The following is a 230,686-nucleotide window of genomic DNA, read 5'->3' on the forward strand; positions in this document are numbered from 1 at the left end:
CAACATAAGGAATTGATTTAATAACTGGTCCTTCACAGGCAGCAAGTGATGCTGCAGCTGTACTAAAACCAACATATTTTAAGAAATCACGACGTGTTGTCGAAGACGACTCTAAAGTCGTTTTATCTCCTAAAAACTCATCAGTAGGAATTTCTTCAACAAATTCGTTTTGTTTTAGCGTCTCAACAATAGAGCTATTCTCGTTTAGCTCCTCAACACTTTTCCAGTATTTCTTGTTTGATGACATATTATATAATTGAATTACTTCTTATTAATTTATTAGTAATGACATTTACCACATTCTAATCCACCCATTTGTGCAGCCGTTAATTCTTCTACACCATATTTTTTAGATAATTCTTCGTGAATTTTAGTATAGTATGCGTTGTCTTTTACTTTAACGTTTGTTTCTCTGTGACAGTTTATACACCATCCCATTGTTAAAGGTGCATGCTGATACATGATTTCCATTTCTTCAACAGGACCATGACAAGTCTGACATTCTATACCTGCAACTGTGACGTGTTGAGAGTGATTAAAATACGCAAAATCTGGTAAGTTGTGTATTCTTACCCATTTAACGGGTTGTGTTTCACCAGTATATTTTTGATCAGCATCGCTCCAACCTGCGGCTGTATATAATTTTTGAATTTCGCCATCATAAAACTCTTTAGTATGCTCTGAAGTTGTTTCTCCATTATACTCATAAATAGATTTATGACAATTCATACATACATTAAGTGAAGGAATCCCTGAAGTCTTACTGACTCTAGCAGATGAGTGACAATATTTACAATCAATATTATTATCTCCAGCGTGAATTTTATGTGAAAAATGAATTGGTTGTACTGGCTGATATCCTTGATCAACACCTATTTGAGATAAGTAACCAAACACATAGTAAGCACTTGCTAGCAAAAAGAATATTGCAGTGACCAATACTAAAAATTGATTTTTAGCAAAAGCTTTCCATAAAGGAATACTTTTATCTTCTGTAGCAATATCAACGCCTTTAGCTTCTGCAAATCGACGTAGTGTTTTATTAACTAAAATTAATGCAAAAGCTAACAATGCAAATAGCACTGCTAATGCTCCTAGTATTAATTTATTTGAAACACCATCGCCACTACCTGATGCTGGAGTTTGTCCAACTTGATCAACGGTTCCAACTGGTGCTGCTGGTGGTTCTTCAGCAGTATAGGCTAAAATATCGCTTATGTCTTGGTCTGAAAATCCTGGATAAGCCGTCATTGGAGTACCTCCATACTCATCACTAATTTTCTTTGCATAAGCATCTCCAGTTGCTTTAACGCCATCACTATTACGAATCCATGCAGCTATCCATGCACGATCAAGACCTTCATCATCAGCTAGTCGTTGTTCTACATTACGCAACGCTGGACCAGTCATTTTCTTGTCTAACTTATGACAAGAAGCACAATTGGTATTAAATAAAGACTTTCCATTTACTGGATCACCTTCTTGAGCAGAAAGTGAGGTAGAAAACGCTAATAAAAAAATCAAGCTTAAACGAAGAATAGTATTGCTTAATTTACGGTGAATCACCTGTTTCATATTATTGGTTGAGTTAACTTCTAAACTTTGGTATGGTTTTTTCATTTACTAAAAGAAAAAATACAGTTATAAAATCTCGAACAAAAGTAATATTAAAAGTCGATTTTAGAAATGTTACAGAAGTGTTAATTGCTAATTTAGAGAAATTCTAAATAATAAATCGTGTAACAATTCAGTTTATAACATTTACATTTGCATTAAATATTGTTTAAAATGAAACTTATAAAAATAAAAGTAGCAAGTATTATAGTAATGATTTTATCAGTGTTTACAAGTATTTGCTATGCGCAACAAGGTGAAATTACAGTTAATCAAGATCAAAAAATTACGGAATTATTAAAGTTAAAAAAAGAGATTAACTCGAATGAAGATTCTAGTGATCGATATAAAATACAAATTTATTCTGGTCGTCGTATAAGCGCCGAAAAGTCTAAATCAGATTTTGATAGTTCTTATCGTGAATGGTCAAGTAAAATGGTTTATGAAACACCAAATTACAAAGTTTGGGTTGGTAGTTTTAGGTCTCGTTTAGAGGCAGATAGAGCGCTTTTAAAAATAAAAAAGACATTCCCAAACGCGTTTATTTTTAAACCTAAAAAGGAAAAAGAAAATTAACTTTTAAAGTTTGTTCAAAAAAAAAAAGCAACCTTGTAGGTTGCTTTTTTTTGTAAATATATAAAACTATTTAAGTTTCTTTTTGACTTCAACTTCTTGGAACGCTTCAATAACATCACCTTCTTTAATGTCGTTATAGTTTTTAATTTGCATTCCACAATCATACCCTTTAGAGACTTCTTTTGCATCATCTTTAAAACGTTTTAAAGAAGCTAATTCACCAGTGTATATTACAACACCATCACGAATTAAGCGTACGCCAGAATTTCTGAATATTTTTCCATTAGTTACCATACATCCTGCAATACTTCCTATTTTAGAAACTTTAAAGATTTCTCTAATTTCTGCAGTACCTGTAATTTCTTCTTTAAGCTCTGGAGACAACATACCTTCCATAGCATCTTTAAGGTCATTAATTGCATCATAGATAATAGAATACATTCTGATATCAATTTCTTCTTTATCTGCAATTTGACGTGCATTACCCATAGGGCGCACATTAAATCCGATAATAATGGCATCAGATGCTGAAGCTAATAGCACATCACTTTCAGTAATTGGACCAACTCCTTTATGTATTATATTGACTTGTATTTCTTCCGTAGATAATTTTTGGAAAGAATCTGTTAAGGCTTCAACTGAACCATCAACATCTCCTTTTAATATGATATTTAATTCTTGGAAATCACCAAGCGCAATACGACGTCCAATTTCATCTAATGTAATATGACGTTGAGTACGCACAGATTGTTCACGCTGTAACTGAGTACGTTTTGTGGCTATTTGCTTAGCTTCACGTTCATCTTCAAAGACATTAAACTTATCGCCAGCTTGCGGTGCACCATCTAATCCTAAAACAGATACTGGGGTTGATGGCCCAGCTTCTATGATTTCTTTACCACGTTCATCGTGCATGGCTTTTACTTTACCACTATTCTTTCCTGCTAAGATATAGTCGCCAACACGCAATGTTCCGGCTTGTACTAATATCGTAGACACATACCCACGACCTTTGTCTAAGAATGCTTCAACGACAGTACCTTGAGCCGCTTTATTTGGGTTAGCTTTTAACTCTAAAAGTTCTGCTTCAAGCAATACTTTTTCAAGTAATTCTTTAACACCTGTTCCCATTTTAGCTGAAATATCATGAGATTGAATTTTTCCTCCCCAATCTTCAACTAATAAATTCATTTGAGCTAGGCCTTCTTTAATCTTTTCAGGATTAGCATCAGGCTTATCAATTTTATTTATAGCGAAAACAATAGGAACTCCTGCTGCTTGTGCATGAGATATAGCTTCTTTTGTTTGAGGCATAATATCATCATCTGCAGCTGCAACAATAATTGCTATATCTGTGACTTGAGCTCCACGAGCACGCATGGCTGTAAAGGCCTCGTGACCTGGTGTATCAAGGAACGCTATTTTTTGTCCGCTCTCAAGTGTAACACCATAGGCACCAATATGCTGTGTAATTCCACCTGACTCTCCAGCAATGACATTTTCTTTACGAATGTAATCTAAAAGCGATGTTTTACCATGATCGACATGCCCCATTACTGTTACAATAGGTGCGCGTTCTTTAAGATCTTCTGGTTTATCCTCAACTTCTTCAAATGATTCTTCAATATCTGCAGTTATGAACTCTACATTATATCCAAATTCTTCAGCAACAATAGAAAGAGTTTCGGCATCTAAACGTTGGTTCATTGTAACCATCATACCAAGAGACATACATGCTGAGATTATTTCTGTTACACCTACTTCCATCATAGTTGCAACTTCACTAGCCGTTACAAATTCTGTTACTTTTAGAATTTTACTTTCTGCGGCTTCAATTTGCTGATCAATTTCAGTTTGTTCTCTATGCTGATCTCTTTTTTCTCTTCTATATTTAGCGCCTTTTCCTTTATTAGATTTTCCTTGAAGTTTTTCTAAGGTTTCGCGAACTTGTTTTTTAACATCCTCTTCGCTAGGCTCTTCTTTTACGATGTTACGTCTTCCTTGCCCAGGTTTCTTTCCTTTAAATCTGTCGTTTCCACCTCTATTTCCACCACCTGGTTTATTATCGCCTGGTTTAGAAATTCGACGACGTTTACGTTTATTATCCGCAGACTTATCGTCTTTTTTAGTGTCTTCTTTTTTCTTTTTAGGTTTATTAAACTGACTTAAATCAATTTTATCTCCTGAAATTTTTGGTCCAGAAAGCTTTTGATATTTAGTCGTTACTTTTTCATCTTTAATTGGCTCTTCTACCTCAGGTTTTTTGTCTTCTTTTTTAGGCTTTTCAGGTTTTTCAGCTTTAACTTTTTTATCCGTTTTTTGTTCTGGAGCAGCATCTTCTTTAACCGGTTTTTCTTGCTTAACTTTTTCGGTTTTAGGTTTTGCTTCGGCTTCTGCTTTTTTAGTTTTTGGCTTTAGTTCAATTTTACCAACTTGTTTTGGCCCAGTTAAAGTCGATTTGGCTTTAACAATTTCTTCTTGCTTAGCCTCCTCCTTCTTAGCTTCAATTTTTTGCTTTTCCTCTAGCTCTTTTTCACGTTGAATTCTTAGCGCTTCTTTTTCTTTAAGCTTTGCTTCACTAACTTCTTGAGATGCCATCTTTTTTGTAGCATCTGTTTGAAATTCATCGGAAAGCACTTGGTAAACTTCTTCTGAAATTTTTGTAGTAGGACGCTTCTCTATTTCAATGCCTTTAGATTCTAAAAAATCTACTGCACGATCTATAGAGATGTTAAGCTCACGTAATACTTTATTTAATCTTGTTTCAGCCATAAATTGCTTGTAATATAACCTAAAAATATATTAGTCTTCAAATTCTGCTTTAAGAATTCTTAGAACTTCGTTAATTGTTTCTTCTTCTAAATCTGTTCTTTTCACTAGATCTACTAAATCTTGTTCTAAAACACTTTTTGCTGTATCTAAACCAGCTTTGCTAAATTCATCAATAATCCATCCATCTATTTCATCAGAGAATTCTCTTAATTCAACATCTTCTTCAGCTCCTTCTCTAAACACATCTATTTCATAACCTGTTAATTGCCCAGCCAAGCGAATATTATGTCCTCCTCGCCCTATGGCTTTACTTACCTCTTCTGGTTTTAAGATGGCTTCAGCTCTTTTATTCTCTTCATCAATTTTAATAGATGTTACACGAGCAGGACTTAATGCTCTAGTAATATACAATTGTAAATTATTTGTATAGTTAATTACATCAATATTTTCATTTCCTAATTCACGAACAATACCATGAATACGAGATCCTTTCATTCCAACACAGGCACCTACAGGATCTATTCTGTCGTCATAAGAATCTACAGCTACTTTTGCTTTTTCACCTGGAATTCTTACCACATTTTTTATCGTAATTAAACCATCAAAAACTTCAGGAATTTCTTGTTCAAACAGTTTTTCTAAAAATGCTGGAGCAGTTCTAGACATTAAAATTGCTGGTTTATTTCCTTTAAGTTCTACACTTTCAATAATCCCTTTAACATTATCTCCCTTTCTGAAAAAATCAGAAGGGATTTGTTTGTCTTTTGGCAAAATAATTTCGTTACCTTCATCATCAAGTAATATTACAGCTCTATGACGAATATGATGTACTTCAGCAGTATATATTTCGCCTACTAAATCTTTAAATTGCTTATAAATGTTTGTATTGTCATGCTCATGAATTTTAGAAATTAAATTTTGGCGTAACGCTAAAATAGAACGACGACCTAAATCTATTAACTTCACTTCTTCAGACACATCTTCACCAACTTCAAAATCTGGTTCAATTTTTCGTGCTTCGCTTAGCGAAATTTCTTGATTTGGTTCTTCTACTTCACCATCGGCAACAACAATTCTGTTTCTCCAAATTTCTAAATCTCCTTTATCTGGATTTATAATGATATCAAAATTATCATCATCTCCAAACTTTTTTTTCAATGCATTTCTAAAAACGTCTTCTAAAATTGCCATTAACGTTACACGATCTATTAATTTATCATCTTTAAATTCTGAAAATGAATCAATTAACGCAAGATTTTCCATAACTCTTTAAATTAAAATTTAATCATAACTTTTGCTTCTACAATATTCTCATAGGCTATTTCTGCCTGTTTTTGAACCGTTACCTTTCCTTTTCCTACAGGTTTTGGTTCTCTACTTTTCCACTGTAAAGTAATCTCATTTTCAGAAGCTTGAATAAGCGTGCCTTCAATATGATCACTTTTGGTTTTCACCTCTAATGTTCTTCCTATATTTTTAGCATATTGCCTTTTATGAATCAAAGGTGAGGTTGCTCCTGCAGAGGCAACTTCAAGCGAAAAATCTTGTTCTTCTCTATCTAAGTTATGCTCTACAGCTCTACTAATAAATATGCAGTCTTCAACAGTAACACCTTGATCTCCATCAATAATAATTTTTATTGTATTATCTGGAGTCATTGAAAAATCTACAAGAAATAAGTTTTTACGCTCTTCCAGACCCTTTTCCAATAAATCTTTTACTGTGTTCTTAAACATTTTTTGGTATAAAAAGAGGGGACTTTTCGTCCCCTCATTTATTCTTTTTTCTTACAACGCTGCAAATATACAACTTTTAAATTGATTTACAATACTGTGAAAATGTCATTTTATTTTCTTAAATTTAATGAGCAATTCCTCTAAACATAAATTCTTTAAATAAAATGAAAAAAATACTCGTACCAACAGACTTTTCTAAACAAGCTGAATACGCTTTAGAAATAGCAGCTCAACTCGCAAAAATCCACAATGGTGAAATTTACTTATTACATATGCTTGAATTACCATTGAATCAAATTCAAGAAGTTGGAGGAGGTCCTGGAGGCGCAGAACTCCCAGAAGCTATGGCTTTTATGCAAATCGCACACAACAAATTTGAAGACTTATTAAAAGCTTATTATTTAAAGGATATTACTGTTCATGAAACTGTGAGTTTTCATCAAACTTTTGAAGGTATAAAAGACACTTGTAAAGAACATGATATCGACCTTATTGTAATGGGTTCACATGGTGCTAGTGGCTTTAAAGAGATGTTTATTGGCTCTAATACAGAAAAAGTAGTGCGGACTTCAGACATTCCTGTTCTTGTAATAAAAAATAAACACTCAAATTTTAAAGTTAATGACTTTGTGTTTGCATCAGACTTTAAGAATGACAACAAAGAAACTTATAGACAAGCTTTAGATTTAGCGAAAATTTTCAACTCAAAAATTCATTTACTTTTTGTAAACACGGCTAGTAATTTTACGACAACAGCAAAAGCTAATGAAAGAATTTTAGCGTTTATTAAAGGGTTTGATTACAGTAATTACAACATTAATATTTTTAATGACGAGTCTGTAGAAAAAGGCATTTTAAACTTTTCGCATAGCATTGATGCCGATTTAATTGGCATAAGCACACATGGCAGACAAGGCATATCACATTTTTTTAATGGAAGCATTAGTGAAGATTTAGTAAATCATGCTAAAAGACCTGTTATTACATTCAAAATTTAAAACTAAATTCAATAAATAAAAAAAGTCTTCCTTTTAGGAAGACTTTTTTGTTGGCCCACTAGGGCTCGAACCTAGACTCTTTGGTACCAAAAACCAACGTGTTGCCAGTTACACCATGGGCCATTATCTCAAAATGAGAGTGCAAATTTAACACAAAGTTTTATTTGCACAAACATTTTTAGAAGAAAATAATTTTTAAAACTTAACGTTTCCTTAAAAACCCTAATGGTTTCATATTTATTATTAAATTCGCCGTGTTTATTAAGATAAATTTACATGATACATTTCAATTTTAAAAAGTGGAATACTATTTTAGGATGGTTTTCTTTTTTAATCGCTCTAATAACATATAGCCTAACTGTAGAACCAACAGTTAGTTTCTGGGATGCTGGCGAATATATATTAACAGCTTCTAAACTCCAAGTTGGTCATCCTCCTGGAGCTCCTTTGTTTCAAATGATGGGTGCATTCTTCTCAATTTTTACTTTTGGAAACAACGAACTCATTGGTTGGATGATGAATATGATGAGTGCTGTATCTAGTGCTTTTACTATATTGTTTATGTTCTGGACCATCACACTTCTCCTAAGAAAAATAATCGTTTTTACTAATCCTAGGAATGAAGAAAATAGTACAAGCTCTTCTTTAGAAAACACTTCACTAACAAAACAACAATATATGGCTATATTGGGATCTGCATTAGTGGGTAGTTTAGCTTTTACTTTCACTGATTCTTTTTGGTTTAATGCAGTTGAAACTGAAGTATATGCCATGGCTACTCTAATTATGTCAATCTTATTTTGGCTTGCTTTACGTTGGGAACAGGAAATGGATAAACCACGAGGAAACCGTTGGCTCATTCTTATTGCATTTGTTATTGGCTTGTCTTTTGGAGTACACTTTATGGGCTTATTAACTATTCCTGCCATTGGTTTAATTTACTATTTTAAAAACTACAAAGACATTACCTTAAAGAGCTTTATTATCGCAAATGTTACAACTGTTGCTATACTACTATTTATCTTTAAATTACTTGCTCCAAATATTTTAAGATTCTTTAGTGTCCTAGAAATTTTCTTTGTCAATTCAATAGGACTTCCTTTTAATTCAGGCTCTATTATTGCAGCTTTACTTTTAATTGCTCTAGTTTATTTTGGTTTACAATACACACGAAAAAAACAATACAAACATTTAAACACAGCTATTTTATGCTTAACTTTTATTGTTGTTGGGTTCTCTTCTTGGACCATGCTCCCTATTCGTGCTAATGCTAATGTGGTTATTAACGAAAATAATCCATCTAGCGCAAGAGAGTTATTAGCCTACTACAATTTAGAACAATACCCTGAAACACATTTGTTTTATGGCCCACAGTTTACAGATCAATATTCTGGCTTAGATGAAATTGAGCCTTATGTAGATGATAAACCTAAATACGAAAAAGACTATGCTAAAGGGAAATATGTTATTGTTAATGACTACAAAAAAGCAAAACAAAATTATAACAATAAACATGCTTCAATATTACCAAGAATGTGGAGCCCTGAAAATGCTGAAAACTATTTAATGTTTACTGGCATATTAGATTTTAAACTTAAACCAGAGTATCAACTAGAAAACGAATTACGAAGTGCTATTTTTTCATTTAAAAATGATGTCTCTCAGGGTTTAATCGATTATGAAGACTATCACAATTTCTTAAAACAGTTTGGACAATACTTAGACATTGAAAAGCCTTCATTTATTGACAACGTCATTTACATGTTTGAATACCAATTAGGCTACATGTATTGGCGATATTTTATGTGGAATTTTGTTGGACGACAAGACGACACTCAAGGTGAATACGACAATCATGGAAATTGGATAAGTGGCATTAATTTTATTGATGCTATACATTTAGACCAATCTCAAGATAATTTACCAAGTGATGTTAAAAACAATAAAGCAAGAAACACTTATTACTTTTTACCTTTACTTTTAGGTTTAATTGGACTGTTCTTTTTATTTAATAAAGACAAAAAATTATTTTGGACCATGTTAGTATTTTTCTTGTTTACTGGACTAGCTATACAAGTATATACTAACGTCAGACCTTTTGAACCTCGTGAAAGAGACTACTCTGTTGTTGGCTCTTTTTATGTGTTTGCCATCTGGATTGGATTTGGTGTTTATGCGATATTTGATAATCTAAGACAAAAGATAACTTCAAAACTTCTTGCGCCTGGAATAACACTAATTTGTTTAATTTTAGTCCCAGCAATTTTAGCTGCAAACAATTGGGATGACCATGATAGATCTGGTAAATATTCTGCTAGAGCCATGGCTAAAATGTATTTAGATTCTTGCGATGAAAATGGTATTTTATTTTCTATTGGAGATAATGATACATTTGCCCTTTGGTATGCTCAAGAAATTGAAGGCTACAGAACAGATGTTCGTGTAGTTAACACGAGTCTTTTTCAAACCGATTGGTATATTGATCAAATGAAACGAAAAGCCTATGACAGTGATCCAATACCATCTCAACTTACTCATGATCAATACAAACATGGTACTAGAGATTATATTATGAAGCGCACTTATTTTGTGAACGAAAAAGGTCAAGCTGTAAAACTATTAAAATCGGATACTTTAGATATTAAAGATTTCTTAGAATTTGTTGGAAGTGAGAATCCTAAAACCAAATTTAAATTTATTCTACAACAACAAGGCGAAAACCCAAATGATTATCCATCACAATTAACAAACTCGAACTATTTCCCTGTTGAGCATGTGAGAATTCCTGTAAATAAAGAAAATGCATTAAAAAGTGGTATTGTAAAAGAAAAAGACGCTGATAAAATCGAAGACTTTATCGATATAAAAATCACAGAAAGCGCGCTTTATAAAAATCGTCTCCTCATGTTAGACATCGTAGCCAATAATGACTGGAAACGCCCAATATATTTCACAGGAGGTAGTTTTGGTGACGATGACTATATTTGGATGAAAGATTATTTACAATTAGATGGCCTGTGCTATAAATTAACACCTATAAAAACACCTGTAGATAGAGCAAATCCTTTTGATATGGGACGTGTAGATAGTGAAAAAATGTATGATATTGTTACAAAATGGGATTGGGGAAATAGTAATAGTCCTGATGTATATTATGATACTGAAACTAGAACCAACTCGATAACTTACAGAGGAAATCTTGCGCGTTTAATAGAGCAATTTATCAACGAAGATCAACCTGAAAAAGCCGAAGAAATAGCCGATTTGGCTATGGATAAACTCCCTGTAGAATATTATGGCTATTACACGTTATTAGAACCCTACATTAGTGCTTATTATGAAGTTGGCGCTAAAGAAAAAGCGCGAAAATTATTTAAAGATGTTAGTATTAAATATCAAGAAAATTTAACCTATTATAGTAGTCTTGAACAAAGCAAACAACGCCAACTAGGTGAGCTTATTATTACTGATATTGAACGCTATAAAGCACTTGTTGATGTGGTTATGGATTATGATGAAGAATTAGCAAAAACTGAAACAAAAACCTTTACAAACTTCTTGCAATTGTTTGATCACTTTAATGCTGGGATTCAAGAGGAAGATTCAAGAAATCAACCCGAAGACATAGACCTTAAACAACAAGACACTATAATCGCTCCAGAATAAATACTGGAAAACATGAACTTAACTCCAGTAAAAACTCCTTTAGTTATCAAGAAGCTATTTCCAAATTTCATTTGGGAAATGCCCTCAGATACTAAGGAAATTTATTTGACTTTTGATGATGGTCCAACACCAGAAATTACGAACTGGACTTTAGATGTTTTAAAACTATACAATGCTAAAGCTACTTTTTTTTGTATCGGAAATAATGTAGAAAAACGTCCTGATATTTTTCAAAATATAATCAATGAAGGACATGCTATTGGCAACCACACATATAATCATGTGAAAGGCTGGAAAACCTCTGTTGAAGATTATTTAGAAGACATCAAAAAGGCTGAAAAATTTATTAACTCTAAACTTTTTAGACCTCCTTATGGGCAAATCACACCCAAACAAGGCTCATCATTAATTGATTTAGGTTACAAGGTCGTGATGTGGAATGTATTATCTATAGATTGGGACGTATTTGTATCTAGAAAAATATGCTTGAATAATGTAATTTCAAAAGCGACATCAGGAAGTATTATTGTTTTTCACGATAGTGTAAAAGCTTCAAAAAACATGCAATATGCTTTACCAAAAGTACTTGAGCACTTTAGTGAAAAAGGTTTTGTTTTTAAAGCAATAGAAAGTTAAACGTATTCTTGAATTAACCCAATAAGTGTATTGGCATCTTGCTCTCCACTTTGACGCCATTTCATTTCGCCATTTTTATAGATAATTAATGTTGGCAGACCTTTGACACGCAAAGCTTCAGCAAGTTCTTTATTTTTATCTACATCAATTTTAATGACTTTAGCTTTATCGCCAAGTGCAGCAGCTACATCTCTTAAAACAGGATGCATAGCTGTAGATTGTTCATTCCATTCTGTAAAAAAATCTAACAAAACAGGAATCTCTACATCGATAAGTTCACCAAATTTTGACATACATTAAAGTTTTAGGTCAAACATCGTATTACAAACCTACGTATTTTTTTTATATTATACTTTAAATCAATCATTCTAGTAGGTTCACTATGACTTGTTTATAAAAATACGCATTTTCATAGTAAATATAACATTTCCACATAATTATATACTATTTAGGCGCGTTTTAGTTCTATAACTGTTATTTCTGGCCAAATCCCAACACGACCTGGAAATGCTAAAAAGCCAAATCCTCTATTAATATAGAGATATTGCTCGGCTTCTTTATACAATCCTGCCCATTTAGGATAACGGTATTTTACTGGACTCCATTTAAAATTTAAAAAAGGAATTTCAATGCCAAATTGCATACCATGTGTATGACCAGACAAGGTTAATTGTATTTTCTTTTCGAAATCTTTAATATTTGGCTCATCGACTACAGTATTTAAATTGTATTTATCGCCATTTCTTCCAACTTCTACGGCTTTAAAATCAAAGTGTGAAGGATCATGAGACATTAAAATATTAAATGCGTTATCATCAATATTCTTTGTTGCTTCTTTTAAGCTTCCGCGTTTTGGAAAATGTCTTGAAGCTCCCCAATTTTCAACACCTAAAATATTTATTTTCTGACCATTTTTTTCAATCGTTCTGCTTTCATTCAGTAATAAATCAAAGCCTATTTGCTTATGTATGTCTTCTAACTTTCTGTGATTTTCTTGTATCTCTTCATTGGTATCATAAGCATAATAGCCATAATCATGATTCCCTAATACAGAATACAAACCATCTTCAGCTTCAAGCTTTTTAAAAGAATCGACCCAAGGATGCATTTCTTCTGCCACTACATTTACAAGGTCTCCAGTAAACAAAATAGCATTGCTTTGTTGCTGATTAATTAAATCTACAGCATATTCAATTTTGTCTTTATTATCAAAACTTCCTGAGTGAATATCGCTTATTTGAGTAATGGTATAACCATCAAAAGCTTCAGGTAAATCATCAAATACAATTTGCTGTTTAATAACTTTAAAATTATACTTTCCTTTAATCACACCATAAACAAAACCAGCAAAGGGAATAGCAGCTATACCTAGTGCAATTTGACTAATAAATTTACGTCGTGAAGGAATGGCTTCCTTTAACGTTGTGTCTTGTTTGAAGTAATTAAAAAGGGTTTCAAAAACTCTAAAAATATCCTCAAGAAACAAAATAGCAAAGACCACTAATTTAGGTGTCACAAAAGTTAAAAACAATGCAACAGCATAGCCTGTGTTTAAACTAAATCGACTTCCTTTTTGAACCAGACTCATTTGGTAAAAAAACACCATACATACCACCACAAACAAGACCCAAAAACCAATCAGAATAAATTTATTTCTGGTAATCGTTCGTAATGAAAAGAAAGTGTAAAGCTCTAGTATAAAAACTAGAATAAAAGGAATAATAAATCTACTCATTGTTGTCTTAATTCTTACAAATATACTTCTAAAATCGAAGAAATTTCTTAACGCGTTGTTAATAAACTATTAAGCGTTTTTAATTGTAAATTATTTAATGATTTACTTTTGGTGTTAAACTGAATGGTTTTTGTTTTATTTGGCAATAAGTCGAAGTAATTGTCGGAAAAGTGTCCTTTTTCATTACAAAATAAAAAAACATTTTTTTGAAGAGTTTCACTTGAGAGTTCTATTTGAAAACCTGATTCTATTTGAGTTACTTTTTTTTGAATTTCGGCTTGTTTCAATTGTAAATCTTTAGGTTTCACCAAATAAAAATGAGATTCTGAATCCCCAAATTTTAAAACTATTACAACTTCGTTTTTATTAAACTGAAGTGTGTTTAGATTCAATTCATATTGAACACGACTAGAATTAGAATCTACTTGAATAGATTCTGAGATATTCAAAATTTCTTTTCCATTAAAATCTATAATTTGAAGTTGTAATGTATCTGAATACGGTTTCAAATCATCATTAACAACAAAAACCTTCATTATATCATTCTCAACTTCTGATGAAATCAACACGTCTTCAAAACTGTGTTTTGCTTGATAATGTAAGGCTTTCCAATTCCCAAAAAAATCAATACTACTCCAAGAAACTGATGGCCAGCAATCATTTAATTGCCAATATAAAGTTCCCATGTTATATGGTTTTTTACGTCGTTGTGCTTCAATTCCTTTTGAAATCCCATAAGCTTGTAACAGCTGACTCACATAGACATAATCTTCAGCATTATTTGGCACAGGAAAATCACGCGCCATGTACGTTTGAATCAACTGAAATCCTCTAGCATGCTTTTGATGTGATTGAAATCCTTCAGAAGTAATATCAATTGAATCATTCTGATTAATATACTTTATGACCTCATAACTCGGCAACGATTGAAATCCGAACTCACTCATAAATCGAGGCACATTGTTTTCTAAATGTTCGAAAGGATAGGCATCATGCCAAATCCACCAATCGTGTGCATCACCTTCAAACTTATATTTTGGATTCCCACGACCATATTTGGGTGAAGATTGCCAGTAATCAATATCTGTAAATTGGTGAACAGTATTTGGTAAGATAGAATCAAAAACCTTTAAATAATTCTTCCAAATCTCTTCTTTTTCAGCTTCACTCCTATTCGCTTGCCAACCCCAACGATGCCAACCTTCAGAATTTTCGTTATTACCACACCACAATGCTATTGACGCGTGATTTCTCAAGCGTTTAACATTGTCTACAGCTTCCTGTTTTACATTTTTCAGAAAAGCATCATCACCAGGATACATGGCACATGCAAACATAAAATCTTGCCAAATTAAAATGCCTTTTTCATCGCATAAATCATAAAAAATATCATTTTCATAAATCCCTCCTCCCCAAACTCGAAGCATGTTCATATTAGCAGCAACCACATCGTCTAACAGGGTTTTATAATGTGCATTTGTGACTTGATTTTGCAGACTATTTTGTGGAATATAATTTGCGCCTTTAGCATAAACAGGAACACCATTTACCTTAAAATAAAAGGATTCACCAAGACTGTCTTTTTCTGCAACTAAGTTGATGGTTCGCAATCCTTTTTTTACTGAAATACTATCTAAAATGTTCTCAGCATCACTTACGACGATTTTTATATCATACAAATAAGGATCTCCTAAATTATGTGGCCACCAACGCTTAGGATTTTTGATTTGAAAAGCGATTGCTGAGTTATCATTTATAGGATTAAACTCCTTACTTTGAGCAAGGCTATCATTAATATATACTGAATAAACTAGCTCCTGATTTAATGCTGACATAGAATTAATTTCAGCTATTAAATCTGCTACAGAATCCGTTAATTTTACTTGCTTTAAATAAATATCTTCTATCTTAAAATCATTCCAAGCCTTTAATTTTATAGGTCTCCAAATGCCACTTGTGTTGAGTTTCGGTCCCCAATCCCAGCCATATTGAAACTGTGCTTTTCTGGTAAAGATTCGGTTGCCTTCTGGAAGTGAGTAGTTTAATTTTGATTTTTCATTGCTCTCATATTTTTCAGTATTTTCAAAAACGATTCGCAATTCATTTTCGGATTTTAACTGCGATGTTACATCAACTAAAAAATTTCGAAATGCATTATTAGATTTTAGTATTAAGTGATCGTTTAAAAATACAGAAGCATAAGTATCTAGACCTTCAAAATTGAGTTCTAAATGTTTCATTTTTAACAATCGATCATCAACTTTAAAATTGGTTTTATATTCCCAATCCATTTCAGAAAACTCTTGAATTGTGGTTTCATTATCCTTGATAAAAGGGTCGTCAATAATCCCATTTTTTAATAAATCTGAATACACATTTCCTGGAACCTCAGCGTGCATCCATGATTCAGATTTCACATTTTTAAATTGCCAATCATCATTTAGAGTGATTATTTCGGGAACATCATGTTTAGGTTGACATGCAACACAAAAACTCAAAAAAACAAGCAGGAAACTACATCTCATCATTTATACTTTTTATAATGGATTTGATGGATTCAAAGTCAGAGACGGTTTGTTGTATTTCGCCAAAATAAGAACTCTTATTTTTATCTTGAATCACTTTTGATGCAGAGGCATGAATTTCGATAAAACCAGCTGCTTTAAACAGTTTAGCATTATCTAAATGTATTCCACTCCCAGGAAGTATGATGATTCTTTTATTGGCTTTCTCATTTAATGTCTTCAACAATTTCATGCCTTTTTCTGCTGAAACTTCCTGCCCAGAAGTTAAAATACGATTTACACCTAAAGCTATTAACTGCTCTAGAGTTTCGATAGGATTTGGGATACAATCAAAAGCACGATGGAAGGTAAAAGTTAAGGGTTTTGCTATTTCTATAAGTATTTGTGTGCGCTCTATATCTAATGATTGGTCTTCATTTAAAACTCCTGAAACAATTCCAGAACATCCTAAATCTTTACACACTTGAATATCGCGTTTCATGATTTCAAATTCAGCATCAGAATAGGTGAAATTTCCAGATCGCGGACGAGTGAGTACATATGTTTCTATTGATAAATCTTCTGTTACTTGCTTGATTAACCCATAACTTGGCGTCACACCTCCAACACATAATTCGCTACACAACTCTATACGTTGTGCTCCTGCATCTTGTGCGTTTTTTGCCGATTGAAATGAGTTTGCGCAGATTTCTAGAATCATATTAATTCACAATTATCTCGTCAATAAATGTCCATGCCTTGTTTCCAGCGCCTTGTAATCCATCTGGAATGGTTCCGTAGTTTGGAATTCTTATTTTGATAAATCTAACTTGAGTTGATTTTTCAAATATAACATCAACCAATAAATCTTTCGATTTAGAAATTAATACCGTTTCAGGCTCATTATCATCAAATACAATTTCAAGCTTTTCAGGAGCAAAAATCCATTGACCTTTACCATTATAAAATCGTGTTTCTACAGAATTGATCTCTGATTCTTCACCTAAATCTATAACAATCTCAATATCTTCTCCCCAAAAGCCAAGCCATTCTTTATCACCAAAACGTGTATTACTCCCTGAAATTCCATTAATTAAACCTCTTGCTCCACTTCCAGAATAAGCGCGATGTGGTTCTTTACTTATCGTAATGTTTTGACCAACAGCTTTATGAAGATTTATCGTTTCAGAAAAAGTCTTTCCTAGTTTTTCTTTAGTATTAAAGACTGCTGCCTTTATGGTTGTTGATGTCGGAATAGGAATACTTTCATTATAGATTTCAGAATCCAATTCAGGTTCTGAGCCATCTAAGGTATAGTGAATCACTTTATCTTTAGTAAGTGTTTGAAGTTTATAATGAATTGATTTGTTATTAGAAATGAGTTCACCTTCTACTTCATATAGGTGATTTGCATAGTTAATATTGAGCGAATCTAAACGCTTATGAAACCATTCTAATCTGGATACGAAATCTTCATAGTTTTTATTTTCTTGTTTAGACCAAACCACTTCACTCATTGCGATTACACGCGGAAACGCCATGTACTCTGCAATTTCAGAGGTTTTAATATATTCTGTCCATAAATTACCTTGTGCGCCAAGAACAAATTTTTGTTCGTCTTTGTTGAGTTCTTTAGGTATAACATTAAAATTATACACTTTATCTAATGGCAAAAAGCCTCCGATTGCAAGTGGTTCATCGGCATTAGTAGATTGATAATAATTAAAATAACTATGCGATGTTGGTGTAATAATAACATTATGTTTTTGTTTAGCCGCTTCGACTGCACCTTTAGTCCCTCGCCAGGACATTACAGTAGCGTTTGGAGCTAAACCACCTTCTAATATTTCGTCCCAGCCAATAATTTGTCGACCTTTGCTATTTAAGTAGTTTTCAATCCTTGAAATAAAATAACTCTGTAATTCATGTTCATCTTTTAAACCTTCAGATTTAATTCTTTTTTGACAAGCCTCACAAGCCTTCCAGTGGGTTTTTGGCGCTTCATCACCTCCAATATGAATATAAGTGCTTGGAAATAAGGCAATAACTTCATCTAAAACATCTTCAAGAAATTTAAACGTTTCTTCTTTTGGGCAATATACCTCCTCAAAAACGCCCCAAAGTGTTGCTACCTCAACTTTTTCTCCAGTACAACCCAATTCTGGATAAGCAGCGATAGCTGCTTGAGAATGTCCAGGTAATTCAATTTCTGGAATAATCGTAACAAAACGGTCTTGAGCATAGGCAACAATCTCTTTTATGTCTTCTTGCGTATAATAACCTCCATATTTTTTGCCATCAAACTGATGTGGCTGATCGCTATAATGTCCGATTAATGTTTCATTTCTAAAGGCCGCAATGTCTTGCAATTTTGGGTATTTTTTTATCTCGATACGCCATCCTTGGTCTTCGGTTAAATGCCAATGAAACGTATTAATTTTCAACATCGCTAAAGCATCAATATATTTTTTAATAAAATCTACAGAAAACATATGCCTGCCAACATCTAGATGCATACCTCTATAGTTAAATTGAGGTTCATCTTCAATCGATAAACCTTTAATAGCAACTTGATTTTCTTGAAATGTTCCGTTTTCAAATGATGCTGGAAATAATTGTCTTAAACTTTGAACAGCATAAAATGCGCCTTGGTCTGTAGATGCTGAAATGATAATTTCATTTTCAGATATATTCAACTTATAGGCTTCGCTATTTAATATTTTTTCATCTTTTTCAAAAGAGATTGTATTGAACCCTGAATGGTCTTTCAGTCGAATTGCACTTCCATTTGACACATAAGCTTTTAAAAAATCTGACGATACTTTAAAATCATCTGAAGCTTTAATTTCGGTATTATCATTTAAAACAAAATCGCTTGCAACCACTTCAATTACAGTAGGTTCTGGTATAATTTGAGGTAAAATGGATGGCTTTGGTTTTTCTGTACAACTAAATAAAAAGCTTAAAAGTGAAACGATTAGTAAATTCTTGGTTCTCATTTTAGTATATTAGAAGCTCTAAATTTAGTAATCTATTTTTAATGAAGCTTCAACAAACTTTTGTTTTTATTGTATTTCTTTTACTATGCGCTTGTAAGAATGAAAAACCAATTCAATCAACACAAAAGGACAAAGTGCTTATTTCATATGTTAACCCATTTATTGGCACTGGAGGTCATGGGCATACTTATCCAGGAGCTACAATGCCGTTTGGGATGATGCAACTCTCTCCAGACACTCGGTTAGATGGCTGGGATGGATGTTCTGGTTATCATTATAGCGACAAATATATCTATGGATTTTCTCACACTCACTTAAGTGGCACAGGTGTATCTGACTATGGCGATATACTTTTAATGCCCACAAATGAAATAAACTATAACAATGGTGCGAATGGCAAAAAAGGGTATAGAGCGCATTTTTCACACGATAATGAAATTGCAGAACCTGGCTTTTATAAAGTGCATCTAGATTCAACAAATATTGATGTAGAATTAACAGTATCTAAACGCAGTGGTATGCATAAATACCAATTCCCTTCTGCAGAAAATCAAGTTGTAATATTAGATTTAGAACATCGTGATGAATTACTTTCTGCTTCTTTCGAAAAAATATCTGACACTGAAATTATTGGTCATCGTTTTTCTAAAGCTTGGGCTACTAATCAAAAATTATATTTTTATATACAATTTTCTCAACCTATTGACAGTGACCAAGATATAGCAGCTCCCAAAAATAGAGATGTCTTTGGCTTTAAATTTAATAATCCGAAAAACAATCCTGTTTATGTTAAAATAGGAATTTCTGCTGTCGATCAAGCAGGAGCTCGAAAAAACCTAGAAAATGAAATAGGCGATAAAACTTTTGAGCAAATAAAAACTGAGGCACAAAATGTTTGGGAACAACAGCTTGAAAAAATAATCGTTGAAAGCCAAGATGACGATTATAAAACTAATTTTTATACTGCACTATATCATACCATGATTGCCCCAAACTTATATCATGATGCCGATGGACGCTATCGTGGTATGGATTTAAAAGTACATCACACTAAAGCATTTGAATATTATACTGTATTTTCTCTTTGGGATACATATAGAGCAGCTCATCCTTTATACACAATTATCGAGCAAGAAAGAACAAACGATTTTATAAATACTTTTTTGGCAAAATATGATGAAGGTGGAATTATGCCTATTTGGGATTTAAGCGCTAATTATACTGGCTGTATGATTGGTTATCATGCTGTTCCTGTTATTGCTGATGCTTACCTTAAAGGCATTCAAAATTACGATTCCGAAAAAGCTTTAAAAGCTATGATGCATTCGGCAACTAGAAATAAGCTTGGATTAAAAAGCTATAAAGAATTTGGTTTTATTCCTGTAGAAGAAGAAAGCGAATCGGTTTCTAAAACTCTAGAATATGCCTACGATGATTGGACCATAGCGCAAATGGCTAAAGCTTTAGGAAAAACTAATGAATATAAAACATTCACAGAAAGAGCGCAGTATTACAAAAATGTATTTGACCCTGAAACGCAGTTTATGCGAGGCCGTTTTAGAAACACTTGGTTTTCTCCTTTTGACCCTTATGAAGTGAATTTTAATTACACTGAAGCCAATGCTTGGCAGTATAGCTTTTATGTTCCTCAAGACATTTCTGGATTTATAAAACTACTTGGTGGGAAAGATAAACTTGAGGCACATTTAGACAAACTCTTTTCTGCTAAAGCGGAAACTTCTGGTCGTAATCAGGCTGATATCACTGGTCTTATTGGTCAGTATGCTCATGGCAACGAGCCTAGTCATCACATGGCTTATCTGTATAACTTTGTAAATAAACCACATAAAACTCAAGAAAAGGTTTATCAGATACTAACAGAACTCTACAAAAACGCACCTGATGGTATTTCTGGAAATGAAGACTGTGGGCAAATGAGTGCTTGGTATGTTTTTTCATCTTTAGGATTTTATCCTGTAACCCCTGGAAGCAATCAGTACATTATTGGAGCGCCCTTATTTAATAAAGCAACAATTAATTTAGAAAACCAAAAACAATTCAATATTGTAACTTATAATTTAAGCGCGACTAATAAATATATTGAGTATGTCTATCTAAATGGAAAAAAACTAAACCAAACTTTTATTACTCATCAAGATATTATTAATGGTGGTGTGTTAGAGTTTCACATGACAGATAATCCAGCGGTTTGGGGAAGTCGTGACGGTCAAGAACCTATAACGGTTATAGAAGATTTTCAAATTGTTCCTGTGCCTTTTATTGCTAAAGGCGATGTTGCATTTAAAGGTGAAACCGAAATTGCTCTAGAAACTGCCGATCCTGAAGCTTCGATTTATTATCAGTTAAATGATGATACTTATAAATTATACGATCAACCCTTCATTATTTCTGAAGCTGCAAAATTAGAAACCTATTCAGAAAAAAATAATGCTAAAAGTGCAGTAATATCTACACAGTTTTATAAAATAGACCCAAATATTTCAATACAACTTGAAACAGAGTATGCCAATCAATATAATGGTGGTGGAAACAATGCGTTAATTGACGGCATTTATGGCACACAAGATTTTAGAACTGGAACATGGCAAGGCTATTATGATAAAGATTTAATTGCCCTTGTAAATTTAGGAAGTCAAAAATCTATAGAAAAGATAAATGTGAATTTTTTACAAGATCAACGTTCATGGATATTTTATCCTACTGAAGTTGAATGCCTAGTTTCTAATGACGGAATAGATTTTAAGCTTATTTCTAAAACTAAAATTGATGCAACAGTGCCTTCTGAAGGTTCAGAATTAAAAACAATACGTTTTTCAGGTGATGGAAAACCTTATCGATATATAAAAATTATTGCAAAAAAGTTGGGCATACTTCCCAAATGGCATTTGGGTTATGAGCATGATGGACGAAGTTGGCTTTTTGTAGATGAAATTTCGATTAAATAAATCACTTAAATTATACCAAAGAACAAATCAACCAACTCATGACAAATCAAAACAACAAATCAGCATTAACGACTTTAGTTACTGTTTTCTTTTTTTGGGGATTTATTGCAGCATCAAATGGTGTCTTTATTCCTTTTTGTAAAACCTATTTTAATATAGATCAATTTCAATCACAATTAGTCGATTTTGCATTTTATGGTGCTTACTATATTGGTGCATTATTATTATTTATAATGTCAAGTGCCATAAAAAAAGATATTTTAAATAATTGGGGTTACAAATCTGGAATCGTTTATGGCCTTTTAATGTCTGCTATTGGTGCTATAGTCATGTGTATAGTGGTTAATGGTTCAGAACAAGGACAAACACAAGTCTTCTATTTAGTATTATTGGCCTTATTTATAGTTGGTCTAGGTTTTTCTTTACAACAAACAGCAGCTAACCCTTTTGCCATTGCTTTAGGAGATCCTAAAACTGGATCACATCGCTTAAATTTAGCAGGAGGAATAAACTCATTTGGAACAACGATAGGTCCAGTCGTTGTCAGCTTTATTATTTTTGGATCCGCAAGTTGGACCACAGATGTATTGGCTGAAAAAATCACCAGCAATGAAATTACTTTAATGACTGTTCAAAGTCTTTATATTGGTGTAGGTGCTTTATTTTTAATTGCTGCTGCACTATTCCATTTTTCAAAAAAATTACCTGCTCTTAAATCTGATACCGCTTTTGAACCTGCTAATAAAGCTAGGAATATTCTAATCCTGCTCACCTTAGTTATCGTCGTCTGTTTTTCAATGATATTTATGACATATACTGGCGATGCAATTACCACAGAGGCTGTTGAAAACAAACGTATGGTTTTACTATTAATCGCTTTGTTTGCTGTTATTGCTTGCGTTTGGTTTGCTAATTCTAGTGCTTCAAAAAAAGCCGAAGGTTGGGGCGCTATGAAATATCCTCAACTTGTTTTAGGAATGCTTGCAATTTTCATGTATGTTGGTGTTGAAGTCACTGTTGGCAGTAATTTAGGAGAGTTATTAAAGCAAACCGTTAATAGGTCAAATTTTAACACCTTAGGCCTTCCAGTTTTAAATGATGCACAACTAGCTCCATTTATATCATTGTATTGGGGCGGATTAATGATAGGCCGTTGGGTTGGTGCAATTACTGTTTTTAATCCAAGTAAAGGCCTAAAAAAATGGTTGCTAATTATAGTTCCTTATATTGCCTTTGGAGTTATTTTACTCGTGAATTTTGGCAAATACTCCACCAATGAAATTCTTTTATTTTGTGTGTGTATTGCTATACAAATTGCTGGTTTTTTCTTAGCAAAAGACAAACCTGTAGCCACTTTAAAAATATTTAGTGCTTTAGGAATTTTGGCTATGCTAATTGGCACATTTGCTTCAGGGCAGCTCGCATTATTTGCTTTGCTCTCTGGAGGTTTGTTCTGTTCTATTATGTGGCCTTGTATTTTTGCATTAAGCATTGCTGGTTTAGGAAAGTATACGTCACAAGGTTCTGCATTTTTAATCATGATGATTTTAGGCGGCGCTATTATTCCTCCTGTTCAAGGTAAACTAGCAGATATTTTCAACATTCAATCCTCCTACTTAGTCGCTGTGATTTGTTTTGCATATCTTTTATTCTATGCTTATAAAACTAAAACTGTTTTAGATAAACAAGGGGTTACTTATAATTAAAAAAATGAAACGTAGAAACTTTATAAAAAAAGCATCATTATCTGGAGTAGGTTTGGCTATTGGAAGCACGCTAATTGGGTGTGAAAATAAGCCTTCCGAAGATAAAAAACATGTAAGTTCTTCAGAACAGATAAAACTTCCTTTAGTTATTGCTACTTGGCATGTTATTGATTCTACAGCAAAAGCTATGGAAATTCTACAAGCTGGAGGTTCTGCTTTAGATGCTGTAGAACAAGGCTGCAGGGTTGAAGAAGCTAATGAAAAAGGGCAATCTGTTGGCAAAGGCGGTTTGCCTGATCGAGATGGCAACGTGACGCTTGATGCTTGTATTATGGACAAACATGGTAACTGTGGCTCTGTTGTTTATCTTCAAAATATAACTCATGCTGTATCTGTAGCAAGAAAAGTAATGGAAGACACGCCTCATGTTATGCTTGCAGGCGAAGGCGCTAAACAGTTTGCAATTTCAAAAGGATTTCAGCCAGAAGATTTACTCACTGAAGCCTCAAAAAAAGCTTGGGAGAAATGGAAAGTAGAAGCCAAGTATAAACCTATCATTAATATAGAAAATCACGATACCATTGGCATGCTCGCCATCGATAAAAATGGCGATATTTCTGGAGCCTGTACCACAAGTGGATTGGCTTATAAAATGGGAGGACGTGTTGGGGATTCGCCTATTATAGGTTCAGGTCTTTTTGTTGATAATGAAATTGGTGGATGTGTTGCTACAGGACTTGGCGAAGAAGTGGTAAAAACGGTTGGAAGTTTTTTAGTTGTTGAATTAATGCGACAAGGAAAATCGCCTCAAGAAGCCTGTGAGGAAGCGATAGGTAGAATTGTAAACAAACCAAACAGTGATTACAAAAATTTTCAAGTGGGTTATATCGCCGTAAATAAAAAGGGAGAGACAGGCTCTTATTCGATTCATCAATGGTTTAGTATGACCAAATTTCAAGACGGAGTGAATGAACAGATTCAGTCTGACTATTTTATTAAGACGTAATAAAAACCCTTGAATGCACTCATTCACTTAAAAAAACATGCTGTTCACTAAAAAAACGAAAGTTTTGAACGGTTATGGCATAACTTTAATTCATTAACTTAGTCCTGTAATGCTATAAAAAAATCTTTTTTTGAGAATTCTATTGATATTATTGTGTTTGCCTGGTTTCGTTTTTGCTCAAGACGTTACCAAAAGTGATATTGATAGTTTGGTTTATACATATCAAGATAATAATGAAGATAAATTTGAAAAGCAATTTTTAAGACTGAGTTCAAAATTTGAAAAGCAAGACAATACGCTTCAGTTATATCAGTATCTTGATTCTATATCTAAAGACAAAGCAAAAATCAAACTATCTTTTTATAATAAATATGCTAGCTACCTTTACAGAGTAGATAAAAAAGAGGAAGGCTTAAGAGTTAATAGTATTGGCTTGAATTTAGCTAAAAAATATGGATACAAACGTATTCAATTTGAATATACTCAATTAAAATCTTACGGATTTACCTCAAAGTCTTCCCTAGACTCAGCACTTTTCTATGCCAATAAAGCTGAAAAAATGGCACTTCATAATAAAGAGAAGCTAGGTCATAAGTTAAATACCGCTTACATACGTAAAGCTGATATTGAAGGACTTCTTGGTAACTTTAAGGCGCGTGATTCGTTTTATGAAAAAGCAGTTAAAAGTCTTGAAGCCTATCCTGAAGACAGACAAAACGCTTACGTGCTTTCTGCTGTAGTACATCATTATAAGTTCCAAAAAAACTATGCAAAGCATGCTTACTATTCTCAGAAACTTAAAGCTTATTATTTAAATCGAGATGGTTTTAGCACGCCTGAAAAACACATATCTATTTCTAGTTTTTTAGAATTTGAAGATACCGAAGAGCAAGTTCGAGAGCTTAAAAAGGTTGTTAATATTTCCAAAGATTCTGCGTTAACTACCAATCAGCAATATTATGTTAATACACTTGCTGAAGGCCTTATCAAAATTGGCAAACATGATGAAGCTGTTTTTTATCTCAAAAAATATTTAAGTTCTGAAAGAAACATTGAACCCTTATTTAAGTTAAGAAGCTATTCATTGCTAGAAAACTCCTATCTTTTTAAAGACGATTGTGATAACGCTCTTGATATTGTTCAGAAAAAAGCAATACTTATTGATTCGTTAAGAACGCAACAAATGATAACTAAAATTGCAGATTCAAAAGTAAAATATGAAACCGAGAAAAAAGAGGCACAATTAAAAATCTTAAAGCTTGAAAAAGAAAAAGAAAAACAACAAAAGAATCTATTTATAATTATTGCAATCTTAGGCATATTCCTTATTGGCATAACTACATATTTCCTATATAAGAACAGATTAAAAAACAAAAAGCTAAATAGTCAAAATTCTATTTTAGAACGTACTCTTGATGAAAAGAATGTCTTATTAAAAGAAGTACATCATCGTGTAAAAAACAGTTTCCAAATCGTATCTAGTTTATTGTATTTACAGTCCGAAAATGTAACCGATGAAAAAGCTAAAATCGCTATAAAAGAAGCCGAAAATCGTGTGCGTTCAATGGTACTAGTACATCAAAAATTATACAATAAAGATGAGTTAGTTGGCATTAACTCAAAAGAATATATTAGTGATTTAGTTAAGGACATCTTTGAAAGTCATAACACTCAAAAAGAAACTATTGCATATCAACTCAATATAGAATCTCATGTTCTAGATATAGAAACCATAACACCTTTAGGTTTGATTTTAAATGAATTAATTATTAATACAATGAAGCACGCTTTTGAAGACTTTGAAAAAGATAATACTATACGTATTGATTTTTCTAAAGTAGAAGAAGAATTAGTACTAAAAGTAGCAGACAATGGTAAAGGTTTTGAAGGTGAAATCAAACAGTCTTCATTTGGCATAACTTTAATGAAAGCACTTTCAAAACAGCTCAAAGGGACTTTAAACTATAACTCTAAACTGAAAGAAGGTACACAAGCTATTTTGAGCATTTCAAAATTTAATATCCTATCATAAATAAAGCCTTTGAAAGCACAAACTATTTATATTGTAGAAGATGAACCCTTAATTGTTTCAACCATTGAAACAGCCTTAAGAAAACAAGGTTACAATGTGGTTGGTGATGCAGATAGTGTTGTTATTGCTCTAAAAGAAATTAATACATTGAGCCCTGATTTGATTCTTATAGATATTCAATTAGAAGGTTTAAAAGATGGTATCGATTTGGCTCAAGAATTAGATAAACAAAAATTACCTTATTTATTTTTAACCTCCCAAACAGATCCTGAAACCATTAATCGCGTAAAACAAATCAACCCTTTAGGTTACATTATAAAACCTTTTACAGAACATAGTTTAAGGAGTAATATAGAATTAGCTTGGCATAATTATAAATCGCTAAACGAACAATTCATTACCCTAAAATCTGAGGGTCGTACTTATAAAATTAATCAAGATTCTATTTTATATCTAAAGGCCTTCGACAATTATTGCTATGTATATACCACTACAAAATCCCACCTGGTACCACATACACTCAAGCACATGTCTGAACAGCTTGATAAAAATGCATTTATACAAACCCACCGTTCCTATTGGGTTAACCTTAATCATGTAGAAGCTGTAGAGAACAATAAACTCTTTCTTAAAACAGAGCCCATTCCTATTAGTGCCTCTCAAAAAAGCTTAGTTATGAGCAAGCTAAAACACTCCTAATTCAGTCGATCTGGATTCACTAAAAAAACGGAGGCATTCACTAAATAAAAAATTCTAAAATACTAATTATCAATACCTTCATAAGGCTATTAACCCTATGATTTTTTGTGAAAAGTAATAATGCCATAAATAGTCCCTAAAAATTATTTATAGCATTTTCATCAAAGATCATCTCAAAAACATAGATTATGAAACCACTCAAACTCATACTTATTGCTATATGTTTATTTAGCATTCAACTAAATTTTGCACAAGTTGGTATTGGTAATACAGATCCTAAATCAACTTTAGACATTTCTGCAAGTAATACAACTTCACCTGCAGACACAGATGGCATTTTAATTCCACGTATGAGTAACTTCCCTTCTACTCCAAGTATCGATCAAGATGGAATGCTTATTTTTTATACTGGAACTGCCATGTCTGGCAAAGGCTTTTATTATTGGGATGATACTACAACAAATTGGGTGTTTCTTACTTCTGGTGGAAAAAACACTCTAGACCAAGCCTACGACCAAGGTGGTGCAGGTATTGGTAAAAATATAACAGCAGATAACGGAGCAGTTCGTATTAATGGAACGGATGGTTTCTTGGTAACTGGAACATCTGGTTCTGGAAATATAATTGATACAGAAATTACAGGTTCTGGTACGCGAATGTTTTTTAGCCCAATAAAAGGGGCGTTTAGAGCTGGTCAAATTGACAACAATGAATGGGATGACTCCAATATAGGAGTAAATTCTTTTGCTGCAGGAAACAGTACAACGGCTTCAGGTGATTACTCTACTTCATTAGGTTTTTACTCTCAAGCTACAGCAATTTATTCCACAGCAATAGGCTTTAGTGCGAATGCCATAGGTTCAAATTCAACTGCAATTGGAACAGGTATTGAAGCATCAGGTGATTATTCTTTTGCAACAGGATATTTTACAGATGCTACAGGTACATATTCAACAGCATTAGGATATGAAACTTTAGCTTCAGGGAATAGGGCTACAGCGATGGGATATCAGACAATTGCATCTGGACATAGTTCAACCGCCATTGGAAATAACACAAATGCTACATCCTCATCCTCAATAGCTATTGGTGAAAGTACAACAGCTTCGGGTTCAAATTCTCTTGCTTTAGGCTATCTAACTACTGCTTCAAATTCATTCTCAACAGCGATGGGAAGAGCCAGTCTTGCTTCTGGATATGCTTCCACAGCTATGGGTTATGGAACCGATGCTACTGGTCAATATTCTACTTCTATGGGAGAATACACAATTGCCTCGGGCAATCATTCAACTGCAATGGGAAGAGCCACAGAAGCTTCAGGTTCCTTTTCAACTTCAATGGGAGAATCTACAGTTGCTTCCGGTAATAATTCAATGGCAATAGGAGAATCTACAGTTGCTTCCGGTAATAATTCAATGGCAATAGGAGAATCTACAGTATCACCATCATATGCTGAAACCAGTATTGGATACTATAATATTTCGTATACTCCGAATAGTAACAGCTCAGCGAATAGTTCCGATCGAGTATTTAGTATTGGAAATGGAAATAATTTATCAAGAAGCAACGCCCTAACCATATACAAAAGTGGCTTAATGAATATCAATGATGAATATGATATGCCTTTAACTGATGGTACAGCCAATCAGATTATGACTACAGATGGTACTGGGCACGTTAGTTTTGTTGATGCCACAAGTTTATTTCAATCTGAATGGTCAGATACTGGATCTAGCATTCATCCTTCAGATGGTATAGCCAAAGAAGTAACAATTGGCACCTTAACAGCTGGAACTGGAAAATTGACTATTAATGCCAACGACATGGATACTGGATTAGATATTGATAAATCTGGGAACTTTTCTAATCCAAATTATGCTATAGATAATTATATAAACAACGAAGATGATGGAGATAGCTATGGAATTAAAAATGTTCTAGAAGGATCATTAGGAGGGAATAACAGATTCGGTGTTTATAATGAAATAAATGGTGTCTCTTCATCACCAACGATTCTATCTCATTATGGTGTTAAAAATCTCATTTCATCTTCTGGATCAGGACATAGATATGGCACCTTTAACGAAATTACTTCTGCTGGTTCTGGAAGTCGTAAAGGCACAGAAAATGTCCTTTCTGGTTTAGGTAACGGTTGGCAATATGGTGTATCAAATACGCTCGCCGGATCTAGTGGCGGACATCAATTTGGCGTTTTTAACGAATTTACAAATTTTGGAAACGGTCAGAAAACAGGAGTTTACAATGATATGACTTTTAATGCACTTGGCATTCGATATGGTGTGCGGAGTGATATTAACGGTACAGGAAATAGTGACCATTATGGTATTTATAATGATCTAAGCGGAAGTGGAACTGGTGATAAATATGGATCATATAATGTCATTGACGTTTCAGCTGGAGGAACACATTATGGTGTTTACAGTAATGCTCAAAACTCTAATGGATATGCCGCATATTTTATAGGTAATACGTCATTAGGAGCCTCAACTACAAATCGCTATGTTATGCCTGAAACAGATGGTACAGCAAATCAAGTAATGACTACCAATGGAGCCGGTATTGTTACATTTAATACATTGAATGAAGAAAGTAGCACTGCGAGTAATGGTTTAACAGCAAATACAAATGACATCCAATTAGGCGGCACATTAACTCAAAACACGAACATAGACTATGGGAATTTTGACACACGTTTTAACTTAAATGGAAGTGGTGATTTTATCATTCAAGATACTGGATCTGGTGTTTTTACAGTTAACGATGCTGGAAATTCAATTGTTGGGCGCAATATGACTTGGAGGGAAAACAGTATCGTAGGTACCATTATAGGTCAAATGCTTACAGATGGAACTGATGATGGTCGATTTACAGTGCGAGAAAATGGTAATATTTCTGTTGATTTAAGAGCGAATACAGCGTTCATCTTTAATGAACAAGGTCTAGATCGTGATTTTAGAGTGGAATCAGATAACCAACAAAATATGCTTTTAGTTGATGCCGCAAATGACCTTGTAGGTATTGGAGGCCTCCCAAATGCTAATCTTCATGTTTTTCATGGCAGTAATGCTGGTGGTGATGGTTTTAAAATTGAAAACACTGGAGCTAATAACCGTGACTGGAGAATGTATGTGTATAACGGCTCAGGTGATCTTGGCCTTTTTAATGCACTTAACGGCAATACAGTTGTTGGAAATTTTAATGATGCAAGCGGTGTGTATTCTGCAACTTCAGACAGACGTTTAAAAAGAGACTTTAAACCATTGCCTTTTTCATGGGAAAACTTTATGAAATTAGAAACCTTAAGTTACCTCTATAAAAGACAGAAAGATGATAAACGTAACCTAGGATTAATCGCTCAAGATGTTGAATTGATCTATCCTGAATTAGTAACCCATAATAAGGAAGGTGACGTCTATCATATGAATTATTCTGGGTTTGGCGTAGTAGCCATAAAAGCGGTTCAGGAACTTAAAGACGAAGTTGATGTGCTTAAAGAAGAAAACAAAAAACTGAAAGCACAACTTTCAAAATATGAAGCTTTAGAAGCGCGATTAAACGCCTTGGAAAGTAAAAACACAGAACCACAACTAGACAACTAAAAACAAATCATTATGAAACGTATCGCACTATTAATCTTTAGTTTTTTTCTAACGATAACAATTACTGCACAGCAAAGCATTAACTACAAAGCGCTTGTTAAAGACAATTTGGGTAATGTGCTCGCCAACCAAAACATAACAGTTCAGTTTTCTATTTTAGAAGATGCTACTATTGTTTATACTGAAACACATACACCAACAACCAATGCCAATGGCCTTATTATTCTAAACATTGGAGAAGGCACTACACCTGATGATTTTTCTGAAATACATTGGGACAGCGATGCTCATTTTTTAAATGTACAAATGGATACAGGCGCTGGATTAGTAGATTTAGGAACCACGCAATTCATGACTGTGCCTTACGCGCTTTCTGCAGGTAATGTTTCTGGTCTAGAAGCCATAGATGAAGGTAATGGTGTTGGATGGCGTATAAAAGGAAAAGACCCAGATCATTATGGTAATATTGGAGAAAATGCTACAGACTTGAGTCATTCTAATGTAAATTCAACAACTCATGGTGCAACTGGTGAATATACAACTGCAATAGGATTTAAAACCACCGCTTTGGGTAATCGCTCAACAGCAATGGGTTATGAAACTATTGCTTCTGGTATTTACTCTACAGCTATGGGAAGAGAAACTACTGCTTCTGGGTCTCATTCCACAACTATCGGATACAATACAACAGCTTCAGATTATTATTCTACAGCTATGGGAATTAATACAGAAGCTTCAGGATATGCTTCAACATCTATCGGAGACGAAACAACTGCTTCTGGATACGCTTCTACTGCTTTAGGAGATGAAACAACTGCTTCTGGAGGTCGCTCTACTGCTCTAGGATACCTTACAACAGCTTCTGGAAGTTATTCCGTAGCTACTGGTTATGAAACAAAAGCGGAATCCCGCAATAATACGACTTTAGGGCGCTACAATATTGGAGGAGGCAACCTTTCAACCTGGATCGAGACCGATCCATTATTTGAAATTGGAAATGGTGCAAATGATGCAAATCGCTCCAACGCCTTAACTGTTTTAAAAAACGGTAAAGTAGGCATTGGTAATCATCAACCTAATGGATATTTAGAGATTAAAGCTAATAACAACACTAATGAACCTACACTAAAACTGGTACACGAAGGTACTACTGGAGCGCGAATTAATTTCACCAACACTACTGTTACAAATGGAAATCGTTGGACACTATATGGTGAGCCGAATGATGTAGATGCCAACAGTACCTTTAATATTTATCATCCTAATACAGGAAATATAATACGAGTTAGAGGTGATGGAAATGTTGGTATTGGTACAGTCCCTTCTTATAGGTTAGATGTCAGACAAGAGAACACAGGAGGTTATGTGGCACAAGTCTACAACACAAGTACTAACCAAAATGCTGATGGTCTTAAAATACGATTGGGGACTACAAATGCGCCAACATCTGGAAATAATTTTATTGCCTTTTTTGATGGTAATGCAGGTAATGGTATAGTAAGAGGTCTTATTCAAGGTAATGGATCTGGTGTGACTTATAATACTACTTCCGATAGACGTCTAAAAACGAATATCAAAGACATCAATAATGCCTTAGTACTTATTAATAAAATACAACCAAGAACCTACGAGTTTAAATCTAATCTTGGCATCAATGAATATGGTTTTATAGCACAAGAACTACAGCCCTTATATGCACAAGCCGTTACAGGAACTCCAGATTCTGATGTAGAAAAAGAACCTATGATGGTAGATTACGGAAGGCTTACACCACTATTAACTGCAGGAATTAAAGAATTAAACGATAAATTAACCTCCCAAGAAAAAAATATTAAACTTTTAAATGAAGAAAACAAAAACCTTAAGGCACAACTCTCTAAATATGAATCTCTTGAAGCACGACTGACTGCTTTAGAAAACAAAGCAGAAACATCTCATGTAAATAAAATTAATCATTAATTGTTTGAGTGAACAATTATATTTTTGAGAAGAAAGTCACTTTAGGGAGTGGCTTTCTTATTTTATATTTTAAAACCATTTAATAGTTAAATCTATAAGCTTCTGTTTAAAATTATTATATGGCGGAAATAATAAATTAAGTGGCCCAACACTGTGTCTTTTTAAAACTGCACGTTGATTAGAGAAATCTTGAAATCCGAAAAAACCATGTGTTTTACCTATTCCACTATTGTTTGACCCTCCAAAAGGCAAATAATGATTAGAAACCTGTAAAGCATTTGTGTTTATACATGTTCCTCCTGCTCTAGTATTATTAAGAATATAATTTATAGTCCTCTTATTTTTACTATAAATATACAGTGCTAAAGGCTTTTCTTTTGTATTAATATAATTAATAACCTCGTCAATATTTTTATACGTTTTAATAGGAAGTATTGGACCAAATATTTCTTCTTGCATTAATAATGTATCCTCCTTTAAATTCGAAATAACTGTAGGTTCAATAAAGTTATCTTCACTATTATAATGACCTCCAAATTCTATTGTTGCACCTGTTTCTTTAGCGTTTTCAATATAACTTACTAGCCTGTTAAAATGTTTATTATTGACAACTCTACAATATGAATCTGAGGATGAAACCTCTGAAGAATAATAAACTTCTAATTTATTTTTATAAGCTTCAATAAATGAATCTTTTATAGATTCATGAATCCATACATAGTCAGGAGCAATACACGTTTGACCATTATTAATATGTTTTCCCCAAACTAAATTTTGAATCGTACTATCAATATTTGCAGTTTCATCGATTATAGTTGGCGATTTTCCACCTAATTCTAATGTCACAGATGTAAGGTGTTTAGATGCGGCTTCCATCACTATTTTACCAACGGCTGGTGAGCCTGTAAAAAAGATATGATTAAAAGGCAATTTCAAAAGTTCTTGAGCCTCATCAACTGCACCTTCAATTAAAACAACTTCATCCTCATTAAAAATGTCTTTAATAAGGTCTGCCATAACTTTAGACGAGTTTGGCGTTAATTCTGAAGGTTTAATAAAAACCGTATTACCAGCAGCTATTGCTGAAACCAATGGACTAAAGGTTAAATTCATTGGGTAATTCCAAGGCGAAAGAATTAAACACACGCCTTTAGGCTCGTAATGTATCCATGATGTCGTTCCAAAAAGAGTTAATGGCGTTTCTACTTTTACTTTAGAAGTCCAACTTTTTAGGTTAGAAATAGCGACTTTAATTTCTTTAATTACGAGATAAAGTTCTGTTAAATCGGTTTCTACAAAAGGCTTCTTAAAATCTTTGTATAAAGCTTCTTTTAAAGATTGTCTATAAGTATGTTCTAAAGCGAATTTTAAACGTTTTAATTTTTTTATTCGCTCCTTATATGTTGAGTTTCCTACATGAAACTGGTTTACTTTTTGCTTATTAAATAACTCTGAAAACCTATTGTCAGAAAATTCCATATACTAATCTGCATAATTTAATTCACCTCTGGCTTCTTGTTCTTTAAACTTCTGAACTAACGCTAAAGCATCTGGAATCACATCACTACATAAAATAATTAAAGAGCCTTTTACCGCATTTTTAACTGCAAATTTAATCGCTTCTTTTTCTGAAGGAATAATGGTTGTTTTCTTATTGGGATCTTTCATTTTAATCCCATCATTCAACATTTTAATAAGTTCCTCTTCCGTTTTTCCGCGTAAGCGTTTATCCTGACGAATAATAATTTCATCAAACATTTCGGCAGCAATACTACCCATTTCATTATTATCTTCAATACGTCTATCACCAATACCTGCAATAATACCCACTTTTACAGTTGCGTCTAGCTCATCTGTAAACTTCTGAAGTGCACGCATTCCTGCTGGATTATGAGCATAATCTAAGAGGATCGTGAAGTCATTAAATTTGAATAAATTTAAGCGTCCAGGAGTTTGAGATGCTGAAGGAATAAAAGTTTCTAATGCCGCTTTCATATCTTCAATACTAATGCCTTGCACATGAGCAGCAAGTACAGCGCCTAGCACATTTTGAATCATAAACTTTGCTTTCCCACCATAAGTAAGTGGAATATGTTCTGCACGCATTAGTCTCATTTTCCATTCCCCTCTACATATAGTCACATAACCATTTTCATACACCGCAGTAATACCATTAAGGCGTTGTAACGCTTTTATACGCGGATTGTTTTCATCCATCGAAAATAAGGCGACATTACAATTTACATTACGTCGCATATCATAAACTAAATCATCATCAGCATTTAAAATCGCATATCCATCTGGTAGAACCGTTTCAGGAATTACTGCTTTTACTTTTGCTAATTGCTCAATGGTATGAATTCCTTTTAATCCTAGATGATCTGCTGCTACATTTGTCACAACAGCTACATCGCATTTTTTGAACCCTAATCCAGCACGTAATAACCCTCCTCTTGCACATTCTAAAACAGCAAAGTTCACTGTTGGGTCTTTCAGCACAAATTCTGCACTTGCAGGACCAGTACAATCCCCAGTCATAAGCAATCTATTTTGAATATACACACCATCACTTGTGGTGTAACCAACACGATAACCTTTCATTTTTGCAATATGTGCAATTAAACGAGTCGTGGTGGTTTTACCATTGGTTCCAGAAGTTGCAATAATAGGAATACGTCCAGTATCACCTTTTATCGGGAATAATTTATCAATTACTGGTGCGGCTACATTACGAGGCAATCCAGTTGTTGGTGCTAAGTGCATTCTAAATCCTGGTCCAGCATTTACTTCAAGAACAGCACCTCCTGTTTCGGATAAAGGTTTAGAAATATCTGTGGTCATAATATCGATACCACAAATATCTAAATCAATAATTTTAGAAATACGCTCAGCCATACTCACATTTGCAGGATGAATAATATCTGTAATATCTTCGGCTGTTCCACCTGTACTTAAATTAGCCGTATCTTTTAATACCAATCTTTCTCCATCAGGAATAACAGAATCTAAAGTATAGCCTGCATCTTTAATTATGGTTTGAGTTAACTCATTGGTTGTTATTTTCGTTAGCACATTTTCATGGCCATAACCTCGACGAGGATCACTATTTACTTTATCAATAAGTTCTTGAATGGTAGATTTCCCATCGCCTATAACATGTGCTGGAGTTCGTATGGCTCCTGCTACTAATTTATTATTAATGACTAATAACCTATAATCTTCACCAGTAATAAATTTTTCTACAATTATAGCACCACTACGTGAACTTTCCTTAGCATGATGGAAAGCCGCTAGTGCATCTTCATAATTTTGAATATCTACAGTTATACCTCTGCCATGATTCCCGTCGATAGGTTTAATAACCAATGGAAAACCCACATAGCGACAAGCTTCTTCTAAGCTGCGTTCTCTACGAATAATATCACCTCGAGGGACTTCAACTTCAGCTTGCTCTAATAAGTATTTTGTGTCTTCTTTATCGCAGGCCAACTCTACTCCTATACTACTAGTTTCACTTGTAACCGTTGCCTGAATACGCTTTTGATTGGCACCATAACCCAATTGACATAACGAGTATTTATTTAAACGGATCCATGGGATGCCTCTAGATTCTGCTTCTTCCACAATTGAGCCCGTACTTGGTCCTAATCGATCCGCTTCACGTAGCTCTCTCATTTCCTGAATGTCGTCTGATAAATCATAGGCTTCACCAGCAATTAAAGCTTCGCAAATACGAACTGCTGCTTTTGCAGCAAAACGCCCAACAGATTCCTCCATATAAGAAAACACTACATTATAAACTCCTTCTTCACCATACCCTCGTGTTCTTCCAAAACCTGTGTCCATTCCAGCAAGTGTCTGAATTTCTAAGGCAATATGCTCAATAATGTGTCCCATCCATGTGCCTTCATCTACACGCATAAAAAAACCACCTTCACAACCTTCTGAACAACGATGTGAGTACATGCTTGGAAACATAGCTTTTAAACGTTCTGAGAACCCTTCAATTTTATTAGATGGTAACTCTTCCATTTCTTCAAGATCAAGTACCATTACTATTAATTTATGTCGTCTTATAGACCAATAATTTGGTCCTCTCATGGCGTTTATTTCGCGTATCTTCATATTGATTAGTTTTTTAAAAATATTTGTGAAAGATTATAAATATATGCATTTTTCTATTAAATATTTAGTTTATTTTTGCCCTACACAAAAAAGAAAGTACAATTTTTATGCAGTTAGTAAAAGGCACATTAATTCCTATTGGTGGAAATGAAGATAAAGGTATAGAGGAAAATGAGCAATATAGTTTAGAGTTTATTGACGAAGGCATTCTATATCACGTTGTTAAAGAAGCTGGAGGTGTTCATGCTAAAATTGTTGTCGTTCCAACGGCCTCTAGTATTCCTGATGAAGTTAGTGAAAATTACAAAGAAGCTTTCTCTACTTTAGGCTGTACTAATGTGCATGTTCTAGATATTAGAAGCAAAGAAGATTCAGAAAAACAGGACTCTATAGATTTAGTTAAATCTGCAAATTGTTTGATGTTTTCTGGTGGAGATCAATCTAAAATCACCAACAAAATTGGTGGCACTACAATTCATAAAATCTTGTTAGATCGTTATAAAAACGAAGCCGGTTTTGTGATTGCTGGTACTAGCGCAGGCGCAATGGCAATGACCAACGAAATGATTGCTGGCGGAAGCCCTACCGAAGCTTTTATTAAAGGCGCTGTTAAAATGTATCATGGGTTAAGCCTCATTCCTGGGTTAATTATAGACACACATTTTATTAAACGTGGTCGCTTTGGACGACAGAGTGAAGCTGTAGCTAAACACCCAAATTTAATAGGGTTTGGTCTTGCTGAAGACACTGGAATGATCATTAAAAACGGCAACGATTGTACGGTTATTGGTTCTGGAATGGTCATCGTTTTTGATGGTAGCAACCTTACACATAATAACGAAAAACTTTTAGAAAAAGGCACGCCTATGACAATGGCAAACCTTACTGTGCATGTCCTTTCTAATGGCGATCAATACAATATTAAAACCAGAAACGTTACTGTTTTACCTATTGAAGCGCCTTTTATATAAATACTTTGGGCGTTCCCTAAAGGTCGCGCTTTCCGTTATATCTTTTTATACTGAGCTTGCTTCAGTATAAAAAGGATGCCACTGCAATCGCTAACGCAATTTATTTATAAATAGAAACCTCCTCGTTCCCATTTGAAGATTTACTTGCACGATACATGCCTTCTGTATTAAATGGCATGGCAATATTGCCTTTGGTGTCCACTGCAATTAATCCACCATCACCTTTTATGTCTAAAATACGCTTGTTAATCACTTCGTTTGAAGCCTCATTTACAGAAAGCCCTTTATGCTCCATTAAGCAAGCCACATCATAAGCCACAACACCACGAATAAAAAACTCGCCACTTCCTGTACAACTTATCGCACAGGTTTTATTGTTAGCATAATTTCCAGCACCAATCATCGGACTATCACCTACACGTCCCCATTTTTTATTGGTCATGCCACCAGTAGATGTTGCTGCAGCAACATGTCCATTTTTATCGCAAGCAACTGCACCTACAGTTCCAAACTTAGAATCTTTTTTTGTAGAATGATCCAATTGAAAACTATCGGTGTCTTTTATCTCTAACCACTGATTATGTCTTAGTTCATCGTAAAAATACGATGGATCTTCCAGTCGGTAATTTAACTCTTTTGCAAATTGCATAGCGCCTTCTCCTGCCAAAAACACATGCTCACTTTTGTCCATGACATCGCGTGCTAGAGATATTGGATTTTTTATTCCAGTAATTAAACTCACAGCGCCTGCGTTTAATGTGTTTCCATCCATAATAGACGCATCCATTTCATGAGACTCTGTTGCAGTAAACACACTTCCTTTTCCTGCATTAAACAAAGGAGAATCTTCTAAAACAACAACAGCACGCTCGACAGCTTCAATGGCTGTGCCGCTATTTTCAAGTATGTTATACCCTGCATCTAAAGCTAATTGTAAAGCCGATTTATATTTAGCTTCCAATTCTGGCGTCATCATACCTTTTACCAAAGTCCCAGCGCCTCCATGTATGGCAATTGAAAATGTATTCATCTGTAAAATTTTAAGTTCCGAAAATTACAAATTGCAATTCAAATACCTTCTATTAAAGCCTAACTTTTTGTAGCTTTGATGTTCTCACAAATTTATTCCAATGTCTGAACAAAAACGCCTTTTTCTAGTTGATGCTTACGCCTTAATATTTCGTGGTTATTATGCCTTTATTAAAAACCCAAGAATCAATTCTAAAGGTGAAGACACCTCAGCCATTATGGGCTTTATGAATTCGCTTTTAGATGTGATTAAACGCGAACGACCAGATCATTTGGCTGTTTGCTTTGATAAAGGTGGAAGCACAGATCGTGTTGAAATGTTTGAAGCTTATAAAGCCAATCGAGACGAAACACCAGAAGGGATAAAAACAGCTATTCCATATATTTACGAAATCCTTAAAGCCATGCATATTCCAATCATGGTCAAAGAAGGTTATGAAGCAGATGATGTGATTGGCACCTTAGCCAAAAAAGCCGAAAAAGAAGGTTACCAAACGTTTATGGTGACTCCAGATAAAGATTTTGCGCAACTCGTTTCTGAAAACATTTTTATGTATAAACCTGTTTTTGGTGGTGGCTATGAGACTTGGGGTATTCCTGAAGTACAAAAGAAATTTGAAGTCACAGATCCTTTACAAGTGATTGACTTTTTAGGTATGATGGGAGACTCTAGTGATAATATTCCTGGGCTTCCTGGCGTTGGTGAAAAAACTGCAAAAAAGTTTTTAGCCGCTTATGGCAGCATGGAAAATTTGTTAGCTAATACGCATGAACTTAAGGGGAAAATGAAAGAGAAGGTTGAAGCCAATGGTGAACTTGGTTTATTGTCTAAAAAATTAGCGACCATTATGCTCGATGTTCCAGTAGAGTTTGATGAAAAAGATTTTGAAATGTCTGAGCCAGATATTCCAAAGGTGACAGAGATTTTTCAAGACTTAGAATTTAGACGATTAACCGATAACTTCTTAAAAACATTTTCAGCTGAAACTGAAGTTATTCCTAAAGAAAGTGCTTCAGAAAAAACGAAAACAAAAGAAACACCAAAACAAGTTAAATCTGCTGGTTCAGGCCAATTCAGCTTATTTGGAGCAGAAGACCATTCCGCGGAAGCGAAAACAGAAAACACCTACACTAGAAAAACAGCCGAAACCAATTCTCATTTTTACCAAAGTGTCACGCCTGGAATGGCAACAAAATTATTGGTCAAAAACCTCATGAATCAAACGTCTGTGTGTTTTGATACTGAAACCACTGGATTAAACCCTATTACTGCAGAGTTAGTAGGCATAGCTTTTTCGTGGGAAGTGGGAAAAGGTTTTTATCTGCCATTTCCTGAGGATAAAAATGAAGCGCAAGCACTTATTGATCAGCTTAGACCTTTTTTTGAAAGCGAATCTATTCAGAAAATTGGTCAGAATTTAAAATATGATATTAAGGTTCTAGCAAAGTATAATGTTGATGTAAATGGAAAGCTTTTTGACACGATGTTAGCGCATTATTTGATTAATCCAGACATGCGCCACAATATGGATGTGCTGGCCGAAACCTATTTGAATTACACACCTATTTCTATTGAAACACTTATAGGAAAAAAGGGAAAGAATCAGCGCTCAATGCGTGATGTTCCTATTGAACAACAAACCGAATATGCTGTTGAAGATGCTGATATTACATTACAACTAAAAGAACATTTTCAAAATGAATTAGGCGAAGCCAACACTCAAAAATTATTTGATGAAATTGAAGTGCCATTGCTTCGTGTGTTAGCTGCTATGGAATTAGAAGGCATTAATCTAGACAAAGCCTTTTTAAATTCTTTATCAGAACAACTTCATTCAGATATTGCCAATCTTGAAAAAAAGATTTACGATGCTGCAGGCGAAGAATTTAATATCGCATCGCCAAAACAATTAGGAATCATTCTTTTTGAAAAAATGAAGCTTGTAGACAAGCCTAAGAAAACCAAAACAGGGCAATATGCAACTTCGGAAGACATATTATCTTATCTGGCTAAAGAACATGAGATTATTCGAAATATTTTAGAGTATCGTGGATTGGCTAAATTGAAAAGTACGTATGTGGATGCTTTACCACTTCAGGTAGAAGAAACAACAGGACGTGTACATACCGATTATATGCAAACCGTTGCAGCGACAGGACGCTTGAGTAGTAACAACCCGAATTTACAGAACATTCCTATTCGTACCGAACGAGGAAGACAAGTTCGAAAAGCGTTTATTCCAAGAAATGAAGACTACACCTTACTTGCCGCAGATTATTCGCAAATAGAGTTACGCATTATTGCGGCTTTAAGCAAAGAAGAAACCATGATAGAAGCCTTTAAAAATGGTGAAGACATTCATGCCTCAACCGCTTCTAAAGTCTTTAATGTGCCTATAGATGAAGTGACTCGTGAACAACGTAGTAATGCAAAAACGGTGAATTTCGGAATCATTTATGGTGTGTCTGCTTTCGGATTAAGTAATCAAACCGATTTGTCACGAAGTGAATCTAAAGAATTAATTGACACCTATTATGCCAACTATCCTAAACTGCGTGCTTACATGAGTGAGCAAGTTGATTTTGCGCGAGATCATGGGTATGTGCAAACCGTTTTAGGGCGACGTCGTTATTTAAAAGACATCAATTCGCGTAATGCTGTGGTTCGTGGTGCTGCCGAACGTAATGCAGTGAATGCACCAATACAGGGCAGTGCGGCAGATATTATTAAAATTGCGATGATTAAGATTTACGACAAATTGCAAGCAGGCAATTACAAATCGAAAATGCTTTTACAAGTGCATGATGAATTGGTGTTTGATGTGTATAAACCCGAACTAGAAACCATTAAAACACTAGTAAAAACCGAAATGGAAAACGCTTACACCCTAGAAGTGCCACTTGATGTGGATTTAGATGTTGGTGAAAATTGGTTGGAGGCTCATTAATATTATTAACATGAAAAAAATTGAAGTTGTAGCTGCAATAATAAGTTTTGAGAATAAAACATTCTGTGTTCAAAGACCAGAAAACAAACTTAGTTATATCTCTAAAAAATTTGAATTTCCTGGTGGTAAAATAGAGAAGGGAGAATCGAAGGAACAAGCATTAAAAAGAGAGCTTTTAGAAGAATTGAATTTTATTCCAACTAAAATAGATAGTTTATTTTTAACTGTAGTTCATCAATATCCTGACTTTGAATTAACAATGCATAGTTTTAAATGTTATTCCGAAACAAAAGACATTCAATTAAATGAACATATTTCTTCTGAATGGTTATCATTAAAAGACTTAAAAATGCTAGATTGGGCAGAAGCAGATATCCCAATAGTTAATAGATTGATTGAAAATGGACAGAGTATTTAATAAAAAATTTAAAGACAGCCTATTAACTGGATTCATTGATAAATCATTAGATTCTGATACTCTCTATCAACCAGAACTACTTGTAAACAGAAAGATTCCTAGAAAAAAAGTACTATCTACAATTATAAAAGAATTAGAGAACTGTGAAACCTTTTTCATATCTGTTGCTTTTGTAACAACTAGTGGTGTTGCTGCTTTAATAAACACATTTAAAACCCTTGACGAAAAAGGTATAAAAGGAAAAATCCTTGTTTCACAATATTTAAATTTCACACACCCTGAAGCCTTAAAAAGACTTTCTCAATTTAAAAACATTGAATTAAAAATAGTAACTAAGGAAAACTCTCATTCGAAAGGTTACATTTTCAAGCATACAAATTATTATAATGTAATTGTTGGTAGTAGTAATCTAACTTCATCTGCCCTATCAACTAATAAAGAATGGAATATGAAAGTTTCGGCAAGAAACTCAAGTTCTATAGTCCATAAAGTAATTAACGAATTTAATAATGACTTTGAAATAGGAGAAATAGTTAATGAAATTTATATAAAAAAATATGATGAGATTTACAAAAAACAGTTTCTAGTATATAAAAAAAGTGAAGCGGAATTGTCTTCAAAACTCAATTTAGAAATAACACCAAATTCAATGCAAATTGAGGCATTAGAGAACTTAAAAAACTTAAGAAAAGAAAACAATAAAGCTCTAATAATTTCTGCAACAGGAACAGGTAAAACATATTTAGCGGCTTTTGACGCCAAAACTTTTAATCCAAAAAGACTCTTATTTGTTGTACACCGATTAAACATTGCTAAAAAAGCGATGGAGACTTTTAAAACTATTTTTGGAAAGTCTAAAACAATGGGGTTATACTCCGGAAATCAAAGAGAATTAGATAAAGACTTTGTGTTTTCGACTGTTCAAACAATTTCAAAATCAAATCATTTAGAACAATTTGAAAAAGATTTCTTCGACTATATTATTATAGATGAGTCTCATCGTTCAGGAGCAGATTCATATATAAGATTAATAGAATATTTCAACCCGAGTTTCCTTCTTGGTATGACAGCAACACCTGATAGAACGGATGACAAAGACATTTATAGTTTGTTTGACCATAATATAGCTTATGAGATTAGACTAAATAAAGCTATGGAAGAGAATATGCTTATCCCGTTTCATTATTATGGTGTAACAGATTTATCAGTTAATAATGAAATCCTAGAAAACGAATCGGATTTCAGACTTTTGACTGCTGAAGAAAGAGTCAATAAAATTATTACTAAAATTGAGTTTTATGGTTCTGATAATGGAATAACAAGAGGTTTGATTTTTTGTTCTAAAAAAAATGAAGCCAAAGAATTATCCGAGAAATTTAATCAAAGAGGTTACAAAACTGTTGCTCTAACTGGAGATAGTTCTGAAGACGATAGAACAAAAGCCATAGAACTATTAGAAAGTGACAATTTATCAATAAAATTAGATTACATATTTACTGTTGATATTTTTAATGAAGGAATTGATATACCAAAAATCAATCAAGTAATTATGATTCGCCCAACCCAATCAGCAATAATATTCATACAGCAGTTAGGACGAGGATTAAGGAAAACAGACAACAAATATTATTTAACAATCATTGATTTTATTGGTAACTATAAAAACAACTATTTAATACCAATAGCCTTATATGGAGACACTTCTTTCAATAAAGACAAAATAAGAAAGTTAATTTCAGAAGGTAGTAGTATGATTCCAGGAGAATCAACTATCAATTTCGATGAAATTACTAAAGAAAGAATCTATGCTTCAATTGATTCTGCAAAGATGCAAATGTTAACTGATTTAAAATTAGATTACATTAACTTAAAAAGCAGAATTGGACATATTCCAATGATGATGGACTTTGTAAACAATGAAGCAAGAGAACCTTTCTCATTCATTGAATACTCTAAGTCATATTTTAATTTCATTAGTAAAGTTGACAAGACATTTGATAAGTCCTTAGATAAAAATCTATCTGAATTATTAGAACTTTTTTCTAAGGAAATAAACAATGCCAAAAGAATTGAAGAAAGTATAATTTTAAAAGAACTACTTAATAACAACGAACTCAGTATTTCAAAACTAAATAAATTAATATTTGATAAATATCAATATAAGCCAAGTGCTGAAACAATAAAATCTTGTATTTCAAATATCAATTTTAGTTTTATTCGAAAGGAAAAACAAGTTGTTTATCTAGAAAAAAACACTCTTAGGTTTTATGATGAATTTATAAAAACACTTACAAACACTACTTTTAAAGAGTTCTTACTTGATTCTGTGAACTATTCAATTTACACCTTCAATAAAAATTTTAATATAGATTATTACAGAGGTGGACTGCTACTTTTCAATAAGTATAGTCGTAAAGATATTTGTAGATTGTTAAACTGGGAAAATGATATAAGTAGTACAGTTTATGGTTATAGAACAAGAAATGAAATCACTCCTTGTTTTGTAACTTATCATAAATCGGATGATATTGAAGACACTATAAAGTATAATGATTACTTTGTTTCCCCTTCAATATTTGCTTGGGAATCTAGGTCAAATAGAAAGCTCTCTAGTCAAGAAATAAAAAATGTAATCAATTCAAAACGTATATTATTATTCGTAAAAAAAGAAGATGCCGAAGGAACTGATTTCTATTATATGGGAGATGCTTCAATTATAAAAGATTCTATTCAGCAAGCAATAATGCCTGATTCAGGACAACCCGTTGTTCATTTTAAATTTCAATTGGAACAACCTGTAAAAGATGATTTATACAATTACATAACAGCTGTTAGTAGAGAAAAACTACCTCAAAACAATGGTAAACCTGAGAAGAAAATAATTGAAAATGAAGAAAATACATCTCAATTTACTGTTCCGTTATATGATTTTTATGCAGCAGCAGGAAGTTTTAGCGAAATGCAAGACGAAAAAGATTACAGTTTAATACCTGTTCCTGAAAGATTTGCCTCAGATAATTATTTTGCATGTAGAGTAATTGGAGAATCAATGAATAAAACAATTCCAAACAACTCGATTTGTATTTTCAAAAAAAATGTAACAGGTTCTCGCAGTGGTAAAATTTTATTAATAGAAAATACCGATTCTTTCGATCCAGATTTTAATTCAGCCTTTACAGTAAAAACTTATTCAAGTGAAAAAACTATTACAGAAGAAGGTTGGCAACATAATTCAATTGTATTGAAGCCTAATTCTTATGATGATGGTTTTAAGAGTATTATAATTAATGAAGAAAATAGTATTCATATGAGAATAATAGGAGAATTTGTTGAAGTAATAGAAAACTAAAAAATTATAATTCCGGAAATGCTGCTACAAAACCTTTTACGACTACTTTAACAGAGTTGATAAATACTTTTGATAGGTAAATCACAACTTATAGCTTCTAATTAAATTATTATTAGATATTTACTATATTTGGTTTTTAACTAAGCAATCAATTTATAAAACACTAAACCATGTCAAAAGTCATTAAAATAGATATTGAATTAGCCTTATTTGGAAATCAATCGAACACTATTGATGTTACCAAGGAAGTTCAGGATGCTCTTATGGGAGATGATATCACCATTTCAGCCAATAAATTAGGCGTTGCAGATCCTGCTCCAGGTGAGACCAAACACTTTTCTGTAAAAGCTAATATTACTATTGATGATAACCCATCTTATCCTTTCTACTACATTGGAAAAGATTATGAAACATTAGATTTCATTCCATAGTAGATTCATTTTTTTAAATAATATTTAGGTATTGACATGTATATACGATTTACAAGTCTGATACCAAATACAATTTATTTAAGTTTTTAAACTCTTGGTTATCCCACTCTTTTAAAACACTAACATAATAATTGTAAGGCTTGTGTTGAAAGAATTTAGGTTCTTTTTTATACCATTTACCAGTATCGTCTTGCTCATAGGCTTTAAGTTCTTTTTCGCTTAAGCCTTTAACATCAACTTCAACTTTTGGATATTCAAATGCAGGAAGTTCTTTTAATTTGCCTGTAGGATAGTAATTGATATCTGCAACAAACTCTGGCATCACCACTTTTCCAAATTTCAGTCCAATCACTTTATTAATTAAAGAATTGGTGTTCTTAACATGACTTTTTAAGCCGCGTTCAAACAATCGTATAAACGCATCTTGGCCAAGTTTTTTTGCTTTAAATTCTTCTTTTCCAAAAAGCCAGCTTTTAATTTTATCTTTTGTAACTAGTTTTTCTTCTTCATAATTAAACGGTAAATAAGGCACTGGATCTTTAGGATTAATTATGGAATAGCTTGTACCTTCATGACTGAAACGTGAATTATACTCATTGGCAAACTCTTTATTTCCAGACATTGGTTGCGCATAGGCATAGGTTTTATAAGCGTTTTTTTGCGATAATTTATGTGCTGATAAGTTTTCTAAATAGGCTCTAGTCATTGTCGCTAAAGCACCACCTTGACTATGGCCAGTAATTACAATATCATAAATACCTTTTTGATTTAAAGCTTTAATTTGCTCTATTATTTTTTCAGAAAGCAAGACAATGGTTAATCCATAACCTGCATGAACAGAAGCGTCCTTATCTTTTGCAAATTTGTAATCATAAGATTCTTCATTAATGAATATCGTCCCTTCAGCTGGAATCATAGCTGAATAAAAATTTTCTACCCAACTAATGATTTTATCAGTAGAGCCTCGATATGTAATAACACCTACTTCTCCATTTTCATAGACCTCAAACTTATTGTCCATGCTTAAAATTTCTGAGGTATATTTTAGATTAAATTCATTCGGAATGATTTCATTATTAGATCCAAATTGTTTTAAGAAATTAAAACTATTGCACATACTAATGGTGTAAGTGGCTTCATGAGGATTAAATCCTGGTATGATTTGCCCAAATGAAACTATCGAATGTAAGAGGACGATTAAGGCTATAAATACTTTCATACTGTAATAACTAATGGTTAAAAAAAATATTGTCCATTCATTAATTACAAAAATGATTCCAAAATAACTTTTACATCGTTAAGCCTATATTTCTTTTGCTAATTCCTCCTTTATAGCCTCAATAAAATTAGGATTAACTGTTATATCAGTAAAGTTTATATGTTGAAAAGCTTCAGGCACACAATCGTATGAAAACACAATTGGCATTAACCGAATAAGTTCTTCTACAGAACGTTTTACAGCAAGGTCCATTTCGTTTTTACAATGATTTTTGCCGTAATATTCTTCAGAGATTATAGGAATAAAGACTTTTGAATCGACTATTTCCCACATATATTTAGCTGTAAATGGTTCGCCTATACCTATACTTTTTTCATCAAAAAATATTTTTAATTTTTTACCATTAATAGTTGCTGATTCTAAAGGTTCGAGCACATTTTTCTTGACCCATTCACTATTACCATGGGAATAACTAATAAATACATCATTTTTTTCAGAACCCTCAGCAACACCAGTAACTAAAAATTTATAAGCAAAACGCCATGCCAGGACTGCTGCAACAAGAATAGAAATAAGTGTTAATCCTACTGGCAAGACCTTTCCAGTTGCTAATATTCCTAATCCTAATAACATTAAAAGCACACTACTTATTACAAAAGATAATATTGCAATTACCAAAGGCTTGGTCTGTAATGACTTGACATATTTAAATAGTAAAGCAAAAACTAATACTGTAAACAAGCCGAAAAATATAATTAACCCAATAATTACTGGTATACTATCTAAGGGTTGTTTGGCTAATTGGTTATGATTTAATTGGTCAAGTAAAGCCCAAGTAACTAAATGTGTTCCTGTTTGATTAATTGGTACTAATTGGTCTTCCTCTAAACTACCAACAATCAAAATCTGATCGTTCATATTAAGAGGTTTAGAAAAAGTCCCTCCACCTATTTGACCAGGTTCATGCTTAAATGTTATGGTGTGAGCATCTACATTAGATTTTGTTCCAATAGGTAAAATATAATCTCGAGACTCTAATGGTGTTGATTCATCGAGAATGTCTCTAGCAACCTTTACAGTAAGGGCTTCTACAAATTGATAACCACCACTTTCTGTAGGGAATTTTAATTCAGAGGAATAACTTAGTACACCCAACCGTTCTTGAAACTCAGTATGTAAACGAAACCCTTCAAAATAATTCTCATAAAACTGTCGCGCTTGTTTGGCATCATGATTTTCAAAGTATTTTTTTTCATAATCACGCATATCATAAACACCATACACCTTTACACCCTTGGTTTTTAAACGTTTTAAAGCTAGGTCAAGAGGTTCGAGTTCCTCTTTATCATTAGTGAAAAAAATATCTAAAATTACTGCTTTCGGACGTTTATTAGCGTCATATTGGGCACCAATCGTGTCTAATAAATTAATTAATCGTTTTCTATAATTTCCTTTATCAAATGTTTCTGAATCTTCAGCATGATAAGGCAAATCAATTAAACTCATTTTCTCTTTTAAAACAACGCTACTTGTGTCATCCAGATAAAAAGTTTTATAGACATAGTAATCTAATGATTTCCAGAAATTTGTTATAGAAGCTATAAGGATTATCGACACTAAAAAAATAAGCAAATAAACACCTAGACGACTTATAGTCGCCATATTTTTAGGCTTTTTAAGTTTTCCCATAATGAACTATAGTTTTGCTAATATTGAGTCTAAATTGTCAGCTAATGCATACCAATAATTAGGATTTTGATATTGATATTCAATCTCTCCTCCTAAGTTATTTCTCAATTCATATGCGTATCCTAAGCCATTATACATGTCTAGTAAATCCATTCCAAAACCCCAGGCTGTATCGTTATCGCCAAGATCGTAGAAATAATTGAATTCTTGAAGATAATACTGATAACCACTATCAATAATTAACACTGCATTATCCCAATAACTTACTCCAGTATCATAATTCCCAGCCAAATAGTGTGCTTCAGCTAAATTCAGATAATGCTCGGCAATAAGTGGGTCATAAGGGTCAATTTCTATCCATAAATTTAAAGCCTTATTTAAAGGCTCTATGGCACCAGATGGATTACCAGAATCTAAATACAAACCACCAAGAAGTGAATACTCATCTGCCAAATAAAATGGGTCTTCACCATTATAATAACCCTGATCTAATTCACTTTGATATTGATTAATTGCTTCTTGGTAAGTCCCATAATTTGCTGGAGCTTCGTAGGCATCATAATCATAAAACATTTCTGGATCGCCTGCATTAACATAAGTCTTTTTAACGGTGTATAACTCCCTCTCATTTTTCCTCTTAACGGCTGATTCCTGATCAACGGTAACTGGCACTCTTCTCTGAATTTCAACACTTCCTTCAGAAGTAAAAAACTTAACGTCTTTGCCTACAGCTTCAACAGTAAACTCTGTACCTTCAACAGCACCTTGATATTTATTATTGGGTCCACTAGCTTTATAAAAATTGAGCTTATTTGACACATAATGCTTCACTTTCCCAAAAAACGTTTTATGTTTTTCTCCTTTAGGACTAGCCTGAGCCATGTGTTTAGAACCAGGACCTAAGCGCTGCGTATTGTTATTGCTTGTTAAAAAAACCGTGGTATATGCTGGCACTTGAAACATCGTACCAGATGGAAATGAATGACCAACCTGAACCGTTGCATTCTGCGGCTTGCCTTTTGGTAAAGTTACTATAATAGCAACTTGAGGTTCGTCTTTTCCGTTATACTGTAAGTTTGAAATTGTAGATTGTCCTTTTACCGAACTCAGAAAGAATACCGTTAACAAACAAAATAACAAGTAATGTAGAGATTGATTTGAGGGTTGGTTCATTCTCTTAAAATTCATGGTTTTATTTTTAAAATTAAAATAAGATAGCATATAAATATAGGAATATTTTTTCGGCGTTTAAAACATATTTAAACTGACTATAAAAAAATTAATTTTTAATTCTTTTACGTGTGATTTACAATAGATAAAAAATAGCTTTACAGTATTTTGGTAATCAAATATATAATCGTAAATTTGCAAACTCTTTTTGAGAGAAGAATGTTTAATAAATAAAAATAATTAGTGTGGACACATTAAGCTACAAAACGATTTCAGCCAATAAAGCTACTGTAGATAAGCAGTGGGTTTTAGTTGATGCTGAAGGTCAATCTTTGGGTCGTTTAGCTTCTAAAGTTGCAAAACTATTAAGAGGTAAACACAAGCCTAGCTTCACACCACATGTTGATTGTGGCGATAACGTAATTGTTATCAACGCAGAAAAAATCAACTTAACAGGAAAAAAATGGACTGACAAATCTTACATTCGTCATACAGGTTATCCAGGTGGTCAAAGAAGTTTAACTGCTACAGAATTGTTTGGAAAAGATCCAGCAAGATTAGTAGAAAAATCAGTAAAAGGAATGCTTCCTAAAAACAAATTAGGTGCTGAGTTATTCCGTAATCTAAACGTTGTTGTTGGTGCAACTCATAAACATGAGGCGCAAAAACCAAAGACAATTAATTTAAACGAATTCAAATAATGGATGTAATTCACAAAATTGGTCGTAGAAAAACGGCTGTTGCTCGTGTATATCTTGCTAAAGGAAAAGGTAAGATTACAGTTAATAAAAAAGACATGACAGATTACTTTACTACTGCAACTTTACAGTATAAAGTTAATCAACCTTTAGTTATGACTAACAATGATAGCAACTTTGATATTACAGTTAATGTATATGGAGGTGGTATTACAGGACAAGCTGAAGCTATCCGTTTAGCATTATCTCGCGCTATGTGCGAATTAGATGCAGAAAACAGATTAACACTTAAACCTGAAGGTTTATTAACAAGAGATCCAAGAATGGTGGAGCGTAAAAAATTCGGACAGAAGAAAGCGCGTAAGAAATTCCAATTCTCTAAACGTTAATACCAAACTTGCTGAATTAGTTTTCAGCGCAAAACAAAAAATTAAACTAGTTATTGTTGTCCTAGTCTATAAGACAGGATTTAGTTTAGCATCTAAATGGTTATGGCGATTTTAAAAAATGACCACATAATCATTGCTAATTCAACAGAACGTAAACTATTACAAAATGGCAGTAGAAGTAAAAGAATTACTTGAAGCAGGTGTACACTTTGGTCACCTAACACGTAAATGGGATCCTAACATGGCTCCTTACGTATATATGGAGCGCAATGGCATCCATATTATTAACCTTTACAAAACAGCAGCTAAAATTGACGAAGCTGGAGCAGCACTTGCTAAAATTGCAGCATCAGGACGTAAAATTTTATTTGTTGCTACAAAAAAACAAGCAAAAGACATCGTTGCAGAAAAAGCTGGAGGTATTGATATGCCTTACATTACTGAACGTTGGCCTGGAGGAATGTTAACTAACTTTGTTACGATTAGAAAAGCCGTTAAAAAAATGGCTTCTATTGATAGAATGAAGAAAGATGGAACATTCATGACACTTTCTAAAAAAGAACGTTTGCAAGTCGATCGTTTAAGAGCTAAGCTTGAAAAAAACTTAGGATCTATTAGTGATATGACACGCTTACCAGGAGCTTTATTTGTTGTAGACATTAAACGTGAGCATATTGCAATTAAAGAAGCACAAAAATTAAACATTCCAATATTTGCAATGGTAGATACAAATTCTGATCCACGTCAAGTAGATTATGTTATCCCAGCAAATGATGATGCTTCTAAATCAATTGACAAGATTTTAACGCATGTCACTAACGCTGTAGCAGTAGGTTTAGCTGAACGTAAAGCAGAAAAAGAAGCACCAAAGGCTGAAAAGAAAGCAGCACCAGCTAAAAAAGCTGAAAAAGCAGTTGCAGCCGCAACTCAAGAAGAAGAATAAAACAAACAATTACAAAAACAAAACAAGTCGTTTAATTCTTTTTCGCTAAGAAAATTTAATTGAACGACTTTTTTAAATTAAATTAATATGGAAGCTATGGTAAAAATAACAGCAGCAGAAGTAAATAAATTAAGACAAGCTACAGGAGCTGGTATGATGGATTGCAAAAAAGCTTTAGTTGAAGCTGAAGGCGATTTTGATAAAGCAATTGAAGTGTTACGTAAAAAAGGACAAAAAGTAGCAGAAAAAAGAGCAGATCGTGAAAACTCTGAAGGGGCTGCTGTTTCTAAAATAAATGCAGACAACACTGTTGGCGTTGCCATTGTGTTAGGATGTGAAACCGATTTTGTTGGAAAAAATGAAAGCTTTATAGCGCTTGCAAATGAACTTGCAAATAAAGCAATTGAATTCGACAACAAAGAAGACTTTTTAGCTTCAGATTTTGGCGGCATTACTGTTGCTGAAAAATTAGTTGAGCAAACAGGAGTTATTGGTGAAAAATTAGACATTACTGCTTTTGAAAAATTAGAAGCTCCTTATGTAGGTTCTTATGTTCATATCAATAAAATTGCCGCGCTTGTTGGATTATCATCTAAAGTTGATAATGCAGAAGTTTTAGTCAAAGATGTTGCCATGCAAGTGGCTTCAATGGGAGCAACAACTTTATCTTATAAAGATTTTGATGCTGCTTTTATCGCATCAGAAACTGAAGCAAGAATTGCTGTAATTGAAAAGGATAATATTGAACTAGGTCGTTTAGGTAAAACACTTAAAAATGTACCTCAATATATTTCAATGGCACAATTAACACCTGAAGTTATGGCTCAAGCTGAAGAAGCTGCTAAAGCTGAATTAAAAGCTGAAGGTAAACCAGAACAAATTTGGGATCGAATTCTTCCAGGAAAAATGGAACGTTTCATTTCAGATAATACAACATTAGACCAAGAACAATGTTTATTAGACCAAAATTTCATTAAAGATGAAAAAATAAACGTTGCTAAATACGTTGCCTCTTACGGTGATGTTGTAATTACAAATTTCAAACGTGTTTCAGTAGGATAAAAAACCATACTCAAACCAATATATTAAACCACTACTCTTTTAAAAAGACGTAGTGGTTTTTTTATTTGTAAAATTCTACTTTTGTGAATGAGTTTAATCATTATATTTGTTAAACTTTCAAAAGCATATTGAAATGCGCTTAAGAAATTAACCTTTTTAGATTGATTTTGACTTAGTAAATAAAACAATAGACAACCAACTAATGAAATACAAAAGAATTCTCTTAAAATTATCTGGTGAAGCATTAATGGGAAACCGCCAATATGGAATTGATCCAGATCGCTTAGCTGAATACGCAATGGACATTAAAACAATTACTGATAAAGGTGTTGAAGTTGCTATTGTTATTGGTGGTGGAAATATTTTTAGAGGTGTTGCTGGAGCAAGTAAAGGAATGGATCGCGTTCAAGGCGATTATATGGGAATGTTAGCTACAGTAATCAATGGCTTAGCATTACAAGGTGCTCTTGAAGATGCTGAAGTTCCAACACGCTTACAAACAGCAATAAAAATTAATGAAGTCGCCGAACCTTTTATACGTAGAAAGGCGATGAGGCATCTACAAAAAGGACGTGTAGTTATTTTTGGTGGAGGGACTGGTAATCCTTATTTTACAACAGATTCTGCTGCAGTATTAAGAGCTATAGAAATTGAAGCTGATGTCATTTTAAAAGGCACTCGTGTAGACGGTATTTATAATGCAGATCCTGAAAAGGATAGTTCTGCAATAAAGTTTGATCATATTTCTTTCGATGATGTATTACGCAAAGGTCTAAAGGTTATGGATACCACAGCTTTTACTTTAAGTCAAGAAAATAAGCTGCCAATTATTGTTTTTGACATGAATAAAAAAGGAAATTTACTTAAGGTAGTTTCCGGTGAGAATATAGGAACAAAAGTAAACTTGTAACTTTGGCTTAGTTTTTGAAAACCAACAAGTAAATTAAATATTTTAGTAATGAACGAAGACGTACAATTTATAATAGATACCACTAAAGAAGCTATGATAAATGCCTTAAAGCATTTAGAAAAACAATTAATGAACATCAGAGCTGGAAAAGCTAGCCCTGCCATGTTAGGTAGTGTTATGGTTGACTATTACGGCACTCAAACACCTCTAAATCAGGTAGCAAATGTAAATACACCTGATGGAAGAACAATTACTGTTCAACCATGGGAAAAAAGCATGCTACAAGAAATTGAACGTGGTATTGCTTATGCAAATCTTGGTTTTAACCCTATGAATAATGGCGAGACTATTATTATAAATGTTCCACCTTTAACTGAAGAGCGACGAAGAGATTTGGCTAAACAGGCAAAGGCTGAAGTTGAAGATGCTAAAGTTGGTGTTAGAAATGCACGAAAAGAGGCTAATAATGATCTTAAAAAATTAGATAGTATTTCTGAAGATTTACAAAAAAATGCAGAACAAGATGTGCAAGATTTAACAGATAGTTATACCAAAAAAATTGACGATATTTTTGCGGTAAAAGAAAAAGAAATCATGACCGTTTAAAGTTAAAGCGACGACTATGTCGCTTTTTTTATACCAACTAAATGTTTTTTTCGTTAAAGAGTTATGAGAGAAAAAAGATGTGTTTTCCTGTTTATTTTGATGTTGCAATTTAGCTTAGGTTTTGCACAAAACAACTATCCATTTATTCCTCAAAATCAACACCAGTTAACTGAAAAACAATTAGAAAGCGCGCAAATTAACATCACACCTAATGTGCTTTTATTTACTGAAAACGGAAAGCTACTACCTATGTCTAGCTTATCTTTAATGACTAACCCTGACTATAAACCTATATTTTATGCTGATGCAAACGAAAAAGTAAAATCAGTAGTCTTTCAAAAAAAGAGTCATCACCCAATAATAATTGAACAAAACACAGAAGCTCAATACACCAAAGGTGAGCCTGCTTTAGATTTTTTAGCTACAGATTTAATTGGTAAGAGTTATAAACTATCTCAATTAAAAGGAAAGGTTGTTGTTCTTAATTTTTGGTTCACAAAATGTGGTCCTTGTGTTGCTGAAATGCCTGCTTTAAATGAGTTAGTTGATTTATATAAAGATAAAGACGTCGTTTTTTTAGCCATTACATTCAATAAAAAAGAAATTGTAACTCAATTTTTAAAAAGTCAGTCTTTTAACTATACTATTTTAGCTAATGCCAATGATATTACCAATATGTATGGCGTTCAGATTTATCCTACAAATATTATTATAAACAAAAAAGGGGAAATTGTTCTTAAAGAATTAGGCTATAGAACCAATATAAAAGAGGTCCTTCAGGCCTCAATAAACGAGCTATTATAGTCCTCTAAATGTATAAACCTTGTCTTACTATAATTCTGCTTCTAAGTTTCTTTTTAAGTAAAGCTCAAAACCCAACACCTTCAAAAGACAGTACTAAAACAGTAAATGACTCTATTAAAAAAAGAGCTTTACTTAAACAATTAGGAAACGGTTATTTTCCAACTAAATATATAGACATCGATCTTAGATATTTAGTGAAGTATAATCAATATGAAGGATTTCGAAATGGTATTGGAGGTGTGACAAACAGTAATCTCTCTGAAAAATTCAGATTCAACACCTATGTGGTTTATGGTTTTAGAGATCATAAGTATAAATATAGTTTTGGTGCTGGCGTAAGGCTTTTAAAAAAAACAAACACATGGCTAAACCTTTCTTACACAGATGATTTAAACGAAACTGGAAGTTCTACATTTCTTACAGACAAACGCTTCTTTCAACTTTTTGAACCAAGGCTTTTAAATATTGATTTGTTTCATAAACATAAAACATCTTCGGTTTCTTTAGAACATCAATTAACTCCACAATTAATAAGTGAAACCGAATTTGCAGCAAGTCGTATTAGAACCACTTATGATTATAACTTTGTTGTAAACACCAAACCTTTTAGCGCATTTAAATTAAGTACTGCAAAAATTGCTTTGCAATGGAGCCCTTTTAGTCAGTTTCAAATAAATGAAAATACCATCAAAGAAACCAAAGAAGGCTATCCTAAATTCACTTTACAGTACACAAAAAGTTTTAGTGGTATTCTTAATAGCGATTTCAATTTTTCAAAAGTAGATTTTAGAACCATCTTTAAAAAACAGTATAACAATAAAGCTTTTTCATTGTTAACAATAACTGCTGGATTTGCTAATGGCGAGACGCCTCTTACGCATTTATATCATGCCTACCCAAACAATATAAACAAGGAAACCATTATGCAGAGGTTTTCGGTAGCAGGAATTACCAGTTTTGAAACCATGTATTTTAACGAGTTTTTTTCAGATAGAATTACAACGCTTCAATTTAAACATCACTTAAGTCCTTTTAAAATTACTAAACGCTTCAAACCAGAATTAGTACTTATTTCTAGATATGCTATAGGAAACATGAATCACATTGGAAGGCATCAACAAGTCACTTTTAATACCTTAGAAAAAGGCTATACAGAATCTGGCTTAGAAATTAATAAACTCTTTTTTGGTTTTGGGTTAAGTTTCACTTACAGGTATGGAGCTTACCATTTAGCAAAATTAGAAAATAATATGGCGTTAAAATTTACTTTTAATGTGACTTTATAATAGTTTTAACCTTTCTAATACATAGCTTTTCCATACCTTTAACGCTGATTTTAGATCAGCTATGTTTAAACTGTTTACAAAAAGTTTTTGGGATGTTGTCGCTAGACTAATTCTTCGCAATAAAATTGCCATTATTCTTGGGGTTTTAATTGCTACTGGTCTGTTGGCAACACAATGGAAACACATGCGTTTCACTTATACTGAAGCCAATTTATTACCAGACGACCATCCTATAAATATAGAATACAATGATTTTCTTAATATTTTTGGAGAGGAAGGAAATCTTATCGTTTTAGGTGTAAAAGACTCTACTCTTTTTACAATAGAAAAACTAAATGCATGGAACAAACTTTCGCAAAGCTTAAAAAAAGCGGCTGAAGTAGAAACAGTCGTTTCCATTAAAGATCTTCAAAAACTTATAAAAGATAATAAAAAAGAACAATTTGTACTTGAGCCTTTTATAAAAGATTCGATTACGTCGATGAAGCAAATCGATGTTTTACAAGAAGAGTTGTTCGAAAAATATCCTTTTTATGATAATTTCTTATTTAATAAAGAAACCAAAACTGTTAGAACTGCAATCTATCTGAAAAAGGATATCGTAAACACACCTGTTAGAAAGGACTTTGTGTTTCAAAACCTAATTCCAGAAATAAAAGCTTTTGAAGCGCAAACTCATTTAGATGTTAGAGTCTCTGGAATGCCCTATGTACGTACCTTAAATGCACAAAATATAGTAGATGAAATAGGTAAATTTATTGGTTTAGCATTAGCTGTAACCTCTTTAATTTTCTTTTTCTTTTTTAGATCATTAAGAGCCACATTTATTTCATTAGTTGTAGTTTCTTTTGGTGTGATGTGGACTTTTGGCATCATTGGGTTGCTGAAGTATGAAATCACTGTTTTAACAGCATTAATTCCGCCTTTAATAATAGTTATTGGTATTCCGAATTGTATTTTCCTAATTAATAAATACCAACATGAAGTAAAACTACATGGTAATAAAGTGAAGTCGTTACAACGTGTTATTACCAAAATTGGAAACGCTACATTAATGACTAATGTAACCACAGCTTCAGGATTTGCAACATTTATTCTCACAGAAAGTCAGCTTTTAAAAGAATTTGGTATTGTAGCATCATTAAGTATTCTAGCCATTTTTATACTTTGTTTACTAATTATTCCTATCATTTATACCTTTTTACCCTATCCGAAAGACAGGCATTTAGAACATTTAAATAAACGTTGGATTGGAGGCTTTGTTGATTGGATGGAACGCATGGTGAAGCAAAAGCGAATAGCGATATATATAACTTCAGTTGCACTCCTTATTCTAAGTATTATTGGCATTTTTCAAATTAAAATCTCTGGGAGTTTAATTGAAGATATGTCTAAAAAAGCTGATTTTTTTCAGGATATTAGATTCTTTGAAGAAGAGTTTAATGGTATTATGCCTTTAGAAATATTGGTAGATACTAAGCGAAAAAAAGGTGTTATGAAGTTATCTACCTTAAAACGCATGGAGGAGTTAGAAGAGGTCATTTCAGAAACGCCTTCACTATCTAAACCTATTTCAGTCGTGAGCTTAGTTAAATACTCTAAGCAAGCCTATTATAATGGCAACCCTAAATATTATCAATTACCAACCAGTCAAGAAAAGAACTTTATCATGACTTATGCTAAAAACTCTTCTTCTGAAATTGATTTATTAAAAAACTTCGTCGATAGCACTGGTCAATACGCACGTATCACTACGTTTATGAAAGATATTGGCACAGATAAAATGGAGCGTATTGAAGAAAACCTTCAAAATAAAGTCAACAAAGTATTTCCTAAAGATAAGTTTGACGTCACCATGACTGGAAAAGCACTTGTCTTTCAAAAAGGAACAAAATACTTGGTTAAAAACCTAGCCATTTCATTATCGTTAGCCATCTTATTAATCTCCATATTTATGGCTTATATGTTCAGGTCATTTAGAATGATTGTAATCTCTTTAATTCCTAACCTTTTACCTTTAGTCGTAACAGCAGGATTAATGGGTTATTTAAATGTGCCTATAAAACCATCTACGATTTTAGTCTTTAGCATTGCCTTTGGTATCTCTGTTGACGACACCATTCACTTTTTGGCTAAATACAGACAAGAGTTACAAGCGAATCATTGGAAGATTAAAAAATCAGTATATGCTGCTCTTCGCGAAACAGGTGTAAGTATGTTTTACACCTCTATTGTTTTATTTTTCGGGTTTTTAGTTTTTACTTTTTCTAGTTTTGGTGGTACTGTTGCTTTAGGAGCATTAGTATCTGCAACTTTATTGTTTGCAATGCTTTCTAACTTATTGCTATTACCTTCATTATTGCTATCCTTAGAAAGAAGTATTGCGAACAAACAAGTATTGCGCCAACCAACAATAAATATTATTCCAGAAGAAAATGATGATGACGAAAATCTAGATGATTCTGAAGAATAAATACCACAAACAATTATATTTGCAGTCAAAATAAGTTTTTAAATGAAAATGTATACAGTTTCACAACTATTATCAAAAAATCAATTCGGAGAAGATGTTGAAATAAAAGGCTGGGTTCGCACCTTTCGTGCTAATCGCTTTATCGCCTTAAATGATGGTTCTACAATAAATAACATACAGTGTGTTGTAGATTTTGAGAATACAGATGAGGTAATCTTGAAACGCATTACTACTGGAGCCGCTATACATATAAAAGGAGAATTAATAGAAAGTCAGGGTAAAGGACAAAGTGTTGAAATTGCTGTAGCTCATCTAGACATTCTTGGTGACTCTGATCCAGAAACGTTTCCTATTCAGCCTAAAAAACACTCTTTTGAATTTTTAAGAGAAAATGCGCACTTACGCACAAGAACAAGTACATTTAGTGCTGTTATGCGTTTGCGTTCAACACTATCTTTCGCTATTCATAAGTACTTTAACGACAATGGGTTTTACTATATGCATACGCCAATTATTACAGGAAGTGATGCTGAAGGTGCAGGAGAAATGTTTCGTGTAAGTAGTCTAGACGCTAAAAACCCACCTTTAAATGATGAAGGTAAAGTAGATTATAAACAAGACTTCTTCGGAAAAGAAACAAACTTAACAGTTTCGGGACAATTAGAAGCAGAAACGTATGCCATGTCTTTGGGAAAAGTCTATACTTTCGGACCTACATTTAGGGCAGAAAATTCTAATACCTCACGCCATTTATCTGAATTTTGGATGATTGAACCTGAAGTTGCTTTTATGGATCTGGCTGGAAATATGGATCTCGCTGAAGATTTCATGAAATATGTTTTAAAATATGTCTTAGACCACAATCGTGAAGATTTAGAGTTTCTTGAAAAACGCTTGTTAGACGAAGAGAAAACAAAACCTCAGGCTGAACGTAGTGAAATGAGCTTAATTGAAAAATTAAACTTCGTAATAGATAATAATTTTAAACGCGTAAGCTATACAGAAGCCATAGATATTTTAAGAAACTCAAAGCCAAACAAAAAGAAAAAATTCAACTATATCATTGAAGATTGGGGAGCAGATTTACAAAGCGAACATGAACGCTTTCTCGTTGAAAAACACTTTAAATGCCCAGTAATCTTATTTGATTATCCAGCAAATATTAAAGCATTTTATATGCGATTAAATGAAGATGGTAAAACCGTTCGCGCTATGGATATTCTTTTTCCAGGCATTGGCGAAATGGTTGGAGGCTCGCAACGTGAAGAGCGCTTAGATGTCCTGAAAGAAAAAATGAAAGCACTAGACATTCCTGAAGAAGAATTATGGTGGTACCTCGATTTACGCAAATACGGAACTGCTGTACATTCTGGATTTGGCTTAGGTTTTGAACGTTTAGTCATGTTTGCAACAGGAATGACTAACATTCGTGACGTGATACCTTACCCAAGAACACCTCAAAATGCAGAATTTTAACCGCTAATTCGTCCTTATCTTTTAAAAAAGAAGCAGGCGTTCAAACACTATTGTATTTTAAAAGGAGCCGTTAAGAAATTTTATCATAAAACAATTTAGATACAGCATATTCTAGATTGTTTTCTTTATTTTTATATTAAATCAAAATACAAGAATGCTTAAACAATATTTACAGTTCAAATTATCACAAAAATTGTCTCCTCAGCAAATTCAATTAATGAAATTGATACAGCTGCCTACACAAGCTTTTGAACAACGTTTAAAGCAGGAACTAGAGGAAAACCCAGCTTTAGAAAGTGGAAAAGAAGATGCTCCAAACGATTTAGATGATGATTTTGACAACACTGGTGATGAGTATAATGACAATGAGACTATAGACACAGGAGACATTAACGTAGATGATTATTTAAGTGATGATGAAGTTCCAGACTATAGAACGCAAGTCAATAATTATAGTGCTGATGATGATGAAAAAACAATCCCTTATGCCGCAGGAACATCTTTCACTCAGCATTTAGTAAACCAGTTAAACACCTATCGTTTAAATGATGAAGAACGAGAAATAGCTGAGTTTTTAGTTGGAAGCGTTGATGAAAGCGGTTATATACGTCGCGAGTTAAGCGACATTATGGATGACTTAGCGTTTACACAAAATGTATATACTACCGAAGAACATATTGAAAAAGTTTTAAAAATAGTACACCAATTAGATCCTGCAGGTGTTGGCGCTAGAAACCTTCAAGAATGTTTAAGCATACAGTTACATAGAAAAGAACAACATCCAGATGTTGCGTTAGCCACCAATATTATAGACAAAGCTTTTGAACAATTCACTAAAAAACATTACAAAAAATTATTGCAAAAATTTGATGTTAGTGAAATACAACTTAAAGATGCTATTCATGAGATAGAACGATTAAACCCAAAACCTGGAGGAAGTTATGCTGGAAATAATCGTATAGTAGAGCATGTCGTTCCAGATTTTGCAATTAAAATTGTAGATGGTGAATTAGAACTAACCTTAAACGGCAGGAATGCTCCAGAGCTTCATGTATCTAGAGAATACAATAATATGCTTAAAGGCTATAAAGACTCAAAGGAAAAAAGTAAATCTCAAAAAGATGCAGTCATGTTTATAAAGCAAAAACTAGATGCTGCTAAATGGTTTATTGAAGCGATTAAACAACGTCAACAAACCCTTTTTGTAACCATGAGTTCTATTATGCACTATCAAAAAGAGTATTTTTTAACAGGAGATGAGCGCAAGCTTAAGCCTATGATTTTAAAAGATATTGCAGATGAAATAGAAATGGATGTTTCTACTGTATCTCGTGTAGCAAATAGTAAATATGTTGATACGCCTTATGGCACAAAACTGATTAAAGAATTCTTTTCTGAATCTATGACGAATGATCAAGGAGAAGAAGTTTCTACTCGAGAAATAAAGAAAATTCTAGAAACCGTTATTGAAGAAGAAGACAAGAAAAAGCCATTAACAGACGAGGCTTTAGCTAAAATTTTAAAAGAAAAAGGTTACCCAATTGCAAGACGAACTGTTGCGAAGTATAGAGAACAACTTGATATTTCGGTGGCTAGATTGCGTAAAAAGATATAATGAATCATATCTTAAAAAGCATATCATTTATCTTTCATCCTTTAATCATGCCTATACTTGGTGTGATTTTTTATTTTTCTAAATCACCAAGATTTATTCCTATAGAAATTATTAAAAACAAACTTATATCAATTTCTATACTTACTCTTATTTTACCTATTCTTATCTATTATCTTTTAAAAACCTTAGGTAAAACGAAAAGTATTTATTTAAAAACGACTCAAGAACGTATTTTACCTTTAGGATTAAACTGCATCATAATTTATTTAATCTTAAAACGTGTATTTCCTCCCACAGAAATTTTAGAACTGTACTTCTTTTTTGTTGGAATATTATTATCAACTTTAGCTTGTTTTATTCTTGCCATACTTAAATTTAAAGCGAGTATTCACATGATAGCCATATCAGGAGTTTTAATGTTTTTTATTGCGTTAAGTATTCATTTTAGTATCAACATAAATGGAACATTAGCTTTAATGGTAATTATTATTGGCGCCACTGCAAGCTCAAGATTGCATTTAAATGCACACAATTTTAATGAGTTAATTGTTGGTTTTTGTATAGGTTTTTTCCCTCAGTTAACCCTATTAAATTATTGGCTTGTTTAATTAAAGAAGATAAAGCATCAAACCAATTTTAATTGCATTCATTTGTAATCGCTCATCGTTTATTTTTGCATCACTATTGAATACTGGGTTTAATCCATAGTACAAGTGTAAATTCCATGTATTATAACCTACGCTAATGGTCAATCCATATTGGAATGCATTAAATTCATCAATATTACTATGCTTTATTTTTTGTGGTTCGCCTTTATATTTTGAAGAATTAGCGACTACATAACCAAACTTAATTCCTGTGTAAATTCTCCAAAACTTATATTCTGATGCTGTAGAAGTTCGCCATCTAAATTCTAAAGGTGCTTCAATAACATAGGTTGTGAATTTATTTTTAGAATAAGAAATTTCATTTTCATCTAAAACAGAATAAACAAACTGTCCATCAGCTTTATCTATCAGCATATTTTGATTGAATGAATTAGCTGAGACACCAAGTCCTAAACCAATGGCAACATTCCGCCTTATATTTATTGGCATGTCTTTGATAAACCCCAAATGAAAACCGCTAGAAAAACCGCTTTGCGAGACTCCATTAGGTTTATTTCCCAATAAATTATAAGTAACTCCAATATAAAACTGATCTTCTTTATATAGTGAATCTGATTCTTTAACTACAGTATCTTCTTGAGAAGATGCCAAATGAAAGCTAAATATAAAAACGAATAAAGGCAGGATTTTGTTCATATTTTTATGCATAAAAAAGGCGTCATGATTTCTCAAAACGCCTTTAATATAATTTAAGAGTTAATTATCTTTTAAGTCCATCTAAGGCATCACCTTTTCTGGTTGTATAATTAATTTTTAATGCGTTTACCTTTCGCAATTCTTGTTTGATATCTGTTACTAATCCCATATTTGCATCACTATCTACTTTTAAAGCAGTAGTTAAAAAAGGAATTTCGGCATCTCTTTTAGTAGCGCGTTCTGCAGCTATAAAAGCGGCAATATCACCAACATCAGCAAACTTGTCATTGAGTTGAATTCTAGCTTCATTACCAAATTGTTTTTTATAATTCTGACTTGGTTTTCCAGCATAAATATACATCACCAAATTCTTCTTATCTAATTTTTCAATTTGATCAGCTTGAGGTAATTTATTCTCAATCATTAAGGTGTTTTGTCTCATAACAGTAGCCACCATGAAAAAGAATAACAACATAAATACGATATCTGGTAAAGATGCTGTATTTACTGCTGGTAATTCACCTCCTTTTTTCTTTTTAAATTTAGACATATTTAATTTTTTATCTAATTAGACTTAGGCTCTGCTTCAGAGAATTTCTGTGGCACTAAAAGTTTAATTTGTTCAATTTTCTCTTTTAGTTTTTCTTTAGTCTTAGGTGTTGTTCTAGGATCAGAATACGCTTTATCTGCCTCAACAAAATTAATTCCTAAAGTTGGAAACGCCTTTTTAAACTCTCTGTTTCTTAACTCATTATAAGCTGCAATAATTTCATTTTGTACAGCAATATATGTGTCATACTTAGTCGCTCTGTTATTTTGTAAGGATATAATAGCCTTTTGAAAATTATCAGAGGACTGAGGGTTTCTCTTTCCTTGGCAATTCTGACATGCATCTGCTCCTGTTCCTCCACCATTATCAAGAAATTCTACAGTGAGTTTTCTTAAATCTTTCAATTCAATGATACTCCCTTCATCACCAGCAGCTTTTAAAAATAATTGATTATTTCTATTAACTTCTAGTTGAAAAATATTCTTTTGTTTAATAATAGGCGGTTCTGTTTCTTCTATAGGAGGCAGCTTTCTGTTTAACCCAGAATCTGTCTCGATAGTTGTAGTTACTAAGAAGAAAATGAGGAGTAAAAAGGCAATATCAGCCATAGATCCTGCATTTACTTCTGGTGCTGATCGTTTTGCCATCTTATTTAATCATTTTTTTAATTCCAGTGAACAACATTGTGCCAACTGCTATAATTGCAAGTGCATAAAACATAAATAGTCCTGCGCCTACTAATTTAGAATTTCCTTCTGAAAGTACTTCTCCATCCCTCATTGGTGTTTCAACACCTTTTGCAAAAGCAAAATAGCAGATTAAAAATAGAAGCACAAAAGCTCCTACACCCATTAAAGTGCTTTTTAAAGTTGCTGGATTAGAAAATACATTTTTCAGCGTAAATAACACAACTAAAACAAGTGTAATAGCCAATATAGCATATGCAATATACATGAAGGTATTTACTGTACCACTTGACTCACCAGCTTTAATAGCCTCATCACCAACTCCAATAATTCTAATTAGAAAGAACATAGCAATTATGCCAACTACTCCTGCTATTATGGTTAATATTTTTTGTGAATTCATAATATTAAATAAAAATTAGAATTATTAAATTACTTCTTATATTTTGATAACATATCCATTAAGTTAATAGAAGAGTCTTCCATATCATTAACGATACTATCTATTTTAGCAATAATGTAATTGTAGAATATTTGAAGAATAATGGCTACGATAAGACCAAATACAGTTGTTAAAAGGGCTACTTTAATACCTCCAGCCACAAGTGATGGTTGCATATCTCCAGCAGCTTCAATTTTATCAAATGCTTGAATCATACCAATTACAGTTCCCATGAAACCAAGCATTGGTGCTAATGCAATGAATAAAGATATCCATGAAACATTTTTTTCTAATTGTCCCATTTGCACACCTCCATAAGCTACAACAGCTTTTTCAGCAGCATCTAAGTCTCCATCTGCCCTATCTAAACCTTGGTAAAAGATAGAAGCAACTGGTCCTTTTGTATTTCTACAAACCTCTTTAGCAGCTTCAAGCCCTCCAGATTGTAAAGCGTCTTCTACATCTTGAGTTAACTTTTTAGTATTAGTACTAGATAAGTTTAAAAAGATAATTCTCTCAATAGCAATAGCTAATCCAAGAATTAAACATAATAATACGATTCCCATAAACCCTGGACCACCTTCTATAAATCGTTTTTTAAGTTCTTGGTGAAATCCTTCTGATTCAACTGTTGCTGCATCTGCGGCATCATCTTGAGCTGTAACAACGGTTGTCGCTATTGTATTGGCGTTAGTTGTTGCATTTACTGTTCCGAATGCCATAAAACATACTATGGCTAGAATTGAAAATAATCTTTTCATTTGTTCTTGATCTTAATTTTATTAGTTAAAGTGTTAAAGATAAAAAAAAATTGCAATTAAAAAATAAAAATTACATTGACTTAACATGTGCATGGGCTTTAATTATACCACAATTTTCATGCCTGAATCTTAAAAGCTTTCCAGCTTGAAAATTTCATTTGCAGAGAGGAAGGGATTCGAACCCTCGATACCCTTTTGAGGTATACACACTTTCCAGGCGTGCGCCTTCGACCACTCGGCCACCTCTCTGTAATTTTAATTCTCTAATTACAGTGGCTCAAATAACAAAAAATAAGTTAGACGTTAAAATTTAGAAAGTTAATTTTAGGTCATTTCACCACGTAATGTCGTTTCGAATATGATTTTGAACGTTTTAGCAGAAATATTTTGACCTAATAAATACATGAGTTTACTTATTGCAGCTTCTGTGGTAATATCTTTTCCTGATATTATTCCTATTTTTTTTAAATGTTCGCTCGTTTCATATTGTCCCATTGCTACACTTCCACCTGAACATTGGGTAACATTAACTATATGTATGCCTTTGGTTAAAGCACTTTTAAGCAAATCCAAAAACCAGTCTTCTGTAGTGCAATTACCTGCACCATAAGTTTCTAGAATGACTCCCTTAAGGTTTTTTGTTTCTAATATACTTTGCAAAACAATTTTTGAAATTCCAGGAAAGAGCTTTATTAGTGCAATATTTTCATCAAAATTTTTAAAAGTTTTAAGCTTGCTACCTTTTTTGGGCTTTAATAAATACTCATGGTTAACTTTTAAATGTACGCCAGATTCTGCCAAATCAGGATAATTTAAAGAGGCAAAAGCTTCAAAATGTTCTGCATTTATTTTAGTCGTCCTGTTTGCTCTGTATAATTTGTATTCAAAATACAGCCCTACTTCTTGTATTACAGGCTTGTTATTTTCTTGTAATGATGCTATTTGTATAGAAGTAATTAAATTTTCTTTAGCATCAGTACGTAAATCTCCTATTGGTAATTGAGACCCTGTAAAAATTACTGGCTTCGTTAAATCTTCTAACATAAAACTTAACGCAGAAGCAGTATAGCTCATCGTATCGCTTCCATGTAAAACAACAAAACCATCAAATAAAGTGTAATTTTCTTCAATAATCTCTGCAATTCTGGCCCAATACTTAGGGTTCATATTACTTGAATCTATTGGTTTTTCAAAAGAAATTGCTTCTATTTCACAGTCCAATAAATTAAGTTCTGGAATTCTATCTGATAAATTTTCAAAATCGAAAGCTCTTAAAACACCTGTTTCCGAGTCTTTTATCATTCCAATTGTTCCTCCAGTATATATAAGTAATATGTTAGGTTTATTAATAGACATAGTTATATTCCAAATATTTCTTTTGAATTCAGGGTTGTAATTTCGGCAATTTTTTCTTCTGAAATACTATAGAGTTCACTTAATCTTTCTAACACTTTTAATATATACACACTTTCATTTCGCTTTCCTCGATAAGGTTTTGGCGCTAAGTAAGGTGAATCTGTTTCTAATACGATATGTTTTATATCAATCTGATTAAGAAACTGATCAATCTTTCCGTTTTTAAAAGTAACAACACCTCCTATACCCAATTTCATATTATACGAAATGGCTTGTTTTGCCTGCTCTATAGTACCAGTAAAGCAGTGAAAAATCCCAAAAAGTTTATCGTCTTTCTCTTCATCTAAGACTTTAAAAATTTCATCAAATGCATCACGACAATGAATTACTATTGGTAATTCATACTGTTTTGCTAATTGTATTTGATGTCTGAAAGCTTTTTTCTGAATATCTAAAGTAGAGGTGTCCCAATACAAATCAATTCCTATTTCACCTACAGCAATAAACTTTCGCTTCTCAAGCATCTCTTCTACATGAGCCAACTCCTCTTTATAATTTTCTTTTACATGTGTAGGATGCAAGCCCATCATTAAATGAATGTGTTCTGGGAAATCTGCTTCTAATTGAAGCATAGCTTTAGTATATGTAGAGTCTATTGCAGGAATAAAAAAGCGCTTTACATTAGCATTTATAGCACGTTCTATCATATCATTTCTGTCTTCATCAAAAGCTTCGCTATACAAATGAGTGTGTGTATCTGTAATAATCATGCCACAAAAATAATTGTTTTTATAGATTATATTTGCTTAAACTGAAGAATGTATGAAAAACCTACACGATTTCTTATTAGAAAAAGAATATGTAAAAGTTAAATTACACTTAACTAAAACCAACCATTTTGAAATTATTGCTAAAATAAATGGCATTAAAGGCATTTTTATAGTAGATACTGGAGCTTCAAGCTCATGTGTGGGTTTTGAAGCCAAAGATATTTTTAATCTAAAGGTTAAAGATTCAGGAATTAGAGCTGCTGGAGCTGGAGCTATAGATATGTTAACTCAAGTCTCAAAACTAAACACTTTAAAGATAGGAAAATGGGAACAGAAAAAAACAGCATTAATTTTATTTGATTTAACTCATGTAAATACAGCCCTTATTAATCATAATGCCAAACCTGTGAATGGTATTATTGGAGCTGATATTTTAAAAAAAGGGAAGGCGATTATTGACTATGAAAAGAAATATTTATACCTAAAAAACGCAACTAAAAAGAAATAAATTTCTTACATTTACTTGTAATTTCAAATACATAATTTCTCCCTCTTCATGAACACTTCTATAATCATAGCAGATGATCATCCACTTATGCTTCGTGGTATAAATGATTTTTTAGAATCTAAAGGTTTTAATATTTTAGGAAGTGCTCAAGATGGTCGAGCAGCTTATAATCTTATCGTAAAAGAAAAACCTGATATTGCTATTTTGGATATTAGAATGCCTCACATGACAGGTTTAGAGGTTGCTGAAGAATGCAAAAAAAACAATCTGAATACCAAGATTATTTTAATCACTTTTGATAAAGAAGAAGAACTTTACGATAAAGCTAAAGAGTTAAACATTTATGGCTATATTTTAAAAGAGTTTGCTATTGAAGAAATTGAAACTTGTATTGCTCATGTTGAAATGGATGAGCCTTATTTTAGTGAAGAAATAGCAACTTACCTCAACAAATCTTATACTACAACCAATTCTGGTGCTTTAGATGGACTTACAAAATCTGAGAAAAAAATTGTTCGCCTAATTGCTGAAAATAAAACAAGCCAACAAATAGCAGATGAATTAAACGTGGCTATTAAGACAATTCACAAACACAGAAGTAATATAGTCGCTAAATTAAATTTAGACAATAAACCTACTTCACTTTCTATTTGGGCGAATTTAAACAAAAACAAATTTTAAAAAATACGCACAAGTACGTATTTTTTTTATCATTTAATCATTGTATCTTTACAGTGCTATTAATCAGTTCTGAGGAGAATTGTTAAAGGCTCTAGTTTTTAATTAATCTAGAGCCTTTTATTTTTTAATAATCTATTTTATTTTAAAAAAATACGCACAAGTGCGTATTTTTTTTCTTGTTAATACGACTTATCTTTACCATGCTATTAATTAGTTCTTAGGGAGAATTATTTATAGAAAACTCTATATCTTTTTGATATAGAGTTTTTGCTTTTTGGGGTATTCATCAGTTTAAAAATACGCAGAAGTGTGTATTTTTTTTCTTATCAATGTCTGTTATATTTACAATGCTATTAATCAATTATTATTTAGGGAAATTAAACTCTGCATATTTTAATACGATGCAGAGTTTTTTAAAGAATGGAAAATGGACGATAATTTAAACTCAACAAACAAATTTTTAATCATTGGATTAGTAGTCTTAGTTTTAACTATCATTTTAGTTAATATATACGTTAATTTTTTTAGTTTTTAGTTAAAGTAAAAAAGGCTTGAATTCTAAGAATTCAAGCCTTTTTTTTTATGAAAACATAATACGTTTTACATTTCTAAAGCTTTCTTTATATCATTATCCATTAATAATTCTGCAGGATTTTCTAAAGCTTCTTTTACTGCAACTAAGAAACCAACAGACTCTTTTCCATCAATAATTCTGTGGTCATAAGATAAAGCCACATACATAATTGGTCTTATTTCTACTTTACCATTGATAGCTACTGGACGTTCTACAATATTATGCATACCTAGAATACCGCTTTGAGGAGGGTTAATAATTGGAGTAGATAGCATGCTTCCGAAAACACCTCCATTAGAAATTGTGAATGTTCCTCCTGTCATTTCATCAACAGTTATTTGTCCGTCTCGTGCTCTTATAGCTAAACGTTTTACTTCAGCTTCAACACCTCTAAAAGTTAATTTTTCAGCATTACGAATTACAGGAACCATTAATCCTTTAGGGCCAGAAACTGCAATTGAAATATCTACAAAATCATAGCTCAACATTTCTTTTCCATCAATCATAGAATTGACAGCTGGATACATTTTTAATGCACGAACAACTGCGAGAGAAAAGAAACTCATAAAACCTAAACCAACGCCATGTTTAGCCTTAAAGTCTTCTTTATATTGTTTACGCAATTCGAAAATTGGAGACATGTCAACTTCATTGAAGGTTGTTAACATTGCCGTTGTATTTTTAGCTTCTACTAAACGTTCTGCTACTTTACGACGTAGCATAGACATTTTACTTCTTGAAGTACCACGACCTTCAACATTAACCGCTTTCCCCATTGAAGGTACGCCTTGAATAGCATCTTCTTTAGTAATACGACCATCTTTGCCAGTGCCTTTAATTGAAGTAGCATCCAAGCCTTTCTCTGCTAAAATCTTTTTTGCTGCAGGACTAGCTGTGCCTGTAGCATAAGTTGCCGTTTGAGATGATTCAGATTTAGCAGTCTCTTGTTTTGGTGCTTCAGCTTTTGCTTCTACTTTTGGTGCAGAACCGCCTTCAGGTTTAGTCGCACTAGTATCAATTAAACATACAACTGCACCTACCTCTACTGCATCTCCTTCTTCAGCTTTAAAAGTAATTGTTCCGCTAGCTTCAGCTGGCAATTCTAAAGTAGCTTTATCGCTATCTACTTCTGCAATAGCTTGATCTTTTTCTACATAGTCACCTTCTTCAACTAACCATGTTGCTATTTCTACTTCTGTAATTGATTCACCTGGTGAAGGCACTTTCATTTCTAAAATCATGTTCTATAATTTTATGTTTTGTATTTTTTCGTTTTTTTTTGGCAGATAATCTTCTTTTATCTCACCATTTACTAATATCTTATCAAAATATAATTTTGCGCCAGTAGCAATTTCTAAATCTAAAACATTTTGAAGACTTAAGTGTAAATGCGGTTCGGTTGAATTTCCAGAATTCCCACATTGCCCTAAGACATCTCCTTGTTTTACGATTTGCCCTTCTTGAACGATTATTGATTTTGCTTTAAAATGCGCTAAAACTATAAACTCTTTATTTTTAGTTTCTAAAATGACAGTGTTTCCAGTAACTTGTACAGGATTTTTTCTTCCTGGAAAATTATCGTCAACGCCAGTAATAACCTTGACTACTTTTGCATCACATGGAGCTGTAATTTCCTTTCCAAATGCATAATAGTTTTCGTTTTTATCTCGACTCCCTTCAAAAGTTTTTCCATCTTTAACAATTACAAAATCATAAGCACCACTCTGGTTTTCATAAGCCACGTGATAATTATCTTCTTGTGTTAGTCCTCCCCAAAAAACAAACCATTCCTCGTTAAAAGGCAAACTCATTTTAGTGATATTACGCTCTATTTTCTTTAAATTCTCTGGTTTATGAGGAGAAATAAACAAGCCTCCTATTTCATTCTCTGCATTTAAATATATAAGAATGTCTCTTAGGCCTTTGTCAAATGTAGTTTTATAAATATGAGCAGTTTGTTTAGTTTTAGTAAAAGTCATAGCCTTCATTTCACCTAAGTTTCTATGGATGTCTTCAAAAAACACAACCGTTTTTTCTTGAGGCAAAGCCGCTTTCATATTGGTATCAAACATACTGAAAATAGAATCATATTTCGCAGCATTAAAATACTTCATAAATTTATTTGAAGCTTCTTTATAGACTTCTTCTTCTTGTGAAAAAGATAGTACAGAAAACATCATGATAATTATAAGGAGTATTTTTTTCATTTAGCGCTGATTATTTTTTGTTATATCAAACACGAAATCTATAACTTCTTGATGACGTTTTTTAGATCGCACAGAACTTCCTGCAGCAGGAGCACCATAAGGTCTTCTTGTTGCAGCTCTAAAAGTTTTTGCTTCATCTAAATTCATGAGCATATGACTATAAGCACCCATATTTCTAGGTTCTTCTTGTGCCCAAACAATATCATCTGCGTTTTTATATTTACTTAATATGTTTCTAATATCTTCTATTGGCAATGGAAACAACTGCTCTATTCTTACCAAAGCAATATCGTGTCTTTCGAGTCTTTCTTGCTCTTCTAATAAATCATAATAGAATTTACCTGTAACAAACACTAATGTTTTAACCTTACTAGCATCTGCCTTTTCATCATCTATTAACATTTGAAAGCTTCCATTTGCAAATTCATCGACCGAGGACACAACGCGTGGATGACGTAATAAACTTTTAGGTGTAAAAACAATTAATGGTTTTCTAAAATTAGCCTTCATTTGTTTACGCAACAAATGATACATATTAGCAGGTGTAGAACAATCTGCGACAAACATATTGTCTTTAGCGCATAATTGCAAGTATCTTTCCATTCTAGCAGAAGAGTGTTCTGCGCCTTGTCCTTCATAACCATGCGGCAAAAGCATTACTAAACCATTTTGCAGTTTCCATTTATCTTCTGCTGCAGAAATGTATTGGTCTAACATAATTTGCGCACCATTACTAAAATCGCCAAATTGTGCTTCCCAAATGGTTAATGTTTTAGGACTAGCCATAGCATAACCATAATCAAAACCTACAACACCATATTCAGATAACAAAGAATTATAAATAAAGAATCTACCTTGTGTATCACTTATGTTATTATGCAAAATGATTTCCTCTTCGCTATCTTCTACTTTTACTACAGCGTGACGATGTGAAAACGTACCACGTTCAACATCTTGTCCAGAGATTCTAACGTCATATCCTTCTTCTAATAAGGTTCCATAAGCTAAATGTTCTGCCATTGCCCAATCTAACTTATCGTCATCAAACATAGTTTGTCTAGACTCTATTAGTCGAGATATTTTACGAATGAATTTTTTATCTGCTGGAAGATTAGACAGTACTTTTGTTATTTTTTCGAGTCCTTTTCTTGTATAAGTTGTATCTACAACTTGCATCATTTTATCTTCTTCGGCAGTAGTATAATCTACCCATTCATTACTCATAAATGGAGTGATTTCGGTCTTCTTTATTTTTCTGGAATCTTCTAATTTTTCTTCTAAAGCGTTTTTATAATCCTCTTCTAGTTTTGAAACATAATTTGCATCAATAACACCTTCAGAAATTAATTTTTCAGCATAAATATCTCTTGGATTTCTATGCTTAGCAATAGCTTTATACAATAAAGGCTGAGTAAATTTTGGTTCGTCACCTTCATTATGTCCATATTTTCTATAACCCAACAAGTCAATAAACACATCACGCTTAAACTTCATTCTAAAATGTAATGCAAATAAAACGGCATGTACAACAGCTTCAGCATCATCGGCATTAACATGAAGCACAGGAGATAAAGTGACTTTACCAACATCTGTACAATAGGTACTAGATCGAGCGTCTAAATAATTCGTTGTAAAACCTATTTGATTATTGACTACAATATGAATAGTTCCATTCGTTTTGTATCCATCTAATTGAGCCATTTGCACGACTTCATAAACCAAGCCTTGGCCTGCGATAGCTGCATCTCCATGTACTATAATGGGAAGTACTTGTGATGGATTGTCTGGGTATTTATCATCTTGCTTTGCTCTAGTAATCCCTTCAACCACTGCACCAACAGTTTCTAAATGAGAAGGGTTTGGCGCAATATTTAAGTTTATCTTTTTACCAGCATCTGTCACGCGATCACTTGTCCAACCTAAATGATATTTAACATCACCATCAAAAACTTCTTGCTCATAATCTTTTCCATCAAACTCACTAAATATATCTTTTGCAGATTTCCCAAAAATGTTAGTCAATGTACTTAAACGACCACGATGTGCCATTCCCATAACAAACTCTTTTACATCATACTCAGATGCTTTTTCAATTAGAGCGTCTAAAGCAGGAATTAAAGATTCTCCTCCTTCTAATGAAAAACGTTTTTGTCCAACATATTTTGTATGTAAGAAGCTTTCAAAAGAAACAGCTTCATTTAATTTTTTAAGAATATGTTTTCTCTCGTCTGGAGAAAATTTTGGTTGATTATCGTTTACATTTAGTTTATTTTGAATCCACGCTATTTCTTCTGGCTGACGAATATACATATACTCAACACCAATAGAGTTACAGTAAATCGCTTCTAAATGATTACGAATTTCACGTAGTGTTTGTGCACCTATGCTTAAAATTTCTCCTGCATTAAAAACAGTATCTAAATCACTCTCTGAAAGACCAAAGTTTTCAATTTCTAAAGTTGGCGCATACTTTCGTCTTGCACGAACAGGATTTGTTTGAGTAAACAAATGCCCTCTTGTTCTATAACCATCAATAAGTTTCACCACTTGAAACTCTTTTTGAACCTGTTCTGGAATTTGAGTAGAAACGCCTTCAACAATTTCGCCATTCATTCCATAGTTTTCACTACCAAAATCATAGCCTTGAAAAAAGGCCCTCCAACTTGGCTCAATAGTGTCTGGGTTTTCTAAATATTGTTCGTATAAATCAGCAAAGTATGCTGTATGTGCTGCGTTTAAAAAGGAATATTTATCCATTATTTTTTTTGAAAGAATCTAGCGTCAACAAAATTTCTTCAAAAATACAACTTTTAGTAAAATTAGAAGCGGTTTTATTATATTTATCATACTCAAGTCTAACAATTTATATTATTATGAATTTATCTGGTTTTTTCTTCAAAAGAATTATTGTTTTTTTAATCTTTTCATGTTTTATTATAACTTCTGCAATAGCTCAAGAAAAGAATGAAAAAGTTAAAAGTGAATTCTGGAAACATGTCCGTTTTGGAGGTGGACTAGGTTTAAGTTTTGGAGACGGCTTTTTTAGTGGAAGCATTGCGCCTAGTGGCATATATGAATTCGACAAACAATTTGCTTTAGGCTTAGGACTTAACGCTACTTTTAATAAGCAAAAAAACATCTACAAATCTACGATCTTAGGAGGTAGTATTATTGGTTTATACAATCCTATTCAAGAGATACAATTATCTGGAGAGTTTGAACAACTACATGTCAATAGAAATTTTGATGAAAACTATGTAAGTAATCTTGATTCTAATTATTGGTCTCCTGCACTATTTGTTGGCGCTGGTTATCGAGCTCAAAACATTACTATTGGGATTCGCTATGACTTATTATACAAGAGCAATAAAAGTGTCTATGCCCAAGCATGGATTCCTTTTATTAGGGTTTACTTTTGATTGTGAAAACTACAACTATATATATTTATTTTTAAACCATACTTTTTGCCATTCCCGTTTTAAGATTAAAAACGAAACGTCTTCAGCAAGTTGCTCAATGTCATTTCCATTAAGCTGTTTGACTTGTTGTTCTGGCACATCAATAATGTAAAGGACATTTAAATAGTCGGCAAATTTTTCTTGAATGAGTCTATATATCGTTTGGTGAAGACTATTTTTTAAATGAACTGGCAAGATATCTTCATTAATATCTAAATCAATATTAGCCAATAAGAAATCTTTATTTAATTGATTAATAAGCTTTTTATAGAGTTCTAATCTATTCGCTTCTTGAATTAAATCATTAAATGTGTTAGGCAAATGCATTACACCTTTCTATTCATAAGTTGCTCCCCAAATTGTTTCAAAAGTTGTTGATTGTCTTTTGAAATATTTAAGGTTTCTAAAACTGAAAACGCTTTAGTAGTATAACGTAATATTTCTTGTTTAGTCGCTTCAGCAGATCCGCTAGATAAAAACACGTCTTTTACCGCTTCAATCTTTTCTGTTTGGTCGCTAGGTTGTAAACTAAACAAGTGTTTTAATTGCTGTTGCTCATCTTCAGAAGTCAACATTAAGGCTTTCAAATACAAGAAGGTTTTTTTATTTTCAATAATATCGCCTCCAACTTGTTTTCCAAAACTTTTAGGATCTCCAAAGGCGTCTAAATAATCATCTTGTAGCTGAAAAGCTAAGCCTAAATTTTTACCAAACTCATAAATTCCATTTTGGTCTTCCTCAGAAGCTTTTGCTACAATTGCTCCCATTTTCATGGCTGCACCAACTAAAACCGCAGTTTTATACTCAATCATTTTTAAGTACTCAGGAATGGTGACATCCTCTCGTGTTTCAAAATCGATATCATATTGCTGACCTTCACAAACTTCTAAAGCTGTTTTGCTAAATAACTTAGCAAGAGCTTGAAATGTGTTTGGCTCATAATTTTCGAAAAGCTGATAAGCTAAAATTAGCATGGCATCGCCAGAGAGAATGCCTGTGTTTATATTCCACTTTTCATGAACCGTTTTTTGCCCTCTACGCAATGGCGCATCGTCCATAATATCGTCATGTACTAAAGAAAAATTATGAAACACCTCAATACTTAAAGCAGCATCTAAAGCCTTTTTATAATCACAATTAAATATCTCTGAAGTCATTAAAGTTAATACAGGTCGTAATCTTTTCCCTCCTAATTTTAAAATATAATGAATCGGATTATATAATGTTTCAGGATTTTTATCTGAAATCATTGCATCTAAATGCGCCCTAAATGCGTCTTGATAGAAAAGTATGTTTTGCATGTGACAAAAATAATGTAAATGATAAAACAAAAGCATACTCTTTTCACAAATGTTAAGAAATTATTAAAACTATGGAAACTTTTTAGGTTTTTAAAGTTTCCTGTTGTAGTTTTGCCATCAATTATGAGAGAAAAAATTATACATGTCGCGAGTGACCTATTTATTACTTATGGTTTTAAGAGTGTTACTATGGATGATATTGCTAATAAGATTGGCATATCTAAAAAAACAATTTATCAACATTTTGACAATAAGACCATGTTGGTTGAAGCTGTAACGGTTTCCCTTTTTGAATTCATTTCTGAAGGTATAAATGAAATAGTTAAGCAAGAAAAAAACCCTATTGAAGAAACCTTTGACATCAAACGCTTTATTATGGAGCATTTAAAAGACGAGAAATCTTCGCCACAATATCAGCTTCAAAAATATTACCCTAAAATTTATGAGTCTATTAAAGAAAAACAGTCTTGTGTTATGGAAGAATGTGTTACAGAAAATCTTAATAGAGGCATAAAACTAGGATTATATAGAGACACAATAGATGTAGATTTTACGTCAAGAATTTACTTTAATTCTATGATTGCAATTAAAGACAAGAATCTATTTCCCTTAAAAAAATTCTCTATGAATATGTTAATGGAACACTTTTTAGAATACCATTTACGTGGGATTTGCACAGAAAAAGGGTTTAAAACATTGAATCAATTTATAAATACGACGTCTTAACAGATATTACAAAATGAAAAAACAATTCATCCTTATATTAAGCATCTTTTATACTTTAGTTTCTTTTTCACAAGAAAACAATCAAAGTTTCACTTTACAAGAAGCTATCGATTATGCTTTAGAAAATAATAGAACGGCAAAAAACGCTAATCGAGATATTGATGCCGCAAAACAACAAAAATGGGAAACTACAGCTTCTGGATTGCCTCAAATAAATGCGGCAGTTGATTATCAAAACTGGCTAAAACAGCAAGTATCGTTACTTCCTGGCGAATTAGCTGGTGAAGCTCCAGGTACTTTTGTCGCTATTCCTTTTGGCACCAAACAAAGCATGAGTGCTACTGCTACATTAACTCAAAAATTATTCGACGGTTCTTATTTGGTTGGCTTACAATCTGCTAAAGTGTACTTAGAGATTTCCAAAAACGCGAAAATAAAAACTGACTTAGAGGTTCGTAAAGCAGTTATTAATGCTTACGGAAATGTGTTATTAGCTGAAGAAAGCATCGCTATATTAAACAGAAATATTGCTGTATTAGAAAAAAACCTTGAAGAAATTACTAAGATTTATGAAAATGGCTTGGAAGAGGAAGAAAGTGTAGAGCAATTAAAAATTACACTTTCTGGTGTTAAAAGCCAATTAAACAACACTGAAAGGTTACAAAAATTAGCATACCAAATGTTTAATCTCACTATAGGTTTAGACGTAGAAGCTTCAACCACTCTTAGTGATAATTTAGAAGTTTTAACCATAAAAAATGTATCCTTAGAATTATTAAGTGCAGAAGAAAATGTTGAAAACACTATTGATTATAAAATTGCTGAAAATGATAAAGTGTCTAAAGAACTACTCTTAAAACTCGAAAAGAGTAAATCTTTACCAACTTTAAACACCTTTATTAATGGAGGTTATACTGCAAACAGTGATAAATTCACATTTACTAATAGTGACCAAAAATGGTTTGGTTCTTCCCTATTTGGAGTTAGTCTTAATATTCCCATTTTTAGTTCTGGTATGCGAAGTGCATCTACTCAACGCGCAAGAATTAATTTAGAAAAATCTCTAGATGATTTAACCGAGACTCAACAAAAAATCAAACTTCAAATAGCTTCAGTAAAAAGTGATTATCAATTCGCCATTGAAGATTATGAAAACAAAAAAGAAAATTTAAACCTCGCAGAGCGTATAGAAAAAAAGAATCAAACTAAATTTTTTGAAGGTATTGCTTCAAGTTTCGATTTACGTCAAGCACAAACTCAATTATATTCTGCACAACAAGAATTACTTCAAACGATGTTAGATGTCATTAATACAAAAGCAGAATTAGAGACTGTTTTAAACGAAATATCAAAAAACTAATCAACGAAAAAACACTAAAACAATGAAACATATATATTCACTAGTAATTATTACCCTTCTTCTAACCTCTTGTGGAGGCGAAAAGAAAAAAAACTCTGTAGAAAACGTCCTTGAAAGTAATGATCTTACAACCATAAGAACAAAACGTGCAGAATTAGTTAACGAACAACAAGCATTACAAGACCAAATTAAACTTTTAGATCAAAAGATTTCAGAAGTCGATACTGTTAAGCATATTCCACTAATTACAACGTTAATTGCTAAACATGAAGTTTTTAATCACGTTTTAGAAATACAAGGAAACGTGACTACTAAAAATCTCATCGTTATAACTCCAGAATATAATGGAATTCTCACGCATGTTTACGTTAAAGAAGGACAAAAAGTAAATAAAGGACAAGTTTTAGCGAAAATTGACGATGGTGGTTTAAGTCAACAATTAGCACAATTACAAATACAAGCAGATTTAGCGAAAACCACTTTTGAGCGTCAACAACGTCTTTGGAACCAAAACATAGGTAGTGAAATTCAATATCTACAAGCAAAATCTACTTATGAAGCACAAAACAAAGCGGTAAGTCAGCTACAACAGCAAATTGCTAAAACGACAGTAAGAGCTCCTTTTTCTGGCACTATAGATGATGTTATAACAGAACAAGGAAGTGTTGTTGCAGCAGGTCAATCGCAACTTATGCGTATCATTAATCTAGACAACATGTATATAGAAACAGATGTTCCTGAAAGCTATATAACTGATGTTACCAAGGGTAAAAGTGTACAAGTAGATTTTCCTGTGTTAGGAAAAACCATTGAAACACAAATTAGACAAGCTGGAGACTTTATCAATCCTGCAAACCGAACCTTTAAAGTTGAGGTTACTGTGCCTAATAAAGACAAAACAATCAAGCCTAACCTAACTGCTAGACTAAAAATTAACGATTACACAAATGAAGAAGCTTTATTAATCCCTCAAAGTATTATTTCTGAAAATGCTGAAGGAGAACAATACATTTATGTGGTGAACGATAAGAACACCAATGACGAAGGTGTTGCTACTAAAGTTATTATTAAAACTGGTAAAACTCAAGGTGATGTTATTGAAGTTTTAGAAGGAATTAAAGATGGTGCCGAAATTGTAAAAGAAGGAGCACGAAGCATAAAAGATAAACAAACCGTAAAAGTCATTAACTACTAAGCAAAAACACATGGCTAAAAATAAAAAACAAACCGAAAAGGAATTTGGTTTATCCTCTTGGGCAATTAACAATAAGACCACAATGTATGTGCTTATTCTAGTGATTTTTTATCTAGGTATTTCTGCATTTTTTAGTATGCCAAGAGAAAATTTTCCGGAGGTAAACGAAACCAAGATATATGTAAGCTCTATTTTTCCTGGGAATACAGCTGAAGACATAGAAAAACTAGTAACAGATCCTCTTGAAGACAAATTAAAAACCGTAAGTAATGTGGTTGAAATTACTTCAACATCGCAAGAAGATTACTCTATGCTTGTGGTTGAATTTGATGAAAACATTACAGTAGATCAAGCCAAACAAAAAGTAAAAGACGAGATCGATACTGAAACATCTGGCGAAGATTGGCCAACCTTTAATGGCGCTAAAGTAGAACCAGATGTATTTGCATTAAGTATGTCTGAAGAAATGCCTATTCTTAACATTAATATATCAGGTGATTATCCTGTTGAAAAGTTAAAAGAATATGCCGAAGACCTTCAAGATGAAATTGAAGACCTTCAAGAAATTAAAAAAGCTGACATTCGTGGTGCTCAAGAAAAAGAAGTTGAAGTTGCTGTAGACATATATAAAATGATGGCTGCCGATGTCACCTTTAATGATATTATTGGCGCTATAAATAACGGTAATGCAACCATGTCTGCAGGAAACTTAATTGTAAGCGGACAACGACGTACCATTCGTATTCTAGGTGAAATTGAAAAACCTTCAGAACTCAATAATTTTGTTGTAAAATCTGAAAAAGGACATTCTATTTACTTAAAAGATGTTGCAACCGTTTCATTTAAAGAAGAGGATAAAACAACTTTTGCTCGTGAGTATGGCGAGCCTGTGGTAATGCTTGATGTTAAAAAACGTGCAGGAAAAAACATGGTTGCTGCAGCTGAACAAATTCAAGTGATTGTTAAAAATGCTGTTGAAAATGTTTTTCCACAGGACTTAAAAGTCACTATTGCAAACGACCAATCTTCAGTCACTATTGGACAAGTCGATGATTTGGTAAACAACATCATTTTTGGAGTCATCCTTGTAGTCACAGTATTAATGTTCTTTTTAGGCTTTAAAAATGCCATATTTGTTGGTTTTGCCATTCCTATGTCTATGTTTATGTCTCTTATGATTTTAGAGTTATTAGGACAAAGCTTAAATACCATGGTGCTTTTCGGATTAATTATGGGTCTTGGTATGCTTGTAGATAATGGTATTGTTGTGGTAGAAAATGTCTATCGATTAATGGACGAAGAAGGCATGAGCCGAATTGAAGCCGCTAAAAAAGGTATTGGAGAAATTGCATTTCCAATTATTATTTCTACTGCAACAACGGTTGCTGCTTTTATTCCTTTAGGATTATGGCCAGGTATTATGGGTGAATTTATGATGATTTTACCTATAACCCTTTCTGTAGTATTAGGCTCCTCTTTATTTGTTGCTATCTTTTTCAACTCTGTATTAGTCTCTCAATTCATGAATATTGAAGATAAAAATATGCCACTAAACAAAATCATAAGAACCACAATTATCATGGCTGTTTTAGGCGTTATTGTTCTTATAACTGGTGGAGAATATAGAGCTTTAGGGACATTAATGTTATTTACAGCAATCATGCTTTGGGTGTATCGCTTGTTTTTACGTAAATGGGCAAATAACTTTCAAACCAAAACATTAGTAAAGCTAGAACGTTGGTACGAACGCCAATTACGTTGGGCTTTATCAGGCAAAAAACCTTATTTGATTAGTATTTCTACATTTTTTCTATTAATACTTTCATTTATTGCTTTTGGAATTTCGTTAAGTACACAACGTACAAAAGTTGAATTTTTTCCAGACAACAAACCCAATCAAATTATAGTTTATATAGAGTATCCTGAAGGAACTGCTATTGAAAAAACTAACGCTATTACCAAAGAAATTGAAAAGCGTGTATATAAGGTTATTAATCAAGATCAATATACAGATAATGGCTATAATTTTCTTGTAGAAAGTGCTGTATCACAAGTCGGAGAAGGTGCAGGAAACCCACAAACTGATGGTGGTTCTGCTGCTGAAATGCCTCATAAAGCTAAAATTACTGCTTCAATGCGTGAATACAAATATAGACGAGGCGAAGATAGTGAGTTGTTACGTCAAAAAGTACAAGAAGATTTAACTGGTATTTATCCTGGTGTATTAATTTCTGTTGAGAAAAATGCCGATGGCCCGCCTGCAGGAGCGCCAATTAATATTGAGATTGAAGGCGATGATTATAATGAATTAATTGTTACTGCAGAAAACATGCGTGAATTCATTAATTCCAAAAACATTCCTGGTATTGATGAACTTAAAATTGATGTCAATAAAGACAAGCCTACAATGCGCGTTATTATTGACAGAGAAAAAGCTGGAGAATTAGGTGTTAGTGCTTCACAAGTTGGGCAGCAATTACGTAGCTCTATATTTGGTTCAAAAGCTGGCATATATAAAGAAGATGGCGATGATTATGATATTTATGTCCGCTTTAATGAAGAAAACAGGTATAATACCAGTGCTTTATTTAACCAAAACATCACGTTTAGAGACAATACAGGTCAATTAAAAAGTGTTCCTGTTTCTGCTGTTGCTAAGCATGAAAACAACTCTGGTTTTAGTGCTATTAAACATAAAGACACAAGACGTGTGGTTACTGTTTATTCTGCTTTAGCACCTGGCTATACAGATGCTGGAGCTATTGTAGCTCAAGTTCAAAATGAAATGAAAAGTTACGATAATCTACCAGAAAACATAAAAATAGATTATACAGGACAAATTGAAGAGCAAAATAAACAAATGGCTTTTTTAATGGGCGCTTTTTTCACAGGTCTTGGTTTAATCTTTTTTATCTTAATCTTCCAATTTAATTCTGTCTCTAAACCAACCATTATTATGTTGGCAATTTTCTTAAGCTTTATTGGTGTATTTGGCGGTATTGTAATAACAGGAAGTGCTTTTGTAATTATGATGACAATGGTTGGAATTATCTCTCTCGCAGGAATTGTTGTGAATAATGGTGTGGTACTCTTAGATTATGCACAGCTATTAATAGATAGAAAGAAAAATGACTTAGACTTAGATGACGGCGATTATTTAGAAACCGAAGATTTATTTGAAAGTATTGTCACTGCTGGTAAGGCACGTTTACGACCAGTATTACTTACTGCTATAACAACGATTTTAGGGTTAATTCCTTTAGCTATTGGGTTAAACATCAACTTCTTTACTTTATTTAGTGAATTTAATCCTCATGTTTATATGGGTGGAGACAACGTTGTGTTTTGGGGACCATTAGCTTGGACAGTAATCTACGGATTAATAATAGCTACATTTTTAACATTAATCATTGTACCTATCTTATTTTTCTTATCTATGAAAATAAAAATGTGGTATAGAAATAGAACTACTTCTAATGAAGTTAGTTCGCAAGAAGATTTAAACTTAGAGATAAACAACTAGATTAATAGCAATAAAAAAGCCTCAACATTTTTTAAGTTGGGGCTTTTTTTATTAACGTTTAATAAATTTCTTTATACTCTTTTTTTCATTATCAACCTCTACTTGAATAATCAAGATTGTGCCTTGTTTAAATCGTGTACCATTCAATTCAACAAGAGATAAATTAGGTCTATAATCTATTAATAATCGTCCTAAAATATCATGAACAACTACTGAAGTAATTGGTGAGTTGTTTGATGTTTTTATATAGACAGTGTTATTAGACTCATAAACGATTAAATCATTAATCACTTCTTCTTCATCAATAGTTGATAAACTTTCATCATTAAAAATTAACTCAAATCGATTATTATAAATTCCAGCTTCATTAATATTAAAGCTATAATCAGAAGCTTTTAAATCATGAATACTATTTAATAAATTATCTTTAAGATACACTGAAGTTTCACTATCATTAAAAATCCCTTCCATTTGCGAAATACTAATAGTCATAACAGTTGGTTGGGTGGCTTCTATTCCTAAACGAACAACTTGGTTCACATCAAAAGCTTCACGTGCTTGTATAGAATAAGCCTCATTATCTATTAAAGAATAAAAACTATAATTATTCCCATTTTCTAATAGTTTACCATCATAGAGTTTGTCGTAACCAGCTGTGGTGTGATCAAAAAAGGCTAATAACATTTGTCTAAAAACTTGACCTTCTGTTTCTAAATTAAGCCAAATTCGATTTTTTTCTGAAGACTCTTCAGTTCTATAAAAGTTATCGTTTTCAGAATTAACTCGCATCGAATTGTTAAATACTACATCTATACTTGGATCTGAAACATTAGCAAAAAACCCTTGTCCTGAAGCTATTTTAAAATTTGAAGGTGTTGCTTGACCAGCACCTGAAGCAACCATTCCTGATAAATTATAACTATTATAGTCATCATTTGTAAAATTATATCCATCAACTCCTGGCAGACCATCAACAATAGCAGTTCTATGTGTCCAGAAATATAGTGTCCCTTCTAAAGCAGTTGAATTAGCTTGAATAAATAACTCAGGGTCAATTGCTGAAGGATAAGGATTGCCAAGTAAATTTTGATTTTCAAATGCATCTGTTAAGCTATTATCCTGATCAACATCAACAGTTATAACGCCTGTATTTACAGTTCCCGAAAACACTACTGATTGAGAATAGGTTGGATAAGGAGTGTTTCCTAAAGGTGTGGTAAAAGCGCCTTGTCCCATTGCAATAACACCTTCACCAGGAATTAAATTTCCAGTAGCTTGATACCAATCATCAGCTTCATCGTCATACGAATCTCCATTACCATCGTTAAAATTAGTGGTGTCAAAATAATATATACGACTACTTGGATTGGCTGCAAAAACAGTAGTTATTGCTTGGTTTTGAACAGGAGAAGACCAGTAAGTATAATCATATTCCACATAAACTGGAGTAGATTTTCTAACATTCATTGTCCCAGCGTTTGAGACAGTTCCAGCATCATCTACCATAACTAATGATCCTTCATGAGCTATATCAACAATGGCGTTATTTCCAACAGACAAATCATTTTGAACTCTAACATAATCTCCAGAGCTAATAATTAAATTTCTATTAGGATTAATTGTTAAAGTGCAAGCTTCAAAACTTGGCGAACCAGGTGATGTCGTATAATCTCCATTTAAAATAACATTTCTGTTTATAGCTGGAAGCCCATTACTCCAAGCAGTACCATTCCATGTTGTTGTTGACAAGCAATTATCAACACCACATATTTCCAAAGTCCAATCGACAAGGGTTCCAGTATCTTGAGTTGCTAAATCGAAAACAGCTAATTCCCATACACCAGTTGATATTTCGGTATTAAATGCAGATAAGGCTTCTTCAGGTTGGAACGAACCAGTAAAGGGAGCCGTTCCAGCTATAATATTAGTAGCTGCATCATCATCAAAATACGTGTTGGTATAATTATCGCCATCAGCACCATTTCTCCAAGAAAGATATATAAAAGTTCCTAGCGGACTTGTTAATCGAATAACAAGATCACTATCCCAGGTATGTGTAATGTTTACAGTAACATTTACATCAGTAATTTCAACTGGAGTTGTTACATTTAAATAAGAGCCAACTCCAGAAGATCCATCTGGAATGTTAGCAGGCGCGTGAGTTGACATATAAGATGTACACGCTGTACTTGAGGTTGTGAAATTAAATGCGCTAGACCAACTCCCTATTCCGCAGCTATTGGTTGGTCTTACACGCCAATAATATTGAGTATTAGCAATTGGATTCGTTGCGGTATATGTATTAGCTGCTACAGATTGTGTTTCAATAATATTAGTAAAAGCAGCGTCAGTTGCAATTTCCACATCATATGCTGAAGCATTAGCTTCAACATTCCATTGCAAAACATAAGGAGCTGTAACTCCTATTGCTCCGTTAATTGGACTAGTTAATGTAATAGTATTAAATGTGGAGCTGAAAATATTGGTCGTAATATCTGCATTTCTTACAATGGGTCCAGATGTTCCAGTAATAGTAGTCACATTTGTACCAACCATGGCTGGTGTAATACTATTTATTGTTACCGTAACAATGGTGCCGTTTGTAGTCGCAGAAGTTGGACTAAAACTTACCGTTGTACCTGCTGGGTTTCCAGAAGCTGTAAAATTTGTTGTTCCAGAAAAACCTAGGTATGTATTATAAGTAAACGTATATACTGCATTATTTGGTGCACAAACATCTTGTGTAGTCGCGCCAAAATTCATTGTAAAACTTGATGTTTGAATAGTAATATCTGCAGCATTTACATTATAAAAAATATTTCCAGCGCCTTCAACTATAATTCTTGCTGTTGAAGTCACAACATTAGGAACCGTAATTGTTTGGGAACCATCATTTGGTGTGTTTGCGAGAAGTGTTGTAAATGTAGCCCCAGCATCTGTAGTCATTAAAATATTTACATTTGCTGTATTTACACCATTCGCTGTAGTACCAGCAACATTCCAAGTAATAAGTTCTGACCCTCCAGCATTCCAAGTTACAGGAGTACCTTGTGATGTTACAATAAATGGTCCCGCAGCAGCTGTTGTTGTTGCACGCATACTATCAGAATCTGAACTTGCTCCACCACTAACATTATCTCTAACCGTTAATGAAAAATCCATGGTTCTACTTACCGAAGGAACAACCTCCCAAGTAGAAGCTGTTGAACCTGCTAATACCGTTGCAAAATCTGGCATATATCTATTAGGTGATACTTTCGGCAAGAGTGATCTAAATGCTGGACCACCTGTAGATGTTGAAACTGGTGGCATAGTTGCAGGTGCTGTATCTACTTGCTCCCAACAATAAGTTAAACTTCCTGTACCATTAACATCTGTGGCTGAACCACGAAGTACAAACGGTGTTGAAATAGGGATTATATGATTACTCCCTGCCGTAGCTATAGGAGCTGTGTTTCCTGTTCCAGATTGAGCACCACAAGTACTATTGCCTGCAGAAATATTAGCCCACATTTCTTTAATATTTTCCCCGTGAAAATAATCATCACTATTCCCTTGAACATTTGGTGCACAAATACCTGCATAACCCATAATGGTTGATGCACTTCCAGGTTCTACTGAAACGGCACTTCTATTACACGCATTATTTTGTGTATGATTTCCTCCATATTGGTGTCCCATTTCATGCGCTACATAATCAATATCAAACGTGTCTCCTACAGGAGCGGCTTGCCCTGTAACTCCTCCAGCTTTAATTCCAGTACAAGGTGAGTTTAAGTAAGCAACTCCTCCTCCTCCAGTGCTAAAAACATGGCCAATATCATAATTACCAGTTCCAATATTAGCATCACATGCTGTTTGATTTTCACCTAACATTGCCCCTCCATTATTATTGGTATAAGGATCTGTTCCTGCATTTAAATATATAACATTTGTATTATTTGCTACTATTTCCATAGTAATAGCCACATCACGTTCAAAAACACCATTAACACGAGTCATTGTTGTATTCATAGCTGCTACAACATTAGGAACTGTTCCTCCATGAAATTGTGCATACTCTCCTGTACATGCTAGGGCTAACCTAAAAGTTCTTAAAGTTCCATCGTTGGCATTTCTATACAATTCTAAATCAAAATTGGAAAAATCGGCTGGAATATATTCTGTTTCACAAACAAAGTCTGATCTCGCTTCATCTGAAGATCTAGTGTATAAAATATATGTTGATAAATCTTCAGAATAAGGTTCTATAAAAACTGTTTTCTTAGTAGAGAGAACCATACTACTCAACCCTTTTTCATCAGATATACTAAAACGAATTAAAGCCGTTGGGTCATCAATCCCTTTTCCAGAATATGATCTTGTATTTGGGAATTGGGCCTGTAACTCAGGTGCCATTGTAGAGGCTTCTTCAATTCTATAGGACTCCAATACACCATCTATATTTGGAAATTTAATAACAACATTAGAGTGTCTGGCAGCAAGAGTCCCACGTTTAGGTGATTCTTCTAGCTTTGTTTTTAAACTATTTATATCAACTTGGTAAAAAGCAGCCTGACTTGGATAAGAGTTTTGTAGTGAAGTTCTGTTTAAACTCGAACTCGGTTTTGACACTTTATCCCATAGAGATGTAGTCTTATCCTGAGAAAAAGCAGAATTTTTTATACTAAAAAAAGTAAGCACAAAACAAAGTGCGAGATATTTAAATTTCATAACTAGTTAAAAAAGGGAGTTTCTTACTAACACTAATATGCTAACTTACAACATAATATAAAAAAATATGACTTTTAATCGATGTAGGAGCAATAGATTAGTTAAGCTGCTATTTTGAACTCTTTTTTTGTAAAATAAATGCTAGAATAAAGCAGTTCAAGATTTTAGTTGAAGTTTTTTTATGTTAAATTTGCAGCTTAATTTTCAATAGTATATGTACAGAAGTCATAATTGTGGCGAGTTAAATTCGTCATTCATAAATACAGAAGTTACTCTAGCTGGTTGGGTTCAAAAAACTCGAGATAAAGGATTTATAATTTGGGTAGATTTACGTGATCGCTATGGTATCACACAGTTGGTTTTTGATGAAGAAAGAACATCAAAAACAATGATGGAACAAGCACAAAATTTAGGGCGTGAGTTTGTAATTCAAGTTAAAGGGACTGTTATTGAACGTGCATCCAAAAACCCTAATATCCCAACTGGTGATATTGAAGTTTTAGTCTCTGAATTGACTATTTTAAATGAAGCCATTGTTCCTCCTTTTACTATTGAAGACGAAACAGATGGAGGTGAAGAATTGCGTATGAAATATCGCTACTTAGATATTAGACGTAATCCAGTGAAAAACAGTTTAATTTTTAGACATAAAGTAACTCAAGAGGTTAGAAATTACCTTTCTAATGAGGGCTTTATTGAAGTTGAAACACCTTATTTAATTAAATCAACTCCTGAAGGTGCTCGCGATTTTGTTGTCCCTTCTAGAATGAACGAAGGACAATTTTATGCCTTACCTCAATCACCTCAAACTTTTAAGCAACTGCTTATGGTTGGTGGTATGGATAAATATTTTCAAATTGTAAAATGCTTTAGAGACGAAGATTTACGAGCCGACAGACAACCAGAATTTACACAAATAGATTGTGAAATGGCATTTATTGAGCAAGAAGATATTTTAAATGCTTTTGAAGGTTTAACGCGCCATCTATTGAAAGAGGTGAATGGTATTGAAGTTGATAAATTTCCTAGAATACTTTATGATGATGCTATGCGATTGTACGGAAATGACAAACCAGACATTAGATTTGGAATGCAGTTTGGCGAATTAAACACTGTTGCACAACATAAAGATTTTGGTGTTTTTAATAATGCAGAACTTGTTTTAGGTATTGCTGTTCCAGGGGCAAATTCCTATACAAGAAAAGATATTGACAAATTAATAGATTGGGTTAAGCGTCCACAGATTGGTGCTTTAGGTATGGTATATTGTAGATGCAATGATGATGGCACTTTTAAATCATCTGTAGATAAGTTTTACAATCAAGAGGATCTAGCTAAATGGGCTGAAGTCACAGGAGCAAAAGTTGGAGACTTAATCTGCGTGCTTTCTGGTGATACAAATAAAGTTAGAGCACAATTAAGTGCTTTACGTATGGAATTTGCTGAACGCTTAAACTTACGTAAGCCTAATGAGTTCGCTCCTCTTTGGGTAATGGACTTCCCTCTTTTAGAATGGGACGAAGATACTAAACGCTACCACGCTATGCATCATCCATTCACATCTCCTAAACCTGGACAATTAGAATTACTAAAAACCAATCCAGGAGATGTAAAAGCTAACGCTTACGATTTAGTACTAAACGGAAACGAAATTGGAGGTGGCTCTATAAGAATTCATGATAAAGAAACCCAATCGCTAATGTTTGATTATTTAGGGTTTACACCTGATGAAGCTAGAGCTCAATTTGGATTTCTTATGGACGCCTTTCAATATGGCGCTCCTCCTCATGGTGGATTAGCTTTTGGACTAGATCGATTGGTAGCCATTTTAGGTGGACAAGAAACTATTAGAGATTTTATAGCATTCCCGAAAAATAATTCAGGTAGAGATGTCATGATAGACGCACCTGCTCCAATTGACGATGAACAACTTGCAGAATTGAGTTTAAAACTAAACTTAAAATCTTAAAAATTAAATCCTGCTTCATGCAGGATTTTTTATTAGCTTTAACTTATGCCAAAGCAACCTTTCATTAAACGATTACTTATTATGAGATATAAATATATTTCTCAGAAGAACTTCGTGTTTTTATTAAGTATTCTTATTGGGTTGTTAGCTGGTTTAGTTTCTGTAACCATTAAAAACATTACCTTTTTTATTGAATGGCTTCTCGAAAGAACGGTTGTTTTTTCTGAGAATAGTATTTATTTTATTCTTCCAACTTTAGGTTTATGGCTCGTTTATTTATTTGTGAAACGTGTTTCAAAAAAACCTATTGAACATGCTATACCATCGATTTTATTTTCACTATCTAAAAAAAACGGATTAATTAATAGTAGTAAAATTTACCTGCCTTTAATAACAGCACCTTTAACAGTTGGTTTTGGTGGTTCTGTTGGTTTGTTAGGTCCAGCAATTGCTTCAGCATCTGCTATAAGTTCAAATCTTGGACAATTCTTTCATATTGATAGAAAAACACGAAGTTTATTAATTGGGTGTGCCGCTGCTGGTGCTATAGCTTCAATATTTAAATCACCAATTGCCGCTATCATTTTTGCCATTGAGGTGTTTAGCCTCGATCTCACATTTGCGTCTTTATTGCCATTACTTATTGCTTCTGTGTCTTCAGTACTGACATCATATTTCTTTTTAGGAGACGAAGTCCTTTTCAGTTTTACGATTTCAGATAAATTTACTATCAACGATACATTGTTTTATATTGTTTTGGGCATTGGTACTGGAATAGCATCGATATACTTTTCAAAAATATACTTTGCTATTTATGGGTTTTTTAATCGATTTAAGACTAATGGTCAAAGATTAATTGTAGGAGGATTAGCCATCGGAATTATGTTATATTTTATTCCTCCTTTATATGGTGAAGGCTTTGGATTTATAAATGATTTGTTAAGCGGCAACCATTTACATGCTTTAGGAGACACTCCTTTTGACAACCACCTTGATAATATTTGGGTTGTTATTGCTTTACTTATAGGAATTACCATTTTTAAAGCCGTTGCCATGACCACAACTTTAGCTGCTGGAGGCGCTGGAGGTATTATAATTCCAACTATGGTTATGGGAAGCACTCTTGGAAATGTAGTCGCTAAAATTATTAATAACATTGGATTCAATGTCTCTGAGGCAAATTTTACACTTATTGGAATGGCTGGACTTATTGCAGGTGTATTACACGCACCTTTAACTGCAATTTTTTTAATTGCCGAAATTACTGGTGGTTATGAATTGTTTGTTCCTTTAATGATTACTGTTTCCATGTCATTCATTATCACAAAAAATGCGATAGAACATACCATATATACTAAAGAACTTGCCGAAAAAGGCGCATTATTAACTCATGACAAGGATAAAAGTGTCCTAACCCTTATGAGGTTAGATAGTGTTATTGAAAAAAACTTTGCCACTCTTAAACCTGAAATGACTCTAGGCGACATGCTGCATCATGGCGTTTCTAAATCCAGCAGGAATTTATTCCCTGTAGTTGATGATAATGATCGATTAGTGGGAATCATTTTATTAGACGATATACGTACTGTAATGTTTGACCAGTCTCTTTATGCTTCTACTTCGGTTGAAACATTTATGACCAAACCTCCAGATTATATTCATTTTGAAAATGATTCTATGCAACAAGTAATGAATAAATTTCAAAATTCTGGAGCTTGGAATCTTCCCGTCATAAAAAATGGCAAATATTATGGATTTGTTTCTAAATCAAAATTATTAACTGCTTACAGAAGAGAATTAATTAACTTTACTCCATAATTTAAAACAAAATGAAATACGTTATTTGGATTGTATTTATTGCATCAATAAGTAGTGTCTTAGTAGGTTATTTTCTTGATATAAAATATTCTGAACAATTTATTGGTTCAGGGGTTGTTGGCCTTTTTATTATTGTTTTTCCTTTGTTTATTTATTACAGATGGAAAGACAGAAACTTAAAAGATTACATGCTAACTCAAGAGAATTTAGATAAAATGCGAGACTTTAAAAAGAATGAGAAGTAATTAATTTAAGTTTCGTTTTTCAATAAAAAACCGTTTTAATAATGCTGAAGCTTCTTCTGATAAAACGCCTTCAATAACTTCAGTTTTAGGGTGTAATTTAGTCCCCAAAGCACCACAGCCTCTATGCTCGTCTTTTGCACCATAAACTAATTTAGAAATTTGACTCCAATATAATGCTCCTGCGCACATTTGACATGGTTCTAAGGTAACATAAATGGTACAATCTTGAAGATATTTACCTCCCAAAAAGTTAGCTGCAGCAGTAATAGCTTGCATTTCAGCATGTGCAGTAACATCATTTAAAGTCTCTGTTAAATTATGTGCTCTTGCAATAATTCTATTATCAACAACAATGACTGCACCAACAGGCACTTCTCCTTTGTTAAAAGCTTCTTCAGCCTCCTGAAGCGCTTTTTTCATAAAATAAGTATCGTCAAACATATTAATCATAAGTACAAAAATAAAAAAGGCAACTACATTAATAGTTGCCTTTAATAAAATTTATTGATTGCTATTAATTCTTGATTATTTTATCATTAGTATTTATGCCTTCACCTTTAATATTTAAAATATAAAGTCCTGATTGCAATTGACTAATGTTTAATTGTACCTCATCAACTAAGTTAGCTTTTTGAGAATATACCTTTCTACCATTAATATCTACTAATGTCATAATAACCTCACCAAAATTTCTATTTGTTTTAATGAAAATATTACTATTTGTAGGATTAGGATAAATTGTATAATCATTTTGACTAAACTCATCTACACTTAAGCTAGTACAGTTAGCGAGAGAAGGATCTGTATCTGGAGGAGTTGTAAAATCTTCAACCTGATCAGAGTCTACAAAAAGACCACCTTCAGAAGCTCCTAAACCAAGTCCTCTATTCGCAAAAACTTCCCAAATCATACATTGGTCTTCACCTCCTGTTAATGCATTATCTGCTGCTAAAATGGCATCTCGACCAGTTACAAAACCTGGGTTACAAGGTTGTAATTTTAACCCATCCATAACAACTTGCATTACTTTATTATTTCCACCAGTTCCATAAAAAACATCTTCATCAAAACCGTATTTTTCTATATAAGCCCAAGTTAAATCCCATAACATTGTACTCCAAACGAAACCATTACTATGTTGTTGTCCACCAGTTGTATTGGTATAACTAAACGTATAATTATTAACAGCAAAATCTGTAGTATAAGCTGCTTCTCTAATACCATTACCATTAGTAGGTTGACCAACTGCATAAGTTGCCATACCTCTAGGGTCTTCTGGTAAATCACCCGTTTTCATAGTTATCATTAACGAAAACCAATCAGACCAGCCTTCACCCATTTGTGTTGCAGTGCCTAAACAACTTGTATTTGCAGCACCTCCTGTTAATCTATTAGAAATTCCGTGTGTATATTCATGTGCAACAATTAAATTGTCTAAATCTCCGTCTCTCTGGTAAGGTCCAGCTGAAATTAAAGTCGCACTAATGGTTTCTCCTGCATTAAGTCTGTTAATGATACCTGCTCCATCAAAAGAATTAATCATTATTGATGGAATTGTTACACTTCCACCTACAGCTCCAGGAGCCATAATAATAGGATCACCTCCAACATTATTGACCATAATAACTGCAACAGCACCTGCATTTTCAGCTGCAAGTATTTTAAATCCGAACTCACAATCGCCTCTTCTTATTACTGCTATTTTACCATTTATTTCAGAAGCATTAGTAATTGGGTCACATGCATCATGAATATCTGGAGTTGCATTACTATCATCAACTAAGGCTAAATTAGTTGTTATTGGTGTCGTAGGTAATGGCGTTCCAAAAGAAGCTTCAAAACCTGGATAATCTCCAGCTAAAATACCAGTATTTATTGTTAACGGGTTTCCTGGAGGTCCTACTGGACTCCATAAAAACATGGTCATCCCAGGATTATTCCCATCAGGTGGTGTTCCAAAAAGCGCATTATTTAAACCACTACCATCTTGTCCGTCTGCAAAGACAAAATCACTGCCTGCTCCACCCATACCATAGTTATTTTCTTGAAAATTACCACTAGCTTCATCAAAACCATATTGGTACCATATATCATGCATCATGTTATTGATGTAAAATAAATTTGTTAAAGACGCATCTTGATAACCTATAGGTGGTTGATTTTCATTTAAAGGAAAATCAAAATTTAAGGACGCTCCTCCACTTACAGAATACCCAATATCATCATTACCGTCTATATCTTCCATCACCCAAACATTATTCCCTCTAGTGATATTAAACTCTGCTCCATCAACACCATTGGTATCATGCCAACCAAAAGGAGATGCATTACTATCAGCAGGTTCAGAAACCAAGCTTCTGCCTCCATCGTTTGGCGCACCAACTGGAAGAGCATAAACATTATACTGTGAACCATCGTTAAACATATAAGAATTCGATTTAAATAGGTTTAAGCGCGTGTTTTCTTCCTTATGAGACGAATGATTTGCATGATTACGATCGCCAAAATTACAAGTCAAAATCCAATTTGATTGGTCTATAACTTCTCCTGTTAAAGCATCAACTCTAGCGCTCCACCAATCTTTACCATTAAGGGTATGTATGTTTAAATCCCAAGACAATAAAATATCCCCTTCTCTTGTTTGAGTAAAAACTAAACTTACTGGTATATTGTTTTTAGAAACACCTCCATTGCTAAAGACAAAATCTTTACCATTAGAGCTTAAAAGCTCTAAACCTTCAAGACCACCAAGTTCAAAATGAGATACTGCTCTTGCAATTGCTGTTTCTGGGTTAATACTAGGAGTGGTGGTATTCACTTTATTTTGAATATCACCAATAAAGTTATTTGCATAATAGAAAACGCCTCCACCTTTAATTGCTACACTAGAAATTGCATTGTGAATTTTTATGCCTTGAAATCTCTGGTTAACATAAACATGTGTGATTTCTGTACTTTTAGAAAAGAATTCATTAGTAACATATAAATCTTGAATATCATTATCTAATAAATTATAGTCACTTTTCTTTTGATTTAAATAAGACTGAATCTTTGCTCCATTAGGAGATTCACTTAAAACATTTTGTGCATATCCAATTTGCATTACAAATAGTAATATCATAATTAAATAAGACTTAAGGTAGGGATTCTTCATAGTTACTGTGTTTTTTTTATAAAGTGTCACAAATATATAGATGAAAGTTCAATTAATATAATTTATTTGTACGAATTTTGCTGAAGCACCTTACAAATGGTTCAGATTTTAATAATTTTGCCTCATATTTTAAGTAAATGAAATTCAATCTATTAAATTCAATTGATTCGCCAAACGATTTACGTTTAGTACATACTGAAGACTTAAAAAAGTTAGCTAAAGAACTTCGTGATTATATAATACATGTTGTGGCTACTAAAGAAGGCCATCTTGGAGCTAGTTTAGGTGTAATTGAACTTAGCATCGCATTACATTATGTGTATGATACTCCTAACGATTTATTAATTTGGGATGTTGGTCACCAAGCTTATGCGCATAAGTTGCTAACTGGAAGAAGAGATCAATTTCATACCAACAGACAATTACATGGTCTTTCTGGTTTTCCTAATAGAAATGAGAGTATTTATGATGCGTTTGGAGTTGGACATTCTTCTACTTCAATTTCTGCTGCTTTAGGGATGGCTATTGCATCTAAACTTGAAGGCAATGTTGATAGACAGCATATTGCTGTAATTGGAGACGCCTCTATTGCAAGCGGAATGGCTTTTGAAGGCTTAAATCACGCAGGAGTTACTGACGCTAACCTTTTAGTGATCTTAAATGATAATGCTATTGGAATTGACCCAAGTATTGGTTCTTTAAAACAATATTTAACTCAGGTAAAAAAAGGCACTCAAAAGCAAGATAATATATTTGAAGCTTTAAATTTTAATTATTCTGGACCAATAGATGGTCATAATTTACCTTTATTAATTTCAGAATTAAAACGCCTTAAATCTATTAAAGGACCAAAATTTTTACATGTCATCACCACAAAAGGAAAAGGTTTAAAACAAGCTGAAGAAAACCAAGTTACCTACCATGCACCTGGTAAATTTAATGCTAAAACTGGTGAATTACATCCTAAATCCGCAGTAGAACAAGCGCCTAAATTTCAGGATGTTTTTGGGCATACGATAGTAGAACTAGCTAAAAAAAACAAAAAGATAATTGGTATTACACCAGCTATGCCAACAGGTAGTTCTCTAAAATACATGATGCGTGATATTCCCGAAAGAGCTTTTGATGTTGGCATTGCAGAACAACACGCTGTTACTTTTGCTGCTGGTCTGGCAACACAAGGCTTTATTCCTTTTTGTAATATATATTCAACATTTTTACAGCGTGCTTATGACCAAGTCATTCATGATGTTGCACTTCAAAAGCTAGCCGTTATATTCTGTTTAGATCGCTCTGGATTAGTTGGAGAAGATGGTTCAACACATCATGGTGTTTTTGACATAGCCTATTTAAGATGCATTCCCAACCTTGTTATATTTGCTCCAAGGAATGAAATTGAATTACGAAATATCATGTTTACTGCCCAACTTGGAATAGGCACTCCAATAGCTATTCGTTACCCAAGAGGAAGAGGCACACTTTTAGACTGTAAACAACCCTTTTCTGAAATCCCAATTGGAACCTCGGTTTGTCTAAAAACAGGTACAGATTTAGCAGTATTAAGTATAGGTACAATAGCTAAAAATGTTACTGAAGCTATTAATTTAATTCCCAACAACAAAAATATAGCACATTATGACATGCGTTTTATAAAGCCCTTAGACGAGGGTTTATTACATAAAATATGTAGTTCGTTTTCTAAGATTATTACTGTTGAAGATGGCTGTTCTAATGGTGGATTTGGAAGTGCTGTTTTAGAATTTATATCAAAAAATAATTATTCTAATAACATTCATATTATTGGAGTTCCAGATCAATTTATAAAACATGGAACAATTGAAGAATTACAAAAATCTGTAGGGCTAGATGTTAATGGTCTAGTTAATCAAATACATGAAATAAATTAATCTACAACGTAGTATTGTTCATTCTCTATCTCTGAAGCATTATTAGTAGCGACTTCATTTATTACCAGTAAACAAGCAAATGTCACAAAGAAAATAACAAGTGCTCCAAGCAGGTTCTTTTTCATCTTAGTAGATTTTTTAAATTTATTGCAAACAACAAATTTGATTGTTTAGATGGGTTAATAATTCAAATATAATAAAAATAATCGATAAAAAGCAAAAAATAAAGATAAAATGCTTTGTTATAGCATTTTAGTCGCTAAAAACTTACACCTCTAATCTTTTTATAGGTTAAAATTGCTTTACTATCAGACAACAAGGAAATGTAATGGCATACGTTTAATAAGCGGCTATACAAACTATCATCATCTCTAATAATATTATTTGGTAAACCTTTAAGAATTAGCTTATCATAATTAGAAAGAGAGTCAATGTTTTTATTGTTTACTGCTTTTGTATACACGCCTAATAAGGTTCTTAAAACTTCATAACCAGAAATTTCTTTATCTATAACTTCTTGTGATTGATAAACCTTTTCAACACTAATTTTTATAATATCATTTATTTGTGCTTCATATTTACTTTTATCTAATAGCGCTGTTTTAAACTCATCATTTAAAATAGCTTCTTCATTTTTAATAAAAATATCGACAGCTTCATTTATTAATGTATTAATCGCTAAAGCTCTCAAATAGCTTATGCGATCTTGTGTATTGTTTAATTGATGGTATTTTTCAGTATTAATAGTATCTCGAACGAGGTTAATTAAATACTCTAAAGCGTATTCTTCTTGTATTAAGCCTAAGTTTATACCATCTTCAAAATCAATTATAGTATAACAAATATCATCAGCTGCTTCAACTAAAAAAGCTAAGGGATGTCGCGAAAAACTAATACTGTCTTTTGTCCCACGCTTTATTAATCCTAATTCATTAGCAACATCAACAAAAGCGTTTTTATCACCTTGAAAGAAGCCATATTTTTTATCTGCAATATGTGTGGTAGGCCTTTTGGGCAATGACTCTTTGGGATACTTCATAAAAGCACCAAGAGTGGCATAGCTAAGTCTTAATCCGCCTTCTCGACCTACTCTACTCTGAGTCGCAATTTTAAATCCATTTGCATTACCTTCAAAATCACATAAATCTTGATACTCTTTTGCTGTAAGCTGTGATTTAAATTGCTGTCCTTCTCCGGTTTTAAAAAACTCTCCTATGGCTTTTTCTCCTGAATGTCCAAAAGGAGGGTTACCAATATCGTGTGCTAAAGCTGCTGATGCGACAATAGCCCCAAAATCATTGGCTTGGTACCCATGAATATTTTGTAAATGAGGATGTTTTTCAAGAATTTTTAATCCTGCCTTTCTTCCTAATGAACGACCAACTACACTAACTTCTAAACTGTGTGTTAAACGTGTATGAACAAAATCTGTTTCAGACAATGGTATCACCTGTGTTTTGTCTTGAAGGCTTCTAAATTCTGAAGAAAAAATGACACGATCATAATCAACTTCAAAACCTAATCGTGTTTCGTCTTGTTCTTTCCTAATTCTTTTATTGGTGTCGCCAAAGCGCTTTAAAGAGAGTAATTGTTCCCAGTTCATCCTATCAATTTAAATGTAGTGCAAGATACATTTTTTCAATGTTAAGAAATTATTTCCAAATAAAAATAATACGCATGCTTCATAACATTAAGCTAACAATTTTATGACTCATCTTTAACCTCGTGTTAACTTCAACTTTACATTACTAGAGTTTATTTGCATCATATTTAATTTAAACAATACAATTTAAAAACAAACTCTAATGAAAAAATTATTTTTATCCGCTTTAGTGTTATCGGCTTTAGCTTTTACATCGTGTATAGAAGATGACGACACACCAATTGTTATAGAAGAAACCACTATCATTAATAATAATAATTCTGGTGGTGAAGGAGACGATTCATGTATCGTTAAATCTGGAGGTATTGCTATAGATGAAACATGGACAGCAGACAAATGCTACATTTTAGACAGAAAAGTTGTGGTTCAAGAAGGTGTTACTTTAACCATCGAACCTGGAACCATAATTAAAGGACGTGCAGGAACAGGATCTTTATCTTCTGCTTTAATTGTTGCTAGAGGTGGTGTAATTATAGCTGACGGAACAGCCTCTCAACCTATTATTTTCACTTCAGAAGCTGATAATATTTCTATTGGTGAAACTGCTGGTACAAACTTAAACGAAAACAATATTGGCCTTTGGGGAGGTATTATTGTATTAGGTAATGCAACTAGTTCTCTTTCTGGTGATGTTACAGAGTTACAAATAGAAGGAATTCCTGCTAGTGATACTTTTGGTTTATATGGCCCTGGAGAAGATGGTCCTATCGATGATCAAAACTCTGGAATATTAAGATATATATCTATTCGTCATGGAGGTTCTTTATTAGGAGAAGGAAATGAAATTAATGGATTAACCTTAGGTGGTGTTGGTTCTGGGACAACTATAGACAACATTGAAGTTGTTGGTAATAAAGATGATGGTATTGAATTTTTTGGAGGTACAGTTAGTGCTTCTAACTTATTAGTTTGGGCCCAAGGTGATGATGGTTTAGATATTGACGAGGCTTACTCAGGAACGATAACTAACGCTGTGGTTATATTAGGTGACAACTCAGATCACGCTCTAGAAATTGATGGTCCTGCTGGTACTATAAATGGTGCTTGTATAATTCAAGACTTAACATTAATTGGTAATGGAGATATCAACTCTGAATATGCCGATTATAGAGCTAATGCACAAATAGCAACAAATAACGTATATGCATATAACTTTGGTGCTGAAGCTGATGTTGAATTAGATAATGATGCTGTTGCTACAAACTACAATAGTGGCCTTGTGTCTTTCTTTAATTGGGAAATCGTTCTACCTACTGGTGTTACTAATGTTGAAGACCTTTTTGTAAATAACGGAGCAACTGTAACAACACCAGGTTTTGGCTCTGAAGCAACTGCAATAACATTAGACGCAAATACTGTCGGCGCTAACACATCTAATCTTAGCTGGACATATGCTAATGCAAAAGCTGGATTAGGTTTCTAATCTAAGCCTTCAAACTTTAAAAAATTAAAACAGAAAAAAAGAATATTGCTTCATAAAGTTTTCTGTTTTGAAAAAGTAAAACTTAAATCAAGCAACTGCTCTAAAAACATAAGAGCAGTTGCTCATACAGAAAACTAACATGAAAAACACAAAATATCTTACCAACATATTTTTCTTGTTTTTAACTTACATCGTAGGATTCTCACAAACAGGTAAAGTTGCTGGTACTGTTATTGATGGTGAGTTTACTGAGCCTTTAGCTTTTGCTAATATTTTAGTAAAAGGAACAACCACTGGTACTGCTTCAGATTTTGAAGGCGACTATTATATTGATTTAGAAGAAGGAACCTATACTTTAGTTTTTTCTTTTGTTGGATATAATACACAAGAAATTACCGATGTTGTTATAAAAGCCGATGAAGTGGTAACTCTAGATGTTACATTAGAAACAAATTCATTAGAAACAGTTGTCATCTCAACATCTATAAAACGAAATACCGAGAGTGCTTTATTAAGCCTCCAAAAAAAATCTGCAACATTACTTGACGGACTTTCTGCACAAACTATTAAAAAAACTGGTGCAGGCGACATTGCTTCAGCTGTTAAAAGTGTTCCAGGAGTATCTGTAGAAGGTGGTAAATATGTTTACGTTCGTGGGCTTGGAGATCGCTATACTAAATCAATATTGAATGGTGTTGACATTCCTGGTTTAGACCCAGATAGAAATACCATTCCTATGGATATTTTTCCAACAAACATCATCGATAATGTCATCGTTCTTAAGTCTGCCGCTGCAGAATATCCTGCTGATTTTACCGGTGGTATCGTGAATGTCATAACTAAAGATTTCCCAACAAAAGAAGAATACTCTGTATCTGTGGGTATGTCTTACAACCCTGATATGCATTTTAAGGATAATTATTTAAGCTATAAAGGTAGTAACTCAGACTTTTTAGGTTATGATAATGGCGCTCGTAATAGACCAATCAACAGATACCAACCTATTCCAGGTACTTTTGAAAACAAACAACTTTTAACATCACTTACTAGTAGATTTGATTCTCAATTAGGAGCAGACGTTGAAAATAGTGGTATGAACTATAATTTTGGCTTCACATTGGGTAATCAATATGAAGTAGGAGACTATAATAAACTTGGTTACCAAGCTTCTTTCTCTTATAAAAATAAAACTACTTTTTATGAAGACAGAATAGATGGCTCATATACTCTTGATAACTCTAACGGTAATTTAATCAATGAATTAGGTATTGACCGTGTAGCTCAAGGAGCTTCTGGACACAATGAAGTTTTATTAAATGGTCTTGTTGGTTTAACCTATAAAACAGAGAATTCAAAATATAAAATGACCGCTCTTCATATTCAGAATGGAGAAACTCAAGCCGCTAAACTTAATTTAATTTTAAGTGAAGGTGGTGGTGGTGCTGCGCTTTTAAATGGAACGGGAGATGCTCTTTTATATACAGAACGTTCTATTACTAACTTTTCTCTTTCAGGGGATCATGCTTTAAATTCTGATTTAAAATTTGACTGGATATTCTCTCCTTCTTTTTCTAGAGTTTTAGATAAAGATCACAGACTTACACCATTAGAAATTGATGAAACTAACAACGGTACAGAATATCAAATTCAAGCGAACTCTTTTGGTAGCCCTTTAAGAATTTGGAGAACTCTATCTGAAGAAAGTTGGGTTGCTAACGCAAATGTTAGTAATAAATACGAACTATTTGGAAAACCTGCCCAAGTGAAATTTGGTGCAGGATACACATATAAATACCGCGATTTTAGTACAGACCAATACATATTTGATGTGACCTCTCCTATAGTTATGAATGGAGATGTAAACACTATTTTAGCACAAGAAAATCTTTGGACACCAGAAAACCAATCAGGTACTTTCCTAGATCCTAATAACGCTTACGACCCTAATAATGCTTACGAAGGCGAGTCTAATGTTGGCGCTTTATATATCTCTAATGAATTTAATCCTACTGAAAAATTAAAAGCTATTATCGGATTAAGAACAGAAAAGTTTGATTTATATTATACAGGTGAAACAAGTACTGGTCCAGTTGTAGGTGAAAAGACTATTGATAAATTTGATTTTTTTCCTTCTGCTAACTTAATTTATGCGGTTTCAGATCGAGCAAACATTAGAGGATCCTATTCTCGCACTACAGCTAGACCTTCTTTTAAAGAAGCTTCTACTGCTCAAATTTATGACCCTATTACTGGTAGATTTTTTATTGGAGGTTTCGACAACCTTACTTTTCCAGACGTAAAACCATCATATATAAATAATTTTGATTTACGTTATGAATTGTTTAGAGAACAAGGCCAGATGATTGCCGTAAGTGGTTTTTATAAAGATTTTTCAGACCCTATTGAGCTGGTGTCTTTTCCACAAGATTCTAATCAAATGACAGTGACTAATACAGGTGATTCTCAAGTTGTAGGTGCTGAAGTTGAAGTTAGACAAGCTTTAGGGTTTATATCTAGCACTTTAGAAAACTTACGATTTGTTTCCAATGTCTCTGTAATTCATTCAAAATTAGAAATGACTGAACAAGAATACAACCTTAGGTTAGCTAATGCTAGAGTTGGTCAGGAAATTGAAGACACTAGAGAAATGCAAGGTCAATCTCCATTTTTATTAAATGCTGGTCTTGATTATGGCAATAACGATATTGCTTTTAGAGCTGGATTATACTATAATGTACAAGGAAAAACATTAGAAGTTGTAGGTAATGGTTTTGTGCCAGATGTGTATACGAAACCTTTCCATAGTTTAAACTTTACACTTAATAAAGCATTTGGTGAAAATAAAAGAACTTCAATTGATTTAAAAGTTACTAATATTTTAGGGTCTGATAGAGAAAGTGTTTATGAATCTCATGGCGCTTCAGATCAAATATTTAAGTTAAGATCTCCTGGAACAGAAATCTCTTTAGGTTATTCTTATAAATTTTAATCTAAACTGAATTCCAAAAAAAAAAGCATCCTAATATATAGGATGCTTTTTTTTATATAATATTTTCAATTATTCTCTTAAAGCAATAGTCGATTTATTTGACCATTCACTAACGTGAGCAATTGTGTTATTACTATAATCTACTTCTTTTAAGGTATTATCATTCCAATAAAACCATTTGCCGACTTTTTTCCCATTATCATAATTCGCCGAAACTCGTTTATTACCTTCAATATCAAAGCTTAACCATTTCCCCTGAAGTTTACCATCTATTGTAAAGAATCCTGTTTGGCTCTTTACACCATTGTCATGATAGTATGTAACTTCATATAAGTTGGTGTCTTCATTAAGCTTTAATGTTCTCTCTTGCTGCGCAAAAGATACCACTGAAATTAAAAAAGTAAAAAACAAAATAAATTGCTTCTTCATTACTATGGGTTTTAATTAATATTACTCAAATATATAAATTAATTAATATTAAAACAACATTTACATAACATTAATTTAACATTGAACCGATAACTACTTGACATTTAAGATTTTATATTATTATTTGCATTAAGATACTTATTAATGATTCCTTAATATTTACATTACAATTAAATCATGTTTATATGAGATATTTGTTTGTATTTTAAAATACGTATTAGTTTCATATAATCTATTAGTTTTTGTCGACTAAATTATCATGAATTCTGATGGCTGCTTTTGGCCAAAGCAGCCTTTTTTTTACGTATTAATTTAATAATTAGGAAACATTAAGTTAACATTAGTGTTAGTTCTTTGCAGCGACAAAAACTAATAACTTACTAATGAAGCTTAAACTCGTATGTATTGTAATATTCTTACTTACAATAAGTAAGGTTACATCGCAAGAAACTAATTCTCCAAGGTTTGGAAAAGGGCTATTTAATCTCGTTGGAAAAGACAGTACTTGGTCCATGAAAATTGGAGCACGAATGCAATTTCTTGCTATTGCTAATTGGGAAGATGATCAAGCCAATGAAACAAATTTTTTAGTCCGTCGAGCACGCTTAAAGTTTGATGGTTATGCACTTAGCCCAAAATTAGTTTACAAAATAGAGCTTGGTTTATCTAATAGAGATATTTCAGGCGCTTCCGAATTTACGAGCAATGCACCTCGATATATACTAGATGCTGTTATTAAATGGAATTTTTATGAGAATTTCGAATTGTGGTTCGGACAAACAAAATTACCTGGTAATAGAGAACGTGTCATTTCTTCTGGGAACTTACAACAAGTTGACCGCTCGTTACTAAATAGACGATTTAATATTGATCGTGATTTAGGCATTCAATTAAGACATCATTTTAATGTTTCAGATAATTTTATAATTAAAGAGGCTTTCTCAATAGCACAAGGTGAAGGTCGGAATGTAACCTCTGGAAATATAGGTGGTCATCAATATACAGGTCGAATCGAATTTTTCCCGTTTGGAGACTTTGCCAGCAATGGTGATTATATTGGAGGTGATTTAAAACGTGAAGAATCTCCAAAACTTGCTTTAGGAATCGTATATGATTTCAACAACAATGCTGTAAAAACAAGAAGTAATCAAGGGTCTTACATGGAAAATGATATAGGTTTCTTTGAAACTAATATCACAACATTATTTATTGATGCCATGTTTAAATATCAAGGTATTTCTTTCATGGCAGAATATGCTGATAGAGATGCTGATGATGTCTTAGCTAAAAATTCAGACGACACTTTAACTGGAGACTCTGTACAAACAGGTCAATCTATAAACTTACAAGCAGGCTATTTATTTAAAAACAATTGGGAAGTTTCTGGGCGTTATACTAATATAAATTGGGATGAACTAACAGGAAATGCTAACCAAAGTCAATATACTTTTGGAGTTTCAAAATATATTGTTGGCCACAAATTAAAAGTACAAACAGACATTAGCCATTTAGAAGTTACAAATGGGAATAATGAATTAATGTATCGATTACAATTTGATATTCATTTTTAAAACATAACAATTAGATAACATATTAGTGAAAAACACTAAAGATATTTGCAAACAATTTTAATTTATGGAAAATATATACTTATATATGATTATTGCCCTTGCTATTTTAGCTATTGCTGATTTAGTTGTAGGTGTAAGTAATGATGCTGTAAACTTTTTAAATTCAGCTATTGGTTCTAAAGCCATTTCATTTAAAACCATCATGATAGTTTCCAGTTTAGGTGTCGCTATTGGAGCTGTTTTTTCAAGTGGTATGATGGAGGTTGCTCGTAAAGGTATTTTCAATCCAGGAGAATTTATGTTTAATGAAATCATGATCATATTCATGGCAGTCATGATCACAGACATTCTACTTCTAGACTTCTTCAATACAGTTGGTATGCCAACTTCAACAACGGTTTCTATTGTCTTTGAATTATTAGGAGCAGCAGTAGCTATGGCCTTTATAAAAATAGGTCATGATGGAGGAGGCTTTAGTGACGTTATCAATTATATCAACACAGATAAAGCTTCAATGATTATCTTCGGGATTCTCCTTTCGGTCGTCGTCGCTTTCTCTATTGGAGCTTTGGTTCAATGGGTTTCAAGACTCTTACTCTCTTATAATTTTGAAAAGAAAGCGAGTTGGGTTGGAGCACTTTTTGGAGGTATTGCGCTAACGGCAATTACTTATTTCATTTTTATGAAAGGTTTAAAAGGGACTTCATATGCTAAAGAATCTTTCGAGATTCTTGATGGTGGTACTATGAAAGATTTTTTAGAAGCACAGGTATTACCTATTGTATTCTTTAGTTCTATATTCTGGTCTTTATTGTCTTATGCTTTAATTGCATTTACTAAAACCAATATCTATAAGCTTATAATTATTGTCGGAACCTTTGCTTTAGCTTTAGCTTTTGCAGGTAATGATTTAGTAAACTTTATAGGTGTGCCGATGGCTGCCTATAATGCTTATGGTGCTTGGAACGAATCCTTTATAGCTTTTGGAACTTTACCAACAGATTTTTCTATGGAAATTTTAGCTGATAAGGTTGCTACTAATAACTGGCTACTTTTTGCAGCAGGAATGATTATGGTACTAACCTTATGGTTTTCAACTAAAGCCAAGAATGTTGTAAAAACATCTTTAGATTTATCGAGTCAAGGTGAAACTAAAGAACGTTTCCAACCTAATTTCTTATCTCGTGGATTTGTAAGAATGGCTGTTGGAATGTCTGAAATGGCATCATATATTTTACCTAATTCTTGGCAAACAAAAATTGAAAAACAATTTGAAGCTCCAACTATAAAAATATCTAAAGACAAAGTTCATGAATTGCCTGCTTTTGACTTAGTTAGAGCTGCTGTAAACTTAATGGTTGCTGCTGTACTCATATCTATAGCTACATCATATAAGCTGCCTCTATCTACAACTTATGTTACGTTTATGGTTGCTATGGGAACTTCTTTAGCCGATCGAGCTTGGGGAGCCGAAAGTGCTGTCTATAGAGTTGCTGGTGTACTTAATGTTATTGGTGGCTGGTTCTTTACTGCTTTTAGTGCCTTTACTGCTGCTGCATTAGTAGCCTATTTACTTAATTTAAATCTGCAAGTTATGTTTCCATTATTATTGGTTCTTGCTTTTGGATTATTATTAAGAAACTATATCTCTCACAATAAAAAAGCTAAAGAGGTCAAAGCTGAAGACCGTTTAACAAAAGCAGAAAGCAGTTCTGTTCAAGGTGTAATTCATGAAAGTGCAACAAATATTGCTAATGTTGTTAAACGTGGTAACAGAATTTACACCAATGCCATTAAAGGTCTTGCAAAACAAGATTTAACTTTACTAAAAAAGAACAAAAAACAAGTCATTAAATTATCTGATGAAATTGATGAATTGCGTGATAATATCTTCTATTTTATTAAGAATTTAGACGAATCAAGTATTGGCGCGAGTAATTTCTATATTAATATTCTCGGCTACTTACAAGATATGACACAATCTCTAGAATACATTTCTAAAGTAAGTCATAAGCATATTAACAATAATCATAAAAAGCTTAAATTCAATCAAATAAAAGAATTAAAGCAAGTCGATGATAAAATAGAAATTTTATTTAACGATACTCAAGATGCATTTAAATCTGGCTCTTTTGAAAAAATTGGTGCTATTTTAAATGAAAAAACTGAGGTGTATGATTTAGTGAAGCAAAAGATACAAGCTCAAGTTGCACGTACACGTACGGAAGAATCTTCTCCTAAAAACACAACCTTATATTTTAGTATGTTATTAGAAACTAAGGATTTACTTACTGCAACTATGAATTTATTAGAAGAATACCATAGTGCACATGACAGTAATGTAAAACCTGCAACTATTGATGCTCCTGAAGAAGAATAGGAAACTACATTTTTTACATAAAAAAAACCATCTCAAAAGAGATGGTTTTTTTATAACACTTAAATGGATTAATTAAGAACCGCACATCAAGCAATCATCACCTTCGGCCTCTTTTGCTTGAGCAATTAAGGCTTTCATTTCTTCTGCAGACATTGGTTCTACTTCTGTAGTTTGCTGAGCAAACTTAGCAGCTGTTTTTACTGCTTTTTCTTGCTGCTGAGCAATGATGGTGTCTTCAGCTTCAACAACTTCGGCAACATCAGCAACTGGTTCTTCTTTCTTTTTAGTATCTAAAGTAAACTTAATAGCATCTACTGCGCTCTTAGTTCGTAAATAGTACATTCCTGTTTTTAAACCACTCTTCCATGCGTAAAAGTGCATTGAAGTTAGTTTTGCCATAGTCGCTCCTTCCATAAATAAATTTAATGATTGCGACTGGTCAATAAAGTAACCTCTTTGGCGTGACATATCAATAATGTCTTTCATGCTGAGTTCCCAAACAGTTTTGTATAATTCTTTAATATCTTGAGGAATGCTTTCAACACCTTGAATAGAACCATTAGCTCTCATAATATCTTGTTTCAAACCTTCATTCCAGAGGCCTAAATCGACTAAGTCTTCTAATAAATGTTTATTGACTACAATAAATTCTCCAGACAATACACGACGTGTGTAGATGTTAGAGGTATAAGGCTCAAAGCATTCGTTATTTCCTAAGATTTGAGATGTAGAAGCTGTTGGCATTGGCGCGACAAGTAACGAGTTGCGCACACCATTCTTTTTGACTTCTTTTCTTAATTTATCCCAATCCCAACGTCCGCTTAATTCCTCATCTTTTATATTCCAAAGGTTATGTTGGAATTCACCTTTACTAATTGGAGACCCTTTATAGGTTTTGTAAGGACCATCAATTTTAGATTCTTCCATACTTGCTGTTACAGCAGCGAAATAAAGTGTTTCAAAAATTTCTTGGTTTAATTTTTTGGCTTCATCACTTGTAAAAGGCAAGCGTAATTTAATAAACGTATCTGCAAGACCTTGCACACCTAAACCAATTGGTCTATGACGAAAGTTAGAGTTTTCGGCTTCAATTACAGGATAGTAATTTCTATCGATAACCTTGTTTAAATTTTTAGTGACACGTTTAGTAATTCGGAATAATTCTTTATGATCAAACTCGCCATTTTTAATAAACATTGGTAAAGCAATAGATGCTAAATTACATACAGCTACTTCATCTGGTGATGTGTATTCCATAATCTCAGTACATAAATTTGAAGAACGAATAGTTCCTAAATTTTTCTGATTTGATTTACGGTTTGCTGCATCTTTATACAACATGTATGGTGTACCTGTTTCAATTTGGGATTCTAATATTTTTTCCCAAAGTTCACGTGCTTTTATTGTTTTTCTTCCTTTACCTTCTGCTTCATATTTTAAATATAAAGCTTCAAACTCTTCACTATGTGTTTCTGGTAAACCTGGACATTCATTAGGGCACATTAGTGTCCAATCGCCATTTTCTTGTACACGTTTCATGAATAAATCTGAAATCCACATGGCATAAAATAAATCACGTGCGCGCATTTCTTCTTTTCCATGATTCTTTTTTAAATCTAGAAAATCAAAAATATCGGCATGCCATGTTTCAAGATACATAGCGAAGCTTCCTTTACGCTTTCCTCCTCCTTGATCTACATAACGTGCTGTATCATTAAACACACGAAGCATAGGAACGATACCATTTGAGGTTCCGTTGGTTCCAGCAATATAACTTCCTGTAGCACGAATATTATGCATAGCTAGACCAATTCCTCCTGCAGACTGAGATATTTTAGCGGTTTGCTTTAGTGTATCATAAATCCCATCAATACTATCCTCTTTCATGGTTAATAAGAAACAAGATGACATTTGTGGTTTTGGTGTACCTGCATTAAATAACGTTGGAGTTGCGTGTGTAAAATACTTTTTAGACATTAACTCATAGGTTTCAATGGCTGCATCTAAATCATTTAAATGAATTCCTATTGAAACACGCATAAGCATGTGTTGAGGTCTTTCGGCAATTTGACCATTTAATTTTAATAAGTACGAACGCTCTAAAGTTTTAAACCCGAAATAATCATAACCAAAATCACGATTATAAATAATAGTAGAGTCTAATTTCTCTTTATTATCCATAATCACTTTATACACCTCATCAGATAATAATGGTGCATCTTTACCTGTTCTAGGATTAACATAAACGTATAGGTCATGCATTACTTCACTAAAAGTTTTCTTAGTGTTTTTATGTAAGTTAGACACAGAAATTCTTGCTGCTAATTTGGCATAATCTGGATGAGCAGTTGTCATTGTTGCTGCGATTTCGGCTGCCAAATTATCAAGTTCGCTAGTCGTTACACCATCGTACAAGCCTTCAATAACGCGCATTGCAACTTTTAATGGATCTACAAGTTCGTTTAAGCCATAGCAGAGTTTACGTACTCTTGCTGTAATCTTGTCGAACATCATCAATTCTTTTTTTCCGTCTCTTTTAATTACATACATAGGGTTTACATGTTTTTTAATTTTTTTTCTGAATTGCCTTTCAGAAAAATGGTTAGTTAGTTATTCTAATATACCCTGAATTACTTCAGAATATTAAGGGTTAATGATTGTGAATGCTTATTCGTTAAAAATGAAACGTTTAGAACATTCTGAAAAAAGTTGTTAAAGCCAATTAAAAATCGGCATCAAAACTAAACTTGTCTTTTTCTTCTTCTTTATTAAGAACTCCAGCTTTTTGATATTCTGAAACACGCTTTTCAAAGAAATTTGTTTTTCCTTGTAGTGAAATCATATCCATAAAATCAAAAGGATTTGCTGTGTTGTAAACTTTTTCGCATTCTAATTCGCTTAAAAGTCTATCTGTGACAAATTCTAAGTATTGTGCCATTAAAGTAGCATTCATACCAATTAAACTAGCAGGTAAAGATTCGGTTATGAACTCACGTTCAATATCTAAGGCGTCAACAATTATTTCTTTAATACGTTCTTTAGGAACTTTGTTTACTAAATGTTTATTATGTAAGTGTACTGCGAAATCACAATGCACACCTTCATCTCTAGAAATCAACTCATTAGAGAATGTTAATCCTGGCATTAGGCCTCTTTTCTTAAGCCAAAAAATTGAGCAAAATGCACCAGAAAAGAAAATTCCTTCAACAGCTGCAAACGCAATTAAACGTTCTGCAAAACTTGGAGATTCTATCCATTTTAAAGCCCAATCAGCTTTCTTCTTAATCGCTGGGAAATTTTCTAATGCATTAAATAATTTACCTTTCTCTTCTTCGTCTTTAACATAAGTGTCAATTAACAAAGAGTAAGTTTCACTATGAATGTTTTCCATCATGATTTGAAAACCATAAAAGAATTTAGCCTCACTATATTGCACTTCGTTAACAAAATTTTCTGCCAAATTTTCGTTAACAATACCATCACTTGCTGCAAAAAAGGCTAAAATATGTTTGATAAAATAACGTTCATCGTCATTTAATTTTGTGCTCCAATCTGTAAGGTCTTGGTGTAAGTCAATTTCTTCTGCAGTCCAAAAACTTGCTTCAGATTTCTTATACCACTCCCAAATATCATGATGTTGAATTGGAAAAATAACAAATCGATCTTTGTTTTCTTGAAGAATGGGTTCGATATTCTGAGACATTTTTAATAGTTTTTAGAGAAAATTAGACGTAAAATTTTGCTTAATTTGGGAACAACAAAGATTCAAAAATGTGTTTGAAAATGAAAGGTATAGTTATAAACATTGTCAACAAGTTTTTAACAACCTAGTGTTTGCCTTGCTTTCTAGCTTTATTTTATTTATTATTGTAACTACTTGTTTTTCAGCATATTACAAATACGCTGTATGTCTTAAGGTCAGTAAAACATGGAGGTTCAAAATTTGCTAAAAACAAAAAAGCGAATGTAAAAACACTCGCTTTTTAATCCCTAAAATAACTAACTGAAATAACTAAAATGTGTCAATATGTTTTTAAGTTAGTTAGCGCTAACTTAAATAGTCGATTAATAGCACATCTACATATTGATCTATTATATCAATTAATAGCGATGCTAATGTCTTTAATATTTTTAAAATTTTAACATAATATTGTATAGTTGGTTGTTAATTATGTATAGTTGGTCATTTTAAAAGTGAGAAAACCTAAAAACAGAAAAACCAGACACATTATACAAAAAAAGTGTCCAGTCATACATTATAAGTATAAATAGGATAATATATTATTATATTTGATATTATGATAAAAGCCGTAATTGTTGATGATGAGCAAAAAGCAATCCAAAGTTTATCTTGGGAACTCAATCATTTTAATAAAGATATCGAGATTATTGAAACATTTACAAGTCCAGAAGAAGCAATCACCTTTTTAAATAAAACATCGAATACTCCTGATTGCCTATTTTTAGACATACAAATGCCAACTATGGATGGTTTTCAATTTTTAGAAAAGCTATCTAGTAAAGATTTTGCGGTAATAATAACCACTGCTTATGACGAATATGCTATTAAAGCTATAAAACATGAGGCTGTAGATTATTTATTAAAACCAATAGATTCTGACGATTTAAGCACTACAATTAGTAAGCTTAAAAACATTAATACTAAGAATATTAATTATGATAAATTAGAAGAGTTGTTTTATAAATTCAATGAAGAAAATCATAGACAAAAAATCACTATTAATACTGATGGGAAACTTATTTTTTTACATGTAGATGATATTATTTTTATTGAATCTGATGGTAATTACAGTACACTTTTCTTAAATGATAATCAGAAATTAGTGGTTACCAAAAAACTAAAAGAAGTGAATAGCTTACTTCCTGAAAAACTATTTTTTAGAATTCACAACTCGTATATAATTAACTTGAACAAAGTCAAAGAGTTTATAAAAACTGAAGGCTATGTTGTGATGCCTCCAAATCATAAGATTCCAGTGGCAAGACAACGTAAATTAGATTTTCTAGATAGACTATAAATAATGCACCTAACAAAAAATACATCACTAAAGTCTTTTTTTAAAATAACAATAGGGTTATTCGTTGTATGGTTATCTACGCATTTAATGCATGCACAAGAAGCTCTTGATCCTATTTTTATTTCTCAGGTTGAGGATTTTATTGAACAAAAGCCAAAAAGTTATCAGAAAATATATGCTGTTTTTAATGCTGTAAGTGAAGACACAATAAAAATGCGTTTTTTATCTAAACGAAGTCATGCAAAAAACTATTTAGAAGGAGAGAGTTATGCTTTAAATATGATTGGCACAGCATATCGTAATATTTCTAAGTACAACGAGGCTATCCTCACACATATAGAAGCGCGAGATTTAGCTGATCGAGCAGGTAATACAGACTTAAAAGTGCTAAGTCTAAACATGCTTGGAGTCGTAAACAGAAGACTAGATTTAATTAGAATTGCTTTAGACTATCACAAAGAAGCTCTAGATATCGCTGAGGAAGTTGAAAACCCTTCAGCAGAATTAAAGTTTAGTATTGCTGTATCTAGAAACAGTATGGGAAATATATATTTAGCGTTAAAACAATATGACTTAGCCTTAAATCAATTTTATGAATCTTTAAAGATTGAAGAGGAATTAGACAATAAATTAGGGCTCGCTATAAATCATCAAAACATTGGAATAGCTCAAGAGGAAAAAGGACTATTAGATGAGGCTCTAGCTAATTATGAAGCATCATTAAAATATAACAATGCTATTGATTCAGAAATTGGTCGTGTGATTTGTTACAATAGCATTGGCAAAGTCTATATTAAACAAGAAAAATATGAAGAAGCATCTGTAGTCATCAACGATGCATTAACAAAAGCATTAACTTTAAATGATCAATATTACAATGCTTTATCTTATATAAATTTAGGATGGCTTCAACTCAAACTGAAACAAATAAATAAAGCTGAAAGAAATCTAAAAAAAGGAATTAGAATTGCCGAAGAGTATAACTTATTAAGCTCAAAAATTGAAGCTTATAATTATTTGTCTGAACTCAGTGAAATAAAAGGCGATTATAAAGCCTCTAAAGCTTATTATAAAAAACATGTAGAGCTTGATCAAACCATTATCAACGAAAGAAACTTACAATATGTAAACGATGTGGTAATTAGATATGAAAGTGAAAAGAAAAGCAATCAAATTAAAGCTTTGGCTAGTGAAAATGAAATCGTAAAATTAAGACTTGAGCAAAATAAGAGGACTCTGCTTTTAAGCGTCTGTGGTGCAATGTTATTATTCGGAATAATCTTTGTTTTAAACCGACAAAAAACACTAAAAAGTGAGAAAAAAATTATCATGCTCGAACAAGACATGTTGCGAAATCAGATGAACCCTCATTTTATTTTTAACACACTAAATTCTATTAAACTTTATATTATTAACAATGAAAAAGAAAATGCCGTTTATTATTTAAATAAGTTTTCTAAACTCATTAGAAAAATTCTAGTGGCTTCTACCGAAAAAGAAATCTCTCTTGCTGAGGAGCTAGAAACCATGGCTTTATATATGAATATTGAAAACATAAGGTTTGATAATGAAATTAAATACGAGGTTGAAATACACAAATCTGTGAATGCTAATTTAATTAAAGTTCCATCGTTAATTTTACAGCCGTTTTTAGAAAATGCTTTATGGCACGGATTATCATCTAAAACGAAAAACAAAAAAATTCATTTAGAATTAAAAAACAGAACGCATAATTCTATCACAATTATTATTACAGATAATGGCATTGGAAGAGTTGCTTCACAAAAAATAAAAAAGCAAAAAACTTTAAATCGAAAATCTGTTGGAATTTCTATTACTAAAGAACGATTAGAAAATTTCTCAAAACGCTTTTCTAGTGATTATAATTTAGTGATCGAAGATTTATATGATGACCAGAACAATGCAACTGGTACTAGAGTTATTATTAATATTCCAACTGAAGAAATGAAACTTAAAACAGCTTAATTACTTTTTAAAAGTTGCTGCAATTTTTTCTAATTCCATATACCAATCTTCGCCAAACTTTCTAATAAGTGCCTGTTTAACAAACTTATAAACTGGGACTTGTAACTCTTTTCCAAGCGTGCATGCATCATCACAAATTTCCCATTTATCGTAATTTACCGCAGAAAATTCGGTGTAGTTTTTAATTCGGATTGGATACAAATGGCAAGACACTGGTTTTTTCCAGTCTATTTCTCCTTGGTTATACGCTTCTTCAATACCACAAAGGGCCGTTTTCTTGTCATCAAATATAACATACGCACAATCTGCTCCATTAATTAAAGGCGTTTCAAAATCACCAAACTCCGTAACAATTGAAGTGCCTTGTCTCTCGATAGCTTCTATCCCTTCAGCTCTTAAAAAAGGCTTTACTTTAGGATAGATATCATGAAGTATTTTAACCTCATCCTCATCTAAAGGAGCTCCTGCATCACCATCAATACAACATGCGCCTTTACAAGCTGACAGATTACACACGAAATCTTTCTGTATAATATCTTCTGAAACAATAGTTTTTCCAAGTTGAAACATATCACAAATATACTAGTTATTCATTCAAAAAAGCTAACAATAAATACACTTAAAATTTACTGTTATTTAATGTTTATAATCCTTTTTTATTAACGACATTTGCAGCGAAATTTTAAAGTCAAAATTATGCAACTTAATTTTAAAGAAATTTTTACAGCTTTCATGATATTATTTGCTGTAATAGATATTGTTGGAAACATCCCAATCATAATAGATTTACGAAAAAAAGTAGGTCATATTCAAAGTGAAAAAGCTTCAATAATTGCTGGAGTAATTATGATTATATTTTTGTTTTTAGGACAAAATATTCTTTCATTAATTGGTATTGGCGTAAATAGTTTTGCAGTTGCTGGTGCTTTTATTTTATTCTTTATTGCTTTAGAAATGATTCTAGGAATTACATTATATAAACAAGAAGACAGTAATGCAATGACAGCTTCGGTTTTTCCATTAGCCTTCCCTTTAATTGCTGGCCCAGGAAGTTTAACAACCCTTTTATCGTTGCGTGCAGAATTTAGAATAGAAAACATTATTGTTGCGGTTTTAATTAATGTTTTAATTATCTTTATTGTATTAAAAACCTCTGCAAAGATTGAAAAATTTATAGGTGCAAACGGAATTAACATTATTAGAAAAGTTTTTGGTGTTATTCTATTAGCTATAGCAGTAAAGTTATTTGCGCATAACATTAAAGCCTTATTAATTTAATATGAAAATATTTACAACCTTATTTACTCTAATTGCAGCTGGATTAATCATTTTTAATATTACGCAAATAGATTTTAACAACCCATTAAAAGGCGATAGTGTTGTCGCTCTAATTACAATTTTTGCTTCATTATGCGCTGTGGTTTTGTTACAAATTTTAAGGCTTTCAAAGCGTGTTGAAAAACAACTCAATTCAAAAAAATAATGTTTGAGGTATTAATTATTGGTGGTGGCGCTGCTGGTATGTCTTGTGCATTAGTATTAGGCTCGGCACACACTAAAGAATTTGCTAAAAATAAGCGTATTGGTATAGTGATGCATCAAAAAACATCACATCTACAAAATGCTTTATTCAATAATGTTTTAGGATTAGAGCCTGGTACAACTGGTGCAGAAATTTTAGAACAAGGTCAGCAACAATTAACCTCAGAGTGTCCACATATCATCCAAATTGAAAAAGAAAAGGTGTGTGAAATCCTTAAAACCAAAATGGGCTTTACGATACTTACTAATAAATCTTCATATAAAAGCAAATGTATTGTTGTGGCTGTAGGCTACACCAATCTAATAAACATAAAAGGTTTAGAACAATATATAGAACCACATCCTAGAGCTGTAAAAGCAAAAGAAAGAATTTGGTTAAAAAACAAGGATCATAAAATAGATGAAAATCTATATGTTGCTGGCACCTTAGCAGGTTGGCGAAGTCAGTTTGCTATAGCTTCTGGAAGTGGTGCGCATGTAGCAACCGATATTTTAACGCTTTGGAATGATGGCGAACACACAAAGGTTCATGATAAAATTAAGCGTTAATATGCTTCACTTAGCTTAATAACTTCTTCAATCATGATATCTTGATGATTGATGACTTCTTCATAAGTACCATTTCCAAACAGCTGCTCTCCTAAAGCCGCCTTTATGTATAATTTAACCTCGTCTTTAAACGTCAAAAAAGAAATTTTCCGTCTTATACGTTCTCTTATATAGTCCTGAAAATCTTGAACAACATCATCAGTAATAACAAAGTCATTTATAAAATCTTCTTTCGTTAAATTGTCATAAGCTTCTCTTTGTTTATCTAACTCTTCAAAAACAAAATAACTAATAAAACCCGTTTGTTTTAAATACGAAAACGTTTCATTTTGCATACTCATATCTAAAGGTACAAACACATCTGGAATAATGCCTCCACCACCATAGACGACTTTGCCTTTAGGTGTTTTAAACTTAAGAGAATCTGCGACTTGTATTTTTTCTGGATCTAAAAGTTCGCCACTATCTAAACGAGAAAAATACTCATCATAATAATCTCTATTTCCATTTTCATAAGAACGCTGAATCGAGCGTCCTGTAGGTGTATAGTAGCGTGAAACTGTTAAACGCACTGCGCTTCCATCGCCTAATTCCATTTCGCGTTGTACAAGACCTTTTCCGTAAGAACGTCTGCCAACAATTGTGCCTTTGTCGTTATCTTGTAAAGCTCCAGCAACTATTTCGCTTGCAGATGCCGAGTTTTCATCGATAAGTACAAATACATTTCCGTTTTCAAAAATACCTTTACTGGTTGCAAAAGTTTTTTCTATATGCCCACGTTTATTTTTAGTAAACAATATAAGCTTATCATCTTCTAAGAACTCATCAACAATTTGTTCTGCAATATTTTTAAATCCTCCAGGGTTTTGTCTTAAATCTAAAGCCATTTGAGTAGCTCCAAGGTTCTTTAGTTTTTTTAACTCTGTTTTAAACTCTTTATAAGTTGATTCTGCAAAACGGTTAATTTTGATATACCCTAATGTTTCTGTTAGCATGTATGCGGCATCAATACTACGAATAGGCACATGGTCTCTGGTCACTTTAAAGTTTAACAATTCTGGCTCGCCTCGTCGGTACACTTTTAAATTAACATCTGTATCAATAGACCCTTTAAGTTTATTAACAATAATCTCATTAGTCATACCTTTCCCAAAAAGAGAATCGCCATTTGCAAAAAGAATGCGATCTCCACCCATAATTCCGCTTTTTTCACTTGGTCCTCCTTCTACCGTTCGTATTACAGCAATAGAATCTTTATAAGGGTAAAAGCTAATGCCAATGCCAACAAAATCACCTTTCATGTTTTCACTAACACGCTGCATATCTTCTTTCGGAATATAAACAGAATGCGGATCGAGGTTTTCTAATATCCCATTTACAGTAACATCAACAATACTATCTGTATTAACATCATCTACATATTCATAATCAATATAATCGATGAGTCTGTTGAGTTTATCTTTCTTACTATTTGATGTAAACAAACGATCAGGAGCGTCAGAAAAATTTAATTTTCCTCCAATAAAGATGCCTGCTGCTATAGCAACCCCTAGAAAAAGTGGCAAATATTGTTTGGTCTTGCTCATTATGCTTTTAAATCTTCAATTAATTGTAATTCAATGCCTGCTTTTTCTAAAAATTGCAGCCCAGAATCGTCTTTATAAGCTTCATTATATACAACCCTTACAATACCTGCTTGGTGTATAAGCTTGCTACACTCTTTGCAAGGCGATAAAGTAATATATAAGGTTGCACCTTTGCAAGATTGAGTAGATGCTGCTACTTTTAATATCGCATTCGCTTCAGCATGTAATACATACCATTTGGTGTAGCCCTCTTCGTCTTCACAAAAGTTTTCAAAACCTGTTGGCGTTCCATTAAATCCATCAGATATAATCATACGTCCTTTAACGATTAAAGCACCAACCTGTTTGCGTTCACAGTAAGATAGTTTCCCCCATTCTTTTGCAATTCTTAAATACGCTTTGTCATATTTAAGTTTTTTCTTCTGTTGCATATCTATTTATTTTGGCGTGTGCTCTTTCACTAAAGTTAAAAAGCACCAGGCTTTTCGCTATATCTTTTTATGCTGAAAGCTCATCATAAAAAGGATGTCGCTGCAATCCTTCACGCAAAGTAGTATAACGAATATACTCGGTTAGTGTTGTAAATACAACACTTGTTAGTTAAAGTTTTATCAAAGTTTTTTAAGCTAATAAATCACTATTTATAATCATTGGTATTACTAATCCAATAACAATAGCCGAAACAACCATAATCCAATCACGCTTAGAAAACCTAAATACCGTTTGCATTAAAAAGCCTAAAAACAAGGCGACAAACACAATAATAATTTGAGCAAATTCTATACCTAGAGCAAATTCAAGTAGAGTCACTAATTTGTTTTCTGAATGTCCAACCATGATTTTAAATTCTCTAGCAAAACCTAAGCCATGAACTATACCAAAAAACAACGTAGAAAAAAATAAGATGCCTACTTTTTCATTACTTGCTTTTTTTCCAGCTGTAAACACATTAAAAATAGCAACAATTAAAATGGTAACAGGAATTAAGAACTCCACTAGTTTTCCATTAACAGAAACCACATTATAGGCCGCAAGGATTAAAGAAAGCGTGTGTCCAATTGTAAACACTGAAACTAATAACAAAACACGTTTCCAGTCTTTAAACAGATAAGGCACTGCAAGAACAAGTAAAAAAAGGACATGGTCATAACCATTAATGTCTAGCACATGATTAATACCATATTGTACGTTAAACCAGAATTCTTCTAGCATAGATTTAAGTATTTGGGTGGTTCAAATATACAATTTTAAATAAAAAAACCTTAACAACAATGTTAAGGTTTGTACTCAAGGTGGGAATCGAACCCACACTTCCGAAGAAACTGGATTTTGAATCCAGCGCGTCTACCAATTCCGCCACTTGAGCATATAAGGAGTGCAAAAATATATTTTTTTTCGTTAAATGCCTTAAAAATAGAGGCTATAATACTTTATAGATTGAAAAAAAACTCTAAATTTGCAGCCAATTAAAAAAGATATAGTGTTTATCACTATAAAACAAGAGGTTAACCATGTCTAATATAGCAACAGCAGCTAAAATTTTTTCTTGTAATCAAAGCAAAGTGCTTGCTGAGAAAATTGCCGTAGCTTATGGTGTACCATTAGGCAACGTGATTACTTCTACATATAGTGATGGAGAGTTTCAACCATCGTATGAAGAATCTATACGTGGATCTCGTATTTTTATAATTGGATCAACAAATCCTGGACCAGAAAATTTAATGGAAATGTTGTTAATGATTGATGCTGCAAAACGCGCATCAGCTAGACACATAACAGCAGTTTTACCTTACTTTGGATGGGCTAGACAGGATAGAAAAGATAAACCAAGAGTACCAATAGCAGCTAAGTTAGTTGCAAAAATGTTGGAAACTGCAGGAGCAACTAGAATAATCACTATGGATTTACATGCAGATCAAATCCAAGGATTTTTCGAAAAACCTGTAGACCATTTATTTGCTTCAACTATATTTTTACCTTATTTAAAAGGTTTAAATCTAGACAACTTAACTATTGCATCACCTGATATGGGAGGTTCTAAAAGAGCGTATGCTTATTCTAAAGCTTTAGAAAGCGATGTTGTAATTTGTTATAAACAACGTGCTAAGGCGAATGTTATATCTCATATGGAACTTATTGGTGATGTTACTGGAAAAAATGTTGTTTTAGTAGATGATATGGTAGATACTGCTGGAACGCTAACCAAAGCCGCTGACCTTATGATGGAACGTGGCGCTTTAAGTGTAAGAGCCATTTGTACGCATCCTATTTTATCTGGAAATGCTTACCAAAAAATTGAAGACTCTAAACTAGAAGAATTAATTGTAACAGACTCTATTCCTGTTAAACAGGAAAGTAATAAAATTAGAGTTTTAAGTTGTGCCGATTTATTTGCTGAAGTGATGCAAAATGTACACCATAATAAATCAATTAGTTCAAAATTTTTAATGTAATTAATAATTAATATAAAAACAAAACAATGAAATCAATTTCAATCAACGGATCTCAAAGAGAAAGCGTGGGCAAAAAAGCAACAAAAGCCTTACGTAATGCTGGTCAGGTTCCTTGCGTATTATACGGAGGAGATAACCCAGTGCATTTCTCTGCACCAGAATTAGCTTTCTCTAAACTAGTATACACGCCTAATGCGCATACAGTTGTAATTGAGTTAGATAATGGTGAAAAATTTAATGCAGTGTTACAAGACATTCAATTTCACCCAGTAACAGACAGAATTTTACACATTGACTTTTATCAATTATTTGAAGACAAAGAAATTGCTTTAAATATTCCTGTCAACTTAGTAGGAAACTCTGCTGGTGTAAGAAATGGTGGTGTGTTAAGAAAAAATAACAGAAAGTTACGTGTTAAAGCACTTCCTGCTAATCTTCCAGACTTTATAGAAATAGATATCACTCCTTTAAAAATTGGTGATAAGGTTTCTGTAAGAGACTTAGATCAAGAAAAATACACTTTATTACATTCAGAAAACACAGTTGTTTGTCAAATTAAAACATCTAGAACTGCTATTGTTGATGAAGTTGAAGATGAAGAAGGTGAAGAAGGCGAAGAAGGAGCTACTGCAGAAGGAGCAACTCCAGAAGCAGCTGAAGCTACTCAAGAATAAATATTTTTATTTATCCCATTTAAAAGCATTCTGTTTATTCAGAATGCTTTTTTTATTTTTACAAAAAACTTAAAGCTTCTATGTGTAAATTTTTAAGATGTTTTTTTAATAAAAAAAAAGCTTTAATTAAAGTAGAAGACATGCATCCCATGAAAAAATATCTAATTGTTGGATTAGGAAATATTGGTGAAAAGTACACGAATACAAGACATAATATTGGGTTTAAAATATTAGATCAATTTGCATTAAAAGAAGATCTTCAATTTGAAACACAAAAATTAGGCGATATCTGTACCTATAAACTTAAAGGAAGAACTTTTATTCTACTCAAACCTAACACCTATATGAATTTAAGCGGTAAAGCTATTCTATATTGGTTGACCAAGGAAAAAATTCCATTAGAAAATTTATTGGTCATTACTGATGATTTAAACCTGCCCTTTGGTAGCATTAGATTAAAAACAAAAGGTAGCGATGGTGGACATAACGGATTAAAAGACACACAAGACAAGTTAAACACCACTAAATATAATCGTTTTAGATTTGGAATTAGCGATGCTTTTGGCAAAGGACGACAAGTCGATTATGTTTTAGGAGAATGGACAGATGAAGAAAAAGAAAAACTTCCAGAGCGTATAGATAAAGCTATAGAACTTATCAAATCCTTTGCATTAGCTGGTGTAAATCATACCATGAACACCTTTAATGGAAAATAAAAAAGGAAGCTGTTTAGCTTCCTTTTTTATTTTTAAGAGTTATTCTTTTACTCAATTATAATTCGCTTTATAGTCTTTCTTTCTCCATCACTAACACTTACTAAATACACCCCAGACTGAACTGCATTTAAGTTAACAACTTGACTAAAATCTGATGTATTGTCATAAGTTTTATGATAAACCGAACGTCCTCTAATATCGTAAACTGTCACATTAATGTCTTCATTAGAAGTCGAATTCAGGTTTAAAGTAAACTCTCCGTTACTAGGGTTAGGGTAAATAGAGAAAATCTCAAATTGACTTTCTTCAATAGAGGCTGTAGGACTGCTACATATCTCAATTGACCAGTCATTTAATACCCCTGTATCTGCACTCCAGTTATCTGTCATAGATATAGTCCAATCCCCTGCACTATTCAACCCAGAAAAAACACTTAACGGATTTACTGGTGCATAATCCCCAACTGTTGCTCCAGCACAGACAATAGCAGGCTCTCCATCAATAAAAGTAACATCCAAGCCGGTACTCACTGCTGCGCAAGATCTGTCCCAAACAACTACTGCTGGTGTTCCGTCAGGATGAATAATTGTAATAATTAAATCCGCAATCCAAGTATGTGAAATATCTACATTAACTGTTATATAATCAATAATGACATCGTCTGGAACATTAATAACATTAGTTAATGCTTCACCTGGTTCACCACTACCTCCTGTACCATCTGGTATAGCTAGCCCAAGGGTAGTTGCTGAGCTATATATTGTACATGAAGGACATGCATCTCCAGAAACCACTGAAATATAATCGGTTAATGTTACAGTATCTGTTCCAAATGAATTTGTAACTTCTAAAGTCACATCGTAAGTTCCATCTGCAGCATAGGTCACAGTTGGGTTTTGATCTGTTGATGTGGCTGGTGTTCCACCTTCAAAAGTCCATGACCATGACGTTGCCGTAGGCACCGTTTCATCTGTAAAGGTCACCATGTTATTTGTATCTAAACATATCGTTTCATTATCTGCGCTAAAAGCTGCTGATGGCGGACCAGGTAATGCTGGCAAAGTATAACCACAATCAGTTAATGAACTATGTATGGTATTAATTTGATCATTCGTATAGCCAAGATTTACCGCAGCTTGATAAACTGCAACTGCTGCATCATTTTGACCTGTGGTTCCAGCTGTCATTCCAAGACCTTCCCAAAAGATTTTATCCATTTCTTGCTGACCTATTTGATCCCAAATCTCCATTAAGCATGTCGCCCAAATTTGACCATCAGTATGAATCGAACCTGTTAATCCACCAGGATATGTCGCGCCATAATTGGTAACTCTTCCGTTCCAACATTCATTATGACCATCCCAGTTAAAGACCCAATTGTATTGTGCGTCTCCTGGTCCCCAATATCCTAGTCCTCTATTATAGGATTGTGCCACATAATCACCAGTACCTTCTCCTAGTCCTTCAGCACCACTATAGCCTCCAGCAGTTACCCAATCATGTAAACCATGTCCTAATTCATGATGAATCACATCAGAATCTTCAGCATCATCGACACAACCTTCACCAAAAGACAATTGTGCTGTACCTGGAGTATAATAAGATTGGTCTGCGCCTCCTGCACCATGAGGATCAAACTTAACTCCTCCTGTATATTGGTATGGCATCACATCACAGCCTAAGGTGTTGTTAATATAATTCATCATATAATCAATATGATAATAGGTATTTGCGGGTTCAAAACCTTGTTCGTTTCTAGTAAAATTAAAATCAGGAGTCGCTTGAGCAAATAATCCAGTATTTGGCGTATCAAAATCTACAATTTGTGCTAATGGACCAACTAAAGAATACATTCCTCCGCTAAAAGTAATATCATTTAAAGTGGCACTAATTCTTGCAGCAGTTAATTGTGGTGTATCTGCATCATTTCCATCTACATAACCGCCGCCATAAGCAACCATATTAGACGATAATGGATCAGGGTCAAACACAAAACATGCGCCATCAACTCTTCTTCTATAAATTTCGTTAACTTTTGGTTCTTCTTTCTTAGCCTTATTAACTTTTTTATCTTTTTCATGACCGCTATAATATTGGTTCATGTCTACTACTTTAAAAATCTCTTCTGTTTGAGCATCCACAAAGACATGCCATTCTCCTAAAGGGTCACTAGTCAATATAGTAACTTCATGAGCTAATCGAGTCATTTTAGGATTGTTATATACCATAACTCTATTATTAGTATAGGAAGCAGGTGCATTAATACTGATATGATTTTTAGCAAGTTCTAAAGCACGTTCTTCCGACACACTTGGTATTGTATTAATACTTTTAAAAGCAACATAACTATTCATAATATACACCACTCTATTTTCTGGAGAAATAGTAATCGTTACTTCAGCTTTATTTACAGGATATCCTCTATAATATTGTCTATATCTTACAACAGAACCTGCATTAGTAGTTCGTGTGGCATGGTGATGAAGATTTTCTAATTCGCTTTTTGGAATGCCCAACTTAGCCGATTCATGCTCCAGATAATACATAGCCATACTTTCAGGACTATCTTCAGGAACTTCATAGTTTAAACCATATAGTGCTATAGGTGTTCCCGTTTTTACATTTATTCTTTTGTCATTTTTAATCACAGATTGAATAGCTTCATCTGCTTCTAAACTAATCTCAAAAGATCGCTTTTCCATTGGTTTTTGAGCCATTATATTGAAACTAAAAAATAGTGCTAATAAGCACAGAAGTACTGTTCTACTATGTAAAACATGTTGGTTAGCAGTTTTCATGATTGTAAATATTAAATTAGATGTGAATTATATGATTCTATAAATATATGATTATTTTCTTGATATAATAGAAACTTTGGCTATTGAAAATTCACTACAATCGCTTTTAAAAATGCTATACAGTTAGTCGATTTTAACCTTTAAAGTTGAGTATTAAATTATATTTTTACTATTTTTAGCTCCTTAAATACAATTTACAATTATTTAAATCATAAAAAAATGAAAAAAATTACTTTATTATTACTAATTATTGCGATTAGTGTTCCTAATTTTCTTTCAGCTCAAGAGAAAAAGGTGGCTAAAAAAATCTTTGGTCAAGAATTAACTGTTGACAACCAAAGAGTTGCTGAAGAGACTGGCTATATTCGTTGTGCAACAACAGAATATGAAAGAGCACTTCAAGAAAAATTTCCTGAAAGAATTTCTACTGAAGCCTTTGAAAATTGGTTAGCGCCTAAAGTGGAAGAGGTTAATGCATTATTGGAAAGCGGAAGAGGAACAATTTATACGATTCCTGTTGTTTTTCATATTCTTACAGATGGTGCTCCTGGTGGAGAAAACTTATCTCAAGCTGCAATTCAAGCACAAATAGATCAATTAAATATTGATTATGCTAATTTAGCTGGTAGTCCTTTTGGTACTGCTGCAGACACAGAAGTTAGATTCTGTTTAGCGCAACAAGATCCTAGTGGTGCAACTATGACTGAGTCTGGTATTAACCGTATCACAGATTATGGTGATACTGCACAATCTATGGGTAGCATGGATGGCGGAATTAAACAAGCTACACAATGGGACCCAACAAGATATATGAATATCTGGGTAGCTAATTTAAGTGGTGGTTTATTGGGTTATGCTCAATTCCCAACAGGTTCTGGATTACCTATGTATGCTGGTGGACCTTCAGATACTGATGGTGTTGTTGTTCTTGCTTCTTCTGTGGGTTCTATTGCAAACCCAAATCCTTTAGGTGGTGTTTATGCCTCAGGTAGAACATTGACTCATGAAGCTGGTCACTGGTTAGGATTACATCACATTTGGGGTGATGGTGGATGTGCTGTTGATGATTATTGTGCTGATACGCCTGCTGCATCTTCTTCTAATTTCGGATGCCCTAGTTCAGATTCTTGTGCTGGTGGTGATCCTGATATGGTAGAAAACTATATGGATTATACAGATGATACTTGTATGAATACATTTACTGCTGATCAACGTACAAGAATTGTAGCGGTAATGACTAATTCTCCTAATAGAATGGAATTAGCAACTTCTAATGCATGTTCTCCTGGTGTAATTTATGACCTTGATGGTAGATTAGATATTGAAGATTTAAATGTAGTAGATTGTTCTAGTTCAACAATGACTCCTGATGTTAAACTTACTAACTCTGGTAATAATACATTAACGTCTGCAACTATAAGCTATTATATTGATGGTGGTACACCTGTTGACTACAACTGGTCTGGATCTTTAAATATAAATGAATTTGAAATCATTTCATTACCTGAGTTAACCACAACAACTGGAGCACATACTTTCTATGCTGAACTGTCTAATCCAAATGGAGGAACAGACCTTAATACAGTTAATGATAATACTTCAGAAAGTTATACTTTCACTGGTGGACTTTGTGCTTCTGTTGGTAATATTGTATATGAAACAAGTGTAGAAGGTGTTATTCTTAATGATGGTACAACTGATATTCTATCTAACTTAAATACAGGTAAACCATCTGGTTATAGTGATTATACAGCAATTGTTACAGACGTAACAAGAGACGAACCTTACAGTATAACTATTAATGTTAATACTGATGGTAACTGGTTAAATGAAGTTAGAGTTTGGATTGATTGGAATCAGAATTGTACTTTTGATGCCTCTGAAGAATACGACTTAGGAACTGCTCAAAACGTAACCAATGACCCTACAAGTAATTCTGGTTTAAGTATAGTTGTTCCAACAGATGCGGCTTTAGGTAATACAACAATGCGTGTTACTAACAAGTATTTTGTAGCTCCTACACCATGTGAAGTTACTGATGGTTCTGGTGGAAGTGTTGATGCAGAAGTTGAAGATTATACAATTAATGTAATGGCTCCATTAAGTGTTGATGAGTTTGGATTAAATAGCATCAGCATTTATCCTAACCCTACAACTAACGTATTAAACATTTCATTATCTAATAATGATTTACCTGATGGGTATAAAATCTATAATATGTTAGGTCAAACACTTTCTCAAAAAGTTATTAGCAATGTTTCAGATTTATCTGTTAATACAGCTAATTTAAGTGATGGCATGTACTTTATTCAAATAACAAGAGAAGGAAGCTCAGTTTCTTTACCTTTTATTAAAAAATAATAAAGTATTTTAATAATTAATAAAAGAGGATTGATTTAGTATCAATCCTCTTTTTTATTTTTGTATAAACAATTTACTCATTTGGAAGTTATACAATCGCTTAAAAATTCATTCTCTGAAAATACAGTAGCCACAATTGGCACATTCGATGGTGTGCATATTGGTCATCAAAAAATTTTAGAACGTTTAGTTAATACTTCTAAAAATAGCAACTTAAAATCTACTGTTTTAACTTTTTTTCCTCATCCAAGAATGGTGCTACAAAAAGACACCAATATTAAGTTAATTAATACGATTGATGAACGCATTAAATTACTAAAAGCCCAAGGTTTAGATTATCTTGTTATCAAACCTTTTACAAAATCTTTTTCACGTTTAACTGCTGAAGAATTTGTGGTTAATGTTTTGGTTGAACAATTACATGTAAAAAAAATAATTATTGGTTATGACCATCATTTTGGGAGAAATAGAACAGCGAATATTGATGATTTAAAACGTTTTGGTCAAACCTATAATTTTGAAGTTGAAGAAATTTCTGCTCAAGATATAAATGAAGTATCTATAAGTTCTACTAAAATTAGAAAAGCCCTAGCTGAAGGCGATATAGAAACAGCCAACTTATTTTTAGGTTATAACTTTATGCTTCAAGGTACTGTAATAAAAGGAAAGGGTTTGGGTAAAACTATTGGCTTTCCAACAGCAAATATAAATATTGAAGAAGATTATAAGCTTATCCCTAAACAAGGTGTATATGTGATTCAATCTCAATACAACAATCAAACCATTTATGGTATGATGAATATAGGCACCAATCCAACAATTAACAAGAATTCTAATCAATCAATTGAAGTCCATCTTTTTAATTTTAAAAAAGATATTTATGATGAGTTTATTCATGTAGAGCTTTTACATAGAATTAGAGATGAACAAAAATTTGATTCGATTGAAGATTTAAAAAAACAAATCCAAGAAGACAAAACAAGCGCACTTCATTTTATAAATAAAATGCAATTTGAATAATCTACTATTTAAACATATAGACAATAGTGCTCTTATAGCTTTTAGAATCCTATTTGGTTTACTGTGCTTTCTGGAGTCTGTTGGAGCCATTTTTACAGGCTGGGTTAAGTACACGCTTATCGATCCTCAATTTACGTTTTCATTTATTGGCTTCGAATGGTTACAACCACTTCCAGGTAATGGCATGTACTTTTACTATGCAATTATGGGGATTTTTGGATTCCTAATCATGATTGGTTATAAATATCGATTTAGCGCCATAATGTTTACTGTGATGTGGACAGCCACTTACCTTATGCAAAAAGCATCGTATAACAACCACTACTATTTATTGATTCTATTAAGTGCAATAATGGCTTTTCAACCTGCACATAAATATTTTTCTGTAGATGCTAAGCTTAATCTAAACCTTAAACAACAGTCGATGCCACAATGGTGTCGTTGGGTTTTTATTCTTCAAATGTTTATCGTGTACACCTACGGTTCTATAGCTAAAATATATCCTGATTGGCTTGATGCTTCTGTGATGGAAATTTTTATGCGTGGTAAAAAAGACTTCTTTTTAATTGGTGAATTTTTACAGCAAAATTGGCTTCACTATTTTCTAGCTTATGGAGGTATTTTATTTGACGGATTAGTTATTCCTTTACTGCTATGGAAACCCACAAGAAAATGGGCTTTCTTTGCATCTATATTTTTTCATTTATTTAATTCAATTGTTTTTCAAGTTGGTATTTTCCCATTCTTATCATTAGGTTTTGCCCTTTTCTTTTTCGAGCCAAAAACGATTAAAAATATTTTTTTCAAGACCAAACCATTTTATACTGCAGAAGATGTAATTGTACCAAAATACAGCAAGCCACTTGTAGCTCTGTTTGTTATTTACTTTGTGATACAAATTGCACTACCGCTTCGTCATCATTTTATAAAAGACAATGTTTTATGGACAGAAGAAGGACACAGAATGTCTTGGCGTATGATGCTTCGCTCTAAACATGGCTTAGCCACTTATCAATTAGTTAATAAACAAGATCAATCTGTAATTATTGTTAAACCTGAAGATTACCTTTCTAAAAAACAAAAACGTTTAATAAGTACTAAACCAGATGTCATGTGGCAATTTGCTCAACGGCTTAAGCAAGACTACGCACAAAAAGGCATAGACGTTGCTGTATATATTAAATGTAAGCTATCTGTAAACGGACGTGCTTACGAACGCTTCATTAATTCTGAAGTAGATATTGCTTCATTAAAATGGAATGCCTTTAAACATAGTGAATGGATTTTACCTTCAAAACTAGATTGATTATAACGCTTCAATCTAAACTATTTCTTACTTTTGCGCTTTAAATTGCGTTAAGGATAGCAGCGACATCCTTTTTTTATTTTCTAAAAAAAGATATAGCGAATAGCCTGACCAAGCGTTCATTGAACTTTGGTGAAATGAAAACGCTTTGGAAACGCCCAAAAAACAAAACATGTTACAAGTACCATTTATTAGAGAAAACAAAGATTTAGTAATTCAACGATTAGCCAAACGAAATATTGATGCCTCACAAATGATTAATGAGGTGATTGCTTTTGATGAGGAGAGACGTTCGTTGCAAGCTCAACTAGATAACACCTTATCTGAATCTAACGCGCTTTCTAAGGAAATTGGTATGTTATATAAATCTGGTGCTATTGAAAAAGCTAATGTTTTAAAAGCTAAAACAACAGATTTAAAAGACGTGTCTAAAGATTTAACTGAAAAGTTAAATGCTAAAGTTGAAGCTTTAAACGAGTTGCTTTATAAAATACCGAACGTACCTCATGAATCTGTGCCTACTGGAAATACAGATGAAGATAATGAAGAGGTTTTTAAAGAAGGTGATATTCCTCAATTACACGAAGGTGCTCTACCTCATTGGGAACTTGCTAAAAAATATGACATTATAGATTTTGAGCTTGGTAACAAAATTACTGGTGCTGGTTTTCCTGTGTATAAAGGAAAAGGTGCGCGATTACAGCGTGCATTAATTGCTTACTTTTTAGACAAAAATACAGCTGCTGGATACACCGAATACCAATTGCCTCACTTAGTAAATGAGGCTTCAGGTTTTGGCACTGGACAATTGCCTGATAAAGAGGGCCAAATGTATCATGTGACTGCAGATAATTTATATTTAATTCCTACTGCCGAAGTTCCAGGAACTAATATATTTAGAGATGTTGTGCTTAGTGAAAGCGAATTACCTATTGGCATTACAGGTTACACACCTTGTTTTAGAAGAGAAGCGGGAAGTTATGGTGCTCATGTAAGAGGATTAAATAGACTTCATCAATTTGATAAAGTTGAAATTTTACGCGTCGAACATCCTAACCATTCTTTTAAAGCATTAGATGGCATGGTAAACCATGTTAAAGGTATTTTAAAGGAACTCAAATTACCTTATAGAATCTTACGCTTATGCGGAGGTGATTTAGGATTTACATCTGCCTTAACTTATGATTTTGAAGTCTTCTCTACTGCACAAGATAGATGGTTAGAAATTTCTAGTGTTTCAAATTTTGAAACATTTCAAGCTAATCGCTTAAAATTGCGTTTTAAAAATAGTGATGGTAAAAATGAACTGGCGCATACTTTAAACGGAAGTGCTTTAGCTTTACCACGAGTATTAGCTGGAATATTAGAAAACTATCAAACTGAAGATGGAATTAAAATCCCTGAGGTCCTAATTCCATATACTGGCTTTAGTATAATAAACTAAATTGTAGTTTTATTCCTACTTTATTTGTCTATTTTCTTGCATTTTATCGATAAAGCGCAAAATACACATGCCATTCAACGATTTTTTTCTGATTTATTTTGATATGTAAAAACTTTTCTAGTAGTTTATAGTCCCAAACCTAAAAACCTACTTAATCATGAAGAATATTCTACGTATTTTTCTACTTGCCGCTTTAATTTTTGTTGCTAGTAAAGTTTTATTCTCAGATTTTAGTATAAACAAATCTGAAAATAAAACTGCAATTGTAGTAGCAGATAATAAATGAATTGCCCCGATCAAGTACTTGAATCATGTTAAAATTGACATTGGTTAATAGCACAATTATTTGAATTGGCTAATGCCTGAAATAAGATTTCAGGCATTTTTTTTATAATAACATTTGCAATATCTACACAACACTTTTACTATATTTACCCAAAGTTGAGTATCTTTTATTAAACATCAAGGCCTTTATCATGAAGCTTATTTATATATTTTGTTTTCTATACTGTCTTAGCACTGTTGCGCAAGAGGATATCGTTGCAAAAGAATATTATAAAAAGGGTGAATTTGAAAAGGCTCAATTACTGTATCAAAAACTACATGATAAAAGTCCGACTAATTACATCTACTTGGTACAATTAGTTCGTACCTATCAGCAAATGGAACAATTAGATGTTGCGCAAGATTTATTACTTCATCAAATTTCTAAAATGGAATACCCTGCGTTATTAGTAGAGTTGGGATACAATTATCAGCTTAAAAACGACACTATTAATGCCAACTTAAATTACACTAAAGCAATAGAGGCTGTGGACTTAAAAGTAAATTTTGCGTTCTCTGTTGGTCGCGCGTTTGAAGAATACTCGCTCTTAGATAAAGCTGTCCTTGTTTATGAAAAAGCAATGGTGCTTAAACCCTCATACAATTTTAATATTCAACTAGCGAGAATTTATGGTGAACAAGGTGATATAGAAAAAATGTTTTCAAGTTATATCAATTTTATTGAAACCAATCCCAATTATGCAAGTACGATTAAAAATGCTTTAAATGAATTTGTAAGTGAAGACAAAGAGAACCCTAATAATCTTATCTTAAAAAAAGTATTACTTAAAAAGATTCAAGTCGCTCCAAATTTATTATTCAATGATTTATTGAGTTGGTTATTCATTCAGCAAAAAGAATATTATAAAGCATTTGCTCAAGAAAAAGCGATGTTTAAAAGGTTGCCTGAAAGTCTTGATCGCATTGAAAGCTTAGCGTTAATTGCTGTTCAAGAAAAACAGAATGCTGTGGCTAAAGACATTTTTAATTATATTATTGAAATAGCTCAAGACCCAGAGATTACTTTAGAAGCACACTATAATATTCTCAAAATAGAAACTAGTGAAGCGCTTGAAAAAGATTACCAAACCATAAATAAAAAATACTTAAGCCTTTTAGATACCTATGGGAAACATCCTCGAACCATAAAACTACAAATAGCTTATGGACATTTCTTAGCTTTTAATTTACATGATACAGAACAAGCGACTCGTTTTTTAAAAGAAAGCTTAAACCTACAATTAAGTGATTATCAATCTTCACAAGTCAAGTTAGAATTGGGTGACATCTTAGTTTTTCAAGAAAAGTTTAATGAAGCCTTAATTTACTATACTCAAATTCAACGAAATCTAAAAAACAGTACGCTGTCTCAAGAGGCACGCTTTAAAGTTGCAAAAACGAGTTATTATAAAGGTGATTTTAAATGGGCAGAATCTCAATTAAAAATTTTAAAATCATCTACATCACAACTCATCGCTAATGATGCTTTAGACTTAAAGCTTTTAATTTCGGACAATAAATATGAAGACTCTACACAAACTGCATTAAAACTATATGCCAAAGCAGATTTGCTCGCTTTTCAAAATAAACCTGATGAGGCTATTCAGCTTCTAAATCGTGTTCTTGAAGCTCATAAAAGCGAAACAATTATAGACCAAGCGCTATACAAGCAAGCTCAACTTTTTGAAAGCAAAAAACAGTACCTAAAGGCTGAAGCTAATTACATTCAAATAATTACTGATTTTAAAGAGGATATTTTAGCAGATGATACCTTATTTGCATTGGCTGAACTTTACCTAAATCATTTAGCTCAACCTGAAAAAGCTAAAGAATTTTATGAAGAAATCATCTTCAACTACCAAGATTCTATTTACTTTGTCGATGCTAGAAAAAAATACAGAATGCTTCGTGGCGACGCCATTAATTAATCAATAACCCAAATCACCTTTTAGAGCTTGCCAAAAAAACTCAACACCAAACTTTAAAATGATTGTAGCAGAAACTCATAGACTTATCATTTCTAAATTCACACTTTATGATGCGGCTTTCTTTTTAGAATTGGTAAACACACCACATTGGATTAAGTATATTGGCGATCGAAACATTAAAACTATTGAACAGGCAAAACAACGTATAAAAGAAGGCCATTTAAAAAGTTATAACACCTATGGTTTTGGGTTTTATAAATTACAATTAAAAGAAGAAAATAATAAGACGATTGGGACTTGCGGACTCATTAAACGTGACACCTTAGATCATGCCGATATTGGCTTTGCTTTACTCCCAGCATACGAAGGCAAAGGTTATGGTTATGAGTCAGCACTTGCTATTTTAAAGTTAGCCAAAGAAGACTTTAAACTAGAAACGGTTTTAGCAATTACATTACCAACCAATAAGCCCTCTATTCATTTATTAGAAAAATTAGGCTTATCTTATCAAAAAAAGGTAAAACCCTTTGAAGATGATAAAGAACTCCTGTTATTTGCAAAAAGGTTATAACCATATTTATTTTCTGTATATACTACAGAGTTTATAAAACACTATAAGATGATTATTTACAACGTAACTATAAATATAGACGACAGCATTCATAACGAATGGTTAGTTTGGATAAAAGAACACATTCCTCAAGTTTTAGGAACTGGTAAATTTGAAAAAGCAACACTAACAAAAGTTTTAGTTGAAGAAGAATTAGGAGGTCATACCTATTCTGTGCAATACAGATCTTATTCACGCGAAGCCTTAGATGCTTATTATAAAGAAGATGCCGAAAAGCTTAAAGCTGAAGGACTAAAAAAGTTTGCAGATAAAATGCTCGCTTTTAGAACCGAACTTCAAATCGTGGATGAATATTCAGTAAATTTTACATAAAAACAATGACTTCTTAAGCATAAGGTATTAAGGACGACAACATTCTAAGCGTGGAAAATCAACATCAAGTAAAAGCAAAAAAATTCTTAGGTCAGCATTTTTTAAACGATGAAAGCATCGCTCAAAAAATAGCAGAAACTCTAACGCTTAATGGCTACAAAACCGTTTTAGAAATTGGGCCAGGAATGGGTGTATTAACGAAGTATTTATTAGAAAAAAAAATCACAACACATGTCATAGAAATTGACAGAGAATCTGTAGAATATCTTCAATCTAATTATCTTAATTTAGCCCCAAGAATTATTGAAAAAGACTTTTTAAAATACGACTTAAACGAAACGTTTAAAGGTGAACCTTTTGCTATTATTGGTAATTTCCCTTATAATATTTCTACACAAATCGTTTTTAAAACCTTAGAAATGCGTCACCAAATTCCTGAGTTTTCTGGCATGTTTCAAAAGGAAGTAGCTGCTCGTATTTGCTCTAAAGAAGGCTCAAAAGTTTATGGGATTCTTTCCGTTTTAACTCAAGCATTTTATGATGCTGAATATTTATTTACTGTGCCTCCAAACGTATTCAATCCACCTCCAAAAGTAGATTCTGGCGTCCTTCGTTTAACCAGAAAAAAGGATTATACCTTGCCTTGCGATGAAAAATTATTGTTTAAAGTTGTCAAAACAGCTTTTCAACAACGCCGAAAAACACTTCGGAATAGCTTAAAAACACTCAATTTATCAAATAATTTAAGAGAAGATGTTATCTTTGGCAAACGTCCAGAACAATTAAGTGTAGAACAGTTTATAGAACTAACAACAAGTATTGAAAACGATTTAAAAGACGAATAGAGTTTGGTAGAAGAAAAAGAAAACATCCAATTTGAGCTCACCAATGAGTTAATCGAACAAGTACAACAACTTATTGTCGAAAATAACGACAAGGAACTACGTGCTTTAATGTTGGACTTTCATCACGCTGATATTGCCGAAATTCTTGACGAACTCGATTTAGAAGAAGCCGTTTATATCATTAAGCTTTTAGATTCTGAAACCACTTCAGATATCTTAATGGAACTTGATGAAGATATTCGAGAAAATGTACTTAAAAACCTTTCCTCTAAAGAAATTGCTGAAGAAATTGAAGAATTAGACACAGATGATGCAGCAGATATGATTGCTGAATTACCTGAAGATCGCCAAGAAGATGTCATTTCTCAAATTGAAGATCAAGAACATAAAGCCGAAATTCAAGAACTCTTAGCCTACGATGAAGATACTGCTGGTGGACTCATGGCTAAAGAATTAGTGAAAGTTTATGAAACATGGACTGTTGCTGGTTGTATGAGAAGAATTCGCGGACAAGCTAAAGATGTCACAAGAGTACACTCTATCTATGTTGTCGATAAAGAAGATAAGTTAATTGGAAGATTATCTCTAAAAGATTTAATTACTGCAAAAAGCGAACAAAAAATAGCAGATATCGCCAAAGATAATGTCGATTTTGTCAATGTAAATGAAGATGCAGAAGAAGTTGCTAAAGTCATGCAAAAATACGACTTGGAAGCCATTCCTGTCGTTGATGATAATCAAATCCTTTTAGGCCGAATTACCATTGACGACATTGTCGATGTCATTAAAGAAGAAGCCGAAAAAGATTATCAACTTGCCGCAGGTATTACACAAGACGTCGAAGCCGACGATAGCATTGTGCAACTAACCAGAGCACGCTTACCTTGGTTGTTTTTAGGTCTTGTTGGTGGTGTTGGTGCGTTTTTAATTATGGAAGGCTTTCAAGGTGTTTTCGAAAAATATGCAGAATTGTTCTTTTTCACACCATTAATCGCAGCCATGGCAGGAAACGTAGGTGTACAATCTAGTGCAATTATTGTACAAGGTTTGGCTAATGATGATGTCAAAGGAAGTGTCAACAAACGCTTAATAAAAGAAATGTTTCTTGCGGCTTTAAACGGTGTTATTTTAGCATTATTCCTCTTTCTGTTTGTGTGGATTTATAAAAACGATATGCAAACTGCTTTAGCCATTTCAGCGTCCTTAGTTGCTGTTATTATTGTCGCTGGCCTTATTGGTACATTCATCCCATTATTTTTAGATAAACGTGGTATCGATCCTGCAATTGCTACTGGACCCTTTATTACCACAAGCAACGATATTTTTGGTATTCTTATTTACTTCTGGATTGCTAAATTAATTCTTAATATTTAGGGCGTTCCCTTTCAGGTCAGGCTTTCGCAAGTCGCTCTTTTCAAGGAGCTCCAACAAATGCTCAATCCTTAACGCAAAACTTCGTAAATTTACCAGCCAAAGTCATACTTTACTTATGAAAATTCTTCATCTCGATACAAATCATCCATTACTCATAAATCAACTTCAAGATTTAGGGTTTACAAATCATGAAGATTATACCGCTTCAAAAAAAGCTATTGAAGCTAAAATTCATGACTATGACGGCATTGTCCTAAGAAGTCGTTTTACAATCGACAAAACATTTCTAGACCATGCAACACGTCTTAAATTTATTGGTCGTGTTGGTGCAGGATTAGAGAATATCGATTGTGATTATGCGTTACAAAAAGGCGTGCATTTAATTTCTGCTCCAGAAGGCAATAGAAATGCTGTTGGCGAACATAGTTTAGCCTTGCTGTTGGCTCTGTTTAATAAACTTAACAAAGCCAATACAGAAGTGCGTCACGGAAAATGGTTGCGTGAAGACAATCGAGGTATTGAACTTGATGGAAAAACAGTTGGGCTTATTGGGTACGGAAACATGGGAAAAGCCTTTGCAAAAAAACTACGTGGTTTTGATGTAGAAGTGTTAGGCTACGATATTAAACCTAATGTTGGTGACGAAAATTGTACACAAGTAAGCTTAGAAGAACTTCAAAGAAAAGCAGATGTTTTAAGCCTACACACACCAGAAACACCATCAACAATTAATATGGTTAATGAAAATTTTATCAATCATTTTACAAAACCCTTTTGGCTTATTAATACAGCACGTGGTAAAAGTGTAGTGACTAAAGATTTAGTTTCCGCATTACAATCTGGTAAAATTTTAGGTGCTGGATTAGACGTTTTAGAATATGAAAAAACATCTTTTGAAAATTTATTTTCTACTGAGATTCCAGAAGATTTTCAGCATTTAATTCATTCTAAAAACGTTATCATTACGCCTCATGTTGCTGGTTGGACTATTGAAAGCAAAGAAAAATTAGCACAAACCATTGTCGATAAAATTAAATCGAAATTTTGTTAACTTTCACAAATGAAAAAAACGATATTGGTTTTTGGGTTACTTATTCTGTCTTTACTATTACTTTTTCAGTTTAGTAAATATGCCTTAATATCAAGCAACTTAAAAACAGAGTTCATAATTGCTGTCATTGCAATGGTCTTTTTTTTTATTGGCATTTATATCAACAAAAAAACATTGCAAAAAACACCTTTGCCTTCAACAGAAATTAATCACAAAAAAATTGCTGAACTTGAACTTACTACAAGGGAATATGAAGTCCTTCAAAAAATTTCAGAAGGATTATCAAATAAAGAAATCGCTGACCTCCTATTTCTGTCTGAAAGCACTATAAAGACACATGTTTCGAACCTACTTGTAAAACTAAACGCCAAAAGACGTACACAAGCTGTACAGATTGCAAAATCATTACAAATCATTTAAATAATTAAGGTGTTCTATAAAAATTTAAGTTACACATGAGATTATTAGCCAAAGACCTTCGAAACCTAAAACTCTTTAATTTTTATTACTTTTAGACTAAAGTATGACGCATTTAGTACTTTAGTATGAGGCCTAAAATTGAATTTACTCCTACTTTTGAACTATAAATTATTAAAAAATAAAACATGAAAAGTACAGTTTTAAAGTATGGTATTTATGCCTTATTAAGTGGGTTTATATTATTCGGATTGCCTTTCTTTTTAGGAATGGGAGTTGATTTTGATTATGGTGAACTCATTGGATATACCTCAATGGTATTATCGTTACTATTCGTTTACTTCGGCATAAAACACTATCGCGACAAGGTTAATGAAGGAAAAGTGTCTTTAGGAAAAGCTATAGCTATTGGAATGCTTATTGCTTTATTCTCAGCAATTGGAGTTGCTTTCTTTGATTATATATACACCTCTCAAATAAATCCAGATTTTGCAGATGAGTATTTAGAATATTCTATAAAAAAAATGGAAACCTCTTTAACAGCGGAAGAAGTCAAAATTCAAAGTGCAGCACTTAGACAACAAATGAAAGATTATGGAAGTCCGAGTTTTATGGCTTTTATGATGTTTGCTTCAGTCATGATTCTAGGTTTAATTATCTCATTAATATCTGGATTAATCCTTCAACGTAAATAATTAAAAAACACATATGCAATATAAAGCAGACTCGCCAGACGAGTACATCAAGCAGTTACCTGAAGAGCGTAAAGCGCCAATGATTAAGTTAAGAACCATCATAAATAAAAACCTTCCAAAAGGTTTTGAAGAAGGTATGAATTATAATATGATTGGTTATTATGTTCCTCATTCTGTTTATCCAAATGGATATCATTGTGACACAAAACTGCCTTTACCTTTCATGAATATCGCATCTCAGAAAAATTTCATAGCAGTGTATCACATGGGAATGTATGCTAATAAAGAGATTCTTGATTGGTTCACATCAGAATATCCTAAGCACTGTAAGTATAAGCTAGATATGGGAAAAAGCTGTATTCGCTTTAAAAAATTAGACGATATTCCATATGATTTAATCGCAGAACTTACTGCAAAAATGGATGCCAACGAATGGATAGATTTATATGAAAAAAATTTAAAAAAATAAGCTTATGAAATTAGGTGCTTTCTCGTCAAGTTTAAGTGTAAAAGATATACATGCTTCAAAAGCATTTTATGAATCACTAGGGTTTATAGTTTTTGCTGGAGATATTGAAAAAAATTACCTCATCATGAAAAATGGCAATGCGCTTATTGGGTTATTTCAAGGTATGTTTGAAAATAATATACTCACCTTTAATCCTGGTTGGGATGAAAACGCTAAGACGTTAAAAACTTTTGATGATGTTAGAGATATTCAAAAATCTCTGAAAAATAAAAACATAAAACTCGTTAGTGAAGCAGATGAAAATACTTCTGGTCCAGCTAGTTTTATGGTTCTTGATCCTGATGGCAATATGATTCTTGTCGATCAACATGTATAACTTAAATTAAATAATTAGTAAAAAAATGAAAAAACGCGTTACAGGAATTGGAGGGTTATTCTTTAAAACCAAAGACCCAAAAGCTTCTAAAGATTGGTACAAAAAACACTTAGGGTTAAACACAGATGATTATGGTTGTACCTTCTGGTGGAAAGATAAAGAAGGTAAAGATTGCTCTACACAATGGAGTCCTTTTGCCGATGACACTAAGTACTTTGAGCCTTCAAAAAAAGACTTCATGTTTAATTATCGTGTTGAAAATTTAGTGGAACTTTTAGAAGCTTTAAAAGAAGAAGGAGTGACCATAGTTGGAGAAATGCAAGAATTTGAATATGGTAAGTTTGGATGGATTTTAGATCACGATGGTAATAAAATTGAACTTTGGGAACCTGTTGATCGTGCATTTTTATAATGCTGTAACTTTTTTGTACAATCCACTACTTATAATATAAACAATTCATATGTCTGAAGAAAATAAAAATATAGAGGAAAATATTAACGACTCTATCGATAATACAGAAACAACTATTAATACTTCTGCTCATTCGGTTTCAGATAAAGCTAATACTTTAAAAGACAAAGCATCAAAATTTGCAGATGAAGCTAGTGAGAAAATAGAAGAATTAGCAGATGATGCAAAAGAAGTCTTAAATAGTGCTAAAGAAAAAGTAACGACGTTTATAGAAAATGATGGCAAAGAAATCTTAGATAATACTAAAGAAAAGGTTAACGAATTAGCCGAAGACACTAAAGAAGTGCTTTCTAATGCAAAAGAAAAAGCCAAAGAGTTTATTGATGGAGAAGGCAAAGAAATGTACAATCAGGCGAAAAATAAAGCTAGTGAATTTACCGAAGCAGCAGGTGAAAAACTAGATGAACTTACCGAAGATGCAAAAGAAACACTAACCGAAGCAAAAGACAAAACAAAAGGTTTTTTTCAAAGAATATTTAAGTCTAAATAAATAGTGTTTGAAAGGTTTAATTAAAGCTAGATGAGAATCTAGCTTTTTTTTATTAAATTTAGATATCAACTTATTTAACACACTAAAAATATGTCAGACGAAAAAAGTTTAAGCGATGACCTAGATGATATGCTAGGAAGTGCAAAAGAAGGTGCAAAAAAGGCAGCAGATAAAGCTGGAGAATTTGCCGAAGAAGCCAAAGAAAAGGCTAAAGATTTTGCCAATGAAGCAAAAGAAGCTGCTAGTGAATTTGCTGGCGACGCAAAAGAAATATTAAGTGACGGGAAAAATGTAGCAATAATTGCTCATATCACTATTATTGGTTGGGTTATTGCACTAGTAATGAATAGTGGTGATAAGAAAACTGAGTTAGGGTCTTTTTATATAAGACAAATGCTAGGCTTAGGTTTATGTAGTTTAATTCTTAGTTTTATTCCAGCTATTGGTTGGATAATTTCCTTAGTATTCGTAGTTCTTTGGATTATAAGTTTAATTGGCTCTTTAAGTGGTGAGAAAAAACTAACACCAGTTTTAGGTCAATATTTTCAAGATTGGTTTAAATCACTTTAAAACATTTATAAAGCCAGAAAAACACATTCTGGTTTTATTTTAAAATATATAATCGTAATATTGCAATATTACTATATTGTTGTATATTTACATCAAAACTACACCTTATGGGAACATCAAAATTTAATATTCATGATGCAGACGTTAACTATTTAGCTAAAGTCGCAAAAGTATTTAGTCATCCAGCACGTGTTGCAATTATTAGATATATAAGCTGTTGTGATTCTGGATGCATCTGTAATGATATTGTAAATGAAATTGGACTGGCACAACCAACGATTTCTCAACACCTAAGTGAAATCAAAAAAATTGGACTCCTCAATCAAACTGCCAAAGGAAAAAGCTTAGGGTACTCCATTAATGCCGAAAAACTTAATGAGTGCAGACGTATTATAAATGACTTTTTTGTAAAAACACAAATCAATTGTTGCTAAAGTCAAAGGCGTATTATATTCATTCTCTCAGATCTAAAACATAATAACTATGAAAACTCAAGAATTTTTAAACCTATTAGCAGGACATTCTAACAAATCATTATTATTTGAATATACTCCAGGGAGTTATGTAGGTGCAAATTATCATATTACAGAAGTCAAACATATTACGGTTGACTCTGTTGATTGTGGTGCGCAAACTGACTCTTGGAAGGAAACCATTGTTCAGCTTTGGGAAAGTCCTTTAGAAAAAGGAAAGACAGACTACATGTCTGTTCTTAAAGCCCAAGGTATTTTAAACAAGGTTGCAAAAATGAAAGCTTTTGTTAAAGATGCTGAAATTAAAATTGAGTATAGTAATTCCAATTTTCATACTGCACAACTATTTGTTAATGATTATGAAATACAAGGCAATAACTTAATCATTAGGTTAGCCATTGAAAAAACTGACTGTAAAGCAAAAGAGATTTGTGGTGTTCCTGAAGCTATCATTAATACTGCTGAAAAAATAGTAGAAAAAGCTGAGGCTTGCTGCTCACCAGAAAGTAGTTGTTGTTAAGATAAAGTGTAATTAAAACCCTTTACAACAAAAAATGAAATTAAAGACTCTTGTAAATCTTTTGTCGAAACGTATTTATCTTAAGGATTTACTCACTTTCTTCATTAGAAAACTTACGTTCTAATTCGGCTTGAAACTCTTCCATTACTGGACGTACTGTGCTTTCGGGTAAGTCGGCGATTTTAATATACATCAATCCGTCAACAGCATTATTAAACATTGGATCAACATTAAAAGCAACTAGCTTTGCATTCTGCTTAATATATTTTTTAAGTAAGACAGGAAGGCGTAATGCGCCTGGTTCGACTTCATCAATAATCTTATCGAATTTATTTAAATCCGCTTCAGCCTCATCAAACACAAAGTCTTTATCAGCATCTTTTAGCTTTACCTTAAATTCCTTTTTTGGGTGTACATATTGAGCCACATAAGGATCGTAGTAATGTGATTTCATAAACTCAATCATAAGCGATTTAGAAAAATTAGAAAACTGATTACTAATACTTACGCCTCCAATTAAAAATTTATGCTCTGGATAACGCAGAGTTGTATGTACAATCCCTTTCCAAAGTAAAAACAAAGGCATCGGTTTTTGCTGATAGCTTTTAATGATAAACGCGCGACCCATTTCTATAGACTGGCTCATCATTTTGTGAAGCTCAGGTTCAAATCTGAATAAATCTTGAAGATAAAATCCGTCTATACCATATTGTGTGAATATTTTTGAACCCAGACCCATTCTATAAGCGCCAGCAATTTGATTTGTATCAGTATCCCAGAGAAACATGTGGTGATAATAATTATCAAAATGATCTAAATCGATAGCTTCATTGGTCCCTTCTCCTACCTCTCTAAAAGTAATCTCTCTTAATCGACCAATTTCATGCAGTATGTTTGGAATCTTATCAGCAGGTGTTAAAAAGACTTCGTAATTTTTACTTATTAAGAGTCTAAAATCATCTTGACGCAGAGCTTCAACCTCCTTAATCATAGTCTGCGTATTTCCAGGTGTAGCTATACTTTTGGGAGGTTTAGGTGGTGTCTTTAAAGTGTTTGTAAGGTTGTCTAAAATTTTTGGCTTGTCTTCAAAAGCATGAGAAAGCATATACGTTTTTCGCCTTAAGAATTCTGAAAAACCATCAATAGTTTCATGTTCTTTTTGATCATTGACACTAATAGGTCGACCAATTCTTACTTTTATCGTTCTTCGCTTTTGAGTTAAGAGTTCTGAAGGTAATTTAGCGGTTCTAAAGGTGTCGCTTATTCTAGATAATTTATAAAACAATTTAGAATTTTTAGCATGAAAATAAATAGGAACTATAGGCACTTCAGCTTTTTTTATGAGCTTAATTGCTGTCTCTTCCCAAGGTTTATCAACAACTAACTTGCCATCTTTATAAGTTGATACTTCACCTGCAGGAAAAACACCAAGAGGATGGCCTTCACGCAAATGCATAATGGCATTTTTAAAACCTGCAACACTAGACTTGACATCCTTTCTATCTTCAAAAGGGTTAACAGGCATAATGTAAGGTTTCATAGGTTCAATACGATGTAGTAAAAAATTGGCTATAATTTTAAAATCTTGCCTTTGCTCTAGCATCAATTTTAAAAGTAAAATTCCATCAATCCCTCCAAGTGGATGGTTAGAAATCGTAATATAAGCGCCTTCTTTAGGTAAGCGTTTTAAATCTTCTTCTGGTATTTCAAATTTTATTTTGAATTCGCCTAAAATAGCTTCTAAAAACTCCAAGTCTTTTAAATGCTTATTTCTGCTATAAATCCTATTTAATGTAGAGATTTTTAGGACTTTCATGAGCATCCATCCAAAAAATGTGCCTAGAAACCCATACTTATCTGCATGGATTGCTTTTGAGACTTCTTTGGCTGTTACTAGACTCATCTATAATTAGTTTTTAGGAATACAAATGTAATAAATGTTTATTTGACAACGATTTGAACTGTTGCTTGTGTTAATTGCTTTAAAAGTACTGTTTTATCTTGTTCTAATTGCCTGATTGCGCTATCATTATAATGCCTAATTGTATATAAGGATACATTTTCATTATAAGTGACTCTAAATTTTGCTTTTAAGTGTTGTAATAGTTTATCAAGGTTATTGTAAATATTATCAACACATACTGAAAAACTTATAGCAGAGTTTTGAATCACATCGACTTTCATTTTATATAAATGTAATAAGCTAAAAATTTCGCTAATATTCTCTTCTACAATATAAGAGAAATCTAATGAGGATAGTGAAATTAGTACTTGATTTTTCTTCACAATAAAACAAGGAACATGAGGTTCTAGTCCAACACCTTTACTAACTTCTGTGCCACTAGCTTCGGGATTTAAAAAAGACTTAACATATAACGGAATTTCCTTGCGTTGAAGTGGCTGTAGGGTTTTTGGATGTATAACAGAAGCACCATAAAAAGCCAACTCAATAGCTTCACGATAAGAGATCTTGTGAAGTAATTGCGGATTCTCAAAATAGCGTGGATCTGCATTTAAAACCCCTGGAACATCTTTCCAAATCGTAACACTTTCAGCATTTAAACAATAGGCAAAAATAGCAGCCGTGTAATCGCTTCCTTCTCTGCCTAATGTAGTTACAAAGTTATTGGCATCACTTCCAATGAAGCCTTGTGTAATATTTAAAACCTTAGTATCTAATTGAGAGGTTATGAGCTTTTGAGTCGTTTCCCAATTAACATTTGCGCGCCTGTAATAATTATCGGTTTTAATATAATCTCTTACATCTAACCAGTTGTTTTTTAATCCAACATAATCTAAGTAGGCACTAATAATAGTTGTAGAAACTAACTCGCCATATCCTATAGTTTGATCGTAAACAAAATTATAATCTGGCGATTTATTTTTACTTAAAAACACGTCTAATTCGGAGAATATTTTTGCGACTTGATGATAAACATTGTGATTTTCATTTTCAAATAGATCAATTAAAATCGCATTATGAAATTTCTTGACGTCTTGAATAGCGCTTTGCAATTCTTCCTTATTATTAAAATATTTGTCAATAATATTTTCAATGGCATTGGTCGTTTTTCCCATTGCAGAAACGACTACTAACGTGTTTTTATAGCCTACTTTCTTTAGCGTTTGAACTAGTTTTTTGATGCCATTTGCATCTTTAACTGAAGCTCCACCAAACTTAAATACCTTCATATTTTTGATAAATAATCTTTAATTCCTTGTTCGCTTAATTGCACAACATCCCAATCACGAAGTACTTTTGCTCCTTTCTTTTCATAAAAAGCAATTGCAGGTTCATTCCAATCAATAACTTCCCAATTAATTCGTTTTACACCAAGTGCATGTCCATACTTTACAACTTGATTTAACAACAACGTTCCTAAACCTTGTCCTCTAAATTTTTCACTTACAATTAAATCTTCTAAGTGTAAAATTTTACCTTTCCAAGTAGAATACCTATTATAAACCAAAGCCATTCCTACTATATCATTTTCATTTTCAGCCACAAAACATTTAAAGGCTGGTTGTGTATTAAATCCGTCTTTTTGTAAATCATTAACTGTCACTTCAACTTCATGAGGTTCTTTTTCAAAATCTGCTAATTCTTTAATTAAATCTAGAATTTGTCCTGCATCATTTTTTGTTGCTTCACGAATTAAAAAGTTCATATCTATAATTTGCTACCAAATATAACTAAAGCCAATTATTTAAATCTATTAAACTTATACGAAAACAAGATAATTTAACAAAAAATACGATATTTGTAAAAATCAATTGCAAGTTATAATGTCTAGAAAAAACCAAACTTTAGGTGAATTTATTATTGAAAACCAATCTTCTTTTAAATACACCTCTGGTGAATTATCTAGGCTTATAAACTCCATTCGATTAGCAGCAAAAGTAGTTAACCATGAAGTGAATAAAGCAGGCTTGGTAGATATTATTGGTGCAGCTGGAGATACAAATATTCAAGGTGAAGACCAGCAAAAGTTAGATGTTTATGCTAACGAAAAGTTTATACAAACCATGACTAAAAGAAATATTGTTTGTGGTATTGCTAGTGAAGAAGAAGATCATTTTGTTGCAATTAACAGTCAAGATGAAAACAATCAAAACAAATACATTGTTTTAATTGATCCTTTAGATGGCTCTTCAAATATTGATGTAAATGTTTCTGTTGGTACTATTTTTTCAATTTATAGACGTGTAACTCCTGTAGGAACTCCAGTTACTATGGATGATTTTTTACAAAAAGGAAGCCAACAAGTCGCTGCTGGTTATATTATTTATGGCACTTCAACCATGATTGTTTACAGCACTGGAGATGGTGTAAATGGATTTACCTTAAACCCAGCTATTGGCACCTTTTATTTGTCACATCCAAACATGCAATTTCCAGAAGATGGTAAAATTTATTCGGTAAATGAAGGGAACTATATTCATTTTCCTCAAGGTGTAAAAAACTATATAAAGTATTGCCAAATGGAAGAAGGCGACAGGCCTTATACTAGTAGATATATTGGTTCATTAGTTTCAGATTTTCACAGAAACATGATTAAAGGAGGAATTTATATGTATCCTAAAAGTTCTAAAAAATCTGATGGAAAATTACGTCTACTATACGAATGTAATCCTATGGCTTATCTTGCTGAACAAGCTAATGGAAAAGCCAGTAATGGCTTTCAAAGAATTTTAGATATTCAGCCAACAGAACTTCATCAACGTGTGCCTTTTTTCTGTGGCAGCAAAAATATGGTAGAAAAAGCTGAAGAATTCATGCAAAAGCCTTAACAATAATAGTTTAAGCCTATATTTTTTATTATTTTTGTAGTTCTGCATTAACTGAAAAACAATGGCAAAAAACAAATCAACAACATCAAAAGAAAAAATCATCCAAACTACAGATGCATCCTCAAAAATAGATGCTATCAAACAACTCATTTTTGGAGAAAACATTCAAGCTTATGAAACTGAGTTTGAAGCTGTTAAAAGTGATATCCTTTCAAAAAAACAAGAACTCGAGAATTTAATTGATGAGATCAGAAAAGAATTACTTCAAAATATTGATAATTTAAGCACAGACATTAATATTAGAATTACTGATCTTGAAAACACTCTCAACGATAAAACAGATCGTCTTGATGAAAAGAAATTAGACCGAAAACTACTTGGTGAATTATTAATGAATCTTGGTGAAAAAATAAGTAAGTAATTTAAATTACAAAACTTATGAATCAGGAAGATAAACTTAAAATACTTAAAGACATCTTACTCACAGATGAGCGCGAGTATGCCTCTTCTATTCATGAAAAAATTAAAATTCTCGAAGACACAATAAATCAACAGCCTAACTTATCTGAAAAAGTTGATCCTATAATTGAGGAAAAATTAAATGAATTTATTAAAGAAATTCCTGATACTTTAGGTCCTACAATCACTGAGGCTTTAAAAAATGAAATTAAAAACTCACAAGATGCAGTCGTTGAAGCCTTGTACCCTATTTTAGGGAGAATGATAAAAAAATACATCCAAAATGAATTTAAATTGTTATCTGAAAAAATTAACTCTCAAATAAACAACACCTTTTCATTTAAAAGTTTTAAACGAAAATTTAAAGCTAAAACTTATGGTGTTAGTGAAGCCGATTTAATTTTACAAGACCAACTAAAACCTAAACTTGAACAGTTTATGGTTATAGAAAAAGGATCTGGTTTATTGGTTTCAACCTATTCAAAAACAAATACCATTGAAGAAGATATGGTTGCTGGAATGCTAACAGCAATTAAGAGCTTTGTTGAAGATGCATTTAATGAAAAAAATCAGGATTTAGAACTCATTGAATATGAAACCTATAGCATTCATATTCAAAATTTTTCTTCATATTATATTGCTGTAGTGATTTCTGGCATATTTAATGCTAATGATAAGAATGTACTAGAAGATAAATTATTAGATTTTGCGCAAAACATAATCAATAAAACAGATTTAAGCAATTCAAAATCTTTAACCGAAAAATTAAAAGCCTATTTCACTAATGAATACCTCTAAAAAAATTGTTTTATTAGGTCATTTTGGTGTTGGAAAATCCTCACTAATTAGACGCTTTGTAGAAAACACTTTTACCGACCATTATAAAGTAACTATTGGCGTTCATATTTTCAAAAAAGAAGTCGAAATTTCTAATAACGAACAAGTCTCTCTTATTATTTGGGATTTAGAAGGCAATGATGATATCACTAATACAAGGCCTTCTTATTTACTAGGCACTAGTGGTTTTATTTATGTTTTTGATTTAACTCGTCCTACAACTTATGAGCAATTAGAAAACGATTTGAATTACATTAAAACAAACCATCCTAACATTCCTATTAAAGTCGTTGGCAACAAAACTGACATGGTAACACAAAGCTTTATTAAGCAAAACAGCGCGTTTTTTAAGCCCTTTGTCGATTTTTATACAAGTGCTAAAACTGGGACTAAAGTTGAAGAACTTTTTTCTACTTTAGCTAAAGACCTAATTTAATAATTCACAGGCAATGCTTGAAGAGTACAAAAAAACTCATAAAAAGGCCATTATTCAATATATCACTATTGATCAAAAAGGAACTGTCCTTGAGTCTGACGATGTTTTTTATTCAAGTATTATAAAACAAAACATTACTCGTTTACATCCATTTTTTGAAAGCATCCATCCTTTACTTAAAACGACAAACCAAGAGTTTCTCTTTTCGTGTATTCATTTAAATATAAACGAGCAAACCATCATTGCAGATATCACGTTTAAAACCTTTGATGAAAAAAAGGCTTCATTAATAATTATTCAAGATTTAACGACACATTACAATAATTATCAACTCACAGCTCAGATAAGAAATGAATCTGTGATTAATTCACAAGTTCTTGAATTAAAAAACAACTATTTAAAAGAAAAAGAAGAATTTAAAAATCGTTTCATTGCTAATTTTAGTCATGAAATTAGAGAACCGCTTTCTGGTATAAGTACGTTTGTGGATATTTTAAGTAAAACGAATTTAAACTCAGAACAAAAAGACTACGTCAATATTATTAATACGTCTTCAAATCATTTAAGACATATGATTGAAGACATATTAGACATTTCTAAAATTGAAGCTGGTAAACTTAATTTAATAGAAGAGCCTTTTAACTTTAAAGATTTTCTTAATGAAGTTATTTTTTCATTCAAAATAAAAGCCCAACAAAAAGGACTAGCCTTTGAAAGCCATTTAGGTTCAAAATTACCCGAACACCTTATTGGAGATCAGTTCAGATTAAAACAAATACTTCGAAACTTACTTGACAACGCATTAAAATACACGCCTAAAGGAACTATTGCTCTTAATGTTTCTTTAAACCAAGTTAGAGCGAATAAAGCCAATATTCATTTTGAAATATCAGACACAGGAATTGGTATTGAAAACGAAAATCTAAATACTATTTTTGACAGTTTTACGCAATTAAATGAGGAGCAACACCATAAAGGCACAGGCTTAGGTTTGTCTATTGTTAAGAATTTGGTTGAGCTAATGAGTGGTAATATATCTGTTGATAGTGAGTTTAATAAAGGCACCACTTTTGCCCTAAATATTAGTTTTAAAATAGAGCATTCTATTAAGAAAAGTGCCTTAAAAAACAGTCCAGAGCAAGAGGAAACTACAGCTACAAAAAAGCACAATATCCTATTAGTTGAACATTCAGAAATTACACAGCTTTCTGTTCTTAAAATTCTAGCCAGTAAAGGTCATTTTTACTTAGATATTGTTTCAGATCCTGCAGATGTTATTCCAACTATTGAAAATCAAAATGTAGATTTAATCTTAATGGACATTAATCTTCCAACAACTTCTGGAGACGAATTAGCTCTAAAAATTAGACAACTTCCTGAAAGGGAGCATAAAAAAATTCCTATTATTGCCTTAACAGGAAAAGTCTTTCCAGAAGATTTAAAACGCTATAAAAAAGCAAAGATTAATGCTGTTATCGCTAAGCCTTTCGATGAAAAAAGCTTATTAAAAACTATCAATAAGTATCTAAAATAAAAAAAGACGAACTTAAATAAGTCCGTCTTTTTTATACTTCAAAACTCGTATTATTTGTTCATTTGCTTAATGGCTTCAGTAAACGTATCTAAATCTGCGCCATTACTAATTAAAGTTAAAGCCTTATCTACTATATACTTTACATTGACTGCAGAAAACCCTAAACCAACTGCAATTTTACGCAGTACAACCTCTTCATGTTCGCCTTTTATATGGTCAACATAAACCATTCTTGCCAAATCATATAAACGTTCTAAACGCACATCATATGAGGTTGGAGGATTAATTGGGTGAGACGCGTAATCCTTTAAAATGCTTTTATAATCGGACTCGCTTATATCTAAATTTCTAGCCAAACGATCTAAAAAGGCTTTTTCATCTTCTGATATCACACCATCATCCATAGCAACTCTTACAATTGCTGCAAAATGATCTTCATTACGCTTTTTAAATCCACTATCGAATAAATCTGAAATTGACATATTATATTATTTTTTGTAATGCAAAGATAGATAATCCAAAGCCTTTTTAAAACAATATTTATTGCTTTTTTTATGGCATTCCTTACCTACGCTAAAGCTTAGGTAAGTCGTGCTTTCAGCAGTCGCTTTTTTTTACAAAAAAGAGCTCCAACAAAGGCTTCAATCACTAATGCATAACCAACTCAAATAGCGTTAAACTTCTTGAACTTAAATTCCCAAAAAACACAGAAAAAAATACAGGTTTATTCATGGTAAAAAAAATGTAAATTTTATCTTTACCCAAAATAAATAGTCTTGAGTAAATCACTTCTCTCGCAAACCTACGCACAGTCTTTGCAAACGCAAAAACTGCAAACTGCTATTGCCCAAAACGAATCTAAAACACATATAAAAGGCCTTGTTGGCTCTTCACTATCTTTAGTCGTTACAGAAAGTTTTAAGCAAACAGACCTGCCCTACCTCCTCGTTTTTAACGATAAAGAAGAAGCCGCTTTTTACCTCAACGATTTTGAAGTTCTCATTAACAATAAAGATGTGCTTTTCTATCCTGGAAGTTACAGGCGACCATACCAAATAGAAGAAACAGACAATGCAAATGTGCTCCTTCGTGCAGAAGTTTTAAATCGCATCAACTCGCGTAAAAAGCCAGCCATAATAGTCACCTATCCTGATGCGCTTTTTGAAAAAGTGGTGACACGTCGTGAACTTGAAAAAAACACGTTGAAAATTTCGGTGCATGATGATTTGTCCATAGATTTTGTAAACGAAGTCTTATTTGAATATAAGTTTAAACGTGTCGATTTTGTCACAGAACCTGGTGAGTTTTCAGTTCGTGGTGGTATTGTTGATGTGTTTTCATTCTCTTATGATGAGCCTTATAGAATTGAGTTTTTTGGCGATGAAGTCGATAGTATTAGGACCTTTGATGTTGAAACACAACTCTCTACAGAGCAAATAAAAAAAATAAGCATCATCCCAAATGTAGCTAATAAATTTCTAGAAGAAAGCCGACAAAGTTTCTTGAAGTATATAGCTCAAAAGACTGTTGTTTTTACAAAAAACTCAGACTTACTCTTTTCAAGAATAGATTCACTTTTCGAAAAAGCATCAGAAACTTTTAAAACACTTTCAGCAACTATTAATCATGCAGAACCTGAAGAATTATTCTGTAACGCAACTGTTTTAAAAAAGCAACTCCTCGATTTTACTCAAGTAGAATTTGGGACTTCAAGTGTGTTTAGCAATCAGACGATTTCTTTTAATACTATACCTCAACCCTCTTTTAATAAACAATTTAATTTATTAATAAACGACTTAAATACAAACCATAATAAAGGCTATACCAATTATATTGCTTGTATTACAGAGCAGCAAGCTAAACGCTTTCATGATATTTTTGAGGACGTTGAACAAGACGTGCATTATAAAACAATTGTGTTATCCTTATATCAAGGGTTTGTAGATCATGAGCATCGCATCATTTGCTATACAGACCATCAGATCTTTGAACGCTATCATAAATTTCATCTTAAAAATGGATATGCCAAAAAACAATCTATAACTTTAAAAGAGCTTACAAATCTAGATATAGGAGATTATGTTACTCATATAGATCATGGTATTGGAAAGTTTGGTGGTTTACAAAAAATTGATGTCGAAGGCAAAAAACAAGAGGCCATAAAATTAGTGTATGGCGAACGCGACGTGTTGTATTTAAGCATTCATTCACTCCATAAAATCACTAAATTTAATGGAAAAGACGGCAAACCTCCTAAAGTTTATAAACTAGGTAGTAAAGCATGGAAAACACTAAAACAAAAAACAAAATCTCGTGTTAAAGAAATTGCTTTTAATCTTATTAAGGTCTATGCCAAACGCAAGCTTGAAAAAGGCTATCAATACAAACCTGACAGCTACTTACAACATGAGTTAGAAGCCTCTTTTATTTATGAAGACACACCAGACCAAAGTACAGCGACTGCAGATATAAAAGCAGATATGGAAAGCGAACGACCAATGGATCGATTGGTTTGTGGTGATGTTGGTTTTGGCAAAACTGAAGTCGCTATTAGAGCAGCTTTTAAAGCAGTAGATAACGGAAAACAAGTGGCTGTTCTAGTGCCAACAACCATTTTAGCTTATCAACATTCGCGAACGTTTGCTGAACGCTTAAAAGAATTCCCTGTTACAGTTGATTATTTAAACCGATTTAGAACAGCTAAAGAAAAGCACATCACTTTAGAAAAATTAGAAAAAGGACACGTCGATATTATAATTGGAACTCATCAATTAGTCAATAAAAATGTGAAATTTAAAGATTTAGGGTTGCTCATTGTTGATGAAGAACAAAAGTTTGGTGTCGCTGTAAAAGAAAAACTAAAAACCCTTAAAGACAATGTTGATGTTTTAACACTTACGGCTACTCCAATTCCTAGAACGCTTCAGTTTAGCTTAATGGCAGCAAGAGATTTATCTGTGATTACAACTGCGCCTCCTAATCGTTATCCTATAGAAAGTCACGTGATTCGCTTTAGTGAAGAAACCATTCGAAATGCCATCAGTTATGAAATTCAACGTGGTGGACAAATTTTCTTCATTCATAATCGAATTGAAAATATTAAAGAAGTTGCTGGTATGATTCAGCGTTTAGTTCCTGATGCGAAAATTGGTATTGGTCATGGTCAACTCGATGGTAAAAAATTAGAGCATCTTATGCTAGCCTTTATGAATGGCGAATTTGATGTGCTCGTTAGTACAACCATTGTCGAAAGTGGTCTAGACGTGCCAAATGCCAACACTATTTTTATTAATAACGCTAATAATTTTGGGTTGAGTGACTTACACCAAATGCGTGGACGTGTAGGTCGAAGCAATAAAAAAGCATTCTGTTATTTTATTACGCCAGAATATTCTGCAATGACTAATGATGCTCGAAAACGAATTACAGCTTTAGAGCAATTTACCGAATTAGGTAGTGGCTTCAACATTGCAATGAAAGATTTAGAAATTCGTGGTGCTGGAGATTTACTTGGTGGTGAGCAAAGCGGATTTATTAATGATATTGGTTTTGACACCTATCAGAAAATTTTAAATGAAGCTATTGAAGAACTCAAAGAAAATGAGTTTAAAGACCTCTATCAAGACGATAAAAAAGAAAAAGAATTTGTTAAAGACATAACGATTGACAGTGATTTTGAATTGCTTTTTCCAGACGATTATATCAATAATATTACCGAGAGATTAAACCTATATACTCAACTTAATACGATTAAAACGGAAGAAGAACTTATCACTTTTGAAACGCAACTTATAGATCGCTTTGGTGAGCTTCCAACTCAAGTCGTAGATTTACTAAATTCTGTGCGATTAAAATGGATTGCTACAAAATTAGGCTTAGAAAAAGTCATTATGAAAAAAGGCAAACTTGTTGGCTATTTTATTAGTGATCAACAGAGTAAATTTTATCAAAGTGCACATTTTACAAAAGTATTACAATACATTCAAACCCATCCACAGGATTGCAAGATGAAAGAAAAACAAACAAGAATTGGATTGCGATTATTACTTACTTTTGAGAAAATCAATTCTGTAGAAAAAGCATTAAGGGCTTTAAAACCTATTTTGGCATAATCGTTGTCCTATTAGAAGAAACACAAATATAATGACTAAAACATTACTTTTTTTATTGGCTTTACTCCCTAACTTGCTAGTCGCCCAACATAGCATTAAAGGGACTTTTACTCCTGCTGAAGAATTTAAATTTGTTATTTTATATCAAGTAACGCCAACAACATCAATTTATGTGAAAAGTGCAGAAATTGATAGCTCTGGTAAATTTGAATTTAAACTAGACTCTACCAACACAAAAGGCATGTATCGCTTGGTTTATGCTTTGCCTCAAGAAGATTATAATTTTGATATTATTTATAACGCCAAAGAAGATGTTGAACTCCTTTTTAATTTAGACGATGGTGTAACGTTCATCAGCTCTCAAGAAAACATACTTCTTAATTCATATTCTAAAAGTATTCAGCTAGTTAGCGAAAGTATAAACACCTATTTTACGAGTTCAGAACAAAATAAAAAAACGTTTAAAAAAACGTTTGAGGTCCTCTCAGAAACACAAAATGAATTTGAAAAAGCTTCTGAAGGTATGATGGTTTCTGATTTTATAAAAGCTAGCAAACCTTATATACCTTCCGAAATGGAAGATGCTGAAACTTTTTCAAAAAAATTAAAAAACAACTATTTTAAGAATATCGACTTTAGTAACAAGACACTTCAAAGCTCAAATTTTTTAATCGAAACGGTTTTGAATTATGTGTTTACGTTCACAAACCCTAAAGATGAAATCAATACTTATAAAGAAAATATCGATACAGTTGTTGATGCTATTGGCGAAAATCCTATCGTTAAAGAAATTATTCTTGAAGTGTTGTGGAATCAATTTGCAGACGTAAAAACAGAGCCTGTTGCTAATTATATTGCTGAAAAATATCTATTAGATATTGTAAAAAATGATAAAGCTTTGGTAGAAAAACTTCAGGTTTTTAAAAATACTTCAATAAATGAAATTGCTCCAGATTTTTCTTTAGAAGTTTCAAAAAACAATAACGTTAAGGTAATTAACCTTTATGATTATAATGAAGCTGTACAATATCTTATTGTATTTTGGAGTAGCACCTGTTCACATTGTCTAGAAGAATTACCAAAACTACACGAATACACCTCAACTTTAGAAGACAGAAAACTTAAAGTCGTTGCTGTAGCTTTAGAGGATGATATTTATAGATGGAAAGATAAGACTTATGATTTTCCTAACTTTATTCATGTGTTTGGCGAAGGTAAATGGGACAATGAAATTGGTAATGCGTATGGTGTGACTGCAACACCAACTTATTTTATTTTAGACAAAAACAAAAGGATTATTGCTAAACCTTATGATTATAACGCTCTACAAGCCTATTATAAGGAGCATCCTATTAAACTTGAAAAAGACGAACATTAAAAATGGTAAAATGCATTTTCTAAATGCTCAACCTCATACCCTTTTTCAAATTTTACAATCGCAATAATATCAAAACGGACTTCAACTTCTAAATGATTGGTGGTAATATATTTATCAACTGCTTTAACTAAACGCTGAATTTGTTTTGGTTTTACAAAATCTTGAGGGTTTCCAAAATCTTTTGTCGATCTGGTTTTTACTTCAATAACAGCAAGTGTATCGCCTTTTTGAGCAATAATATCAACTTCTGCTTTATCAAATCTGTAATTCCTTTCCAGAATAGAATACTTCTTTTGTAATAGAAAATCTACTGCAAGTTCTTCTCCTTTTTTACCAAGTTCGTTATGCTGTGCCATTTAATGTTTATAATTAGCATCAATATAATCAATTGCTTCTTGTTGAGTTAAAACGGCAAACTTTTTATAACGCTTATGAACATCTACAATTTCATCTAAAGCTTCCCGAACCAAGGATTTATTCTTCCAAGTATTTAAATGAGAAACAACTGTTTTTAAACACCCATTTTTATACGCTATTTGCCCAAGCACATGAACTAGTGTATTAGACACTCGTTTGGTATTGTCAAATTCTAAGGTTTTTAATAGTGGCAAAACATCTTGAGGATGTGTTCGCCCACGTAACTCTATACCATGACAAATCTCACGTCGTATTTCTTTATCCTCATGTTTTAAATACGTTTTCGCCCAAGCCAGAACATTTTCCGGGTTCTTCTCTCCCATTTTTTTAACAGAACCAATAACTGCATTTCTTACAGAATGATGTGTATCAAATAAACCAATATCAAAAAAAAATTGTACTTTATCAAAATGAAATTTTCCAATTTCACCAGCAGCATTAACAACTGTTTGGCGCACTTTCTCTTGATTAGAGTTTAGAAGTGTTTTTAAAGTTGAAAGCATTTGCTTTTGTAAATGAGGTTCAGCATAAAATATTTTTCCCATGGCTAAATAGCCTGTTTTACGAATGTAGGTGTCTTCGTCTGAAAAATATAAAATGATGTTTTCTGTATTTTTAGACCTCAAATCATATGCAATATCTGTGTTGATTTTATCAACTAAAAGAGTACGTTCTTCTTTAGATAAATCGTAGAAAGCCATAATGCATTTTTAATTTTTAAAAACTATCGTGCTTTTATCCTTTCCAACAGAAATAGTAGCATCTCTGCCTAAAATCAACGCACGATTATCTTTTTCATGACCAGATGGCACATTAAAAACAATAGGGAAATCATATTCAGATAATGCATCTAAAATAAGTTGTTCAATAGGTTTTCCCCAAGGCGTTGTGTTTTTTCGCATTTTACTCATATCACCAACCATTAGGCCTTTACAGTTTTCAAAATAACCTGCACGTTTAAGACTTTGCAACATACGATCAATATGGTATTTGTATTCACCAATCTCTTCAATAAATAAAATTTTACCAGAGGTGTCTATACTAGTTTTAGAGCCTAGCATCGTATGTAATATGGTTAAATTTCCCCCAACTACAGGTGCTGTAATTTGACCCACTTTATTATAACTAGAGCCTTCTAAAGTGTAACTTATAGCTACTCCAAAAAGAGCGTCTTTAAATGTATTGATAGAGGTTTCTATTTCATTCAAATCTTTGGTTAAACTCACACACATTAATGCATGTAAAGACTCAAAACCTTGATTATGTATCTGATTATGTAAGGCTGTAATATCACTATAACCAATAACCCATTTAGGGTGTTCCTTAAATTTAGCATAGTCTAATCGATCTAAGATTCTAACTGTTCCATAACCTCCACGAGCACACCATATAGCACTAATTTTTGGGTCATCAAGAGCCTTTTGAAAATCCTCGCAACGTTCAGCATCAGTGCCTGCAAAATGATAGTCTTGACTAAATACATGTTCGCCAACAACGACATTTAAATTCCAACTCTTAAGTAAAGCTTTGGCTTGTTCAACTTCATCATTTCTGTTTTTCAATATTCCTGAAGGCGCAACAATAGCTACAGTATCTCCTGCTTTTAAGTATTCTGGCTGTATCAATGTAATCGTATTTTTAGCACTCAAATCTTGTGCTGCAACCTGCTTTATTCCGAAGAACAACACAACACAACATAATTGTAAGATGAATCCTTTTTTAGACATATTGTAAATGTACATTTTTTTTTACACGTTTAAATTTAATATTTATCTAAGCATAAATTAAATATAAAATCAAGAACGTGAACAACCACAACGTTCTCGAATTAAAAATTTTAAACAATCCTCAAGTAAAGCAATGTCTAAAATTTATAAATACTCGTTTCTGAATCGCTATCAAAATGCGTACTTTTGTGGCTTCAAATTAAATTAACATCCTTTTATCTCCTCGAGCGCAGTCGAGAGATTTAAATTAGGTCTCGACTGCGCTCGACTTACATATATAAAAAAATGAATACTTCAAAAAGATATACCATTACAGCAGCTTTACCTTATACTAATGGACCCATTCATATTGGACATTTAGCAGGTGTTTATGTGCCAGCAGATATTTATGCTCGCTATTTACGTTTAACAGGCCATGATGTTGCCTTTATGTGTGGTAGTGATGAGCATGGTGTGCCTATTACAATCAAAGCAAAAAAAGAAGGTGTTTCGCCACAAGATATCGTAGATAAATACCATGCAATAATTAAAAAATCTTTTGAAGACTTCGGAATTACTTTCGATAACTATTCGCGTACTTCGGCTAAAATTCATCATGATACTGCATCAGAATTTTTCACAACTTTGTATGATAAAAATGAATTTGTTGAAGAAATTACCGAACAACTTTATGACGAAGAAGCGAATCAGTTTTTAGCCGACAGATTTGTTATTGGGACTTGCCCGAAATGTGGAAATGAAGAAAGTTATGGCGACCAATGTGAAAACTGTGGTACAAGTCACAATGCTACAGATTTAATTAACCCGAAATCTGCGATTACTGGAAACACACCTTCTCTAAAACAAACAAAACACTGGTTTTTACCTTTAAATAAACATGAAGATTTTCTAAAAGAATGGATTTTAAAAGGCCATAAAAAAGATTGGAAGCCCAATGTTTACGGACAATGCAAATCCTGGATTGATGATGGTTTGCGTCCAAGAGCTGTAACCAGAGACTTAGATTGGGGAATTCCAGTGCCTCTAGAAGGTGCAGAAGGCAAAGTCCTTTATGTGTGGTTTGATGCTCCTATTGGGTATATCTCTGCAACCAAAGAATGGGCAGAACGTGTAGGAAAAGATTGGGAGCCTTATTGGAAAGATAAAGAGACTAAGCTTGTTCATTTTATTGGTAAAGACAATATTGTATTTCATTGTATTATTTTCCCTGCGATGCTCAAAGCGGAAGGGTCTTATATTTTACCAGATAATGTCCCTGCAAACGAGTTTTTAAATCTGGAAGGAAAAAAATTATCTACTTCAAAAAATTGGGCTGTTTGGTTACCAGACTATTTGGAAGACTTTCCAAATCAACAAGACGTATTGCGTTATGCATTAACAGCAAATGCTCCCGAAAGCAAAGACAATGATTTTACATGGAAAGATTTTCAAGCAAGAAATAACAATGAACTAGTTGCCATATTTGGAAACTTTATAAATCGTGTTGTAGTACTTACCAACAAATATTATGAAGGCATTGTCCCAACACCAAGTGAATTATCAAAAGTAGATGAAGACACTTTAGCTGCCATCAAAGCATATCCTAATGTTATAGCAAGCTCAATAGAACGTTATCGATTTAGAGAAGCCTCGCAAGAACTCATGAATTTAGCTCGTTTAGGAAATAAATATTTAGCCGATGAAGAGCCATGGAAAGTAATTAAAGTAGATGAAGCACGTACTAAAACTATTATGTATGTCGCGCTACAAATCGCATCTGCATTAGCAACATTATCCGAACCGTTTTTGCCTTTTACTTCAACAAAACTAAAAGGCATCCTTTGCTATTCAACATTAGATAATCAACCTAGTTGGGAAGACATTTCTAAAGTAGAAACCTTACTCCCAGCCAATCATCAAATAGGAAAAGCAGAATTGTTATTTGGAAAAATTGAAGATAATGTTATATATTCGCAACTCGAAAAGCTAGAAAACAGCAAAAAAGCCAACGAAATTGCTAATAAAGTAGCAGAACCACAAAAAGAAACTATTTCTTTTGAAGATTTTACAAAATTAGATATTCGTGTTGGTACGATTTTAGAAGCAGAGAAAATGCCTAAAGCTAAAAAGCTTTTGGTATTGAAAGTGGATACAGGAATTGATATTAGAACTATTGTTTCTGGGATTGCAGACAGTTTTTCAGCTGATGAGGTCATTGGTAAAAAAGTAACCGTATTAGTCAATTTAGCACCAAGAATGCTTCGAGGCGTAGAAAGCCAAGGCATGATTTTGATGACAGAAACACCAGAAGAGGGACTGGTTTTCGTTAATCCAGATAACAATAATGTGATAAATGGGCTGAAAATAAGTTAATAGCACAAATGAAAACAAGAATAGCACTAATTCCCCTAATTAGCCTACTATTATTGAGTTTTAAACCCTCTAACGAGGTGTCAACTGAAGCCATTTTAAAAGACTACTGGCTTCTTGAAAAAGTATCTTATGTCGAACCTGACATGTACGATAGAATCATCCTTTTTAATGATGTCACCAACTTTTGCTTTGAGCAAAGTTTATGGCGATTTAGCCCAACTAGTAATACTGGAACTTACGATATTAACGATTTGTATTGCTCTTATGGAAAACGTGATTTATCCTTTAACATTCAGAAAACAAACCAAAAAACTGGGCTTTACGATGTTATTTTAAAGACAGAAAACAAAAGTAAATATGGCAATCTTTTTAAAATAAAAGTCACTGAACTCAAAAAAAACAAAATGCAGTGGCGTTACAAAGTCTTTGTTAATGGAAAACCTTATACCATTCAAATGCATTTTATTAGAAAATAAATCAGTAATAATAGTCGAATTAAATGCATTATACTGTTTTTCGAATTGATTTAATCAATATAAACACAATACTATTTCAAGTTCTTTTTTAACACTACGTGGACAGGGGTTTTTCAAAACAAAAAAAGCCTAGGTCATTTAACCTAAGCTTTTTATATTTAGAAAATCTATTGTTATTTATTTCCTAGCATCAACAATTCATTGCAAACGACTTCGGTAATATACCGCTTCTCGCCTTCCTTATTTTCATAAGAACGATTTGTTAGTTTACCTTCAATAGCAACTTCCTTTCCTTTAGTGACATACTTCTCAACTATTTCTGCTGTTTTTCCCCAAGCCACAACATTGTGCCATTGCGTGTCTGTTACCTTTTCGCCTTGCGCATTTTTGTAACTTTCATTTGTAGCAATTGAAAATTTCGCAAGTGTTTTTCCTGATTCAAGATTGATGATTTCTGGGTCATTTCCTAAGTTACCAATCAACTGTACTTTGTTTCTTAATGTGTTCATGTGTTCTAATTTTTAATGTTAAACAGTTAATACTATCGAGTTCTTATGTTTCGACAAGGCAAAGATGCAACCACTTACAAATGTTATTCGGTTATTAAGTATTTAAATTCGTTTGTAAATGTTTGTAGTCGTTTGTAAACGAATATTTTTTTGTAACTTAAGGCATCTCATTTCAACTACTATGAAACAAAGAAGCGAATTACTAGCCTTTATAATTCTTCTGCTTTTTAATTGTAAATCAACAACAATTAAGACAAAAGACTTAAACCCAAAGGTGATTAGCACCATTAATCAAGTCATTGCAGAAAATAATATTCCAGGTTTAACTTTTTCTATTATTCACAAAAACGGACAAACAGATAACTATGCTGCTGGGTTTTCTGATATCGAAAAGAAAATCACATTAAAAACAGATCATACATTTTTCTCTGGGAGTATAGGAAAAACATATACTGCTGCACTTTTAATGCAATTAATTGATAAAAAACAAATTGAGCTGAGTGATATTTTCATAACCTATTTTCCAGGTCATGAATGGTTACATCAAATTCCTAATATAGATGATATTACAATTGGTATGTTATTACAACACACAAGTGGTTTGCCTCGTTATGTATTAAAACCAGAAATCTGGAAACAAATTGATGAAGACCCAAATAAAGTGTGGACCTACAAAGATCGATTGGCTGTAGTTTTTAATGACAAACCAGTGCATGAGGCTGGAAAAAGCTGGTCGTATTCAGACACTAATTATATTCTTCTTGGCATGCTGATTGAAAAAGTTACTAAAAATAATTATTACGACTTAGCAGATTATCAAATTCTAAAACCTTATAACCTTAATCAAACTTATCCTTCTTTAAAACGTAACATTCCAAATCTTGCTGTTGGCTATTCAAAAATGCCTCCTGCTTTTCGTGTTCCTGAAAAAACGGTTGAAGCTGGCTCTTATTTTTTCAATCCTCAACTTGAGTGGACTGGTGGAGGAATGGCATCTTCTACACCTAATTTAGCCAAATGGGCTAAATTATATTATTCTGGAACTCCATTTTCAAAAAAAACTTTAGCTACGATTACTACCGAAAACCATAACGGTCATCATGTTATAGGAACCGACTCGTATGGCATAGGAACTTTTATTTATGAAACAAAACACGGCAAGGCTTTTGGTCACTCAGGATTTATGCCTGGATTTAATTCACTTTTCATTTATTATCCAGAATTAGAAATTGCTGCTGCTATTCAGATTAATTGTGATTATGCCGCTTCTGTGATAAACATGAATGAACTTATGGATGATTTAATTTCTCAATCATTAATACGATAAAATGGAGTATAATTTTAAATTGGCTATAGAGGTTTTATCACAAACACCTAAAACACTTCAATCTTTTCTAGGAGATTTATCTGAAGATTGGATACAACGCTTAAATATTATTTTAAATGATACTGTAAATAAAACGTTTCAACCTTTTGATAGATTTGCACAATTTGAAGCTTCAAAAGGAAAAACAATCCAACAACTACTTGATGAGTTTATTGTATTACGGCAACTCAACCTAGAATATTTAAACACTTTAACTATTTCTGAAACCCAATTGCAGCTAAAAGGAAATCATCCAGAATTAGGCGAAGTTGCTTTAAAACAATTATTAGCGTCTTGGGTAACACATGACTTAGGACATATAGCACAAATAGCAAGAGTACTTGCTAAACAATATAAAACAGAAGTTGGGCCTTGGAAAGCCTATATACCAATCTTAAATAAATAATGATGAAAAAAATTCTATTAACACTATGCGTATTAGCCTTTTTAAATACTAAGGCTCAAGAAAACACCATGAAGTTTACTGAAAACTCAACCTCTCCTCCTGCAAACTTAGATGAAGTCTCCTGGATTGCTGGTCATTGGAAAGGTGAAGCTTTTGGAGGTATTACTGAAGAGATTTGGAGTCCTCCTTTAGGAAATTCTATGATGTTTTCCTTTAAACTGGTTGTTAAAAACAAAGTGGTATTCTATGAATTAGGAGGTATAACCCAAGTTGGAGAAACCCTTTTGTTACAACTCAAACATTTTAACGCAGACTTTAAAGGCTGGGAAGAAAAGGATGACACTGTAGATTTTAAATTGGTGAAAGTCACTGAAAACAAAGTGTACTTCGATCAGTTTACTATTGAAAAAATTAGTGATAACGAAATAAATCTTTATGTAGTTCTTGCTGATGATGGCCAAGAGAAAGAAGTGAAATTTAATTACAAAAGACAATAATGAATTTTCACATTGAGACTGAAAGACTCATTCTTAGAGATGTGAGAGATTGCGATTTAGAAGGTATGTTTGAATTAGACTCTAACCCAGAAGTACATAAATACTTAGGAAACAAGCCTATTCATTCTAAATCACAAGCCCAAGTTTATATCGACAGCATAAAAGCACAATATGTAAAATATGGCATAGGCAGATTTGCGGTTATAGAAAAATCTTCAGGAGATTTTATAGGTTGGTCTGGCTTAAAATTTAACACTGGAGATCAAGAACGTTTGGGAGAAAAACGCGATTTCTATGATATTGGTTATCGGTTAATTCCACGCTACTGGAACAAAGGCTACGCAAGCGAATCTTCAATAACAACACTTGATTATGGGTTTAGAAAATTAAACCTAGAAACCATAGTTGGCGCAGCTGAAACCGAAAATATAGCTTCAAATAAAATACTTAAAAAAATAGGTTTACACTATGTTGAAACCTTTCCGCATGAAACTGTTCTAATAAATTGGTATGTCTTAAAACAAAATGAATATGAAAAAACAATGTCCTGAATGTGGTGATAAGATTGTAGGCCGAATTGATAAAAAATTCTGTAGTGATGCTTGCCGAAATGCCTATAATAACAAAGTCAATAAAGACAGTAAGAATCTGATTCGCAATACAAATAATAGATTGCGAAAAAATTACAGGATTCTTGAGTCACTAAATCCTAATCAAAAAACCAAAACATCTAGAGCCAAACTTATAGAAAAAGGCTTTGATTTTAATTATTTCACAAGTATTTATACTACCAAAGCAGGAACTATATATTACTTTGTATATGATCAAGGTTATTTGCCTCTAGAAGGTGATTATTATGCGCTAGTAAAAAGAGAAAATTAATCTTATTTCCAATTCTGACCTTTTAATTGCATGGCAGCAATTAGAATGTCTTTTTGACTAATTTGACCAATTAATTTTCCTTCTTGCACAATTGGGAAACGTCTTCGTTTAGATTCCAAAAATTTATTAGCCGCATCAAAAACATTCATGTTACCATCAATAGTTTCAACATTGGTAACCATTCGCTTTTCAACATTGTCTTGAGCCATTGGCATATTATAATAACGACTATCACTTATTTGCTTTAAGCAATCACCTTCACTTATTATACCTACTAATTCGTTATTATCATTAACTACTGGTCCTCCAGAAATCTTATGACTAATAAGTGTTTCTATAACTTCTTCAACCGATTGTTCTGGTTTAAAAGTCACCAGATTAGTACACATATAATCACTTACCTTTAATGGTGTCTGATCTAAAACATTTTGTTGTTTTCTAGCACCTTGAAAACTTTTTATTCCCATAATTTTTAGCGTTTAATTCTCTTAAATATACTTATTATTAATGAGTTTTCCTAAATGATTAAAACCAGATATAATTTACTTATTTTTATACTTATAAAATTACGTACGCTTATTATGTTCAAAAAAATTATTGCTGTTTTACTTATTGGTTTAGCTATATATTGGAGTTTTGATGCTTTATTACCAAATACCATCTCAGATTTAGAAACTGCCAAAACTTCTTTTTCTACACAACGTGCTTTAGTTCATCTTAAAGAAATTTCTAAAAACGAACATTATCTTGGAAATCAATCGCATGCAGAAGTAAGAGCATATATTGTTAAAGAGCTTCAGAAACTAGGTTTAGAAACTCAAATACAAGAAGGGTATTCTATGAGTCAATGGGGAAATCTTTCAAAGCCTAAAAATATTTTAGCAAAAATTAATGGAAGTGATAACAGTAAAGCGTTGCTGTTGCTTACTCATTATGATAGTAATCCACATTCTTCTTTTGGCGCGAGTGATGCTGGATCTGGAGTAGTGACCATTTTAGAAGGTATTCGAGCATTTTTAGCTGAAAACAAAACACCAAAAAACGATATTATAATCCTAATCTCTGATGGTGAGGAACTCGGATTGAATGGTGCAGATATTTTTGTAAACCAACATCCTTGGGCTAAAGAGGTTGGTTTAGTTTTAAATTTTGAAGCTCGAGGTAGTGGTGGACCAAGTTATATGCTTATCGAAACCAATCAAGGTAACGCAAACCTTATGAAAGAATTTGTAAAAGCTAATCCTCAATTTCCTGTGGCTAACTCATTAGCTTATAGTATATACAAAATGCTTCCTAACGATACAGACTTAACTCGTTTTAGAGCAGATGGTGATATTGATGGATTTAATTTTGCTTTTATTGATGATCATTTTGATTACCACACAGCTTTAGATACTTATAATCGCCTAGACAGGAACACACTTGAACATCAAGGCTCTTATCTTATGCCGCTACTCTATCATTTTAGCAATGCAAACCTCAATAATATTAAAAGTTCTGAAGACTATATTTACATTAATGTTCCTTTCTTTAAAACTATTATTTATCCTTTTTCATGGATTATTCCTATGCTTTTAATGGCTATGGCTATCTTTCTTGCTTTAATTACTTACGGATTTAAACGTGAGGTTTTTATTGCAAAAGACATTTTAAAAGGAGCCATTCCGTTTTTGGCTAGCATAATTATAAGTGGTTTAATTGGTTACTTTGGTTGGGAAGCTTTAAAGTACATTTATCCTCAGTACAATGAAATGCTTCATGGCTTTACCTATAATGGTCATAGTTATATTAGTGCATTCACCTGCATAACTTTAGCCATTTGCTTTTTCTGTTATCATAAACTTCCTAATTCAAATGGTACTGCTAATTTATTGGTTACACCTTTATTCTTTTGGATAGTCATCTGTGCTATTGTTGCTGTTGAATTAAAAGGTGCTAGCTTTTTTATAATTCCAGTCTTCTTTGGTTTATTAAGCTTGTTTTTAATGATTAGGCAAAAAACACCAAACCTTGTTTTGTTAGCGCTTTTAAGTATTCCTGTTTTATTTATCATGTCTCCTTTAGTGAAAATGTTTCCTGTTGGTTTAGGCTTGAAGATTTTGTTTGTGTCTGCTATTTTAATTGCTCTAATCTTTGGTCTGCTTATAACTCTCTTTGGATTCTTTAAACATAAAAAACGCTGGTCTTACCTCTTTCTGTTTTTTGGAATTGGCTTTCTAGTCATTGCACATTTTAATTCTAAATTTACTGCTGAAAACCCAAAACCGAATAGTTTGTTGTATGTGTTAGATGCAAATGAAGACACTGCTGTTTGGGCAACTTACGATGATGTATTAGATGTTTGGACTGAAGAAAAATTAACTAGTAATCCAGACCAATCAAATATACTTTCAAAAAATACTATAGGTAGCAAATATAAATCTAGTTTCACTTTCACTAAAGAAGCCGCTTTAAAACCTATTGCAAAACCAAAAATTGAAATCTCACACGACACTATAATTAATGGTCAGAGACAAATTGCAATTTGTGTCACTTCACAACGAAACGCTGAGCGTTTTGAAGTCTTTTCAGATTCCTCTAATGTTTTTAAATCATTTATAGTTAATGGCATTGAAGCACATTTAGACGAGTCCACTGGAAATGTATTTGAACACAGGTTAAACAATCGATTATTTAGTTATTATGTCGCTGATAAGGAGCCTTTAGATATGATTTTAAAAGTTCCGTTAAATCAAAAAACCGAATTGCAAATCTATGAAGCGTCTTATGATTTATTAAAAAACGATTTATTAGGTGTACAGGAACGTCAAGAAAATATGATTCCAAAACCCTTCGTATTAAATGATGCAGTGGTGATTAAAACTAATGTATCAATAAAATAATTGGCAAAGCTTTAAGACTATCCTTTTATATTTTTTTTAGTTTTGGCTTCAGAAAAATAACACCAATGAAAAACATACTCTTAATTATACTTCTAGTTTCAAGTTATTCTATAAGTGCGCAGAACAATTCAGAATTAAAAAAACATTTTGAAGCTTACTACGAACAAATGAAAGCACAAGGTGATGTACAAGGCATTATCAATAGCTTAACACATTTAAATGTTATATCGCCTTCAAAAACAAGGCAAGATACTTTAGCTTATATATATATGAGTGAAGGCAAATACATTCAGGCTTTAAATACTATCGGAATTGACGCTAATCCTTCAGATTCTGATATGGCTGTAGAAGTAAAAGCACTGTCTTTAAAATCTATTAATCAGCCTGAGCGTGCGTTTCCTCACTTTGAAGAAATGTTTAAGCGTAATCCGAATGCAAATACAGCCTACGAATTAGCAGAATTAAGCTTAACTTTAAATAAATTTGAAGAAGCCACAACTCATATAAATTACGGAATAACACATGTTACTAACGATATGAATCGTGCTTTCTACGAAACTCAAAAACCTTATCAAGTTAGCCTTAAAGCTGCATTTTTATATTTAAAAGGTTTAGTGAAGTTTAATGAAAATAAAACGACCAACATTGATGTTGCAGTAGCCATTTTTGATCAAGCCTTAGCTATCGCTCCAAATTTCAATTTAGCTAAAATAAGTAAAGACGCATTATTGGCTCAAAAAAATCAGAATGAAAAGAAAAATTAATTTGAATTCTAACAAATAAAAAAAGGCAACTCAATGAGTTGCCTTTTTTTATTTTCAATATTATTTACCAAATTCTAACACGCTCTTCAGGAGCGATATACATGCTGTCACCTTCTTTAACATTAAAGGCTTCATAAAATGCATCCACATTTTTAAGTGGCATTGCAGCACGATACATTCCTGGTGAATGTGTATTTGTTTTTATTTGATTACGCATCGCGTCATCAGTATATTTCGTTCTCCAAATTGTTCCCCAAGATAAGAACAAACGTTGTTCTGGTGTATAACCATCAATGTTTTCTGGCCTTCCATTTTCTGCCATATACAATTGTAAGCCATCGTAAGCAGCGTTTATTCCGCCTAAATCTCCAATATTTTCACCTAGAGTAAATTCTCCGTTTAAGAACGTTTCAGGTAAAGCTTCAATAGCACTATATTGATCTGATAATTTTTTTCCTAAAGCCGTAAATTGTTCTAAATCTTTTTCAGTCCACCAATTATTTAAATTTCCGTCGGCATCATAACGAGCTCCAGAGTCATCAAAACAGTGTGAGATTTCGTGACCAATTACTGCACCTATTCCACCATAATTAACAGCTTCATCAGCTTGATAATTATAAAATGGAGGTTGTAAAATTGCAGCAGGAAATACAATTTCATTATAAGGTGGCATAAAATACGCATTCACAACTTGTGGTGCCATAAACCATTCGCTTTTATCAACTTCTTTTCCTAATTTATCTAAACCGTCTTTAAAATTCCAGATTCTTACATTTTGCATGTTACTATAATAAGAAGCACCATCTTCTAAGCTCTTTACATCTAAATCAGAGTAATCTTTCCATTCGTCAGGATAAGCAATTTTAACGTTCATTTTTCTAAGCTTATCTTTTGCTTTCTCCTTAGTTTCAGGAGTCATCCATTCAAGTTTATCTATTCTTTGTTCAAAAGCTAACATAATGTTTTTGATCATTTTTTCAGCTTTCGCTTTGGCTTCAGGCGGAAACTTTTTATCGACATATAATTTCCCTAAAGCTTCACCTATCGTACTGTTTAATGTTCCTAAAGCACGTTCCTCACGATCTCTTTGTTTTTTAGACCCTCTTAATTCTTTGCTGTAAAAATCCCAATTCGCTTTATCTATTTCGGTTGTTAAAAAATTGGCATTCCCATCAATTAGTGTCCAACGCAAATAATTTTTCCAGTCCTCTAAATTATTTTCCTTTAAGATATTATCTAGAGCTTTAAAATAACCAGGATCTGTAACAATTACAGTGTCTAATTCTTTAACTCCAAGACCTTTAAAGTAAGCTTCCCAATTAATTGAAGGTGTCATTTCCGCTAAGTCGCTCATAGATTTTGGATTATATCTTTTTCTTGCATCTCTACGTTCTTCTTTAGTCATTCGTGGTTCAGCCATACGTGTTTCGAATGCTAAAATTCGATCTGCATTGGCCTTCGCTTCTTCTTCAGAATCACCTATAAACTGTAGCATTCTAGCAATATGAGCACGATACTTTTCTCTTTTTGCTTTGGTGTCTTCATCTTGATCAACATAATAATCGCGACTTAATCCTAATGCGCCATTACCTAAATAACCTGCATTAAGATTACTGTTTTTTGGATGTGATCCAACTCCTACTCCAAAAAATCCGATTCCTCCTTTAGGTTCAGACTCAATAAGCAAACGTTGTAAATCATCTATATTTTTAATGTTATCAATTTTTGTTAAAGTTGCTTCTAAGGGCTTAATGCCTTGAGCATCTCTAGCAACAGTATCCATTATAGATTTAAAAAGAAAGACTGCTTTTTCTTGATCTGAACCTGGTAAAACCTCAATAGAATTCAAATCCTTATTATCAGACATTGCTGATTTTAAAATAGCTAAGGCATCTTCGTCTGTTTTCTTACGTAATTCGTCAAAACTTCCCCAACGTGTTCTATCTGAAGGGATTTCGTTGTTATCTAACCATGTTCCATTTACATGTCGAAAGAAATCGTCATTAGGACTAACTGACGTGTCCATATGATTTAAGTCAATTCCTGGAGCTTTTTCAACTATAGCAATCTCTTTTTTAGTGTCTTCTTTACAAGCAACTAATCCTAAAAAAGCAAATGCACTAAGTAGTGAGAGTTTTTTAAAGTTGGTTTTCATTTTTGTTTTAGTATTAAATTTAGACATACAATTTACTATTAAATAGACTCTTATGCATATGATTTGTTACATCTTAACAAAAGATTAATAAAAAAACCCAACGATTAAGAAGGGCTTTAACAATTTCACAAGATTATACCATCTTATTTTTGAAGTAGTTTAGCAACAAGTATGCTATCAAATTCTTTTTTGATTTCTGTAACCTGATTTACATTATCGTTTGGTATAGCTATTGAAAGCACATAATGAGCGACTTTCCATGTATTTCCTTCTTGTTTCATGACTCCTGAGCCTCTACAAATTTTCATTTGAGTATCTAGCAATTCATCAAACCAAGCTATCGTTTTGTCTTCAGAAAGATAGACATGCCTTTCTATTGGAGTGAAACTCCATGCTTTTCCTTTGTCAAAATAGGGTTTGCAAAACGCTTTAAATGCATCATTTTTCCAGTTTTCGGTAGCATCTGTGCCAATAAAAATCCCGTCATTTGTCATTAAATTAAAATAGGCCTCAAAATTTGCATTGGCTGCAGCATGATGCCATGCGTCTAAATTCGTATTGATTTCCTGTTTAATTTCATTTGAAGAGAGGCCTTTATGCGCATCTCCCTTATCATTACATGAGGATAAAAATATTACAAAAATAAATATGTACAATGGTTTCATACTAGTAAGGCTTTTGAATATTTTGTGATTCTTTTTCAATCTTTTTATTAATCTGAAGGTTAAGATTTGAGAACGCTGCTAATAATTCTTTTACAACTAAAAGCACTTCTTTTTTTTGAGGTTTTGATAAATTAACAACGCCTTCTAACTTAAACATTTTTGTTTCTAAGGCTATTAATCTTGATTTTATTAAAGGTGAATCCATTCTTTCAGGAATGGTTGTTTTTAAATCCTCTATAAAAGCGACTAAAATTTCATTATTATCTTTAAAAAAAGATAAATTTGCTTGATTCACGTTATTTATAATATTATCTAATTCATAGTATTTTTGCCATGATTCTAATAACTTTCCAGCTTTAGCATCTAAAATAAACTCCGTAAAATTAAGCTTAGCAATATCGTCTTTTGAAATTTGAAAAGACGTTTCAGCTAGATCGACGCTTTGCTCTTGAGTCTCTGCCTCTTTTTTACAAGACAAAAAACAAAAAAGAAGACTCGTAAGTAGTAATATTCTCATTTTAAATTAACTCTTATTGCTACAAATATATTGTATTCTTATGTTTTTAAGTGAAATACTTTAACCAGTTATTATTTTAATCTAAATTTATAAACTCATCTATAAAAAAGGGTTATTTTTGATAACTTTTATTCCTATAAATAATGACTCCAAAAATTTTAATAATTGGTGCTTGTGGGCAAATTGGCTCCGAACTCACATACAAGTTAAGAGACATCTATGGTGTTGAAAATGTAATTGCAAGTGACATTGATACTAGAAAATTAGAATTAGTAAACTCTGGTCCTTTTGAAATTATTGATGCAAAAAATTTTAATGCTGTAAAAGATTGCTGTAGAATTCATAATATTAATACGGTTTACTTAATGGCTGCATTACTAAGTGCCACTGGGGAAAAATACCCTATGGAAGCATGGGATTTAAATATGAATTCTCTTTTTCATGTGCTAAATCTGGCAAAACAAAAGCTAATTGAAAAAGTGTTTTGGCCTTCAAGCATTGCAGTTTTTGGGCATACAACTCCTAAAGAACATACGCCACAGCATACCGTAATGGAACCCTCAACGGTTTATGGCATAACCAAACAGGTTGGTGAGCGATGGTGTGAGTACTATCATGAAAAATATGGTGTAGATGTAAGAAGTATTCGCTATCCTGGCATAATAAGCTGGAAAACTTTACCTGGAGGCGGAACCACAGATTATGCTGTAGAAATTTACCACGAAGCATTAAAAACAAAACACTATAGTTGTTTTTTAACTGAAGACACAGAACTACCAATGATGTTTATGGATGATGCGATTAAAGCAACTATTGATATAATGAATGCTAATGCAGATGCTATTAAGATTCGTTCATCCTATAACCTTAGTGCTATTAGTTTTACACCAAAGCAAATTGCAGAATCTATAAAGGAGCATATTTCAGATTTTTCAATGACTTATAATCCTGATTTTAGACAAGGTATTGCTAACAGCTGGCCAAAAAGTATTGATGATTCAAGAGCACGAGAAGATTGGAATTGGAAACACACCTTTTCACTTAACGATATTACAAATGAAATGCTTAAGCAGTTAGGAAAAAAATAACTACAAATTATAATGTTTGGCATAATATTAGTTATTTTAGCTTGAATTAAAACTTATAAAAATGAAAAAACAATTAACTCTTATTTTATTATTATTCTGTTCAACTTTTATAATTGCTCAAAAAGCAAAAGTTCAAGAAGGAGATTGGAAAAACTTAAAAGGTATTACTAAATACAACCTTGTATTTGATTACTCTAATCTTGAAATTCCAAAATATGAAAATGAAGAGGCCTTTTTAAAAGACAAAATGGCAAAACGTGATGAAAAGAATCCTGGGTCTGGAGAAAAATTTAAAGCATCTTGGTTTGCAGATAGAGAAGATAGATATGAACCAAAATTTATTGAATCTTTTAATAAGAGATGGAAAAACAACGAAGTTCAAATCGGAAAAGATTTAGCTGATGCCGAATACACGATGAAAGTACACACAACGTTTATGTATGCTGGTTATAATGTTGGTGTTGTTAGGAAAAACTCTAAAATTAATGCTACCATTTCAGTATATAAAAATGATGCTCCTGATACGGTTTTATTTTCTGTAGAGTACACAAGAGCTGAAGGTAATGGTGCTTTTGGTAACGATTATGATTCTGGTTACAGAATTTCTGAAGCTTATGCTAAACTTTCTAAAACTTTAGCTGCACATATTAAAAAGAAAGCAAAATAAAAACACCTTTATATTAAAAAGAAAAAGCGAACCTATTGGTTCGCTTTTTCTTTTTCTTCCATCTCTATTAGATAAGCTAAATTTTTAACTAATCGATCATGCTTTTTAACAAATGGGTTGGTATCATCCCAAACATACCCTGCTAATACAGCACAAATTTGCTTCTTAATCTCTGGGTTTTCTGGTCTATGAAAAAATAAAGTTTGTAAGTTTCCTGTATACCATTCTTTAACATAAGTAGCAAAAACCTGCACGCCTTTCATAATGTATCCAGTATATTCCTCTTCCCAATCTACAGTTTCATTATTCAACTCCTTAGTCACTAATTTTGCAGCTTTAAGTGCAGATTCAGTAGCGAAGGTAACTCCTGATGAAAATACTGGATCTAAAAATTCGGCACTGTTTCCTGTTAATGCATAACCTTTTCCATACAATTGTTTTACAGATTTTGAAAAGTTTTTTATACAAACAGGAGGGAATTTAAACTCTAATCCTTGAAAGCGATCGTTATAATATTTAGAATGCTTCAACATGCTTTGCAACCTTTCAGAAGTATCACCTTCAAAAGCATCTATAAACTCATTTAATCCAACAAAACCAATACTTGTGTCGCCATTAGAAAATGGAATTACCCAAAGCCAAGTGTCTTTGTCTAATACATCAAATGTTATTAATGTGCCTTCTTCACCATCAGGTCGTCTAACATCTTTAACATGAGTAAAAATAGATGAGTGTGCAGGAATAGCTGAAGGTTTATCTAAACCTAATAATCTTGGTAATACTCTACCATAACCACTGGAGTCAATAATGTGTTTTGCATGAACATAATACAATTGTCCTTGCTCATCTTTTATGCTTGTTTTTGACGTTCCGTCTTCATTAAATTCAACACCAACAACTTCATGTTCGAAAGAGATATCCACACCTCTATTTACCAACTCTGTTGCTAAAATATTGTCAAAATCTGCACGAGTTACTTGCCAAGTCCAATCCCAACCTTCAGTATGTTTTTTGCTGAAATCGAAATTACACACAATATCACCTTTCAAAAAACGAGCACCTCTTTTTATTTCAAATCCGTAATCTTTAAGGACATCTAATAAGCCTACTTCATCAAAATGATCCATACATCTTGGCAATAAACTTTCTCCAATAACAAATCTAGGAAACTTGCTTTTTTCGACAACTTTAACTTGTTTTTTATTGTTATGAAGATACGATGCTGCCACACAACCAGATGGTCCAGCTCCAATAATTAAAACATCAACATGTATTTCATCCATAATCTTATACTATATAATATTTATTATATTAAATTTGCATTCCAAAATAACTACTTTAGTTTTAGTTATTAAAATTTATTATTAAATATATCAGAATAAAATATATAGATGCTCACATTTAACGGAAAACTTGGAATTGAAGATTTTTACAAAATTATTATTGAAAACAAGACCATTAAAATTGATGATTCAGTGATTCAAACTGTAGAAAAAAGTTTCGATTTTCTAAAAGAGTTTTCTGAAAATAAGGTCATCTATGGTGTGAATACAGGATTTGGCCCAATGGCTCAATATAAGATTAAAGATTCTGAACGTATTCAATTACAATATAACTTAATACGTAGTCATGCTTCTGGAACAGGTAATCCTATTTCACCAATGTATGTCAAAGCAGCTATGCTTGCGCGTTTAAACACCTTATCTCTTGGCCATTCTGGCGTTCATAAATCTGTAATTAATTTAATGACAGAGCTTATTAATAGAGATATTACACCTTTAATTTACGAACATGGTGGTGTTGGTGCTAGTGGTGACCTTGTACAGCTAGCACATTTAGCTTTAGTTTTAATAGGTGAAGGAGAAGTCTTTTACAAAGGAGAACGATTAGCAACCAAAGATGTTTTTAAAACAGAAAATCTACAGCCAATTTCTGTAGAACTTCGTGAAGGCTTAGCCTTAATGAATGGGACTTCTGTGATGACAGGAATAGGCATTGTAAATACAATGTATACCAGACGTTTGCTAAATTGGATGATTTCTTGCTCTGCTGCTATTAATGAAATTGTAGAAGCATATGATGACCATTTATCACAGGAATTAAATCAGTCTAAAAAACATATAGGTCAGCGCGAAATTGCCAAGAAAATGCGTGAGCACTTAACTGACAGTCAGTTGACTAGAAAAAGAGAGCATCATTTATATGAAAACAATAATGATAATATTGCTGTTTTTGAAGATAAAGTACAAGAATACTATTCGCTACGTTGTGTTCCTCAAATTCTAGGTCCAGTTTTAGACACCTTAAATAATGTTGAAAGCATTCTAATCGAAGAAGTAAATTCAGCTAACGATAACCCTATTGTTGATGTAGAGAAAGAGCATGTGTATCATGGTGGAAACTTCCATGGTGATTATGTTTCTTTAGAAATGGATAAACTTAAAATTGTGGTAACTAAAATGAGTATGCTTGCCGAAAGACAACTCAATTACTTATTAAACACAAGACTAAACGATATACTTCCTCCATTTGTAAATCTTGGTAAGTTGGGATTAAATTTTGGCATGCAAGGTGTTCAGTTTACAGCAACGTCAACAACTGCAGAGAATCAAACATTATCAAATCCTATGTATGTGCACAGTATTCCTAACAATAACGACAACCAAGATATTGTAAGTATGGGAACCAATGCGGCTTTAATGACTAAAAAAGTAATTGAAAATGCATTTGAAGTCATGGCTATTGAGCTTATAACAGTAGTGCAAGCGATTGAACATTTAAAAGCTCAAGACAAAGTCTCTTCAAAAACAAGAAAATTGTATAATGAAATACGAAAATTAGTTCCTATCTTTACTGAAGACGTTATTATGTATCCATATGTAAATACTGTTAAAGACTATATCATTAACAATAAATCATAAAAACAATTTCTTATTATGAAAACTAAAATGCTATTAATCGTACTGCTGTTTTTAGGTGTAACAATAAACGCTCAAGAACTAGCGCTTGCAAATCAAGATGGAAAATTTGGTTATATCACTAAAACTGGGGAATGGGGAATTCAACCACAATTTAAAGTGGCAAAAAATTTCTCTGAAGATTTAGCTGAAGCCATGAACGATAAAAAAGAATGGGGTTATATTAACCGAAAAGGAGAATGGGTTATTCAACCTAGTTATGATAAAACCAAAGCTTTTAATTCTGGGTTTGCCATTGTTTTAAAAGATAAAGAATGGTTTTACATAAATACTAAAGGTGAAAAAGCCTTAACTGATGTATCAACAGATAAAGTCTATGATTTTAACGAAGGTTTAGCGCAAATAAGACAAGGCGAAGCTGTTGGTTTTATTAATACTTCCGGAACTGTTGTTATTCAACCCAAATTTAATAAAGCTTTTGATTTTGAAAATGGTTATGCCAAAGTTAGAGAAGGTGAAAAATGGGGCTTGATAGACAAAACAGGAAATTATTTTGTAAAAACAGAGTATGATGGTGTGAGTAATGTCTACAATGGTAATGTGGTTGCGACTAAAGGTGAACGTCATGGTTTGATTATTAATGGAGAATTCAAAGAAGTCTCTGGTGCGCAAAAGGTTTGGGATTTCTCAGTAAATAGCGACATCACTTATGCAAAGAAAAATGAAAAAATTGGATTTATAAATAAAAGCGGAGAATGGATTGTTGAACCAATCTACGATAAAGTAAGAGCTTTTGTTAATGGATTAGCACCTGTTTCAAATGATAAGAAATGGGGCTATATAGATACAACTGGAAATGTTGTAATTCCTTTAAAATATAGAGATGCTGAAATTTTTAGTAAAGACGGATTAGCACCTATAAAAATTGACAAACTTTGGGGGTTTATCAATAGCTCTGGAGAACAAGTTATCGATGACAAGTACATAATTACAGCTGGAGGATTCTCGCTCTTTAAAAAGAACAACGAAAAAGGATTTATTAATGGCTTAGCTCGTGTAAAAGACAAAAAACTTTGGAGTTATATTAACAAAAAAGGAGAGGTCTTAAATAACATGGAATTTAAGAATCTTGAATTATTTAAATAATAATCCCAAATAAAAATTTATACATGAAGTGTGCCCTAATAACTGGTGGTTCTAGAGGAATTGGAAAAGCCATTTGTATTCAACTTGCAAAAGATACAGACTATCACATTTTAATTAATTACAATAGTAATGAAGACGCAGCAAAAAACACTCTAAAAGATGTTGAAGCTGCAGGAAATACTGGAGAATTAATTCCATTTAATGTTACAGATTCCGAGCAAGTAAAATCTCAATTAGATGCTTGGCAAGAAAAAAATCCTGAAGCATTAATTGAAGTGATTATTAATAATGCTGGAATTACAAAAGATGGCTTATTTATGTGGATGCCAAAAGAAGATTGGCAAAATGTAATCAACACCTCCTTAAATGGTTTCTTTAATGTTACCAATCATCTTATTCAAAAAATGTTGCGAAATCGTTTTGGTCGTGTTATCAATATCGCTTCGGTGTCTGGTGTAAAAGGCACTCCAGGGCAAACCAACTATTCTGCTGCAAAAGGTGCCATTGTAGCAGCAACCAAAGCACTTTCTCAAGAAGTGGCTAAACGTAATATTACCGTTAATGCTGTTGCTCCTGGTTTTATAAAATCAGATATGACTGCAGATTTAGATGAAAAAGAACTTAAAAAACTTATTCCTGCCAACCGTTTTGGTGAAGCACAAGAAGTTGCTGATTTAGTTTCTTTTTTAGTTTCCAAAAAGTCTTCATATATTACTGGTGAAGTTGTTAATATTAATGGCGGAATTTACTCTTAGTTAAATTGATGCAGTAAATAATTATGAAGAGAGTTGTTATAACTGGAATGGGAATTTATTCCTGTATAGGAAAAAATCTGGAAGAAGTAAAGACGTCATTGTACAATGGGAAGTCTGGTATAATCTATGACCCAGAACGTAAAGATTTTGGTTATCGCTCTCCTTTAACTGGAATGGTAGATAGTCCCAATCTAAAAAAAATATTGTCTAGAAGAGAACGCATTAGCTTAGGAGATGAAGGCGCATATGCTTATGTCGCAACCGTTGAAGCTCTTGAAAATGCAAAAATCACACAAGATTTTTTAGATAACAACGAAGTTGGGATTCTCTATGGAAATGATAGTACAGCTAAAGCTATTGTAGATTCTGTAGATAAGATTAGAGAAAAAAAAGACACTACACTTGTGGGTTCTGGCGCTATTTTTCAAGCCATGAACTCTACGGTTACCATGAACTTATCAACCTTGTTTAAACTTACTGGTGTAAATTTTACTATAAGTGCTGCCTGTGCAAGTGGATCTCATGCTATTGGTATGGCATATCAACTCATTAAAAGTGGTCTTCAAGATTGTGTGATTTGTGGTGGTGCTCAAGAAATTAACAAATATGCTATGGGTAGTTTTGATGGTTTGGGAGTCTTTGCCATGAACCTAGAACAGCCTGAAAAAGCTTCAAGACCTTTTGATAAAAACAGAGATGGCTTAGTGCCTAGTGGTGGTGCAGCTACATTAATTGTTGAAAGCTATGAATCTGCTATTAAGCGTGGTGCACCTATTTTAGCAGAAATTATTGGTTATGGCTTTTCGTCAAACGGAGAGCATATCTCAACACCAAATGTTATTGGCCCTTCAAAGGCCATGAGCAAGGCCATAGAGCAAGCTAATATTGACCCTTCGGTAATTGAATATGTTAATGCGCATGCGACCTCTACTCCTGTAGGTGATGCTAATGAAGCTAAAGCTATTTTTAATGTTTTTGGTGAAAATGGGCCTTATGTAAGCTCTACAAAATCAATGACTGGACATGAATGTTGGATGGCTGGAGCTAGTGAAGTGATATATTCTATGCTCATGATGCAACATAATTTTATAGCACCTAATATTAATTTAGAGGAAGCTGATGAGGATGCTAAAAAATTAAATTTGGTAAGTAAAACGTTAGATAAAAAATTTGATGTATTTTTGTCCAATTCTTTTGGATTTGGAGGAACAAATTCAGCATTAATAATAAAAAAATTATAATACAAAATGACTAAAGAGGTTATTATTGATAAGATAAACGACTTTCTTATAGATGAGTTTGAGGTGGAGTCTGAAGACATAGCACCTGAAGCAAACTTAAAAGATACTCTAGAATTAGATAGCTTAGACTTCGTTGACCTAGTTGTTGCTGTTGAGTCTAACTTTGGTGTGAAATTAGTTGGAGAAGATTTTGTAAACGTAGAATCACTTCAAGATTTCTATGATCTCATTGAAAACAAATTAAGCTAAACTTACTTTAAATATTTATGGCTGCTGAATGGCAAGGAAAGTCCAGAGGAACAGTTTTTGGGTACAAAATTTTTGTCTTTTGTATGAAAACTTTCGGGATAGGTTCAGCTTACTTCATATTATATTTTGTAGCTTTCTATTTTTGTTTCTTTGCTGGCGACAGTACTAAAGCTAGTTTCTATTATTTTCATAAGAGACGCAAAAACTCTACACTTAAGAGTGTCCTTAATGTCTATAAAAGTTACTATGTCTTTGGCCAAACCATAATAGACAAAGTCGCTATTTCTTCAGGATTAAGAGATAAATTTACCTACCATTTTGATGGTGTTGAACTTATAAATAAAGCTTTAAAACAAAAAAAAGGAGGCATCCTAATAAGTGCTCATGTTGGTAATTTTGAAATCGCCGAGCACTTTTTTGGAGAACTAGAAGAAAACACCTCTATTAGCATCTTAACAACAGATTCTGAGCATTCAGCTATCAAAGAATATCTTGAAAGTGTCACAGATAAACCTAGAGTAAATCTTATTTTTATTCAAGAAGATTTATCACATGTTTTTGAAATTAATGCCGCATTAGCTCGTAATGAACTCGTTGTAATTACTGGAGACAGATACATTAAAGGTTCTAAATATTTAACCGAGGATTTATTAAATCAAGTCGCAAAATTTCCAGCAGGACCATTTATGCTAGCGTCTCGATTAAAAGTTCCCGTATTGTTTGTGTATGTAATGAAAGAAACCAACAAGCATTACCACCTGTTTACCAGACAAGCAAAGGCTAAACACAGAGATGCACAAGCGCTTTTACAAGAATATGCTTCTAGTGTTTCATGGATGTTAAAAAAATACCCTTTACAATGGTTTAACTATTTTGATTTTTGGGAAGTCTTAAATGAGAAAAAACAATAATAATTGTCTTTAGAGTATAAATTTCGCAAAAGTATTTGCGATATCTTATTTACTCTTGCTCTAGTTTCCATATATTAACTTTTATTCAGAAATTACACAAAATTTATCTTTTGAAAAACGTTTTAGTAATACATTATTCTCAGTCTGGACAACTTACAGAAATAGTAAATAATATTGCCACTCCTTTAACTAATGATGGCATTCAGGTGGATTACCATAGAATAAAAATGGAAAAACCGTTCCCTTTTCCTTGGAATAAGGCTGCCTTTTTTGGCGCATTCCCTGAAACATTTCTTCAAGTTCCTGAAAAAGTTAATGCGGTTCCTCAAAATATATTAAATAAAAAATACGATTTAATTATTTTAGGATATCAAGTGTGGTACTTAACGCCTTCTATACCTATTAATTCATTTTTAAACACGCCTGATGCCAAACAACTATTAGCAAATACACCTGTTGTAACCGTTATTGGTTGTAGGAATATGTGGATTATGGCTCAGGAAAAAATGAAGAAAACGCTCAAAGAATTACAAGCGAATTTAGTTGGTAACATTGCGCTAGTCGACAGACATATAAATCACATTAGTGTAATTACTATTTCTGAATGGATGTTCTCGGGAAAAAAAGAACGCTTTCTTGGTGTTTTTCCAAAACCAGGTGTGTCTCAAAAAGATATTAATGAGGCTGTAAAATTTAGCCCAATTATTTCAAAATATATAAATAAAGGTGATTTTTCACAATTACAAAAAGCTCTTTTACAAGAAAATGCCGTAAAAATTAAACCATTTTTAGTGACAACAGATAAACGCGCAAATCTTATTTTTTCAAAATGGGCAAAATTAATTCAATCAAAAGGCGATAAAAATAGCCAAAAACGCATATTTTGGGTAAAATTTTTCAATTATTATCTATTATTTGCCATTTGGATTATTGCTCCTATAGTTTTTATCTTATTTTTGTTGACTTATATATTTTCAATACATAAAATAAAGAAAGACAAATTATATTATTCGTCTGTAAAATAATAGAGTAAGGCATTAAAATGAAGGAAGTTTACATAAACAGAATTTCAAAATATCTCCCAAATCATCCCATTAGCAATGATGAAATGGAAGGTAAATTAGGTATTATTAATGGCAGAGCTTCAAAAGGAAGACGAATTGTTTTACGTAACAATCAAATTAAAACCAGATATTACGCTATTGATGACCATGGCAATATCACACATAATAATGCACAACTTACCAAGGAAGCTATCGTAGGTTTATGCGACGATGATTTTAAAGCAGAAGATATTGAACTTTTATCTTGTGGCACCTCTAGCCCTGATCAAATATTACCATCTCATGCTGCCATGGTTCATGGCTTTTTGAAAAATGGAAATATAGAAATCAACTCGCCTTCTGGTGCATGTTGTTCAGGAATGAACGCCCTTAAATATGGTTATTTAGCAGTAAAAGCTGGTCAAACTAAAAATGCTGTTTGTACAGGTTCTGAACGTACCTCGTCTTGGATGATGGCTGATACTTTTGAAGAAGAACTTCAGTACCTTCAAACTTTAGAAGACAATCCTATCCTTGCCTTTAACAAAGATTTTTTGCGTTGGATGCTCTCTGATGGTGCTGGCGCTTTTTTATTAGAAAGTGAGCCTAAAGGACATCTGCCATTAAAAATTGAATGGATGGAAGGCTATTCTTATGCTCATGAAGTTGAAGCCTGCATGTATGCTGGAGGAGACAAATTAGAAGATGGCTTTTTAAAACCTTGGAGTGAATACCCTTCAGATCAATGGAGTAAAAAATCACTATTTGCTATGAAGCAAGATGTGAAACTTCTTGGTGAAAATATTTTGGTAAAAGGTGTTGACAGCTTAAAAATGGCACTAGATAAAAATAACCTGAAGCCTGAAGACATCGATTATTATTTACCACATATTTCTTCGTATTATTTTAAAGAAAGTTTATACAAAGAAATGATTGCTCAAGGTGTTGAAATTCCTTGGGAAAATTGGTTTATGAACCTAAGTAAAGTAGGTAATGTTGGTGCTGGTTCTATCTATATTATGTTAGAAGAATTAGTCCATTCAGGAAAGCTTAAAAAAGGAGATAAAATATTACTTTCTGTTCCTGAAAGTGCTCGTTTTGCTTATGCCTATGCACTTTTAACCGTTTGTTAAATGACATCTACCAACTTACCAATTACAGATATTTCGAAATTAATTCCTCAGAAAACACCATTTGTAATGGTTGATACTTTATTGGAATTTTCAAACGAAAAGATAGTCTCTGGGTTTAAAATCCTTGACTCTAATCTTTTTGTAAAAGATGGTGTTTTTTTAGAATCTGGACTAATTGAAAATATGGCACAAACTGTAGCATTGCATACAGGTTATGATTATTTTTTAAAAGGAGAAGATGCTCCTACAGGATATATAGGTTCTATAAAAAAAGTAGACGTTTTTCAATTACCTAAGCTAAACGAAACTATTACAACCGAAGCTTTTATTCTTCATGAATTTATGGGAGTCACAATGGTAGAAGTTAAGGCATATAATGCAAGTAAAATTGAAATAGCTTCAGCGCAAATGAAAACTGTTATCGCTAACTAATGGATAAGTTTCAATCACTAGATATTACAAAATTTTTACCACATCGTGCACCTTTTTTAATGGTGGACAATGTTTTATCTATTGATGACGAACACGTGTCTACTTCATTTAAAATACTTCCCGATTGTATTTTTATTCATGACCACGTTTTTAATGAAATGGGCTTAATTGAAAACGCTGCCCAAACCTGCTCTTCTATAGTAGGTAAAAGTTATTTTGAAGAAGATGACTTAGAAGGTGAAGGCACTAAACTTATTGGGTTTATTAGTGCCATAAAAAAAGTAACTGTTTATGATTGCCCAACTATTGGTGAAACTATAGTGTCTAATGCGAATTTAAAGTCTAGATTCGATTCTGACCATTATAGTATTTGTACTTTAGAATGTACTATTTCAGCTTCCGATAAAGAATTATTATCTTGTGAAATGAATTTATTTATTCAAGAAATAAATCAATAATTTCAATTATGAAAAAAAGTGAAGTCCCACAAGATAAGAGCAACTTAGAGTCCGCTAATTTTAAAGAGCTTTGTTATGCTGTCGATGAAAATGGAGAATATACGACGGCTCATAGCACAGGTTGGGATCCTAAAACTATTGCTCTAGATAATGCCATTCAGGAAATCAACCAACGTGTTGAAGATGCAAAGACAAAGGTTATTAACAACCAAACGAGTCCTATTGAATATTTCATGGAACTACATAAAATGGATCTTCCTATTTTAGCAAGTTATGTAGGCTTTTGGAAATGGCGTGTGAAACGTCATTTTAAACCCAATGTTTTTAACAAATTATCTGATAAGACCCTTCAAAAATATGCTGATGTTTTTGAAATTAGTATTGCTCAACTTAAAAATATAGAACATGCAAATTGATTTTAAACATCACCAATCTGCGCATTGTGAAAATGGTGTAGTTTCAAATTTAATGAAGCATAATGGTTTTAATATTAGTGAGCCTTTGGTCTTTGGAATTGGTTCAGGATTGCTCTTTTGCTATATTCCGTTTTTAATGGTTAATCACGCACCTGCGATTACCTACAGAGCGATGCCAGGATTTATTTTTAAGCGTTTTGCAAAACGCGTAGGTATCAAAATAAAACGTGAGAAATTTAAAGATCCTAAAAAAGCAAAAGCTAGATTAGACGAAAATTTAAAAAATAATAATCCAGTAGGTTTGCAAGTCGGTGTCTATAATTTAACTTATTTTCCAGACGAATATCGCTTTCATTTTAATGCACATAATCTTGTGGTTTATGGAAAAGAAAATGACACTTATTTAATTAGCGATCCTGTTATGGAAACTGTAACGACTTTAACAGATAAACAACTTGAAAAAGTACGATTTGCAAAAGGCGCATTACCTCCTAAAGGACATATTTATTATCCTACTGATTTTCCTAAAGAATTAGCCTTAGAACAAGCTATAGTTAAAGGCATTAAACACACGTGTCGAGATATGCTTGCGCCTGTTCCAATTGTTGGTGTAAAAGGCATAAGAACTATTGCGAAACTTATTCGCAAATGGCCTAAAAACAAAGGCACAAAAGTCGCCAATCATTACTTAGGACAAATCGTGAGAATGCAAGAAGAGATTGGTACTGGAGGTGGAGGTTTTCGCTATATTTTTGCTGCATTTTTACAAGAATCAAGTAAGATTTTAAACAAGCCTGAACTTACTGAATTAGCCAAAGAAATGACACTAATTGGAGATTTATGGCGTGATTTTGCTGTAGACGCTTCACGTATTTATAAAAATAGAGGAGCAAAAACTGATGGTTATAATGATGTGGCTTCTCAATTAGAAATTATCGCAGATAAAGAAGAAATATTCTTTAAAAAATTAAAGAAAACTGTATAGAATGATTCAAATTGAACAGATTTCTAAAAAATATAAAACTGCTGAAAATTATTCGGTATCTAATTTAGATTTGTTCATTGCTGAAAATGAAATCTTCGGTTTGCTTGGTCCTAATGGTGCTGGAAAAACAACCTTGATTTCACTACTCTGTTCACTAATAAAACCTACATCTGGATCTTTCTCAATTGATGGATTGACCTATCAAAAAAATAAAAACCAACTCAAACAACTTATTGGAATAGTTCCACAAGAGTATGCGCTTTACCCTACCTTAACTGCTTTTGAAAATTTAAGCTATTTTGGAAGTATGTATGGTTTAAAAGGAAAAAGTCTTGAAACAAAAATCAATTCAGCTTTAGAGCATTTAGGACTACTCGCTTTTGCCAACAAAAACATTGAAACCTTTTCTGGAGGTATGAAACGTCGTATCAATTTAATTGCAAGTATTTTACACGAACCTAAAGTCTTGTTTTTAGACGAACCAACCGTTGGTGTCGATGTTCAATCTAAAAATGTTATTATTGAGTTTCTTCAAGACTTAAATAAAAAAGGAACGACAATTATTTACACTTCGCACCATCTAAATGAAGCCGAATCTTTTTGCACAAAAGTAGCCATTATAGATCATGGCAAACTCATAATTGAAGGAAAGCCTCATGAACTTATAAGTAATTACAAAGAGGCTCATAATCTAGAAGATGTGTTTTTAAGTTTAACTGGAAAAGGCCTTAGAGATCATGCATAAACTTTGGGCTTCTACATATAAAGAATTTTTATTACTCACTAGAGATATTGGCGGTATTGCTATTCTTTTTGTCATGCCTTTGGTTTTAATTATCACGATTACACTCATTCAAGACAGCACGTTTAAAACGGTTAGCGATGCTAAAATCCCTGTTTTATTAGTCAATAATGATAATGGAAATGTTTCAGAAACCATCCGAAAAGGATTAGAAGATTCTAATGCTTTTGAAGTGATTATAAATGACAATGAAAATGAAGCAAGAGATTTAGTATTCTCCGGAAAGTATCAACTCGCTATTATTATTCCTAAAAACCTGTCTTCAGATTTAGAACTAAAAGTCAATCAGAATGTAGAAGGTATTATCGCTAAATTTGGTTTAGAAGAGGAAGAAGAAACAACAATTATTGACATTCCTAAAAAGGAAGTTAAACTCTATTTTGATCCTGCGACACAGCTTTCCTTTAAATCATCAGTAAAAAATGGTATTGATAAAATGATTTCTAAAATTGAAACGCAATCCATTTACAAGGCCTTTCAAGCACAAATCACAGATGATCCTTCTGAAGCTATTTTTGAAACCGAAAATTTCATCAGCTTTAAAGAAATTATGCCCAAAAAAGATGAGGAAGAAATGATCCCGAATTCTGTACAACATAATGTTCCTGCATGGACTTTATTTGCTATATTTTTCATTATAGTGCCGCTTTCTATTAATATCGTTAAAGAAAAAAGTCAAGGAACGTTTGTAAGGTTACGTACTAATCCTGTGTCTTATGCAACCGTTTTAGGAGGGAAAACATTGGTTTATCTCGCTGTTTGTATTATTCAGTTTATTTTAATGTTAGCCATTGGTGTGTATGTTTTTCCAGCAATTGGCTTGCCTACTTTAGACGTTTCAGGGCGTTTGCCTTTACTCTTTATAGTGGCTATATTTGCTGGGCTTGCAGCGATAGGTCTAGGGTTATTACTCGGAACCATTGCAAAAACTCAAGAACAATCTGCTCCTTTTGGTGCAACTTTCGTGGTTATTTTAGCTGCGCTTGGTGGTGTTTGGGTTCCTGTTTTTATCATGCCAAAGTTCATGCAAACTTTATCAAATATTTCTCCAATGAATTGGGGATTAAATGCATTTTACGATGTATTTTTACGCCATTCAGGACTTTTAGAAATTCTCCCAGAAATAGGTTTACTATTTTTATTTTTTATAGTCACTACATTAATTGCTATTGTTTATAATGAAAAGAAAAATGCAGTCTAAATTAAATCGAATAGAACATACTAATCAAGTACGTGTGCGATTTGTAGAAACCGATCCTTTAGGGATTGTGTGGCATGGCAATTATATCCAATATTTTGAAGATGGTCGTGAGTCTTTTGGAAGAAAACATGGTATTTCCTATCTAGATCAAAAAGAACATGGCTATGCAACACCTATTGTAAAGTCAAGTACAAATCATAAATTGCCTTTACGTTATGGAGATGTTGCAACTATAAAAACAATATACATTGATAGTCCAGCTGCTAAAATGGTATTCCGCTATGAAATCTTTAACCAAAACAACCAGCTCGTATGTACTGGTGAAACTGTTCAGGTGTTTGTAGATCATATTGGCGATGGCGATTTATCATTAACCATTCCTGAATTTTTTATGGAATGGAAAAAAAATGTAGGCTTATTAGATGAGTAAAGTTTACGTTTCACATAACAATATTATGTCTTCATTAGGTTTTTCTAGTGACGCTGTTGTGAAACATATTCACAATGAAGTTTCAGGATTACAACATATAAACGACAACTCTATTCTACCTGAACCTTTTTATACTTCTTTAATTTCTACGGAAGACTTAAATTCTACCTTCAACTTTTTAAATCCAAAAGGCGATTATACACGTTTAGAACAGATGATGATTTCATCTTTAAGTCCTGTTATTGAAGCGTCAAATATAGGGTTAAATGAGCGTGTTGGACTTATTGTTTCAACTACAAAAGGGAATGTAGATGCTTTAGACGAAAATAATCCTTTTCATAAAGACAGAGCCTATTTAAGTCAGTTAGGTTATCAAATTAAAGAATTTTTCAGCTTTAAAAACGATGCCATCATAGTATCTAATGCCTGTGTTTCTGGCATTTTAGCTGTGGCTATTGCCAAACGATATATTCAACAAGGCATTTATGACCATGTGTTTATTACAAGCGGAGATGTAATTACAGAATTTATTTTGTCTGGATTTAATTCATTTCAAGCGTTAAGCCAAGAACCTTGTCGGCCTTATGATAAAAACCGAACAGGAATTAATATAGGTGAAGTTGCAGCAAGTGTTCTGGTAACTAAAGATTCTAACAATTTAGCTGATGAAGCCGTTACTGTTTTAGGCGAAGGGTCTTGTAATGATGCCAATCATATTTCTGGGCCTTCAAGAACTGGGGAAGGCTTATATAGAAGTATGCAATCTGCATTTCATCAAGCTGGTATATCTTCAGATGCAGTAGATTATATTTCTGCGCATGGAACAGCAACTCTATTTAACGACGAAATGGAAGCTATTGCCTTCAACAGAATGCAACTAAATCACGTTCCTCTGAATAGTCTTAAAGGTTATTTCGGACATAGTTTAGGGGCTTCTGGGTTAGTAGAAACTATTGTTGGCATGCACTCATTAAAAAATAATACTTTGTATAAATCGTTAGGTTTTGAAACACTAGGTGTAACTCAACCCATTAATGTGATTACAAAAACGACAACTCAACCATTACAAACATTTTTAAAAACAGCCTCTGGATTTGGAGGTTGTAATACAGCCATTTTATTTCAAAAAACAAATTAATATATGTCAACCCAAAACATTAAAGCTATAGACGCCATTCAAGAAGCACAAAAAATTGCTTTCGCGCCTTTTGTATTTCAAGCCGTTATTTCTTTACGTAAATTAGGTGTTTTCAGCCTTATTTTTGATAAACGAAAAAAAGGAGGAATAACCGCTAAAGCGATTGCAGATACATTAGAGATTAGCACTTATGGTGTTGGCGTATTATTAGAAATTGCCGAAACCTCTAATATCGTGTCAAAAAACGAAACTGGCCATTATGAAATTACAACTATTGGTTATTATTTAAATTATCACGAAACTGTAAATGTGAATATTAACTTTACAAATGAAGTTTGTTATAAAGGTTTATTTCATTTAGATGAAGCAATAAAAACGGGGAAACCTGCAGGTTTAAAAGAATTAGGTGATTGGAGTACAATATACGAGGGCTTATCTCAACTAACACCTTTACAACAAAAATCATGGTTTGAATTTGACCATCATTATTCTGATGATATTTTTAGCGAAGCTTTAGAGCTGGTCTTTAAAAAAGAACGAAAAACCATTTTTGACATTGGTGCCAATACTGGAAAATTTACCATTCAATGCTGTAAGTATAACGATGCTGTAAATATCACTATGATTGATCTTCCTGGACAACTTAACAAAGCTGTTGCTAATGTTAAAAAAGAAGGCTTTCAAGAACGCGTTAAAAGCCATGAAATTGATTGGTTATCAGAAAACCCACAAATACCTAGTGGTGCAGAAACTATTTGGATGTGTCAGTTTTTAGATTGCTTTTCTAAAGAAGAAATTCTTAAAGTGTTAAAAACATGTGTGAATTCAATGGATGAAAATTCAGAATTAATCATCATTGAAACTTTTACTGATCGACAAAAATTTGATAATGCTAAATTTATTTTAGAAGCGACTTCACTTTATTTCACTGTACTTGCTAATGGTAACTCTAAAATGTATAAAGCCACAGAATTTAAAGACATTGCTTCTGAAGCTGGGTTAGAAATTAAAGAAGATATTGCTGTTGGTGAATATCATACCATGTTTACCTTTAATAAAAAATAATGAATCCATCATATCACATAAAATCCTTTTGTAGCATAAAGAACAGTCAAGTGTCTTTGAATGGAAATGTGGTATTCGAAAGTAATACAGATTCATTTTCAGAATTTATAAAAGCAGCTTATAAAGATCAAAACACTAAATATCCTAAGTTTTTTAAAATGGATAATTTAAGTAAGCTTGCCTTTATTGCAGCAGATATTCTATTAAAAAATGAAAATATAGATTCAGAACAAGATCATAATATTGCTATAGTTTTTTCTAATAAATCTTCTAGTCTAAATACAGACAGAAAGCACCAAGAGTCTATTCAAAATAAAGAAAGCTACTATCCAAGTCCTGCCGTTTTTGTTTATACTTTACCTAATATTTGCATTGGTGAGATAAGTATAAAATATAAGCTGTATTCTGAGAATAGTTTTTTTATCTTTGACAACTTTAATGCTGAACATTTGTTAAACTATTCAAATAGTTTATTATCAACTAACAAAGCTAATCAAGTGCTTTGTGGTTGGGTAGAATTTGATAGTGAAAACAACTACGAAGCATTTTTATATTTAGTTGCTGAAGACGGCAAAATAAAACATAGTAAACAAGACATAATAACATTATATAATACATAATATGGACGCTTTAAAAAAAGAATTAAAAGAAAACATTATCGAGCAATTAAACCTTGAAGACATGTCTACAGATGATATCGCAAATGATGATATGCTTTTTGGTGATGGCCTAGGTTTAGATTCGATTGATGCTTTAGAACTTATCGTGATGTTAGATAAGAGTTATGGTATTAAATTAACAGACCCTAAAGAAGGGCGCGCTATTTTTGAGTCTATAGACACAATGGCTGCTTATATTACAGAACATAGAACTAAGTAAAATTCTTTAAAAAAACCTCTAAACTACGCTCGAGCAGACTTACATATTGTTAGGTCGAGCGCAGTCAAGACCTAATTTATATATGAGCAAAGGTGTTGCTATAACAGGAATGGGAATTATTTCTGCCATTGGAAACAATGTTGTAGAAAACTACCAGTCGCTTATAGATGGTAAAAAAGGAATCTCGCGTGTTTCTAAAATAAAAACCAATCATGTGAATGATATCATGGTTGGCGAAATTCATTTTACTAATCAGGAACTGGAGCAACAACTTGGTTTAACTTCAGATAATAATTATTCCAGAACAGCACTTCTTGGTGCTGTTGCTGCTAAAGAAGCTATAGCATCAGCTGGAATTATTAATATTAATGCTCACAAAACAGGGCTAATTTCTTCAACCAGCGTTGGAGGAATGGATATGACCGAACGCTATTATTACGATTATTTAGAAAATAAAGCCACTCAAAAATATATTGAAGGGCATCATGCTGGAGACTCTACTCAAAAAATCGCAGAGCAATTAGGTATTAAACAAAGCTTAGTTACAACAATAAGCACAGCATGCTCTTCTGCTGCCAATGCCATCATGCTAGGCGCACGCTTAATAAAATCTGGCCAATTAGATCGTGTGATTGTTGGTGGCGCAGACTGCCTATCAAAATTCACGATTAATGGTTTTAAAACCTTAATGATTTTATCTGATACCTATAACACGCCTTTTGATGAAAACCGAAAAGGGCTAAATCTTGGGGAAGCTGCTGCTTTTCTAGTTTTAGAATCTGATGCAGTCGTACAAGCCGAAAACAAAAACGTATTGGCCTATGTTAAAGGTTATGGAAACGCCAACGATGCACACCATCAAACAGCGTCTTCTGAAAATGGTGATGGTGCAACACTTGCTATGGAAAAAGCGTTAAAAGTAGCCAACTATTCCCCAACAGGCATTGATTATGTAAATGCTCACGGTACTGCAACTGGAAACAACGACTTGTCTGAAGGGCGTGCCATCATCAGAATTTTTGGTAATAATGTTCCTGATTTTAGCTCTACAAAAGCTTACACAGGCCACACCTTGGCTGCTGCAGGAGCGATTGAAGCTGTGTATTCTGTTTTAGCACTGCAACATAATGTGATTTATCCGAATCTGAATTTTAAAACGCAGATGAAAGAATTCAATATCACACCTCAACTCACACTTAAAGAAAAGCCATTACAAACCATTATGTCTAATTCATTTGGTTTTGGAGGGAATTGTTCAACCGTAATTTTTTCAAAAGAACAATAAATGAAAAAAGTATACATCAATAGCATTGCTTCAATTTCTGCTCAAAAAACATTTGACCATACAACGTTTTTAGATGAAATTATTGACCATGAAGCTCAGGTTATTAATGTCGTTAACCCTAATTATAAAGACTACATTCCTCCTGCTGCTGCACGACGTATGGCAAAAGGGATAAAAATGGGAGTTGTCGCCTCTAAAATGGCGTTGCAAGAATCTGGTTTAGATCAAGTAGATGCTATTATTACTGGAACTGGAATGGGTTGTGTGCGTGATTCAGAAAAATTTGTAAGTGCTATCATTGATAATGATGAACAGTACCTAACACCAACTTCTTTTATTCAATCGACTCATAATACCGTTGGCGGACAAATTGCTTTGGAGTTGCAATGTAAAGGCTATAATTTTACTTATGTACATGCAAGTAATTCTTTTGAATCTGCTTTGTTAGATGCCAAGCTTCAGTTAGAGTTGAATGAAGAAAATAATATTTTAATTGGTGGTGTTGATGAGTTAGGCGATCATACTGTAACCATTCATAAACTCATCAATCATATAAAACCTGAAGCTGTAAAAACTTCAGAATTATTAGAATCAAAAACAGAAGGTGCTGTTTTTGGTGAAGGTGCTAATTTCTTTGTCCTTTCTAATAAAAAACAGACTCATTCTTATGCAGAAATTGAAGCTGTTAAACTATTCAATACCTTATCAGAAAATAACGTTTCACAAGCTGCAACTCAATTTTTAAAAGATAATAACCTTGAGATAGATGATGTAGATCTACTTGTTCTTGGAAATAATGGCGATGTTAATTTTGACGCTTATTATCATACATTAAGCACAGGAATATTTAACAAGACCCAACAAGTTTATTATAAACATTTAAGCGGAGAGTTTAATACTGCCTCGTCTTTTGGTTTGTGGTTAGCTTCAAAAATATTAAAAACACAAACGCTTCCTGAAGTGGTTAAACTTAATCATTTACCTACATCAAATTTCAAAACCATTTTATTATACAATCAGTATCGTGGAGAAAATCATAGCTTCACGCTACTCAAACAATGCTAAATTTTAAAACTGTAAATGGTTTAGCTTTTCTTTCCTTTATAGGATTGCTAGTGGCTTATTTATTTTATAATTTATCTTTTAGTTATCTCATAATTATTTTTATTGCTTGGCTGCTTTTAACCATGGCTGGGTCGTCGTTTATTGGATGGAACTATCATTTTAAATCGTTAAACTCTAACCCTAAAACGCCAAAAAATCAGATTGCTATTACTTTTGATGATGGTCCGAATCCAGAATTTACACCTCGAGTTTTAAAGCTCTTAAAAACCTATAATGCAAAAGCTACCTTTTTCTGTATTGGAAAGCATATTGAAACCTATCCAAAGATTTTCAAAAGTATTCTAGCAGAAAATCATACTGTTGGAAATCATACGTATTCACATACCAATAGCTTCGGATTTTTAAGTACTAAAAAAGTCGTATCAGAATTACAACAAACGAATACCATTATTAAAAATCAAACTGGTTTAGACGCTCAACTTTACAGACCTGCTTTTGGAGTAACAAACCCAAGGATTAAACGTGCTCTAAAAATAACAGGCTTACAATCTATTGGCTGGAATAAACGTTCCTTAGATACTAGAAATTTAAGTAAAGAAATCATTCTAAAACGCATTACTAAAAATCTAAAAAAAGGTGATGTCATTTTACTACATGACACAAGCGAAAAAACTATTGCTGTTTTGGAACAGTTATTGTTATTTTTACAGCGTCAAAAGATAGAAGCTGTCACTATTGATACTCTATTTAATATAAAAGCGTATGCCTAAGATATTATATTTATTTCTGTTTCTTGTTTTTACTGCTCAAGCTCAAATTCAAATGAGCGATTCTGAGGCTTCAGCTTTAAAAATGAAAGTGAAAACTTTAGCAACTTCAACTCAAACTATTTCTAGTGATTTTGTGCAATTCAAACATTTAGACTTTTTAGATAATGATATTGAGACCTCTGGAAAATTAGCCTTTAAAGCACCTGATTTAGTAAAATGGGAATATGTAAAACCTTTTAAGTATTCTGTATTATTTAAAGATGAAAAATTATTTATCAATGATGAAGGCCACAAAAGCGACATTGATATTGGCTCGAATAAAATGTTCAAACAACTTAATAAGCTCATCATTAGCAGTGTAAAAGGTGATATGTTTGATGAGGATGAATTCATTATAGAATACTTTAAAAAGGAAAACAATAGCTTAGTGTATTTTAGTCCAAAAGACGAAAAATTTTCAAAATACATTAAAACATTTCACATTACATTTAATTCGAGAGGTGATGTAATTGAAGTAAAAATGATTGAGCCTTCAGCAGATTACACCAAAATTGTATTTACAAACAAAGTCTTAAATCAACCCATTGATGAAACTGTTTTTACGCATTAGTGTTTGTCTTTTGGTTTTTGGTTGTGCAACTTATCCTTCAAAAAACAACTTTCAAAATGTAGATACTTTAAGTGCTATTCAAAATCCTTATTTTGCAAATCCAAACCAAGATTATGTATATAAAGCAACTATTGAAGTTTATGACCATACGTTTGGCGGTCTTTTAATTATAAAGAAACTAGAAGATCAAGAGCATCGTATTGTTTTTACAACCGAAATGGGAAACAAACTTTTTGATTTCTCTTTTAATAAAAAAGCATTTAACGTCAACTATATTTTAGATGACCTCAACAAAAAAATACTCATTAACATTTTAAAGAAAGACTTTAGGGTGTTGATTACCGAAAATCTAACACCAAAAAAAGCCTATACTTTTAATAATGAAGTTGTTAAAAAAACTGTATTAGATAAGAAAACATATTATTATTTTGAAAGTCCAGAATTAAGCAAAATTATTAGAGCCAATAACGGAAAAGAAAAAGTAAGGTTTTTGTTTACAGAAATAAATGATAATATTGCACAACGAATAGAGATTAATCACTCTAATATTAAGCTTAAAATTAATTTAAAATCCATTAAATGAAAAATAAACTTTTAGTCTTAGCTTGTCTCATTTTAACGACAACGGTGTTTTCACAAGTGAGTGTTAGCCCAGGAATTAAAGCAGGATTAAATCTAGCTAATCTTTCAAATGTTGATGATACATCTGCTAAATTAGGTCTTCAAGGTGGTTTATTTGTAAATTTACACTTGGCTAATTTTTATGAGCTACAAATAGAAACCACATATTCTAATCAAGGAACAACTTTTAACGAAGTTACTTATGACAATGGTTTTGATCCAATAATTATATTGGAGGAAGAAGATTTAGATTTAGAATATGTAAGTTTAAACCTTGCTAATAAATTTTTCCCAGTTAAAAACATTGGCTTAAATTTAATTGTTGGTCCAAGTATCGATATTCTTATTAATTCAAATGACTACGACGATATTATCCCAATCGATTTTTCGTTATTTGGAGGTATTGGCTATGATTTCCCATTTGGTTTAGGGCTAGACCTAAGATATAAACAAGGACTCATTGATGTAAGAGAAGATTTCTTTGATGATTACGATGAAGATGAAAACGACTTTTATAATAGTGATAGTGTTTTAAATGGTGTGATTCAATTTAGTGTTTCTTATAAATTTGATTTTTCTAAATAAACAAAGCCATGCAATTAAAAGACTTCTATTCATTAAATGATTTAGCTGTAACAGAAAATTTGGCAACAGCTCAAATTACTATTAATAAAGATCATGAGATTTTTAAAGGCCATTTTCCTGGAAATCCTGTAACGCCTGGTGTTTGCATGATGCAAATTATTAAAGAATTAACTGAAGAAATTGTCGGTCAAAAACTAATGATGCAATCTTCTAGCAATATCAAATTCATGGCTATTATTAATCCAGAAAAAACACCTAACTTAGAGTTGAATTTAGATATTGCAAAAACAGATGAAGGCTATAAAGTTAAAAATAGCACTACATTTGAAGATACAGTGGCGTTAAAATTGACCACAAATTTTACAATTAAATAAAAGAATTATTATGAGATTTTTAATTATAATTTTAAGTGTTTTTAGCCTAAACACACAATCATTAAATTTTGATGCCGTAAGAGATGCGTATAAAGTTGCCGCTAATGATAAAACAAAAGTAGAATCGTTTCATAAACTATTATCAAAAGTCAACAAAGAAGATAATGCTGTACTTATTGCATATAAAGGCGCATCAATAGCTTTGTTAGCTAAACATGCAAAAACTATAAAAGAAAAGAAAGAAGGTTTCATTGAAGGCGTTTCGTTTATAGAATATGCTATTGAAAAATCACCAGATATTATTGAAGTGCGTTTTGTAAGATTAAGCATTCAAGAAAATTCGCCTAAACTTTTAAAATACAAAAGCAACTTAGAAGAAGACAAACAATTTCTTTTAGCTCAATTTAAAAACATCAAATTTCCACATTTAAAAAATCATATTAAAGACTATATTTCACAATCTAAAGTCTTTACAGATGAAGAAAAATCAGTAATTTTGGGCTCATAAGAAGAAAACTATTTCTTGAGTGAGTAAAGCGCTATTAATCAACAAAATAAAAGAATTAAAAATTTGTGTGTTAATTCCAACATACAACAATGAACGCACCTTAAAACGTGTGGTTGATGGTGTTTTGGAATATACCAATGACATCATTATTATAAATGATGGTTCTACAGATTCTACAGCTCAAATCCTCAAAGAGTATTCATCATTAGAACATATTCTTGTTCCTCAAAACAAAGGAAAAGGAAATGCCTTACGTGTTGGTTTTAAAAAAGCAACCGAATTAAGATATGACTTTGCCATTACTATAGATTCTGATGGACAGCATTTTCCTGAAGACATTAACACGTTTGTTGAAGCACTCGAACATGCCGAAAACAAAAACCTTTTGCTTATTGGTGCACGTAATATGAATCAAGAAGGTGTGCCTGGAAAAAGTAGTTTTGGAAATAAATTCTCTAATTTTTGGTTTTGGTTTGAAACTGGAATTAAACTCACAGATACACAATCTGGATTTAGATTGTATCCTTTAAAAGCTCTTGAAAAGCTAAAATTTTATACTCAAAAATTCGAATTTGAAATTGAAGTTATTGTAAAAGCAGCTTGGAATGATGTTGTGGTTGAAAATGTTCCTATTCAGGTTTTATATGATGAAAACGAACGCGTGTCTCATTTCAGACCTTTTAAAGATTTTACAAGAATTAGCATTTTAAATATCTGCTTAGTTTTTTTAACGCTCTTCTATATTAAGCCGCGAAATCTTTATAGAAAGTTTAAAAAAAAAGGGGTTAAACGTTTTTTTATTGAAGACTTTTTAGGCAGCCAAGATTCGCCAACTAAAAAGGCTTTATCTATTGCTTTAGGTGTGCTTATTGGACTTTCGCCTTTTTGGGGATTTCATACACTCATTGTTATTTTTCTAGCCATAGTCTTAAACCTAAATAAGGCCATTGCCTTTGCTTTTTCTAATGTTAGCTTGCCTCCTTTTATTCCGTTTGTTCTCTATGCAAGCTCTAAAGTTGGTCAGTTTGTTTTAGGTGTTAATTATAATTATACCTTAGACACTTTTAAGAATAACTTTGAAGTTTCAGACCATTTAAAAACTTACATTATTGGTAGCTTTACTTTAGCTGTTACTTGTGCTATATTATTTGGTGTTTTAGGGTTTTTATTCTTCTCTATTTTTGAAAAAAAGAAAACAGCGCTCCACAATGGATAAGCTGTTTTTTAACATATACAAGCGTTTTTCAACACAAAAACCTCTAGGTTTTGGCTTATTATTAGCCGCTATTATTGGATTGTTTTTTCTAGCTTCTAATATTGAGTTTGAAGAAGACATCTCAAAACTCATTCCTCAAACCGAGAAGTCTTCTGAAGCTCAAAAAGTGTTGAAACAAGTTAATTTTGCCGACAAGATTATAGTTAACATCAAACGTCAGGATCATGGAACCGTTGATGATTTAACACAATTTGCTACCCTATTTATTGATAGTATCACTAAAACTTCTAAAGATTACATTAAGCATATTCAAGGTCATGTTGAAGATGAAGATGTGCTTAACACCCTAAACTTTGTTTATAATAACCTTCCTCTTTTTCTAGATGAAAGTGATTATCAAACCATAAGCAACAAGCTTCATAAAGACAGTATTCAGGAATTAACAAACACCAATTATAAAACTCTAGTTTCACCATCTGGTTTTATTGCTAAAGAAACCATCTTAAAAGATCCTTTAGGTTTGTCTTTTATAGCTTTAAAAAAATTACAAGAATTAAGCTTTGGCGATGACTTTGTTCTACATAATGGGTTTTTATTGAGTAAAGACAAGAACAATATTCTACTTTTCATCACTCCAACTTTTGAATCTAGTGAAACGGATCAAAACACTACGTTTGCAAATGATCTTTACGCTTTACAAGACCAGTTAAATGACACGTTTAAAACTAAAGCTTCTTGTGAATATTTTGGAGGAGCGCTCATTGCAGTTGCAAATGCCAATCAAATAAAGCAAGATATTCAATTAACGGTAAGTATTGCCATGACGGTTTTGCTAATCATCTTAATTCTCTTTTATAAAAAATTAAGTGTCCCAATTATTTTGTTTATTCCAACAGCTTTTGGTGCATTGCTTGCTGTGTCTTTATTGTTTTTAATACGTACAAAAATATCAGCCATCTCTTTAGGCATTGGTTCTGTATTACTTGGCGTTACTTTAGATTATGCATTACATATTCTTACACATATAAGAAGCAACAACAACGCAGAAGCTTTATATAAAGAAATTACTAAACCAATCTTAATGAGTAGTTTAACGACTGCTTTAGCCTTTTTGTGCTTGTTGTTTTTAAAATCGCAAGCCTTACAAGATTTGGGTATTTTTGCTGCTATAAGTGTCTTAAGTGCTTCCGTCTTTGCACTCCTTTTTATTCCACAAGTCTATCGTGTGAAAACTAAAATAAGGACAAAGAAAACCATTATTGATCGCATGGCAGAGTATCCTATGCATAAAAAGAAATGGAGTCTGATAGCTCTTGTTATTCTTTTAGGCATTAGTGCATTTACATATAATAAGGTTACTTTTAACAATGATTTAAACCAACTTAATTATCAGCCTCAAGTTCTTATGGAAGCTCAAAAGCGACTAGACGCTTTAACCAACCTGTCTTCTAAATCGGTTTATCTTGCTGCATACGGTAATTCTAAACAAGAGGCTTTACAAGTTAATGATGCCATTCATCCATTGCTTGAAGGTCTTCTACATAAAAACAAAATTATTGATTTTAGTTCTATTGGCTCTTTGATACAATCTCAAGTCCTTCAAAAGGAAAAGATTAAGTCCTGGAATACGTTCTGGTCTTCAGAAAACAAAGCAGCCACAAAGCAAAACCTTATCTCAAGCGGTCAAACACTTGGCTTTAAGTCAACAACATTTAATCGTTTTTATGATTTGCTTGATGCTGAATTTAAGCCATTATCTATTGAAGATTTTAAAGCGTTAAAAACAATTTCTACTAATGACTACATTACGTCTAAAGACGACTTTACGACAGTTACGACTTTAGTCAAAGTACAAGATGAGAATGTTGAACAGTTGGTTGATACATTTAAAGACTTTAAACAAACGATAGTTGTTGACAGAAAGCACATGAACGAAACCTTTCTAGGCAATCTTAAAACCGATTTTAATCGCTTGGTGTTATATTCTTCTATCGTCGTTTTTATATTGCTACTCTTCTTTTATAGAAGTTTTTCACTTACTATAGTGACTGCGATTCCTATTGCATTAACATGGTTGCTTACTATTGGTCTTATGGGCTTATTTGGTATTCAATTTAATATTTTTAACATTATTATTTCTACCTTCATTTTTGGCTTAGGTATTGATTATTGCATCTTTATAACCAATGGGCTTTTACACGAATACAGAACAGGCGAACGTGCTTTACCAACTCATAAAACCTCTATAATTCTTTCAGTAATTACAACAATACTAGGTGTTGGTGTGCTCATTTTTGCTAAGCATCCAGCATTATATTCCATCTCTTTAGTGTCCATTATTGGTATATTATCTGCATTAATCATTGCCTTTAGTTTTCAACCGTTACTTTTTAGATTATTTATTGGTAGTCAAACGAAACGACCAATAACCTTTCGTTTGTTTGTGCATTCTGTACTTTCTTTTGGTTACTATGGTCTTGGTGGATTTTTGTTGTCATTAATAAGTGTAATACTAATTCCAATTATACCTATCTCTAAAAAAATAAAAATGTCTTGGTTTCATAAAATCCTTTCGAAGTTTATGAAATCGGTTTTATACACTAATCCCTTTGTAGAAAAAAGGATTATAAACCCTAACAATGAAACCTTTAAAAAACAAGCCATTATCATTTCTAATCATACCTCCTTTCTAGATATTTTAGCTATAGGAATGCTACATCCTAAAATTATTTTCTTAGTCAATGATTGGGTGTACAACTCTCCAATTTTTGGTAAAGCAGTAAAATTAGCTGGCTTTTATCCTGTAACAAGTGGTATAGAAAATGGGTTGTCGCATTTACAGAAAAAAGTAGATCAAGGTTATTCGTTAATGGCTTTCCCAGAAGGTACACGTTCAAATACAAATAAAATGAAACGCTTCCACAAAGGTGCTTTTTATTTAGCCGAACAACTAAAACTTGATATTGTTCCTGTACTTATTCATGGTAATTCTGAAGTTTTACCAAAAGGGAGTTTCATTATTAAAAACGGAAGCATTACTTTAAAAATATTAGACCGCATTCCTTTTGAGGATATAAGTTTTGGAGGAAACTCAAGAGAAAAAACAAAAGGGATTAGTAAACATTTTAAAGAAGAATTTAATGTGTTGCGTCATGCCATTGAAACCGATACTTATTTTCATCGTATCGTTCTAGAAGAGTATCGATATAAAGGTGATGCATTATATAAAAAGGTGAAAACAGATTTAAAAAGTAATGCTGAAAATTATAAAATTGTTCTTGACACTATTGATGAAAAAGATAGTATTGTTCATCTTTCAAAAGACTCTGGACAACTCGATTTCCTTTTAGCCTTAGACCAACCAAGCAGAAAACTGTTTACCTATATTGAGGACGAACATAAACGTGATATTGCAAAAAACAGTTATATCACGAATACACATTATAAAATTTCTTTTGGAAATTCTGCTGAAGAAACTCTAAAAAATCAAACTAATGTTGCTATTATTAATTCTGATTGTCTAGAAGAAAATCAATTAAAAAATATTGCTAATACTGTAAATCTTTTTATCTTATTAAAAGAAAGCCGACATTTATATGCTGAAGCTATAAAAGCATTAGGTTTCAAAATTATTAGTGAAAATAAAACTCTAATTATCTTAAAAAAATAAAATCTTGAAATACAAAGAACATTATGATGTTGTTATTGTTGGAAGTGGTTTAGCTGGATTGGTTTCGGGAATCATTCTTGCTAAAGAAGGTAAAAGTGTTTGTGTACTTGAAAAAAACAATCAATATGGAGGAAACCTGCAAACCTTTGTGCGCAACAAAACCATTTTTGATACAGGAGTACATTATATTGGTGGTTTAAGTGAAGGGCAAAATCTGCATCAATACTTTAAATATATCGACATATTAAAAGGTCTTAATTTTCATAAAATGGATGAAGACGGATTTGATATTATTTCTTTTGATAATGACCCTAAAGAGTATAGACATGCTCAAGGCTATGATAATTTCATAAAAAATTTATTAGAAGATTTCCCTGAAGAAGAAGAAGGTATTCGGATGTATTGCGAAAAGCTGCAAGAAACTTGTAAAAAGTTTCCATTATACTCACTTCAAAAAGGAAAACCTTATTATGATGATGCTGAAATTTTTCAGCTTCCCGCTAAAGAATTCATCAACTCATTTACTAAAAACAAAAAACTACAAGCTGTCTTAGCTGGTTCGAACTACCTGTATGCAGGAGATAAAAACCGAACGCCATTTTTTGTTCATGCTTTGTCAACCAACTCTTATATTCAAAGCTCTTATCGATGTATTAATGGTGGAAGCCAAATTACAAAAGTCCTTATCAGGCGTTTAAAAGAACAAAACGGAGAAACTTATAACCATCACGAAGTTTCAAAATTTAATTTTGAAGATGGTAAAATTTGTTCTGTAACAACAACAAAAGGTATAGAAATAAAAGGCGATTTATTTATTTCTAATATTGAACCCAAACTAACTATAAAAATGGTTGGTGAAGATAAATTTAGAAAATCATATACCAATCGAATTGAAAAAATTGAAAGTACCATTGCAGCTTTCACCTTATATATTGTACTAAAACCAAATTCATTTAAATACAAGAATAAAAATTACTACCATTTTAAAGATCCTAATAAAGTATGGGATTCTCATCATTACACACAAGAAAGTTGGCCAGAAGGTTATATGATGTCTATGGGAATTAAGAAGAATTCTAATGGTTATGGCGATAGTATTGCAGTCATGACTTACATGCGTTATGATGAAGTTGAACCTTGGGAAGATACGTTTAATACTGTAGCTCATAAAAATGAACGCGGACAAACCTACGAGCAATTTAAAACTGAAAAAGCAGAAATTCTTATTGATGAACTCGAGAAGAAATTTCCAAATTTAAGAGATTGTATTGAAGCTTATTATACCTCTACACCACTTTCTTATAGAGATTATATTGGTAGTAATCGTGGCTCAATGTATGCATATGTTAAAGATGTTAATAAGCCTTTGCATTCGCATTTATCTCCTAAAACGAAAATAAAAAACCTGTATTTTACTGGTCAGAGTTTAAATATGCATGGCATTTTAGGGGTGACTATTAGCGCTATTATTACCTGTTCTGAAATTCTTGGTAAAGACTATTTGTTGGATAAAATTTTAGAATCTAATAAACATGAAGTTCAATAAACGATGTAATAATGGGACAATTTAAACTAACAAACATTGAACGTGTTAAAGACATTACAAAAGAAGATTTTGTAAAAAATTACTACAAACCTCAACGTCCTGTTTTAATCGAAAATTTGACAAAAGACTGGGACGCTTATGATAAATGGAATTTAGATTACATTCAATCTCTAGCCGAAGACCAAGTGGTTCCATTATACAATAATCAAGAAACAAAAGGAAAGCAAAAATCTGCTGAGCCAGCAACACACATGAAACTGTATGATTATATCGAAATCTTAAAAACTCAGCCAACAGATTTGCGTATTTTCTTTTATGACATGATGAAAAAAATGCCTGTTTTAGCTAAAGATTTTAAATATCCAGATATTGGTATGAAGTTTTTTAAACGCTTACCTGTTCTGTTCTTTGGAAGCAAAGGCTCTCAAGTATTAGCACACTACGATATGGATTTAGCAGATTTAGTACATGTTCATTTTCATGGTACTAAACGGGTTACACTTTTTTCACCTGAACAAACCAAATTTTTATATAGAATCCCTTTTGCTGTCCATAATTTAGAAGCTATCGACATGACTAATCCAGATTTTGAAAAATATCCTGCATTAAAACACGTTGAAGCTATTCAAGTAGAAATGAAACATGGCGAAGCACTTTACATGCCTAGTGGTTATTGGCACTTTGTTGAATATTTAGATGGCGGATTTTCTATGACTTTAAGAGCCTTTTCTAAAAAACCAAAAATTGCACTAAACATGCTATATAATGTGTTTTTTATGCGCCATTTTGAAAACTTTATGCGCAAAAGAAAAGGACAAAAATGGATAGATTACAAAAACAGATTAGCCATTAAAAAAACGAATAAAACTTTAAAAAAGATTAAATAATATGATATTAAATTGGTCTTTCCTAAAACAGCACTTTTATATCCTTATACTTTTTTTAGTATTATCCTCTTGTGGCATATCAAAATCTATAAATGATATTCCAGATGTAAGCACTTATGATGCCTCTATTTCTGAAAGAATAACCATTAACGATTCAACCTTTACTTCAGGAACAAATAGTTTTTCAAAAAATAAATATGGCGCTTATGAATTATATGTTGAAGGCAATCCGTATCAACTCGGATTAAACACAGGGCTTCTAACTCAAGAATTATTCAAAACTCAAGAACATGCTTTTTTGAGTAAAGTGGATGAATTAGTCCCTTCAAAATTTAAGCAGTATTTACTCCGAAAAGTTTTAGCCTTTTATAATCGGAAAATGTATTTACATATTCCTGAAGAATACAAGGCAGAAATTTATGGGCTCTCAAAATATGCTTCAAACGATTACAACCATATCGCCGAAAATTATCTGCGTGTCTTATACCTTCATGGTGCTCATGATATTGGTCATGCTTTACAAGATTTAGCTTTAGTTGGGTGTTCTTCATTTGCTGCTTGGGGAAATAAAACCGAAGATGGTCAACTTCTTATTGGTCGTAATTTTGACTTCTATGCTGGAGATGATTTTGCGAAAAATAAAATCATTGCTTTTGTGAATCCAACCGAAGGTTACAAATTTATGTCAGTCACTTGGGCAGGAATGGTTGGTGTGGTTTCTGGTATGAATGAACACGGATTAACCGTAACTATAAATGCTGGAAAATCTAAAATCCCATTCATTGCCAAAACACCTATTTCCATTTTAACACGTGAAATTTTACAATATGCTTCTACTATTGATGAGGCCATTGCCATTGCTAAAAAACGACAGGTTTTTGTGTCTGAATCCATTTTTATTGGAAGCGCTCTAGACAAAAAAGCAATTACAATTGAAGTGTCTCCTAAGAATTTCGGTGTTTATGAAGTTGAAAATACAAATCAACTCATTTGCTCCAATCACTTTCAAAGTGAGGCTTATGCAGATGATGAAAACAATATAAAACATAAAGCCGAAAGTCATTCGCAATATCGTTATGAACGCATGGAAGAGTTGATTGCAGCCTCTGAAAAATTAACCGTTCAAGGCGCAGTAGATATCTTAAGAAACAAGGAAGGGTTAAATGACAAAGCCATTGGTTATGGTAATGAAAAAGCACTAAACCAATTAAGAGCACATCATGGTATTGTCTTTAAACCTGAAGAACACCAAGTTTGGGTGTCCTCAAACCCTTATCAATTAGGAGAATTCGTAGCTTATGATTTAGATGATGTTTTTAAAGACTCTGCTTCAAAAACAAATCTCTCCAAACCACAGCTCACTATTGAAGCTGATGATTTTAAATACTCACAAGCTTATCAAGATTATGAAACCTATCGTATACTAAGTCGAACACTTCAAGATGCGATAAGTAATGACACACATCTGATTCCAATAACGATTTCAGAAATCCAAAAATTGAATCCTGACTATTGGGAAGTTTACTATTTAGTTGGTAAATACTATTTTGAAAAAGGCTATTATACTGCAGCTTTAAACGCTTTTGAAACGGCAAACACGAAAGAAATTACAACCGTTCCCGATCAACGCGAAATCAATTCGTATATTAAAAAATTAAAAAGGAAATTAAATTTATGATTCCTAAAATAGAACACGCATCAACTCAAGATATAAAAACATTTCAAGAGGAAAAACTACGCGAATTATTAACGTATTTAAATCAGCATTCAACATATTATAAACGTGTGTTTACTGAGCATCATATTGATATTAATACGATTAAATCTATTGAAGATTTAACTAAAATTCCTACCACAACTAAAGATCAGTTACAACAATATAATGATGATTTTTTATGTGTTCCGAAAAATAAAATTATTGATTATGTGACCACTTCTGGCACCTTAGGCGACCCTGTAACTTTTGCATTAACAGATAATGATCTAGAGCGCTTAGCCTATAATGAAGCTATTTCTTTTGCTTGTGCTGGTGTAAAAGAAGATGATGTGTTACAACTCATGACAACCATAGACCGACGATTTATGGCTGGATTGGCCTATTTTCTTGGAGTTAGAAAATTAGGCGCCGGAATTATTCGTGTTGGTGCTGGAATTCCTGAATTACAATGGGATTCTATATTAAAGTTTAAGCCAAGTTATTTAATTGCTGTGCCTTCATTTTTATTGAAGCTAATAGAATATGCTGAACAACATAATATTGATATAAATACCTCTGGAGTTAAAGGCGCTATTTGTATTGGTGAACCTTTACGAGAACAGGATTTTTCGTTGAATACATTATCCCAAAAGATAAAATCTAAGTGGAATATTGAATTATTTTCTACTTACGCTTCTACAGAAATGAATACTGCATTTACTGAATGTGAAGCACAACAAGGCGGACATCATCATCCTGAGTTGATTATTGTTGAAATTTTAGACGATCAGAATAATCCTATTCCTGATGGTGATGTTGGTGAATTAACAATTACCACTCTTGGTGTTGAAGGGATGCCTCTATTACGTTTTAAAACTGGTGACATGGTAAAAGCGCATCGCGATAAGTGTAGTTGTGGTCGTAACACCTTACGTTTAGGACCAGTTGTAGGGCGAAAAAAACAAATGATAAAATATAAAGGCACAACGTTGTATCCACCAGCAATGAATAATATTCTAAATGATTTTAATGAGGTTGAGCTTTATATCATTGAAATCTCTAAAAACAGTATTGGAACTGATGAAATTCTTATTAAAATTGCTGCAACAACACCTACAGAAAAATTATTATTACGTATAAAAGACCATTTTAGAGCAAAACTTCGTGTAGCTCCAAAAATTGAGTTTCATGACAAGAAAGTAATTCAAAAAATACAATTTCCAATCATGAGTAGAAAACCTATTAACGTAATTGATAAGAGAAAAACAGAATAAAAAATTAGACTTACTTATTCATCTTTATTCTTTTTTTAATCTAGGATTCAATAAAGAATAAAGTAAACTTAAATTTTTAACGTATCTTTATACGTATAATTCTTCCCTGTTTTCTAATTAATAGATTAATGCGGTTATCATCTTTATGATTAGCCACTAAACCTAGTGCATATTAATTTAAAACCAAGCCTTATGCGTAAAATCTATTCCTATAAAGATATTTCGGTAACTATTGAAGGTGATGAAGAAGTCATTTTTTCAGTAGAACTTATTTCAGACGGAAACATTATTAGTACAGCTATTAATCTGCCTAATGTACCACCAGAATCTGATCCACTTTTAGAAGATGAAGGGAGTGTAAGTTTAGGCAAGGCTAAAGATTTGCAAGATGAGCCTACTTTTATTTTCTCTGATATAATTAATTTGATTCCTCAAGAAGATGAAATCGAAATTCACTATAAAGTTAACAACCAACTAATTGTTTCTCATAACAATCCAAAATCTGAAGAAGTTAGACCTTATGTATTAATTTTTTTAAAATTCTTAAAGCCATGAGACCTCTACTTTTTATTACAATCTTCATTTTAGTCGGTTTTAACTCTCATGCGCAAGACAAGCTTAATTCGCTTCAAACTCCCTCTTCGCCTGCAGCTAGTATTTTAGAATTACAACCTAATGCTATTCTTGCGCCAAAATCTTACGAAGCTTTAGAAACAACTTTGTATTCAAACTTCGTTAGCGAGAATTCGGTTTCAATACCAGATGAATTTGCCATGGAATTCACACCTTATTGGACTAAAAACCATGGTTTGACAATTTCTGAATACTTATATCCTAAAAAGGTGACAGACCAATTGATACGAAACACTTCATTTTCAATCGCATCTAGTCAGAATTTTTTTTTAGGAGATAGCACAAGAACAAATGCGGTTGGTTTAGGTTTAAGAACATCATTTCATTTTTATAACAATAGCGATAAACAAGCTATTGAAGACAGGTTAAATAACCTAAGAACGAATCAAAAAGCACAAGCATCAATTGGTGCTCAAATCGTACCTTACTCATTTACAGAATCAACATTTAATGATTTTTGGACAAAAACCAAAGATGTCATTGCCAGTTTTATAAAAACATATTACCCAAATTCAACCCAAAAAGAAATAGATGAATTATTAATACGCTTACAAGAAAAAGGAAGTCAAATCACTTATGACAGTAGCGATAATGATACCTTTCTTCAAGCATTTATGAACATTATTGATACTGAATTGTTAGGAGAAGCATTATATCTAGACTTTATGAATTACATGCAATATCGTTATGGTCTATCTATAGATATTGCCTATTCAAACTTTTTAAGTTTTCCAACAAATACATTTGAGTTCTCCTTTATTCCAAAGCAAGCCATTTGGATAACTCCAACATACAAATTCAAAAACAAACTTGAGTTTTTAAAGGTACTTGCGGTATTTAAATATGAATGGTATAATTTAGAATTTTATGAACATTACTTTGAAGATTCTAAGTTTTTTAGAAATAATTTTGATTATGGAATTTCTTTAGTTGGTGAATTTAGAAAGTTTTCAATTCAATTTGAAGCCATTGGTCGTAAAAGCAGCTCTGAAATTCCATCTGGAGTTGACATCAACAACAATCCGTTATTTAGAAAAGAATCCAATTCCGATTTTCAATATATTGGTACTTTTAGTTATAATTTAAGAGGTCAAATTAATATCTCTTATAGCCTAGGTAATCGTTTTGAAAATGTAGTAAGTAATCAAAATACTTTAGTTTCATTTCTTGGACTTAATTTTGGCTTTGGAACGCCAGATACGGACGATTTAAAAGAAGAAGATTTAAAATTAATTCGAGGAGAATCGAATTGAACAACATATTTAATCGAATTCTCAAACGAATTCAATACATAAAAAAAGCCACTATTTCTAGTGGCTTGTTTTAACTTGCTCCTCCTCTTAGGCTCGAACTAAGGACCCTCTGATTAACAGTCAGATGCTCTAACCAACTGAGCTAAGGAGGAGTGTTAATCGCTTTTGCGAGCGCAAATATATGTTATTTTTTAATTGCAACAAATATTTTTAAAAAAATATTTATCCAAATATCGCTTTAAAAATATCATTTCCATTCGCAAAAAGCACTAAGGCTATAAGAATGAAAAAGCCTACCATTTGAGCATATTCCATAAACTTATCTCCTGGTTTTCTTCCTGAAATCATTTCATATAATAAAAACATAACATGACCTCCATCTAATGCAGGAATTGGCAATAAATTTAAAACGCCTAGCATTATCGATAAAAATGCTGTTAAATACCAAAAGGCTTGCCAGTTCCATTGCGCTGGAAACATTTGACCAATAGCTGCAAAACCGCCTATTTGTGATGCTCCTTTTTTAGTAAAGATATACTTAAACTGCGCCAAATAATCTTTAATTTCCCAATATCCATGGCTCATTCCTCCAGAAATACTTTCAGAAAGCGTGTATGTTTTATGATTTCGTTTTATATAATCTGGGTCTGTAGATGAAGAAATGACACCTATTTTTTTATCCTCATCTGGTGTTATGGTTACTTCTTTAATTTCGTTATTGCGCTCTACCTGTAAAACAATATTAGCTTCTGTACTATGCTTTAAGTTGTAAACAAAATCAGAGAAATAAGTAATCTGTTTTGCATTAATAGCGACAACTTTATCTAAAGGCTTTAATCCTGATTTAGCTGCTGGAGAGTCTGGTACTATAGAGTCTATTTGAAATGGATGACGAGGATCTAAACCAGGTAAATCACCTGCTTCAAATAACTGAGTTCCTATATCTTCTGGAATATTTAGGTCTTCAATAGTCCCATTAGTATGTTCTACTTTTATGGTATTTACTGTTCTAAACATTAAATATTTATTAATGTTCTCGGTAAGTTCGCCTAAAGGCTGACCATCAACAGAAATAATTTTATCCCCTTGTTGAAAACCATAATTCTCCATGGTTTTAGTTACACCATATCCATATTTAACATCATCTTTTGTAATATAGGTTGTTCCCCAATTAAACAACAACACCATAAATAAAAAGAATGCTAAAACAAAATTCATGAAAACACCACCAAGCATAATAATTAATCGCTGCCATGTTGGTTTAGAACGAAATTCCCATGGTTGTGGTGGTTTAGCCATTTGTTCTTTATCCATGCTTTCATCAATCATTCCTGCGATTTTAACATAACCTCCAAGAGGCAACCAGCCAATACCATAAACAGTTTCTCCTATTTTTTTCTTGAATAAAGAAAACTTGATATCAAAAAATAAATAGAATTTTTCTACTTTGGTTTTGAATAGTTTTGCAGGTATAAAATGGCCTAGTTCGTGAAGAACAACTAATATAGATAAGCTCAAAAATAATTGAGCTGCTTTAATTAAGAATACAGTCATGTACTATGTTTTGTTTATAACATGCAAAAGTAGTGTTTTAACATCATTTAGAAAACAATAATGTTTATTACTATTGTTTTAGCACAGTTTTATTAATCACACCCTTATTAGTTTGAAAACGAACAAAAAGTAATCCTGTTGAAAATGGAGTCATGTCGATAATGGGAGACCATGTCGATTGATATAATAGTTGACCCAATGTATTATGAATTTTTATGTCATCAATAATTAAGCTTTCATGCTTGTTAATACTAATGTGATTTGATGTTGGGTTTGGGTAAATCCCTAAGTTATTATCTAATTCCAAATCATCTCGACTTAATGTTACCATATTATCTTTTGAGATTAAATCACTTTCTGGATCAAATAAAACATCGGCAACAGTAAAATCTACAGGCCTTAGAAAGCCTTCAGCATTAGAGATATTTTCTAATACTAAGTCTAAAGATTCGCCCATTGTTCCAATAAGTCGAATAGGTACTGGTGCTTCAAAAAATGAAACAGAAGGGTCGCTTTGAGTTTGAGATAATTCAATATAAACAGTACTTGTGGTGGGTTGGTGCCATAATACAGAATAGCTTGGATAACCTTCGTTATAAATCCAATCGCTAAAAAATTCAGTTAAATCTTCTCCATAAACAGCTTCCATTTTTGCTTTATAATCTGGTGTCTTGGCATAATTAAAAGCTAAGTTTGGGTCACTTAAATAATCTTGCATGCCTTGATAAAAATTTGCATCGCCTAATTTTTTTCGCAACATATGTAGTACCATAGCGCCTTTATTATAACTCAAACGACTACTAAAAATCCTGCCTACGCTTGTCGTGTCTGAATCAGATAAATAAACTGCGCCATCTGGCTGAGAAGTAATCGAATTAATTCTGCTTTGCTTCCATCCAGTAAAGTTCGTGTTTCCATCAAAATCTTCAATGACTAATCCAGATAAATAAGTGGCAAAACCTTCATTTAACCAAATGTCTTTCCAGCTTCCACATGTGATTTTATCGCCAAACCACTGATGAGCTAATTCATGAGCAATCAAATTCCTTCCAAAACTCCCCATAAAAGAAACCGTTGTATGCTCCATTCCTCCTCCCCAACCAAATTGAGCATGACCATATTTTTCACTTGCATAAGGGTATTCTTCAAATTTAGTTGAAAACAACTCCATAATATCAACAGTTATTTCTGTACTTGATTGAGCAGAAGTAAGATTTTCTGGATACACATAATTCACAATTTCAAAAGGGTTTCCATCATTGGGAACTGTATGTGTATAGACTTCATAATTTGTGGCTGCGATAGCCACTAAATACGCTGGGATAGGAAATTCGTGCCTATAATGTGTGGTTTTATTTGCTCCGTTTATGGTCTGACTTTGCTCTACTCCATTACTTACAGCAATATATTCCTCATTTGAGTCATTAAACTGAGGTGTAGTAATAAACACATCAATACTATCAATTTTATCATTTAAATCTTGCTTACAAGGCCACCAACCTTTGGCTCCGTATGGCTCAGAAAGCGTCCAGATGATTGGCGCACCACTATGTGTTGTTTGTTCATAAGAACCAAACCCTGAACTTATAGGGTCTCCTGAATAAGTAATTTCAACAATTCCTGTTTCGCCTTGATTTAGGGTTTCAAATAAAGTGATTACCAATTCATCATCTGTATTTTGAGTAAACATTAGTGCATTTCCACTTTGCATAACCTGAGATACAACCATATTGTCTGTTAGCTCGAAAGTGACTTGTGACATCTCCTCTTTGGCTTCAAAGTGCGTGGTCACGACTCCATTAATACCAGAAATACTTGGGTCTATAGTTAGTTCTAATTTATGATATTTCACATCATAATTTCCAGTATTTAAATTAACATAGCTATTGTATATACGATTAGAAGCAGATTTAGCTTCTGCTTCAATTACTGTATTTAAATCTTCATCAAAAGATTGAGAAAATGTTAAGCTGCTGAAAAGGACACCTATAAAAAGTAAATACGTTTTCATATTCATGATTTTTAATCCATTAAAATTACGTGAAATATTTTTATAACTAAGTAACATTTATAACTTAAAAAACATGAATTAAGTTGTATTTTTGCATCAAAACTATAGCATGCTTTCTTTTTTTAAAGACTATAAATATTTCGGAATTGTTTTAGGCATCCTTTCTATTATTATCATTTCTGTTTTCTACAACATTTTAAAAGTCGACAAACCGCTGCCTATTTATCAACCTGCTTCAGTAAATATTGAATTGGTTGACAGCACTATTCAGCATCAAAAGAAATATCACAAAATAGCTGATTTCAATCTTATAAATCAAAATGGAAAAGCCATTACTCAAGAAGTGTACAAAAATAAAATCTATGTGGCTGATTTCTTTTTTACAACCTGCCAAACAATTTGTCCAATAATGACAGATCACATGTATCAAATCCAAAAAGAAATTATTAATGATGATGACGTTATGCTACTCTCTCATACTGTTACACCTAAAATTGATAGTGTTGCACAGTTAAAAAAATATGCCTTAAAAAAAGGGGTTAACGATGCAAAATGGAATTTAGTAACAGGCGATAAAAAACAAATTTATGAGCTTGCAAGGAAAAGTTATCTTGCAGTAAAAACCTCTGGAAGTGGAGATGAATACGATATGATTCATACCGAAAACTTTATGCTTATTGACAAAAAACGCCAAATCAGAGGATTTTATGATGGCACAAATCCTGAAGCCATATCACAATTAATAGAGGACATAAAAACCTTAAAAAAAGAATATAAATAGTTTATTCTACTACATTTTTTTTTTTGCAACTTCTTTTGTCTTATTTTTGCTTCTTTAAAATCAATCTAAATAAGCTTGCAAGTTACAATCGCACATCTTAAACGTGGAGAACAAGGTATCATTACTGATGTATCTTCAGAACACATTCCTCTAAAACTATTGGAAATGGGTTGCCTTCCTGGTAATACTGTTCAGCTTTTACAAGTCGCACCTTTTCAAGATCCTATGTATTTAAATGTTAATGGGACACATTTAGCTATAAGGAAAGAAACCGCTATTCATATAATCATTGAAAAAATAATCCATGAGTAAACAAATAAATGTTGCGCTTATTGGAAACCCAAATACTGGGAAAACCTCTGTTTTTAATGCTCTTACTGGCTTAAATCAAAAAGTAGGTAACTATCCTGGAATAACGGTTGAGAAAAAAGAAGGAATTTGCAAACTCCCTCGTGGCGTGAAAGCTCATATTATAGATTTGCCAGGCACCTACAGTTTAAACGCATCATCTTTAGACGAAAATGTTGTCATTGAATTGCTTTTAAATAAAAATGATAAAGATTATCCAGATGTTGCTATTGTCGTTAGTGATGTCGAAAATTTAAAACGAAACCTTCTTTTATTCACACAAATAAAAGATTTAGAAATTCCTTGTATTCTGGTGATTAATATGGCAGACCGAATGCGCTATAAAGGCATTTCATTAGATATAGATTATTTAGAAACACAGTTAGAGACTAAAATTGCGCTTATAAGTACTCGTAAAAATCAAGGTATAGAGAATCTTAAGCAGCTTATCTCAAATTATAAAGACTTATCTGTTGAAGCATGTTTACATGCATCTGAAATAGACCCAGAATATTTTGACCGATTAAGAAAAGCATTTCCTAATCAATTATTATACAAACTATGGCTGGTTATTACTCAAGATGTAAACTTCGGTAAAACAAATAGAAAAGAAATTGATATTGCTAGCTTCAAGACCAAATCTGAAAGTGATCTTAAAAGACTTCAGCAAAAAGAGACCATAAAACGTTATCAATTTATTAATAATGTTTTGAAAAAAGGACAAACTATTGATGTAACTCAAGCTAAGGATTTGCGCTCTAAATTTGATAGAGTTCTCACACATAAAGTTTGGGGTTATCTTATTTTTGGACTTATTTTACTTACTATTTTTCAAGCCATTTATGATTGGTCTAGCGTTCCGATGGATTTAATTGATTCGGCTTTTGCATCATTAAGTGAATGGACAAAAAACACGCTTCCTAGTGGCGCCTTTACGAATTTAATTGCTGAAGGTATAATTCCTGGCTTAGGTGGTATTGTTATTTTTATTCCACAAATTGCTTTTCTATTCTTATTCATTGCAGTACTCGAAGAAAGTGGTTACATGAGTCGTGTGGTCTTTTTAATGGATCGAATTATGCGGCGTTTTGGTTTAAGTGGAAAAAGTGTCGTACCTCTAATATCTGGTACTGCTTGTGCTATTCCGGCGATTATGGCCACACGAAATATTGAAAGCTGGAAAGAACGTTTAATTACCATTCTAGTAACGCCTTTTACAACCTGCTCTGCACGATTGCCAGTGTATTTAATTATTATTTCTTTAGTCATCCCAGAAGGACGATTTATTGGCTTAAGCTATCAAGCATTAACGCTTATGCTTTTATATTTAATAGGATTTAGCGCTGCTATTGTTTCGGCATACATTTTAAACAAAATATTGAAAATTAAAAGCAAAACATTTTTTGTTGTAGAAATGCCGAATTATAAGCTTCCTCTGATTAAAAATGTAATGCTTACTGTTATTGAAAAAACCAAGTCTTTTATTTTTGGTGCTGGAAAAATCATTTTAGCCATATCTATTGTGCTTTGGTTTTTAGCATCTTATGGACCAGGAAATGATTTTAATAATGCCGAAGAAATTATAAAAACTGAATACGCAACACAAAACTTATCTGAAGACGAATTACATCAAAAAATAGCCTCATATAAATTAGAACACTCCTTTATTGGCATCACTGGTCGCGCCATTGAACCAGTGATTAGACCTTTGGGTTATGACTGGAAAATTGGTATCGCAATAGTAAGTTCATTTGCAGCGCGCGAAGTGTTTGTAGGTACACTCGCAACAATATATAGTGTTGGTAGTGATGAAGAAGAAACGATTAAAAATAGAATGGCTGGTGAAGTTAATCCTATTTTAGGCGGACCACTATTTAACTTTGCTTCTGGAATTTCATTATTGCTTTTTTACGCTTTTGCTATGCAATGTATGAGTACATTAGCTATTGTTAAAAGAGAAACTAATACTTGGAAATGGCCAATGCTACAATTAATTATTATGAGTGCGTTTGCTTATATAGTAGCTTTAATTGCTTATCAATTATTGAAATAAATAAAATAATTATGAACTTTATAATTCAAAATAGTCTAGTTTTTATTGCGATATTATTAGCCATTATTTATTTAGCTAAAAAGTTCTTTTTTAAAAATAAATCAAAAAAATCTTGCGGTACAGACGATTGTGGTTGCCATTAAAAAACCCAACTAAAGGAGTTAAAAAACACGCTTATAATATTCATTTATAAACTCCGAAAAAGGTCTAAAATTAATTTACAATAGCATAAAACATTTCTTAAAATAAGCTCAATTTTCGTCCTTTAAATCAATTAGTATTTGGAAATTTTTGAGACATTTTATGGCATGTCTTCTTCAAGCTTCTTGTCCAAATCTAAAAACATGAAAGCGATGGCTGTACTATATCACATATAATATAAAATAGTATTTAAAAGCTGACAATCAGTATTTTATGTGAATTTATATAAATAAATACTTGATGATTTATTTGCATCAGTACATCCAAAAAGGAAAAAAATTCTTCAGTAAAAAAAATTAAAAGAGCGTATGCTTAAACTTTATTTAAAAAAATAGAAACTTTTATTATTACTTCTAATTATTGATTATCAACTTTTTAATACATTTTACATATATATTTAATTTAAATTTTACAAAACGTCATATTAAACAAAATCAAGCGTAAAATATGTATTAAATATTATTTTCAATATATTTGAATATTATTTTAAGCATACTTAAATATATTTTAAAGCATCGATTTATGTCCGTATCTATTGACAATTTTATTAAAGCCATCTATAAAAATGGCGTTGATGAAAAAAACGACACCAAACCTGGTAGCATTGCAAAAAAATTAAATATTTCAAATGCTGCTGCAACAGACATGGCTAAAAAATTAGCGACTCGTGATGTGTTGCATTATGAAAAATATCAACCGCTTCAACTAACAGAAAAGGGAACGAAACTAGCATTGAATATTATTCGTAAACATCGCTTATGGGAAACTCTTCTTTATAAATTATTTGACATGTCTTTATTTGAAATTCATCAAGAAGCTGAAGTATTAGAACATCAAACTTCTGACGACTTAGCAAAAAGAATAAACGCTTATTTAGGGAATCCGAAATTTGATCCTCATGGCGATCCTATTCCTGATGAAAAAGGTGAGATACATACCTCAAATCATGCTTTAACTTTATCAGACTCAATCGAAGGAAAAACATATACCATAGCGAGATTAATGAGCGACGATAAAGAATTTTTTGATTTTTGCGCACTTTATGGTTTAAAGCTAGGCAGTAAAATAATGGTAACGAATCAATTTCAGTTTAATAAAATGACTCAGGTTTCAATTAACAATAATACTCTACTTTTAAATGAGAGTTTTACCAACATCATTTATGTTAACGAAATCAATCAAAAACAAGAAGATATTTCTAATTCAAATTACAAGCTATTTTAAGGCGTTTTAAGACAGGTTCTGACGAAAATGAATAAGAGAATTGTTTTCAGGTAAAAACGCTTTTAAATTAATCGATTTTGGCGTCTAACAGAACTAAGATGAGAAATGTTTAAACGATTAATTTCTAATATCTAATTGAATATAGTAATCTTCTATTTTTGTTTTGGTGCCAGAAACTGGGTAAGGCAAAATATTAAAACCAGAAATACTCAGGTCTTCTGAAGAAAATAAATTCCCAGTTAAGTCTTGTAAATGACTTTTAGGACTTAATGTTACTTTCTTTTGTGTTGTTTTATTGCCATTTTTAAAAACATCAACCAAAACAACAACTTCACCAGCCCAAATACAATTCACATTTTTTGGGCAACGAGAATCTTGTAACACATCCACAAACTTTAACTCTATATCATTAAATTTTAATTGCTCTCCAAAATAAAGTTTTGATACAATTCTAGGGGTTTCAACTTTTTCTATTGGACTAGAATCTTGAGCCCAAACTAATGTCGTTAACAGTAAACTTGCAATGATAAAAATGTACTTCATATTCCTAAAATTTAATTCGATTCTTGTAAAAACAAATTCTTAGCTACATTATGAGATACCACAATAGGTTTAGATTCAAGACGTAGCTTTATAGAATTGTCATACGGTTCTTTATACAGGATTTCAATAATTGTGCCTAAGCCAATACCATTACTGTCTAAATATTTTAAAAAAGTAGTAGATGTATCTTTTACACCAATACAGGTGTATGTTTTGCCTTCAATGGCTTGCGACAATAAGACTTTCTCTACATATTTAAAAACGCCTTCCTTATTTGGAATAGGGTCTCCATGAGGATCGTAATTTGGATATTCTAAAAAAGCATCTAACTCATCTATCAGTTTTTCTGATCGAATATGCTCTAAATCTTCAGCGACTTCATGCACTTGATCCCAAGTAAAATTTAGTTTTTCAACTAAAAACACTTCCCATAATCGATGTCTCCTAATTATATTTATAGCTACACTTTGCCCTTTTTCTGTAAGATTTACACCTTGATATTTTTTATAAACCGCATAATCTTTTTCAGACAATTTTTTAATCATGTCTGTAACAGATGATGCTTTTGTTTGCATAGCTTCAGCGATTGCGTTAGTATTGACTAATTCCACACCTTGCTTTCCCAAATGATAAATAGCCTTTATATAATTCTCTTCCGTTAGTGTAATCATAAATAAAAAGTATACACAAATATAATACAACTTAATTGAAATAATATTTTAGACAAGTCTAAATTTATATTTATATTTGTAAAAATATCATGAAATGAAATTGATAAACAAAATACATATTCTTGTATCTCTTTCTATAATGACTTTTCTTAATGTCTTTTCTCAAGAGGATAGTACGAAATTAGTGATGACAAACCCTAAAACAGAAGTTTTTACAAGTCCGCTAACCACTGACAGGCCTGATGCCACAGAGGCGTCTTCAACTGTAGGGAAAGGTGTTTTTCAAATTGAAACAGGCGTGCTCTATGATGCTTTTGAAGATCAAAACGTAAAATCTGAAAACTACACTTATAACACAACGCTTTTGCGTTATGGTATTTTAGACCATTTAGAATTTCGCTTAGGCTGGGATTTTGTCGAAGGAACAACAACTATAAATGGCAATAAATTAAACGATGTAACTAGTGGATTTTCTCCTTTGTTATTAGGTCTTAAAATTGATATTGCTCAAGAAAAAAACGGCTGGCCAGAGATTGCATTTATCGGACATATATTTCCGCTATTCACTGCATCTCAAGATTATCGCCCAGAATCTACTGCTGTAGATTTTAGATTTTCAATGTCTCATACCTTAAGCGAAAAATCTAGTCTAGGTTATAATTTAGGTGGTGAATGGGGTAATGATTCTCCTGAAGCATCTGCAATATATACACTAGCTTATGGTTATAGTATTTCAGATAAATTTGGAATGTACGCCGAATTATATGGCGATTTCCCTGAAGACAATAAAGCGAACCATTATTGGGATGCAGGACTAACCTATTTAGTGTCTAATGATTTACAATTTGATATTTACGCAGGAACAAGCATTACTAAAGGCCAAGATATACTTGTTGGTCTAGGTTTAAGTTATAGAATTATAAAAAAACAGTAACTAAAGATGAAAAAAAAGATACTAATACTAATAATTACATTGTCCTTTTTAAATTGTAAAAAAACCCAACAAGACAACGGAAAACTAAATATTGTAACCACGACAACAATGATTACAGATTTGGTAACTAACATTGGCGGGAATTACATCAATGTTCAAGGATTAATGGGTTCTGGCGTAGACCCTCACCTTTATAAAGCAAGTGAAGGTGATGTCACAAAACTGGTAAATGCAGATATTATCTTTTACAACGGATTGCATCTGGAAGGAAAACTAGTTGAAGTCTTCGAGAAAATGCAAAGCCAAACTAAAACACGCATTGCTTTAGCCGAAGAAATAGATAAAAACACATTAATCGGTTCAGAATATTTTGCCTCGAATTATGACCCACATGTTTGGTTTAACATTACCTACTTCAAACAATTTGCTAAAAAAGTAACTCAGACTCTCAGTGAAAAAGACCCTGAAAATGCTGCGCATTATATTGAAAATGAAAAAGAATACCTGTCAAAGTTAGATCGTCTTCAACAGAAAATTAAAACAACTATAGATACACTTCCTATTGAGAAACGTATCTTAGTTACTGCACATGACGCCTTTAACTACTTTGGTAAAAATTATGGTTTTGAAGTCGTGGGTTTACAAGGTTTATCTACTGCTACAGAAGCTGGCGTAAAAGATGTTCAAAAGCTGGCAGCATTTATTATTGATAAAAAAGTAAAGGCTATTTTTGTAGAAAGTTCTGTGCCAAAACGTACTATTGAAGCCTTACAAGCTGCTGTGAATTCTAAAGGACACGAAGTTGTTATTGGAGGCACATTGTATTCTGATGCCTTAGGAAATGCAGGAACGGTTGAAGGCACGTATATTGGCATGTTTGAATATAATGTGAATACCATTGTAAATGCTTTAAAGTAAAATTATTAGAAGCTATTTCCAGCTTTCGGCAGTCGCTTTTTTTGAGTTGTCATTCCGCAATTCAATGCGAAACACACAAAAAAGAGCTTCAACAAATGCCTCAATCTGGGCTAAAAAATAACGTATGAAACAAAAAATTGCAGTTCAAGTTGATGATTTAACTGTAGCTTATAACTACAAACCTGTACTTTGGGATATCGATCTAGAAATCCCAGAAGGTGTTCTTATGGCTATCGTTGGCCCAAATGGCGCTGGAAAATCAACTCTAATAAAAGCCATTTTAGGGATTCTTAAGCCCATTGCTGGAAGTGTAAGTATTTACGAAAAGCCCTATAAAGAACAACGTAAACTAGTCGCTTATGTTCCTCAAAAGGGAAGCGTCGATTGGGATTTTCCTACGACTGCTTTAGATGTGGTCATGATGGGAACCTATGGAAGCTTAGGTTGGATTAAGCGTCCTCGACAAAAAGAAAAAAAAGCAGCACTTGAGGCTTTAGAAAAAGTGGGTATGCTATCCTTTAAAAACAGACAAATTAGTCAGCTGTCGGGCGGACAACAACAACGTATATTTTTAGCAAGAGCTTTAGTGCAAAATGCATCCATCTATTTTATGGACGAACCTTTTCAAGGTGTAGATGCTACAACTGAAATTGCAATCATCAATATTTTAAAAGAATTACGAAAAGCTGGAAAAACAGTTATAGTAGTCCACCATGACTTACAAACAGTTCCAGAATATTTTGATTGGGTGACCTTTTTAAACGTAAAAAAGATTGCTACAGGTCCTGTTAAAGACATCTTCAACGATGATAATTTAACTAAAACCTATGGTATTAATTATAAAGTAAGTATTCAAGAGTAATGGATTTACAAGAGTATTTTTCTTTAGTTTTTAGTGATTATACCCTGCGTACTATTACGCTTGGAACTGCCATATTAGGTGCTGTTACAGGAATGCTAGGAAGTTTTGCTGTGCTCAGAAAACAAAGCCTTTTAGGTGATGCAATTTCTCATGCAGCTTTACCTGGAATTGCCATTGCTTTTTTAATTACTGGAGCAAAAGACACGAACACTTTACTTTTAGGTGCCTTAGTAAGCGGACTTTTAGGCACGTTTTGGATTCGAGGCATTATTACAAAAACGCATTTAAAATCAGATACAGCTTTAGGCTTAATCTTATCTTTGTTTTTTGGTTTTGGAATGTTACTTCTAACATTCATTCAAAAACAACCTAATGCCAATCAAGCTGGATTAGATAAATATTTATTTGGCCAAGCTGCCACACTTGTTGAAAGTGATGTCTGGCTTATGGCAATTGTTACTGGGATTTGTTTATTTATCCTTCTCCTCTTTTGGAAAGAGTTTAAAATCTTATTATTTGATGCAGATTACACCAAAACATTAGGTTTTAATACTAAGTTTATTGATGTTTTGATTACCTCTTTTATTGTTTTGGCTATTGTTTTAGGCTTGCAAACGGTTGGTGTAGTCCTTATGAGCGCTATGCTCTTAGCACCTGCTGCTGCTGCAAGACAATGGACAAACAGTTTATCTGTAATGGTGTTTTTAGCTGCTCTATTTGGTGCGTTTTCTGGGGTTTTTGGAACTGCCATTAGTGCAAGCCAGAATAACCTTTCCACAGGACCAATAATCGTTTTAGTCGCTGCAGTTTTTGTGGTGTTCTCCTTTATATTTTCACCAAGTCGTGGGTTGCTCTTTAAGCAAATCCGATTTATAAAAAACAGACGTGATTTAGAACTTCATAAAACACTAGCTTTTATGTATCATATTGCAGAAACTCACGAAAACATATCACATCCTCATGCCATAAAGATTTTAAATAATTTTCAAGGGTTCACGAGAAAGACTTTACGAAAACTCGTTGACAAAAATTATGTCACACTTCAAGGAAATATGTGGAGTTTGACAGAGCAAGGATTTAACACTGCAGCAAATTTATATAACCAACAAGAAGATAATGAATAGCGCACAAATAGAAATACAACTTATCGCGAGTTTAGTTGCCATTGCATGTGCTATCCCAGGAACATTTTTGGTGCTTCGCAAAATGGCCATGATAAGTGATGCCATTAGCCATTCTATTTTACCAGGCATTGTAATTGGTTTTTTTATAACGCAAAACCTCAATTCTCCTCTCTTAATAATTCTGGCTGCTTTAACAGGAATTATTACTGTTGTTCTGGTAGAATATATTCAAAAAACAGGTTTGGTTAAAGAAGACACTGCAATAGGATTGGTCTTTCCTGCTCTATTTAGTATTGGAGTTATCATGATCGCCAAAAATGCCAATGATGTCCATTTAGATGTTGATGCTGTTTTACTAGGTGAATTGGCTTTCGCTCCTTTTGATAGATTAATGATTTCTGGGGTTGATGTTGGCCCTAAATCACTTTGGATAATTGGTGTGATATTACTAATTACTGTTGGCTTGTTACTAGCGTTTTTTAAAGAATTAAAAGTGAGCACTTTTGATAAAGGGCTTGCTGCCTCTTTAGGGTTTTCGCCAGCTATAATTCATTATGGATTAATGTCTGTATCCTCCATAACTACAGTTGGTGCTTTTGATGCTGTTGGTGCTATTTTGGTTGTCGCTTTAATGATTGCTCCAGCTGCAACAGCCTACCTATTAACTACAGATTTAAAAAAAATGCTTGGGTTAGCTATTAGCTTTGGTGTTTTTAGTGCAATCGCTGGGTATTGGTTTGCGCATTGGTTAGACGCTTCAATTGCTGGATCGATAACCACAATGCTAGGTATTTTGTTTTTAATCGTGTATTTATTTGCGCCAAGCAAAGGCGTTATTGCTGTGATGTATCGTGAAAAACAACAACGTATTGAGGTCTCTTTATTAACGTTTTTGTTGCATTTAAAAAATCATTCCGATGAAAAAGAACGCCATGTTAATCACTTACAAGAACACATTAATTGGCAAAAGGTAAGAGCAAAAACAGTTTTAGATTTAGCGCTTAAAAATAATATGATTGTATTAAATAAAGAGATTGTGTCTCTCACAGAAAAAGGAGACGCTTTTACCTCGCAAGCAATTGATTATATTATCACAAATGAAGATGCTCAAATTGAAGACATGAAAGATGACTTCTTTTTGTTTAGAGGTTAGTTTAAAAAAGTAAAGCTTAGTATCACCAGACTTTTGTGTCTTGATCTTGGTTGTTATTTCTCTTGGGTTGCTTTAAACTTTTATCGACCATTTCAATGTTTTGTTTTTTGTAGGTACTAGGATGGTCTAAAATGCCTATTAACCAATACAAAATTAAAACCCTCTCTCCTTTTGCAGCTGCTCGTAAGCTTTTTGCACTTGCTTAAACTTGTCTTCTGCACCTTTTTTGTGTTCCTCTCCTAAGTGCTCTACTTTATCTGGATGGTATTTTTTAGCCATTTTTCTGTAGGCTTTTTTAATATCATCAACTGTTGCTGATTGTTCTATTTCTAAGATTTTATAAGCATTATCACGACTGTTATAAAACATGGCTTTAATACTATTATAATCGCGAGAACTTATTCCTAAATAGCCTGAAATGGTATAAATTTGACGCTCTTCATCGTCTGTAACCATACCATCGGCTTTAGCTATACCAAATAGAAAATGCATGAGTTGTAAGCGGGAAGCATGATCCATCATTTGTTGAATCTGCTTACAAACCTGACGTAATGGAACAATTTGATTGTTGACTTTTTTAAATAGTTTAAACGCTTTATTCGCTCTATCCTTACCGTACATACTCACAAACTGCTGACGTACAAAATCTAACTCGCGCTTATCTTGAACGCCATCGGCTTTAATAACCACGGAAGCCAAAATAAGTAAACTCACCTCAAAATCTCCTGATGTCGTTTCGGTACGACGCTGTTGTTGTGTTCTTGATTGTGATCCACGATAAGGTTGTTGTCTTGTGCTTTGTCTTGTCTGGCGCTCTCCTAAAAGTGGATTGCCTTTTCCACTAGACATTGCATCGACTACACTGCCAAGTGCTAAGCCAATAATAGCACCAATTGGTCCTCCAAAAGACCATCCTAAAGATGCGCCAAGCCATTTTCCGTAACTCATTTAGATTATTTTTTGAGTGTCAAATATACTATTTGTAAGTCATAAATTATAGGCTTTTGTTACATAAGCCTTCCGTCACTTTGTGACACCTTTCCTTAAAATAAGGGAAGAGTTTATGCGTTAAGGATAGCAGTGGCATCCTTTTTTGTGTTATCGCTATATTTTACTTTTAAAAATGTCTGAACACACAAAAAAGATATAACGTATAGCCTGACCTTATGACACTATAAGTGTTATAAGGGAACGCCAAAACCATTATTGCATGATTTTTGTTTAACTTTGCATAGAATTTAATTTACAAACATAAAATTACAAGATATGTATCCAGCAGAATTAGTAAAACCAATGCGTGAAGATTTAACTAACGTTGGTTTTGAAGAATTACACACAGCAGCAGATGTTGATGCGGCAATTGCAAAAGAAGGCACCACTTTAGTGGTAGTCAATTCGGTGTGTGGTTGTGCTGCAGCTAATGCTAGACCAGGCGCAAGAATGAGTTTACAAAATGCGAAGCGTCCTACAAATTTAGCAACTGTTTTTGCAGGTGTTGACAAAGAGGCGACAGATAAAGCGCGCGAATATATGATTCCGTTTCCACCAAGTTCACCATGTATGGCCTTATTTAAAAATGGCGAATTGGTGCACATGTTAGAGCGTCATCATATTGAAGGTCGTCCAGCAGAAATGATTTCGGAAAATCTTATGGATGCTTATAATGAGCATTGCTAGGACTCTTTTAAAAAAATTAAAAACCACGATATTATCGTGGTTTTTTTATGTTCAGTTTTAATTACATTTGTCTGAAACGAAATAAATATCATGACTCAAGATCAAATTATTGAAGCCACAAAAACTTTTGTAAAAGACACACTTAAAGATGCTGAAGGTGGTCATGATTGGTTTCACATTGTAAGGGTGTTTAATAATGCTTTACTCATCTCTAAAAATGAAAATGTAGATGTTTTTGTAGTTTCATTAGCTGCACTTTTACACGATATTGCTGATAGCAAATTTCACAATGGTGATGATTCTGTTGGCCCAAGAAAGGCTAGAGAGTTTCTAACCTCTCAAGGTGTTTCACATGAAATTGTTGAACATGTGGTGCAAATTATTGCAAACATGTCTTTTAATAAGTCTTTAGATAAACATAATACATTTACATCTAACGAAATGAAAGTTATTCAAGATGCCGATCGTTTAGATGCAATTGGAGCCATTGGAATTGCTCGATGTTTTAATTATGGTGGTTTTAAAAACAGAGCGCTTTATCATCCAGATATAAAACCTCAGCTAAATATGACTACTGCTGAATACAAAGCTTCTACTGCACCAACGATAAATCATTTTTATGAAAAGTTATTGTTACTTAAAGATAAAATGAATACTAAAACGGGAAAGCAAATTGCTCAAGAACGACATACTTATATGGAAGATTTCTTAAAACAATTTTATGCTGAATGGCATGGTGAAAAATAATTTTATTGAATAATTTGCTTCATCTCACTTCTATATTTTGAAGCTGTCTTTCCTGTAACATCATTAAATACTTTATTAAAGTGTGAAAAATTATTGAATCCACATTCAAAACAAATATCTGTAATACTACTTTGGCTTTCTGTTAATAATTTTGTGGCGTAAAAAATACGATACTCATTTACAAACCGAGTAAATGTTTTTCCTGTTACTTTTTTAAAGTAGCGGCAAAACGCCGGAACAGTTAAACTGACATGGTCAGCGATTTGATCTAAGGTGATATGATCCTGATAATTACTGTTTACATATTTAAAAATCTTATCGATTTTATTACTATCCTGAGGTTGAGTTTCAAACACATAACCATTTTCGTTAAGTAAAACATAGTCTTTTGTCAACGCTAATAACTCTAAAACCTCTAGAAATTTAGAGATGCGCTTAATACCTACGTGTTTTGGGAGTTTTTCAATTTTAGGGCCAATAATTTTTTTGGCTTCAGATTTAAACAAAATACCTTTTTTAGCACGCTCTAATAAAGCCATTATGTTTTTCATTTCTGGTTGCTTATTAAAAAGATCGCCTAAAAATTCTGGATGAAACTGAATCATCGTTTCTTTTCCCTTAGAAGTTAATCTATCGATAAAGCCATTATGAGGTAAATTTGAACCAATTAAAATTAATTGGCTATTGTTAAAATAAGAAAGATGGTTGCCAATATGTCTTCTTCCTTTTCCTTTATTTACATAAACCAATTCTACCTCAGGATGGAAGTGCCAAAAAGCCTCACTTCTTTTACGCTTTTTTGTTTTTTGAATCGCAGTAATAGAGCTTCCAAAGTCTGGTGTTATTTTTTTAAATCTAGGTTTAGTTTGCAAAATAGCTTATAAGTTTTAATCGTTTTAACAAAAATACAAATTATAAGAATCATCTTCTATACCAATTTACCTATAATGTGTGCTATTTTAACACTCATTAGTCTTCTCTATACAAAAACGGATAAAATAGTATATAAAGTTGTAAATATTGGTGCTTTATACACTCTTCTTTAGTTATAACTTTGTCCTCATAATAATTAAACCCAAATAATTATGAAAATATTAATGAAAAACATCAAAACTTTCGTAGTACAGTTAATTACCAAACTTGCAATTGCAAACAGGTCATTAAAGCACGAACCAATGTAAATGGCTTTGGAACGCTTAAACAACCTTATTATTAAAAACTAAAGAATATGAAAAATTTAATGAAAAACACATTAGTATTAGTTGCATTATTTACAGCTTTACTTGGACATGCAAACTCATCTTTTAATGATGTAAAAGAGGTTAGAAGAACAATAATAACATTAAACGATGTTAAAAAAGGAGATAAGCTTTTAATTAAGGATAAACACAAAGTTATTTTATATCAAGAAACTATTAAAAATTCTGGTATTTATAATAAAGGGTTTGATTTATCTGAACTTCCTAATGGTGATTACTTTTTTGAAGTAGATAAGGCTTTAGAAATTAAAATGATTCCTTTTAATGTTACAAACAATGATGTTGTATTTAATAAAGAAAAGCAGACTATTGTTTATAAACCTTTAATTAAAAATAGTGGCAATAAATTATTTATCTCGAAACTATCTTTAAATAAAATGCCTTTAAGTATTGAAGTTCAATATGAAAATAAAGATCATGATGATTTTGGTGTGATTTACTCTGAAACTATAAAGGATACGAAAACGATTAAAAGAATTTTGAACTTAAGTAAAGAAGAAAAAGGAACATATAAAGTAATTATAAAAACTGAAGGCCGAACATTTATTGATTATATACAGTATTAGGTTAAATACAATTGATAGCGACTCTGGTTTTTTAAAAGTGGGCTTTATAAGCTCACTTTTTATTTTTAAAACAGTTTTAATTGTCCGTCTTTATATTGTTCGTGCAAAGTATAATTCATTTTTGGCATTGATTTATCTTTAAAGTATTTTTTTCTAGCCAATCGCATTAATAGATTAATTTGTTCTGCTATTTTACCTTCGCCTCTCATTCGAGTGCCAAAACGAGAATCGTTTAAACGTCCGTCATGGCAACTTTCTATTTGGTGTAAAACTTTATCTGCTCGATCTGGCATTGTTTTTTGAATCCAATCTGTAAAAATCTCACCAATAGCACCATTAAGTCGCACAATTGTATGTGCTATACTTAATGCGCCAGCTTCTGAAACCGCTTCTGCCAATGGTAATATTTCGTGACTATTTATTGAAGGTATAATAGGAGCAAGCATAACATTTACTGGAATCCCATTTTCGCTTAGCGTTTTAACTGTTTTTAATCGTTTAGCAGAAGTTGCTGTTCGTGGTTCTAATTGGCGTCTTGTTTTTTCTGATAGTGATGTTATAGACATATTTACGGAAACAAGATTGTCTTTTGCTAATGCCTTAAGCACATCTAAATCGCGAAGGATTAATGCGTTTTTTGTTATAATTCCGACTGGATGTTTGTATTTTAAGAAGACTTCTAAGCATTGTCTTGTAATTTCAAACGCTTTCTCTGCTGGTTGGTAACAATCTGTATTTCCAGACATAACAATAGTGTGTGCTTTCCAAGATTTCTTTTTAAGCAAATCTTCTAATAGTTTTGGAGCATCTTTTTTAACAAGAATTCTGCGTTCAAAATCAAGTCCAGCGCTATAACCCCAAAATTCGTGACTATTTCTAGCATAACAATAAACACAGCCATGTTCGCAACCTTGATACATATTCATAGAATACATCATACCAACATCTGGACTTGTGACTTTATTAACTATTGTTTTTGGAAATACAGGAAGGTAAAGCGTTTTATTTTTATTGGGTTCCTCTCCTTCTTTGTGACAATATTCTAGGAAATCATCTCGTTGTTCGTGGCTTAATTCGAAGAAGCGATTGTGTACATTAAGCTGTGCACCTCGTCCTTTAATAATTGATTTGGAGTTCATAATACTAAAAATAAAGTGTGAATACTGGTTAAGCAGTGCTTTAAAATTAGATATTATTTTAAGATGAAACTGTTAAAGGGTTTTTAGATTATTAACAACTTTTATTTTTTTGCGTTAAGGATAGCAGCGACATCCTTTTTTATTTACCACAAGCTTTTATCGACAACGCTCAACTTAATCAATAAAAAAGATATAGCGTATAGCCTGACCACCAAAGGTGGTAACGCCCATATTAGGCACCAGGAAAATTAGCTTTACGTTTTTCTAAAAAGGCAGCTGTGCCTTCTTTAAAATCTGCGGTTCCAAAACATTTGCCAAACTGCTTGATTTCGACTTCAAATCCATTTTTACCATCTTTATAATTAGCATTTACAGCTTTAATTGCTTTGCCAATAGCCACGGAAGAATTACGTAAAATTTTGCTTGCAATTTTTTCAGCAAGAGGCAGCAACTCTTCTTGAGATGTAACATGATTGACTAAGCCATATTCTTTTGCTGTGTTGGCATCAATCATTCCAGCAGTCATGACCATTTCCATAGCACGCCCTTTACCAACCAACTGAGGCAAACGCTGAGTACCACCATAACCAGGAATAACTCCAAGAGACACTTCTGGCAAGCCCATTTTAGCATTATCGCTTGCAATTCTGAAGTGACAAGACATTGCCAATTCTAAACCACCACCTAAAGCAAAACCATTGACAGCAGCAATAACAGGAGTGGACAAGTTTTCTACAAAATCGAAGAGTAGCTCTTGGCCTTTAGCTGCTAATTTCCCTCCGTTTTCAACATCAAAATTTGCAAATTCGCTAATATCTGCTCCAGCAACAAAAGCCTTTTCTCCACTACCAGTGATGATGATAACTTTAGAATTTTTGTCATTATTAGCAGCGTCAAAAGCATCGTGTAATTCCTGAATAGTTTCTTTATTTAGCGCATTGAGTTTATTTGGACGGTTAATGGTAATCGTTGTTATTCCGCCTTGAGTATTTGTAAGGATATTATTAAAAGCCATAAGATTTGTTTTTTATTTTTTTGGAAAGGAAACTATAAATGTGGTGCCTTTTCCTAACTCAGATGTAAAGGTAATATTTCCATTATAAGTTTCCACAATATTTTTTACCATCGCTAAACCTAAACCCATTCCGCTAGTTTTGGTTGTAAATTTTGGTTCGAAAATTTTAGATTTATTTTCTTCTGTAATGCCAATACCATTATCTGAAACTGTAATTTTAACTTGTTCATTTTCTTCTTGAACTTTCACAACAATTTTTGGCGTTTGCCCTTCAGGAATAGCTTGAATCCCATTTTTAATCAGGTTGGTTACCACACGTATTAATTGTGTTCTGTCAAACTTGGCAATAATATCTTCTTTATTGGAAGAAAACTCGATATAATCTTCATTAAAAATATCTAATGACAAATCTACAATTTCAACCACATTAAGCATTTCATTTTTTTGAGCTGGCATTTTTGCAAAATTTGAAAATGCCGAAGCAATTGAGCTCATGGTATCAATTTGTTGAATGAGGGTTTTACTGTATTCGTCAACTTTTTGATGAATGTTTTCATCTGAAGGGTTAAATTTACGTTGAAAACTCTGTACGCTAAGTCGCATTGGTGTTAACGGATTTTTAATTTCATGAGCTACTTGTTTTGCCATTTCACGCCAGGCTTGTTCGCGTTCGCTTGTGGCTAATTTTACAGCACTTTCTTCAAGTTCATCAATCATACTGTTATATGAATTAACAAGTGTCGATATTTCTTCAGTTGCTGAATCAATTTCAATTTTTTGATTGCGTCGTTCTAATCGTGTAGTGTTAATTTTATCACTAATCGTTTTAAGTGATTTTGTAATGTACTTTGATAAAACATATGCTAAAGCAACTG

Annotated in this window: 199 protein-coding genes and 4 tRNA genes (2 of these 203 only partly in view); 136 read left to right on the forward strand and 67 right to left on the reverse strand. The window is 32.6% G+C overall.

Going from position 1 to position 230,686, the window contains the following annotated elements:
- Together ACFS5M_RS01030 and ACFS5M_RS01035 are read right to left on the reverse strand one after the other, a co-directional pair.
- Nucleotides 1-247, reverse strand: the 5' portion of a protein-coding gene (locus ACFS5M_RS01030) for a TAT-variant-translocated molybdopterin oxidoreductase (protein WP_183484556.1). The gene continues 2,861 nt to the left of window position 1, outside the view; the window shows 247 of its 3,108 coding nt (coding positions 1-247); it begins with the start codon at nt 245-247; its stop codon lies off the left edge, out of view.
- A gap of 32 nt (nt 248-279) precedes the next feature.
- Nucleotides 280-1,575, reverse strand: a complete 1,296-nt coding sequence (locus ACFS5M_RS01035; RefSeq protein ID WP_183487181.1) for a c-type cytochrome — start codon at nt 1,573-1,575, stop codon at nt 280-282.
- Nucleotides 1,576-1,788: 213 nt separating this feature from the next.
- On the opposite strand from ACFS5M_RS01035, the gene ACFS5M_RS01040 reads away from it, so the two are divergent.
- Entirely contained in the window at nt 1,789-2,190 is a 402-nt protein-coding gene (locus ACFS5M_RS01040; protein ID WP_183484559.1) for an SPOR domain-containing protein, read from the forward strand.
- A gap of 66 nt (nt 2,191-2,256) precedes the next feature.
- Here the strand turns inward: ACFS5M_RS01040 and infB are convergent, their stop codons facing one another.
- Genes infB through rimP form a run of 3 tightly spaced genes read right to left on the reverse strand, consistent with a single transcriptional unit; the run spans nt 2,257 to nt 6,698 of the window.
- Nucleotides 2,257-4,962, reverse strand: a complete 2,706-nt coding sequence (infB, locus tag ACFS5M_RS01045; protein ID WP_183484562.1) for a translation initiation factor IF-2 — start codon at nt 4,960-4,962, stop codon at nt 2,257-2,259.
- 30 nt (nt 4,963-4,992) lie between these two features.
- Entirely contained in the window at nt 4,993-6,225 is a 1,233-nt protein-coding gene (gene nusA / locus ACFS5M_RS01050; protein WP_183484565.1) for a transcription termination factor NusA, read from the reverse strand.
- A gap of 11 nt (nt 6,226-6,236) precedes the next feature.
- Nucleotides 6,237-6,698: a ribosome assembly cofactor RimP gene (rimP, locus tag ACFS5M_RS01055; protein ID WP_183484567.1), complete on the reverse strand. Its 462-nt coding sequence runs from the start codon at nt 6,696-6,698 to the stop codon at nt 6,237-6,239.
- Between the two features lie 164 nt (nt 6,699-6,862).
- Here rimP and ACFS5M_RS01060 point away from each other — a divergent pair, with 164 nt between their 5' ends.
- A complete protein-coding gene (locus ACFS5M_RS01060) occupies nt 6,863-7,696 on the forward strand; it encodes a universal stress protein (RefSeq protein ID WP_183484569.1) in 834 nt (277 codons plus the stop codon).
- A 50-nt stretch (nt 7,697-7,746) separates the two neighbouring features.
- Here the strand turns inward: ACFS5M_RS01060 and ACFS5M_RS01065 are convergent.
- Nucleotides 7,747-7,819 (reverse strand) — tRNA-Gln (locus ACFS5M_RS01065).
- 153 nt (nt 7,820-7,972) lie between these two features.
- On the opposite strand from ACFS5M_RS01065, the gene ACFS5M_RS01070 reads away from it, so the two are divergent.
- Both ACFS5M_RS01070 and ACFS5M_RS01075 read left to right on the forward strand, forming a co-directional pair.
- On the forward strand, nt 7,973-11,362 hold the full coding sequence (locus ACFS5M_RS01070) for a glycosyltransferase family 117 protein (protein WP_183484571.1): 3,390 nt from the start codon (nt 7,973-7,975) through the stop codon (nt 11,360-11,362).
- A 12-nt stretch (nt 11,363-11,374) separates the two neighbouring features.
- Complete coding sequence (locus ACFS5M_RS01075; RefSeq protein WP_183484573.1) at nt 11,375-11,998, forward strand: polysaccharide deacetylase family protein; 624 nt, start codon at nt 11,375-11,377, stop codon at nt 11,996-11,998.
- On the opposite strand, the gene ACFS5M_RS01080 is transcribed toward ACFS5M_RS01075, so the two are convergent.
- The 5 genes from ACFS5M_RS01080 to ACFS5M_RS01100 all read right to left on the reverse strand — a co-directional run bounded on the left by ACFS5M_RS01080 (nt 11,995) and on the right by ACFS5M_RS01100 (nt 19,236).
- The gene (locus ACFS5M_RS01080; RefSeq protein ID WP_183484575.1) at nt 11,995-12,291 is read right to left on the reverse strand and encodes a thioredoxin family protein; all 297 of its coding nucleotides are present in this window, start codon (nt 12,289-12,291) and stop codon (nt 11,995-11,997) included. The genes ACFS5M_RS01075 and ACFS5M_RS01080 overlap by 4 nt on opposite strands.
- Nucleotides 12,292-12,446: 155 nt before the next feature.
- Nucleotides 12,447-13,733: a metallophosphoesterase gene (locus ACFS5M_RS01085; RefSeq protein ID WP_183484577.1), complete on the reverse strand. Its 1,287-nt coding sequence runs from the start codon at nt 13,731-13,733 to the stop codon at nt 12,447-12,449.
- A 47-nt stretch (nt 13,734-13,780) separates the two neighbouring features.
- A complete protein-coding gene (locus ACFS5M_RS01090; protein WP_379897637.1) occupies nt 13,781-16,261 on the reverse strand; it encodes a beta-mannosidase in 2,481 nt (826 codons plus the stop codon).
- Complete coding sequence (locus ACFS5M_RS01095) at nt 16,248-16,958, reverse strand: copper homeostasis protein CutC (protein WP_183484580.1); 711 nt, start codon at nt 16,956-16,958, stop codon at nt 16,248-16,250. The genes ACFS5M_RS01090 and ACFS5M_RS01095 overlap by 14 nt, the downstream gene beginning before the upstream one ends.
- A 1-nt stretch (nt 16,959) precedes the next feature.
- Nucleotides 16,960-19,236: a beta-N-acetylhexosaminidase gene (locus tag ACFS5M_RS01100; protein WP_183484583.1), complete on the reverse strand. Its 2,277-nt coding sequence runs from the start codon at nt 19,234-19,236 to the stop codon at nt 16,960-16,962.
- Between the two features lie 41 nt (nt 19,237-19,277).
- On the opposite strand from ACFS5M_RS01100, the gene ACFS5M_RS01105 reads away from it, so the two are divergent.
- The 7 genes from ACFS5M_RS01105 to ACFS5M_RS01135 all read left to right on the forward strand — a co-directional run bounded on the left by ACFS5M_RS01105 (nt 19,278) and on the right by ACFS5M_RS01135 (nt 33,224).
- Nucleotides 19,278-22,202 carry a GH92 family glycosyl hydrolase gene (locus ACFS5M_RS01105; protein WP_183484586.1) on the forward strand — a complete coding sequence of 975 codons (2,925 nt, stop codon included), beginning with the start codon at nt 19,278-19,280 and terminating at the stop codon, nt 22,200-22,202.
- A 38-nt stretch (nt 22,203-22,240) separates the two neighbouring features.
- The gene (locus ACFS5M_RS01110; protein ID WP_183484588.1) at nt 22,241-23,908 is read left to right on the forward strand and encodes an MFS transporter; all 1,668 of its coding nucleotides are present in this window, start codon (nt 22,241-22,243) and stop codon (nt 23,906-23,908) included.
- 4 nt (nt 23,909-23,912) lie between these two features.
- Nucleotides 23,913-24,914, forward strand: a complete 1,002-nt coding sequence (locus ACFS5M_RS01115) for a N(4)-(beta-N-acetylglucosaminyl)-L-asparaginase (protein WP_183484591.1) — start codon at nt 23,913-23,915, stop codon at nt 24,912-24,914.
- Nucleotides 24,915-25,044: 130 nt separating this feature from the next.
- On the forward strand, nt 25,045-26,946 hold the full coding sequence (locus ACFS5M_RS01120) for a sensor histidine kinase (protein WP_183484593.1): 1,902 nt from the start codon (nt 25,045-25,047) through the stop codon (nt 26,944-26,946).
- A gap of 9 nt (nt 26,947-26,955) precedes the next feature.
- On the forward strand, nt 26,956-27,645 hold the full coding sequence (locus ACFS5M_RS01125; protein ID WP_183484596.1) for a LytR/AlgR family response regulator transcription factor: 690 nt from the start codon (nt 26,956-26,958) through the stop codon (nt 27,643-27,645).
- A 188-nt stretch (nt 27,646-27,833) separates the two neighbouring features.
- Entirely contained in the window at nt 27,834-31,265 is a 3,432-nt protein-coding gene (locus ACFS5M_RS01130) for a tail fiber domain-containing protein (protein WP_183484599.1), read from the forward strand.
- 12 nt (nt 31,266-31,277) lie between these two features.
- The gene (locus ACFS5M_RS01135) at nt 31,278-33,224 is read left to right on the forward strand and encodes a tail fiber domain-containing protein (protein ID WP_183484602.1); all 1,947 of its coding nucleotides are present in this window, start codon (nt 31,278-31,280) and stop codon (nt 33,222-33,224) included.
- A 69-nt stretch (nt 33,225-33,293) separates the two neighbouring features.
- On the opposite strand, the gene ACFS5M_RS01140 is transcribed toward ACFS5M_RS01135, so the two are convergent.
- Both ACFS5M_RS01140 and cphA read right to left on the reverse strand, forming a co-directional pair.
- The gene (locus ACFS5M_RS01140) at nt 33,294-34,703 is read right to left on the reverse strand and encodes an aldehyde dehydrogenase family protein (RefSeq protein WP_183484605.1); all 1,410 of its coding nucleotides are present in this window, start codon (nt 34,701-34,703) and stop codon (nt 33,294-33,296) included.
- A gap of 3 nt (nt 34,704-34,706) precedes the next feature.
- The gene (cphA, locus tag ACFS5M_RS01145) at nt 34,707-37,349 is read right to left on the reverse strand and encodes a cyanophycin synthetase (RefSeq protein WP_183484608.1); all 2,643 of its coding nucleotides are present in this window, start codon (nt 37,347-37,349) and stop codon (nt 34,707-34,709) included.
- Between the two features lie 107 nt (nt 37,350-37,456).
- Between cphA and ACFS5M_RS01150 the strand changes: the two genes are divergently transcribed.
- Nucleotides 37,457-38,320 (forward strand): cyanophycinase, encoded by an 864-nt coding sequence (locus ACFS5M_RS01150; RefSeq protein ID WP_183484610.1) that lies wholly within the window; start codon nt 37,457-37,459, stop codon nt 38,318-38,320.
- Nucleotides 38,321-38,420: 100 nt separating this feature from the next.
- On the opposite strand, the gene ACFS5M_RS01155 is transcribed toward ACFS5M_RS01150, so the two are convergent.
- Nucleotides 38,421-39,350, reverse strand: a complete 930-nt coding sequence (locus ACFS5M_RS01155; RefSeq protein ID WP_183484613.1) for an isoaspartyl peptidase/L-asparaginase family protein — start codon at nt 39,348-39,350, stop codon at nt 38,421-38,423.
- A gap of 100 nt (nt 39,351-39,450) precedes the next feature.
- On the opposite strand from ACFS5M_RS01155, the gene polA reads away from it, so the two are divergent.
- The 4 genes from polA (at nt 39,451) to ACFS5M_RS01175 (ending at nt 46,495) form a co-directional block, all read left to right on the forward strand.
- Nucleotides 39,451-42,297 carry a DNA polymerase I gene (polA, locus tag ACFS5M_RS01160; protein WP_183484616.1) on the forward strand — a complete coding sequence of 949 codons (2,847 nt, stop codon included), beginning with the start codon at nt 39,451-39,453 and terminating at the stop codon, nt 42,295-42,297.
- 10 nt (nt 42,298-42,307) lie between these two features.
- Nucleotides 42,308-42,715: a (deoxy)nucleoside triphosphate pyrophosphohydrolase gene (locus ACFS5M_RS01165; protein WP_183484618.1), complete on the forward strand. Its 408-nt coding sequence runs from the start codon at nt 42,308-42,310 to the stop codon at nt 42,713-42,715.
- Entirely contained in the window at nt 42,699-46,064 is a 3,366-nt protein-coding gene (locus ACFS5M_RS01170; RefSeq protein ID WP_183484621.1) for a DUF3427 domain-containing protein, read from the forward strand. Before ACFS5M_RS01165 ends, ACFS5M_RS01170 begins: the two co-directional genes overlap by 17 nt.
- Before the next feature lie 170 nt (nt 46,065-46,234).
- Complete coding sequence (locus ACFS5M_RS01175; RefSeq protein ID WP_183484624.1) at nt 46,235-46,495, forward strand: hypothetical protein; 261 nt, start codon at nt 46,235-46,237, stop codon at nt 46,493-46,495.
- Between the two features lie 49 nt (nt 46,496-46,544).
- Here ACFS5M_RS01175 and ACFS5M_RS01180 read toward each other — a convergent pair whose 3' ends face one another.
- The 3 genes from ACFS5M_RS01180 to ACFS5M_RS01190 all read right to left on the reverse strand — a co-directional run bounded on the left by ACFS5M_RS01180 (nt 46,545) and on the right by ACFS5M_RS01190 (nt 50,591).
- The gene (locus ACFS5M_RS01180) at nt 46,545-47,714 is read right to left on the reverse strand and encodes a lipase family protein (RefSeq protein ID WP_183484626.1); all 1,170 of its coding nucleotides are present in this window, start codon (nt 47,712-47,714) and stop codon (nt 46,545-46,547) included.
- Nucleotides 47,715-47,798: 84 nt separating this feature from the next.
- Complete coding sequence (locus ACFS5M_RS01185) at nt 47,799-49,403, reverse strand: toll/interleukin-1 receptor domain-containing protein (protein ID WP_183484629.1); 1,605 nt, start codon at nt 49,401-49,403, stop codon at nt 47,799-47,801.
- A gap of 6 nt (nt 49,404-49,409) precedes the next feature.
- A complete protein-coding gene (locus ACFS5M_RS01190) occupies nt 49,410-50,591 on the reverse strand; it encodes a tetratricopeptide repeat protein (protein WP_183484631.1) in 1,182 nt (393 codons plus the stop codon).
- Nucleotides 50,592-50,818: 227 nt separating this feature from the next.
- Here ACFS5M_RS01190 and rplM point away from each other — a divergent pair, with 227 nt between their 5' ends.
- The 12 genes from rplM (at nt 50,819) to ACFS5M_RS01250 (ending at nt 63,443) form a co-directional block, all read left to right on the forward strand.
- The gene (gene rplM, locus ACFS5M_RS01195) at nt 50,819-51,274 is read left to right on the forward strand and encodes a 50S ribosomal protein L13 (protein ID WP_183484633.1); all 456 of its coding nucleotides are present in this window, start codon (nt 50,819-50,821) and stop codon (nt 51,272-51,274) included.
- A complete protein-coding gene (rpsI, locus tag ACFS5M_RS01200; RefSeq protein WP_183484636.1) occupies nt 51,274-51,660 on the forward strand; it encodes a 30S ribosomal protein S9 in 387 nt (128 codons plus the stop codon). The genes rplM and rpsI overlap by 1 nt, the downstream gene beginning before the upstream one ends.
- Nucleotides 51,661-51,826: 166 nt before the next feature.
- Entirely contained in the window at nt 51,827-52,603 is a 777-nt protein-coding gene (rpsB, locus tag ACFS5M_RS01205; RefSeq protein ID WP_183484638.1) for a 30S ribosomal protein S2, read from the forward strand.
- Between the two features lie 96 nt (nt 52,604-52,699).
- A complete protein-coding gene (gene tsf, locus ACFS5M_RS01210; RefSeq protein WP_379897648.1) occupies nt 52,700-53,665 on the forward strand; it encodes a translation elongation factor Ts in 966 nt (321 codons plus the stop codon).
- A 202-nt stretch (nt 53,666-53,867) separates the two neighbouring features.
- A complete protein-coding gene (gene pyrH / locus ACFS5M_RS01215) occupies nt 53,868-54,575 on the forward strand; it encodes a UMP kinase (RefSeq protein ID WP_183484644.1) in 708 nt (235 codons plus the stop codon).
- A 48-nt stretch (nt 54,576-54,623) separates the two neighbouring features.
- Entirely contained in the window at nt 54,624-55,181 is a 558-nt protein-coding gene (gene frr / locus ACFS5M_RS01220; protein ID WP_183484647.1) for a ribosome recycling factor, read from the forward strand.
- Between the two features lie 63 nt (nt 55,182-55,244).
- Complete coding sequence (locus ACFS5M_RS01225; RefSeq protein ID WP_183484650.1) at nt 55,245-55,985, forward strand: peroxiredoxin family protein; 741 nt, start codon at nt 55,245-55,247, stop codon at nt 55,983-55,985.
- A gap of 8 nt (nt 55,986-55,993) precedes the next feature.
- On the forward strand, nt 55,994-57,271 hold the full coding sequence (locus ACFS5M_RS01230; protein ID WP_183484655.1) for a DUF5686 family protein: 1,278 nt from the start codon (nt 55,994-55,996) through the stop codon (nt 57,269-57,271).
- Nucleotides 57,272-57,332: 61 nt separating this feature from the next.
- Nucleotides 57,333-59,744, forward strand: coding sequence for an efflux RND transporter permease subunit (locus ACFS5M_RS01235; RefSeq protein ID WP_183484658.1), 2,412 nt, complete (start codon nt 57,333-57,335; stop codon nt 59,742-59,744).
- Between the two features lie 42 nt (nt 59,745-59,786).
- On the forward strand, nt 59,787-61,220 hold the full coding sequence (gene asnS, locus ACFS5M_RS01240) for an asparagine--tRNA ligase (protein WP_183484661.1): 1,434 nt from the start codon (nt 59,787-59,789) through the stop codon (nt 61,218-61,220).
- Between the two features lie 154 nt (nt 61,221-61,374).
- Entirely contained in the window at nt 61,375-62,835 is a 1,461-nt protein-coding gene (gene rpoN / locus ACFS5M_RS01245; protein ID WP_183484664.1) for an RNA polymerase factor sigma-54, read from the forward strand.
- The gene (locus ACFS5M_RS01250; RefSeq protein ID WP_183484667.1) at nt 62,835-63,443 is read left to right on the forward strand and encodes a hypothetical protein; all 609 of its coding nucleotides are present in this window, start codon (nt 62,835-62,837) and stop codon (nt 63,441-63,443) included. The genes rpoN and ACFS5M_RS01250 overlap by 1 nt, the downstream gene beginning before the upstream one ends.
- On the opposite strand, the gene ACFS5M_RS01255 is transcribed toward ACFS5M_RS01250, so the two are convergent.
- From ACFS5M_RS01255 to ACFS5M_RS01290, 8 genes are all read right to left on the reverse strand, one after another.
- A complete protein-coding gene (locus tag ACFS5M_RS01255) occupies nt 63,444-64,139 on the reverse strand; it encodes a porin family protein (RefSeq protein WP_183484670.1) in 696 nt (231 codons plus the stop codon).
- Nucleotides 64,140-64,203: 64 nt separating this feature from the next.
- Complete coding sequence (locus tag ACFS5M_RS01260; protein ID WP_183484672.1) at nt 64,204-64,689, reverse strand: ExbD/TolR family protein; 486 nt, start codon at nt 64,687-64,689, stop codon at nt 64,204-64,206.
- Between the two features lie 14 nt (nt 64,690-64,703).
- Nucleotides 64,704-65,336, reverse strand: coding sequence for an ExbD/TolR family protein (locus ACFS5M_RS01265; protein ID WP_183484675.1), 633 nt, complete (start codon nt 65,334-65,336; stop codon nt 64,704-64,706).
- A 1-nt stretch (nt 65,337) separates the two neighbouring features.
- The gene (locus ACFS5M_RS01270; RefSeq protein WP_379897654.1) at nt 65,338-65,778 is read right to left on the reverse strand and encodes a hypothetical protein; all 441 of its coding nucleotides are present in this window, start codon (nt 65,776-65,778) and stop codon (nt 65,338-65,340) included.
- Between the two features lie 29 nt (nt 65,779-65,807).
- Nucleotides 65,808-66,578: a MotA/TolQ/ExbB proton channel family protein gene (locus ACFS5M_RS01275; RefSeq protein ID WP_183484678.1), complete on the reverse strand. Its 771-nt coding sequence runs from the start codon at nt 66,576-66,578 to the stop codon at nt 65,808-65,810.
- Nucleotides 66,579-66,739: 161 nt separating this feature from the next.
- Nucleotides 66,740-66,827 (reverse strand) — tRNA-Ser (locus ACFS5M_RS01280).
- 75 nt (nt 66,828-66,902) lie between these two features.
- Complete coding sequence (locus tag ACFS5M_RS01285) at nt 66,903-67,934, reverse strand: asparaginase (RefSeq protein ID WP_183484681.1); 1,032 nt, start codon at nt 67,932-67,934, stop codon at nt 66,903-66,905.
- Nucleotides 67,935-67,936: 2 nt separating this feature from the next.
- Nucleotides 67,937-68,704 carry a TatD family hydrolase gene (locus ACFS5M_RS01290; protein WP_183484684.1) on the reverse strand — a complete coding sequence of 256 codons (768 nt, stop codon included), beginning with the start codon at nt 68,702-68,704 and terminating at the stop codon, nt 67,937-67,939.
- A 52-nt stretch (nt 68,705-68,756) separates the two neighbouring features.
- Here ACFS5M_RS01290 and ACFS5M_RS01295 point away from each other — a divergent pair, with 52 nt between their 5' ends.
- Both ACFS5M_RS01295 and ACFS5M_RS01300 read left to right on the forward strand, forming a co-directional pair.
- Entirely contained in the window at nt 68,757-69,212 is a 456-nt protein-coding gene (locus tag ACFS5M_RS01295) for a retropepsin-like aspartic protease family protein (RefSeq protein ID WP_183484687.1), read from the forward strand.
- Between the two features lie 48 nt (nt 69,213-69,260).
- Complete coding sequence (locus ACFS5M_RS01300; protein WP_183484690.1) at nt 69,261-69,893, forward strand: response regulator; 633 nt, start codon at nt 69,261-69,263, stop codon at nt 69,891-69,893.
- A 600-nt stretch (nt 69,894-70,493) separates the two neighbouring features.
- Here the strand turns inward: ACFS5M_RS01300 and odhB are convergent.
- The 3 genes from odhB to ACFS5M_RS01315 are packed head-to-tail and all read right to left on the reverse strand — an operon-like array spanning nt 70,494 to nt 75,431.
- On the reverse strand, nt 70,494-71,708 hold the full coding sequence (gene odhB / locus ACFS5M_RS01305; protein WP_183484693.1) for a 2-oxoglutarate dehydrogenase complex dihydrolipoyllysine-residue succinyltransferase: 1,215 nt from the start codon (nt 71,706-71,708) through the stop codon (nt 70,494-70,496).
- Nucleotides 71,709-71,711: 3 nt separating this feature from the next.
- A complete protein-coding gene (locus ACFS5M_RS01310) occupies nt 71,712-72,674 on the reverse strand; it encodes a DUF3887 domain-containing protein (protein WP_183484695.1) in 963 nt (320 codons plus the stop codon).
- Complete coding sequence (locus ACFS5M_RS01315) at nt 72,675-75,431, reverse strand: 2-oxoglutarate dehydrogenase E1 component (RefSeq protein WP_183484697.1); 2,757 nt, start codon at nt 75,429-75,431, stop codon at nt 72,675-72,677.
- Between the two features lie 116 nt (nt 75,432-75,547).
- Here ACFS5M_RS01315 and ACFS5M_RS01320 point away from each other — a divergent pair, with 116 nt between their 5' ends.
- Nucleotides 75,548-76,093 (forward strand): alpha-ketoglutarate decarboxylase, encoded by a 546-nt coding sequence (locus ACFS5M_RS01320; protein WP_183484699.1) that lies wholly within the window; start codon nt 75,548-75,550, stop codon nt 76,091-76,093.
- A gap of 15 nt (nt 76,094-76,108) precedes the next feature.
- On the opposite strand, the gene ACFS5M_RS01325 is transcribed toward ACFS5M_RS01320, so the two are convergent.
- The gene (locus tag ACFS5M_RS01325; protein ID WP_183484701.1) at nt 76,109-76,459 is read right to left on the reverse strand and encodes a hypothetical protein; all 351 of its coding nucleotides are present in this window, start codon (nt 76,457-76,459) and stop codon (nt 76,109-76,111) included.
- Entirely contained in the window at nt 76,459-77,433 is a 975-nt protein-coding gene (locus tag ACFS5M_RS01330; protein WP_183484703.1) for a polyprenyl synthetase family protein, read from the reverse strand. Before ACFS5M_RS01330 ends, ACFS5M_RS01325 begins: the two co-directional genes overlap by 1 nt.
- Before the next feature lie 123 nt (nt 77,434-77,556).
- On the opposite strand from ACFS5M_RS01330, the gene ACFS5M_RS01335 reads away from it, so the two are divergent.
- The 4 genes from ACFS5M_RS01335 to ACFS5M_RS01350 are packed head-to-tail and all read left to right on the forward strand — an operon-like array spanning nt 77,557 to nt 84,237.
- A complete protein-coding gene (locus ACFS5M_RS01335; RefSeq protein ID WP_183487187.1) occupies nt 77,557-78,159 on the forward strand; it encodes a TetR/AcrR family transcriptional regulator in 603 nt (200 codons plus the stop codon).
- A gap of 13 nt (nt 78,160-78,172) precedes the next feature.
- On the forward strand, nt 78,173-79,519 hold the full coding sequence (locus tag ACFS5M_RS01340) for a TolC family protein (RefSeq protein WP_183484705.1): 1,347 nt from the start codon (nt 78,173-78,175) through the stop codon (nt 79,517-79,519).
- Between the two features lie 22 nt (nt 79,520-79,541).
- The gene (locus tag ACFS5M_RS01345) at nt 79,542-80,714 is read left to right on the forward strand and encodes an efflux RND transporter periplasmic adaptor subunit (RefSeq protein ID WP_183484708.1); all 1,173 of its coding nucleotides are present in this window, start codon (nt 79,542-79,544) and stop codon (nt 80,712-80,714) included.
- Nucleotides 80,715-80,724: 10 nt separating this feature from the next.
- Nucleotides 80,725-84,237, forward strand: coding sequence for an efflux RND transporter permease subunit (locus ACFS5M_RS01350; RefSeq protein ID WP_183484711.1), 3,513 nt, complete (start codon nt 80,725-80,727; stop codon nt 84,235-84,237).
- Nucleotides 84,238-84,288: 51 nt separating this feature from the next.
- On the opposite strand, the gene ACFS5M_RS01355 is transcribed toward ACFS5M_RS01350, so the two are convergent.
- Nucleotides 84,289-88,950 carry a reprolysin-like metallopeptidase gene (locus ACFS5M_RS01355; RefSeq protein WP_183484714.1) on the reverse strand — a complete coding sequence of 1,554 codons (4,662 nt, stop codon included), beginning with the start codon at nt 88,948-88,950 and terminating at the stop codon, nt 84,289-84,291.
- 214 nt (nt 88,951-89,164) lie between these two features.
- Between ACFS5M_RS01355 and aspS the strand changes: the two genes are divergently transcribed.
- The 3 genes from aspS to ACFS5M_RS01370 all read left to right on the forward strand — a co-directional run bounded on the left by aspS (nt 89,165) and on the right by ACFS5M_RS01370 (nt 92,982).
- The gene (gene aspS, locus ACFS5M_RS01360; protein ID WP_183484717.1) at nt 89,165-90,919 is read left to right on the forward strand and encodes an aspartate--tRNA ligase; all 1,755 of its coding nucleotides are present in this window, start codon (nt 89,165-89,167) and stop codon (nt 90,917-90,919) included.
- Between the two features lie 81 nt (nt 90,920-91,000).
- On the forward strand, nt 91,001-92,737 hold the full coding sequence (locus ACFS5M_RS01365; protein ID WP_379897662.1) for a chloride channel protein: 1,737 nt from the start codon (nt 91,001-91,003) through the stop codon (nt 92,735-92,737).
- Nucleotides 92,738-92,748: 11 nt separating this feature from the next.
- A complete protein-coding gene (locus ACFS5M_RS01370) occupies nt 92,749-92,982 on the forward strand; it encodes a hypothetical protein (RefSeq protein WP_183484723.1) in 234 nt (77 codons plus the stop codon).
- On the opposite strand, the gene ACFS5M_RS01375 is transcribed toward ACFS5M_RS01370, so the two are convergent.
- Together ACFS5M_RS01375 and ACFS5M_RS01380 are read right to left on the reverse strand one after the other, a co-directional pair.
- Nucleotides 92,983-93,432 carry a nucleoside deaminase gene (locus ACFS5M_RS01375; protein ID WP_183484725.1) on the reverse strand — a complete coding sequence of 150 codons (450 nt, stop codon included), beginning with the start codon at nt 93,430-93,432 and terminating at the stop codon, nt 92,983-92,985.
- A gap of 64 nt (nt 93,433-93,496) precedes the next feature.
- The gene (locus ACFS5M_RS01380; protein ID WP_183484729.1) at nt 93,497-96,136 is read right to left on the reverse strand and encodes a T9SS-dependent M36 family metallopeptidase; all 2,640 of its coding nucleotides are present in this window, start codon (nt 96,134-96,136) and stop codon (nt 93,497-93,499) included.
- A 137-nt stretch (nt 96,137-96,273) separates the two neighbouring features.
- Between ACFS5M_RS01380 and dxs the strand changes: the two genes are divergently transcribed.
- Nucleotides 96,274-98,043, forward strand: coding sequence for a 1-deoxy-D-xylulose-5-phosphate synthase (gene dxs / locus ACFS5M_RS01385; RefSeq protein WP_183484732.1), 1,770 nt, complete (start codon nt 96,274-96,276; stop codon nt 98,041-98,043).
- On the opposite strand, the gene ACFS5M_RS01390 is transcribed toward dxs, so the two are convergent.
- Nucleotides 98,040-98,168: a hypothetical protein gene (locus ACFS5M_RS01390; protein WP_379897666.1), complete on the reverse strand. Its 129-nt coding sequence runs from the start codon at nt 98,166-98,168 to the stop codon at nt 98,040-98,042. The genes dxs and ACFS5M_RS01390 overlap by 4 nt on opposite strands.
- A 134-nt stretch (nt 98,169-98,302) precedes the next feature.
- Complete coding sequence (gene dgt, locus ACFS5M_RS01395; protein WP_183484734.1) at nt 98,303-99,646, reverse strand: dGTP triphosphohydrolase; 1,344 nt, start codon at nt 99,644-99,646, stop codon at nt 98,303-98,305.
- 202 nt (nt 99,647-99,848) lie between these two features.
- On the opposite strand from dgt, the gene ACFS5M_RS01400 reads away from it, so the two are divergent.
- A complete protein-coding gene (locus ACFS5M_RS01400) occupies nt 99,849-101,129 on the forward strand; it encodes a hypothetical protein (RefSeq protein WP_183484736.1) in 1,281 nt (426 codons plus the stop codon).
- A gap of 139 nt (nt 101,130-101,268) precedes the next feature.
- Nucleotides 101,269-104,118, forward strand: coding sequence for a TonB-dependent receptor (locus ACFS5M_RS01405; protein ID WP_183484738.1), 2,850 nt, complete (start codon nt 101,269-101,271; stop codon nt 104,116-104,118).
- Between the two features lie 69 nt (nt 104,119-104,187).
- Here ACFS5M_RS01405 and ACFS5M_RS01410 read toward each other — a convergent pair whose 3' ends face one another.
- Nucleotides 104,188-104,547: a toxin-antitoxin system YwqK family antitoxin gene (locus ACFS5M_RS01410; protein ID WP_183484740.1), complete on the reverse strand. Its 360-nt coding sequence runs from the start codon at nt 104,545-104,547 to the stop codon at nt 104,188-104,190.
- 383 nt (nt 104,548-104,930) lie between these two features.
- Between ACFS5M_RS01410 and ACFS5M_RS01415 the strand changes: the two genes are divergently transcribed.
- Both ACFS5M_RS01415 and ACFS5M_RS01420 read left to right on the forward strand, forming a co-directional pair.
- On the forward strand, nt 104,931-106,118 hold the full coding sequence (locus ACFS5M_RS01415; protein WP_183484742.1) for a porin: 1,188 nt from the start codon (nt 104,931-104,933) through the stop codon (nt 106,116-106,118).
- A gap of 64 nt (nt 106,119-106,182) precedes the next feature.
- The gene (locus ACFS5M_RS01420; protein WP_183484744.1) at nt 106,183-108,498 is read left to right on the forward strand and encodes an inorganic phosphate transporter; all 2,316 of its coding nucleotides are present in this window, start codon (nt 106,183-106,185) and stop codon (nt 108,496-108,498) included.
- A 72-nt stretch (nt 108,499-108,570) separates the two neighbouring features.
- Here ACFS5M_RS01420 and ACFS5M_RS01425 read toward each other — a convergent pair whose 3' ends face one another.
- Both ACFS5M_RS01425 and ACFS5M_RS01430 read right to left on the reverse strand, forming a co-directional pair.
- Nucleotides 108,571-111,048, reverse strand: a complete 2,478-nt coding sequence (locus tag ACFS5M_RS01425; RefSeq protein ID WP_183484746.1) for a ribonucleoside-diphosphate reductase subunit alpha — start codon at nt 111,046-111,048, stop codon at nt 108,571-108,573.
- A gap of 172 nt (nt 111,049-111,220) precedes the next feature.
- Nucleotides 111,221-112,201, reverse strand: a complete 981-nt coding sequence (locus tag ACFS5M_RS01430) for a ribonucleotide-diphosphate reductase subunit beta (protein ID WP_183484749.1) — start codon at nt 112,199-112,201, stop codon at nt 111,221-111,223.
- Between the two features lie 595 nt (nt 112,202-112,796).
- On the opposite strand from ACFS5M_RS01430, the gene ACFS5M_RS01435 reads away from it, so the two are divergent.
- Nucleotides 112,797-113,537 (forward strand): LytR/AlgR family response regulator transcription factor, encoded by a 741-nt coding sequence (locus tag ACFS5M_RS01435; RefSeq protein ID WP_183484751.1) that lies wholly within the window; start codon nt 112,797-112,799, stop codon nt 113,535-113,537.
- 3 nt (nt 113,538-113,540) lie between these two features.
- Nucleotides 113,541-115,523 carry a tetratricopeptide repeat-containing sensor histidine kinase gene (locus ACFS5M_RS01440; RefSeq protein WP_379897671.1) on the forward strand — a complete coding sequence of 661 codons (1,983 nt, stop codon included), beginning with the start codon at nt 113,541-113,543 and terminating at the stop codon, nt 115,521-115,523.
- Here the strand turns inward: ACFS5M_RS01440 and ACFS5M_RS01445 are convergent, their stop codons facing one another.
- On the reverse strand, nt 115,524-116,093 hold the full coding sequence (locus ACFS5M_RS01445; RefSeq protein WP_183484753.1) for a DUF3109 family protein: 570 nt from the start codon (nt 116,091-116,093) through the stop codon (nt 115,524-115,526).
- 126 nt (nt 116,094-116,219) lie between these two features.
- On the opposite strand from ACFS5M_RS01445, the gene ACFS5M_RS01450 reads away from it, so the two are divergent.
- Genes ACFS5M_RS01450 through ACFS5M_RS01460 form a run of 3 tightly spaced genes read left to right on the forward strand, consistent with a single transcriptional unit; the run spans nt 116,220 to nt 117,614 of the window.
- On the forward strand, nt 116,220-116,801 hold the full coding sequence (locus ACFS5M_RS01450; RefSeq protein WP_183484755.1) for a MarC family protein: 582 nt from the start codon (nt 116,220-116,222) through the stop codon (nt 116,799-116,801).
- A 1-nt stretch (nt 116,802) separates the two neighbouring features.
- A complete protein-coding gene (locus ACFS5M_RS01455; RefSeq protein WP_183484757.1) occupies nt 116,803-117,006 on the forward strand; it encodes a hypothetical protein in 204 nt (67 codons plus the stop codon).
- Nucleotides 117,006-117,614, forward strand: a complete 609-nt coding sequence (locus ACFS5M_RS01460) for an FAD-dependent oxidoreductase (RefSeq protein ID WP_183484759.1) — start codon at nt 117,006-117,008, stop codon at nt 117,612-117,614. The genes ACFS5M_RS01455 and ACFS5M_RS01460 overlap by 1 nt, the downstream gene beginning before the upstream one ends.
- On the opposite strand, the gene ACFS5M_RS01465 is transcribed toward ACFS5M_RS01460, so the two are convergent.
- The 4 genes from ACFS5M_RS01465 to ACFS5M_RS01480 form a co-directional block, all read right to left on the reverse strand.
- Entirely contained in the window at nt 117,611-119,200 is a 1,590-nt protein-coding gene (locus ACFS5M_RS01465) for a S41 family peptidase (RefSeq protein ID WP_183484761.1), read from the reverse strand. The two genes, ACFS5M_RS01460 and ACFS5M_RS01465, sit on opposite strands and share 4 nt — an antisense overlap.
- On the reverse strand, nt 119,200-119,631 hold the full coding sequence (locus ACFS5M_RS01470; RefSeq protein WP_183484763.1) for a deoxycytidylate deaminase: 432 nt from the start codon (nt 119,629-119,631) through the stop codon (nt 119,200-119,202). The genes ACFS5M_RS01465 and ACFS5M_RS01470 overlap by 1 nt, the downstream gene beginning before the upstream one ends.
- Nucleotides 119,632-119,821: 190 nt before the next feature.
- Nucleotides 119,822-120,412, reverse strand: a complete 591-nt coding sequence (locus ACFS5M_RS01475) for a HupE/UreJ family protein (protein WP_183484766.1) — start codon at nt 120,410-120,412, stop codon at nt 119,822-119,824.
- A 72-nt stretch (nt 120,413-120,484) separates the two neighbouring features.
- A tRNA-Leu gene (locus ACFS5M_RS01480) sits at nt 120,485-120,566 on the reverse strand.
- A 145-nt stretch (nt 120,567-120,711) separates the two neighbouring features.
- On the opposite strand from ACFS5M_RS01480, the gene ACFS5M_RS01485 reads away from it, so the two are divergent.
- The 3 genes from ACFS5M_RS01485 (at nt 120,712) to pth (ending at nt 123,043) form a co-directional block, all read left to right on the forward strand.
- The gene (locus ACFS5M_RS01485) at nt 120,712-121,653 is read left to right on the forward strand and encodes a ribose-phosphate pyrophosphokinase (RefSeq protein WP_183484769.1); all 942 of its coding nucleotides are present in this window, start codon (nt 120,712-120,714) and stop codon (nt 121,651-121,653) included.
- A gap of 26 nt (nt 121,654-121,679) precedes the next feature.
- Nucleotides 121,680-122,327, forward strand: coding sequence for a 50S ribosomal protein L25/general stress protein Ctc (locus tag ACFS5M_RS01490; RefSeq protein WP_183484772.1), 648 nt, complete (start codon nt 121,680-121,682; stop codon nt 122,325-122,327).
- Between the two features lie 80 nt (nt 122,328-122,407).
- Nucleotides 122,408-123,043 carry an aminoacyl-tRNA hydrolase gene (gene pth, locus ACFS5M_RS01495; protein ID WP_183484775.1) on the forward strand — a complete coding sequence of 212 codons (636 nt, stop codon included), beginning with the start codon at nt 122,408-122,410 and terminating at the stop codon, nt 123,041-123,043.
- 47 nt (nt 123,044-123,090) lie between these two features.
- Here pth and ACFS5M_RS01500 read toward each other — a convergent pair whose 3' ends face one another.
- Entirely contained in the window at nt 123,091-125,841 is a 2,751-nt protein-coding gene (locus tag ACFS5M_RS01500) for a T9SS type A sorting domain-containing protein (RefSeq protein ID WP_183484778.1), read from the reverse strand.
- Nucleotides 125,842-126,060: 219 nt separating this feature from the next.
- On the opposite strand from ACFS5M_RS01500, the gene ACFS5M_RS01505 reads away from it, so the two are divergent.
- From ACFS5M_RS01505 to ACFS5M_RS01600, 20 genes are all read left to right on the forward strand, one after another.
- Nucleotides 126,061-128,202, forward strand: coding sequence for a GEVED domain-containing protein (locus ACFS5M_RS01505; RefSeq protein ID WP_183484781.1), 2,142 nt, complete (start codon nt 126,061-126,063; stop codon nt 128,200-128,202).
- Nucleotides 128,203-128,283: 81 nt separating this feature from the next.
- Nucleotides 128,284-129,222, forward strand: coding sequence for a bifunctional riboflavin kinase/FAD synthetase (locus ACFS5M_RS01510; RefSeq protein ID WP_183484784.1), 939 nt, complete (start codon nt 128,284-128,286; stop codon nt 129,220-129,222).
- Nucleotides 129,215-130,528 (forward strand): HTTM domain-containing protein, encoded by a 1,314-nt coding sequence (locus ACFS5M_RS01515; protein ID WP_183484787.1) that lies wholly within the window; start codon nt 129,215-129,217, stop codon nt 130,526-130,528. Before ACFS5M_RS01510 ends, ACFS5M_RS01515 begins: the two co-directional genes overlap by 8 nt.
- Before the next feature lie 172 nt (nt 130,529-130,700).
- Entirely contained in the window at nt 130,701-131,972 is a 1,272-nt protein-coding gene (gene serS / locus ACFS5M_RS01520) for a serine--tRNA ligase (RefSeq protein ID WP_183484790.1), read from the forward strand.
- 157 nt (nt 131,973-132,129) lie between these two features.
- On the forward strand, nt 132,130-132,258 hold the full coding sequence (locus tag ACFS5M_RS01525) for a hypothetical protein (RefSeq protein WP_379897678.1): 129 nt from the start codon (nt 132,130-132,132) through the stop codon (nt 132,256-132,258).
- A 190-nt stretch (nt 132,259-132,448) separates the two neighbouring features.
- Nucleotides 132,449-134,224 (forward strand): tetratricopeptide repeat protein, encoded by a 1,776-nt coding sequence (locus ACFS5M_RS01530; protein WP_183484794.1) that lies wholly within the window; start codon nt 132,449-132,451, stop codon nt 134,222-134,224.
- A gap of 58 nt (nt 134,225-134,282) precedes the next feature.
- Nucleotides 134,283-134,795: a GNAT family N-acetyltransferase gene (locus tag ACFS5M_RS01535; protein WP_183484797.1), complete on the forward strand. Its 513-nt coding sequence runs from the start codon at nt 134,283-134,285 to the stop codon at nt 134,793-134,795.
- Between the two features lie 48 nt (nt 134,796-134,843).
- Nucleotides 134,844-135,167, forward strand: a complete 324-nt coding sequence (locus ACFS5M_RS01540) for a DUF4286 family protein (RefSeq protein WP_183484800.1) — start codon at nt 134,844-134,846, stop codon at nt 135,165-135,167.
- Between the two features lie 50 nt (nt 135,168-135,217).
- Nucleotides 135,218-136,012: a 16S rRNA (adenine(1518)-N(6)/adenine(1519)-N(6))-dimethyltransferase RsmA gene (gene rsmA / locus ACFS5M_RS01545; protein WP_183484803.1), complete on the forward strand. Its 795-nt coding sequence runs from the start codon at nt 135,218-135,220 to the stop codon at nt 136,010-136,012.
- Between the two features lie 3 nt (nt 136,013-136,015).
- On the forward strand, nt 136,016-137,386 hold the full coding sequence (mgtE, locus tag ACFS5M_RS01550; protein ID WP_221267538.1) for a magnesium transporter: 1,371 nt from the start codon (nt 136,016-136,018) through the stop codon (nt 137,384-137,386).
- 115 nt (nt 137,387-137,501) lie between these two features.
- Complete coding sequence (locus tag ACFS5M_RS01555) at nt 137,502-138,437, forward strand: 2-hydroxyacid dehydrogenase (protein ID WP_183484806.1); 936 nt, start codon at nt 137,502-137,504, stop codon at nt 138,435-138,437.
- Between the two features lie 9 nt (nt 138,438-138,446).
- Complete coding sequence (locus ACFS5M_RS01560; protein ID WP_183484809.1) at nt 138,447-138,857, forward strand: response regulator transcription factor; 411 nt, start codon at nt 138,447-138,449, stop codon at nt 138,855-138,857.
- A gap of 185 nt (nt 138,858-139,042) precedes the next feature.
- Nucleotides 139,043-139,549 carry a DUF4199 domain-containing protein gene (locus ACFS5M_RS01565; RefSeq protein WP_183484812.1) on the forward strand — a complete coding sequence of 169 codons (507 nt, stop codon included), beginning with the start codon at nt 139,043-139,045 and terminating at the stop codon, nt 139,547-139,549.
- 13 nt (nt 139,550-139,562) lie between these two features.
- Entirely contained in the window at nt 139,563-140,018 is a 456-nt protein-coding gene (locus tag ACFS5M_RS01570; RefSeq protein ID WP_183484815.1) for a DUF1801 domain-containing protein, read from the forward strand.
- 4 nt (nt 140,019-140,022) lie between these two features.
- Nucleotides 140,023-140,394: a VOC family protein gene (locus ACFS5M_RS01575; protein WP_183484819.1), complete on the forward strand. Its 372-nt coding sequence runs from the start codon at nt 140,023-140,025 to the stop codon at nt 140,392-140,394.
- A 25-nt stretch (nt 140,395-140,419) separates the two neighbouring features.
- Nucleotides 140,420-140,806 (forward strand): VOC family protein, encoded by a 387-nt coding sequence (locus ACFS5M_RS01580; protein WP_183484822.1) that lies wholly within the window; start codon nt 140,420-140,422, stop codon nt 140,804-140,806.
- Nucleotides 140,807-140,855: 49 nt separating this feature from the next.
- On the forward strand, nt 140,856-141,356 hold the full coding sequence (locus tag ACFS5M_RS01585) for a hypothetical protein (protein ID WP_183484825.1): 501 nt from the start codon (nt 140,856-140,858) through the stop codon (nt 141,354-141,356).
- A gap of 90 nt (nt 141,357-141,446) precedes the next feature.
- Complete coding sequence (locus tag ACFS5M_RS01590) at nt 141,447-141,926, forward strand: YtxH domain-containing protein (protein ID WP_183484828.1); 480 nt, start codon at nt 141,447-141,449, stop codon at nt 141,924-141,926.
- A 107-nt stretch (nt 141,927-142,033) separates the two neighbouring features.
- The gene (locus ACFS5M_RS01595; protein WP_183484831.1) at nt 142,034-142,360 is read left to right on the forward strand and encodes an ArsR/SmtB family transcription factor; all 327 of its coding nucleotides are present in this window, start codon (nt 142,034-142,036) and stop codon (nt 142,358-142,360) included.
- 49 nt (nt 142,361-142,409) lie between these two features.
- Entirely contained in the window at nt 142,410-142,919 is a 510-nt protein-coding gene (locus ACFS5M_RS01600; RefSeq protein WP_183484834.1) for a DUF6428 family protein, read from the forward strand.
- 88 nt (nt 142,920-143,007) lie between these two features.
- Here ACFS5M_RS01600 and ACFS5M_RS01605 read toward each other — a convergent pair whose 3' ends face one another.
- From ACFS5M_RS01605 to ACFS5M_RS01615, 3 genes are read right to left on the reverse strand one after another with little or no spacing between them, the layout of a single operon-like run.
- Nucleotides 143,008-144,822 carry a GNAT family N-acyltransferase gene (locus ACFS5M_RS01605; RefSeq protein WP_183484837.1) on the reverse strand — a complete coding sequence of 605 codons (1,815 nt, stop codon included), beginning with the start codon at nt 144,820-144,822 and terminating at the stop codon, nt 143,008-143,010.
- A gap of 38 nt (nt 144,823-144,860) precedes the next feature.
- A complete protein-coding gene (locus ACFS5M_RS01610) occupies nt 144,861-146,111 on the reverse strand; it encodes an aspartate kinase (protein WP_183484840.1) in 1,251 nt (416 codons plus the stop codon).
- A complete protein-coding gene (locus tag ACFS5M_RS01615) occupies nt 146,108-146,587 on the reverse strand; it encodes a GNAT family N-acetyltransferase (protein ID WP_183484843.1) in 480 nt (159 codons plus the stop codon). Before ACFS5M_RS01615 ends, ACFS5M_RS01610 begins: the two co-directional genes overlap by 4 nt.
- Nucleotides 146,588-146,705: 118 nt before the next feature.
- On the opposite strand from ACFS5M_RS01615, the gene fbp reads away from it, so the two are divergent.
- From fbp to ACFS5M_RS01640, 5 genes are all read left to right on the forward strand, one after another.
- Nucleotides 146,706-147,710, forward strand: a complete 1,005-nt coding sequence (fbp, locus tag ACFS5M_RS01620) for a class 1 fructose-bisphosphatase (RefSeq protein WP_183484846.1) — start codon at nt 146,706-146,708, stop codon at nt 147,708-147,710.
- A gap of 61 nt (nt 147,711-147,771) precedes the next feature.
- Nucleotides 147,772-148,131: a fructose 1,6-bisphosphatase gene (locus tag ACFS5M_RS01625; RefSeq protein ID WP_183484848.1), complete on the forward strand. Its 360-nt coding sequence runs from the start codon at nt 147,772-147,774 to the stop codon at nt 148,129-148,131.
- Nucleotides 148,132-148,148: 17 nt separating this feature from the next.
- Nucleotides 148,149-148,967 carry a cell envelope biogenesis protein OmpA gene (locus ACFS5M_RS01630; RefSeq protein ID WP_183484851.1) on the forward strand — a complete coding sequence of 273 codons (819 nt, stop codon included), beginning with the start codon at nt 148,149-148,151 and terminating at the stop codon, nt 148,965-148,967.
- Entirely contained in the window at nt 148,954-149,442 is a 489-nt protein-coding gene (locus tag ACFS5M_RS01635) for a Rab family GTPase (protein ID WP_183484854.1), read from the forward strand. The genes ACFS5M_RS01630 and ACFS5M_RS01635 overlap by 14 nt, the downstream gene beginning before the upstream one ends.
- Nucleotides 149,443-149,455: 13 nt before the next feature.
- The gene (locus tag ACFS5M_RS01640) at nt 149,456-150,976 is read left to right on the forward strand and encodes an ATP-binding response regulator (RefSeq protein WP_183484857.1); all 1,521 of its coding nucleotides are present in this window, start codon (nt 149,456-149,458) and stop codon (nt 150,974-150,976) included.
- A 50-nt stretch (nt 150,977-151,026) separates the two neighbouring features.
- Here the strand turns inward: ACFS5M_RS01640 and ACFS5M_RS01645 are convergent, their stop codons facing one another.
- Nucleotides 151,027-151,458 (reverse strand): tellurite resistance TerB family protein, encoded by a 432-nt coding sequence (locus tag ACFS5M_RS01645; protein WP_183484860.1) that lies wholly within the window; start codon nt 151,456-151,458, stop codon nt 151,027-151,029.
- A 294-nt stretch (nt 151,459-151,752) separates the two neighbouring features.
- Between ACFS5M_RS01645 and mfd the strand changes: the two genes are divergently transcribed.
- Nucleotides 151,753-155,088: a transcription-repair coupling factor gene (mfd, locus tag ACFS5M_RS01650; protein ID WP_183484863.1), complete on the forward strand. Its 3,336-nt coding sequence runs from the start codon at nt 151,753-151,755 to the stop codon at nt 155,086-155,088.
- A gap of 31 nt (nt 155,089-155,119) precedes the next feature.
- On the forward strand, nt 155,120-156,466 hold the full coding sequence (locus ACFS5M_RS01655; protein WP_183484866.1) for a TlpA family protein disulfide reductase: 1,347 nt from the start codon (nt 155,120-155,122) through the stop codon (nt 156,464-156,466).
- Here ACFS5M_RS01655 and ACFS5M_RS01660 read toward each other — a convergent pair.
- From ACFS5M_RS01660 to ACFS5M_RS01670, 3 genes are read right to left on the reverse strand one after another with little or no spacing between them, the layout of a single operon-like run.
- Entirely contained in the window at nt 156,463-156,822 is a 360-nt protein-coding gene (locus ACFS5M_RS01660) for a YraN family protein (RefSeq protein WP_183484869.1), read from the reverse strand. The two genes, ACFS5M_RS01655 and ACFS5M_RS01660, sit on opposite strands and share 4 nt — an antisense overlap.
- A complete protein-coding gene (locus ACFS5M_RS01665) occupies nt 156,823-157,584 on the reverse strand; it encodes a HEAT repeat domain-containing protein (protein WP_183484872.1) in 762 nt (253 codons plus the stop codon).
- A gap of 9 nt (nt 157,585-157,593) precedes the next feature.
- Nucleotides 157,594-158,610, reverse strand: coding sequence for a S66 peptidase family protein (locus ACFS5M_RS01670; RefSeq protein WP_183487193.1), 1,017 nt, complete (start codon nt 158,608-158,610; stop codon nt 157,594-157,596).
- A gap of 285 nt (nt 158,611-158,895) precedes the next feature.
- Here ACFS5M_RS01670 and metG point away from each other — a divergent pair, with 285 nt between their 5' ends.
- Together metG and ACFS5M_RS01680 are read left to right on the forward strand one after the other, a co-directional pair.
- Nucleotides 158,896-160,962, forward strand: coding sequence for a methionine--tRNA ligase (gene metG / locus ACFS5M_RS01675; protein ID WP_183484875.1), 2,067 nt, complete (start codon nt 158,896-158,898; stop codon nt 160,960-160,962).
- Between the two features lie 8 nt (nt 160,963-160,970).
- Nucleotides 160,971-161,438: a hypothetical protein gene (locus tag ACFS5M_RS01680; protein ID WP_183484877.1), complete on the forward strand. Its 468-nt coding sequence runs from the start codon at nt 160,971-160,973 to the stop codon at nt 161,436-161,438.
- Between the two features lie 173 nt (nt 161,439-161,611).
- On the opposite strand, the gene ACFS5M_RS01685 is transcribed toward ACFS5M_RS01680, so the two are convergent.
- Nucleotides 161,612-161,947 carry a single-stranded DNA-binding protein gene (locus ACFS5M_RS01685; protein WP_183484880.1) on the reverse strand — a complete coding sequence of 112 codons (336 nt, stop codon included), beginning with the start codon at nt 161,945-161,947 and terminating at the stop codon, nt 161,612-161,614.
- 181 nt (nt 161,948-162,128) lie between these two features.
- Here ACFS5M_RS01685 and ACFS5M_RS01690 point away from each other — a divergent pair, with 181 nt between their 5' ends.
- Genes ACFS5M_RS01690 through ACFS5M_RS01710 form a run of 5 tightly spaced genes read left to right on the forward strand, consistent with a single transcriptional unit; the run spans nt 162,129 to nt 165,098 of the window.
- A complete protein-coding gene (locus tag ACFS5M_RS01690) occupies nt 162,129-163,274 on the forward strand; it encodes a serine hydrolase domain-containing protein (RefSeq protein ID WP_183484883.1) in 1,146 nt (381 codons plus the stop codon).
- A gap of 1 nt (nt 163,275) precedes the next feature.
- A complete protein-coding gene (locus ACFS5M_RS01695; RefSeq protein ID WP_183484885.1) occupies nt 163,276-163,719 on the forward strand; it encodes a DinB family protein in 444 nt (147 codons plus the stop codon).
- A 2-nt stretch (nt 163,720-163,721) separates the two neighbouring features.
- Entirely contained in the window at nt 163,722-164,216 is a 495-nt protein-coding gene (locus tag ACFS5M_RS01700) for a DUF6265 family protein (RefSeq protein WP_183484888.1), read from the forward strand.
- The gene (locus ACFS5M_RS01705) at nt 164,216-164,767 is read left to right on the forward strand and encodes a GNAT family N-acetyltransferase (RefSeq protein WP_183484891.1); all 552 of its coding nucleotides are present in this window, start codon (nt 164,216-164,218) and stop codon (nt 164,765-164,767) included. Before ACFS5M_RS01700 ends, ACFS5M_RS01705 begins: the two co-directional genes overlap by 1 nt.
- On the forward strand, nt 164,748-165,098 hold the full coding sequence (locus ACFS5M_RS01710) for a hypothetical protein (protein WP_183484894.1): 351 nt from the start codon (nt 164,748-164,750) through the stop codon (nt 165,096-165,098). The genes ACFS5M_RS01705 and ACFS5M_RS01710 overlap by 20 nt, the downstream gene beginning before the upstream one ends.
- A gap of 2 nt (nt 165,099-165,100) precedes the next feature.
- On the opposite strand, the gene ACFS5M_RS01715 is transcribed toward ACFS5M_RS01710, so the two are convergent.
- Nucleotides 165,101-165,565: a CBS domain-containing protein gene (locus tag ACFS5M_RS01715; protein WP_183484897.1), complete on the reverse strand. Its 465-nt coding sequence runs from the start codon at nt 165,563-165,565 to the stop codon at nt 165,101-165,103.
- Nucleotides 165,566-165,679: 114 nt separating this feature from the next.
- On the opposite strand from ACFS5M_RS01715, the gene ACFS5M_RS01720 reads away from it, so the two are divergent.
- Together ACFS5M_RS01720 and ACFS5M_RS01725 are read left to right on the forward strand one after the other, a co-directional pair.
- Nucleotides 165,680-167,980 carry a M28 family peptidase gene (locus ACFS5M_RS01720; RefSeq protein ID WP_183484900.1) on the forward strand — a complete coding sequence of 767 codons (2,301 nt, stop codon included), beginning with the start codon at nt 165,680-165,682 and terminating at the stop codon, nt 167,978-167,980.
- A 65-nt stretch (nt 167,981-168,045) separates the two neighbouring features.
- The gene (locus tag ACFS5M_RS01725) at nt 168,046-168,744 is read left to right on the forward strand and encodes a hypothetical protein (protein ID WP_183484902.1); all 699 of its coding nucleotides are present in this window, start codon (nt 168,046-168,048) and stop codon (nt 168,742-168,744) included.
- Nucleotides 168,745-168,808: 64 nt separating this feature from the next.
- Here the strand turns inward: ACFS5M_RS01725 and ACFS5M_RS01730 are convergent, their stop codons facing one another.
- From ACFS5M_RS01730 to ACFS5M_RS01740, 3 genes are all read right to left on the reverse strand, one after another.
- On the reverse strand, nt 168,809-170,899 hold the full coding sequence (locus ACFS5M_RS01730) for a M13 family metallopeptidase (RefSeq protein WP_183487195.1): 2,091 nt from the start codon (nt 170,897-170,899) through the stop codon (nt 168,809-168,811).
- Between the two features lie 143 nt (nt 170,900-171,042).
- The gene (locus tag ACFS5M_RS01735) at nt 171,043-171,564 is read right to left on the reverse strand and encodes a nuclear transport factor 2 family protein (RefSeq protein ID WP_183484905.1); all 522 of its coding nucleotides are present in this window, start codon (nt 171,562-171,564) and stop codon (nt 171,043-171,045) included.
- Nucleotide 171,565: 1 nt separating this feature from the next.
- Complete coding sequence (locus ACFS5M_RS01740) at nt 171,566-172,081, reverse strand: hypothetical protein (RefSeq protein ID WP_183484908.1); 516 nt, start codon at nt 172,079-172,081, stop codon at nt 171,566-171,568.
- 143 nt (nt 172,082-172,224) lie between these two features.
- On the opposite strand from ACFS5M_RS01740, the gene ACFS5M_RS01745 reads away from it, so the two are divergent.
- Nucleotides 172,225-173,169 carry an NAD-dependent epimerase/dehydratase family protein gene (locus ACFS5M_RS01745; RefSeq protein ID WP_183484913.1) on the forward strand — a complete coding sequence of 315 codons (945 nt, stop codon included), beginning with the start codon at nt 172,225-172,227 and terminating at the stop codon, nt 173,167-173,169.
- A 61-nt stretch (nt 173,170-173,230) separates the two neighbouring features.
- On the forward strand, nt 173,231-173,836 hold the full coding sequence (locus ACFS5M_RS01750; protein ID WP_183484915.1) for a hypothetical protein: 606 nt from the start codon (nt 173,231-173,233) through the stop codon (nt 173,834-173,836).
- Nucleotides 173,837-173,868: 32 nt separating this feature from the next.
- Here the strand turns inward: ACFS5M_RS01750 and ACFS5M_RS01755 are convergent, their stop codons facing one another.
- Nucleotides 173,869-175,119, reverse strand: coding sequence for an NAD(P)/FAD-dependent oxidoreductase (locus ACFS5M_RS01755; protein WP_183484917.1), 1,251 nt, complete (start codon nt 175,117-175,119; stop codon nt 173,869-173,871).
- A 108-nt stretch (nt 175,120-175,227) separates the two neighbouring features.
- On the opposite strand from ACFS5M_RS01755, the gene ACFS5M_RS01760 reads away from it, so the two are divergent.
- From ACFS5M_RS01760 to ACFS5M_RS01930, 35 genes are all read left to right on the forward strand, one after another.
- Nucleotides 175,228-176,757 (forward strand): HAL/PAL/TAL family ammonia-lyase, encoded by a 1,530-nt coding sequence (locus ACFS5M_RS01760; RefSeq protein ID WP_183484920.1) that lies wholly within the window; start codon nt 175,228-175,230, stop codon nt 176,755-176,757.
- Between the two features lie 15 nt (nt 176,758-176,772).
- Nucleotides 176,773-177,900, forward strand: a complete 1,128-nt coding sequence (locus tag ACFS5M_RS01765) for a WG repeat-containing protein (RefSeq protein WP_183484923.1) — start codon at nt 176,773-176,775, stop codon at nt 177,898-177,900.
- 23 nt (nt 177,901-177,923) lie between these two features.
- Nucleotides 177,924-178,655: a 3-oxoacyl-ACP reductase FabG gene (gene fabG / locus ACFS5M_RS01770; RefSeq protein WP_183484926.1), complete on the forward strand. Its 732-nt coding sequence runs from the start codon at nt 177,924-177,926 to the stop codon at nt 178,653-178,655.
- Between the two features lie 23 nt (nt 178,656-178,678).
- Nucleotides 178,679-179,896, forward strand: coding sequence for a beta-ketoacyl-[acyl-carrier-protein] synthase family protein (locus tag ACFS5M_RS01775; protein WP_183484929.1), 1,218 nt, complete (start codon nt 178,679-178,681; stop codon nt 179,894-179,896).
- Nucleotides 179,897-179,902: 6 nt separating this feature from the next.
- Nucleotides 179,903-180,145: a phosphopantetheine-binding protein gene (locus tag ACFS5M_RS01780; protein WP_183484932.1), complete on the forward strand. Its 243-nt coding sequence runs from the start codon at nt 179,903-179,905 to the stop codon at nt 180,143-180,145.
- A 17-nt stretch (nt 180,146-180,162) separates the two neighbouring features.
- A complete protein-coding gene (locus ACFS5M_RS01785; RefSeq protein ID WP_183484935.1) occupies nt 180,163-181,056 on the forward strand; it encodes an LpxL/LpxP family acyltransferase in 894 nt (297 codons plus the stop codon).
- Between the two features lie 110 nt (nt 181,057-181,166).
- On the forward strand, nt 181,167-182,081 hold the full coding sequence (locus ACFS5M_RS01790; RefSeq protein WP_183484938.1) for a dialkylrecorsinol condensing enzyme DarA: 915 nt from the start codon (nt 181,167-181,169) through the stop codon (nt 182,079-182,081).
- A 17-nt stretch (nt 182,082-182,098) separates the two neighbouring features.
- Nucleotides 182,099-183,232: a beta-ketoacyl-ACP synthase III gene (locus tag ACFS5M_RS01795; protein WP_183484941.1), complete on the forward strand. Its 1,134-nt coding sequence runs from the start codon at nt 182,099-182,101 to the stop codon at nt 183,230-183,232.
- Nucleotides 183,233-183,664: a hypothetical protein gene (locus ACFS5M_RS01800; protein ID WP_183484945.1), complete on the forward strand. Its 432-nt coding sequence runs from the start codon at nt 183,233-183,235 to the stop codon at nt 183,662-183,664.
- A complete protein-coding gene (locus ACFS5M_RS01805) occupies nt 183,664-184,122 on the forward strand; it encodes an ABC transporter permease (protein WP_183484947.1) in 459 nt (152 codons plus the stop codon). Before ACFS5M_RS01800 ends, ACFS5M_RS01805 begins: the two co-directional genes overlap by 1 nt.
- Nucleotides 184,123-184,130: 8 nt before the next feature.
- A complete protein-coding gene (locus tag ACFS5M_RS01810; RefSeq protein ID WP_183484950.1) occupies nt 184,131-184,538 on the forward strand; it encodes a hypothetical protein in 408 nt (135 codons plus the stop codon).
- The gene (locus ACFS5M_RS01815) at nt 184,528-185,523 is read left to right on the forward strand and encodes a BtrH N-terminal domain-containing protein (protein WP_183484953.1); all 996 of its coding nucleotides are present in this window, start codon (nt 184,528-184,530) and stop codon (nt 185,521-185,523) included. Before ACFS5M_RS01810 ends, ACFS5M_RS01815 begins: the two co-directional genes overlap by 11 nt.
- A 1-nt stretch (nt 185,524) precedes the next feature.
- On the forward strand, nt 185,525-186,268 hold the full coding sequence (locus tag ACFS5M_RS01820; RefSeq protein WP_183484956.1) for an ABC transporter ATP-binding protein: 744 nt from the start codon (nt 185,525-185,527) through the stop codon (nt 186,266-186,268).
- A complete protein-coding gene (locus ACFS5M_RS01825) occupies nt 186,261-187,526 on the forward strand; it encodes an ABC transporter permease (protein ID WP_183484959.1) in 1,266 nt (421 codons plus the stop codon). The genes ACFS5M_RS01820 and ACFS5M_RS01825 overlap by 8 nt, the downstream gene beginning before the upstream one ends.
- Entirely contained in the window at nt 187,504-187,956 is a 453-nt protein-coding gene (locus tag ACFS5M_RS01830; RefSeq protein ID WP_183484962.1) for an acyl-CoA thioesterase, read from the forward strand. Before ACFS5M_RS01825 ends, ACFS5M_RS01830 begins: the two co-directional genes overlap by 23 nt.
- The gene (locus ACFS5M_RS01835; RefSeq protein ID WP_183484965.1) at nt 187,949-189,094 is read left to right on the forward strand and encodes a beta-ketoacyl-[acyl-carrier-protein] synthase family protein; all 1,146 of its coding nucleotides are present in this window, start codon (nt 187,949-187,951) and stop codon (nt 189,092-189,094) included. Before ACFS5M_RS01830 ends, ACFS5M_RS01835 begins: the two co-directional genes overlap by 8 nt.
- Before the next feature lie 3 nt (nt 189,095-189,097).
- Nucleotides 189,098-190,159, forward strand: coding sequence for a methyltransferase (locus ACFS5M_RS01840; protein ID WP_183484968.1), 1,062 nt, complete (start codon nt 189,098-189,100; stop codon nt 190,157-190,159).
- Entirely contained in the window at nt 190,159-190,779 is a 621-nt protein-coding gene (locus tag ACFS5M_RS01845) for a 3-oxoacyl-ACP synthase (RefSeq protein WP_183484970.1), read from the forward strand. The genes ACFS5M_RS01840 and ACFS5M_RS01845 overlap by 1 nt, the downstream gene beginning before the upstream one ends.
- A 1-nt stretch (nt 190,780) precedes the next feature.
- The gene (locus ACFS5M_RS01850) at nt 190,781-191,038 is read left to right on the forward strand and encodes a phosphopantetheine-binding protein (RefSeq protein WP_183484973.1); all 258 of its coding nucleotides are present in this window, start codon (nt 190,781-190,783) and stop codon (nt 191,036-191,038) included.
- An 82-nt stretch (nt 191,039-191,120) separates the two neighbouring features.
- Nucleotides 191,121-192,323 carry a beta-ketoacyl-[acyl-carrier-protein] synthase family protein gene (locus tag ACFS5M_RS01855; protein ID WP_183484976.1) on the forward strand — a complete coding sequence of 401 codons (1,203 nt, stop codon included), beginning with the start codon at nt 191,121-191,123 and terminating at the stop codon, nt 192,321-192,323.
- The gene (locus ACFS5M_RS01860) at nt 192,324-193,388 is read left to right on the forward strand and encodes a beta-ketoacyl synthase N-terminal-like domain-containing protein (RefSeq protein WP_183484979.1); all 1,065 of its coding nucleotides are present in this window, start codon (nt 192,324-192,326) and stop codon (nt 193,386-193,388) included.
- Nucleotides 193,382-194,158, forward strand: coding sequence for a polysaccharide deacetylase family protein (locus tag ACFS5M_RS01865; protein ID WP_183484982.1), 777 nt, complete (start codon nt 193,382-193,384; stop codon nt 194,156-194,158). The genes ACFS5M_RS01860 and ACFS5M_RS01865 overlap by 7 nt, the downstream gene beginning before the upstream one ends.
- Nucleotides 194,151-194,768, forward strand: a complete 618-nt coding sequence (locus ACFS5M_RS01870) for a LolA family protein (RefSeq protein WP_379897706.1) — start codon at nt 194,151-194,153, stop codon at nt 194,766-194,768. Before ACFS5M_RS01865 ends, ACFS5M_RS01870 begins: the two co-directional genes overlap by 8 nt.
- Complete coding sequence (locus ACFS5M_RS01875; protein ID WP_183484985.1) at nt 194,746-195,351, forward strand: hypothetical protein; 606 nt, start codon at nt 194,746-194,748, stop codon at nt 195,349-195,351. The genes ACFS5M_RS01870 and ACFS5M_RS01875 overlap by 23 nt, the downstream gene beginning before the upstream one ends.
- Nucleotides 195,348-195,974, forward strand: a complete 627-nt coding sequence (locus ACFS5M_RS01880; protein WP_183484988.1) for a porin family protein — start codon at nt 195,348-195,350, stop codon at nt 195,972-195,974. The genes ACFS5M_RS01875 and ACFS5M_RS01880 overlap by 4 nt, the downstream gene beginning before the upstream one ends.
- Before the next feature lie 8 nt (nt 195,975-195,982).
- On the forward strand, nt 195,983-196,348 hold the full coding sequence (locus tag ACFS5M_RS01885; RefSeq protein WP_183484991.1) for a 3-hydroxyacyl-ACP dehydratase: 366 nt from the start codon (nt 195,983-195,985) through the stop codon (nt 196,346-196,348).
- Nucleotides 196,349-196,358: 10 nt separating this feature from the next.
- Nucleotides 196,359-196,856 (forward strand): hypothetical protein, encoded by a 498-nt coding sequence (locus ACFS5M_RS01890; RefSeq protein WP_183484994.1) that lies wholly within the window; start codon nt 196,359-196,361, stop codon nt 196,854-196,856.
- 19 nt (nt 196,857-196,875) lie between these two features.
- Nucleotides 196,876-198,072: a DUF2062 domain-containing protein gene (locus tag ACFS5M_RS01895; protein ID WP_183484997.1), complete on the forward strand. Its 1,197-nt coding sequence runs from the start codon at nt 196,876-196,878 to the stop codon at nt 198,070-198,072.
- Nucleotides 198,065-201,742, forward strand: a complete 3,678-nt coding sequence (locus ACFS5M_RS01900) for an MMPL family transporter (RefSeq protein WP_183484999.1) — start codon at nt 198,065-198,067, stop codon at nt 201,740-201,742. The genes ACFS5M_RS01895 and ACFS5M_RS01900 overlap by 8 nt, the downstream gene beginning before the upstream one ends.
- 4 nt (nt 201,743-201,746) lie before the next feature.
- Nucleotides 201,747-203,288, forward strand: a complete 1,542-nt coding sequence (locus tag ACFS5M_RS01905; protein WP_183485001.1) for a phytoene desaturase family protein — start codon at nt 201,747-201,749, stop codon at nt 203,286-203,288.
- Nucleotides 203,289-203,299: 11 nt separating this feature from the next.
- Nucleotides 203,300-204,175: a cupin-like domain-containing protein gene (locus ACFS5M_RS01910; RefSeq protein ID WP_183485004.1), complete on the forward strand. Its 876-nt coding sequence runs from the start codon at nt 203,300-203,302 to the stop codon at nt 204,173-204,175.
- Nucleotide 204,176: 1 nt separating this feature from the next.
- On the forward strand, nt 204,177-205,853 hold the full coding sequence (locus tag ACFS5M_RS01915) for a C45 family autoproteolytic acyltransferase/hydolase (protein WP_183485007.1): 1,677 nt from the start codon (nt 204,177-204,179) through the stop codon (nt 205,851-205,853).
- Nucleotides 205,850-207,145, forward strand: a complete 1,296-nt coding sequence (locus ACFS5M_RS01920) for a phenylacetate--CoA ligase family protein (RefSeq protein ID WP_183485010.1) — start codon at nt 205,850-205,852, stop codon at nt 207,143-207,145. The genes ACFS5M_RS01915 and ACFS5M_RS01920 overlap by 4 nt, the downstream gene beginning before the upstream one ends.
- A 192-nt stretch (nt 207,146-207,337) precedes the next feature.
- A complete protein-coding gene (locus ACFS5M_RS01925) occupies nt 207,338-207,700 on the forward strand; it encodes a hypothetical protein (protein WP_183485013.1) in 363 nt (120 codons plus the stop codon).
- Nucleotides 207,697-209,031 carry a hypothetical protein gene (locus ACFS5M_RS01930; RefSeq protein WP_183485016.1) on the forward strand — a complete coding sequence of 445 codons (1,335 nt, stop codon included), beginning with the start codon at nt 207,697-207,699 and terminating at the stop codon, nt 209,029-209,031. Before ACFS5M_RS01925 ends, ACFS5M_RS01930 begins: the two co-directional genes overlap by 4 nt.
- A 78-nt stretch (nt 209,032-209,109) precedes the next feature.
- Here ACFS5M_RS01930 and ACFS5M_RS01935 read toward each other — a convergent pair.
- The 3 genes from ACFS5M_RS01935 to ACFS5M_RS01945 form a co-directional block, all read right to left on the reverse strand.
- Nucleotides 209,110-209,183 (reverse strand) — tRNA-Asn (locus ACFS5M_RS01935).
- A 70-nt stretch (nt 209,184-209,253) separates the two neighbouring features.
- Entirely contained in the window at nt 209,254-210,585 is a 1,332-nt protein-coding gene (rseP, locus tag ACFS5M_RS01940) for an RIP metalloprotease RseP (protein ID WP_183485019.1), read from the reverse strand.
- A 70-nt stretch (nt 210,586-210,655) separates the two neighbouring features.
- Entirely contained in the window at nt 210,656-212,596 is a 1,941-nt protein-coding gene (locus ACFS5M_RS01945) for a M1 family aminopeptidase (protein WP_183485022.1), read from the reverse strand.
- Nucleotides 212,597-212,705: 109 nt separating this feature from the next.
- On the opposite strand from ACFS5M_RS01945, the gene ACFS5M_RS01950 reads away from it, so the two are divergent.
- The 4 genes from ACFS5M_RS01950 to ACFS5M_RS01965 all read left to right on the forward strand — a co-directional run bounded on the left by ACFS5M_RS01950 (nt 212,706) and on the right by ACFS5M_RS01965 (nt 217,203).
- A complete protein-coding gene (locus ACFS5M_RS01950; RefSeq protein WP_183485025.1) occupies nt 212,706-213,377 on the forward strand; it encodes an SCO family protein in 672 nt (223 codons plus the stop codon).
- 75 nt (nt 213,378-213,452) lie between these two features.
- Entirely contained in the window at nt 213,453-213,689 is a 237-nt protein-coding gene (locus ACFS5M_RS01955) for a FeoA family protein (protein WP_183485029.1), read from the forward strand.
- Nucleotides 213,682-215,778, forward strand: a complete 2,097-nt coding sequence (feoB, locus tag ACFS5M_RS01960) for a ferrous iron transport protein B (RefSeq protein WP_183485032.1) — start codon at nt 213,682-213,684, stop codon at nt 215,776-215,778. Before ACFS5M_RS01955 ends, feoB begins: the two co-directional genes overlap by 8 nt.
- A 723-nt stretch (nt 215,779-216,501) precedes the next feature.
- The gene (locus ACFS5M_RS01965) at nt 216,502-217,203 is read left to right on the forward strand and encodes a metal-dependent transcriptional regulator (RefSeq protein ID WP_183485035.1); all 702 of its coding nucleotides are present in this window, start codon (nt 216,502-216,504) and stop codon (nt 217,201-217,203) included.
- A gap of 117 nt (nt 217,204-217,320) precedes the next feature.
- Here the strand turns inward: ACFS5M_RS01965 and ACFS5M_RS01970 are convergent, their stop codons facing one another.
- Both ACFS5M_RS01970 and ACFS5M_RS01975 read right to left on the reverse strand, forming a co-directional pair.
- The gene (locus ACFS5M_RS01970; protein ID WP_183485038.1) at nt 217,321-217,746 is read right to left on the reverse strand and encodes a hypothetical protein; all 426 of its coding nucleotides are present in this window, start codon (nt 217,744-217,746) and stop codon (nt 217,321-217,323) included.
- A gap of 11 nt (nt 217,747-217,757) precedes the next feature.
- A complete protein-coding gene (locus ACFS5M_RS01975; protein WP_183485041.1) occupies nt 217,758-218,417 on the reverse strand; it encodes a metal-dependent transcriptional regulator in 660 nt (219 codons plus the stop codon).
- A 94-nt stretch (nt 218,418-218,511) separates the two neighbouring features.
- On the opposite strand from ACFS5M_RS01975, the gene ACFS5M_RS01980 reads away from it, so the two are divergent.
- The 5 genes from ACFS5M_RS01980 (at nt 218,512) to ACFS5M_RS02000 (ending at nt 223,408) form a co-directional block, all read left to right on the forward strand.
- Entirely contained in the window at nt 218,512-219,351 is an 840-nt protein-coding gene (locus ACFS5M_RS01980; RefSeq protein WP_183485044.1) for a transporter, read from the forward strand.
- A gap of 6 nt (nt 219,352-219,357) precedes the next feature.
- Complete coding sequence (locus tag ACFS5M_RS01985; protein WP_183485047.1) at nt 219,358-220,269, forward strand: metal ABC transporter solute-binding protein, Zn/Mn family; 912 nt, start codon at nt 219,358-219,360, stop codon at nt 220,267-220,269.
- Nucleotides 220,270-220,393: 124 nt separating this feature from the next.
- Nucleotides 220,394-221,131: a metal ABC transporter ATP-binding protein gene (locus tag ACFS5M_RS01990; RefSeq protein WP_183485050.1), complete on the forward strand. Its 738-nt coding sequence runs from the start codon at nt 220,394-220,396 to the stop codon at nt 221,129-221,131.
- A complete protein-coding gene (locus ACFS5M_RS01995; protein ID WP_183485053.1) occupies nt 221,131-222,255 on the forward strand; it encodes a metal ABC transporter permease in 1,125 nt (374 codons plus the stop codon). Before ACFS5M_RS01990 ends, ACFS5M_RS01995 begins: the two co-directional genes overlap by 1 nt.
- A complete protein-coding gene (locus ACFS5M_RS02000; protein ID WP_183485056.1) occupies nt 222,248-223,408 on the forward strand; it encodes a metal ABC transporter permease in 1,161 nt (386 codons plus the stop codon). The genes ACFS5M_RS01995 and ACFS5M_RS02000 overlap by 8 nt, the downstream gene beginning before the upstream one ends.
- Nucleotides 223,409-223,561: 153 nt before the next feature.
- Here ACFS5M_RS02000 and ACFS5M_RS02005 read toward each other — a convergent pair whose 3' ends face one another.
- Nucleotides 223,562-224,356, reverse strand: coding sequence for a TerB family tellurite resistance protein (locus ACFS5M_RS02005; RefSeq protein ID WP_183485058.1), 795 nt, complete (start codon nt 224,354-224,356; stop codon nt 223,562-223,564).
- 318 nt (nt 224,357-224,674) lie between these two features.
- Between ACFS5M_RS02005 and ACFS5M_RS02010 the strand changes: the two genes are divergently transcribed.
- Both ACFS5M_RS02010 and ACFS5M_RS02015 read left to right on the forward strand, forming a co-directional pair.
- A complete protein-coding gene (locus ACFS5M_RS02010) occupies nt 224,675-225,085 on the forward strand; it encodes a BrxA/BrxB family bacilliredoxin (RefSeq protein ID WP_183485061.1) in 411 nt (136 codons plus the stop codon).
- Nucleotides 225,086-225,175: 90 nt separating this feature from the next.
- The gene (locus tag ACFS5M_RS02015) at nt 225,176-225,832 is read left to right on the forward strand and encodes an HD domain-containing protein (protein ID WP_183485064.1); all 657 of its coding nucleotides are present in this window, start codon (nt 225,176-225,178) and stop codon (nt 225,830-225,832) included.
- A gap of 2 nt (nt 225,833-225,834) precedes the next feature.
- Here ACFS5M_RS02015 and ACFS5M_RS02020 read toward each other — a convergent pair whose 3' ends face one another.
- Nucleotides 225,835-226,707 carry an AraC family transcriptional regulator gene (locus ACFS5M_RS02020; RefSeq protein WP_183487199.1) on the reverse strand — a complete coding sequence of 291 codons (873 nt, stop codon included), beginning with the start codon at nt 226,705-226,707 and terminating at the stop codon, nt 225,835-225,837.
- 353 nt (nt 226,708-227,060) lie between these two features.
- On the opposite strand from ACFS5M_RS02020, the gene ACFS5M_RS02025 reads away from it, so the two are divergent.
- On the forward strand, nt 227,061-227,657 hold the full coding sequence (locus ACFS5M_RS02025; RefSeq protein WP_183485067.1) for a hypothetical protein: 597 nt from the start codon (nt 227,061-227,063) through the stop codon (nt 227,655-227,657).
- A gap of 65 nt (nt 227,658-227,722) precedes the next feature.
- Here ACFS5M_RS02025 and ACFS5M_RS02030 read toward each other — a convergent pair whose 3' ends face one another.
- From ACFS5M_RS02030 to ACFS5M_RS02040, 3 genes are all read right to left on the reverse strand, one after another.
- A complete protein-coding gene (locus tag ACFS5M_RS02030) occupies nt 227,723-228,796 on the reverse strand; it encodes a PA0069 family radical SAM protein (protein WP_183485070.1) in 1,074 nt (357 codons plus the stop codon).
- A gap of 232 nt (nt 228,797-229,028) precedes the next feature.
- The gene (locus tag ACFS5M_RS02035) at nt 229,029-229,811 is read right to left on the reverse strand and encodes an enoyl-CoA hydratase/isomerase family protein (RefSeq protein ID WP_183485072.1); all 783 of its coding nucleotides are present in this window, start codon (nt 229,809-229,811) and stop codon (nt 229,029-229,031) included.
- Between the two features lie 12 nt (nt 229,812-229,823).
- A protein-coding gene (locus tag ACFS5M_RS02040; protein ID WP_183485075.1) for a sensor histidine kinase crosses the window boundary here: on the reverse strand, nt 229,824-230,686 show its 3' portion. 589 nt of this gene lie beyond the right edge of the window; the window shows 863 of its 1,452 coding nt (coding positions 590-1,452); its start codon lies off the right edge, out of view; the stop codon is at nt 229,824-229,826.

The organism is Lacinutrix iliipiscaria (assembly GCF_042686125.1).
GTDB lineage: Bacteria > Bacteroidota > Bacteroidia > Flavobacteriales > Flavobacteriaceae > Oceanihabitans > Oceanihabitans iliipiscarium.

Bases quoted from the DNA above. Each gene is read 5' to 3' on its own strand.
- ACFS5M_RS01660 (WP_183484869.1), bottom strand. From the start codon at position 156,822: ATGGCACAGCATAACGAACTTGGTAAAAAAGGAGAAGAACTTGCAGTA.
- ACFS5M_RS01365 (WP_379897662.1), top strand. From the start codon at position 91,001: ATGAGATATAAATATATTTCTCAGAAGAACTTCGTGTTTTTATTAAGT.
- ACFS5M_RS01710 (WP_183484894.1), top strand. From the start codon at position 164,748: ATGAAAAAACAATGTCCTGAATGTGGTGATAAGATTGTAGGCCGAATT.
- pth (WP_183484775.1), top strand. From the start codon at position 122,408: ATGTGTAAATTTTTAAGATGTTTTTTTAATAAAAAAAAAGCTTTAATT.
- fabG (WP_183484926.1), top strand. From the start codon at position 177,924: ATGAAGTGTGCCCTAATAACTGGTGGTTCTAGAGGAATTGGAAAAGCC.
- fbp (WP_183484846.1), top strand. From the start codon at position 146,706: ATGTCTAGAAAAAACCAAACTTTAGGTGAATTTATTATTGAAAACCAA.
- ACFS5M_RS01230 (WP_183484655.1), top strand. From the start codon at position 55,994: ATGTATAAACCTTGTCTTACTATAATTCTGCTTCTAAGTTTCTTTTTA.
- ACFS5M_RS01540 (WP_183484800.1), top strand. From the start codon at position 134,844: ATGATTATTTACAACGTAACTATAAATATAGACGACAGCATTCATAAC.
- rpsI (WP_183484636.1), top strand. From the start codon at position 51,274: ATGGATGTAATTCACAAAATTGGTCGTAGAAAAACGGCTGTTGCTCGT.
- ACFS5M_RS01035 (WP_183487181.1), bottom strand. From the start codon at position 1,575: ATGAAACAGGTGATTCACCGTAAATTAAGCAATACTATTCTTCGTTTA.
- infB (WP_183484562.1), bottom strand. From the start codon at position 4,962: ATGGCTGAAACAAGATTAAATAAAGTATTACGTGAGCTTAACATCTCT.
- ACFS5M_RS01430 (WP_183484749.1), bottom strand. From the start codon at position 112,201: ATGTCTCAGAATATCGAACCCATTCTTCAAGAAAACAAAGATCGATTT.
- ACFS5M_RS01080 (WP_183484575.1), bottom strand. From the start codon at position 12,291: ATGTCAAAATTTGGTGAACTTATCGATGTAGAGATTCCTGTTTTGTTA.
- ACFS5M_RS01255 (WP_183484670.1), bottom strand. From the start codon at position 64,139: ATGAACAAAATCCTGCCTTTATTCGTTTTTATATTTAGCTTTCATTTG.
- ACFS5M_RS01655 (WP_183484866.1), top strand. From the start codon at position 155,120: ATGACTAAAACATTACTTTTTTTATTGGCTTTACTCCCTAACTTGCTA.
- ACFS5M_RS01880 (WP_183484988.1), top strand. From the start codon at position 195,348: ATGAAAAATAAACTTTTAGTCTTAGCTTGTCTCATTTTAACGACAACG.
- ACFS5M_RS01525 (WP_379897678.1), top strand. From the start codon at position 132,130: ATGAAGAATATTCTACGTATTTTTCTACTTGCCGCTTTAATTTTTGTT.
- polA (WP_183484616.1), top strand. From the start codon at position 39,451: ATGTCTGAACAAAAACGCCTTTTTCTAGTTGATGCTTACGCCTTAATA.
- ACFS5M_RS01980 (WP_183485044.1), top strand. From the start codon at position 218,512: ATGAAATTGATAAACAAAATACATATTCTTGTATCTCTTTCTATAATG.
- ACFS5M_RS01450 (WP_183484755.1), top strand. From the start codon at position 116,220: ATGCAACTTAATTTTAAAGAAATTTTTACAGCTTTCATGATATTATTT.
- ACFS5M_RS01475 (WP_183484766.1), bottom strand. From the start codon at position 120,412: ATGCTAGAAGAATTCTGGTTTAACGTACAATATGGTATTAATCATGTG.
- ACFS5M_RS01870 (WP_379897706.1), top strand. From the start codon at position 194,151: ATGCCTAAGATATTATATTTATTTCTGTTTCTTGTTTTTACTGCTCAA.
- ACFS5M_RS01435 (WP_183484751.1), top strand. From the start codon at position 112,797: ATGATAAAAGCCGTAATTGTTGATGATGAGCAAAAAGCAATCCAAAGT.
- ACFS5M_RS01420 (WP_183484744.1), top strand. From the start codon at position 106,183: ATGGAAAATATATACTTATATATGATTATTGCCCTTGCTATTTTAGCT.
- ACFS5M_RS01785 (WP_183484935.1), top strand. From the start codon at position 180,163: ATGGCTGCTGAATGGCAAGGAAAGTCCAGAGGAACAGTTTTTGGGTAC.
- ACFS5M_RS02030 (WP_183485070.1), bottom strand. From the start codon at position 228,796: ATGAACTCCAAATCAATTATTAAAGGACGAGGTGCACAGCTTAATGTA.
- ACFS5M_RS02005 (WP_183485058.1), bottom strand. From the start codon at position 224,356: ATGAGTTACGGAAAATGGCTTGGCGCATCTTTAGGATGGTCTTTTGGA.
- ACFS5M_RS01860 (WP_183484979.1), top strand. From the start codon at position 192,324: ATGAAAAAAGTATACATCAATAGCATTGCTTCAATTTCTGCTCAAAAA.
- ACFS5M_RS01290 (WP_183484684.1), bottom strand. From the start codon at position 68,704: ATGATTATTACAGATACACACACTCATTTGTATAGCGAAGCTTTTGAT.
- ACFS5M_RS01910 (WP_183485004.1), top strand. From the start codon at position 203,300: ATGGGACAATTTAAACTAACAAACATTGAACGTGTTAAAGACATTACA.
- ACFS5M_RS01560 (WP_183484809.1), top strand. From the start codon at position 138,447: ATGAAAAAAACGATATTGGTTTTTGGGTTACTTATTCTGTCTTTACTA.
- feoB (WP_183485032.1), top strand. From the start codon at position 213,682: ATGAGTAAACAAATAAATGTTGCGCTTATTGGAAACCCAAATACTGGG.
- ACFS5M_RS02010 (WP_183485061.1), top strand. From the start codon at position 224,675: ATGTATCCAGCAGAATTAGTAAAACCAATGCGTGAAGATTTAACTAAC.
- ACFS5M_RS01300 (WP_183484690.1), top strand. From the start codon at position 69,261: ATGAACACTTCTATAATCATAGCAGATGATCATCCACTTATGCTTCGT.
- rpoN (WP_183484664.1), top strand. From the start codon at position 61,375: ATGCTTAAACAATATTTACAGTTCAAATTATCACAAAAATTGTCTCCT.
- ACFS5M_RS01410 (WP_183484740.1), bottom strand. From the start codon at position 104,547: ATGAAGAAGCAATTTATTTTGTTTTTTACTTTTTTAATTTCAGTGGTA.
- ACFS5M_RS01615 (WP_183484843.1), bottom strand. From the start codon at position 146,587: ATGAACTTTTTAATTCGTGAAGCAACAAAAAATGATGCAGGACAAATT.
- ACFS5M_RS01100 (WP_183484583.1), bottom strand. From the start codon at position 19,236: ATGAGAACCAAGAATTTACTAATCGTTTCACTTTTAAGCTTTTTATTT.
- ACFS5M_RS01995 (WP_183485053.1), top strand. From the start codon at position 221,131: ATGGATTTACAAGAGTATTTTTCTTTAGTTTTTAGTGATTATACCCTG.
- ACFS5M_RS01590 (WP_183484828.1), top strand. From the start codon at position 141,447: ATGTCAGACGAAAAAAGTTTAAGCGATGACCTAGATGATATGCTAGGA.
- ACFS5M_RS01835 (WP_183484965.1), top strand. From the start codon at position 187,949: ATGAGTAAAGTTTACGTTTCACATAACAATATTATGTCTTCATTAGGT.
- ACFS5M_RS01315 (WP_183484697.1), bottom strand. From the start codon at position 75,431: ATGGATAAATATTCCTTTTTAAACGCAGCACATACAGCATACTTTGCT.
- ACFS5M_RS01820 (WP_183484956.1), top strand. From the start codon at position 185,525: ATGATTCAAATTGAACAGATTTCTAAAAAATATAAAACTGCTGAAAAT.
- ACFS5M_RS01950 (WP_183485025.1), top strand. From the start codon at position 212,706: ATGCTTTCTTTTTTTAAAGACTATAAATATTTCGGAATTGTTTTAGGC.
- serS (WP_183484790.1), top strand. From the start codon at position 130,701: ATGTTACAAGTACCATTTATTAGAGAAAACAAAGATTTAGTAATTCAA.
- ACFS5M_RS01165 (WP_183484618.1), top strand. From the start codon at position 42,308: ATGAAAAAAATTGAAGTTGTAGCTGCAATAATAAGTTTTGAGAATAAA.
- ACFS5M_RS01925 (WP_183485013.1), top strand. From the start codon at position 207,338: ATGCGTAAAATCTATTCCTATAAAGATATTTCGGTAACTATTGAAGGT.
- ACFS5M_RS01970 (WP_183485038.1), bottom strand. From the start codon at position 217,746: ATGAAGTACATTTTTATCATTGCAAGTTTACTGTTAACGACATTAGTT.
- ACFS5M_RS01580 (WP_183484822.1), top strand. From the start codon at position 140,420: ATGAAAAAACGCGTTACAGGAATTGGAGGGTTATTCTTTAAAACCAAA.
- ACFS5M_RS01810 (WP_183484950.1), top strand. From the start codon at position 184,131: ATGAAAAAAAGTGAAGTCCCACAAGATAAGAGCAACTTAGAGTCCGCT.
- cphA (WP_183484608.1), bottom strand. From the start codon at position 37,349: ATGAAGATACGCGAAATAAACGCCATGAGAGGACCAAATTATTGGTCT.
- ACFS5M_RS01665 (WP_183484872.1), bottom strand. From the start codon at position 157,584: ATGGCTTTCTACGATTTATCTAAAGAAGAACGTACTCTTTTAGTTGAT.
- ACFS5M_RS01605 (WP_183484837.1), bottom strand. From the start codon at position 144,822: ATGAGTCTAGTAACAGCCAAAGAAGTCTCAAAAGCAATCCATGCAGAT.
- ACFS5M_RS01795 (WP_183484941.1), top strand. From the start codon at position 182,099: ATGAAGGAAGTTTACATAAACAGAATTTCAAAATATCTCCCAAATCAT.
- ACFS5M_RS01040 (WP_183484559.1), top strand. From the start codon at position 1,789: ATGAAACTTATAAAAATAAAAGTAGCAAGTATTATAGTAATGATTTTA.
- ACFS5M_RS01070 (WP_183484571.1), top strand. From the start codon at position 7,973: ATGATACATTTCAATTTTAAAAAGTGGAATACTATTTTAGGATGGTTT.
- ACFS5M_RS01170 (WP_183484621.1), top strand. From the start codon at position 42,699: ATGGACAGAGTATTTAATAAAAAATTTAAAGACAGCCTATTAACTGGA.
- ACFS5M_RS01320 (WP_183484699.1), top strand. From the start codon at position 75,548: ATGAATTTATCTGGTTTTTTCTTCAAAAGAATTATTGTTTTTTTAATC.
- ACFS5M_RS01105 (WP_183484586.1), top strand. From the start codon at position 19,278: ATGAAGCTTCAACAAACTTTTGTTTTTATTGTATTTCTTTTACTATGC.
- ACFS5M_RS01565 (WP_183484812.1), top strand. From the start codon at position 139,043: ATGAAAAGTACAGTTTTAAAGTATGGTATTTATGCCTTATTAAGTGGG.
- ACFS5M_RS01455 (WP_183484757.1), top strand. From the start codon at position 116,803: ATGAAAATATTTACAACCTTATTTACTCTAATTGCAGCTGGATTAATC.
- ACFS5M_RS01575 (WP_183484819.1), top strand. From the start codon at position 140,023: ATGAAATTAGGTGCTTTCTCGTCAAGTTTAAGTGTAAAAGATATACAT.
- ACFS5M_RS01460 (WP_183484759.1), top strand. From the start codon at position 117,006: ATGTTTGAGGTATTAATTATTGGTGGTGGCGCTGCTGGTATGTCTTGT.
- ACFS5M_RS01380 (WP_183484729.1), bottom strand. From the start codon at position 96,136: ATGAAGAATCCCTACCTTAAGTCTTATTTAATTATGATATTACTATTT.
- ACFS5M_RS01830 (WP_183484962.1), top strand. From the start codon at position 187,504: ATGAAAAGAAAAATGCAGTCTAAATTAAATCGAATAGAACATACTAAT.
- ACFS5M_RS01865 (WP_183484982.1), top strand. From the start codon at position 193,382: ATGCTAAATTTTAAAACTGTAAATGGTTTAGCTTTTCTTTCCTTTATA.
- ACFS5M_RS01140 (WP_183484605.1), bottom strand. From the start codon at position 34,703: ATGGAATTTTCTGACAATAGGTTTTCAGAGTTATTTAATAAGCAAAAA.
- ACFS5M_RS01805 (WP_183484947.1), top strand. From the start codon at position 183,664: ATGGATAAGTTTCAATCACTAGATATTACAAAATTTTTACCACATCGT.
- tsf (WP_379897648.1), top strand. From the start codon at position 52,700: ATGGTAAAAATAACAGCAGCAGAAGTAAATAAATTAAGACAAGCTACA.
- ACFS5M_RS01705 (WP_183484891.1), top strand. From the start codon at position 164,216: ATGAATTTTCACATTGAGACTGAAAGACTCATTCTTAGAGATGTGAGA.
- ACFS5M_RS01775 (WP_183484929.1), top strand. From the start codon at position 178,679: ATGAAGAGAGTTGTTATAACTGGAATGGGAATTTATTCCTGTATAGGA.
- ACFS5M_RS01680 (WP_183484877.1), top strand. From the start codon at position 160,971: ATGAAAACAAGAATAGCACTAATTCCCCTAATTAGCCTACTATTATTG.
- ACFS5M_RS01335 (WP_183487187.1), top strand. From the start codon at position 77,557: ATGAGAGAAAAAATTATACATGTCGCGAGTGACCTATTTATTACTTAT.
- ACFS5M_RS01260 (WP_183484672.1), bottom strand. From the start codon at position 64,689: ATGTCTAAATTTAAAAAGAAAAAAGGAGGTGAATTACCAGCAGTAAAT.
- nusA (WP_183484565.1), bottom strand. From the start codon at position 6,225: ATGGAAAATCTTGCGTTAATTGATTCATTTTCAGAATTTAAAGATGAT.
- ACFS5M_RS01345 (WP_183484708.1), top strand. From the start codon at position 79,542: ATGAAACATATATATTCACTAGTAATTATTACCCTTCTTCTAACCTCT.
- ACFS5M_RS01635 (WP_183484854.1), top strand. From the start codon at position 148,954: ATGAATACCTCTAAAAAAATTGTTTTATTAGGTCATTTTGGTGTTGGA.
- ACFS5M_RS01585 (WP_183484825.1), top strand. From the start codon at position 140,856: ATGTCTGAAGAAAATAAAAATATAGAGGAAAATATTAACGACTCTATC.
- ACFS5M_RS01340 (WP_183484705.1), top strand. From the start codon at position 78,173: ATGAAAAAACAATTCATCCTTATATTAAGCATCTTTTATACTTTAGTT.
- ACFS5M_RS01485 (WP_183484769.1), top strand. From the start codon at position 120,712: ATGTCTAATATAGCAACAGCAGCTAAAATTTTTTCTTGTAATCAAAGC.
- ACFS5M_RS01225 (WP_183484650.1), top strand. From the start codon at position 55,245: ATGAGAGAAAAAAGATGTGTTTTCCTGTTTATTTTGATGTTGCAATTT.
- ACFS5M_RS01270 (WP_379897654.1), bottom strand. From the start codon at position 65,778: ATGAATTCACAAAAAATATTAACCATAATAGCAGGAGTAGTTGGCATA.
- ACFS5M_RS01530 (WP_183484794.1), top strand. From the start codon at position 132,449: ATGAAGCTTATTTATATATTTTGTTTTCTATACTGTCTTAGCACTGTT.
- ACFS5M_RS01470 (WP_183484763.1), bottom strand. From the start codon at position 119,631: ATGCAACAGAAGAAAAAACTTAAATATGACAAAGCGTATTTAAGAATT.
- aspS (WP_183484717.1), top strand. From the start codon at position 89,165: ATGTACAGAAGTCATAATTGTGGCGAGTTAAATTCGTCATTCATAAAT.
- ACFS5M_RS01875 (WP_183484985.1), top strand. From the start codon at position 194,746: ATGAAACTGTTTTTACGCATTAGTGTTTGTCTTTTGGTTTTTGGTTGT.
- ACFS5M_RS01825 (WP_183484959.1), top strand. From the start codon at position 186,261: ATGCATAAACTTTGGGCTTCTACATATAAAGAATTTTTATTACTCACT.
- ACFS5M_RS01700 (WP_183484888.1), top strand. From the start codon at position 163,722: ATGAAAAAAATTCTATTAACACTATGCGTATTAGCCTTTTTAAATACT.
- ACFS5M_RS01845 (WP_183484970.1), top strand. From the start codon at position 190,159: ATGAATCCATCATATCACATAAAATCCTTTTGTAGCATAAAGAACAGT.
- ACFS5M_RS01760 (WP_183484920.1), top strand. From the start codon at position 175,228: ATGCTCACATTTAACGGAAAACTTGGAATTGAAGATTTTTACAAAATT.
- ACFS5M_RS01780 (WP_183484932.1), top strand. From the start codon at position 179,903: ATGACTAAAGAGGTTATTATTGATAAGATAAACGACTTTCTTATAGAT.
- ACFS5M_RS01920 (WP_183485010.1), top strand. From the start codon at position 205,850: ATGATTCCTAAAATAGAACACGCATCAACTCAAGATATAAAAACATTT.
- ACFS5M_RS01325 (WP_183484701.1), bottom strand. From the start codon at position 76,459: ATGCATTTGCCTAACACATTTAATGATTTAATTCAAGAAGCGAATAGA.
- ACFS5M_RS01725 (WP_183484902.1), top strand. From the start codon at position 168,046: ATGAAAAACATACTCTTAATTATACTTCTAGTTTCAAGTTATTCTATA.
- metG (WP_183484875.1), top strand. From the start codon at position 158,896: ATGAATACTTCAAAAAGATATACCATTACAGCAGCTTTACCTTATACT.
- ACFS5M_RS02035 (WP_183485072.1), bottom strand. From the start codon at position 229,811: ATGGCTTTTAATAATATCCTTACAAATACTCAAGGCGGAATAACAACG.
- ACFS5M_RS01755 (WP_183484917.1), bottom strand. From the start codon at position 175,119: ATGGATGAAATACATGTTGATGTTTTAATTATTGGAGCTGGACCATCT.
- ACFS5M_RS01350 (WP_183484711.1), top strand. From the start codon at position 80,725: ATGGCTAAAAATAAAAAACAAACCGAAAAGGAATTTGGTTTATCCTCT.
- ACFS5M_RS01185 (WP_183484629.1), bottom strand. From the start codon at position 49,403: ATGGGAAAACTTAAAAAGCCTAAAAATATGGCGACTATAAGTCGTCTA.
- ACFS5M_RS01640 (WP_183484857.1), top strand. From the start codon at position 149,456: ATGCTTGAAGAGTACAAAAAAACTCATAAAAAGGCCATTATTCAATAT.
- ACFS5M_RS01390 (WP_379897666.1), bottom strand. From the start codon at position 98,168: ATGAAAAAGAACCTGCTTGGAGCACTTGTTATTTTCTTTGTGACATTT.
- rimP (WP_183484567.1), bottom strand. From the start codon at position 6,698: ATGTTTAAGAACACAGTAAAAGATTTATTGGAAAAGGGTCTGGAAGAG.
- ACFS5M_RS01850 (WP_183484973.1), top strand. From the start codon at position 190,781: ATGGACGCTTTAAAAAAAGAATTAAAAGAAAACATTATCGAGCAATTA.
- ACFS5M_RS01370 (WP_183484723.1), top strand. From the start codon at position 92,749: ATGAAATACGTTATTTGGATTGTATTTATTGCATCAATAAGTAGTGTC.
- ACFS5M_RS01930 (WP_183485016.1), top strand. From the start codon at position 207,697: ATGAGACCTCTACTTTTTATTACAATCTTCATTTTAGTCGGTTTTAAC.
- ACFS5M_RS01415 (WP_183484742.1), top strand. From the start codon at position 104,931: ATGAAGCTTAAACTCGTATGTATTGTAATATTCTTACTTACAATAAGT.
- ACFS5M_RS01150 (WP_183484610.1), top strand. From the start codon at position 37,457: ATGCAGTTAGTAAAAGGCACATTAATTCCTATTGGTGGAAATGAAGAT.
- ACFS5M_RS01265 (WP_183484675.1), bottom strand. From the start codon at position 65,336: ATGGCAAAACGATCAGCACCAGAAGTAAATGCAGGATCTATGGCTGAT.
- ACFS5M_RS01445 (WP_183484753.1), bottom strand. From the start codon at position 116,093: ATGTTTCAACTTGGAAAAACTATTGTTTCAGAAGATATTATACAGAAA.
- ACFS5M_RS01115 (WP_183484591.1), top strand. From the start codon at position 23,913: ATGAAACGTAGAAACTTTATAAAAAAAGCATCATTATCTGGAGTAGGT.
- ACFS5M_RS01355 (WP_183484714.1), bottom strand. From the start codon at position 88,950: ATGAAATTTAAATATCTCGCACTTTGTTTTGTGCTTACTTTTTTTAGT.
- ACFS5M_RS01175 (WP_183484624.1), top strand. From the start codon at position 46,235: ATGTCAAAAGTCATTAAAATAGATATTGAATTAGCCTTATTTGGAAAT.
- dgt (WP_183484734.1), bottom strand. From the start codon at position 99,646: ATGAACTGGGAACAATTACTCTCTTTAAAGCGCTTTGGCGACACCAAT.
- ACFS5M_RS01685 (WP_183484880.1), bottom strand. From the start codon at position 161,947: ATGAACACATTAAGAAACAAAGTACAGTTGATTGGTAACTTAGGAAAT.
- asnS (WP_183484661.1), top strand. From the start codon at position 59,787: ATGAAAATGTATACAGTTTCACAACTATTATCAAAAAATCAATTCGGA.
- ACFS5M_RS01985 (WP_183485047.1), top strand. From the start codon at position 219,358: ATGAAAAAAAAGATACTAATACTAATAATTACATTGTCCTTTTTAAAT.
- ACFS5M_RS01555 (WP_183484806.1), top strand. From the start codon at position 137,502: ATGAAAATTCTTCATCTCGATACAAATCATCCATTACTCATAAATCAA.
- ACFS5M_RS01110 (WP_183484588.1), top strand. From the start codon at position 22,241: ATGACAAATCAAAACAACAAATCAGCATTAACGACTTTAGTTACTGTT.
- ACFS5M_RS01740 (WP_183484908.1), bottom strand. From the start codon at position 172,081: ATGAGAATATTACTACTTACGAGTCTTCTTTTTTGTTTTTTGTCTTGT.
- ACFS5M_RS01500 (WP_183484778.1), bottom strand. From the start codon at position 125,841: ATGAAAACTGCTAACCAACATGTTTTACATAGTAGAACAGTACTTCTG.
- ACFS5M_RS01670 (WP_183487193.1), bottom strand. From the start codon at position 158,610: ATGTCTAAAAAAGGATTCATCTTACAATTATGTTGTGTTGTGTTGTTC.
- ACFS5M_RS01535 (WP_183484797.1), top strand. From the start codon at position 134,283: ATGATTGTAGCAGAAACTCATAGACTTATCATTTCTAAATTCACACTT.
- ACFS5M_RS01915 (WP_183485007.1), top strand. From the start codon at position 204,177: ATGATATTAAATTGGTCTTTCCTAAAACAGCACTTTTATATCCTTATA.
- ACFS5M_RS01235 (WP_183484658.1), top strand. From the start codon at position 57,333: ATGTTTAAACTGTTTACAAAAAGTTTTTGGGATGTTGTCGCTAGACTA.
- ACFS5M_RS01285 (WP_183484681.1), bottom strand. From the start codon at position 67,934: ATGTCTATTAATAAACCTAACATATTACTTATATATACTGGAGGAACA.
- ACFS5M_RS01765 (WP_183484923.1), top strand. From the start codon at position 176,773: ATGAAAACTAAAATGCTATTAATCGTACTGCTGTTTTTAGGTGTAACA.
- ACFS5M_RS01730 (WP_183487195.1), bottom strand. From the start codon at position 170,899: ATGAAAACCAACTTTAAAAAACTCTCACTACTTAGTGCATTTGCTTTT.
- ACFS5M_RS01800 (WP_183484945.1), top strand. From the start codon at position 183,233: ATGACATCTACCAACTTACCAATTACAGATATTTCGAAATTAATTCCT.
- ACFS5M_RS01735 (WP_183484905.1), bottom strand. From the start codon at position 171,564: ATGAAACCATTGTACATATTTATTTTTGTAATATTTTTATCCTCATGT.
- ACFS5M_RS01060 (WP_183484569.1), top strand. From the start codon at position 6,863: ATGAAAAAAATACTCGTACCAACAGACTTTTCTAAACAAGCTGAATAC.
- ACFS5M_RS01855 (WP_183484976.1), top strand. From the start codon at position 191,121: ATGAGCAAAGGTGTTGCTATAACAGGAATGGGAATTATTTCTGCCATT.
- ACFS5M_RS01975 (WP_183485041.1), bottom strand. From the start codon at position 218,417: ATGATTACACTAACGGAAGAGAATTATATAAAGGCTATTTATCATTTG.
- ACFS5M_RS01690 (WP_183484883.1), top strand. From the start codon at position 162,129: ATGAAACAAAGAAGCGAATTACTAGCCTTTATAATTCTTCTGCTTTTT.
- ACFS5M_RS01840 (WP_183484968.1), top strand. From the start codon at position 189,098: ATGTCAACCCAAAACATTAAAGCTATAGACGCCATTCAAGAAGCACAA.
- ACFS5M_RS01085 (WP_183484577.1), bottom strand. From the start codon at position 13,733: ATGAGTAGATTTATTATTCCTTTTATTCTAGTTTTTATACTAGAGCTT.
- ACFS5M_RS01405 (WP_183484738.1), top strand. From the start codon at position 101,269: ATGAAAAACACAAAATATCTTACCAACATATTTTTCTTGTTTTTAACT.
- ACFS5M_RS01610 (WP_183484840.1), bottom strand. From the start codon at position 146,111: ATGAAGGTATTTAAGTTTGGTGGAGCTTCAGTTAAAGATGCAAATGGC.
- ACFS5M_RS01075 (WP_183484573.1), top strand. From the start codon at position 11,375: ATGAACTTAACTCCAGTAAAAACTCCTTTAGTTATCAAGAAGCTATTT.
- ACFS5M_RS01600 (WP_183484834.1), top strand. From the start codon at position 142,410: ATGAAAACTCAAGAATTTTTAAACCTATTAGCAGGACATTCTAACAAA.
- ACFS5M_RS01310 (WP_183484695.1), bottom strand. From the start codon at position 72,674: ATGAAAAAAATACTCCTTATAATTATCATGATGTTTTCTGTACTATCT.
- ACFS5M_RS01155 (WP_183484613.1), bottom strand. From the start codon at position 39,350: ATGAATACATTTTCAATTGCCATACATGGAGGCGCTGGGACTTTGGTA.
- frr (WP_183484647.1), top strand. From the start codon at position 54,624: ATGAACGAAGACGTACAATTTATAATAGATACCACTAAAGAAGCTATG.
- ACFS5M_RS01425 (WP_183484746.1), bottom strand. From the start codon at position 111,048: ATGTATGTAATTAAAAGAGACGGAAAAAAAGAATTGATGATGTTCGAC.
- ACFS5M_RS01490 (WP_183484772.1), top strand. From the start codon at position 121,680: ATGAAATCAATTTCAATCAACGGATCTCAAAGAGAAAGCGTGGGCAAA.
- ACFS5M_RS01250 (WP_183484667.1), top strand. From the start codon at position 62,835: ATGAATCATATCTTAAAAAGCATATCATTTATCTTTCATCCTTTAATC.
- ACFS5M_RS01375 (WP_183484725.1), bottom strand. From the start codon at position 93,432: ATGATTAATATGTTTGACGATACTTATTTTATGAAAAAAGCGCTTCAG.
- ACFS5M_RS01625 (WP_183484848.1), top strand. From the start codon at position 147,772: ATGGCAAAAAACAAATCAACAACATCAAAAGAAAAAATCATCCAAACT.
- ACFS5M_RS02025 (WP_183485067.1), top strand. From the start codon at position 227,061: ATGAAAAATTTAATGAAAAACACATTAGTATTAGTTGCATTATTTACA.
- rpsB (WP_183484638.1), top strand. From the start codon at position 51,827: ATGGCAGTAGAAGTAAAAGAATTACTTGAAGCAGGTGTACACTTTGGT.
- odhB (WP_183484693.1), bottom strand. From the start codon at position 71,708: ATGATTTTAGAAATGAAAGTGCCTTCACCAGGTGAATCAATTACAGAA.
- ACFS5M_RS01720 (WP_183484900.1), top strand. From the start codon at position 165,680: ATGTTCAAAAAAATTATTGCTGTTTTACTTATTGGTTTAGCTATATAT.
- ACFS5M_RS02015 (WP_183485064.1), top strand. From the start codon at position 225,176: ATGACTCAAGATCAAATTATTGAAGCCACAAAAACTTTTGTAAAAGAC.
- ACFS5M_RS01715 (WP_183484897.1), bottom strand. From the start codon at position 165,565: ATGGGAATAAAAAGTTTTCAAGGTGCTAGAAAACAACAAAATGTTTTA.
- dxs (WP_183484732.1), top strand. From the start codon at position 96,274: ATGAAATTCAATCTATTAAATTCAATTGATTCGCCAAACGATTTACGT.
- ACFS5M_RS01750 (WP_183484915.1), top strand. From the start codon at position 173,231: ATGAAAAAACAATTAACTCTTATTTTATTATTATTCTGTTCAACTTTT.
- ACFS5M_RS01695 (WP_183484885.1), top strand. From the start codon at position 163,276: ATGGAGTATAATTTTAAATTGGCTATAGAGGTTTTATCACAAACACCT.
- ACFS5M_RS01945 (WP_183485022.1), bottom strand. From the start codon at position 212,596: ATGAAAACGTATTTACTTTTTATAGGTGTCCTTTTCAGCAGCTTAACA.
- ACFS5M_RS01890 (WP_183484994.1), top strand. From the start codon at position 196,359: ATGAGATTTTTAATTATAATTTTAAGTGTTTTTAGCCTAAACACACAA.
- ACFS5M_RS02000 (WP_183485056.1), top strand. From the start codon at position 222,248: ATGAATAGCGCACAAATAGAAATACAACTTATCGCGAGTTTAGTTGCC.
- ACFS5M_RS01465 (WP_183484761.1), bottom strand. From the start codon at position 119,200: ATGAGCAAGACCAAACAATATTTGCCACTTTTTCTAGGGGTTGCTATA.
- ACFS5M_RS01400 (WP_183484736.1), top strand. From the start codon at position 99,849: ATGAAAAAATTATTTTTATCCGCTTTAGTGTTATCGGCTTTAGCTTTT.
- ACFS5M_RS01295 (WP_183484687.1), top strand. From the start codon at position 68,757: ATGAAAAACCTACACGATTTCTTATTAGAAAAAGAATATGTAAAAGTT.
- ACFS5M_RS01965 (WP_183485035.1), top strand. From the start codon at position 216,502: ATGTCCGTATCTATTGACAATTTTATTAAAGCCATCTATAAAAATGGC.
- ACFS5M_RS01090 (WP_379897637.1), bottom strand. From the start codon at position 16,261: ATGATGAGATGTAGTTTCCTGCTTGTTTTTTTGAGTTTTTGTGTTGCA.
- ACFS5M_RS01595 (WP_183484831.1), top strand. From the start codon at position 142,034: ATGGGAACATCAAAATTTAATATTCATGATGCAGACGTTAACTATTTA.
- ACFS5M_RS01630 (WP_183484851.1), top strand. From the start codon at position 148,149: ATGAATCAGGAAGATAAACTTAAAATACTTAAAGACATCTTACTCACA.
- ACFS5M_RS01505 (WP_183484781.1), top strand. From the start codon at position 126,061: ATGAAAAAAATTACTTTATTATTACTAATTATTGCGATTAGTGTTCCT.
- ACFS5M_RS01130 (WP_183484599.1), top strand. From the start codon at position 27,834: ATGAAACCACTCAAACTCATACTTATTGCTATATGTTTATTTAGCATT.
- rseP (WP_183485019.1), bottom strand. From the start codon at position 210,585: ATGACTGTATTCTTAATTAAAGCAGCTCAATTATTTTTGAGCTTATCT.
- ACFS5M_RS01135 (WP_183484602.1), top strand. From the start codon at position 31,278: ATGAAACGTATCGCACTATTAATCTTTAGTTTTTTTCTAACGATAACA.
- pyrH (WP_183484644.1), top strand. From the start codon at position 53,868: ATGAAATACAAAAGAATTCTCTTAAAATTATCTGGTGAAGCATTAATG.
- ACFS5M_RS01190 (WP_183484631.1), bottom strand. From the start codon at position 50,591: ATGAATTTTAAGAGAATGAACCAACCCTCAAATCAATCTCTACATTAC.
- ACFS5M_RS01885 (WP_183484991.1), top strand. From the start codon at position 195,983: ATGCAATTAAAAGACTTCTATTCATTAAATGATTTAGCTGTAACAGAA.
- ACFS5M_RS01645 (WP_183484860.1), bottom strand. From the start codon at position 151,458: ATGTCAATTTCAGATTTATTCGATAGTGGATTTAAAAAGCGTAATGAA.
- ACFS5M_RS01570 (WP_183484815.1), top strand. From the start codon at position 139,563: ATGCAATATAAAGCAGACTCGCCAGACGAGTACATCAAGCAGTTACCT.
- ACFS5M_RS01900 (WP_183484999.1), top strand. From the start codon at position 198,065: ATGGATAAGCTGTTTTTTAACATATACAAGCGTTTTTCAACACAAAAA.
- ACFS5M_RS01095 (WP_183484580.1), bottom strand. From the start codon at position 16,958: ATGATTCTAGAAATCTGCGCAAACTCATTTCAATCGGCAAAAAACGCA.
- ACFS5M_RS01440 (WP_379897671.1), top strand. From the start codon at position 113,541: ATGCACCTAACAAAAAATACATCACTAAAGTCTTTTTTTAAAATAACA.
- ACFS5M_RS01990 (WP_183485050.1), top strand. From the start codon at position 220,394: ATGAAACAAAAAATTGCAGTTCAAGTTGATGATTTAACTGTAGCTTAT.
- ACFS5M_RS01275 (WP_183484678.1), bottom strand. From the start codon at position 66,578: ATGAAAAGATTATTTTCAATTCTAGCCATAGTATGTTTTATGGCATTC.
- ACFS5M_RS01745 (WP_183484913.1), top strand. From the start codon at position 172,225: ATGACTCCAAAAATTTTAATAATTGGTGCTTGTGGGCAAATTGGCTCC.
- ACFS5M_RS01815 (WP_183484953.1), top strand. From the start codon at position 184,528: ATGCAAATTGATTTTAAACATCACCAATCTGCGCATTGTGAAAATGGT.
- ACFS5M_RS01180 (WP_183484626.1), bottom strand. From the start codon at position 47,714: ATGAAAGTATTTATAGCCTTAATCGTCCTCTTACATTCGATAGTTTCA.
- ACFS5M_RS01330 (WP_183484703.1), bottom strand. From the start codon at position 77,433: ATGCAAAACATACTTTTCTATCAAGACGCATTTAGGGCGCATTTAGAT.